The organism is Achromobacter sp. Marseille-Q4954, assembly GCF_943737025.1.
GTDB classification, from domain to species: Bacteria; Pseudomonadota; Gammaproteobacteria; order Burkholderiales; family Burkholderiaceae_B; genus Achromobacter; species Achromobacter bronchisepticus_A.
The window spans coordinates 1981007-2205765 of sequence record NZ_CALSFQ010000001.1; the positions used below are offsets into that span (position 1 = coordinate 1981007).

Annotated in this window: 216 protein-coding genes, 1 tRNA gene and 1 riboswitch (2 of these 218 running past the window's edge); of the genes, 121 read left to right on the top strand and 96 right to left on the bottom strand. The window is 66.3% G+C overall.

The window, feature by feature from the left end:
• The 8 genes from NGK62_RS09275 to NGK62_RS09310 all read left to right on the top strand — a co-directional run.
• Positions 1-1957 carry the 3' portion of a fimbria/pilus outer membrane usher protein gene (locus tag NGK62_RS09275; RefSeq protein WP_251878137.1) on the top strand. Its footprint begins 542 nt before the window's first position, so the window shows 1957 of its 2499 coding nt (coding positions 543-2499); its start codon lies beyond the left edge, outside the window; its stop codon occupies positions 1955-1957.
• Between the two features lie 41 nt (positions 1958-1998).
• Entirely contained in the window at positions 1999-3021 is a 1023-nt protein-coding gene (locus tag NGK62_RS09280) for a fimbrial protein (protein ID WP_251878139.1), read from the top strand.
• Between the two features lie 35 nt (positions 3022-3056).
• Positions 3057-3872, top strand: a complete 816-nt coding sequence (locus NGK62_RS09285) for a winged helix-turn-helix domain-containing protein (RefSeq protein ID WP_251878141.1) — start codon at positions 3057-3059, stop codon at positions 3870-3872.
• A gap of 527 nt (positions 3873-4399) precedes the next feature.
• On the top strand, positions 4400-4960 hold the full coding sequence (locus NGK62_RS09290) for a fimbrial protein (RefSeq protein ID WP_059378141.1): 561 nt from the start codon (positions 4400-4402) through the stop codon (positions 4958-4960).
• A gap of 13 nt (positions 4961-4973) precedes the next feature.
• Positions 4974-5705 (top strand): fimbrial biogenesis chaperone, encoded by a 732-nt coding sequence (locus tag NGK62_RS09295; protein WP_251878144.1) that lies wholly within the window; start codon positions 4974-4976, stop codon positions 5703-5705.
• A gap of 81 nt (positions 5706-5786) precedes the next feature.
• Entirely contained in the window at positions 5787-8411 is a 2625-nt protein-coding gene (locus NGK62_RS09300; protein ID WP_251878146.1) for a fimbria/pilus outer membrane usher protein, read from the top strand.
• The gene (locus NGK62_RS09305) at positions 8408-9169 is read left to right on the top strand and encodes a fimbrial biogenesis chaperone (RefSeq protein ID WP_251878148.1); all 762 of its coding nucleotides are present in this window, start codon (positions 8408-8410) and stop codon (positions 9167-9169) included. Before NGK62_RS09300 ends, NGK62_RS09305 begins: the two co-directional genes overlap by 4 nt.
• Positions 9170-9205: 36 nt before the next feature.
• Positions 9206-10396 carry a fimbrial protein gene (locus NGK62_RS09310; RefSeq protein WP_251878150.1) on the top strand — a complete coding sequence of 397 codons (1191 nt, stop codon included), beginning with the start codon at positions 9206-9208 and terminating at the stop codon, positions 10394-10396.
• Between the two features lie 68 nt (positions 10397-10464).
• On the opposite strand, the gene NGK62_RS09315 is transcribed toward NGK62_RS09310, so the two are convergent.
• Positions 10465-13491, bottom strand: coding sequence for a two-partner secretion domain-containing protein (locus tag NGK62_RS09315; protein ID WP_251878152.1), 3027 nt, complete (start codon positions 13489-13491; stop codon positions 10465-10467).
• Between the two features lie 80 nt (positions 13492-13571).
• A complete protein-coding gene (locus NGK62_RS09320; RefSeq protein ID WP_251878154.1) occupies positions 13572-15260 on the bottom strand; it encodes a ShlB/FhaC/HecB family hemolysin secretion/activation protein in 1689 nt (562 codons plus the stop codon).
• A gap of 343 nt (positions 15261-15603) precedes the next feature.
• Here NGK62_RS09320 and NGK62_RS09325 point away from each other — a divergent pair, with 343 nt between their 5' ends.
• Both NGK62_RS09325 and NGK62_RS09330 read left to right on the top strand, forming a co-directional pair.
• Positions 15604-16383: a response regulator gene (locus tag NGK62_RS09325; RefSeq protein ID WP_502802954.1), complete on the top strand. Its 780-nt coding sequence runs from the start codon at positions 15604-15606 to the stop codon at positions 16381-16383.
• 172 nt (positions 16384-16555) lie between these two features.
• Positions 16556-19939, top strand: coding sequence for a hybrid sensor histidine kinase/response regulator (locus tag NGK62_RS09330; protein WP_251878156.1), 3384 nt, complete (start codon positions 16556-16558; stop codon positions 19937-19939).
• A gap of 20 nt (positions 19940-19959) precedes the next feature.
• Here NGK62_RS09330 and NGK62_RS09335 read toward each other — a convergent pair whose 3' ends face one another.
• Entirely contained in the window at positions 19960-21486 is a 1527-nt protein-coding gene (locus NGK62_RS09335) for a sulfatase-like hydrolase/transferase (RefSeq protein ID WP_251878158.1), read from the bottom strand.
• Positions 21483-22463, bottom strand: coding sequence for a tripartite tricarboxylate transporter substrate binding protein (locus tag NGK62_RS09340; protein ID WP_165867775.1), 981 nt, complete (start codon positions 22461-22463; stop codon positions 21483-21485). Before NGK62_RS09340 ends, NGK62_RS09335 begins: the two co-directional genes overlap by 4 nt.
• Positions 22464-22587: 124 nt before the next feature.
• On the opposite strand from NGK62_RS09340, the gene NGK62_RS09345 reads away from it, so the two are divergent.
• On the top strand, positions 22588-23553 hold the full coding sequence (locus tag NGK62_RS09345) for a LysR family transcriptional regulator (RefSeq protein ID WP_251878160.1): 966 nt from the start codon (positions 22588-22590) through the stop codon (positions 23551-23553).
• Between the two features lie 39 nt (positions 23554-23592).
• On the opposite strand, the gene NGK62_RS09350 is transcribed toward NGK62_RS09345, so the two are convergent.
• The 14 genes from NGK62_RS09350 to NGK62_RS09415 all read right to left on the bottom strand — a co-directional run bounded on the left by NGK62_RS09350 (position 23593) and on the right by NGK62_RS09415 (position 37505).
• Positions 23593-25746, bottom strand: coding sequence for a laminin G domain-containing metallophosphoesterase family protein (locus NGK62_RS09350; protein ID WP_251878162.1), 2154 nt, complete (start codon positions 25744-25746; stop codon positions 23593-23595).
• Between the two features lie 91 nt (positions 25747-25837).
• Positions 25838-26617: an enoyl-CoA hydratase/isomerase family protein gene (locus NGK62_RS09355; protein WP_251878164.1), complete on the bottom strand. Its 780-nt coding sequence runs from the start codon at positions 26615-26617 to the stop codon at positions 25838-25840.
• A 29-nt stretch (positions 26618-26646) separates the two neighbouring features.
• Positions 26647-27414 carry a GntR family transcriptional regulator gene (locus NGK62_RS09360; protein ID WP_251878166.1) on the bottom strand — a complete coding sequence of 256 codons (768 nt, stop codon included), beginning with the start codon at positions 27412-27414 and terminating at the stop codon, positions 26647-26649.
• A 12-nt stretch (positions 27415-27426) separates the two neighbouring features.
• Complete coding sequence (locus tag NGK62_RS09365; RefSeq protein ID WP_251878168.1) at positions 27427-28227, bottom strand: alpha/beta fold hydrolase; 801 nt, start codon at positions 28225-28227, stop codon at positions 27427-27429.
• A 2-nt stretch (positions 28228-28229) separates the two neighbouring features.
• Positions 28230-28607, bottom strand: coding sequence for a hypothetical protein (locus NGK62_RS09370; protein WP_251878170.1), 378 nt, complete (start codon positions 28605-28607; stop codon positions 28230-28232).
• A complete protein-coding gene (locus tag NGK62_RS09375; protein WP_251878172.1) occupies positions 28604-30124 on the bottom strand; it encodes a class I adenylate-forming enzyme family protein in 1521 nt (506 codons plus the stop codon). The genes NGK62_RS09370 and NGK62_RS09375 overlap by 4 nt, the downstream gene beginning before the upstream one ends.
• A complete protein-coding gene (locus tag NGK62_RS09380) occupies positions 30117-30845 on the bottom strand; it encodes an ABC transporter ATP-binding protein (RefSeq protein ID WP_251879552.1) in 729 nt (242 codons plus the stop codon). The genes NGK62_RS09375 and NGK62_RS09380 overlap by 8 nt, the downstream gene beginning before the upstream one ends.
• On the bottom strand, positions 30838-31608 hold the full coding sequence (locus NGK62_RS09385; RefSeq protein WP_251878174.1) for an ABC transporter ATP-binding protein: 771 nt from the start codon (positions 31606-31608) through the stop codon (positions 30838-30840). Before NGK62_RS09385 ends, NGK62_RS09380 begins: the two co-directional genes overlap by 8 nt.
• Entirely contained in the window at positions 31605-32597 is a 993-nt protein-coding gene (locus NGK62_RS09390; protein ID WP_251878176.1) for a branched-chain amino acid ABC transporter permease, read from the bottom strand. Before NGK62_RS09390 ends, NGK62_RS09385 begins: the two co-directional genes overlap by 4 nt.
• Positions 32594-33451 carry a branched-chain amino acid ABC transporter permease gene (locus tag NGK62_RS09395; RefSeq protein ID WP_251878178.1) on the bottom strand — a complete coding sequence of 286 codons (858 nt, stop codon included), beginning with the start codon at positions 33449-33451 and terminating at the stop codon, positions 32594-32596. The genes NGK62_RS09390 and NGK62_RS09395 overlap by 4 nt, the downstream gene beginning before the upstream one ends.
• 58 nt (positions 33452-33509) lie before the next feature.
• Positions 33510-34667: an ABC transporter substrate-binding protein gene (locus NGK62_RS09400; protein WP_251878180.1), complete on the bottom strand. Its 1158-nt coding sequence runs from the start codon at positions 34665-34667 to the stop codon at positions 33510-33512.
• A 311-nt stretch (positions 34668-34978) separates the two neighbouring features.
• Positions 34979-35055, bottom strand: a tRNA-Pro gene (locus tag NGK62_RS09405).
• 124 nt (positions 35056-35179) lie between these two features.
• The gene (gene ispB, locus NGK62_RS09410; RefSeq protein ID WP_054457702.1) at positions 35180-36145 is read right to left on the bottom strand and encodes an octaprenyl diphosphate synthase; all 966 of its coding nucleotides are present in this window, start codon (positions 36143-36145) and stop codon (positions 35180-35182) included.
• Between the two features lie 196 nt (positions 36146-36341).
• Positions 36342-37505, bottom strand: coding sequence for a fumarylacetoacetate hydrolase family protein (locus NGK62_RS09415; RefSeq protein ID WP_251878182.1), 1164 nt, complete (start codon positions 37503-37505; stop codon positions 36342-36344).
• Positions 37506-37609: 104 nt separating this feature from the next.
• On the opposite strand from NGK62_RS09415, the gene NGK62_RS09420 reads away from it, so the two are divergent.
• From NGK62_RS09420 to proB, 5 genes are all read left to right on the top strand, one after another.
• On the top strand, positions 37610-38368 hold the full coding sequence (locus NGK62_RS09420) for an IclR family transcriptional regulator (RefSeq protein ID WP_251878184.1): 759 nt from the start codon (positions 37610-37612) through the stop codon (positions 38366-38368).
• Between the two features lie 283 nt (positions 38369-38651).
• Positions 38652-38963, top strand: coding sequence for a 50S ribosomal protein L21 (gene rplU, locus NGK62_RS09425; RefSeq protein WP_006216228.1), 312 nt, complete (start codon positions 38652-38654; stop codon positions 38961-38963).
• Between the two features lie 34 nt (positions 38964-38997).
• On the top strand, positions 38998-39258 hold the full coding sequence (gene rpmA / locus NGK62_RS09430; protein ID WP_006216229.1) for a 50S ribosomal protein L27: 261 nt from the start codon (positions 38998-39000) through the stop codon (positions 39256-39258).
• A gap of 191 nt (positions 39259-39449) precedes the next feature.
• On the top strand, positions 39450-40586 hold the full coding sequence (obgE, locus tag NGK62_RS09435; protein ID WP_059378158.1) for a GTPase ObgE: 1137 nt from the start codon (positions 39450-39452) through the stop codon (positions 40584-40586).
• Positions 40587-40642: 56 nt separating this feature from the next.
• Positions 40643-41779 carry a glutamate 5-kinase gene (proB, locus tag NGK62_RS09440; RefSeq protein WP_059378159.1) on the top strand — a complete coding sequence of 379 codons (1137 nt, stop codon included), beginning with the start codon at positions 40643-40645 and terminating at the stop codon, positions 41777-41779.
• On the opposite strand, the gene NGK62_RS09445 is transcribed toward proB, so the two are convergent.
• Entirely contained in the window at positions 41748-42458 is a 711-nt protein-coding gene (locus tag NGK62_RS09445) for a response regulator transcription factor (RefSeq protein WP_118931596.1), read from the bottom strand. The genes proB and NGK62_RS09445 overlap by 32 nt on opposite strands.
• A gap of 79 nt (positions 42459-42537) precedes the next feature.
• Between NGK62_RS09445 and NGK62_RS09450 the strand changes: the two genes are divergently transcribed.
• The 3 genes from NGK62_RS09450 (at position 42538) to nadS (ending at position 43726) form a co-directional block, all read left to right on the top strand.
• Positions 42538-42990 carry a helix-turn-helix domain-containing protein gene (locus NGK62_RS09450; RefSeq protein ID WP_059378162.1) on the top strand — a complete coding sequence of 151 codons (453 nt, stop codon included), beginning with the start codon at positions 42538-42540 and terminating at the stop codon, positions 42988-42990.
• 282 nt (positions 42991-43272) lie between these two features.
• Positions 43273-43434 carry a type II toxin-antitoxin system RelE/ParE family toxin gene (locus NGK62_RS32415; RefSeq protein ID WP_251878186.1) on the top strand — a complete coding sequence of 54 codons (162 nt, stop codon included), beginning with the start codon at positions 43273-43275 and terminating at the stop codon, positions 43432-43434.
• Between the two features lies 1 nt (position 43435).
• On the top strand, positions 43436-43726 hold the full coding sequence (nadS, locus tag NGK62_RS09460) for a NadS family protein (protein WP_251878188.1): 291 nt from the start codon (positions 43436-43438) through the stop codon (positions 43724-43726).
• Positions 43727-43836: 110 nt separating this feature from the next.
• On the opposite strand, the gene NGK62_RS09465 is transcribed toward nadS, so the two are convergent.
• Complete coding sequence (locus NGK62_RS09465; protein WP_251878190.1) at positions 43837-44400, bottom strand: SecDF P1 head subdomain-containing protein; 564 nt, start codon at positions 44398-44400, stop codon at positions 43837-43839.
• Between the two features lie 371 nt (positions 44401-44771).
• Between NGK62_RS09465 and thiC the strand changes: the two genes are divergently transcribed.
• Entirely contained in the window at positions 44772-46685 is a 1914-nt protein-coding gene (thiC, locus tag NGK62_RS09470; protein WP_059378166.1) for a phosphomethylpyrimidine synthase ThiC, read from the top strand.
• A gap of 1006 nt (positions 46686-47691) precedes the next feature.
• Here thiC and NGK62_RS09475 read toward each other — a convergent pair.
• From NGK62_RS09475 to gpmA, 7 genes are all read right to left on the bottom strand, one after another.
• On the bottom strand, positions 47692-49104 hold the full coding sequence (locus tag NGK62_RS09475; protein ID WP_059378168.1) for an FAD-binding oxidoreductase: 1413 nt from the start codon (positions 49102-49104) through the stop codon (positions 47692-47694).
• Positions 49101-49820 (bottom strand): FadR/GntR family transcriptional regulator, encoded by a 720-nt coding sequence (locus tag NGK62_RS09480; protein ID WP_118931594.1) that lies wholly within the window; start codon positions 49818-49820, stop codon positions 49101-49103. The genes NGK62_RS09475 and NGK62_RS09480 overlap by 4 nt, the downstream gene beginning before the upstream one ends.
• Before the next feature lie 103 nt (positions 49821-49923).
• Positions 49924-51111: a GGDEF domain-containing protein gene (locus NGK62_RS09485; protein WP_118931687.1), complete on the bottom strand. Its 1188-nt coding sequence runs from the start codon at positions 51109-51111 to the stop codon at positions 49924-49926.
• Between the two features lie 105 nt (positions 51112-51216).
• Complete coding sequence (locus NGK62_RS09490; RefSeq protein WP_059378175.1) at positions 51217-51972, bottom strand: HesA/MoeB/ThiF family protein; 756 nt, start codon at positions 51970-51972, stop codon at positions 51217-51219.
• The gene (locus NGK62_RS09495; protein ID WP_059378178.1) at positions 51969-53414 is read right to left on the bottom strand and encodes a S41 family peptidase; all 1446 of its coding nucleotides are present in this window, start codon (positions 53412-53414) and stop codon (positions 51969-51971) included. Before NGK62_RS09495 ends, NGK62_RS09490 begins: the two co-directional genes overlap by 4 nt.
• 59 nt (positions 53415-53473) lie before the next feature.
• Positions 53474-55090: a murein hydrolase activator EnvC family protein gene (locus NGK62_RS09500; RefSeq protein ID WP_118931593.1), complete on the bottom strand. Its 1617-nt coding sequence runs from the start codon at positions 55088-55090 to the stop codon at positions 53474-53476.
• Between the two features lie 7 nt (positions 55091-55097).
• Positions 55098-55850: a 2,3-diphosphoglycerate-dependent phosphoglycerate mutase gene (gene gpmA / locus NGK62_RS09505; RefSeq protein WP_059378183.1), complete on the bottom strand. Its 753-nt coding sequence runs from the start codon at positions 55848-55850 to the stop codon at positions 55098-55100.
• A gap of 162 nt (positions 55851-56012) precedes the next feature.
• Here gpmA and NGK62_RS09510 point away from each other — a divergent pair, with 162 nt between their 5' ends.
• The 5 genes from NGK62_RS09510 (at position 56013) to NGK62_RS09530 (ending at position 59529) form a co-directional block, all read left to right on the top strand.
• Positions 56013-56435 (top strand): rhodanese-like domain-containing protein, encoded by a 423-nt coding sequence (locus NGK62_RS09510; protein ID WP_059378185.1) that lies wholly within the window; start codon positions 56013-56015, stop codon positions 56433-56435.
• Between the two features lie 51 nt (positions 56436-56486).
• Positions 56487-56744 carry a glutaredoxin 3 gene (gene grxC / locus NGK62_RS09515; protein ID WP_054457721.1) on the top strand — a complete coding sequence of 86 codons (258 nt, stop codon included), beginning with the start codon at positions 56487-56489 and terminating at the stop codon, positions 56742-56744.
• A gap of 37 nt (positions 56745-56781) precedes the next feature.
• Entirely contained in the window at positions 56782-57312 is a 531-nt protein-coding gene (gene secB / locus NGK62_RS09520) for a protein-export chaperone SecB (protein ID WP_059378188.1), read from the top strand.
• A 94-nt stretch (positions 57313-57406) separates the two neighbouring features.
• Positions 57407-58489: an NAD(P)H-dependent glycerol-3-phosphate dehydrogenase gene (locus NGK62_RS09525; protein WP_118931592.1), complete on the top strand. Its 1083-nt coding sequence runs from the start codon at positions 57407-57409 to the stop codon at positions 58487-58489.
• Between the two features lie 47 nt (positions 58490-58536).
• A complete protein-coding gene (locus NGK62_RS09530) occupies positions 58537-59529 on the top strand; it encodes a Bug family tripartite tricarboxylate transporter substrate binding protein (protein WP_059378192.1) in 993 nt (330 codons plus the stop codon).
• Between the two features lie 49 nt (positions 59530-59578).
• Here the strand turns inward: NGK62_RS09530 and NGK62_RS09535 are convergent, their stop codons facing one another.
• Together NGK62_RS09535 and NGK62_RS09540 are read right to left on the bottom strand one after the other, a co-directional pair.
• On the bottom strand, positions 59579-60049 hold the full coding sequence (locus NGK62_RS09535; RefSeq protein WP_013396662.1) for a tRNA (cytidine(34)-2'-O)-methyltransferase: 471 nt from the start codon (positions 60047-60049) through the stop codon (positions 59579-59581).
• An 80-nt stretch (positions 60050-60129) separates the two neighbouring features.
• Positions 60130-60675: a ComF family protein gene (locus NGK62_RS09540; protein WP_316253296.1), complete on the bottom strand. Its 546-nt coding sequence runs from the start codon at positions 60673-60675 to the stop codon at positions 60130-60132.
• Between the two features lie 293 nt (positions 60676-60968).
• Here NGK62_RS09540 and NGK62_RS09545 point away from each other — a divergent pair, with 293 nt between their 5' ends.
• Positions 60969-61901, top strand: coding sequence for a methyltransferase domain-containing protein (locus tag NGK62_RS09545; RefSeq protein ID WP_251878192.1), 933 nt, complete (start codon positions 60969-60971; stop codon positions 61899-61901).
• A 58-nt stretch (positions 61902-61959) separates the two neighbouring features.
• Here NGK62_RS09545 and NGK62_RS09550 read toward each other — a convergent pair whose 3' ends face one another.
• From NGK62_RS09550 to rsmB, 7 genes are all read right to left on the bottom strand, one after another.
• On the bottom strand, positions 61960-63204 hold the full coding sequence (locus NGK62_RS09550; protein ID WP_059378196.1) for a YbdK family carboxylate-amine ligase: 1245 nt from the start codon (positions 63202-63204) through the stop codon (positions 61960-61962).
• 308 nt (positions 63205-63512) lie between these two features.
• Complete coding sequence (locus tag NGK62_RS09555) at positions 63513-64982, bottom strand: TrkH family potassium uptake protein (protein ID WP_118935230.1); 1470 nt, start codon at positions 64980-64982, stop codon at positions 63513-63515.
• A gap of 51 nt (positions 64983-65033) precedes the next feature.
• A complete protein-coding gene (gene trkA, locus NGK62_RS09560; RefSeq protein ID WP_059378200.1) occupies positions 65034-66413 on the bottom strand; it encodes a Trk system potassium transporter TrkA in 1380 nt (459 codons plus the stop codon).
• Entirely contained in the window at positions 66410-67102 is a 693-nt protein-coding gene (locus NGK62_RS09565) for a response regulator (protein WP_059378202.1), read from the bottom strand. The genes trkA and NGK62_RS09565 overlap by 4 nt, the downstream gene beginning before the upstream one ends.
• An 11-nt stretch (positions 67103-67113) precedes the next feature.
• The gene (locus NGK62_RS09570; protein WP_059378204.1) at positions 67114-69429 is read right to left on the bottom strand and encodes a sensor histidine kinase; all 2316 of its coding nucleotides are present in this window, start codon (positions 69427-69429) and stop codon (positions 67114-67116) included.
• Positions 69426-70016 (bottom strand): DUF4390 domain-containing protein, encoded by a 591-nt coding sequence (locus NGK62_RS09575; RefSeq protein WP_251878194.1) that lies wholly within the window; start codon positions 70014-70016, stop codon positions 69426-69428. Before NGK62_RS09575 ends, NGK62_RS09570 begins: the two co-directional genes overlap by 4 nt.
• A 40-nt stretch (positions 70017-70056) precedes the next feature.
• Positions 70057-71394, bottom strand: a complete 1338-nt coding sequence (gene rsmB / locus NGK62_RS09580) for a 16S rRNA (cytosine(967)-C(5))-methyltransferase RsmB (protein WP_118933572.1) — start codon at positions 71392-71394, stop codon at positions 70057-70059.
• Between the two features lie 92 nt (positions 71395-71486).
• Here rsmB and NGK62_RS09585 point away from each other — a divergent pair, with 92 nt between their 5' ends.
• On the top strand, positions 71487-72119 hold the full coding sequence (locus tag NGK62_RS09585; protein ID WP_251878196.1) for a LysE family translocator: 633 nt from the start codon (positions 71487-71489) through the stop codon (positions 72117-72119).
• Between the two features lie 28 nt (positions 72120-72147).
• Here the strand turns inward: NGK62_RS09585 and NGK62_RS09590 are convergent, their stop codons facing one another.
• A complete protein-coding gene (locus NGK62_RS09590) occupies positions 72148-72900 on the bottom strand; it encodes an IclR family transcriptional regulator (protein WP_059378207.1) in 753 nt (250 codons plus the stop codon).
• Between the two features lie 184 nt (positions 72901-73084).
• Here NGK62_RS09590 and NGK62_RS09595 point away from each other — a divergent pair, with 184 nt between their 5' ends.
• The 14 genes from NGK62_RS09595 to rimO all read left to right on the top strand — a co-directional run bounded on the left by NGK62_RS09595 (position 73085) and on the right by rimO (position 86488).
• Entirely contained in the window at positions 73085-73864 is a 780-nt protein-coding gene (locus NGK62_RS09595; protein ID WP_251878198.1) for an enoyl-CoA hydratase/isomerase family protein, read from the top strand.
• Entirely contained in the window at positions 73861-75483 is a 1623-nt protein-coding gene (locus NGK62_RS09600; protein WP_118933574.1) for an acyl-CoA mutase large subunit family protein, read from the top strand. Before NGK62_RS09595 ends, NGK62_RS09600 begins: the two co-directional genes overlap by 4 nt.
• Entirely contained in the window at positions 75480-75896 is a 417-nt protein-coding gene (locus NGK62_RS09605; RefSeq protein WP_118933575.1) for a cobalamin B12-binding domain-containing protein, read from the top strand. The genes NGK62_RS09600 and NGK62_RS09605 overlap by 4 nt, the downstream gene beginning before the upstream one ends.
• Complete coding sequence (locus tag NGK62_RS09610) at positions 75893-77020, top strand: CaiB/BaiF CoA transferase family protein (protein ID WP_251878200.1); 1128 nt, start codon at positions 75893-75895, stop codon at positions 77018-77020. The genes NGK62_RS09605 and NGK62_RS09610 overlap by 4 nt, the downstream gene beginning before the upstream one ends.
• Entirely contained in the window at positions 77017-77922 is a 906-nt protein-coding gene (locus NGK62_RS09615; RefSeq protein WP_059378213.1) for an ArgK/MeaB family GTPase, read from the top strand. The genes NGK62_RS09610 and NGK62_RS09615 overlap by 4 nt, the downstream gene beginning before the upstream one ends.
• Positions 77923-77938: 16 nt before the next feature.
• Complete coding sequence (locus NGK62_RS09620) at positions 77939-78904, top strand: Bug family tripartite tricarboxylate transporter substrate binding protein (RefSeq protein WP_059378214.1); 966 nt, start codon at positions 77939-77941, stop codon at positions 78902-78904.
• 3 nt (positions 78905-78907) lie between these two features.
• Positions 78908-79249: a hypothetical protein gene (locus tag NGK62_RS09625; RefSeq protein WP_059378216.1), complete on the top strand. Its 342-nt coding sequence runs from the start codon at positions 78908-78910 to the stop codon at positions 79247-79249.
• Positions 79246-80487: an ABC transporter substrate-binding protein gene (locus NGK62_RS09630; RefSeq protein ID WP_059378218.1), complete on the top strand. Its 1242-nt coding sequence runs from the start codon at positions 79246-79248 to the stop codon at positions 80485-80487. The genes NGK62_RS09625 and NGK62_RS09630 overlap by 4 nt, the downstream gene beginning before the upstream one ends.
• A 72-nt stretch (positions 80488-80559) precedes the next feature.
• A complete protein-coding gene (locus NGK62_RS09635; protein WP_118933578.1) occupies positions 80560-81636 on the top strand; it encodes an isopenicillin N synthase family dioxygenase in 1077 nt (358 codons plus the stop codon).
• A gap of 68 nt (positions 81637-81704) precedes the next feature.
• Positions 81705-83138 carry an aldehyde dehydrogenase family protein gene (locus tag NGK62_RS09640; RefSeq protein ID WP_251878202.1) on the top strand — a complete coding sequence of 478 codons (1434 nt, stop codon included), beginning with the start codon at positions 81705-81707 and terminating at the stop codon, positions 83136-83138.
• 11 nt (positions 83139-83149) lie between these two features.
• Positions 83150-83902, top strand: coding sequence for an SDR family oxidoreductase (locus NGK62_RS09645; RefSeq protein ID WP_118933580.1), 753 nt, complete (start codon positions 83150-83152; stop codon positions 83900-83902).
• Between the two features lie 66 nt (positions 83903-83968).
• Complete coding sequence (locus tag NGK62_RS09650; RefSeq protein WP_251878204.1) at positions 83969-84526, top strand: cob(I)yrinic acid a,c-diamide adenosyltransferase; 558 nt, start codon at positions 83969-83971, stop codon at positions 84524-84526.
• Positions 84527-84713: 187 nt separating this feature from the next.
• On the top strand, positions 84714-84971 hold the full coding sequence (locus NGK62_RS09655; RefSeq protein ID WP_059378228.1) for a helix-turn-helix domain-containing protein: 258 nt from the start codon (positions 84714-84716) through the stop codon (positions 84969-84971).
• A 179-nt stretch (positions 84972-85150) separates the two neighbouring features.
• Positions 85151-86488: a 30S ribosomal protein S12 methylthiotransferase RimO gene (rimO, locus tag NGK62_RS09660; RefSeq protein ID WP_059378353.1), complete on the top strand. Its 1338-nt coding sequence runs from the start codon at positions 85151-85153 to the stop codon at positions 86486-86488.
• 37 nt (positions 86489-86525) lie between these two features.
• Here rimO and NGK62_RS09665 read toward each other — a convergent pair whose 3' ends face one another.
• Positions 86526-86843, bottom strand: coding sequence for a DMT family transporter (locus NGK62_RS09665; protein WP_059378230.1), 318 nt, complete (start codon positions 86841-86843; stop codon positions 86526-86528).
• A gap of 81 nt (positions 86844-86924) precedes the next feature.
• Between NGK62_RS09665 and NGK62_RS09670 the strand changes: the two genes are divergently transcribed.
• A complete protein-coding gene (locus tag NGK62_RS09670) occupies positions 86925-87320 on the top strand; it encodes a winged helix-turn-helix transcriptional regulator (protein WP_059378232.1) in 396 nt (131 codons plus the stop codon).
• On the opposite strand, the gene NGK62_RS09675 is transcribed toward NGK62_RS09670, so the two are convergent.
• Complete coding sequence (locus NGK62_RS09675; protein ID WP_059378234.1) at positions 87317-87877, bottom strand: ferritin-like domain-containing protein; 561 nt, start codon at positions 87875-87877, stop codon at positions 87317-87319. The two genes, NGK62_RS09670 and NGK62_RS09675, sit on opposite strands and share 4 nt — an antisense overlap.
• 221 nt (positions 87878-88098) lie before the next feature.
• On the opposite strand from NGK62_RS09675, the gene NGK62_RS09680 reads away from it, so the two are divergent.
• The 4 genes from NGK62_RS09680 to NGK62_RS09695 are packed head-to-tail and all read left to right on the top strand — an operon-like array spanning position 88099 to position 90611.
• Positions 88099-88686 carry an LOG family protein gene (locus tag NGK62_RS09680; protein WP_059378237.1) on the top strand — a complete coding sequence of 196 codons (588 nt, stop codon included), beginning with the start codon at positions 88099-88101 and terminating at the stop codon, positions 88684-88686.
• Positions 88687-88723: 37 nt separating this feature from the next.
• Positions 88724-89290 carry a hypothetical protein gene (locus NGK62_RS09685; RefSeq protein WP_118933583.1) on the top strand — a complete coding sequence of 189 codons (567 nt, stop codon included), beginning with the start codon at positions 88724-88726 and terminating at the stop codon, positions 89288-89290.
• A gap of 49 nt (positions 89291-89339) precedes the next feature.
• Entirely contained in the window at positions 89340-89966 is a 627-nt protein-coding gene (locus NGK62_RS09690; RefSeq protein ID WP_059378241.1) for an HAD hydrolase-like protein, read from the top strand.
• An 18-nt stretch (positions 89967-89984) separates the two neighbouring features.
• Entirely contained in the window at positions 89985-90611 is a 627-nt protein-coding gene (locus NGK62_RS09695) for a pyridoxamine 5'-phosphate oxidase family protein (protein ID WP_059378245.1), read from the top strand.
• A gap of 34 nt (positions 90612-90645) precedes the next feature.
• On the opposite strand, the gene fmt is transcribed toward NGK62_RS09695, so the two are convergent.
• Positions 90646-91587, bottom strand: coding sequence for a methionyl-tRNA formyltransferase (gene fmt, locus NGK62_RS09700; protein WP_251878206.1), 942 nt, complete (start codon positions 91585-91587; stop codon positions 90646-90648).
• 170 nt (positions 91588-91757) lie between these two features.
• Positions 91758-92270 carry a peptide deformylase gene (def, locus tag NGK62_RS09705; RefSeq protein WP_059378250.1) on the bottom strand — a complete coding sequence of 171 codons (513 nt, stop codon included), beginning with the start codon at positions 92268-92270 and terminating at the stop codon, positions 91758-91760.
• Between the two features lie 217 nt (positions 92271-92487).
• Here def and dprA point away from each other — a divergent pair, with 217 nt between their 5' ends.
• The 3 genes from dprA to NGK62_RS09720 all read left to right on the top strand — a co-directional run bounded on the left by dprA (position 92488) and on the right by NGK62_RS09720 (position 95103).
• A complete protein-coding gene (gene dprA / locus NGK62_RS09710) occupies positions 92488-93600 on the top strand; it encodes a DNA-processing protein DprA (protein WP_251878208.1) in 1113 nt (370 codons plus the stop codon).
• Positions 93601-93712: 112 nt separating this feature from the next.
• A complete protein-coding gene (locus NGK62_RS09715) occupies positions 93713-94621 on the top strand; it encodes a hydroxymethylglutaryl-CoA lyase (RefSeq protein ID WP_059378254.1) in 909 nt (302 codons plus the stop codon).
• Positions 94622-94629: 8 nt separating this feature from the next.
• Complete coding sequence (locus NGK62_RS09720) at positions 94630-95103, top strand: hypothetical protein (RefSeq protein ID WP_059378355.1); 474 nt, start codon at positions 94630-94632, stop codon at positions 95101-95103.
• Positions 95104-95161: 58 nt separating this feature from the next.
• Here the strand turns inward: NGK62_RS09720 and NGK62_RS09725 are convergent, their stop codons facing one another.
• Together NGK62_RS09725 and NGK62_RS09730 are read right to left on the bottom strand one after the other, a co-directional pair.
• The gene (locus tag NGK62_RS09725) at positions 95162-96178 is read right to left on the bottom strand and encodes an amino acid ABC transporter substrate-binding protein (RefSeq protein ID WP_059378256.1); all 1017 of its coding nucleotides are present in this window, start codon (positions 96176-96178) and stop codon (positions 95162-95164) included.
• A 200-nt stretch (positions 96179-96378) separates the two neighbouring features.
• Positions 96379-97620, bottom strand: coding sequence for an aminotransferase-like domain-containing protein (locus NGK62_RS09730; RefSeq protein WP_059378259.1), 1242 nt, complete (start codon positions 97618-97620; stop codon positions 96379-96381).
• 199 nt (positions 97621-97819) lie between these two features.
• On the opposite strand from NGK62_RS09730, the gene NGK62_RS09735 reads away from it, so the two are divergent.
• Together NGK62_RS09735 and NGK62_RS09740 are read left to right on the top strand one after the other, a co-directional pair.
• A complete protein-coding gene (locus NGK62_RS09735) occupies positions 97820-98539 on the top strand; it encodes a YggS family pyridoxal phosphate-dependent enzyme (protein ID WP_059378261.1) in 720 nt (239 codons plus the stop codon).
• Between the two features lie 129 nt (positions 98540-98668).
• Positions 98669-99637 carry a Bug family tripartite tricarboxylate transporter substrate binding protein gene (locus NGK62_RS09740; RefSeq protein ID WP_251878210.1) on the top strand — a complete coding sequence of 323 codons (969 nt, stop codon included), beginning with the start codon at positions 98669-98671 and terminating at the stop codon, positions 99635-99637.
• 90 nt (positions 99638-99727) lie between these two features.
• On the opposite strand, the gene NGK62_RS09745 is transcribed toward NGK62_RS09740, so the two are convergent.
• Together NGK62_RS09745 and NGK62_RS09750 are read right to left on the bottom strand one after the other, a co-directional pair.
• Positions 99728-103687, bottom strand: a complete 3960-nt coding sequence (locus tag NGK62_RS09745) for a DUF3683 domain-containing protein (RefSeq protein ID WP_251878212.1) — start codon at positions 103685-103687, stop codon at positions 99728-99730.
• 133 nt (positions 103688-103820) lie between these two features.
• The gene (locus NGK62_RS09750) at positions 103821-104357 is read right to left on the bottom strand and encodes a YqaA family protein (protein WP_118933587.1); all 537 of its coding nucleotides are present in this window, start codon (positions 104355-104357) and stop codon (positions 103821-103823) included.
• A 73-nt stretch (positions 104358-104430) separates the two neighbouring features.
• Here NGK62_RS09750 and ilvA point away from each other — a divergent pair, with 73 nt between their 5' ends.
• On the top strand, positions 104431-105939 hold the full coding sequence (gene ilvA / locus NGK62_RS09755; RefSeq protein ID WP_054457791.1) for a threonine ammonia-lyase, biosynthetic: 1509 nt from the start codon (positions 104431-104433) through the stop codon (positions 105937-105939).
• A gap of 173 nt (positions 105940-106112) precedes the next feature.
• Here the strand turns inward: ilvA and NGK62_RS09760 are convergent, their stop codons facing one another.
• Positions 106113-107225 (bottom strand): porin, encoded by a 1113-nt coding sequence (locus NGK62_RS09760; RefSeq protein WP_059378270.1) that lies wholly within the window; start codon positions 107223-107225, stop codon positions 106113-106115.
• Between the two features lie 434 nt (positions 107226-107659).
• A complete protein-coding gene (locus NGK62_RS09765; protein WP_059378272.1) occupies positions 107660-108043 on the bottom strand; it encodes a DUF4148 domain-containing protein in 384 nt (127 codons plus the stop codon).
• 382 nt (positions 108044-108425) lie between these two features.
• Between NGK62_RS09765 and NGK62_RS09770 the strand changes: the two genes are divergently transcribed.
• A complete protein-coding gene (locus NGK62_RS09770; RefSeq protein ID WP_059378273.1) occupies positions 108426-109316 on the top strand; it encodes a LysR family transcriptional regulator in 891 nt (296 codons plus the stop codon).
• An 18-nt stretch (positions 109317-109334) separates the two neighbouring features.
• Here the strand turns inward: NGK62_RS09770 and NGK62_RS09775 are convergent, their stop codons facing one another.
• The 8 genes from NGK62_RS09775 to purT all read right to left on the bottom strand — a co-directional run bounded on the left by NGK62_RS09775 (position 109335) and on the right by purT (position 118461).
• Positions 109335-109889 (bottom strand): adenine phosphoribosyltransferase, encoded by a 555-nt coding sequence (locus NGK62_RS09775; RefSeq protein WP_054457754.1) that lies wholly within the window; start codon positions 109887-109889, stop codon positions 109335-109337.
• A gap of 54 nt (positions 109890-109943) precedes the next feature.
• Positions 109944-111647, bottom strand: a complete 1704-nt coding sequence (gene cydC, locus NGK62_RS09780; RefSeq protein WP_251878214.1) for a thiol reductant ABC exporter subunit CydC — start codon at positions 111645-111647, stop codon at positions 109944-109946.
• Entirely contained in the window at positions 111644-113422 is a 1779-nt protein-coding gene (cydD, locus tag NGK62_RS09785; RefSeq protein ID WP_502802955.1) for a thiol reductant ABC exporter subunit CydD, read from the bottom strand. The genes cydC and cydD overlap by 4 nt, the downstream gene beginning before the upstream one ends.
• A complete protein-coding gene (gene cydX / locus NGK62_RS09790) occupies positions 113419-113544 on the bottom strand; it encodes a cytochrome bd-I oxidase subunit CydX (RefSeq protein ID WP_043546919.1) in 126 nt (41 codons plus the stop codon). Before cydX ends, cydD begins: the two co-directional genes overlap by 4 nt.
• Positions 113545-113560: 16 nt before the next feature.
• Positions 113561-114715: a cytochrome d ubiquinol oxidase subunit II gene (cydB, locus tag NGK62_RS09795; protein ID WP_059378278.1), complete on the bottom strand. Its 1155-nt coding sequence runs from the start codon at positions 114713-114715 to the stop codon at positions 113561-113563.
• Between the two features lie 13 nt (positions 114716-114728).
• Entirely contained in the window at positions 114729-116303 is a 1575-nt protein-coding gene (locus NGK62_RS09800; RefSeq protein ID WP_059378281.1) for a cytochrome ubiquinol oxidase subunit I, read from the bottom strand.
• 127 nt (positions 116304-116430) lie between these two features.
• A complete protein-coding gene (locus tag NGK62_RS09805) occupies positions 116431-116976 on the bottom strand; it encodes a GbsR/MarR family transcriptional regulator (RefSeq protein WP_059378283.1) in 546 nt (181 codons plus the stop codon).
• 267 nt (positions 116977-117243) lie between these two features.
• Entirely contained in the window at positions 117244-118461 is a 1218-nt protein-coding gene (purT, locus tag NGK62_RS09810; protein WP_059378356.1) for a formate-dependent phosphoribosylglycinamide formyltransferase, read from the bottom strand.
• 103 nt (positions 118462-118564) lie between these two features.
• Here purT and NGK62_RS09815 point away from each other — a divergent pair, with 103 nt between their 5' ends.
• The 9 genes from NGK62_RS09815 (at position 118565) to NGK62_RS09855 (ending at position 126065) form a co-directional block, all read left to right on the top strand.
• On the top strand, positions 118565-119554 hold the full coding sequence (locus tag NGK62_RS09815) for a KpsF/GutQ family sugar-phosphate isomerase (protein WP_059378285.1): 990 nt from the start codon (positions 118565-118567) through the stop codon (positions 119552-119554).
• Positions 119551-120159, top strand: a complete 609-nt coding sequence (locus NGK62_RS09820; protein ID WP_118933591.1) for a KdsC family phosphatase — start codon at positions 119551-119553, stop codon at positions 120157-120159. The genes NGK62_RS09815 and NGK62_RS09820 overlap by 4 nt, the downstream gene beginning before the upstream one ends.
• 37 nt (positions 120160-120196) lie before the next feature.
• Complete coding sequence (gene lptC / locus NGK62_RS09825; protein WP_059378289.1) at positions 120197-120829, top strand: LPS export ABC transporter periplasmic protein LptC; 633 nt, start codon at positions 120197-120199, stop codon at positions 120827-120829.
• Complete coding sequence (gene lptA, locus NGK62_RS09830) at positions 120826-121455, top strand: lipopolysaccharide transport periplasmic protein LptA (protein ID WP_059378291.1); 630 nt, start codon at positions 120826-120828, stop codon at positions 121453-121455. Before lptC ends, lptA begins: the two co-directional genes overlap by 4 nt.
• A gap of 32 nt (positions 121456-121487) precedes the next feature.
• Entirely contained in the window at positions 121488-122282 is a 795-nt protein-coding gene (gene lptB / locus NGK62_RS09835; protein WP_054457765.1) for an LPS export ABC transporter ATP-binding protein, read from the top strand.
• Between the two features lie 222 nt (positions 122283-122504).
• On the top strand, positions 122505-122843 hold the full coding sequence (hpf, locus tag NGK62_RS09840; protein WP_013396726.1) for a ribosome hibernation-promoting factor, HPF/YfiA family: 339 nt from the start codon (positions 122505-122507) through the stop codon (positions 122841-122843).
• Positions 122844-123205: 362 nt separating this feature from the next.
• Positions 123206-123661 carry a PTS sugar transporter subunit IIA gene (locus NGK62_RS09845; RefSeq protein WP_006389881.1) on the top strand — a complete coding sequence of 152 codons (456 nt, stop codon included), beginning with the start codon at positions 123206-123208 and terminating at the stop codon, positions 123659-123661.
• 21 nt (positions 123662-123682) lie between these two features.
• Positions 123683-124609, top strand: a complete 927-nt coding sequence (gene hprK / locus NGK62_RS09850; RefSeq protein ID WP_013396727.1) for an HPr(Ser) kinase/phosphatase — start codon at positions 123683-123685, stop codon at positions 124607-124609.
• 22 nt (positions 124610-124631) lie between these two features.
• Positions 124632-126065 (top strand): aminotransferase-like domain-containing protein, encoded by a 1434-nt coding sequence (locus tag NGK62_RS09855; protein WP_118933592.1) that lies wholly within the window; start codon positions 124632-124634, stop codon positions 126063-126065.
• 7 nt (positions 126066-126072) lie between these two features.
• Here NGK62_RS09855 and NGK62_RS09860 read toward each other — a convergent pair whose 3' ends face one another.
• The gene (locus NGK62_RS09860) at positions 126073-127356 is read right to left on the bottom strand and encodes a c-type cytochrome (RefSeq protein ID WP_251878217.1); all 1284 of its coding nucleotides are present in this window, start codon (positions 127354-127356) and stop codon (positions 126073-126075) included.
• A gap of 12 nt (positions 127357-127368) precedes the next feature.
• Complete coding sequence (locus tag NGK62_RS09865; protein WP_251878219.1) at positions 127369-128121, bottom strand: c-type cytochrome; 753 nt, start codon at positions 128119-128121, stop codon at positions 127369-127371.
• 184 nt (positions 128122-128305) lie between these two features.
• Between NGK62_RS09865 and rapZ the strand changes: the two genes are divergently transcribed.
• A complete protein-coding gene (rapZ, locus tag NGK62_RS09870; RefSeq protein WP_059378358.1) occupies positions 128306-129178 on the top strand; it encodes an RNase adapter RapZ in 873 nt (290 codons plus the stop codon).
• Positions 129175-130137, top strand: coding sequence for a septal ring lytic transglycosylase RlpA family protein (locus NGK62_RS09875; protein ID WP_251878221.1), 963 nt, complete (start codon positions 129175-129177; stop codon positions 130135-130137). Before rapZ ends, NGK62_RS09875 begins: the two co-directional genes overlap by 4 nt.
• A 16-nt stretch (positions 130138-130153) precedes the next feature.
• Here the strand turns inward: NGK62_RS09875 and NGK62_RS09880 are convergent, their stop codons facing one another.
• Positions 130154-130738: a methylated-DNA--[protein]-cysteine S-methyltransferase gene (locus NGK62_RS09880; protein ID WP_059378304.1), complete on the bottom strand. Its 585-nt coding sequence runs from the start codon at positions 130736-130738 to the stop codon at positions 130154-130156.
• A gap of 3 nt (positions 130739-130741) precedes the next feature.
• The gene (gene rsmI, locus NGK62_RS09885) at positions 130742-131677 is read right to left on the bottom strand and encodes a 16S rRNA (cytidine(1402)-2'-O)-methyltransferase (RefSeq protein WP_059378306.1); all 936 of its coding nucleotides are present in this window, start codon (positions 131675-131677) and stop codon (positions 130742-130744) included.
• A 66-nt stretch (positions 131678-131743) separates the two neighbouring features.
• On the opposite strand from rsmI, the gene NGK62_RS09890 reads away from it, so the two are divergent.
• The 4 genes from NGK62_RS09890 (at position 131744) to NGK62_RS09905 (ending at position 134134) form a co-directional block, all read left to right on the top strand.
• Complete coding sequence (locus NGK62_RS09890; RefSeq protein WP_251878223.1) at positions 131744-132226, top strand: YraN family protein; 483 nt, start codon at positions 131744-131746, stop codon at positions 132224-132226.
• A gap of 86 nt (positions 132227-132312) precedes the next feature.
• The gene (locus tag NGK62_RS09895) at positions 132313-132906 is read left to right on the top strand and encodes a phosphoheptose isomerase (RefSeq protein WP_054457773.1); all 594 of its coding nucleotides are present in this window, start codon (positions 132313-132315) and stop codon (positions 132904-132906) included.
• Positions 132903-133643: a BON domain-containing protein gene (locus NGK62_RS09900; RefSeq protein ID WP_059378309.1), complete on the top strand. Its 741-nt coding sequence runs from the start codon at positions 132903-132905 to the stop codon at positions 133641-133643. The genes NGK62_RS09895 and NGK62_RS09900 overlap by 4 nt, the downstream gene beginning before the upstream one ends.
• A complete protein-coding gene (locus NGK62_RS09905; RefSeq protein ID WP_088143222.1) occupies positions 133640-134134 on the top strand; it encodes a peroxiredoxin family protein in 495 nt (164 codons plus the stop codon). Before NGK62_RS09900 ends, NGK62_RS09905 begins: the two co-directional genes overlap by 4 nt.
• Before the next feature lie 136 nt (positions 134135-134270).
• Here NGK62_RS09905 and NGK62_RS09910 read toward each other — a convergent pair whose 3' ends face one another.
• Positions 134271-135059: a MetQ/NlpA family ABC transporter substrate-binding protein gene (locus NGK62_RS09910; RefSeq protein WP_059378311.1), complete on the bottom strand. Its 789-nt coding sequence runs from the start codon at positions 135057-135059 to the stop codon at positions 134271-134273.
• Positions 135060-135323: 264 nt separating this feature from the next.
• Between NGK62_RS09910 and argB the strand changes: the two genes are divergently transcribed.
• The 5 genes from argB (at position 135324) to NGK62_RS09935 (ending at position 140477) form a co-directional block, all read left to right on the top strand.
• Positions 135324-136226, top strand: coding sequence for an acetylglutamate kinase (gene argB, locus NGK62_RS09915; protein ID WP_013396740.1), 903 nt, complete (start codon positions 135324-135326; stop codon positions 136224-136226).
• Positions 136226-136972 (top strand): pyrimidine 5'-nucleotidase, encoded by a 747-nt coding sequence (locus tag NGK62_RS09920; protein ID WP_059378314.1) that lies wholly within the window; start codon positions 136226-136228, stop codon positions 136970-136972. The genes argB and NGK62_RS09920 overlap by 1 nt, the downstream gene beginning before the upstream one ends.
• A gap of 56 nt (positions 136973-137028) precedes the next feature.
• Complete coding sequence (slmA, locus tag NGK62_RS09925; protein WP_059378316.1) at positions 137029-137604, top strand: nucleoid occlusion factor SlmA; 576 nt, start codon at positions 137029-137031, stop codon at positions 137602-137604.
• Positions 137605-137918: 314 nt separating this feature from the next.
• The gene (locus NGK62_RS09930; RefSeq protein WP_059378318.1) at positions 137919-139412 is read left to right on the top strand and encodes a DASS family sodium-coupled anion symporter; all 1494 of its coding nucleotides are present in this window, start codon (positions 137919-137921) and stop codon (positions 139410-139412) included.
• A 12-nt stretch (positions 139413-139424) separates the two neighbouring features.
• Entirely contained in the window at positions 139425-140477 is a 1053-nt protein-coding gene (locus NGK62_RS09935; protein WP_059378320.1) for an Ldh family oxidoreductase, read from the top strand.
• Positions 140478-141090: 613 nt separating this feature from the next.
• Here NGK62_RS09935 and rodA read toward each other — a convergent pair.
• The 5 genes from rodA to NGK62_RS09960 form a co-directional block, all read right to left on the bottom strand.
• On the bottom strand, positions 141091-142227 hold the full coding sequence (gene rodA, locus NGK62_RS09940; RefSeq protein ID WP_118933232.1) for a rod shape-determining protein RodA: 1137 nt from the start codon (positions 142225-142227) through the stop codon (positions 141091-141093).
• Positions 142227-144152 carry a penicillin-binding protein 2 gene (gene mrdA, locus NGK62_RS09945; protein WP_118933233.1) on the bottom strand — a complete coding sequence of 642 codons (1926 nt, stop codon included), beginning with the start codon at positions 144150-144152 and terminating at the stop codon, positions 142227-142229. Before mrdA ends, rodA begins: the two co-directional genes overlap by 1 nt.
• A 15-nt stretch (positions 144153-144167) precedes the next feature.
• A complete protein-coding gene (gene mreD, locus NGK62_RS09950; RefSeq protein ID WP_059380005.1) occupies positions 144168-144734 on the bottom strand; it encodes a rod shape-determining protein MreD in 567 nt (188 codons plus the stop codon).
• A complete protein-coding gene (gene mreC / locus NGK62_RS09955) occupies positions 144721-145605 on the bottom strand; it encodes a rod shape-determining protein MreC (protein WP_042796087.1) in 885 nt (294 codons plus the stop codon). Before mreC ends, mreD begins: the two co-directional genes overlap by 14 nt.
• An 84-nt stretch (positions 145606-145689) precedes the next feature.
• Complete coding sequence (locus tag NGK62_RS09960) at positions 145690-146733, bottom strand: rod shape-determining protein (protein WP_006216320.1); 1044 nt, start codon at positions 146731-146733, stop codon at positions 145690-145692.
• A gap of 227 nt (positions 146734-146960) precedes the next feature.
• Between NGK62_RS09960 and gatC the strand changes: the two genes are divergently transcribed.
• The 5 genes from gatC (at position 146961) to NGK62_RS09985 (ending at position 151108) form a co-directional block, all read left to right on the top strand.
• The gene (gene gatC, locus NGK62_RS09965) at positions 146961-147269 is read left to right on the top strand and encodes an Asp-tRNA(Asn)/Glu-tRNA(Gln) amidotransferase subunit GatC (protein ID WP_054456891.1); all 309 of its coding nucleotides are present in this window, start codon (positions 146961-146963) and stop codon (positions 147267-147269) included.
• Positions 147270-147272: 3 nt separating this feature from the next.
• Positions 147273-148808 carry an Asp-tRNA(Asn)/Glu-tRNA(Gln) amidotransferase subunit GatA gene (gene gatA, locus NGK62_RS09970; protein ID WP_251878226.1) on the top strand — a complete coding sequence of 512 codons (1536 nt, stop codon included), beginning with the start codon at positions 147273-147275 and terminating at the stop codon, positions 148806-148808.
• 4 nt (positions 148809-148812) lie between these two features.
• Positions 148813-150270, top strand: a complete 1458-nt coding sequence (gene gatB / locus NGK62_RS09975) for an Asp-tRNA(Asn)/Glu-tRNA(Gln) amidotransferase subunit GatB (protein ID WP_059380003.1) — start codon at positions 148813-148815, stop codon at positions 150268-150270.
• A gap of 128 nt (positions 150271-150398) precedes the next feature.
• Positions 150399-150644, top strand: coding sequence for a type II toxin-antitoxin system Phd/YefM family antitoxin (locus NGK62_RS09980; RefSeq protein ID WP_251878228.1), 246 nt, complete (start codon positions 150399-150401; stop codon positions 150642-150644).
• The gene (locus NGK62_RS09985) at positions 150641-151108 is read left to right on the top strand and encodes a type II toxin-antitoxin system VapC family toxin (protein ID WP_251878229.1); all 468 of its coding nucleotides are present in this window, start codon (positions 150641-150643) and stop codon (positions 151106-151108) included. The genes NGK62_RS09980 and NGK62_RS09985 overlap by 4 nt, the downstream gene beginning before the upstream one ends.
• A gap of 49 nt (positions 151109-151157) precedes the next feature.
• Here NGK62_RS09985 and pyrE read toward each other — a convergent pair whose 3' ends face one another.
• On the bottom strand, positions 151158-151841 hold the full coding sequence (gene pyrE, locus NGK62_RS09990) for an orotate phosphoribosyltransferase (protein WP_118933236.1): 684 nt from the start codon (positions 151839-151841) through the stop codon (positions 151158-151160).
• A 132-nt stretch (positions 151842-151973) separates the two neighbouring features.
• On the opposite strand from pyrE, the gene NGK62_RS09995 reads away from it, so the two are divergent.
• Positions 151974-152762 (top strand): exodeoxyribonuclease III, encoded by a 789-nt coding sequence (locus tag NGK62_RS09995; RefSeq protein WP_054456902.1) that lies wholly within the window; start codon positions 151974-151976, stop codon positions 152760-152762.
• Here the strand turns inward: NGK62_RS09995 and NGK62_RS10000 are convergent.
• The gene (locus tag NGK62_RS10000) at positions 152744-153676 is read right to left on the bottom strand and encodes a LysR substrate-binding domain-containing protein (protein WP_251878232.1); all 933 of its coding nucleotides are present in this window, start codon (positions 153674-153676) and stop codon (positions 152744-152746) included. The genes NGK62_RS09995 and NGK62_RS10000 overlap by 19 nt on opposite strands.
• A gap of 110 nt (positions 153677-153786) precedes the next feature.
• On the opposite strand from NGK62_RS10000, the gene NGK62_RS10005 reads away from it, so the two are divergent.
• Both NGK62_RS10005 and gdhA read left to right on the top strand, forming a co-directional pair.
• Positions 153787-154398 carry a LysE family translocator gene (locus NGK62_RS10005; protein ID WP_251878234.1) on the top strand — a complete coding sequence of 204 codons (612 nt, stop codon included), beginning with the start codon at positions 153787-153789 and terminating at the stop codon, positions 154396-154398.
• Positions 154399-154827: 429 nt separating this feature from the next.
• Positions 154828-156174 (top strand): NADP-specific glutamate dehydrogenase, encoded by a 1347-nt coding sequence (gene gdhA / locus NGK62_RS10010; protein WP_054456908.1) that lies wholly within the window; start codon positions 154828-154830, stop codon positions 156172-156174.
• A 189-nt stretch (positions 156175-156363) separates the two neighbouring features.
• Here the strand turns inward: gdhA and NGK62_RS10015 are convergent, their stop codons facing one another.
• Both NGK62_RS10015 and NGK62_RS10020 read right to left on the bottom strand, forming a co-directional pair.
• On the bottom strand, positions 156364-156864 hold the full coding sequence (locus tag NGK62_RS10015) for a copper chaperone PCu(A)C (protein ID WP_059379997.1): 501 nt from the start codon (positions 156862-156864) through the stop codon (positions 156364-156366).
• 19 nt (positions 156865-156883) lie between these two features.
• Positions 156884-157783, bottom strand: a complete 900-nt coding sequence (locus NGK62_RS10020) for a LysR family transcriptional regulator ArgP (protein ID WP_042796077.1) — start codon at positions 157781-157783, stop codon at positions 156884-156886.
• A gap of 146 nt (positions 157784-157929) precedes the next feature.
• On the opposite strand from NGK62_RS10020, the gene NGK62_RS10025 reads away from it, so the two are divergent.
• From NGK62_RS10025 to NGK62_RS10060, 8 genes are all read left to right on the top strand, one after another.
• Complete coding sequence (locus NGK62_RS10025) at positions 157930-158562, top strand: LysE/ArgO family amino acid transporter (protein ID WP_054457287.1); 633 nt, start codon at positions 157930-157932, stop codon at positions 158560-158562.
• Between the two features lie 101 nt (positions 158563-158663).
• A complete protein-coding gene (locus NGK62_RS10030; RefSeq protein ID WP_059379995.1) occupies positions 158664-158975 on the top strand; it encodes an antibiotic biosynthesis monooxygenase family protein in 312 nt (103 codons plus the stop codon).
• Positions 158976-159027: 52 nt separating this feature from the next.
• Positions 159028-159969: a LysR substrate-binding domain-containing protein gene (locus tag NGK62_RS10035; protein WP_059379994.1), complete on the top strand. Its 942-nt coding sequence runs from the start codon at positions 159028-159030 to the stop codon at positions 159967-159969.
• A gap of 326 nt (positions 159970-160295) precedes the next feature.
• Positions 160296-161459: an ABC transporter substrate-binding protein gene (locus tag NGK62_RS10040; protein ID WP_059379993.1), complete on the top strand. Its 1164-nt coding sequence runs from the start codon at positions 160296-160298 to the stop codon at positions 161457-161459.
• Between the two features lie 143 nt (positions 161460-161602).
• Entirely contained in the window at positions 161603-162475 is an 873-nt protein-coding gene (locus tag NGK62_RS10045) for a branched-chain amino acid ABC transporter permease (RefSeq protein WP_013396765.1), read from the top strand.
• Between the two features lie 3 nt (positions 162476-162478).
• A complete protein-coding gene (locus NGK62_RS10050; protein WP_059379992.1) occupies positions 162479-164401 on the top strand; it encodes a branched-chain amino acid ABC transporter ATP-binding protein/permease in 1923 nt (640 codons plus the stop codon).
• 18 nt (positions 164402-164419) lie between these two features.
• A complete protein-coding gene (locus NGK62_RS10055) occupies positions 164420-165142 on the top strand; it encodes an ABC transporter ATP-binding protein (protein ID WP_013396767.1) in 723 nt (240 codons plus the stop codon).
• Positions 165143-165588: 446 nt separating this feature from the next.
• Positions 165589-165747: a hypothetical protein gene (locus tag NGK62_RS10060; RefSeq protein WP_251878236.1), complete on the top strand. Its 159-nt coding sequence runs from the start codon at positions 165589-165591 to the stop codon at positions 165745-165747.
• A gap of 277 nt (positions 165748-166024) precedes the next feature.
• Here the strand turns inward: NGK62_RS10060 and NGK62_RS10065 are convergent, their stop codons facing one another.
• The 3 genes from NGK62_RS10065 to NGK62_RS10075 form a co-directional block, all read right to left on the bottom strand.
• The gene (locus NGK62_RS10065) at positions 166025-166450 is read right to left on the bottom strand and encodes an organic hydroperoxide resistance protein (RefSeq protein WP_013396768.1); all 426 of its coding nucleotides are present in this window, start codon (positions 166448-166450) and stop codon (positions 166025-166027) included.
• Positions 166451-166593: 143 nt separating this feature from the next.
• Positions 166594-167055: a MarR family winged helix-turn-helix transcriptional regulator gene (locus NGK62_RS10070; RefSeq protein ID WP_054456924.1), complete on the bottom strand. Its 462-nt coding sequence runs from the start codon at positions 167053-167055 to the stop codon at positions 166594-166596.
• A gap of 63 nt (positions 167056-167118) precedes the next feature.
• Positions 167119-167823, bottom strand: coding sequence for a Crp/Fnr family transcriptional regulator (locus NGK62_RS10075; protein WP_059374161.1), 705 nt, complete (start codon positions 167821-167823; stop codon positions 167119-167121).
• 169 nt (positions 167824-167992) lie between these two features.
• On the opposite strand from NGK62_RS10075, the gene NGK62_RS10080 reads away from it, so the two are divergent.
• From NGK62_RS10080 to NGK62_RS10110, 7 genes are all read left to right on the top strand, one after another.
• Positions 167993-169969: an AMP-dependent synthetase/ligase gene (locus NGK62_RS10080; RefSeq protein ID WP_251878238.1), complete on the top strand. Its 1977-nt coding sequence runs from the start codon at positions 167993-167995 to the stop codon at positions 169967-169969.
• Between the two features lie 5 nt (positions 169970-169974).
• Positions 169975-170772 (top strand): ABC transporter ATP-binding protein, encoded by a 798-nt coding sequence (locus NGK62_RS10085; protein ID WP_054456930.1) that lies wholly within the window; start codon positions 169975-169977, stop codon positions 170770-170772.
• An 11-nt stretch (positions 170773-170783) separates the two neighbouring features.
• The gene (locus NGK62_RS10090) at positions 170784-171713 is read left to right on the top strand and encodes a branched-chain amino acid ABC transporter permease (RefSeq protein WP_042796065.1); all 930 of its coding nucleotides are present in this window, start codon (positions 170784-170786) and stop codon (positions 171711-171713) included.
• A 26-nt stretch (positions 171714-171739) separates the two neighbouring features.
• Complete coding sequence (locus NGK62_RS10095) at positions 171740-172804, top strand: branched-chain amino acid ABC transporter permease (protein WP_059374159.1); 1065 nt, start codon at positions 171740-171742, stop codon at positions 172802-172804.
• 126 nt (positions 172805-172930) lie between these two features.
• Entirely contained in the window at positions 172931-174271 is a 1341-nt protein-coding gene (locus NGK62_RS10100; protein ID WP_118933242.1) for an ABC transporter substrate-binding protein, read from the top strand.
• A gap of 60 nt (positions 174272-174331) precedes the next feature.
• Positions 174332-175174, top strand: coding sequence for an ABC transporter ATP-binding protein (locus NGK62_RS10105; RefSeq protein ID WP_088143324.1), 843 nt, complete (start codon positions 174332-174334; stop codon positions 175172-175174).
• 28 nt (positions 175175-175202) lie between these two features.
• Positions 175203-176471: a phenylacetate--CoA ligase family protein gene (locus NGK62_RS10110; protein ID WP_059374157.1), complete on the top strand. Its 1269-nt coding sequence runs from the start codon at positions 175203-175205 to the stop codon at positions 176469-176471.
• A 19-nt stretch (positions 176472-176490) separates the two neighbouring features.
• Here NGK62_RS10110 and NGK62_RS10115 read toward each other — a convergent pair whose 3' ends face one another.
• The 5 genes from NGK62_RS10115 to NGK62_RS10135 are packed head-to-tail and all read right to left on the bottom strand — an operon-like array spanning position 176491 to position 179771.
• Entirely contained in the window at positions 176491-177315 is an 825-nt protein-coding gene (locus NGK62_RS10115) for a sulfite exporter TauE/SafE family protein (protein WP_059374156.1), read from the bottom strand.
• Positions 177316-177323: 8 nt separating this feature from the next.
• Positions 177324-178559 (bottom strand): NAD(P)/FAD-dependent oxidoreductase, encoded by a 1236-nt coding sequence (locus tag NGK62_RS10120; RefSeq protein WP_251878240.1) that lies wholly within the window; start codon positions 178557-178559, stop codon positions 177324-177326.
• Positions 178560-178577: 18 nt separating this feature from the next.
• Complete coding sequence (locus tag NGK62_RS10125) at positions 178578-178997, bottom strand: DUF6691 family protein (protein ID WP_059374154.1); 420 nt, start codon at positions 178995-178997, stop codon at positions 178578-178580.
• 1 nt (position 178998) lies between these two features.
• On the bottom strand, positions 178999-179430 hold the full coding sequence (locus NGK62_RS10130) for a YeeE/YedE family protein (protein WP_059374153.1): 432 nt from the start codon (positions 179428-179430) through the stop codon (positions 178999-179001).
• Positions 179427-179771, bottom strand: coding sequence for an ArsR/SmtB family transcription factor (locus NGK62_RS10135; RefSeq protein WP_059374152.1), 345 nt, complete (start codon positions 179769-179771; stop codon positions 179427-179429). Before NGK62_RS10135 ends, NGK62_RS10130 begins: the two co-directional genes overlap by 4 nt.
• Positions 179772-179894: 123 nt before the next feature.
• Between NGK62_RS10135 and NGK62_RS10140 the strand changes: the two genes are divergently transcribed.
• The 4 genes from NGK62_RS10140 to NGK62_RS10155 all read left to right on the top strand — a co-directional run bounded on the left by NGK62_RS10140 (position 179895) and on the right by NGK62_RS10155 (position 183244).
• Complete coding sequence (locus NGK62_RS10140; RefSeq protein ID WP_059374151.1) at positions 179895-180758, top strand: MBL fold metallo-hydrolase; 864 nt, start codon at positions 179895-179897, stop codon at positions 180756-180758.
• Positions 180759-180843: 85 nt separating this feature from the next.
• Entirely contained in the window at positions 180844-182310 is a 1467-nt protein-coding gene (gene pap / locus NGK62_RS10145; protein WP_059374150.1) for a polyphosphate:AMP phosphotransferase, read from the top strand.
• 23 nt (positions 182311-182333) lie between these two features.
• Positions 182334-182783, top strand: coding sequence for a GNAT family N-acetyltransferase (locus tag NGK62_RS10150; RefSeq protein ID WP_059374149.1), 450 nt, complete (start codon positions 182334-182336; stop codon positions 182781-182783).
• Positions 182780-183244 carry an HIT family protein gene (locus NGK62_RS10155; protein ID WP_059374148.1) on the top strand — a complete coding sequence of 155 codons (465 nt, stop codon included), beginning with the start codon at positions 182780-182782 and terminating at the stop codon, positions 183242-183244. Before NGK62_RS10150 ends, NGK62_RS10155 begins: the two co-directional genes overlap by 4 nt.
• Before the next feature lie 13 nt (positions 183245-183257).
• Here the strand turns inward: NGK62_RS10155 and NGK62_RS10160 are convergent, their stop codons facing one another.
• Together NGK62_RS10160 and NGK62_RS10165 are read right to left on the bottom strand one after the other, a co-directional pair.
• The gene (locus NGK62_RS10160) at positions 183258-184415 is read right to left on the bottom strand and encodes a glycosyltransferase (RefSeq protein WP_251878241.1); all 1158 of its coding nucleotides are present in this window, start codon (positions 184413-184415) and stop codon (positions 183258-183260) included.
• Positions 184416-184417: 2 nt separating this feature from the next.
• Entirely contained in the window at positions 184418-184795 is a 378-nt protein-coding gene (locus tag NGK62_RS10165; RefSeq protein WP_251878242.1) for a hydrogenase, read from the bottom strand.
• A gap of 230 nt (positions 184796-185025) precedes the next feature.
• Between NGK62_RS10165 and nhaA the strand changes: the two genes are divergently transcribed.
• From nhaA to NGK62_RS10195, 6 genes are all read left to right on the top strand, one after another.
• Complete coding sequence (gene nhaA, locus NGK62_RS10170; RefSeq protein WP_059374145.1) at positions 185026-186246, top strand: Na+/H+ antiporter NhaA; 1221 nt, start codon at positions 185026-185028, stop codon at positions 186244-186246.
• A 66-nt stretch (positions 186247-186312) separates the two neighbouring features.
• On the top strand, positions 186313-186702 hold the full coding sequence (locus NGK62_RS10175; protein ID WP_118933249.1) for a DUF488 domain-containing protein: 390 nt from the start codon (positions 186313-186315) through the stop codon (positions 186700-186702).
• 82 nt (positions 186703-186784) lie between these two features.
• Positions 186785-187447 (top strand): thiaminase II, encoded by a 663-nt coding sequence (gene tenA, locus NGK62_RS10180; RefSeq protein ID WP_118933250.1) that lies wholly within the window; start codon positions 186785-186787, stop codon positions 187445-187447.
• Positions 187448-187504: 57 nt separating this feature from the next.
• Positions 187505-188266 (top strand): uracil-DNA glycosylase, encoded by a 762-nt coding sequence (locus NGK62_RS10185; protein ID WP_118933251.1) that lies wholly within the window; start codon positions 187505-187507, stop codon positions 188264-188266.
• 278 nt (positions 188267-188544) lie between these two features.
• Entirely contained in the window at positions 188545-190344 is a 1800-nt protein-coding gene (locus tag NGK62_RS10190; RefSeq protein ID WP_251878243.1) for a DEAD/DEAH box helicase, read from the top strand.
• 89 nt (positions 190345-190433) lie between these two features.
• Positions 190434-191621: a class I SAM-dependent methyltransferase gene (locus NGK62_RS10195; RefSeq protein ID WP_251878244.1), complete on the top strand. Its 1188-nt coding sequence runs from the start codon at positions 190434-190436 to the stop codon at positions 191619-191621.
• 53 nt (positions 191622-191674) lie between these two features.
• Here the strand turns inward: NGK62_RS10195 and NGK62_RS10200 are convergent, their stop codons facing one another.
• Positions 191675-192775, bottom strand: coding sequence for a tRNA nucleotidyltransferase/poly(A) polymerase-related protein (locus tag NGK62_RS10200; RefSeq protein WP_251878245.1), 1101 nt, complete (start codon positions 192773-192775; stop codon positions 191675-191677).
• Positions 192772-194922, bottom strand: a complete 2151-nt coding sequence (locus NGK62_RS10205) for a lytic transglycosylase domain-containing protein (RefSeq protein WP_059374139.1) — start codon at positions 194920-194922, stop codon at positions 192772-192774. Before NGK62_RS10205 ends, NGK62_RS10200 begins: the two co-directional genes overlap by 4 nt.
• A gap of 115 nt (positions 194923-195037) precedes the next feature.
• On the opposite strand from NGK62_RS10205, the gene NGK62_RS10210 reads away from it, so the two are divergent.
• The 7 genes from NGK62_RS10210 to NGK62_RS10240 all read left to right on the top strand — a co-directional run bounded on the left by NGK62_RS10210 (position 195038) and on the right by NGK62_RS10240 (position 202544).
• Positions 195038-195712 carry a 5-formyltetrahydrofolate cyclo-ligase gene (locus NGK62_RS10210; RefSeq protein WP_059374138.1) on the top strand — a complete coding sequence of 225 codons (675 nt, stop codon included), beginning with the start codon at positions 195038-195040 and terminating at the stop codon, positions 195710-195712.
• A 418-nt stretch (positions 195713-196130) separates the two neighbouring features.
• On the top strand, positions 196131-197564 hold the full coding sequence (locus NGK62_RS10215) for a circularly permuted type 2 ATP-grasp protein (RefSeq protein ID WP_251878246.1): 1434 nt from the start codon (positions 196131-196133) through the stop codon (positions 197562-197564).
• 2 nt (positions 197565-197566) lie between these two features.
• On the top strand, positions 197567-198538 hold the full coding sequence (locus NGK62_RS10220; protein ID WP_059374137.1) for an alpha-E domain-containing protein: 972 nt from the start codon (positions 197567-197569) through the stop codon (positions 198536-198538).
• A 13-nt stretch (positions 198539-198551) separates the two neighbouring features.
• Entirely contained in the window at positions 198552-199355 is an 804-nt protein-coding gene (locus tag NGK62_RS10225; RefSeq protein WP_118933255.1) for a transglutaminase family protein, read from the top strand.
• A 55-nt stretch (positions 199356-199410) separates the two neighbouring features.
• Positions 199411-200274: a proteasome-type protease gene (locus NGK62_RS10230; protein ID WP_059374135.1), complete on the top strand. Its 864-nt coding sequence runs from the start codon at positions 199411-199413 to the stop codon at positions 200272-200274.
• Positions 200275-200619: 345 nt separating this feature from the next.
• On the top strand, positions 200620-201414 hold the full coding sequence (locus NGK62_RS10235; RefSeq protein ID WP_251878247.1) for a DUF3800 domain-containing protein: 795 nt from the start codon (positions 200620-200622) through the stop codon (positions 201412-201414).
• A gap of 131 nt (positions 201415-201545) precedes the next feature.
• Entirely contained in the window at positions 201546-202544 is a 999-nt protein-coding gene (locus NGK62_RS10240) for a tripartite tricarboxylate transporter substrate-binding protein (RefSeq protein ID WP_118933257.1), read from the top strand.
• Positions 202545-202620: 76 nt separating this feature from the next.
• Here the strand turns inward: NGK62_RS10240 and metF are convergent, their stop codons facing one another.
• From metF to NGK62_RS10285, 9 genes are all read right to left on the bottom strand, one after another.
• Positions 202621-203469 (bottom strand): methylenetetrahydrofolate reductase [NAD(P)H], encoded by an 849-nt coding sequence (gene metF / locus NGK62_RS10245; protein WP_059374132.1) that lies wholly within the window; start codon positions 203467-203469, stop codon positions 202621-202623.
• A complete protein-coding gene (locus tag NGK62_RS10250; protein ID WP_006389784.1) occupies positions 203469-203804 on the bottom strand; it encodes a phage holin family protein in 336 nt (111 codons plus the stop codon). The genes metF and NGK62_RS10250 overlap by 1 nt, the downstream gene beginning before the upstream one ends.
• Before the next feature lie 120 nt (positions 203805-203924).
• Entirely contained in the window at positions 203925-205343 is a 1419-nt protein-coding gene (ahcY, locus tag NGK62_RS10255; protein WP_059374131.1) for an adenosylhomocysteinase, read from the bottom strand.
• A gap of 100 nt (positions 205344-205443) precedes the next feature.
• Positions 205444-205579, bottom strand: a riboswitch (S-adenosyl-L-homocysteine riboswitch).
• Between the two features lie 35 nt (positions 205580-205614).
• Positions 205615-206721, bottom strand: a complete 1107-nt coding sequence (locus tag NGK62_RS10260; protein ID WP_118933263.1) for a glycosyltransferase family 4 protein — start codon at positions 206719-206721, stop codon at positions 205615-205617.
• A 78-nt stretch (positions 206722-206799) separates the two neighbouring features.
• Complete coding sequence (locus NGK62_RS10265) at positions 206800-207036, bottom strand: DUF1289 domain-containing protein (RefSeq protein WP_054457003.1); 237 nt, start codon at positions 207034-207036, stop codon at positions 206800-206802.
• A 105-nt stretch (positions 207037-207141) separates the two neighbouring features.
• A complete protein-coding gene (locus NGK62_RS10270; RefSeq protein WP_059374130.1) occupies positions 207142-208032 on the bottom strand; it encodes an alpha/beta fold hydrolase in 891 nt (296 codons plus the stop codon).
• Positions 208029-208676: a 3-isopropylmalate dehydratase small subunit gene (gene leuD, locus NGK62_RS10275; RefSeq protein ID WP_251878248.1), complete on the bottom strand. Its 648-nt coding sequence runs from the start codon at positions 208674-208676 to the stop codon at positions 208029-208031. Before leuD ends, NGK62_RS10270 begins: the two co-directional genes overlap by 4 nt.
• Positions 208673-210094, bottom strand: coding sequence for a 3-isopropylmalate dehydratase large subunit (gene leuC / locus NGK62_RS10280; RefSeq protein WP_251878249.1), 1422 nt, complete (start codon positions 210092-210094; stop codon positions 208673-208675). Before leuC ends, leuD begins: the two co-directional genes overlap by 4 nt.
• 36 nt (positions 210095-210130) lie before the next feature.
• On the bottom strand, positions 210131-211108 hold the full coding sequence (locus NGK62_RS10285; RefSeq protein ID WP_251878250.1) for a tripartite tricarboxylate transporter substrate binding protein: 978 nt from the start codon (positions 211106-211108) through the stop codon (positions 210131-210133).
• A gap of 126 nt (positions 211109-211234) precedes the next feature.
• On the opposite strand from NGK62_RS10285, the gene NGK62_RS10290 reads away from it, so the two are divergent.
• On the top strand, positions 211235-212158 hold the full coding sequence (locus NGK62_RS10290) for a LysR family transcriptional regulator (RefSeq protein WP_118933261.1): 924 nt from the start codon (positions 211235-211237) through the stop codon (positions 212156-212158).
• 34 nt (positions 212159-212192) lie between these two features.
• Here the strand turns inward: NGK62_RS10290 and NGK62_RS10295 are convergent, their stop codons facing one another.
• On the bottom strand, positions 212193-213197 hold the full coding sequence (locus NGK62_RS10295) for an Lrp/AsnC family transcriptional regulator (protein WP_059374125.1): 1005 nt from the start codon (positions 213195-213197) through the stop codon (positions 212193-212195).
• An 81-nt stretch (positions 213198-213278) separates the two neighbouring features.
• On the opposite strand from NGK62_RS10295, the gene NGK62_RS10300 reads away from it, so the two are divergent.
• Positions 213279-214595, top strand: a complete 1317-nt coding sequence (locus NGK62_RS10300; protein ID WP_059374124.1) for an MFS transporter — start codon at positions 213279-213281, stop codon at positions 214593-214595.
• 79 nt (positions 214596-214674) lie between these two features.
• Positions 214675-216102 carry an amidase gene (locus NGK62_RS10305; protein WP_251878251.1) on the top strand — a complete coding sequence of 476 codons (1428 nt, stop codon included), beginning with the start codon at positions 214675-214677 and terminating at the stop codon, positions 216100-216102.
• A 65-nt stretch (positions 216103-216167) separates the two neighbouring features.
• Here NGK62_RS10305 and metK read toward each other — a convergent pair whose 3' ends face one another.
• Positions 216168-217331 (bottom strand): methionine adenosyltransferase, encoded by a 1164-nt coding sequence (gene metK / locus NGK62_RS10310; protein WP_088143368.1) that lies wholly within the window; start codon positions 217329-217331, stop codon positions 216168-216170.
• A gap of 277 nt (positions 217332-217608) precedes the next feature.
• Here metK and NGK62_RS10315 point away from each other — a divergent pair, with 277 nt between their 5' ends.
• Genes NGK62_RS10315 through xerC form a run of 5 tightly spaced genes read left to right on the top strand, consistent with a single transcriptional unit; the run spans position 217609 to position 222039 of the window.
• Positions 217609-218475: a lysophospholipid acyltransferase family protein gene (locus NGK62_RS10315; protein WP_059374122.1), complete on the top strand. Its 867-nt coding sequence runs from the start codon at positions 217609-217611 to the stop codon at positions 218473-218475.
• Between the two features lie 34 nt (positions 218476-218509).
• Complete coding sequence (locus NGK62_RS10320; RefSeq protein WP_251878252.1) at positions 218510-219400, top strand: lysophospholipid acyltransferase family protein; 891 nt, start codon at positions 218510-218512, stop codon at positions 219398-219400.
• A gap of 30 nt (positions 219401-219430) precedes the next feature.
• Entirely contained in the window at positions 219431-220342 is a 912-nt protein-coding gene (dapF, locus tag NGK62_RS10325) for a diaminopimelate epimerase (RefSeq protein ID WP_251878253.1), read from the top strand.
• Between the two features lie 3 nt (positions 220343-220345).
• Positions 220346-221023: a DUF484 family protein gene (locus NGK62_RS10330; protein ID WP_059374119.1), complete on the top strand. Its 678-nt coding sequence runs from the start codon at positions 220346-220348 to the stop codon at positions 221021-221023.
• A 20-nt stretch (positions 221024-221043) separates the two neighbouring features.
• Positions 221044-222039 carry a tyrosine recombinase XerC gene (gene xerC / locus NGK62_RS10335; protein ID WP_251878254.1) on the top strand — a complete coding sequence of 332 codons (996 nt, stop codon included), beginning with the start codon at positions 221044-221046 and terminating at the stop codon, positions 222037-222039.
• Positions 222040-222097: 58 nt separating this feature from the next.
• On the opposite strand, the gene NGK62_RS10340 is transcribed toward xerC, so the two are convergent.
• The 4 genes in view from NGK62_RS10340 to NGK62_RS10355 are tightly spaced (at most 21 nt apart) and all read right to left on the bottom strand, a layout consistent with a single transcriptional unit that may run on beyond the window.
• Positions 222098-223102 carry a nickel/cobalt transporter gene (locus NGK62_RS10340; RefSeq protein ID WP_251878255.1) on the bottom strand — a complete coding sequence of 335 codons (1005 nt, stop codon included), beginning with the start codon at positions 223100-223102 and terminating at the stop codon, positions 222098-222100.
• Complete coding sequence (locus tag NGK62_RS10345) at positions 223093-223776, bottom strand: DUF1007 family protein (RefSeq protein WP_251878256.1); 684 nt, start codon at positions 223774-223776, stop codon at positions 223093-223095. The genes NGK62_RS10340 and NGK62_RS10345 overlap by 10 nt, the downstream gene beginning before the upstream one ends.
• The gene (locus NGK62_RS10350; protein WP_251878257.1) at positions 223737-224711 is read right to left on the bottom strand and encodes a metal ABC transporter substrate-binding protein; all 975 of its coding nucleotides are present in this window, start codon (positions 224709-224711) and stop codon (positions 223737-223739) included. Before NGK62_RS10350 ends, NGK62_RS10345 begins: the two co-directional genes overlap by 40 nt.
• A gap of 21 nt (positions 224712-224732) precedes the next feature.
• A protein-coding gene (locus NGK62_RS10355) for a metal ABC transporter permease (protein ID WP_118933500.1) crosses the window boundary here: on the bottom strand, positions 224733-224759 show its 3' end. 840 nt of this gene lie beyond the right edge of the window; the window shows 27 of its 867 coding nt (coding positions 841-867); the start codon falls outside the window, past its right edge; it ends in the stop codon at positions 224733-224735.

Genomic DNA, 224759 nt, shown 5'->3' on the forward strand with positions numbered 1-224759 from the left:
CCGCAGCGACGACGGCTCATCCAAGAACGGCGCCGAATCGCCCTATATGGGCTTCGCCGGCCTGCGCGGCGGCTTCAACGTCGGCGACTGGCGCCTGCGCCATAGCTCCAACTACAACCGCGGCTCCGACGGCCGCGGCAAATGGCAGACGGTGGAAACCAATCTGCAGCGCGACTTGCGCTCGATCAATGGCCAACTGTTGATCGGCGACGGCAACACGCCCGGCAACTTCTTCGACAGCGTGCCGTTCCGCGGCGTGCAGGTCTCTTCGGACGACTCCATGCTGCCGGACAGCATGCAAGGCTACGCGCCCACCATACGTGGCATCGCGCGGACCAATGCGCTGGTCACCGTCAGACAGAACGGCTACATCGTGTACAGCACCTATGTCGCGCCCGGCGCCTTCGTGCTGGACGACCTGTACCCCTCCTCCTCCGGCGGGGACCTGGAAGTCACCATTACGGAATCGGACGGCCGCCAGAACCGCTACGTGCAAGCCTATGCCTCGGTGCCCACGCTGTTGCGCGAAGGCACCTGGCGCTACAGCGTCACCGCCGGGCGCTACCGCAACGCCTACGGTTCCAGCGAACGCGAGCCCACCTTTGTGCAAGGCACCGTCGCGCGCGGCCTGGGCCAGGAGTTCTCGCTGTATGGTGGCGTCACCGCAGCCAACATCTATCAATCCGGACTGGTGGGCGTGGGCAAGAACCTGCGCAGTTTCGGCGCGGTTTCCCTGGATCTGTCACATGCCCGCACCTCCACCGAGCGCTTGAAGACTCAGGGGCAATCGGTGCGCTTCCTGTATGCCAAGTCATTCGACGAAGCAGGCACGAATTTCCGCATCGCCGGCTATCGCTATTCCACCAGCGGCTACAGGACTTTCCAGGAAGCGACCGGCGCCGACGAATTCGAACTGGGCGGCAGGATGCCCAACCGCCGCAATGAACTGCGGTTGGACGTGGCGCAGTCGCTCGGTTCCTGGGGGTCGGTCTACGCGTCGGCGCGCCAGCAGTCGTACTGGCAGACGAATCAGAAGGAACGGCTGATCCAGGTCGGATACTCCGGCTTCTACAGGCAGGTCAGCTACAACGTCTTCGTCAACATGAACACTGGCCGCGATGGTTCGAACGACCGTCAAGTCATGTTGTCCGTGTCGATTCCGCTGGGTACCTCGCGCAGCAGCGCGCAGTATTCCGTGGTCACGGGCAACAACGGCCAGACCAGCCACCAGGCCAGCGTTTTCGGCTCCGCGCTCGAAGACGACCAGCTTACCTACAACCTGACGGCCGCCACGTCCAATCAGAGCGGCGTCAGCAGCACCGGCAACGCCAGCTATCTGTCCAAGATCGGCCGCTTCGACCTGGGTGCGTCGCAGGGACGCGGCTACAACCAGATCAACCTGGGCCTGTCGGGCGGGATCGTGGCGCATGCCGACGGCGTGACGCTGGGCCAACCCCTGGGTGAAACCGTTGCCCTGGTGCGCGCGCCGTCAGCCGAGGATGTGCGCTTCGAATCGCATCCAGGCGTGAGCACCAACGCCAGCGGCTACGCCATCGTCCCGAGCCTGAGCCCCTACCGTTCCAATCGCCTGGCCATGCGCACCGCTGACCTGGGCGACACCGTTGAAGTCAGGAACGCGGCGGTGAACTTGGTTCCCACCCGCGGCGCAGTGATACAGGCGGGATTCGATACGGTCGTGGGCTATCGCCTGATGATGACGCTAACCCGCAAGGACAACAGCGTGGTGCCGTTCGGGGCGCGCATCGACGACGAAGCGGGCCAGGAAATCGGCATCGTGGGGCCGGACGGCCAAGCCTTCGTGACGGGTGCTCAGCAGTCCGGAAAGATGCGCATCGTGTGGGGCCGTGGCGCCAGCGACAGCTGTGGCGTGTCCTACAGCCTGCCGCAAGAGGAGCGTCCCGCCCCCATACGGGAAGTCAGCTACGTGTGCCAATGATGCGCGCATTGAAAATCGCAAGACACATGAACGGATATGAGATGAAAGCACCTCACGCGGTCAAGGGAAAACACATAAGCGGCATGTTGGCGGCGGCATGCCTGGCGCTGACGTTGTTCGGGTATGCGCCGCAAACTCTCGCGCAATGCGTACTGGGAGAAGGGATAGACAAGAATGTGATCACTCTGGACTTTGGTCCCGTTGTCGTACCGCCGAACACGCCGGTGAGCCTGACCACCCCGATAGCTGACAAGAGATTTCGGATCAGCCATAAGAGCATAGTCCTGATCGATTGCAGGAAAAGTAGTATCGACGGCGCCAGGTTGGGCTCCATCCTGAAAGGAGAGAAGGTAAGCGGCTCCAACTCCGTGTTTCGGACGAACATTCCCGGCATCGGCATTCGAATCGGATTTCGGATGTGGGAGCAGAACGGAACCCAGTATTTCCCCATTACGTCGCCCATGGGCAAGGGCAGCTACGGAACAAGCACCAGCCCCAACTGGGTAATACACGCCCAGCTCTTCAAGATTGGCCAGATCACCGGGAACGGAGCTCTCGAACCAGGGCAGTACGCAGCCATGTACTCGTCCCACGAGCCGCTGAAGGCCCTGCAAGTGACCGTCAGCGGGCGCTCCACGTCCATCGTTACCCCGTCATGCATCGCCGCCCCTACCGTGCCCATCCAGTTAGGCAAGGTCTGGAAGAACCTGTTCAGCTCGGTCGGCAGCACCGCCGCCGAACAACGCTTCAACATCCAGCTGAACTGCCGCGAAGCCAAACCCGAACTGAATGCCGTGTACCTGCGCATGGACGCCAAACCCGACGCCTCGGGGATACCCGGCGTGATCGCCTTGAGCCCCGACGCCAATGCGGCGACCGGCGTAGGCATCCAGATCCTGGACAAGGACCGCCAGCCGGTCACCTACGGCCAAAGCAACTTGGTCGGCATGTCCAAGGACGGTGTCTACGACGTGCCATTCCACGCTCGCTACTACCAGACTGCAAACCAGGTTACCGCCGGCGTGGCGAACGGCACGGCCACGTTCACGCTTGAATACAAATAAGCCCCATCGAACCCACGAACCACAGGCCACTGATCATGAAAAAACCCGCTTTCAACCACACCGTCCATGTTTGCGTCGAAGCCATAGAGCCGGCCGCGACGCTGGTGCAGGGACTGAGCGACCGCGTCCAGATGGTATGCCTGACCCAATCCGTCCTTCGATTGCAGGAGCAGCTGGCCGAGCCAGGATTGCACTATGTCGTCATGCACGGCAGCGTGGAGTGGCTGGCCGCCATGCTGGGCGCGCGACGCGGCCCCTACGTCGCCGGACTGGTGGTCATGATCACCGCCAATGACTCCTCCAACGCGCGGGCCGAACTGATATGCGCCGGCGCCGACGCCTGCCTGGCCTCGAACGCGGGCATCGATGAACTGCTGGCGGCGCTGAGCAGCCTGGAACGCCTGTCCTCGGCATTGCGTACGCGCCTGCAGCGTGAAGCCGCCACTGCCCCCGAAGCCCTGACGCGGCAGCGCCGCGCCCTGGCGGGGACGATCGCGACGGTCCGCGTGACGCCGGTCCGCGAATGGGCGCTGGTCGAAACGGAGAAAGCGCTGCACGCGCCTGACAGCGCGGGCAAGATCGCGTTGAGCAACAAGGAATTTGCGCTGCTGTCGTGCCTGCGCGGGCATGACTTCCAATACTGCAGTATTGCGGACCTGCACCGCGAGGTCTGGCCGGATGCCGCGGGCCGCCCCGTGCATCTGCAACGCGCCATCGTTTCCAGCGTGGTCGGCCGCCTGCGCCGGAGGGCGCGCATGGCGGGAATCGAACTGCCGCTGCGCACGAGCTATGGGCAGGGCTACACCTTCGTCCATCCGCTCAACAGCGCAAGCCAATGCGTCACCGGTTGAACAGACGCAAGATGATCAGGTGACGGCCGGGGTGGCGAATGGCACCGCCACGTTCACGCTTGAATACAAGTGAGCCGAGTCCAACCCTCGAACCGCTGGCCCCCGATCACAAAAAGCCCGCATTCGGCCATGCGCCCGACAGCGCGGACATGACCTCCAATACTGCAGTATTGCGGATCCGCAACGCGAGGTCTGGCCGGATGCCTCTGACCACCCGGCGCATCCGCAACGTCCCCGGCCAACGCAACCCTACGCAAATTCGTAATCCTCAGACGCGGAAATCGATGTCTTCCGACTAAATTTCCCGGCCCTGCCCCATAAAGTATTCGTACTCGCCGGCTCGCACAGATTCGAGCATACGGCCGACGGGTACGAACCGCCTGGATATCACCGCATTCGCGGCGTCCGGCCTTACATGAATCCCCAGAAAGATCGCTGTTTTCCGGACGCGCAAGGACCCCGGTCCGTCTCGCGCCCGGGGCAGTTTCGATCGCCGCGGGCAAGCCTAGCTTCAAAGGAAACACAACATGAAACGCAGTCTCGTCGCCTCTCTCCTGGCCTCCGGAGCCCTGATCTCCGTGCTCGCGCCGGTACCTGCCCATGCGGTCGACGGCGTCATCAACTTCATGGGCGTCATCCGCGCGCCCGGTTGCGACATCAACGGCAACACCCCGGGCCTGGGCAACACGCAGACAGTGCAGCTGGGCACGCCCACGCCGGAAGAAGTCGGTCTGGGCAATGCCGTCGAAGCCGAGTTCCAGCTGAATCTTGCAGGCGGGGCAGGCTGCACCGACGGCAGGAAGGTCCGCATCATGTTCGACCCGACCAACGGCACCTCAGCGGGCAACCTGGCGCTGCTGGACGCCGACCGCGCGCCCAACGTGGAGATCCAGATCCGCAACAACGCGGCTGGCAACACCGGCATCATTCCCATTGGCGGTTCGGAAATCACGCCGCAGGTCGCCACGATCACGGGCAATCCGGGCACGGCGGAACTCAAGTACGCCGCCAAGTATGTCGAGGTCGGCGGCGCGGCGGGCGCTGGCTCCGGCGCGTCGAGCATCAAGTATCTGCTGTCCTACAACTAAGCGCGGGCCAGTCATGGCGTCGATAGCGCGCATCGTTTCATCCCTGACGGCCGTCTGCGCCATGACCCTGTGCGCCTGGGCTACACCGGTCCGGGCCGGACTGGTGCTGCAAAGCACGCGCCTGGTCATCTCACCGGATTCCCGCGACACGACGCTGGCCATCCGCAACGCGGGCGCCGGCCCCGTGCTGGCGCAGAGCTGGCTGGACGATGGCAATGCGGACAGGTCACCGGCGGACATGCGCGTGCCTTTCGTCCTGGCGCCCGCGGTCGTGCGTGTGGACCCGGACAGCGGCGCCGTGCTGCGGATCTCATACACCCGCGAGCCGCTGCCCGCAGATCGCGAGAGCCTGTTCTATCTCAACGTGCTGGAGACGCCGCCGCGCGATCCGAACGACTCCAATGTGTTGATCTTCCAGTTCCGCTCGCGCATCAAGGTGTTCTTCAGGCCCGCCTCGCTGCGCCCCCACGTCCAGGCCGCGCCGGCCCTGTTGAGCTGGAAGCTGCGCGGACGGGCGCTGGAAGTCACGAACCCGACGCCTTACTACGTCTCCTTCGCCAGCGTCGATCTGGTCGCGGGCGACAAGCGCAGCGCGCTCGAGGGCGGCATGGTCGCCCCATTCGACACCGCGCGCTTCGCGTTGCCGCCCCGCGCGGCCAAACCCGCGGGCCCGGTCTCGGTCCGGTACGAGGTCATCACCGACTACGGCGGAGCCACCAAGGCAGAGCAGGCCGTTACCGAGTAAAGGCGCGGCGCGGCTTGCGCCCGCGAACCACAGAGCTGACACGTCCCGATGGAAAATCTACACGCAAGGGCTTGCCCCCGCTTGCCTGACCTTGCTCGCCCCGCGAACCGGCGCCGGGCGGCCGAAAGGCTCGCATCCGGTCTTGCCGCCGCGCTGGCGGCGGCCTGGGTCGCTCCCGTACACGGCAAGCAGGCGTTCTTCGACCCCCAGATGATGTTCCAAGGCGCAGGCGGCACGGCCATCGACACCAGCCGCTTCGAGCGCGGCAACTTCATGGAGCCCGGCCTGCACAAGCTGGACGTCTACGTCAACGGCCAGTGGCGCGGCGTGGAGGAGGTCCCGTTCCGCCTCCTGGCCGGCAGCGACAGCACCACGCCGTGCTATGACAGCGCATTGCTGGCGCGCCTGGGCCTGGACGTCGACAAGGCCGCGCGCGGCGAGGGCATGCTTGCGCTATCCGCTACCGCAGCCTGCGGCGAGCTGTCGCGCTACGTGCCCGGCGCGCAGGTCAAATTGGAGGTGGCCGAACAGAAGCTCTATCTCACCGTACCCAAGTACTATCTGCGCATCTCCACGCCCGGCGTCTACGTGGATCCGTCGAACTGGGACTTCGGCGTGACCGCGGCCCGGCTGAACTACAACAGCAATCTCTTCACCTCTGAAAGCCGCGGCACACGCACCACGCGCGGTTATGCGGGCCTGAATGCCGGCATCAACGTGGGCGCATTCCGGCTGCGCCACTACGGCAGCGCAACCTGGTCTCCGGGCCACGGCGCGAACTATCAGCGCGGCTACACCTATCTGAAGACCGACGTACCGGCATGGAAGGCGCAGCTGTTGATGGGAGAGAGTTCCACCGACGGCGACCTGTTCGACTCCGTATCGTTTCGGGGCGTGCAACTGGCCAGCGACGAACGCATGCTGCCCAGCGCGTTGCGTTCCTATACCCCGGTTGTCCGCGGCACGGCCAACAGCAATGCCCAGGTATCGGTGTATCAGCGTGGCTACCTCGTATACGAAACCACCGTGGCGCCCGGCCCCTTCGCGCTTGAAGACCTGCAGGCGGCGGGATATGGCGGCGACCTGGACGTGCGCATCGTGGAGGCGGACGGTAGCGCGCGCAGCTTCGTCGTGCCCTTCGCCACGACAGTCCAACTGCTGCGGCCCGGCACCAGCCGCTACAGTCTGACCGCGGGGCGGGCGATAGATCTGGGCTTGGGCAGCAGCTCACAATATTTGCTGCAGGGCACGTTCAAGCGCGGGCTGGGCGACATGTACACGGGTTACGGCGGCCTCGCTTTCACCCGGCACTATGGTTCGGCGCTGGCTGGCGCCGCCGTAAACACCGCGCTGGGCGCATTCGCGGCCGACGTCACGCTATCCCGCGCCGAGCTTCCGGACGAAGGCACGCGGACGGGCGCCAGCTACCGCCTGTCGTACAGCAAGAACCTGCCCAATAGCGGTACCAACTTTTCGCTCCTGGCCTACCGCTATTCCACCAGCGGCTTCGTGGGCTTGCGCGAGAGCATCGCGCTGCAAGGCGCGCCGCAGCGCTACCGCTGGTTCGGCGACGTGGGCCGCACGCGCGGGCGGCTCGACGCCAACATCAGCCAGCAACTGGGTGTCAACGGCGGGAACGTCTATCTGTCGGGGTCGGCCATCCAATACTGGCAAGGCCGTGGCAACACCATCAACTTCGCGCTGGGCTACAGCAACCGTTGGCGCGACATTTCCTATTCCTTCGGCGTGCAGCGCATGCAGAACCTGGCCACCCGCAATTCCTACCGGGGCGGCGGCAGCGACAATTCCACCCTGGTCACCGTGAACCTTTCGATTCCCCTGGGGCGGGCCGAGCGCGGCGCCCCTACGCTCAACAGCTACTACAGCGCCGATTCCCGCGCCGGCGCCAACTTCACCACCTCGGTCGCCGGCTCGATGGGCGAGTCCGACCGCGGCACCTATTCGGTATCCGCGTCTCATGCCAGCCGCGAGAACGCCAACTCGGCAAGCGCAAACATCGGCTACCGGCTGCCGCAGTCCTGGGTGGGAGCCGGTATTTCGCAGGGAGCAGGCTACCGCCAGGCGTCGCTGAACGCGTCGGGCGGGGTGCTTGTCCATGCTGGCGGCGTGACCTTCTCGCAGACGTTGGGGGAAACAATCGCGTTGGTAAGCGCTGACCACGCGGAAGGCGCGCAGATCGGCTACGGCGGCGACCGCCTGGACGGCCGCGGCTACGGCGTCGTCGCCAGCCTGAGCCCCTACCAGCTCAACACCGTCGACATCGATCCGCGCGACATTCCCGACGACGTAGAGCTGCAGGCCAGTTCGCGCAACGTGGCGCCCCGCGCCGGCGCAGTCGTGCTGCTGTCCTACCCGACCCGCGTGGCCCGGCCGGTGTTGATCGACGCCCGCCAGGCCGACGGCGCCGCGCTGCCCTTTGGCGCGGAAGTGCTGAACGCCGCCGACGGCAAGCCGCTGGGCGCGGTGGGCCAGGGCAGCCGAATCGTCATGCGGGTGGAGCAGGATCAGGGCCGCGTCATCGTGATGTGGGGCCCCGGGTCGCAGCAGCGCTGCGCCATCGACTACGCCCTGCCCGAGCGCGCGCGGCAACGCGCCCGGGGTTACGACGCGCTTTCCCTCACCTGCGCGCCGATGCCGGCGGACGGCGGCAGGCCTGCGGGTCCCGGCCCGGTGGCGCGCCGATGATGCGCCTTCTGCGCGCATGCGCGCTGCGCCTGGCCGCCTGCCTGCCGATGGCCGGCATGGCAGCCTGGGCGCATGCGGATCTGACCGTGACCGGCACACGCTTCATCTATCCTGCGCAAGCCAGGTCGCTAACGATACGCACCAGCAACTCGGGGGAGATACCCATCCTGGTGCAGACTTGGCTGGATCAGGAGCAAGCGCAGGCGCGCACCGATCCCAGCAAGCTGCCCGTTCCTTTCGTGCTGACACCCCCGGTCTACCGGCTGGATGCCGGCGAGCGCAAGGCGCTGGAACTGCGCTACACGGGCGAACCCCTGCCGCGCGACCGCGAATCGGCATTCTGGATCAATTTCCTTGAAATCCCCTCGCTGCGGCTATCGCGCCGCAACCAGCTGCAGCTGTCATTCCGGCTGCGGATGAAGGTCTTGTTCCGTCCGCCGGAGTTGCAAGGCGATCCTCGGGAGGCCCCGGCGCAAGTCGCTTGGAAGTATCGGCGCACGGGTGACGTCGCGGCGCCATGGCTGCTGGAAGCGCACAACCCCACCCCTTTCCATGTGTCCCTGGCGCGGCTGGAGCTTCCCGCCGCGGCGGGCGTGCAACGCCTGGACGGCTTGACCTTGCCGCCCTACGCCACCGCCCGCTTCGCGCTGCCCGCCGGCCATCAACCCCAGGCGCACGCAAGCACGCTGCGTTACGAGGCCGCCGATGACACCGGCGACCTGATCCACGGCGCGGCAGCGCTCGCAGCCGCAAACTGAGTCCGAGCCGATCCCGGCTTCCAGGAGTACACCCTGATGAGCAAGCTCTCTATTCCCGTACGCACCCGTACGATCGAAAAACCGGCACGGCCCGCCCTACTCCTGCTGGCCGCCGCGGTGGCATTGCCGTGCGCCCCGGTTCGCGGCGAACTGGTCATGAACCGCCCCGCCATCCATTGCAGCCAGTCGAACCAGGCCGGCGGCCCCTGGCGTGAAGTCTCGCCGCTGACCAGTTCCTCGCAGATCGGCGATGTGCTGTTCGAGCGGGGCGCCGGGCTATTCAACAATTTCCAGCTTGGTTCGGGCGTGGGAGCAGGCATCCTCCACGAACTGGTTGCCGCTGCGCAGTGGGGCCCCAATACAGGCGTGGCCGCCGACGGCACGGCGCAGACAAACGTACCCGGCATCGGGCTACAGGTATCCGTCATGGGCGCCGACGGCGTCGAAAGACGGATCAAACCCGGCGCGCTGCCCGTGGTCATGGACAAGCGTCCTGTGTACTACGACACCGCCGGGTCCGCGTCGCAGAAAAACTCCACCGTCACCGAGTACATTCAGCGCCTGGTACTGACCGACGCCGCGGCCAACCTGCCCAGCGGTGAACTGAAAGTGACGGGCGTGGACCCCAACATCACGCTGATGCTCTATGCCATCAACTACCAGCAGGGCGCGGTGAGCTACGGCGAGGCCATCCAGAACTTTCCCGTCTGGACACCGGGCATTATCGGCGTCTGCGGCAGCCTGCCGTTTTCCTACCAGGGCACCGGCGTCATCGGCATAGGCGGCGGCACGGGGGTAATCGTCCCCAACAAATGCGAGGTCGGCGCCTACCGAACGATCCCTGTCTCGCTGGGCGACCTGCCCCTCTCTCTGTTCGATACACCGGGAGCCACCTCGCCTGCCAAGGAATTCTCCATCGTGCTCACCCAATGCAGCGCCTCGGCCAAGCCGACCATTACTTTTGCCGACAAGTACGGCCCCAACACCGATCCCCATGTGCTGAACCTGAAGCCCGGGTCTGAAGCCGCCGAGGGCATAGGCATCGCCATGATCAACGATACCGGCAAAGTCCCGGTCCGTTTCGGCGCCGCGTATGACATGCAGCGCGTCGGCGACCAGGCCGTCCTGACGCTGCGGGCCCACTACATCCGAACGGCGCCGGCCGACGGAGCGGTCAAGGCCGGCATCGCCGACGGCAGCGCGGAGTTCACCTTCGAGTTTCCCTGAGACCAGGGCGCCTCATGCCAGCAGGGCCATGGACGCGCGCGCCCATGGCCCTGTTCATGCACTGTCCATCAACGCTCGACGATGCCGTAGTTCAAGCCCACCGGCGGCACCAGGGATGCCAGCCCCCACGTGCTGTTGGCGCGCATCACCCCGTAGTTCGCGCCAGCCAGTCCGCCATAGGTATGCTGAAGAGAGTTGGCGAAATTCACCTTGCCGCTCGCGCTGGAATAGGAAACCGCGCCCTGGTTGAGACCCGCGATGCCACCCAGGTAAGCCTGGCCGGCGCCTCCCACCTCACCGGCGGAAGACGACTGCAGGACTTCCCCCATGTCGCCGTTCTCTCCCACCACGCCGCCAACGCGGCTGTTGAAGCCACCGTAGACATTGCCGTTGGCCATCGCGGAAACGATCAAGCCCTGATTGGCCCCGACCAGCCCTCCGGCCGCGCTGTTCTTCCCGGCCGTCACGTTGCCGCTGGCGTTGACCGTTCCCAGCGTCCCGGTGTTGTAGCCGACCAACCCGCCGGCGTATCCGTAGTCTCCACCCGCAACCTTGCCGCGGGCTACAGAGGCCTCTATCGTGCCGCTGTTGTAGCCGGCCAGACCGCCGGCCCGGCCTCCATTCCGGTTGTAGCCGGCCTTGACCTCGCCACCCGCCTCCGCCGTATCGATGCGTCCATCGTTGGCGCCGACCAGGCCGCCCACATTGACGCCATAGGCGGCCGTCACATCCCCCCCGGCCTTGACATCCAGCAGCAGGCCGCCACCGCTGTTGCGTCCTGCGAAGCCGCCGGTGGAGCCGCCGCCCTCGGCACTGACGCCACCTTCCGCGGCCGAGCCCGAAATGGTCCCGCTATTCACCCCCACCAGGCCTCCAGTGTATGCGCTGCTGCCGTTCTGCACCCGCCCGGTCGCAACCGAGCGCTCGATGTCGCCGCCCAGGTTGCTGCCCACCAGCCCGCCAACATTGAGGCCTGCGCCGGTGGCCTGCGTGTTCGCGTGGCTGGACGCGTCCGCAACCAAGCCGCGATTCACGCCAACCAGGCCGCCCATGCCGCCCAGCTCATCGCGCTGCATCGCGCCCGATACGACATTGCGCGAGACGCTACGCGTAATGACGCCGCGGCTCGCCGCGGAATTCAGATTTTCACCTGCCAGCCCGCCTATGGCGATCGTGTGCGAACCTGCATATACGCTGCCTGCAACGGTGGCGCGGTCGATACTGCCGCCGGCGTTGGTGCCCACCAGACCGCCCACCACGTTACGGTGATACGAACTGCCCTTCACGTACATTCCGGCCGTGGACACATTGACGATCTGGCCAGAATTGCGGCCCACCAGCGCGCCCACCGACATGGATGCCGCGCCGGCGGCCGGCGCATTGACCGTCATCGACGCCAGGTTGACATTGCTGATGCTGCCGGACGACGCGGCGAACAAGCCCACGTTGGAACCGGCGCCGCTGACCGAATAGCCGCCGAGCGTATTGCCCAGACCGTCGAACGTGCCGGAAAAGATGCCATACGGACCGCCTATCGCCTGGATCGAACCGCGTCCGCTCAGGTTGTTGCCCAACACGTACAAGCCGCTCAGATTGCGGTCGATGTCCTGCAGCTGGGCGAGGTTCTGGATCACCGCGTAACGCTGGCCATGAGCGCTGAACGACGCGCCTGCGCCGGACAGCGTGATCGCCGCCCCCTCGCCCAGCACATGGCCTCCCGGCGCCTGCAAGGACAGGGCGCCATTGACGCCGCTAATGGCAGTCTTGCCGGCAAGCGCGATTTCCCCGCCGGCGGACATGGCGATGGCAGCGTTCTGGCCGGTTGCGGCCAGGTCCCCGTTGACCGCGATATCACCCGCCGCAACCAAGCCGAGCGCGTTGCCGCTGTGCCACGCTATCGGGCCATTGAGCGCGACGTCACCCGCAGCGCCTTCCAGCACGATGTTGGTGGCCGCGAGGTTGCTGGCGACGGTGTCCGCGTGCACCGTGACGTTTGCCGCCGTGGCGTTAGCGCCCACCGTCACCTCTGCCGACGCGATGCGCCAGGTTCCGCTATCGCCGTTCAATGCCCGCGCATCGACCTCGGCGCCTAGCCGCACGGCCACCTGCTGCCCGCGTATCTCCACCTCGCCGCCGTTGCCATGCGAGGAGAGCGCGCTGGCATTCATCTTGCCCGCAGCCACCACCAGACCGTCACCGCCGCCGTCCAACGTAATCTTGCCGCCTTGACCCTGCAGCGTCTTCGCTTCGATGATGCCCTGACTGTTGACCACCGTGCGCAAGGCCGCTCCCGCGGCGCTGGCCGTCATCAGCACCTGCCCGCCGTCGGCGCTCAGCATGCCGCCATTCTCGGCCAGGGCGGACAGCGCGGCGCCATCCATCCGCAGATCGAGCAAGCCATTGCCGTCGAAGTTCACGGTGAACTCTCCGCCGGCCGCCAGCGCGATCCGCCCCAGCCGCGCCCGGATCACCCCCTGATTGCTGACCTTGGCGCCCAGCAGCGCGACGCTGCCGCGGTCGCGCGCGGCAATCACGCCCTGGTTCAGCACGGAGGCCCCCGATGACCCGGTGAAGCGATAGTTGCCCGCGTTGAAATCGGCGTCGGAAAGCTGCTTGGTCGAGGCGACCAGTCCGCCCACGTTGACCTCCGCGCCCTTGCCGAAAACAATGCCGTTGGGGTTGACGAGGAAAACCTGACCGTTGGCGTCCATGCGCCCCAGGATGGAACTGGGCGACAGGCCATTCACACGGTTCAGCGCGATCGAGCCGCTGCCGGGCTGGTTGAAGGTGACGCGTTCGTCCGCGCCGATACTGAAGCTGTTCCAGTCGATGATCAGCTTTTGCGTATGCTGATTGATCGACACCTGTTTCTGGTCCAGCGTGGCGTGGATATCGCCTATTCCGTTGCCGGCCGCGATTGTTCCGCCCGTCGGCGCGGCATGCGCGCAAGACAGGCCCGCCAGGCCGGCGAGGGCCAGCACGGCAACGCGGCCGCGCCTGCCGCTCCCGGCTTTTCCGCGGCGGCGCGCGGACTCGCGCGCCACGTTCCAGCGTTGTCTGGCCTCGTTCCATACCAGTGCATATGTCTTGTTCATGATTGCCTCGCAAGAATGGCGGATCCGCCGCAATGGCAGGCCGCGCCGGTTAAGAAAACTGCGCGCGTGGTGCGCCCGAGTCAGAAATAGCGCGACGCCTGGAGCCAGAAGCGGGGCTCCCGGTCGGATTCCGTGGCGGGCGGCTGCCGGCCCATCGGCCAGGCGACGCTCAGGTTCACCTGATGGCTGGCGCCGTACTGCGTGACGCCGAGTCCCGCCGCAGCCAGGCCGTTGTGGTTGCGGCCGGGCGTCCAGCGGCGTTTGCTCAGGCGCACGTTGCCCCGGTCGGCGAAGGCGCTCAGTTGCCACCCGGGAGCCAGTTGGTAGCGCAGTTCGGCGCCGGCCAGCCAGCCCTCGTCGCCGCTGGCCGCGCCCAACGGATAGGCGCGCACGCCATAAGGCCCGCCCAGGCTGAATTTCTCAGAGCTGTCCAGATTCTTCGAAGCCCACTGCGCATCCACCCGCGCATACAGCTGTAAGCGGCCAGTGAGCTGCTGCAAGCGGCTGATCGAGAGATTGGTCCTGGCGAACCAGCCGGCGGCGCGCACTGTCTGGCGGTCCTCGCCCTCGGCCTGTGGATCGCCCAGGCGCAGCCGGCCTCGACCATGCGACAGTTGCAAGGCGGTCCGTCCGCCGCCGAACCATCCGTCCTCGCTGCTGCCGGCCAGGGCTAAAGTCCATAGCCCGATACGCTTGCGGCTGCTTACCTCGAAGAGATCCATGCTGTCGACCAAACGCTTGCGCTCGTGCTGCAATTGCAGGCGCAAGCTGGCGTGGCGCGAGCGCACCAAGGGCTGCTGGATGAACACGGTCGACACGTCGGCGCGGCCGTGCGCCCCCAGAGGGCCGAAACGCCTGCCGAGTTCGTACCGCATGCTGGACACGCCCATGCCGACGCGCGTGGACCGGGAGCCAAATGGAAGCTGATAGGCGGCGTTGTAGTAGCGCTGGCCGCCATCACTCCCCAACAGCCGCAGATTGAGCTGGTCGCCCAGGCGCAGGGGGTTGTTGACGCCGATGCTTCCGCTCAGCCGGTACTCGCCTGTGTAGTAGCCGCCAAAATTGTCCGCGTCCAGGCTGCCGAAGACGAGCGGTCCCGCTTCGGCGTCCACCAGCAGGCTGGTGGTCCCGGTTTCCGCACCAGGCAGCAACGTACCCTTGACCGCCACGCCGGGCAGGTCGCTCAAGAGCAGCAGCGCGCGCTCCAGCTCGCCGGCCTGCACCGCCTCACCCGGACGCAAGGCGGAGAGCGCCTGCTCCAGCACGGCATCGCGGACCCGCGCGCGGTTCCGCAGGCCAATCTCGCCATACCTGCCCTCCAACACGGCGATGCGCACGATGCCCGCATCGATGGCTTGCGGCGGCAGATAGGCGCGCGCCAGCACATATCCCTGATCGTGGTAATAGGCAGTGATGCGATCAGCGGCGGCGCGCAGGTCCGGGAACGTCAGTGCCGCGCCCGTCAGATCGGCCAGCACCGCCTGCAATATCGCTGCGTCAACGGCGTGGTTGCCTTCGACATGGAACTCGAGCACCCGGACGGCGGGGCCTGCGGCCGCAACGCCGGACACGGCTGCAGGCGGCTGCGGCTCGGGCAACTGCACCTCGGGAGCCGTGTGGCCCGAAGGCATGGCGGGCAAAACCGATTGCAGGTCACGAATGGCGCGCCCCGCATCCGGGATCTGCGCCCGCAAAGCGTCCGCACACAAGGCCATGGCCAGCCCCGCGCCCAGCGCGGCCATCCGATAGCGCGCTTTCTCCCCTTTCATCACCCATCCCCCCGCTCCTTGCCGTTCTTGCACGGGAAGCGCTCGTCCCCGACCGGCTGACGCGCCGGCCATGCCGGGCGATACTCGTCCTGCCGGCAGAATACGGAGCGGACGGGCGTGGAACTGTGGGAAGACTACGAAAGCGGAGTCGTACTTCTACGATTTGGCGACCGCCCGCCGCGCAGCGCGATTGGCTGCGGTTGCGGCAAGCGCCGTACTTTAGTACTCCTCCTATTCTTTCGCGAGGACGCCGTCGGTAATATGGCTGCAAGCGGCATAGTCACAGCCGCCGCGCACATACAGCGTTTCAAACGTCTGCTTGCGAAACTTGGCGGCAATCGCCATGGACGCACGGCAGTTCCGCAGCAGGCTCTGGATGAACGGGAAAAGAAACATGTCACACGGCCGCATCCGCGTCATCATTGCCGACGACCATCCCATCGTGTCCCTGGGCGTGAGCCATGAGCTCGCGCGAGACCCGGCCATCGAAGTGATCGGCTGCGCCAGGAACTCCACGGACCTGGTGGCCCTGCTGGAAACCCAACCCTGCGACGCGGTGGTATCGGACTACGCGATGCCGGGCGGCAAGCACGGCGACGGGCTGGGGCTCATTGGATTTCTGCGGCGACGCTACCCGGCGCTGCGAGTGGCCGTGCTCACCATGGTCGAGCATCCCACGCTGCTGCGGGCGCTGCTGGCCGAAAAGAACCTCTGCATCCTCAGCAAGGCGGATTCAACGCGCCATATCGCCGAAGCGATACACGCGATGAGCCGCGGCCGGACCTACTATTCGCCGACCGTGAAGGACATGATCATCCGCGAATCCCTCTCGGCGCAACAGCCACGGTTGACGCGGCGAGAGGCTGAGATCATCCGTCTGTTTTGCGCGGGCGCCACCATTACCGAGATATCGCAGATCTCCAGCCGCAGCGTGCAGACGGTCAGTTCCCAGAAGCGCAGCGCGATGAGAAAGCTGGGCATCGAACGCGACGCGGACCTGATCCGTTACGGCTGCGCTGCCCTGCCAATGACCGACGTGACGCTACCCGAAGCGGAGGATGAGAATGCGGCTGAATCTTCGGCGGCGGCTGCGCTTGCCTCTTGTTCAATGTCGACACGCTGAACGCGACCGAGCCCGAGTGGCAGCCGCTTGATCCATGTCAAAACCGCCGGTACGCCTTTGCGCCACGCCTGTCGGAAAAATGTTCAAGTAACTGCGCCCGCCCCCCCTGAAACCTGCAGCGCCCCCATCCACGACCGCATGCCGGCGCCGCCTGACACGCATCCCCCGCGCCTTGATTCGACTACGCCACCGCCTGAGCCCCTCGCGGCTCGATACCGTGACGCGCTTTCGCCGCTATCAGCGCTGGCAAAGCCTGGGCGGCGGCGTGCTGATCACGGTCGCGGTGCTGCTGACCTTCGCCCTGGAAGCCAAGACCACCGCCGAAAAATATCTGGAGTACGTGCGCCAATCGTTCGTGGCCGAACACGCCGTGCTCATGAAGGAAATCTATACGCGCGAGAACGCCTTCCGCATCAGCCAGGCAAGCGCGGAGCTGATGTGGCGGGAAGCGGCGCCCTTTGATGCCGCTCAGATAGCAAAGTACCGCAGCCGGGGCGAAGAGCTGCTGGTGGAGTCCGACGAGGATTCCCGCTCTCAATGGATATTGGGTTCGGGCGGCGGCCGGGTGACGAACGGTGCGACAGGAAAGTTCTTCAATCTGGCCGAGCAGATCGGCCGCATTCCCTCAGGCGGGCCCGCAGCCCATGACAACTCGCTGGCCTCGTTCTTCTTTGGCGTCAATGGCAGCATCGCCGGCCTGGTTCCCGCCCCCGAAGCAGCGGTCCGCCAGCGGATCCTGGCGGACCGCGACCGCTACCTCGCCCTGCTGACCGGCGAAGTCAGCCGGCGCATGCTGATCGCCACCGATGCCGGCACCGACACATGGCGCTCCTTGCGCTGGATCCCTCCCGTCGCCAATCCGATCACGGGCAAGCAGGTATTCCGCATCGGTGGAACCATACTGGACAAGGGCGTGCCCGTCGCCGTGCTGGTGACGGAGTATTCCCCCCTGCAACCCGGCGCTTCGCAGGCAGTGAGCCGGCAGGCGGGCGACTTCGCCATCATGTCCGCCAGCGGCCAACTCATCGCTGCATCGCCGGGCGCCGGTGCCGGCGACGCTCAGGAAATGGCTCCGGCCGCCGACCTCGCCGATATTCCTGCCGGAACGCGCCAGGAAAGGACGCGCTCTGGCCAGTTTTCGATTTCGGAAGGATTGGGGCCCACGGACTGGGTGCTGGTCTTTACGCTGGACTGGAGCAGCATCGTCAATGCCATAAGCGCACAGCTGACCACGCCCGCGATCATGACTGCAACCACGCTGGCGTTGATATGGGCGCTGCTGCTCTACTTCGAGCTGCGCGTGGTCCGACCCTTGATGAACCGTTCCAGGCTGGCGCTGGAGAGCGAGCATCTCAACCGCACTCTCATCGAGACGGCTCCCGTGGGCCTGGGCCTGATCGACGCTGCCAGCGGCAGTCCGCTGCTGCACAGCCCGGCCATGGAGAAGATGACCGCGCGCGTGGGCGTGGGAAAATTCAGCCTTTCGGCAGAGCTGGCCAATCGTTATCGGCGGCGCGCCAGCGCGCCCACAGGGAAGCGCGACACGGATGTGGTCGAGGAAGACCTCTCGTTCGTGGCCCGCGATGGCACTCCCGTCACCTTGTCGGTCAGCATGGCAGGCGCGCGCTACCGCGGGTCGAACGTGGTCGTGGCGGCGTTCATCGACGTCACCGAAAAATACCAGCTAGCCCACCGCCTGCGCGAAGCCAAGGCCGCCGCGGACCGCGGCAATGCCGCCAAGTCGGCCTTCCTGGCGGCGATGAGCCATGAAATACGCACGCCGCTGCACGCCATCCTGGGACACCTGGAGCTGCTCTCGCGCTCGCGCCTGGCGCCGGTCCAGCGCAACCGTCTCGAAACCGTGCGGGCGTCCTCGGGACTGCTGCTCGCCACGATCAGCGATGTGCTGGACTTCTCCAAGATCGAGGCCGGCGAACTCAGCCTGGAGCAGGCGGAGTTCGACCTGCTCGAAGTCACCTCGCACGCTCTGTCCATGTTCGCGCCCCAGGCCCAGGCCAAAGGACTGGCCTTGCTGGGCGATCTGGGCGCTGCGCTCAGGCAGCCAATGCGAGGAGATGCCACCCGGCTGGGACAGGTCATTCACAACCTGCTCTCCAATGCCATCAAGTTCACCGACCAAGGCAAGGTGGTACTGCGTACCCGGACCGACGCGGCCGGCATCGCCGTCGAGGTCGAGGACACTGGCATGGGCATGACGGAAGAACAGGCGCAGAGTGTCTTTCGCGCTTTCAGCCAGGCCGACGCGACCATAGGCCGGCGCTATGGCGGCACGGGCCTGGGGCTGACCCTGTGTTGCCGGTTGGTGGAGGCAATGGGCGGCTCCCTGTCCGTGCGCAGCGAACCTGGAAGCGGCAGCCTGTTCGCGTTCTCCTTGCCGCTGGGCATCGAAGCCCGCGAGGCCGACAGGCCATGGTTCGCCGGCGAGCAGGTGTTGCTGCTGGCCGCGCGCGACAACTGCCGTCACCGCCTGGAAGCCATCCTGCGGACCTGGGGACTGCGCGTCAACGCCCGCCGCCATCCATCCGAACTGGACGAAGACATGCTGGACGAAGCGACGGTTCTCATCATCTGGGGCGACAAGATCGACTGGCAGGCGGAGGACGAAGACAGATTGCTGGACGAATCTTCGTGGGTGATCGATTGCGGCATGCTGGGGCCCGCCACGCCGCAGGACACGGGACGCAAGCTCAGCGTTTCCATGTACGGGCTGCATGGCCTGGCCTCGGCCCTGCGGCATGTGCTGCAGGACACGCCTCTCGCTACCGCGGCGTCCACGCCCGCACCGCGGCATTCGGTCCGTTCGTTGCGGGTGCTGGTGGCCGAAGACAACGCCGCCAACCGCGGCCTGTTCGAAGAACAGTTCAAACTGCTGGGCTGTGAAGTCGATCTGGCGGAGGGAGGCGCGCAGGCTTGCACGCTGCTGGCATCGCAGCGCTATGACGTGCTGGTCACCGATCTCGCGATGCCCGGCATGGACGGCTACGCGCTGGCCCGACAGGCCCGATCCATGCGGCCGGACATGCCCGTCATCGCTGCCACGGCCTGCGTGACGAAGCACGAGCGGCAGCGCTGCGGCAAAGCCGGCATCGCGCGGGTGCTGACCAAGCCCCTGCCGCTAGCCGAACTCGAACTCGCCTTGCTGGACGTGTGCGGACAAACCGGACCCGGCCCGCGGCAAGCCCCGGAGGCGGCCGACAACGGTCCGCAGGCCTTGACCGGCGGACGCGCCTTTCCCCCGGCGCTGCTGCGCACGCTGGAGCAATCTTGCTCGCAGTCCCTGGACACCATCAAACGCGCTGCCGTCGACGAGGACAGCGGCCGCCTGCGCGGCGAACTGCACGCCTTGCGTGGCATGCTGGCCATTTTCCGCCTGCCCGCGCTGGCCGAACAGTGCGCTCAGCTGGATACCCGCCTGAACCAGCCAGGCGTGCGCGGATCGGCAGACGCGGTGGCGCGCATCTGCGACGACGTGCTCGCCGCAGTGAAAAGCGCCGTGGCCATGCCTGATGCCCAGCCGGCCACTGAGCAGGCTTGACCCCTGTTTGCGCCGCGCGTTCAAGCGATACCCGATGCCGGCACGCGCGCCGGCAATTGGTCCGCGGGCCGGGTTGCGAGCATGGCGGCCAGTTCCCGCCGCTTCGCGGCATGACCCGGATCATCGAAGAGATTGTCCATCTCGTCCGGATCTTCCGTCAGGCAATACATCTCACCCGCGCCGCTGCCCAGTTCGACGGTCAGCTTCCAGTCGCGCGTGCGCACGGTGCGCAGCTTCAGCTCCACGCCGCAGCGCGATGCCGCCACATCCCATTCGCTCAAGGCGAACTCGCGGGAGGCATCTCCGCCTTCCAGCAACGGGCGCAAGCTGCGGCCGTGTTGCGGCCCCAAGGCCGACGCTCCGGCGTAGTCGCAGAAGGTCGCGGCGAGGTCCAGCGTGGAAACCGGGTCTTCCACCCTTCTCCCGGCCGCGATGCCAGGGCCGCTGGCCACCATGGCCACGCGCAGCAGGCCTTCATATGGCATGGGCCCCTTGAGCATCAGTCCGTGGTCGCCCAGCCATTCGCCGTGGTCTGAGGTGAAGATCACGATGGTGTCCTGATCCAGCCCGTACTCGCTCAGCGCCTTCATGATGCGCCCCACCTGATGGTCCACCAGCGAGATCATGCCGTAGTAGTTGGCGATGATCCGGCGCAGCGCCTCGTCCGATTGGGTCGGCATGCGCGAGAAATTCTGCCGCACCGCCTGCACTTCGGCATTGCCCATGGGCTTGCTCTCCATGCTGGCCCTGTGCCACCAAGGCCGGCGATCGTAGTCGGTGACGCGATGGCGCGGCAGATCGACCTCGTCGGGATGGTGCAGGCGCGACCAGGGCTCGGGGCAATCGAAGGGGTGATGGGGATCGGGGAACGAGGCCCACAGGCAGAACGGCCGGTCGCGATGCTCGCGCAGGTAGTCGATGGTGCGATCGCCGATCCAGGCGGAGTTGTGCCAGGCTGCGGGCAAGGCGGAATTGAAGGTCTGCGGCGCGCCGCTGGCCGGCCCCAGGTCGGTCTCATACAGCTGGTTGCGCAGTTCGCCCAAGCCGTCGCCGTAGTGCCAGCGCGAATGGTTCAGGCCGCCGGGCAACGGCGTGGGCAGCCAATAGTTGTGGCCCTCCACCACCAGCTCCACATGCTTGAAGCCCATGTACGGCCCCCCCCAGTCCGGTCCCATGCCAGCCTCGCTGTACTGGCATTCGGGCCGTCCGGTGGCCTGGAAGGTATGGTGCGTGGAGAAATGCGCCTTGCCTATGAAGCCCGTGTCGTAGCCGGCAGCGGCGAGGCTGCCAGCAAAGCCTGCCTCGCCGGCGCGCAGATCCAGGTCGATGCCGTTGTCGCAGACGCCATGCGTCAGCGGCAGCAGGCCGGTCAGCATGGAGGCGCGCGAAGGCTGGCAGACGACGTTGGGCGTTATGCAGGCCGCGAAATGCGTGCCCGTGCTCGCCAGCAGGTCGATGTGCGGCGTCTTGACCCGGCGTCCCGCAAAGCCCAGGCAGTCGCCGCGATGCTGGTCGGTCGTGATGAGAAGAATGTTGGGGCGTTTCATTGCTGCTTGCTGGTGGCGGTCTTGATGTCGGAAAGCACGGGCGCGAGAACACGGGTGTCATGGGCGATGCGTTCGCTCAAGCCCAACCCGTCCTGATCGCCCACGATCATGCCCTGGGCCTGCATCTTGTCCCGGACCTCTGGACTCTTCAGGACGGTGGCCACGGCGCGCTGCAAATCGGCCAGCACCGGCGCAGGCGTGCGCGCCGGCGCGAACAGGCCGAACCAGCTATAGAACGTGAAGTCCTTCACTTCGTCCTTCACCATCGGCAGGTCGGGCGCGCCCGCGATGGGCGCGGCTCCCGCATTGGCCAGCCCCTGCACCTTGCCGGCCTTGATCTGCGGCACGGCCGTGCTGGCGACGATGAACATCAGATCGACCTGGCTGCCCATCACGCCGACAAAGCCCTGGGGCGCGGCCTTGTACGGCACGTGCTTGAGCGAGATGCCGGCCGCGTGCTCGAACAGTGCCATCGCCAAATGGTGAGTCGAACCCGGGCCGCCGCTGGCATAGGTGATGGCGTCAGGCCGGGCGCGCGCCTGCTCCAGCAGTTCACGCAATGACTTGAATGGCGCTGTAGGCGCCGCCACCAACACGTATTGCAGGGTCGCCAGCGTCGCGACGGGCGCGAAGTCCTCGGTGCGATAAGGCACGTCCTGCATCAGGTAAGGCACTGCCGTGAACGAGGCGTCCGGCCCCAGCAGCAGCGTGTAGCCATCAGGCTTGGCGCGCGCCACGGCCTGGGCGCCGATGACGCCGGCGCCGCCCGCGCGGTTTTCCACGATGACGGGAACGCCCCATTGTTTGGACATTTCCGCGGCGACCAGGCGTCCGACCACGTCGGCCGCGCCGCCGGGCACCGAGGGCACCACCAGCGTGACGGGGCGGTCCGGATAGGCCGCGGCCGCCGCCAGGGGAACAGCCAGAGGTACGGCCAGACTCAGGGCGGCCAGGGCGCCGCGCGCAAGTTTCAGCATGATTGTCTCCATCCTGCGGCTCGCCTCATTCGCGGACGGCTCGCTGGCAATCATCTTCGGCCAGCCCATCATTCCAGTCCAATGATATATTTTTCACTTTCCATATCAGAGTTGATATGTAGAGATGAGCCCTCCCGACTCCGCTGCTCCCCTGCAGCCAGGCTGGTATCTGCGCGGCCGGCTGCGCCTGCGCCATCTACAGCTCATGCTGTTGCTGGACGAAGTCCACAACGTTGGCATGGCGGCGCAACGCATGGCCACCACCCAGCCCGCCGTGTCGCGCATGATCGCGGAACTGGAGGACATGCTCGGCGCGCGGCTGTTCGACCGCACGCCCAAAGGCACCTTCCCCACGCCCCACGGCGACTCCCTGATCCGCCATGCGCGCTGGGTGCTGGGCGACCTGGAACGCATGAGCGGCGAATGGTCCGCCGCGCCCGACCTCGACGTGGAAACCATCCATGTCGGCGTCAACTCGGCGGCAGCGGCTTACCTGGTGCCGCGCGCGCTGCTGCGTTTCGAGCAGCAGACGGCCAACGTCAATGTGCTGGTGCGCGAGGGTTCACTGGAAGCGTTGATGCCGGACCTGCACACCCGCAAACTGGACTTGCTGGTCGCGCGCATGGGGGCCGCCGCCCGCACGCCTGACACCCTGACGCAAGTGCTGTACGAAGAGCCGATGTGCGTGTGCGCGCGCAGCGGACATCCGCTGATGGATGTGGCCCAGGTTTCCTGGGCGCAACTGGCGGCCTATCCGTGGGTCATGCCGCCGCGCGGCAGCCCGGCGCGCATCGGCCTGGACATGCTGTTGCAGCGCCATGGCCTGTGCCCGCCTTCACGCATCGAATCAGCGTCGGCCCTGAACAACATGATGTTGATGGCCAACAGCGACCTGCTGTCGCTGCTGCCCCGCTGCGTCGCACGGCACGCCGCCGGCGGCCGCGAAATCGCCATCCTGGATATAGAACTGCCGCCCGTGTTCGGCCCGCTGGGCATCGTGCGGCACAACAGCCTGGACTTGTCGCCGCGGATGCGGGATCTGATCGAGTGCCTGCGGGCCGAGGCTGCAGACGCGGCGGCGCCGCGCTGAGCGCATGCGGGACGCGTGGCGCGCGCCCCGCATGCAAGGCTAGCCGACGCGGCGCGCGGTCAGCCACTGCGCGGGCTTGAGCGCCTTGTCCACGATGCGTATCTCGCCAATGCTGCCGAAGAAGCCGTCGGCGCGCTCGCCGTCCCACGAACCCGCGCCGATCACCCAGGGCATGTCGGCGGCCAACGTCGCCAGGCCGGGGGCATTGCTGACATTGCGCAATACCGGCGCGCCCTCGATGTACAGAATGGTCTCGTGCGTGTCGGCGTCGTTGACCACCGCGACGTGGAACCATTTGTCCGCAATGATCTCACCCGACCAATTGGTCTTGCCGCCGCGCTCGCCGGCCACGACCGGCACGATTTCCCACTGGATCTCGCGCAGACTGGACACGGCGAAGATCAGGGGCGGAGATTCCGGATCGCCGCCATTGAATCCCGCCAGGTCGCCGCGCTTGCCGTCGCGCGTCATCACGTTCATCCAGGCGTGCTTCTGCGCGCTCCAGTCCCGGTCTATCTTCAGGAACGCCTCGACCGTGTAGCCGTTGGGCACCGTGGCGCTGTTGATCGCCGCGGCGGCTTCAGTGGTGAAGTAGCTCATGCGCGCGGTGTTCTTGTCGGTGTTCAGGAAGCGCACCGAACCGGGCGCGGCGGACAGGTAGTGATGATCGTCCGACCAGACCAGGTCGCCTTCCTGCGCGCCCGCCACGCCGTCGATGTTGAGCGCCGCGCGGCGGATCGGATTCAGCCCGGTCAGATCCGCGACAGTTTCACCCACCTTGACGGGCAGGCCGGCCTTGCCGCCAAAGAAACGCCAATGCGCCAGCGTCCCCGCCACCAGCGGATAGTCATTGCTGTCGGCGGCCGGCTTCTGTTCGACGGTCGCGGGATCCGTGTAGTTGGCCAGGATCAGCGCCGTGGCCTGTTCCACCAGCGAGGTGTGCGAGGGAGCCGCGGCCTTGAACGTCTTGTTGAAGCCGGAGAAGCGGCTGGCGAAGTCCATCTTGATGGTGAACTGCTCGTTGGGCGTGGTCAGCACCGCCTGGTCGAACGCGTTGAGCGTGTCCTTGGGCTTTTGCGGCACCCAGGGCGAGAACGACAGCACCCGGATCTCGTTGTTGCCCAAATCGAATTCGTATAGCCGCATCAGGCCGTTGCCGCCCTGATAGGCCATCTGGTAATCCACCACCATTTCCTCCACCGCGTGGCCGTAGGCATTGGTCTTGGTCAGGCGAGTGGCGCCGTGGTAGTGGCCGTTGAGCGTCATGAAGATCTGATCGTTGTCGCGGATCAGCTTGTCCCACAGCATCTTGCCGTAAGGAACTTCCAGCGGGCTGACGCCATCCTTGTCGATGTTCAGCAGCTGGTGGTTGATCAGGATGGCGGGCAGAGTGGGATTGGCGCGCAGCACCTGGTTGGCCCAGGCCAGGGCGTCGTTCGACGCGCGCCAGGACAGCGACAGCACCAGGAACTTCTGCCCTTCGGCCTCGAATACGTGGTACTCGTGAAAACCGCTGGCGTCGCGGCCGCCGAAGGTGGCCTGCTGCTTGGCGCGCGTGACGCTGAAGTGCTGCAGGTAGGGTTCCTTGGCCAGGTCGCGATGCGCGTCGGTGTTGGCCGACTGGCTGCTCTCGTCCACATAGTCGCGGTCCACGATCACGTCGTGGTTGCCCGCCAGGATCGAGTACGGCACCTTGGCGTCTTCCAGCACCTTCATCGCGGCGCTGGCCACCTTCCACTGGTCGGGTTTGCCCTGCTGGTCGACCACGTCGCCCAGATGGACCAGGAACGGAATATTGAGCGCCTTGGCGTGCTCGGCCACCCAGCGCGTCTGCGCCTGGTAGGGCTCGCTGCCGTACTTGCGCATGAACTGCTGGTTTTCGGCGTCGGTGGCGTAGCGCGAATAGAACTGCGTGTCCGGCAGCACCGCGAGCGCGAAACTCGACACCAGGGCCGGTTGGGGCTTGCCGGTACCGCCGTCGCCATCATTGCCGCCATTGCCGTCATCGTCGTCGTCATCGCTGCCGCCATTGCAGCCGCTGAGCAGGAAACTGCCGCCCATGGGCAGCAGCGTCACGCCCAGGCCGGCACGCAACAGGCTGCGCCGCCGGTTGTCGGGCGCCTGCGGCAGGGCATCCGCCGTCTGCTCCACGATCTGCGTATCACCCTGGCCGTGCTTGCTGTCCTTCGTCATCTCTGCTGCCTGTTCAAAAAAGATGGCAGTCTAGAGAGGCCGAATGACGGCGGGATGACTGCGCCCTTGCTGCGAGCAAGGGCGCAGGAACTCACTTCGTCAGGAATCCCTCGCGCGCGCGCTGGCCTTCCTGGCTGTCGCGGCAGACCAGAGCCTGGTCCGCATCCATGTAGATGCCCAGTCGATTCAGCGCGCCAGCGTGCAGATTGACGGACTCCTTGGTCATGCGCAGGATCGCGGGCGGCGTCTGGTTCGCGCGCCCGGCCAGCGCCTGCGCCTGGGCGAGCGCCCCACCCTGCGGCGCGATTTCATCGATCAGGCCCCATTCCAGGGCCTGCGCCATGCCCAGGCGCTCGGCCAGCAAAATGGCGCGCTTGGTGCGCGGCGCGCCGATCAGATTGACCATGCGCGGGATTGCGCCCCAGCCCATGTTCAATCCCACCTTGGCTTCAGGCAGGTAAAAAATGGAGTTCTCTGCCGCCACGCGCCAATCGCAGGCCAGCGCCAACGCCACCGAGCCCCCGACTGCGGCTCCCTCGATGGCCGCGACGGTCAGCTGCGGCAGTTCTTCCCACAGGCGGCACAGACGCGCGCCGCGCTGCGCGATGTCGCGCCGGGCCAGCAGCTGCGTATCGTTCTCCTGCCATTTCTGCGGATCCTTCAGATCGATGCCCGCCGAAAATATGTCCGCCGCGCCGGTCAGGACCACGGCATGGATCGTCAGGGACTCCGCCAGGTCCCGTGCGACCTGAGTCAGCGCCAGCAGCGTGTCCTGGTCGAGCGCGTTGCGATTGACGCCACGGTCGAACCGCACCACGGCCTGCGTCCCGTCGATCTCGACCGTGACACTCTTGCCATACTTGTTCTGCATTGCGACTTCCTCTTGCGCGTTATGAGTGATCAACTTCGTGCCTTGTGCTTCCCTTCGCTGCGCGACAGCCGGGTGACATAGCGGAATTCGTAAGGGGGATAGAAGCTGACCGCGACCTCCAGCAGCTTGCCCGCGGGGTTGCGGAACGAGCGGATGATGAGCAAGGCGGGATCCACGGTTTCGTACTCCAGGAAGCGTGCCACGCGCGGCGGAAAACGCGAAGCCGAGATTTCCATCTCGATCACCTCCACCACCTCGCCGCAGTGCTCTTCCAGCAACGGATAGACGCCCCCCGGCTTGGAGGAAATGAAATCGGCCACTGCGGCGTATTCGTTACGCAGGTAGATGTCGGTCCAGGAAATGGCCCGCTTGGTGCCCGGCACGCAGCGATAGGTCTCCACCTTGAACCACTCCGACGGCTCGCCTTCCAGCTCTGTTTCCCGCGGCAGTTTGGTCAAATTCATGACGCGCTTGTACACGTGCAGGTCGGTGAACTCCAGATATCGCTGCAACTGGTCCGTCGTTTCCAGCTCCAGCCCGAACTGCGGCTTGGGGTGCTGGCGCACCACGGTGGTCCCGGCGCGGCGGCGGCGTTCGACCACGCCCAGATCGGTGAGCTTGCGCACCGCTTCCCGCGCCGTGTGACGACCCACGCCAAACATGTCGCACAGCTCCATCTCGGTGGGCAGCTTGGCGCCCACCGGAAACTGCCCGTCGCGGATCATCTCCAGCAGATGGTCGCTGATGCTCTGGTAGAGCGAGGGCTTGGCAGCCGGAGTCTGCGTTTTGTCGGTCATACTGAGGTCGGTCTATAGAGACAGGCGGGCCATGGCGGCGCGCGTGTCCTGATAAAAGGGTTCCGGGCACTCGCTTTGGGGAAAATGCCCGACGTCGCTCCATTCTATATATTCCACCGGGACGCTGGCAGCGCGCAGCTGCCGCGCCACTTCTCGCGCGGATTCGGGCGGCACCGACCAATCCTCCAGGCCTTCGACGATCACCACCGGGCAGCGTATGGCGTTCAATATCTGCTCCATGCGAAAGCCGCCGAACGCGCAGATGTCGGCGTAAGCGACCGCCGGATTGCAGCGGCGCGCGTCGCAGATGATGTCGTCGACGCGGCCGGGCTCGGCCGCGCTGCCCATCAGCGTGCGGAACGTCACCTCGAACCAGTCGCCCGGATTGATGCGGGCCATGCTGAGAATGTGCGGGTTGTAGCCCGACGACTTCACCACATTGACCGAGGCGCCATCCACCAGGACCAGTCCGCGCACCCGCTCGGGCGCGAACGCCGCCGCCTGTGCCACGATGCCGCCGCCCATGGAATGCCCCATCAGCACGGCCTGGGCTATCCCCAAGGCATCCAGGAACTGCAGCACGTAGCGCGCGTTGTCTGGCGTGGCGTTGTTCGGGCCGCCCGCGGGCAGGCCGCTCTTGCCATGGCCGGGCAGGTCCAATACGTAGACGCTGTAATGCTGCGCAAACATGTCGACCACGTACTTCCACGACAGACTGCACTGGCTCGCGCCATGCACCATCACGAGGGCCGGCCCTGCCCCCGCATGATCGTAGTAGGCGCGCACGCCATCGGCGGTCACAACGTAAGGCATGGTCAGAGCTCCAGGTTCGCGGTCAGTCGGGTCAAGGCGTAGAGCAACAGCCAGTTCTGCACGCAGCGGCGCAGGTCTCCGCATACCGTCAAGCGGTGCTGGCGCACCAGGCGGTTGAAGGGAAAGCCCCGGCCCAGGTCGTCAAAGGCGTCCTGGGCGCCTTCCAGATGGAAGGCCACGCCGTCCAGGCCGGGGCCGCCTCGCACGCCGGCCTCCGTGACGGCCAGCCAGAGGGTCTCGCCGCTGTCGGTATTGCGCAGGCCCAGCCGCAGGTCGGCCAGCACCGACTGGCGGGCGACGAAGGCATCGGCCGATGCCAGGCGCGTCCAGGCCGCCAGCACGGCGGGATCGAACAGATTGAGCGTATTGGATGCGGTCATGATAGGAATTGCTCCCGCAGGCGGAACTTCTGCACCTTGCCCGAAGACGACTGCGGCAAGGAGTCGACGATAAAAATGCGCTTGGGCACCTTGAAGCCCGATAGCTGATTGCGACAATGCTCGCGCAGGTCGGTCACGTCGGGCGTGCGCCCGGCTGCCGGCACCACCGCCGCCACCAGCTCCTCGCCCCAGTATTCATGCGGCAGCCCGAATGCGGCGGCCTCGCGCACGTCGGTATGGCCGTTCAGGCAATTCTCGACCTCAAGCGCCGCGACGTTCTCGCCGCCCGTCTTGATCATGTCCTTGCTGCGCCCCAGAAAATGCGCAAAGCCGTCGCCGTCGATGCGAATCAAGTCGCCCGTGTGCAGCCAGCCCTCGCCGTCCAGCATCTGCGCGGTCAGTTCCGGCTGCTTCCAGTAGCCCTTGAATACCGTGGGGCCTCTGACCTGCAGTTCGCCAGGGCCGCGCTGGTCCTCCAATACGTCGCCGTCGGCGCTCACCAGGCGGTACTGCACATGCCGCCAAAGGTAGCCGATGGACCCCGGATGATCCAGGATCTCGCGGGTGTAGCGGTTCTTGATGGTCGTGACGCAGCTTTCCGTCATGCCGAAGCCCCAGCTGAATTCGGCGTTCGGAAACACGCTGCGGATCAGCGCCTGGCGCCACTCGCCCAAGGGCGCGGCGGCCGTCTGCACGAAGGTCACCGACGGCAGGCGGTGCGCGCCGAAGCCGGGATGGTCGGTCAGCCCCACCCACATCGCCGACAGCAGGAACAGGTGCGTAGGCTGGCGTCGCAGCAAGGCCTGCATCACCGCGTCGGCATCGAAGCGCGGCACGATATGCAGGCTGCCGCCGGCATACAGGATCGGGCCGTTGACGACACCGAAGCCGCCGATGTGAAACAGCGGCGTTGCCAGCAGCGAATGCGCCTCCGAATCTATGCCCAGCTCCATGATGTAGTTGACCGCGTTGGCCGACAGGTTGCCATGCGTCAGCATGGCTCCCTTGGGGGTGGAGGTGGTGCCCGACGTGTACATAATGATGGCGACGTCGTCGTCCTGCACCGAACCGAATCGGCGCGCGACCGGATCGGCGGCGGGAGAGTCGGGCAGATCGGCAGGCAGTGCATCCAACCAGAGCGGCTGGGCCGGCAATTCCGGGTCCTGCCGCAGCGCATCCACCAGCGGCTGGTGCGCGGCATCGTACAGGCAGACCTTGGGCTCGGCGTCGCGCACCAGGTGCTTCAATTCCGCCAAGCCGTAACGGGTATTGACCGGAACCAGCGCAAAGCCGCCCACCGCGGTCGCATGCAACAACGCCAGGTAGTCGATGGAGTTGCCCGTCATCACGGCCACCCGGTCGCCGTGCGCCACGCCCAGGCCGGCCAGATGATGCGCCAGCGCCCGCGCTCGCTCGCATAGCTGCGCGAAGGTCAATTGCCGCCCGTCGTCAGACACCGCCGTCTTGCCGGGATGCCGCTCGGCATTGAACATGGCAACCTGATAGATGTTAGGCATGATGAATAGTCTCTGCTCCGTGCCCCAGGTATGCCGCCGCCACCTGGGGGTTATTCAAAATCGACATGCTGTCGCCCGACAGGACCAGACGTCCGGTTTCCAGCACGACCGCATGGTGGGATAGCTTGAGCGCAAGCCTCGCGTTCTGCTCGACCAGGATGATGGTGGTGCCGTCCTGGCTGATCTGCCGGATTGCGCGGGCCATCTCCAACGTCACCGCCGGCGCCAGGCCCAGGGAAGGCTCGTCCAACAGCAATAGCCGAGGGCGCGACATCAACGCGCGGCCGATGGCCGCCATCTGCTGCTCGCCGCCGGACAGGTGCCTGCCCTGGCTGCGCTCGCGCTCCTTCAGCCTGGGGAAATACGCGTAGACGCGGGCGATGTCCGCCTGGATGCCCGCACGGTCGTGCCGCAAGTACGCGCCCATCATCAGGTTCTCGCGCACGCTGAGTTCCGGGAACAGCCGCCGGCCCTCCGGCGACAAGGCCAGGCCCAGGGCCACGCGCTTCTCCGTGCCTAGCGCCTGGACCGCCGTACCCTGCAGGCGGATTTCGCCGCCGCGCACCGGAACCAGCCCGATGATGGCTTTCATCAGCGTGGACTTCCCCGCGCCGTTCGCGCCGATCACCGCGCATACCGTGCCGGCGTCCACGCTGAACGACACCTGGTCCAGGGCCAGAACCGCACCGTAACTGACCGACAGGCGGTCGACTTCAAGCATCGTCAAGGTCCGCTCCCAAATAGGCTTCGATCACCCTGGGGTCTCGCTGCACCTGGTCCCGTTCGCCCTCGGCCAGCAGCCTGCCGTTGACCAGCACCACCAGGCGCTGGCAGAGCCTCATGACCAGGCCCATGTCGTGTTCGACCACGACCACGTCGATGCCGGTGCCATGTATGCGTTCGATCAGGTCCGCCATCGCCACGGTCTCGACGGGATTCAGGCCCGCCGCGGGTTCGTCCATCAACAGCATGGCCGGCATCGCGGTCAACGCCATGCCCACGCCCAGGATCTTCTGCAAGCCATACGCCAATGAACCCGCCTGCGCATCGGCCAGGGCCGTCAGGCCGATCAGTTCGAGCGCCTGCCCGGTCATGCGCGCCGCCTGCTGGCGGCCGCGCCGCAAGCCCCAGGGATTGAACAGCGACGGCGGCGACGGAAACTGGCGGAACAAGGCCGCTCGGTACAGATTCTCGTAAACGCTATGCCCCGCGAATACGTTGGTGGACTGGAAGGTCCTGACCAGCCCCTTCCTGGCCACGGCGGCTGCCGGCGTACCCGTAAGGAGTTCACCATTCATGCGCACCGTGCCAGCGGACGGTCGCGCCGATCCTGCGATCAGGTTGAACAAGGTGGTCTTGCCGGCGCCATTGGGGCCGATCACGCCGGTTATCTGCCCAGGCACCGTGGCAAAGGACACGTCGTCGACGGCGCGGATGCCGCCATAGAACCGGCTCAGGCCTGCCACGCTGAGTTGCGCCGTCATGGCTGGCCTCCACGTCCGGCCTGCGCGCGCGCCATCACGGAGCGCGCCAGCGCGGTCAAGCCTTGCGGCATGAAGAGCAGCAGCAGGATCAGGGTCAGGCCGTAGATGAGCCGCTGATACTGCTGCAGCCCCCGCAGCAGTTCGGGCAGCGGCACCAGCAGCATCGCGCCGATCACGGCCCCGACCAGGGCGCCGACCCCGCCCAGCACGTTCATGATGACGGCGTTGACGGCGGTCCAGAAGCCGAAGGCGTCCGGTGAAATGTAGCCTTGATAGTGGGCATAGAGGCTCCCCGCAAGGCCTGTGATGGCGGCGCTGAGGACGAAGACGCTGACGCGGAAGCTGAGTACGTTGAGGCCGCCGGATACGACCAAGGCTTCGTTCTGCTGCAGCGATGCGGCAATCATGCCCCACTCGCGCCGGTACAGCAGGCGCAGCCCGAAGTAAACCAGCAGGGCGAAGCACACCGCCACCAGATAGGCGCCGTATCGCCCTTCAGGCAGAGGCAGGCTGGCCGACATGGGCGGGATATCGCCAAAGCCGTTATTGCCGCCGAACAGGCCATGGAACTCGATGAAGCACAGCACGACAGCCTCGCCCAAGGCGAAGGTCAGCAGGGCGAAGTGCACGCCCTTGATCCGCATGAACACTGGCCCCACCAGCCCGGCGAGCAGCGCGGTCACGATGCCAGCGCCCAGAAAGGCGACAGGAAAGGAGAAGCCGTAGTCGCGGCTCAGAATCGCGGAGACGTAGGCGCCTAGTCCGAAAAGCGCGCCATGCGCAAGGGACAGCTGGCCGATGCGCAACAGCAGGTTCATGCTCATGGCCAACGCCGCGTAGATCGCGACCATGATGGCCAGATGTAGATAGAAGCGCGGCTGCCCGGCCCACACAGGCCACCACAACAGCAACAGGACGGCCAGGCCGTGCAGCAGCCACTGCCAGCGCCCGTCCTTGCGGTACAGCGCGAAGGATCGCGATACGCTCATGATGATTTGCCCATCAGGCCGCTGGGTTTGACCAGCAGCACTGCCATGACGATCAGGAACGACACCATGGCCGCGACCGTCGCGTTATAGAAAGTGGACGCGATCGCCTCGGTGAAACTGAGGATCAGCGACGCCACCACGGCCCCGGGCAGACTCCCCAGGCCGCCAAGCACCACGATGATGAAGGCCTTGACCACGACGGCCTCGCCCATATACGGATGCACGGTGTAGACCGGCGCCATCAGCGCGCCGGACAGGCCGGCCAGGCCGCAGCTCAGCGCGAAGGTGAAGGCCATGATCTTCCAGGAACTCACGCCCTGCAGCCGCGCGACCTCGCGGTCCTGCGCGACCGCGCGGATGGTGATGCCCAGCCGCGTGCGTTCGATCAGGTAGTAGAACGCGGCCAGGGCGAGCACGCTCACGCCCACGATCAGCAACTGATCCTTGGCGAAGAAGGCCGGGCCGACCTGCCACGCTCCCTCCACCGGGCGGCGCACCGATTGCTCGTCCACCGAGAACACCAGCGACATCGCCGCCTGCAGCGTGATGGCCAGGGCGAGCGACATGATCATCCCGCCCATTTCGTCGCCGGCCAGCCGGCGGAACAGGCCGCGCTCGACCAACAGTCCAAGCGCGCCCACCGCCAACGCGGCGGCCGCCAGGGAAGGCAGGTACGGCCAGGACAGCGTGCCGTAGAAAATGAACATCGCATAGGCGCCCAGCATGTAGAACTCGCCGTGCGCAAAATTGACGACACGCAGGATGCCGAACACCAGAGTGAATCCCAGTGCCACGAGCGCGTAGACGAACGTCGACATCAACGCGATGATGACTATCTGCAAGGTAATTTGCATGTTGGTATGCCGTTATGGTCGTGGCCCCGCGCCATTCCGGCGCGGGACTATGCCGTACTCAGCGGGCGTCGAACTTGCCTATGACCTCGGCCTTGCCGCCCTTGATGATTCCCAGGTAGGCAGGCGTGGCGATCTGGTGGTTGACTCCGTAGACGTCCTTGCCGCCCCACACGATGCTGCCCTGAATGCCGTCGAAACTCGGACTGGCCTCGATCTTCTTCACGACGGCGGTGGTGTCGTCCACGCTGCCTGCCTCGGCGATCGCCTTGAACAGCAGGCGCGTGGCGTCATAGAAGTAGAAAGCGAAGTCATCCATGCTGTTGCCATGGAACTTGGCATACGCCGCGCTCAGGCGCGCATAGGGCGCGCTTGTGGGATCCGCCGACAGATAGACCAGCGTACCCTCGGCATTCTCCGCGCCGGCGGACTTCACGGTCTCGGCCACATTGTTGCCGCCGAACTTGGTGAAGCGCCCCTTGAATCCCATCTCGCGCGCCTGCCGGATGACGATGCCGGCCGGACCCGGCGGGACGGTGTCGAGTTCGATGAAGTCGACGTTCTTGGCCAGGATGCTGGTCAGCAGCGTGCGGAAATCGTTCTGCGAACGCTCGAAGAACTTCGCCTCGGCCACGGTATAGCCCGCGTCCTCGTAGGCCTTCTTCTGCGTCTTCTGGGTACTCCAGCCAGTAGCGTCGTTGGGAGACAGGATCGCCAGACGCTTGAGCTCCGGCTGATTCGTCTTCAGCCAGCCGATCAATTGGCTGTTGTATTCGTAGGTCGTGGGCAGCACGCGGAACATGTAGCGCGTGTTCGCGTCCAGGATTTCCGTCGAATAGCTGTTGGACAGCAACACGACCTTGTTGCGCTCGGTGATGGGCTTCATTGCCATCACCGAGGCGGAACCGATGGGTCCGATGATGAATTTGACTTCGTCCTGATCGATCAGACGGTTGGCGGCGGTGACGGCATCGGCCGCCTTGTAATGGTCGTCGTAGGTCACGACCTCGACCTTGTACTTCTTGCCGTTGACCGCCAGGCCGCCAGCCTGGTTGACCTCTTCGGCCGCGACCTTGACGCCGCCGTCGATGGCCAGCCCCCACGGCGCGCCAGGTCCCGTCATGCCTCCCACCACGCCAAGCTTCAAGGTTTGCGCCTGCGCCGCCACTGCCATCAGCAGGCCCGCCGTGATGATTGCCCCTCGCGTACCCATCTTCATTGTCGTTCCTCAAATTTAATTGACCGGACATATCTAATTATGATCCGAACAATAAGGTATCAAGGAACGCGTGTCCAGAGAACTTTCGATTTTTTATTTTGATATGCCGCAAGCGCAGGAACGCGCTTGCGGAGCGAACCTGGATTTTTCTTGCCTGAAGGATAGGACGGCGCAATGCCGGACCGGGTCCGCAATCGCGGATCGCGTCAGGACAAGCGGCGCGCAGACGCAAAAAAGCCGGCAACGCTTGCGCGATACCGGCTTTCAGCCAAAGGCGTCGGGAAACACCTTCATGAATTCGACCACATGAGTGGTCGGGGCGAGAGGATTCGAACCTCCGACTCCTGCGTCCCGAACGCAGTACTCTACCAGGCTGAGCTACGCCCCGAGTCTTACTACTACTACTACTACTACTGACTTCGCTGCGCTCAGTGCAACCAAATCATCTTTCGCTTTCATCAACCGCCACGTTTCAGGCCACCGGGTTTCCCCAGATTTTTCGCCTAATTCGCTTAGCGATCTCTGTTCACCGCGAAAGCGCAGAATTCTAACAGAGATTTTTGAAAAGGGGAAATGGGATAAGCAGAAAGTGCTTTTCGGGCCAGATCCGCCTCGGCCACGGCGGCCTGGCGGGCATGTTCCAGGGCGTCCGTCGCCTGGATGGCGGCGGCCACGGCGGCGAAGTCGGCGTCGCCGGTCTTGATCGCGTCGCGAATCAGTTGCTGCTGTTCCGGGGTGCCCACTTCCATCACGCGGATCAGCGGCAGCGTGGGCTTGCCCTCGCGCAGGTCGTCGCCCACGTTCTTGCCCAGGGCGGCGGCGTCGCCGCTGTAGTCCAGCACGTCGTCCACCAGCTGGAAGGCGGTGCCGACGTGGCGGCCGTAGGCGGCCGCGGCGGCTTCCTGCTCGGGGGTGGCGCCCGCCAGCACGGCGCCCACCTGGGCGGCGGCCTCGAACAGCTTGGCGGTCTTGTAGCGCACCACTTGCAGATAGCGTTCCTGCGAGACGTCCGGGTCGTGCACGTTCAGCAGCTGCAGCACCTCGCCCTCGGCGATCACCGTGGTGGCTTCGGACAGGATGCTCATGACGCGCATCGAGTTCGCTTCCACCATCATCTCGAAGGAGCGCGAATACAGGTAGTCGCCCACCAGCACGCTGGCGGCGTTGCCGAACACCGCGTTGGCGGTTTCGCGGCCGCGGCGCAGGTCGGATTCATCGACCACGTCGTCGTGCAGCAGGGTCGCGGTGTGGATGAACTCGACCACGGCGGCCAGCAGTTGGTGGTGCGTGCCCTCGTAGCCCAGCGCGCGCGCCACCATCAGCACCATGGCCGGGCGCATGCGCTTGCCGCCCGCGCCTATGATGTAGTCGCCGATCGTGCGGATCAGGACCACTTCGGAATTCAGCCGCTCGCGGATGACCGCGTCGACGGCTTTCATATCGTCTGCAATGGGGGCAACAAGCTCGGGGAGATTCAAGACGTATCCGGGAGAGTGAAACGAGCCGCGGCGCGAACGCGCGCCGGCTCTTACCGCTGGGCCCGCCGCAGACGGCGGGAGGATTCGACCAAGGATTATACGGGGAGTGACGGACCGCGAGCCGTCATCCTGGCGGAATCGCCGACAGGAACGGCGCCCGGCGCGCCCTCCCTGCCCAGCGCCGTCTGGCGACGGCTCAGGTCCCTTGCCGCAACAGGCCGCGCCCGGCCAGATTGGCATAGAGCGCGCGCACCCCGAAGGTCCAGGGTTCGATCTCGGTGGCCAGCCGCACTTCGTTGACCAGCGCGCCCAGGCGCTCGGACGCGATCACGACGCGGTCGCCCAGCTTGTGGGTGAAGCCGGTGCCCGGGCCCATGCGGTCCTGGGTGGGCGAGAACATGGTGCCCAGGAACAGCATGAAGCCGTCTGGATACTGGTGATGCTTGCCGCAAGCCTGGCGCACCAGGTCCGGCGGATCGCGGCTGATCTCGCGCATGTGGCTCACGCCGTCCAGCACGAAGCCATCCAGGCCCTCGATGCGCAGGGACACATCCGCTTGACGCACGCTGTCCAGGCTGAAGCCGCCGTCGAACAGGCGAATGAAGGGACCGATGGCGCAGGAGCCGTTGTTGTCCTTGGCCTTGGTCAGCAGCAAGGCGCTGCGGCCTTCGATGTCGCGCAGGTTGACGTCGTTGCCCAGCGTGGCGCCGACGATTTCGCCGCGGCTGTCCACCGCCAGCACGATCTCGGGTTCGGGATTGTTCCAGCGGGATTCGGGCAATACGCCGATTTGCGCGCCCGTCCCCACCGACGCCATGGGCGGCGCCTTGGAGAAAACCTCGGCGTCCGGGCCGATCCCCACCTCCAGGTATTGCGACCACTGGCCGCGCTCGGCCAGTTCAGCCTTCAGTTTGGCCGCTTCGGGCGAGCCCGGCCGCAGGCGGGACAGGTCCGAGCCGATCAGCGCCTGCATGCGGACACGGATTTCCTCGGCGCGGCTGGCATCGCCGCCGGCCTCTTCCTCGATCATGCGTTCCAGCAGGCTGATGGCGAAGGTGACGCCTGCCGCCTTGACGGGCTGCAGGTCGCAAGGCGCCAGCAGGCGCAAGCCCTCCTGGCCTGCCAGGCTGGCTGCCATCAGGGCATGCACGTCGCCCAGCGACTCGCCGGCGGCGCTGGCCGCGAGCGCCACGCGGTCGGGACGGTCCAGCAGGTCCGCCATGGTGGACGCGGCCGCCGTGATGTCGATCACTTCGCCGCGGCGCACCGCCACGACGCAGGGGCCATGCCCCGGCCGCCACACCCGCCCCACCAGCAACGCCTGTTCCAGATCGACGGGCAGCGCCTTTGCTTGGTCCATGAGTCTCCTCGCCTTGTTCGAATGATGTGTGGGGCAGTCTAGGAGACTTCCATTATCATGTCCAACATCATGAATTTATGTCCAATATATTGGACAAATAGAGCATGGCTACCGTACACGACGTCCCCGCCATCCGCCGCACGCACGACATCCTGCAAGTGCTGGCCGGCCGCAACACGCCGGTCAAGGCATCGGAACTGGCCGAATCCTGCCAGCTCGCCCGCAGCACGCTCTATCTGCTGCTGGATTGCCTGGAACAGCGCCGCTGGATCGAGCGCCGGGATGGCGGCTATGTCATCGGCATCGAACTGATGGCGCTGGGCCATGCCTATCTGCGCCAGGACGGGCTGCAAGCGGCATTCCAGGCGGCCGCGGGCGCTTTCGTGGCGCGGCACAACGAAGTGGTGCAACTGGCGACGCTGGATGGCTTCGACGTGGTCTACCTGGCCCGCGAGGACGCGCGCCGCCCCGTGCGGCTGGTGTCGGACCTGGGCCTGCGCCTGCCGGCGCACGCCTGCGCGCTGGGCAAGGCGTTGCTGGCCAGCCTGCCGCCCGAAGACCTGGCCGCCCGCGTACCGGATACGCTGCCGCGCGTCACCGAACGCAGTCTCGCCACCCGCGCCGCGCTCGACCAGGAACTGGAACAGGTGCGCAGCACGGGCCTCGCGCAGGATCTGGAGGAAGTGGCGACCGGCCTGGTCTGCTATGCCGCCTACGTGGGCATGACGCCGCTGGGCAAGCGGGTAGCCGTCAGCACCTCCATCCCCACCGACCGGCTGGACGAAGCCCACCGCCGCGACGTGATCGACGGGATTCAGCGGGTGGCGCGGGACATCGCTCTGCGGGTGATCCTCGGCGCTTGAAGCGCGCATGCGACACCTAAGCCCTTAGCCTGCAACAGCTTTTTGACTTTCTGAAAGTCCCGGGCTAATATTCCGGATTCGGTCAGCAATGCCCGAATTACGTCGGTTGCATTTGCGTCACCCCTCTGGGTGCCGGGGAGGTTCCACTTTCCCAGGCATCAAGGCCTTTTTTCTTCCGCCAGGCTCTGGCGCCAGGAGAAGAAAGCGCCCCGCCAGAGCGGCAATCCCGCCCAGCAGGGCAGGCAGCGCAGATGGACCCATTTACCTATTTAAGGAATCCCCCATGTACGCGGTCGTAAAAACCGGTGGCAAGCAGTATCGCGTTGCCGCTGGCGAAAAACTCAAGATAGAACAGATACCGGCAGACATTGGGCAAGAAATCACCCTGGACCAAGTGCTGTCCGTGGGCGAAGGCGACCAACTGAAAGTTGGCACGCCCCTCGTCTCCGGCGCCGTGGTCAAGGCAACGGTTCTTGCGCAAGGCCGCCACGACAAGGTCAAGATCTTCAAGATGCGCCGTCGCAAGCACTACCAGAAGCGTCAGGGCCACCGTCAGAACTACACCGAAATCCGCATCGAAGCCATCACGGCTTAAGAAGCGACTCGGTACCACTTAGCAGGAGCTAAACATGGCACAGAAAAAGGGCGGCGGCTCTACGCGGAACGGACGCGACTCAGAATCGAAGCGTCTGGGCGTCAAGGCATTCGGCGGCGAATTGATTCCCGCTGGTTCGATCATCGTGCGTCAGCGCGGCACGCGCTTCCACGCTGGCGTGAACGTCGGCATGGGCAAGGATCACACCCTGTTCGCGCTGATCGACGGCAAGGTTCAATTCGGCTTCAAGGGCGCGTTGAACAAGCAGACCGTTTCGATCGTCGCTGCCGAGTAATCGGACCAGCACGGTCAGCAACGCGGTTCGCCGCGTTCCAGAACGGCAAAAGCCCTGTCGCATGCGGCAGGGCTTTTTTGTTTTAAGCTTTTCCAGATTTCGGGCAGCAGCCGGACGGTTCCGGCCCCTGCCTCCCGGCGGCGCCGAATGACGGCCCCGCCCTACTCCTTACCACTACACGCGCGGACATCATGAAATTCGTAGACGAAGCCACCATCGAAGTCGTCGCCGGCAAAGGCGGCAATGGCGTGGCGAGCTTTCGCCGCGAAAAGTTCATTCCCAGAGGCGGCCCGGACGGCGGCGACGGCGGACGCGGCGGCACCATCTTCGCGGTGGCCGACCGCAACATCAACACGCTGATCGACTACCGCTACGCCCGCCTGCACCGCGCCAAGAACGGCGAAAACGGCCGCGGCTCGGACCAGTACGGCGCGGCCGCGCCGGACATCACGCTGCGCGTGCCGGTGGGTACCATCATCCATGACGCCGACACCGGCGAAGTCCTGTTCGACCTGAACCAGCACGAACAAAAAGTCGTGCTGGCCGCCGGCGGCCAGGGCGGCATGGGCAATATCCACTTCAAGTCCAGCGTCAACCGCGCGCCCCGCCAATGGACGCCCGGCAAGGAAGGCGAGCACCGCTACCTGCGCATGGAACTGAAGGTGCTGGCGGACGTGGGCCTGCTGGGCCTGCCCAACGCCGGCAAGTCCACGCTGATCACGCGCATTTCCAATGCCAAGCCGAAGATCGCGGACTACCCCTTCACCACGCTGCACCCCAACCTGGGCGTGGTGCGCACCTCGCCGTCGCGCAGCTTCGTCGTGGCCGACATTCCCGGCCTGATCGAAGGCGCCTCCGAAGGCGCCGGCCTGGGCCACCTGTTCCTGCGCCACCTGGCGCGCACCCGCGTGCTGCTGCACCTGGTGGACGTGTCCACGCCCGACCCGGACGCGGATCCCGTCGAGCAGGCCGTGGTCGACGCGCGCGCCATCGTCGAGGAACTGCGCCGCTACGATCCGGAACTGGCCGCCAAGCCGCGCTGGCTGGTCCTGAACAAGCTGGACATGGTGCCCGACCCCGAGGACACCAAGCGCCGCTTCCTTGAACTCTACGACTGGAAGGGTCCGGTGTTCGGTATTTCCGGCCTGTCGGGCGAAGGCACGCAAGACCTGATCTACGCGCTGCAGGACTACCTGGACGCCGAGCGCGAAAAGGAACACCTGTCGCAAGACCAGGCCGAAGAGAACTATGTCGCGCCGGACCCGCGCTTCGACGACAAGCGCTCGACCGCCGACCAGCGCCCCGCGCCGCGCGGCGATGACGAATAAGCCATAATCGCAGTCCTTACGATTACGCCTTTTTCTCGCCGCAGCCGGCCGCCATCATGTCTGCTGAAACACCTGTCGTTTCCGTCGTCACCAACGCCCAGCGTCTCGTCGCCAAAGTCGGCTCGTCGCTGGTCACCAACGAAGGCCGAGGCCTGGACCGCGCCGCCGTGGCGCACTGGGCCGCGCAGATCGCCGCCCTGCACAAGCAGGGCAAGCAGATCGTGCTGGTCTCCAGCGGCGCCATCGCCGAAGGCATGGCGCGCCTGGGCTGGCGCAAGCGCCCATCGGTGATGCACGAACTGCAGGCGGCCGCGGCCGTGGGCCAGATGGGCCTGTGCCAGGCCTACGAGGCGGCCTTCGCCGAATACGGCCTGCGCACCGCCCAGATCCTGCTGACGCACGAAGACCTGGCCGACCGCCACCGCTACCTGAACGCCCGCAGCACGCTGTTCGCGCTGCTGCGCCTGGGCGTGGTGCCGATCGTGAACGAGAACGACACGGTCGTCACCGACGAAATCCGGCTGGGCGACAACGACACCCTGGGCGCGCTGGTCACCAATCTGATCGAAGCCGACACGCTGATCATCCTGACCGATCAACGCGGCCTGTACGACTCCGATCCGCGCAAGAACCCTGACGCCAAGTTCATGTCGCACGCCCAGGCTGGCGACCCCGCGCTGGAAGCCATGGCTGGCGGCGCGGGCAGCGGCATCGGCACGGGCGGCATGCTGACCAAGGTGTTGGCGGCCAAGCGCGCGGCGCATAGCGGCGCGCATACCGTCATCGCGTCGGGCCGCGAGCGCAACGTGCTCACGCGCCTGGCCCAGGGCGAGTGCATCGGCAGCGAACTGCGCGCCGTGCTGCCCGTGTGGTCCGCGCGCAAGCAGTGGCTGGCCGATCACCTGCGCCTGCGCGGACGCGTGGTGCTGGATGACGGCGCCGTGCAGGCGCTGCTGCGCGAGGGCAAGAGCCTCCTGCCCATCGGCGTGACCGAGGTGGAAGGCGAGTTCGGCCGCGGCGACGTGGTCGCCTGCGTGGATGGCCAGGGCCGCGAATGCGCCCGCGGCCTGATCAACTACTCATCGGCCGACACTCGCCGCATCCTGCGCCAGCCTTCGTCGCAGATCGCGCGCATTCTGGGCAGCATGACCGAACCCGAGCTCATGCATCGGGATAACCTGGTAGTGCTCTAAGACCCTGCATGCTTGCTGCGCCTTGGGGCAGCAGGATGTAGCCCCACCCCCGCACCGCGAGCACGGGCAAGTCGATATTGAGGCGGCGCGCCTTGCTGCGCAGCCGCGACAAGAGCACGTCAACCCGCCGCGCCCCATCCAGGGCTTTGCGCTTACCGGCAGGGAAAAAGCATTCGCGGCGCAGGCAATAGCCCGGCGCGCTCAACAAGCGGACAAAAAAAGCGCGCTCGGTGACCGTCAACGGCAGAAACTCGCCAGCCGGCCCCGCCAGCGCGCCGGCGTGCGGGTCTAGCCTCCAAGGCAAGGCGGTGGACGGCGCGCGCCGGTACAGATTGCGCAGCAGGGCATCCCATTCCAACGCGTCCATACCCGCAGCGGTACAGACGTCCGCGCCCGCATCCAGCGCGGCGATGCGATCGGACGCGTCGACATCTGCGGCCTGCCACAGCACCGCCATAGCGGGCGCCGCCCGGCGCAGCATGGCAATGAGGCTTGGCACTCCCTGAGTACCTCCCAAAAGTACCAGGGCATCAGCGCCCTGCGCCTGCAAGTGTTCCAATACGGCAGCGGACGAATCGAACACGCGGACCTGCCAACGCAACAGACGCAAAGCCTCGGCGAAATTCTCGTCCGCCCTTGCGTCGAGCCGTACGACGAAGACGCTGCCTCGTTGCTCCATGCGCTCACCTTTGATAAATATCACTTAAGTAATATTTATAACCACCAAAGCGCGTGACCAGCAAGCTTCAATCGCCGGTGTGAAAACATTCTCAGACCGACTGAAGCATGCGCGCCTGCTGCGTGGCCACACGCAGAAAGACCTCGCTCGTCTGGCGCGCATTTCGCAAAGCGCCATCGGCAGCTACGAAAGCGGCCTGCGGCACTCAAGCCGCTCGGCCCGCAAGCTGGCACAGGTCCTGAAGGTCGAGGTCGAATGGCTGGAAACCGGCAAGGGCCCGCTGGAACTTCCCGTGGAAGGCTACGACCTCAGCAACACGCTGCCCGCGCCCGGCGTGGCCGAACCCGTACCGCGCCCCGGCGGTCGGCCGCGTCCGATGGCGCCCTGGCCCTTCCCGAATATTTCGCCTTCGCTGTTCGAATCGCTCACGGCCGACGACCGCGTGATCCTTGAATCGATCACACAGGCCTACATCGAAAAAACCATCCTCATCCGCCGCGGCGCCAAAACGCGCGGCCGCAAGCTGGGCTGATCGCGGGCAGCCTTTGCGGGCCTCGCGCAAGCTCACGTCCGCCAAGCGCATCCCAGTGACAGAAATCGCGCAGTAGCTCCCCTGCCTCTCGATAAAGCACGTACAGTGGTCGGCGATTTTTCGCGCCGCCGCTTGCGGTATTACGTGCAACTTCGACTACGCCATTGGCGTACAAACCAATCATGGTTTTCATAGAAACCAGCGTCTTTACCCGGCAAATCACCTCCCTGCTGCCGGATGATGGCTATCGAGAATTGCAGCGATGTTGCTGGAGGATCCCGCATGCGGCCGGGAACCGGCAAGAGCGGTGGGATACGGGTGATCTACTACTGGCTCACCGATGAAGACCAGATTCTGATGCTGTTGGCCTACCCAAAGAGCGTGCGGGACAACCTGAGCGCAGCGGAACTTTCTGAACTGCGGGCGCTGGTAAAGGACTTGTGAAATGGACAAGCAGTTACTTGCCGATTTGAAGACAAGCCTCAAAGAAGCGGCAGCGATACGCAAGGGTGAGACGCGTCCTTCGAGGATATCCACGCTCGATCCTCTGGACGTGAAGCAGGTGCGCGAACAGACCAAGCTGTCTCAAGCTGAGTTTGCGGCGGCGTTGCAGGTCAGCGTTCGCACCTTGCAAAACTGGGAGCAAAAGCGCCGGGTCCCTACCGGACCGGCTGCCGCTCTGCTGAAAGTCGTGGCCAACGAGCCTGAGATCGCGCTACGCGCCTTGCACCGTTAGGCACACGGGGCCGCGCAAAAGACGCCAAGCCCTCATCAATCCTCCTCCCGCGCATCGTGCGCGGACGTAAAAAAGCCCGGCATTGCCGGGCTTTTCGCCGCTAGCCTCGCTCAGGGCTTGGCAGCGGGACCCGGAGCAGCACCGCCAGCCGGCGGCACGGCGGCGTCGCCGCGGATCTTGGCGGCGATTTCCGAGGCGGCCTGGGCCGAGGCCACACCGAAGGCCAGCACGCCGCGGTTCAGCGGTTCGCCGATGAGCGGGGCGGCGACCAGTTCCTGGTCGATCACGAGCGCCAGCATGTTGCCGACGTTCTTCGTGCTGACGTCATTGAGCTTGCGCGCGCCGGCTTCCGAGAAGCGCAGGCCGACGAAGTTCTGGCCCTGGCGGTCGACCAGCGCGGCGGCGTCGGTGAGATCTGCGCGCGTCAGGACGGGCACCGTCTGCATGTAGAGCTTGCCGTCGGGCAGGTTGATTTCGCGCATGCCGGCGCCGGGCTGCTTCTGCGCCAGGTAGAAGTCCACTGAGGCCGCGGCGGCGGCGGGCTTGGCGGCCTCTTGGCCTGCTTGCGGCGTGGCGGTATCGCCAGACGTCTTAGTCGGGGCGGTCTTGCAACCCGCTAGCGCCAACGTCACGACTACCAGGGCGGGCGCCAATTTGCGTAGGGTCAGTTGCATGCTCGTTTCCTTCTTAATGTGGACTAAGACCAGGCGATGCACTCCATCCCCGGCACTGGAAAAGTGTACCGAACCTGAATGACAGTGTCGCCCCAGTCTGAATCCAATTGTAAAGCGGTAATACCAGCTGCCGCCTGCTCCGGCTGACACGGCGCAGCAGCCACGCGATTCGTCGGAACGCGCGGCAGCCTCTATACTTCGCTTTCGCGCAGGGGTACTCGTCCCGCCTACATGGCGGGACGTGTTGAGAGAGTCCCTTCGTACCAGTACGGATAATGCCGATGCTGGGAGCCGTATTCCCGCCATGCGTCTTTGCGCGCGCGGCGGGAATTCCTTCCCGATCGGCTCCAACCACTCGCTTGGAGCTTTCCATGAACGCCAATCCCAAATTCCTGGCCGCTACCGCCGAAGTCGACGCGGCGGCCGTCGCACCGCTGCCCAAATCCCGCCGCGTGTATGAAGTGGGCTCGCGCCCCGACATCCGCGTGCCATTCCGCGAGATCGAGCAGGACGATACGCCGACGATGTTCGGCGGCGAGAAGAATCCGCCGCTCACCGTCTACGACTGCAGCGGCCCCTACACCGACCCCGAAGCCAAGATCGACATCCGCCGCGGCCTGCCCGAACTGCGCCGCGCCTGGATCGAAGAGCGCGGCGACACGGAAGTGCTGTCGGGTCCGACCAGCGACTATGGCAAGGAACGCCTGACCGACCCCAAGCTGACGGCCATGCGCTTTGACCTGCAGCGTCCGCCGCGCCGCGCCAAGTCAGGCGCCAACGTTTCGCAGATGCATTACGCGCGCCGCGGCATCATCACGCCGGAAATGGAATACGTGGCGATCCGCGAGAGCCTGCGCCGCGAACACTACCTGCAGACGCTGCGCGACAGCGGCCCCGACGGCGAGAAGATGGTCAAGCGCCTGCTGCGCCAGCACCCGGGCCAGTCCTTTGGCGCCTCCATTCCCGCGGCCATCACGCCCGAGTTCGTGCGCGACGAGATCGCGCGCGGCCGCGCCATCATCCCCGCCAACATCAACCACCCTGAAGTGGAGCCGATGGCCATCGGCCGCAACTTCCTGGTGAAGATCAACGCCAACATCGGCAACTCCGCCGTCAGCTCCGGCATCGGCGAGGAAGTGGAAAAGATGACCTGGGCGATCCGCTGGGGCGGCGACACGGTCATGGATCTGTCCACCGGCAAGCACATCCACGAAACGCGCGAATGGATCATCCGCAACTCGCCCGTGCCGATCGGCACCGTGCCGATCTACCAGGCGCTGGAGAAGGTCGACGGCAAGGCCGAGGACCTGACCTGGGAGATCTTCCGCGACACGCTGATCGAACAGGCCGAACAGGGCGTGGACTATTTCACGATCCACGCGGGCGTGCGCCTGCCGTTCATTCCGATGACGGCCGACCGCATGACCGGCATCGTCTCGCGCGGCGGCTCGATCATGGCCAAGTGGTGCCTGGCACACCACAAGGAGAGCTTCCTGTACGAGCGCTTCGAGGAAATCTGCGAAATCATGAAGGCCTACGACGTCAGCTTCTCGCTGGGCGACGGCCTGCGTCCGGGCTCGGGCTACGACGCCAACGACGAAGCGCAATTCGCCGAGTTGAAGACCCTGGGCGAGCTGACGCAGGTGGCCTGGAAGCATGACGTACAGGTCATGATCGAAGGCCCGGGCCACGTGCCGATGCAGATGATCAAGGAAAACATGGAGCTGCAACTGGAACATTGCCACGAGGCGCCGTTCTACACGCTGGGCCCCCTGACCACCGACATCGCTCCCGGCTACGACCACATCACTTCCGGCATCGGCGCGGCGCTGATCGGCTGGTACGGCACGGCGATGCTCTGTTATGTGACGCCGAAGGAACACCTGGGCCTGCCGAACAAGAAGGACGTGAAGGACGGCATCATCACGTACAAGATCGCGGCCCACGCGGCAGACCTGGCCAAGGGCCATCCGGGCGCGGCGATCCGCGACAACGCGCTGTCCAAGGCGCGCTTCGAATTCCGCTGGGACGACCAGTTCAACCTGGGGCTGGATCCGGACACGGCGAAGGAATTCCACGACGAGACGCTGCCGAAGGATTCGATGAAGGTGGCGCACTTCTGCTCCATGTGCGGACCGCATTTCTGCTCGATGAAGATCACCCAGGACGTGCGGGATTATGCGGCGGCTCAGGGGGTTAGCGAGAAGGACGCGTTGCAGAAGGGGATGGAGGAGAAGTCCATCGAGTTCGTTAAGAAGGGGGCCGAGGTTTATCATCGGCAGTGATGTTGTTGCTACGTCTGTTTTGAGTTCTTGAGACGCACGACGCGGCAGTGGCCTGCCGGGCGCGGGGCAACGATTGCGGTCCGGAGCCTTCGCTCCGGACTACCCCGTCGTCATCGTCGTCCAGGCCTACGGCCTTCCCTTCCGATTCCCTCGGGCTTATCGACGCCCCGCGCCCGGCAGGCCACTGCCGCGCCGTGCTCTGTCTGTCGAATCTTCACGGACGCTGGGGCGAGCGGTTTGCTTGGCGTTCTCGCCACCGGTGGGGGATGGGCGAGGATCTTGCGGGGCCCGCCCCCGGCCGGCCGCGCGGGCGGCCTTTGGGGGCTTACGCGGTGTCTGGCGTCCAGTGATGACGCTGCGCGCAGGTGGTGAGTGCGTGGAGGTGGGCAGGACGGGAGAGTGCGTGAGGGTCCGGCCGTGGGCTACTTGTGCTGGACGCTGGGGTTCTCGCTTGGTGCTTCACCCATCCCACGGAAGCGTCATGAGGCGCCAAACGTTCGTCATTTCAACTCCGCCGCCGGATGGGCGGCGCGCGCGAGAGGATCTGCGTGCGCAAGCTTCTGTCCAACGCGCGCCGCCCATCACCGCCCCTCCCCCAAAACGGCGACGACCACTAGCAAGCCGCCCGCCGCATTCGCGCTAGCGCACCCGTCACGACGCACGCAAGCGCGTATGCTCATTGCGGCCGCCCGGGCGGCCGCAATGAGCGGGCCTCGCAAGACTCGACACTGAACACGGCTCTAGCGATGCGACAGGCCAAGACGCAGGTAGCACGGCGGCGCTGGCGGTGTGGCGGCGAGCAACCTCGATGCGCCCGAGGGAATCCGAAGGGAAGGCCGAAGGCCTGGACGAGGATGACAACGGGGCAGTCCGGAGCGAAGGCTCCGGACCGCAATCGTGGGCGCTCGCCGCCACACCGCCAGCGCCGCCGTGCGGCCTACGAAGCTTCGCTCATGCACACCGACGAACCACCCACGAAGCTCCGCTCAAAAACGCCCCAAAAAAACTACAGCAACTTCCCAGGATTCATAATCCCCGCAGGATCCAACACAGCCTTGATTTCCCGCATCAACCGCAACTCCAGCGCATCCTTGCTATGCAGGAAATGATCCCGCTTCAGCTGCCCGATCCCGTGCTCAGCCGAAATGCTCCCGCCATAGCGATTGACCTCGTCCAGCACCGCGTCCGTTATCGCCGCCCCATGCACCGCCACCCAGTCGCGGTCGGCGCCCGCCGGACGCGACAGGTTGTAGTGCAGGTTGCCGTCGCCGAAGTGGCCGAAGATGAAGGGGCGGATGTCCGGGTACAGCGCGCGCACGCGCGCTTCGGCGGATTCCATGAAAGCGGGGATGTGTTCGATCGGCAGCGACACGTCGTGCTTCAGGTGCGGGCCGTCGGCACGCTGGGCTTCGGAGATTTCCTCGCGCAGCTTCCATAGCGCCTGCAATTGCGCCAGCGATGCGGAAACGGCCGCGTCCAGGCACAGGCCACGCTCCAGCGCCGTGCCGATCACGTTTTCAACAAGGCCGTTGAGCGCGGCCTCGTCGGCCGTGTCCGCCAGCTCCACCAGCACATAGGCCGGATAGCGCTGAGCAAAAGGTTCCTGTACGCCTGCGGCATGCGTCAGCACCAGGTCCAGGCAATCGCCCGAGAAGTATTCGAATGCCTGCAGCCGCGCGCCGCATTGCTCGAACAGGATCTCGAACAGTTGCAGCGCCTGCATCGGCGATTCGACGGCGGCCAGCACCACCGAGCGCACGTCGGTGCGCGGGAACAGGCGCAAGGCAACGGCGGTGATGACGCCCAGCGTGCCTTCGGAACCGATCAGCAATTGCTTGAGGTCATAGCCGGTATTGTCCTTGCGCAGCGTGCGCAGGCCGTGAAAGATCTCGCCCGTGGGCAGCACGGCTTCCAGGCCCAGCACCAGTTCGCGCGCCATGCCGTAGCGCACCACGTTCACGCCGCCCGCGTTGGTGGCGACGTTGCCGCCGATCTGGCTGGAGTCTTCCGCCGCCAGGCTCAGCGGCAGCAGACGGCCAGCGTCCTGCGCGGCGCGGCGCAAGTTGCCCAGGATGGCGCCGGCCTCGGCCACCATTGTGTTGGCGATGGTGTCGATGGAGCGCACGGCGTTCATGCGGTCCAGGCTCAGCACCACGTTGCCCGCGGCGGCATCCGGCGTGGCGCCGCCGCACAGGCCGGTGTTGCCGCCGCGCGGCACCACCGGCACGCCTGCCTCCTGGCACAGCGCCAGGCAGGTGGCGACCTCGGCGGTCGTGCGCGGGCGCACCACCGCCTGCGCGTTGCCCTTGTACAGGCCGCGCCAGTCGGACAACCAGGGCGCGATGTCGGCCTCGGCGGTGATGACGGTGTCAGGGCCCAGGGCCTGGACCAGGCGTTGCGTAAAGTCGGATGCGCTCATGATGTCTGCCTTGCGGCGGGAGAGAGGAGATCGAGTTGCAGGCGGCTGGCCGCCTGTTGCAGATGGCGGGCGGCGGCGTGCCGCGCCCGTTCGGGATCGCGGGCGCGGATGGCCTCGAACACGGCCACGTGTTCCTGGTGCACGGCGGCCGTCAGGCCGGCTTGCAGCCGGCTATTGCTGCGCGCGGTGCTGACCGCCAGCCTGAGCTGCAGGTTCAAATACTGCAGCAGGTCCTGGTAGCAGCTGTTGTGCGTGGCGGCGGCGATGGCGCGGTGAAAGGCGATGTCGTGTTCCACGCCCTGCTCCGGGTCGTCCAGATGCGATTCCAGGTCGGCCAGGGCGCTCGCCATGGCAGCCAGGTCCGCATCGTCGCGCCGCAGCGCGGCAAGCGCGGCCGCGCCGCCTTCCAGCTCCATGCGCAGTTCGTAGACCCCGGCCAGCTGCTTGCGGTCCACGGCGATGCCGGCGGATAGCTGGAAGCCCTGTGCGCCGGTGCGCGACAGCACGGTGCTGCCGGACCCCTGCCGGCTCTGGATCAGGCCCTGGGCGCGCAGCCGTTCGGTGGCTTCGCGGATGACTGCGGCGCTGACGCCGTATTGCTCAGCCAGCACGCGGCCCGCCGGCAGCTTGGCGCCAATGGGATAGGCGCCCCCGGCGATGTCGGCGGCGATCTGGCGGGCGACCTGTTCGGTCAAGGTGAGGCTCTTGGTCAGCATCCGGGCATTATAGGCACACTTCTCAGGTTATCTGATAACTTTCAAGAAAGAAGCCGCGTCCAGATCGGCTTCAAGCTTGATGGGCTGCCGCGGGCGCGGTGGATCAGGCGACGGCGGGTTCGCCGTCCGGCACGGTATTCTCGACTTCGTCCGCTCCCGCCACGGCGCAGCAGCGGCCGCCCTGCGCCTTGGCGCGGTAGAGGGCGGCGTCGGCGGAATGCATGGCAGCTTCCGGGCTGCGGTTGGCGCCGGACACGATGGAAATGCCTATCGACAGGCCGACGCTGACCCGCGTGCCATCCGCCAGGGTGATCGGCTGGGAGGCGTCGTGCAGCAGGTGCTCGCCCAGCCGCAGGGCGGCCGTGGCGTCGATGCCGGTCACCAGCACGATGAACTCGTCGCCGCCGATCCGCGCCGCCACGTCGTCCACCCGCAACATGGAGCGCATGCGCTGGGCGATGGTCATCAACACCTGGTCGCCGGCGGCATGGCCGTAGGTGTCGTTAATGAGCTTGAAGTCGTCCATGTCCATGTACAGCAGCGCCGCGGAGCTGTCCTGGCCGCGCGCGCTGGTGCAGACGCGTTCCAGCGCGGCCTGCAGGCCGGCGCGATTGGCCAGGCCGGTCAGCGCGTCTTCGCTGGCGCGGCGTTCGCTGGCGCGCTCGGCCAGCATGGTGGATACCAGGATGCGATTGAGCCGGTGCGAGGCGACGCTCATGCTGACCAGATAGAACGGGATCTGGATGAAGACGATGGCCGTGACGTATTCGCCGGTAAAGGCCGCGCCCAGGCACATCGGCCCCAGGCTCAGGAAGATCATGGCGCCGACCAGCCGCGGCGCGCCGTAGTTCCGGAAGCAGATGCCGCCGGCCATGGCCCCGCAGGACACCCCGGCCAAGGTGGCAGCCAGCCAGTCGCCGTTGATGAAAGTGACGAAGACGCCATAGCCCACGCTGAACGCCCACAACAGGGCCAGCAGGATGTAGATGTCGGTATGGGTATTGCCGCCCTTGGCCGCGGCACGCAAGGCGGACCGCAGGATCAGCACGCGGACCAGCGCCAGCGCCACCTCCAGCGCCAGCCAGGACAGATACAACGGCTCTGGGCGGCGCCAGGCGACCACGCCGGAGATCATCAGGGTGTTGATGACGCCGCCGGCGAAAATGGGCAGCGTGCCGAACAGGCTGGCGATCAGGGCCGAACGGATGTCCGCAGGGGTATCGTGCCCGGAATGCGTCAGCCAACGCGTCAGGCGCCATTTGGGCAAACTGAACTTCAGTGCTGTATCCACGCGATAACCCCAGGCCATCTACCCGCTTTCGGGTAGGCTGGCTGGCGTTATAGCAGGTATTACAAGCGTTTTATATTGTCCGCGGGGCCAATCCCGGGCAGGAAATCAGTGCCCGCGATGGCCGCAGACGGCACATTCCGGGTCGCGCTGGACGTTGACGCTGCGCCATTGCATGGTGCGCACGTCCAGCCACAACAGCCGACCCGACAGGCTTTCGCCCACCCCGGACAGCAGTTTCAGGGCCTCTGCGGCCTGCATGCTGCCGATGATGCCCACGACCGGGGCGAACACGCCCATCGTGGCGCAATTGGCTTGCTCGACGTCGTCCGCTTCCGGGAACAGGCAGTGGTAACAGGGCGCGTTGTCGTCGCGCAGGTCATAGACGCTGACCTGGCCGTCGAAGCGGATCGCGGCGCCCGACACCAGCGGCTTGCGATGCTGCACGCAGGCGCGGTTGATGGCGTGGCGGGTGGCGAAGTTGTCGGTGCAGTCCAGCACCAGGTCTGCCTGGGCGACGGCGTCGGACAGGGCCTGGCCTTCCAGCCGCTCGACGCGGGCATGAACACGGGTCTGCGGATTGAAGGCCGCCAGCATGTCGCGCCCCGACTCGGCCTTGTGACGGCCGACGCTCGCGGTGGTATGCAGGATCTGGCGTTGCAGGTTGCTCAGCTCGACGACGTCGTCGTCGGCCAGGGTGATGTCGCCCACGCCGGCAGTGGCCAGGTAGAGCGCGGCGGGGGAACCCAGTCCGCCCGCCCCCACGATGAGCACACGCGCCGCCAGCAGTTTTTCCTGCCCTTCGATTCCCAACTCGTCGAGCAGGATATGGCGGGCGTAGCGCAGCAGTTGCTCGTCGTTCATTTGTCCTTGCTGGGCTCGACTCCGGTCGGCGTGATCTTCATGCGCTGGGGCGTGCCGCCGCCGGCCTTGGCGTCAGCCTTGGCCTGGGCGCGGGCCGAACCCTTCTGCACCGGCTTGCCGGCCAGTACGTTCAAGGCCTGCTGCAGCTGGAAGTCGTCCTTGCCGCCGAATTCGAACACCTTGGCAGGCAGGTCGGCGTTATCTTCGCCGGCGCTGGACTTCACTTCGTTGGCGGTCTGCTGGTTGGACAGGTGGCGCTGCAGGTCGGCTTCGCGCGGCAGGCGGAACAGGTCGCCTTCGGCCGTGTCGGCGACGACGTAGTCAGGTTCGATGCCGGTGGCCTGGATGGAGCGGCCGCTGGGCGTGAAGTAGCGCGAGGTGGTCAGCTTGACCGCGGTGGTTTCGGACAGCGGCAGGATCACCTGCACCGAGCCCTTGCCGAAGGTGCGGTTGCCCAGGACCTTGGCGCGCTTGTGGTCCTGCAGCGCGCCGGCCACGATCTCGGAGGCCGAGGCGGAGCCCACGTTCACCAGCACCACCATCGGCACGGTCTTGGTCCAGGCCGGCAGGCCGGCCAGGTAGTTGCTTTCGCCGCGGGCGTACTCCGAAGGCGTGGCCAGGTACTTATGGCGGGCGTCGGGAGTGCGGCCGTCGGTGGTCACCACCACCGAGTCAGGCGGCAGGAACGCGCCGGACACGCCGATGGCGCTGGTCAGCAGGCCGCCCGGATCGTTGCGCAGGTCCAGCACCAGGCCCTTGGGGGCTTCCTTGGCGCCGAGGTCCTTCAATTGCTTGGCCAGGTCGGAGCCGGTCTTTTCCTGGAACTGGGCGACGCGGACGTAGCCGATGCCGTTGTCCAGCATCTTGCTGCGCACGCTGCGCACCTTGATGATGTCGCGCACGATCTTCAGCACGATGGGCTGCGGACGGTCGGCGCGCATGATGGTCAGCGTGATCGGCGACTTGGGCGCGCCGCGCATCAGCTTGACGGCGTCGTTGAGCGTCATGCCCTTGGTGGGCGTGTCGTCGATCTTGATGATGAGGTCGCCGGCCATCACGCCAGCGCGGGCCGCGGGCGTATCTTCGATGGGGGAGATGACCTTCACGAAGCCGTCTTCGGCGCCGACCTCGATGCCCAGGCCGCCGAACTCGCCTTGCGTGGCCGTCTGCATTTCGCGGAAGGCGTCGGCGTCCAGGTAGGCCGAGTGCGGATCCAGGTTCGACACCATGCCGGAGATGGCATTGTCGATCAGGGTCTTGTCGTCGACGGCCTCGACGTAGTTGTTCTTGATGGCGGCGAACACATTGCTCAGCTGCCTGAGTTCGTCCAGTGGCAGAGGGCTGCCGCGCTGGGCGACCGCAGTCACGCCTACGCTGAGCAACACACCAGCCACCGCACCGATGGCAATCAGACCGAAACCGCGAAACTTACGAGTGCCCATGCACACTTCCCGAATTTTGTTTTCGCCGATGGGGTTTGGTAATTACCAACGACATCAATCTACTGCGCCAGCCATTGTGCCGGATCCACAGGAGCGCCACGATGGCGAATTTCAAAGTATAGGCCGGATTCCACTTGGCCGCCGGTCGCCCCGACCGTGGCGATGGTATCGCCACCCGTCACCGAATCTCCCACCCGTTTGAGCAGACTTTGGTTGTAAGCATAGACGGTCAGGTATTGCTGCCCATGATCCACAATGATGAGGTTGCCAAAACCCCGCAGCCAATCGGCGTAGACCACCGTGCCGGGGGCCACCACCTTGACCGGCGTGCCTTCAGCCGCGCGCAACACCACTCCGCGCCATACGCCGCCGTCCGGGCGGTCGACCCCGAAACGTCCCTGCACCTGGCCGCGCACCGGCATGGACAGCCCGTGGCGCAAGCCGTTGCCGCCGCCCACCGGCGCGGCGCGCGCGGTCTGGGTCTGCTGAGCGGGCTCACTACGGGTTGGAGCGGGTTTTTCCTCTATAGGTTCCGCCTTTTTGGGCGGTTCCGCGGGTTTGGCCTGAGGCGGCGGTTCGGGCGTGGTCAGCCGCGACTGCTTCTGCTCGGCCGGGCGCAGTCCGGCAGCATCCGGGTCGGCCACCGCCACGGGACCGCGGTTCTGGCGCGAGGCGGCTTCGACCTGTTCGCGCGCCTGGGCGGCATCGCGGGCATCGCGGGCGTCACGCTCGCGCTTGGCATTGTCGGCGGCCTGCTTGGCGTTGTCGGCGGCGAGCTTGCGGTCAGCCTCGGCCTTCTTGCGAGCGTCTTCGGCGGCGCGGCGCTCGGCGTCGGCGCGCTTCTTGGCTTCTTCAGCGGCGCGGCGCGCTTCTTCCGCGCGGCGCACTTCCTCGGCCCGCTTGCGCGCTTCCTCGGCGCGGCGGGCGTCCTCGATCTGCTTGGCGATGGCCGCGTCCAGATCGGTGATGAGCCGCGACAGGCGCTGGTCGTCGCGTCCCAGTTTGTTGGCTTCGGCGCGCTGGGCGGCGATCTGCCCTTCCAGCTGGGCCAGCAGCGTGGCGCGCTCCTTCTGCTGACCGACCAGCGCGGTCTTCTGCTCGGAGGTCTCGGCCACGACTTTTTCGATTTCGGCGCGGCGGGCGTCGGCGCGCCCCTGAAGGGCGGCCAGGCGCTCGATGTCCTCGCGCAGGGCCTGCACGGCCTTGGCGCGAGCCTGCGACACGTAATCCAGATAGCCCAGGTTGCGCCCCAGCACCTGGGGATCGTCGCCGGACAACAGGGCGGTCCAGGGTGACAGGCCGCTGGTGTACTGGGTGCGCAGCTGTTCGGCCAGTTCGGTGCGGCGCTTGGCCAGCACCACCTGCTGGGCGCCGATCTGCTTTTCCAGGCCGGTCAGGTCGGCCTGCGCCTGACGGTTGGCCTCGGCCAGCTCCCGCAGGCGCAGGTTGATCTTGGAAATCGCCGACTCGGACTGCTTGAGCGCGTCGGCGGCTTCCTTGCGGGCAGCCTCGCGGTCATCGATATCCTTTTGCAGGTTCTCGATGCGGTCGCGCAAGGCGGCCTGCTGCTTTTCCGCGTCGGACTGGCGGCCGGCGAGGTCATTGGGCGCGGCGCGAGCCGACAGCGCTCCACCGGTCAACATGACCGCCAACAACAACCCTGCCGCGCGACGCATAGGAATATCAGTCCTTCTTAGCCTTGCCCTGGGCTGCCACCGCAGCCATGGCCGCCTCGATCTCGGCGGCATCGCCCAGATAATAGTGGCGGATCGGGCGCAGGTCATCATCCAATTCGTACACCAGCGGCTGGCCGGTGGGAATATTCAGGTTGACGATGTCTTCGTCCGACACGTTGTCCAGGTGCTTGATCAGGGCGCGCAGGCTGTTGCCGTGGGCGGCGATCAGGACATTGCGGCCGGCGCGGATGGCCGGGGCGATGGATTCGTTCCAGAACGGCAGCACGCGAGCCACGGTGTCCTTCAGGCATTCGGTGGCGGGCAGCTGGTCGGCCGGCACCTTGGCGTAGCGCTTGTCGAAACGCGGATGGCGCTCGTCGTCCAGGGCCAGCGGCTCCGGGGCGATGGCGTAGGCGCGGCGCCAGACCAGCACTTGCTCGTCGCCGTACTTGGCGGCGGTTTCAGCCTTGTTCAGGCCTTGCAGCGCACCGTAGTGGCGTTCGTTCAGGCGCCAGGTCACGCCGACCGGGGTGTACATGGCGTCCATGGCGTCCAGGGCGATCCACAGGGTGCGGATGGCGCGCTTGAGCAGCGACGAGTAGGCCAGGTCGAAGGTGTAGCCTTCTTTCTTGAGCAGTTCGCCGGCCTTGCGGGCCTGTTCGCGGCCGGTCTCGGTGAGGTCGACGTCGGTCCAACCGGTGAAGCGGTTTTCCAGATTCCACTGGCTTTCGCCGTGGCGCATCAGAACGAGTTTGTGCATGATTTGGGACGCTTGTAACGCGGGTTAAAGTGAAGGAATGCGCTCATTTTATAATTGAGCGATTTTGCCCTTGATTTTGCCCCGGCGCACCCGCCCATTTCCGCGGCGCGGCGCATCAGGGTTTGCCTATACCAGGCTAGTCGCCGCACTTCAGGATGCCCCGTGGACCTTTTGCAATTCTTGATCGATAAAAACAACGTCTTCATCGTCGCCGTTGCCGTGATCTCCGGCATCATGCTGGCCATCCCCGCCCTGCGCAAAGGCCGCACCGGTTCGGCCGTGAGCACGACCGAGGCCATCCAGATGGTCAACCAGCGCCAGGCCGTATGGGTCGACGTCCGTCCCGCCGAACAGTTCCAGGCCGGCCACATCGCCCAGGCCCGCAACGTGCCGGCGGCCGATCTGGAGCAGAAAGCCGCCTCGCTGCCCAAGAACAAGCCGCTGGTCGTGGTTTGCGACAATGGCCGCGATTCGGCCCGCGCCGCCGCCAAGCTGCGCGCCCAGGGTTTCGCCGACGTCGTGCCGCTGGAAGGCGGCATGCGCGCCTGGTCGGCGGCCAGCCTGCCCGTGACCCAGAAGGGTTGAAGCCTGGGGCCTCGCCCCCATCTACCTATTCTTGTACTCACAGGAGCGCCCATGAATAAAGTCGTCATGTACAGCAAGGACTATTGTCCCTATTGCGCCCGCGCCAAGGCCTTGCTCGAGCAGCGCGGCGTGACCGACCTGGAAATCATCCAGATCGACCGGGACCCGTCCCAACGCGACGTCATGATAGAACGCACCGGCCGGCGCACCGTCCCGCAGATCTTCATCGGCGATACCCATGTCGGCGGTTGCGACGACCTGATGGCCCTGGACCGCTCGGGTGGCCTTGCCCCCATGCTGGCCAGCTAATCGCCCCTTTTTGCCCCTCCCACCAACGGAAACACTCATGGCTGATCAAGACCAAAACTCCCAGCAAGAAGGCGGCAACGCGCCCTCGTTCAATCTGCAGCGCGTCTACCTGAAAGACCTTTCGCTGGAAATGCCGAACGCGCCCCACGTCTTCCTGGAGCAGGAAGCGCCCCAGGTCGAGGTGAGCATCACCGTGGGCGGCCAACGCCTGGCTGAAACCGTGTTCGAAACCACGGTCACCGTCACCGTCACCACCCGTATCAACGAGAAGGTCGTGTACCTGGTCGAAGGCACGCAAGCCGGTATCTTCGAGGCCGCCAACATCCCCGAAGAACAGCTCGACCCGCTGCTGGGCATCGTCTGCCCGACCATGCTGTACCCCTACCTGCGCGCCAACATCGCCGACGCGATCACCCGCACCTCGATGCCGCCGCTGCACCTGACCGAAGTGAACTTCCAGGCCCTGTACGAGCAACGCCTGGCCGAGCTGCAACAGCAGCAAAGCGCCGCCAATGGCAACGGCAGCGACTCGGGCATCATCCTGCCCCCCGGCGCGACCCGCCAGTAAAGCAGCCGCGGCGCCCCATGAAAAGAGCCCCCACGCCGCGCCTTCGGCTTGCTGCCCCCCGTGGGGGCGCTTTTCATCTTGAGGCGGCTCGGCGATGAAAAATCCCATCCAGCCACGCCTGCGCGTCGCCGTCCTGGGTGCGGGAAGTTGGGGCACCGCGCTGGCGGCGGCCGCCAGCCGCCGCCACGCCACCGTACTCTGGGCGCGCGATGCCGCGCAGGCCGCCGACATGGCGGCCTCGCACGAAAACGCGCGCTACCTGCCAGGCATCGCCCTGCCGCAGGCACTGAATATCTCCTCCGATCTCGACGCCACGCTGCGCAGCCTGCAAGAAGACGGCGCGCGCCGCCTGATCGTGCTGGGCGTGCCCGTGGCCGGCCTGACCGCCATCTGCGGCGAGCTGTCCCGCCGGCTGCCCGCGCTGGGATTACAGGACACGCCCATCGTCTGGACGTGCAAGGGCTTTGAAGCCGACACGGCCAGGCTGCCCCATGAAATCATGCGCGAGGCCTTGCCCGGCGCCACTGGCGGCGCATTGTCGGGCCCCTCGTTCGCGCGCGAAGTCGCGCAGGGCCTGCCAGTCGCGCTGACCGTGGCCAGCGACAGCCCCGCCTTGCGCGAAGCCACCACCGCCGCCTTCCATGGCGCGGCGCTGCGCGTGTATGCCAGCACCGACCTGGTCGGCGTGGAAGTGGGCGGCGCGCTGAAGAACGTGATCGCGGTCGCCTGCGGCATCGGCGACGGCCTGGCCCTGGGCACCAATGCCCGCGCCGCGCTGATCACCCGCGGCCTGGCCGAGATGACCCGCTTCGGCGTGGCGCTGGGCGCGCAGGCCGAGACCTTTGCCGGGCTGACCGGCCTGGGCGACCTGGTCCTGACCGCGACCGGCGAGCTGTCGCGCAACCGCCGCGTGGGCCTGGAGATCGGCGCCGGCCGCAAGCTGGCCGACATCCTGGCCAGCGGCATCACGGCCGAAGGCGTGCGCTGCGCGCGCGCTGCGCTGGACCGCGCCCGCGCCATCGGCGTCGAACTGCCCATCACCGAAGCCGTCTGCGCCGTGCTGTTCGACGGCGTGGCCCCCATGACGGCCGTGTCCGCCCTGCTGGCGCGCGACGCCCGCTACGAAAGCGGGGTAGCCAGCCAGCCGGAAGCGGCGCCGGACGACCGGCCCCACTGAGTCGCCCCAAAAACAAATACCCCGCACAACCCGAGGAGACATCCTTCATGACGCAAGCCCGCAAATTCCGGGTCGGCCCGCTGCTACGCGGCCTGTGCCTGAGCCTGGCCGCGATTCTGCCGGCCGCCGCCCACGCCGACTGGCCCGACCGTCCGATCCACATGGTCGTGCCCTTCCCGCCCGGCTCGTCGCCCGACATCCTGGCGCGCACCATCTCGGAACCGCTGTCGCAGGCGCTGGGCCAGCCCATCGTGATCGACAACAAGCCGGGCGCGGGCGGCAACATCGGCACCCGCATCGTGTCGCAGGCCAAGCCGGACGGCTACACGCTGCTCTACACGATCAACGGCCCGCTGGTCACCGCCCCCACGCTGTACAAGAAGACGCTGGGCTACGACCCGCTGCGCGATCTGCAGCCGGTATCGCTGGTGGGCACCAGCCCCAACGTGCTGGTCGTGCCCAGCAGCCTGAAGGTCGATAACGTCAAAGACTTCGTCGCGCTGGTGAAGGGCCGCGGCAATTCGCTGAACTACGGTTCCGTCGGCCCGGGCAGCTCGGCCCACCTGGCGATGGAGATGTTCAAGGAAAGCGCGGGCGTGGACCTGGCGCACATCCCCTATTCCGGCTTCCCGCAGGTCATCTCGGCCATCATCGGCGGCGACGTCCAGGCCGGCTTCATGGTGCCGGCCATCGCCGTGCCCCAGGCGCGCGACGGCAAGGTGAAGCTGCTGGCCGTGACCAGCCTGCAGCCCAGCGAGGCACTGCCGGGCGTGCCGACGATGGCGTCCCAGGGCTATCCGGACTTTGAAGCCATTTCCTGGAACGCCGTGCTGGTTCCGGCCGGCACGCCCACGCCCATCGTCGAACGGCTCAACAGCGAGCTGGCGCGCATCATCGGCAGCGACGCGGTGCGCAAGCAGCTGGCGCTGCAGTACTTCACGCCCGCGCCGTCCACGCCCGAAGCCCTGACCGCCCGCATCAAGAATGAAAAGGCGCGCTGGGATCAGGTGATCGAGAAGTTGAATCTGTCGCTGGACTGATTGCAGCCCAGCCGTGACGGGCCGGGCGCGCCGGATTCAGCGCGCCCCGTCACACTCCCCCTTCATACCCCTGCTGGCGCCAGGCCTCGAACACCGTCACCGCGACGGCATTGGACAGGTTCAGGCTGCGTTGGCCGGCGCGCATCGGCAGGCGCAGGCGCTGCTGGGGCGGGAACATCGCCTGATGTTCCTCCGACAGGCCCGCGGTTTCGCGGCCGAACACGAACACGTCGCCCGGCTTGAAGCCGATGTCCGCCACGCTGCGCTGCGCGTGCGTGGTCAGCGCGTAGATGCTGGACGGCGCGGCGCCGGTATCGGCCAGGGCCTCTTGCAGCGTGTCATGCACGCGGACCGGCTGCCATTCGTGGTAATCCAAGCCGGCGCGGCGCATGCGGGCGTCGTCGAGCTCGAAGCCCAAGGGACGCACCAAGTGCAATTGCGCGCCCGTATTGGCGCACAGGCGGATGGCGTTGCCGGTATTGGGCGGGATTTCGGGACAAACGAGGATGACGTGGAACATGGTGCTCGGGACTCGGGACGGCTTGCGGCGGAAACGTCGCCGCACATCGGGAATTGTCGCCGATTTGCCTGCGGGCCGGCTCAGGGCGTGCGCGCGGCCACCAGCACCATGACGTCCGCCGCGCCCGCCGCCCGCAGCGCGGCGGCGGCCGCGTTGGCGGTGCTGCCGGTGGTCATGACGTCGTCCACCAATAGCAGCTGCCGGCCGCGCACGTCGCCCACGCAATAGAACAGGTTTTGCGCCCCGAGCCGGCGGGCCTGGCGGCCCTGTGCGGTCTGCCGGGGCGTCTCGCGCCGGCGCCGCAACAGCCCGCGCGCCAGCGGCAGCCCCAGCTCCGCCGCCAGGCTGCGCGCAATTTCACCGGCCGGATTCATGCCACGCTGGCGCAGCGATGCGCGGCTGGCGGGAACGGCCGCCAGCAAGGCGCCGTCCGGTACCGGACCGTCGCGGGCGACGGCAGCCGCGATCAACCGGGCCAGCACCGGCGCCATGCTGAGCCGCAGGCGGGTCTTCAGCATCAGGATCAGGGTGTCGGCGGGCGGCGCGTAGTCGAAGGCGGCGATCGTGCGCGAAAACGCCCGGGGCGCGCCCAGGCAGGCGGCGCAGTGCGGCGCGTCCGGACGCAACCGCAGGGCGCAAAAAGGGCAACGGCGCGGAGCATGGCCGCGCGCGACGGCCGCGGCCCCGGCCCCGGCCCGGTGGAGAGCATCCCCGCAGATATCCGCCTCGCAGCCCGCGCAAAGCCGCGCACCCGCCACCCGGGCGCCGCACAAGGGGCAATCGCAACCGACCCGCGACAGCAGCCACCGCCCCATGGCCCGTAGGGGCAATCGGAAGCCGCGGCCGGGATGCGCAATAATGGATGCCATCCCTCATGAAACCATGATCCGCCCGCGTTGCAGACGCGGGCGCGACCGAAATGTCCCTGCCAGAATCCGCAACGCTCCCCTCCCTGCCCATCGTCAGCGCTGACGTACCCCGGCAATTCGCCCGCCGCGGCGACCTGGCCGAGGCCCAGTTCCTGTACGGGGAAGTCGCCCGCCGCATGCTGGGCCGCCTGCAATACATTCGGGTCCAGCCGCAAGCCATGCTGGACGCAGGCTGCGGCGCAGGCGACAACCTGCCGCTGCTGCGCGAACGCTATCCCGACGCCGCCTATACCGGCCTGGACAACTGCGAACCGCTGCTGGAACAGGCGCGCAAGCGCTACGCCCCCGCCGGCCTGTCGGCCTGGATCGGCAAGCTGGCGCGCCGCGGCCCGGCCGCCCCTGCCTTCGTCAATGCCGACCTGGCGGCGACGGGCCTGGCGCCCGAATCACTCGAACTGGTGTGGTCCAACCTGGCCATGCACTGGCACCGCGCCCCGCACGCCGTGCTGGCGGAATGGCGGCGCGTCCTGAAAGTCGGCGGGCTGGCGATGTTCTCCTGTCTGGGGCCGGCCACGCTGCGCGAGCTGCGCCAGGCCCTGGACGATGCCGGACTGCGCACGGCCACGCCGTCCTTCGTGGACATGCATGATTTCGGCGACCTGTTGGTGGAAAACGGCTTCGCGGATCCGGTCATGGACCAGGAGATCCTGACCCTGACCTACCGCAGCCCGGAAAAGCTGCTGCAGGACGTGCGCGCGCTGGGCGGCAACCCGGCCGAAGGCCGGCGCGGCGGGCTGGTGGGCCGCGACTGGCGCGACCGCCTCTGCGCCGCGCTGGAAGCGCAGCGCCGGCCCGACGGCCTGATTGTCCTGAGCATTGAAGTCGCCTACGGCCACGCCTGGCGCGCCGCCGCGCATCGCACCGTGGCCGGAGAAACCCGGCTGTCGGTCAGCGCGATTGGCGGCCGGCACCGCACGCCCTGAGCGGGGCGGCAGAGGCTGACCGGCGGAGCCGGCGCCTTGCGAGCGCCGGCCTTCCCGCCTAGTGCAGCCGTTCCGGCATCGGCACGCTGACCCCGGGCTCGGAAGCCGGCAGCGCCGACATAGGCTCTGAGGTTGCGCGAATACGGCGCCTCAAGACTGCCGTCGGTTCCGCGGGCCCTACGCCTGGCGAGGCCGCGCCGCGCCAGGCGTTCGACATGGCCTCCACCACCAGCGGCAGGTCGCGCAAGCGGTGGAACTGGCTGCGCAGCCAGCGGGAATCGTTGCCGCTGCGCATGGATTCGTCGCGCAGGGCAGCGATCATGTCGCCCGTGCCCAGCTCTTCCGCCACCGGCATCAGGCGCTGGAACAGGTTGCGCAGGTGGTCCATCAGCCGCAGACGCTGGCCGTCCGGCGTCACGTAGCTGCCCTGCAGACCGAAGCGGCAGGCCTGGAAGTGGTTGCTGCGGTAGGACAGCCAGGCGCCGTCGCCCGGGTCGCCCTCGCGCATCAGCAGCACCGCCAGGGCCTGGGCGAAGGCTGCCAGCTGGCAAGCCCGCTCGACCGTCAGCGGCGTGTCGCATACGCGGATTTCGACGGTGCCGAATTCCGGCTTGGGACGAATGTCCCAGTACAGGTCTTTGATGCTTTCCGCCAGGCCATAGGCGCGCAGCTGCGCCAGATGGGCCTCGAACTGGTACCAGTCCTTCACTTCGGGCGGCATGTGACCGGCCAGCGGGAAGCTGTTGACCGCGTTCAGGCGCGAGCACGAAAACAAGGTGTCCACCCCCTCGCAATAGGGCGACGAGGCCGACAAGGCGATAAAGTGCGGCACATAGGGCGACAGGCGGCGCAACAGTTTGATGGAATCGTCGCCGCTCTTGACGCCCAGGTGGATGTGCTGGCCGAAGACCGTAAATTGACGCGCCAGGTAACCGTACATTTCGGCCAGGTACTGGAAGCGCGGGGTGTCCGAAATGGACCGTTCCTGCCACCGCATGAAGGGGTGGGCGCCGCCGCCGGCGACCGACACGCCCACGGCGTCCGCCGCTTCGATCAGCGCGTCGCGCATTTCGCGCATCTCGGCCAGGAGGCCCATGGGGTGCTCATGCACCGAGGAATTCAGTTCAATCATGGACCGCGTGATTTCCGGTTTAACGCGGTCGGCGATGGGGTGGTTGGCCATTTGGGCCAGCAGCTCGTCCGAGGCTGCGGTCAGGTCAAAACTGCGCGGGTCTATCAGTTGCAGCTCGAGCTCGATGCCCAGGGTGTTGGGGGCCGACGAAATGAACGGGATCTGTTCCATCTCGGACTCCTTTCTGAATGTTTGATGAGGGTGTGCGCCGTTCGACCTTGAAGCCCGGAAACAGCCCGGGGGGCACTAGACGGCAGCTTGTGCACGCATGATAGCCGCTGTTTTGTGGCAAGAAGATGGAAAATCGTGACATTTATGTGCAACATCACGAAGCAATCGGTTTTTCCCTGTGAAGGAAAGTGAGCGAGCGCTCACGGCATAGAAACGGCGCGGCCTCCCGGCCTGCGGCAGCCGGACAGCAAGCGCTCAAGGGGCTTCCGAGAGGGGGTGGGACAACCCTTATAAGGGTTATCCCTGAACTATTTCCGCCAAAAAATAGGGGTGAACAGCACCAGCACCGTCAGCAGTTCCAGGCGCCCGATCAGCATCGCGAAGGTGCAGACCCAGATCTGGAAATCGGACAGGACGGCGAAGTTGCCCATGGGGCCGACCGGGCCCAGGCCGGGGCCGGTGTTGTTGACGCTGGCGAAAACGGCCGAGAAGGCGGTGATCGGATCCAAGCCGGACAGGAGCAGCAGACTGGTGAAAACGGCGATGGAAAGGCCGTAGAACAGCATGAAGGCCAGCACCGACGACATGGTGCGGGTCTCGACCGCGCGGCCATTGATGCGCACCGGGCTGACCGCGTGCGGGTGCAACATTGTTACCAGCTCGTTGCGCGCCTGCTTGACCAGCAGGATCGCCCGGATCATCTTGATGCCGCCCCCGGTCGACCCGGCCGACGTGGCAAAGCCCGACAGCAGCAGCATGGTCAGCGGCGCGAACAGCGGCCACTGCGCGAAGTCGGTATTGGCGTAGCCCGTGGTGGTCGCCATGGAAATCGTGTTGAACATGCCGTAGCGCAGCGCCTGCAGCGGGTCTTCATAGACCCCTTTCAGGAACAGGAACACCGAGATGACCAGCCCCACTCCCAAGACCACCACCAGGTAGGGAATCGCCTCCGGACAGCGCACGTAGGCGCGCGCGCTGCGCTGGCGGAAGGCGTTGAAGTGGGTAGCGAAGTTGATGCCCGCGATCAGCATGAACACCATCGCCACCATTTCCACCGCCACCGAATCGAAATGGGCGAAGCCATCGTCCCAGGTCGAAAAGCCGCCCAGGCCCATGGTGGTGGCCATATGGCACCAGGCCTCGAACCACGACAGCCCGACCGCCCGATAGGCCAGGAAGCACAGGATGGAGAACACGAAATAGACCGCGTACAGCGCCTTGGCGGTGCTGGCGATGCGGGGCGTGAGCCGTTCGTCCTTCATCGGCCCGGGCGTTTCCGCCCGCACCACCTGGTGTCCGCCCACCCCGAGCAGGGGCAGAATGGCCACGGCCAGCACCAGGATGCCCATGCCGCCGATCCAGATCAGCGTGGCCCGCCACAGGTTGATCGACGGGGGCAAGGTGTCCAGATTGGTCAGGACGGTGGCGCCGGTGGTGGTCAGGCCCGACATGGCCTCGAAATAGGCGCCGGTAAACGACAGCGGCAAGCCGGCGCCGTGGAAGTAGAGCAGCAGCGGAATGGCCGCCAGCAGGGGCAGGCCCGCCCACACGGCCGACACCAGCACGAAGCCATCGCGCGCCCGCAGCTCGCAGCGGGCGCGGCGCGTTATCGCGGCCAGGCCGCCGCCTATGCCCACCGAGATCAGGAACCCGTCCAGGAAGGCCTCGCGCGCGCCGTCGCCGCCCACGTAGGCGACGGTCAGCGGGATCAGCATGGTGAGCGCGAACATCACCATCGTCAGGCCCAGGATGTAGAGGGTGCCCAGAACGCGCTTCATGGAGCTATCCGGCCGCGCGCGGCCCGCGCAGTAGGAAGGAGGCGGCGCGCATCAGAAGAACGACGCCGAGACTTGGAACAGCTTTTCCACGCGCGGCATCTGCCGGCGCGAGGGCACGAAAACGATGACGTGGTCGTCGGACTCGATCACGGTGTCGGCGTCCGGCAGGATGATTTCGTCTTCCCGCACCAGGGCGCCGATGCTGGCGCCCTTGGGCAGGCTGATCTGCCCGACCGCGCGCCCCACCACCTTGGAGGTGGAGCGGTCGCCGTGGGCGATGGCCTCCAGCGCTTCCGCCACGCCTTGGCGCAGCCGGTGCACGGCGGCCACGTCGCCGCGGCGCACGTGCCGCAGGAGTTCGCTCATGGTGGCCTGGGACGGCGACACCGCGATGTCGATATGGCTGCCCTGCATCAGTTCGCCGTAGGCCTGGCGGTTGATCAGCGCAATCACCTTGCGCGCGCCCAGGCGCTTGGCCAGCAGCGAGGACATGATGTTGTCCTCGTCGTCGCTGGTCAGCGCCAGCCAGGTGTCCATGTCCTCGATGTTCTCGCGTTCCAGCAGCGCTTCGTCGGTGCCGCTGCCGTGCAGCACCAGCACGCTGTCGGGCAGCTGGGTCGCCAGGTATTCGCAGCGCTTCTGGTCGCGCTCGATGATGCGGACGCTGTATTTTTCCTCGGCCAGCTGGCGCGCCAGGCGCAGGCCGATATTGCCGCCGCCCGCGATCATCACGCGGCGCACGGCGCGCTCGGCCTCGCGCAGCTGCCGCACGGCGCGGCGCGCATCGCGCGAGTCGACCACCAGCACCACCTCGTCGCCCGGGGCGATGACGGTGCCGCTGCCAGCCCGCAGCGGCCGGCCGCCGCGCAGCACGTCGATCACGCGCGCTTTCACGTCGGGCCAGACGTCGCGCAGCTTGTCGACCGGCGAATGGGCCATCGGGCTGCCCGCCCCGACCCGCACGGTCACGACGCTGACCCGGCCTTCGGCGAACTCCACCACCTGCAAAGCCTCGGGGAACTCGATCAGGCTGTGCAGATAGGTGGTGACGCTGCGCTCGGGGCTGATCAGGGCGTCGATGCAGAAGCCCTCTTCGCTCATGAGTTCCGGGTGCTCGGCGAACTCGACCGAGCGGATGCGGGCGATGCGGCGGGGAATGTTGAACAGCTGGCGCGCGATCTTGCAGGCCACCATATTGGCCGAATCCGAGGCCGCACAGGCGATCAGCAGGTCGGTGTCGGCGGCGCCGGCGGCCTCCAGCACCGATACCTGCGAGCCGTCGCCATGGACGACACGCAGGTCGAAGTGTTCTTGCAGGTATTGGAGCTGGACAGGATCCGAGTCGATCACCGTGATGTCGTTCTCTTCGGACACCAGGTTCTCGGCCACGCTGGTGCCTACGCGACCAGCGCCCATGATCAGGATCTTCATGAGCTCCGCTTGCGGGCGGACTCGATGCCCAATTGCTTGAGCTTGCGGTACAGGTGGGTGCGTTCCAGCCCCGTGCGTTCCGACACGCGGGTCATGCTGTGGCTTTCGCGGACCAGGTGGTATTCAAAATAGATGCGCTCGAATTCGTCGCGCGCCTCGCGCAGCGGCTGGTCCAGCGAAATGCTGCCGAGTTGGCCGTTGGACGTGACCGGAACTTCGTTGGCCGGCGCGGCGGCGGCGACTGGGGGATCGAGCTCGTCTTCCAGCGCCACCGCGGCGCTGGCGACGGCCGGATGCGCGGCGGCAGGCGCCGGATGCGGCGCGCGGCCGCGCGCCAGACCGGCGGCGACGGTCTTCAGCAGACGCTGCAGCGTGATCGGTTTTTCAAGGAAGTCCATGGCGCCGATGCGCGTGGCCTCGACTGCCGTGTCGATGGTGGCATGGCCGCTCATCATGATCACGGGCATGTCCAGCAGACCTTGCGAGCCCCATTCCTTGAGCAGGCTGACGCCGTCCGTGTCCGGCATCCAGATGTCCAGCAACACCAGGTCAGGACGCATGCGCAAGCGTGCGGCGCGCGCTTGCGCCGCGTTTTCAGCCAGCTCGACCGTGTGTCCTTCGTCGTATAGGATTTCCGACAAAAGCTCGCGTATACCGACTTCGTCGTCAACCACCAGAATTCTGGCCATAAAGCATCCACCTATTGCGTAGCCGCATTATCCTTTTCTTGCGCGGTCGCGTCCATAGTATCGGCCTCGGAAGCCAGCCGGGTCAACAATATGGAGATCCGTGCGCCCCCTTCCTTGCGGTTCGCAAGGTCGATACGCCCGCCGTGTTCTTCCACGATCTTGCGTACGATTGCCAATCCTAACCCAGTCCCGTGGGACTTGGTGGTGACGTAGGGCTCGAACGCGCGCTGCATGACCTGGGGAGGAAAGCCCGGGCCCGTATCGGCGACCGTGAATCTGAGCGCCTGATGGGCCGCCCGGTCGGGCTGCTCGCTGCGCATGAGCTGCGTGGTCACGCTGACCCGCCCTTGCCCGCCCTGCTCGGCGATCGCGTCGCGGGCATTGGACATCAGGTTGTGGATCACCTGGCGCAACTGGGTGGGATCGCCCTCGATGAGCGGCAGGTCCGGCGCCAGCGTCACGTCCAGATTCAGGGCCTTTTCGGCCAGGCGTGACGCACCGCCTTCGGGCTCCCAGCCGTACAGCGACAGCACGTCCGCCACCAGGGCGTTGAAGTCGATGCGCTGCATCACGGCCGGCGGCGTGCGGGCATACTCGCGGAAATCGTCCACCATCTGCTTGAGCGATGCCACCTGGTTGACGATGGTATTGGTGGACCTTTCCACGATCTGGGCCTCGGCGGGCGGCAGCTTGCCCTCCAGCTTCATCGCCAGGCGCTCGGCCGACAGCTGGATCGGCGTCAGCGGGTTCTTGATCTCGTGCGCCAGCCGGCGGGCGACCTCGCCCCAGGCCACGGTCCGGTTGGCCGAGATCACTTCGGTGATGTCGTCAAACACCACCAGATAGCCGTTGCCGCGCCCATCCACGCGCAGATGCGTGCCGCGCGCCAGCAGGGTCAGGGGCTGCGCCCCGGCGGGCGCGTCATCCTGGCCCGGAGCGATCTCGAATTGCTGCTGCCAGTGCTGGCGCTCGGAACCCACCGCGGCATGGGCGGAAAAGGCCTGCCGCACGATGTTGGCGAACTCCAGCATGCCGGCCACCGTCTCCAGCGGCCGGCCGATCACCGAGCGCAGGTCCGCGCCCAGGATGGTCTGGGCGCCCTGGTTGACGGTGGTGACGCGGAACGATTCGTCGAACACCAGCACCCCGGAGGACAGGTTCGACAGCACGCTTTCCAGATAGACATTGGAGCGTTCCAGCTGTTGCCGGTTGCTCTCGACCATGCGGCGGGCCTCGTCGAGCTGGCGCGTCATGGCATTGAAGGAACGCGTGAGCTGGCCGACTTCGTCGCGCTCGGGCGGCTCGGGCAAAGGCCGGTAGTCGCCCACGCCCACGGCCTGCGTGCCGCCCGCCAGGCTGAGCAGCGGGCGCACCAGCCGTTTGGACAGCGATAGCGCCACCGCGATGGCGCCGAAGGCCGCCAGCAGCAAGGCCAGGGTCAGGGTGATGCCATACAGCTTGCGCAGGCCCAGCCGCGACAGCGCCAGCTCCTGGTAGTCGCGAAAACCCTGCTGCACCAGATTGGCGTTATGGGCGATCTGCTCGGGCACCGGCTGCAGCAGCTGCAGCCAGCGCGGTTCGGACGCCGCCCCCAACAGGTTGTCGTAGCGGTCGGGGCCCGTCAGCGGGATCACCACCCGCAGATGCAGCCCGCCTTCGGCGCCGGGAGTCACGGGGTCATCGGCCTCGGCGGCGGAATAGCCGCGCGCCAGCCGCAATTGGTTCATGACGGTGGACGGCGGCGTCGCCGGCAGCAGTTGCCCGTATTGGCTGGTGGAGAACGCGATCATGCGCCCGCTGCCGGTGAAGACCATGGCTTCCTGCACGCCGTTGGCCTCGCGCAGCCGCGTCAAGGCAAGCGTCACGCCGCTGTCGGAGCTGCGGTTCAGTTCCATGGCCATGGAGCGCGCGCGCGCGTCCAGGTCGGCCAGCAGCGAGTCCAGCGCGGCTCGGCCCAGGTTCAGGCCCGCCTCCAGCGCCGTGTCCACGCGCACGTTGAACCAGGATTCGATCGAGCGCGACATGAACTGCACCGACACGGTGTAGATCAGGGCGCCGGGCACCACGCCGATCAGCGCGAACGCCAGGGAAAAGCGGGCCGTCAGCCGCGCGCCGAACTGGCGCCGGCGGATCTGCCGCGCCAGCCTTACGGTCAGCGCCACCACCCAGATGAAGAGCGCCAGCGCAAAAATGCCGTTCAGCACCAGCAGCGTGTCGTAGTAGCGCGCAAAGCGCGAGGCATTGCCGGTGGACCACGCCAGCAGCCCCAGCAATGCCAGGCCGCTTGCGGCGCCAACCATCAGGGCCAGCCGAAGCACAAGCCTCATGACGGGTCTTTCTCCTTGTCGCTGAGCACGAACGTGAAATCCATCCACGGCGTCGACTGTACCCAGGAGCTGCTATTCAGGGCGTTGACCTGGAAGGGCCGCGGCAAAAGCGACGTATCCAGGCGCAGGCGCAACTGGCCGCCGTACAGCACGCCCGCGTCAAAGTCGCCAGCGTCCGCCACCGGCCAGTTGCGGATGTGCCGGATGACCCCCATGGCGTCATCCAGCGAGGCGACCGGGAAGGTCAGTTCGCCCACGCCGACCCGCCATTGCCGGGTCAGGGCGTTGTAGATGATGCGCCAGGTGCGGGATGTATCGACCAGGGACTTGTCGAACCACCACCAGCGTTCGCGGTTGATGTTGAGATCAGCAGTTAGGTAGAGAGGAACGCCGCGCTGGGCCGCGTCCCGCAGTTGCTGGTTCAATTCGAATTCGATGTCCGCGTCGATTTCCAGCTTGCCCTCGCGCACCGCCGGGCGAACTTCGGTGACTTTGGGTTCGGCCCCATGCGCCTGCCCGCCCGGCACAAGAGAAAGCAAGGCAGATGCGAGCAACAACCCGAGAATTAAGCGCGGAATAATGGACATACGGCACCGGAACTACGTCATGCCCCCTATTCTTGGCGATTCAGGACTGCTTGGCAAACAAGGCGTAGAAAAACCCGTCGCGCTGCGCCGCAGGTGTTGCATCGACCGCAACTGGCAGCAATTGGCCGGGCGCGTCCAGCCGCTGCGCCTCCGGATGGCGCTGCATGAACTCCAGCGCCTGGCGCGTGCCCTCGATCGGGAAGATCGAGCAGGTCACGTAGAGCAGCCGCCCGCCGGGCGCCACCGTGCGCCAGAGCGCGTCCAGGATGCTGGCCTGCAGGGTGGCCGTGCGGCGCACGTCGTTCTCGCGCCGCAGCCAGCGGATATCAGGATGGCGGCGCACGATGCCCGAGGCCGTGCAGGGCACGTCGGCCAGCACCGCGTCGAACGGCTTGCCGTCCCACCAGGCGTCCAGGTCCGCCGCATCCGCCGCTTTCAATTGGACACGGTCGCTTGCCAGGCCCAGCCGGTCCAGGTTCTGCCCGACGCGGGCCAACCGGTCGGCATCGGCATCCAGCGCCAGCAGGTCGATATCGGCCAGCTCCAGCAGGTGGGCGGTCTTGCCGCCGGGTGCCGAGCAGGCGTCCAGCACCCGCATGCCATCGGCGGGCGCCAGCAGCTCGGCCGCCAGCTGCGCGCCGGCGTCCTGCACCGACCACCAGCCCTCGGCAAAACCGGGCAATTGCGCCACCGGCTTGGGCGTGGCCAGCACCAGGCCGGACTGGCCCACGGGCTCGGCCGCCAGGCCCACGGCCTGGAAGGCGGCCAACACCTGTTCGCGGCTGGCGCGGCGGCGGTTGACGCGCAGCGTCAGCGGCGCTGGCAGGTTGGCCGCGGCCAGGATCTCGCGCCACTCGCGCGGGTAAGCCACGCTCAGCTGCTTGACCCACCAGCCGGGGTGGTTCCATTGGGCCTCGGGGCTATCCGCCACGGCAGCCTCGAGCGCCGCGCGCTCGCGCAGGAAACGGCGCAGGCAGGCGTTGAGCATGCCCTTATAGGAAGCCAGGGCGCGGCTGCGGGAGGCCGCCGTCACGGCCTGATCCACCACCGTGTGCGCCGCGTAGACCGGCATGCCCGGCAGGGCTGCCGCGGCGTCGCCCTCTTCCTTCAGCAGGGTCAGCGACACCAGCAGCAGCGATTCGAACAGCACGCTGGGATAGCGCTGCACCATCTCGCGGCCCACGGCGTCGGCCCAGCCCAGATAGCGCATCGCATGGAACGACACGGCCTGCGTGGCGGGCCGCAAGGACGATTCCACGCCGGCCAGCGCGTCCGTCAGGGAGCGGCCGTCCAGCACGCCCTCGACCACCTCCGCGCTGGAAAGCAGGACGGAGGACAGCGGAGGGGCCAGATTGGGGGAGTCGGAACGCGTGGACATGATGCAAATTCAGGAGATAAGACCGCTATGGTAGCCGGACCTGGACGAATGGCGGCCGTCACGGCACACTGGCCCCAGCCACGGAGCCCCTCATGACCCTCGCCACCCTGCTGCTCTTCATCCTGGCCTCGGCCGTCACCATCATCACGCCAGGCCCCACCGTCCTGCTCGCCATGAGCAACGGTTCGCGCCACGGCGTGCGCGCGGCCTGCTGCGGCATGGCCGGCGCGGTACTGGCCGACCTGGTCCTGATCGGCGCGGTGGCGTCGGGCCTGGGCGTGGTGCTGGCGGCGTCCGAAATCGCCTTCCAGCTCATCAAATGGGTGGGCGCGGCCTATCTGGCCTATCTGGGCTGGAAGATGCTGCGCTCGGACGCGGCGCTGGTCATGCCTGCCGCCCAGGCGGACGCCCGGCGTCCGGCCGGCCTGGCGCTAGGCCTGCGCAGCTTCGCGGTGGCGCTGACCAACCCCAAGGCGCTGCTGTTCATGTCCGCCTTCCTGCCCCAGTTCATCAATCCGGCCGCCCCTCTGCTGGCGCAATACGCCGTGCTGGCCAGCATCATGGCGCTGATGAACATCGCCGTGATGCTGGCCTACGCCGCGCTAGGCGCCCAGATGGTGCGCGCCTTCCAGGGCGCCGGCCTGCGCTGGCTGAACCGCGTCTGCGGGGGGCTGCTGATTGGGCTGGCGGGGACCCTGGCCTTGTACCGGCGCAGCGCGCCTTGAGCGGTTTTCCCCGCGGCGAGGCCGCCCGCTAGGCCCGCCCCAGCTGTCGCGACAAAAAGCTGCAGGTCGCCACCAGCAGCTTGGCACACTCGGCCACGTTGCCCTCCATGCGGTGCTTGGGTCCGGCAACCGCCACGGCCAGCGTCTCGTTGTTGATGGTAAGCGTCGTCGCGACTGCCCACACGTCGTAGACGTTCTCGCCCCGGGTCACGAAATAGCCGTTCTTGCGGCTTTCCAGAATGTCCTGGATCAGCGCCGCATGCTCCGTCTTGGTCTCCGGCGTGATCGCGGCGAGTTGCTGGTCTTCCAGCCATGCGCGCAGCTCGCGCTCCTTCAGGGTGCCCAGGAAGGCCTTGCCGATGGAACTCGAATGCAGCGGCTTGAACTCCCCGGGCTTGGCCGAATAGCGGATGGAGTGCAGCCCCTCGATGACCTGCAGGTAGATCGCCGATTCGCCCAGGCGCTTGCCCAGGATCACGGTTTCGCGCGTGGAATCGCGCAGCCGCTCCAGGACCTGGGTGACGTGCTCGATGAACGGGTCTTTGGCCAGGATGTCGCTCGTCACGTCATACATGCGTTTGGTGGGATACAGCGTGCGCGGACGGTTCAGCGTGTACAGGTAGCCGCGCGCCGTCAGCGTCGAAACGATGGCATGGCAGGTGCTCTTGGGAATGCCGGCCGCCTCGGCCAGGTCGGTCAGCGATAAAGGCCGTTCGTTGGCCTGAAACGCTTCAAAGACGTCAAGCACACGCTCGACGCCGGTCACCGTGACTCCAGACATGGCGCTTCCTTCATGGAAAGTGGGATAGCCGAAATTCAGCCCGCTGAATAAATCCGATAAATCCGTTCCGTTCCCGATTTGCCGCAGGATTTTGTTCGTAATACCGAACAACTGTCCTTGTTCCCGAATATTTTGCTTCATACCATCCTCAGCACGCAATACACCTCGACGGAGATCAGAAAGCGTGCAGACGAACAAGGACATCGCGGTAGAGGAGCGCGCAGGCGGCGAAGTGTGGGTCACCATCGAGCGGCCGCACAAGCACAACGCGCTTGCCCGCACGGTGCTCACCGAACTCGGCCAGGCAGTGCTGGCGGCGGGCGCGCGCAAGGATACGCGCTTCGTCGTGCTGACCGGCGCCGGCGACCGGTTCTTCGCGGCGGGCGGCGATCTGGTGGAACTGGCCGACGTGCGCGAAGAAGCCGCAGCCATCGACATGGCCGAACAATCCCGCGCCGCGCTGGACGCAGTGCGCAACTGCCCTGTACCGGTGCTGGCCTACCTGAACGGCGACGCGATCGGCGGCGGCGCCGAGCTGGCCCTGGCCTGCGACATGCGCATGCTGGCCAGCCACGCGCACATCGGCTTCATCCAGGCGCGTCTGGCCATCTCGTCCGTGTGGGGCGGCGGCGTCGATCTGTGCCAATTGGCCGGCGGCGCCCGCGCCATGCGCATGATGAGCCGCGGCGAACTGATAGACGCGCCGCTGGCGTTGGACTGGGGCCTGGCCGACGTCATCGTCTCCGACGGGCCAGCGGGCGCGGACATGCAGGCCTTCCTCAAGCCGCTGCGACTCTGCGCGCCGCAGGTACTGCGGGCCATCAAGGCGCAAACCGCGGCCTGGCGCCAAGGCGCATCGTACGAGGCGCGCCGCACCGTCGAACGGCAGCACGCGATCGGCACCTGGCTGCATGAGGATCACTGGCGCGCGTCCGACGCGTTTCTTGCGAGGAGTGCCAAATGAGCGCCGACCAGAATCGCGAACCGCGCGACATGGAACCGCAACTGAGTTCCACCAGCCCCAGCGGCATCGAAGTCCCCACCAGCGTCGGCGCGGACGCGGTCGATCCCGCCCGCATCGGCGCGCCCGGCGAGTATCCCTACACGCGGGGGATCTTTCCCGACGGCTATCAAGGCCGCCTCTGGACCATACGCCAGTACTCCGGCTTCGGCACCGCGGAAGAATCCAACGAACGCTACAAGTTCTTGCTGGAAAAAGGGCAGACCGGCCTGTCCGTGGCGCTGGACCTGCCCACGCAGTGCGGCCTGGATCCGGTACACCCGATGGCGCGTCCGGAGATCGGCAAGGTGGGGGTATCGCTCTCCAACCTGAGCGAGGCCGAGATCCTGTTCAAGGACCTGGACCTGTCGAAGATCTCGACCTCGTTCACGATCAACGGCACGGCCGCCATCATCTACGCCATGTATCTGGCCGTGGCGGACAAGCAGAACGTTCCGCGCGAAAAGCTCACCGGCACCATCCAGAACGACATCCTCAAAGAGTACGTGGCGCGTGGCACCTGGATCTTCCCGGTGCGCCCTTCGATGCGGCTGATCGCGGATTCGATCCTGTATTCCAACGAGGTCTCCCCGCGCTTCAACCCCATCAGCATCGCAGGCGCGCACGTGCGCGACGCCGGTTCCACGGCAGCCGAGGAAATGGCCTACACCTTGGCCAATGGCCTGGCCTACGTGGAGGAGCTGCGCGCGCGCGGCGGAGACGTCGAGAAGTTCGCCAAGCGCCTGTCGTTCTTCTTTTACGTCCACATGGACTTCTTCGACGAGATCGCCAAGTTCCGCGCCGGCCGCAGGCTCTGGGCCCGCCTGATGAAGGAACGCTACGGCGTGAAGGACCCGAAAGCGCAGCACTTCCGCTTCGGCGTGGTGTGCGGCGGTTCCTCACTGGTGGCGCCCCAGCCCTACAACAACGTCGTGCGCGTGGCGGTGGAAACCATGGCTGCCGTGCTGGGCGGCGCGCAATCCATCTTCACCTGCGCCTTCGACGAGGCGTTCCAGATCCCCACCGAATTCTCGGCCGAGCTGGCCGTGCGCACGCAACAGATCATTGCTTTCGAGAGCGGCATAGGCCGCACGGTCGACCCCTTGGGCGGCAGCTATTTCCTGGAGCAGCACACCGACCGGATGGAAGCGCAAATCACCAAGGTGATGGACGAAATCGACGCCTACGGCGGCGTGATTCCAGCCATCGAGGATGGCTGGATCCAGCTGCGCCTGGCCGAGCGCGGCCTGGAGCGCAAACTCAACACCGATTCCGGCCACAACGCGATCATCGGCCAGAACTACTTCAGGAAGGCGGACGAAGAGATCAAGGTCGGCGAGGTCTTCAAGCTGGATCCGACCGTGGCCGAGCGCGCGCTCGAAAAGTACCAACGGGTACTGGACACGCGCCGCCAATCCGAGGTCGACCGCGCGCTGTCCCGGCTTTCCGCCGTGGCCGCCAAGGACAACGAGAACATCATGCCCTACCTCGTGGAGTGCTGCCACGCCTACGCCACCGTGGGCGAAATGGTGGAGCGCCTGAAGGAAAAGTGGGGCGAATTCAAGGAGCCGGTGAATCTATGAGCGCCCAACAGACCTCTGCCGCCCTGGCGGCCAAGCGTATCCTGATCGGCAAGCCCGGCCTGGACGGCCACGATATCGGCGCCAAGATCGTCGCGCTGACACTGCGCAACGCAGGCGCGGAAGTCATCTACACCGGCCTGCGCCGCAGCCCGCTGCAGATCGCGCAGGTCGCGGTGGACGAAGGCGTGGACGCGGTCGGCCTGAGCATCCTGTCCGGCAGCCACCGAGAGCTGGTCGCCGAGGTCATGGCGCAGCTGCGTGAACTGCGGGCGCACGGCGTGAAGGTCTTCGTGGGCGGCACCATTCCCGCCGAAGACTGGCCCTACCTGAAAGAACTGGGCGTGGCGGCGATCTTCACCGCAGACATGCCGCTGGACGACATGGTCCGGGCCCTGGCGCAGAGCCTGTCATGAACGCGCCGCTCGCGGGGATCCGGATCGTCGAAGTCGGCCACATGCTGGCCGGCCCCTATTGCGGCCTGATGCTGGCCGACATGGGCGCCGAGGTCATCAAGATCGAAACGCCCGAAGGCGATATCGGTCGCAGCGTCAGCCCCCATTTCGTGGGCCCGCACAACGCCTACTTCGCCAGCCTGAACCGCAACAAGAAGAGCGTGGTGCTCGACCTGGCCGGCGACGAGGGTCGCGCGGCGCTGGGGCGCATCGTCGAAACCTCGCACGCGCTGGTGACCAACCTGCGGCCTTCGGCCATCCGCAAGCTCGGCCTCACCTACGACGCGCTGCGGCGCTGGAACGAACGGCTGGTCTGCGTGGCGTTGACCGGTTATGGACTGGACGGCCCCTACGCGGACAATCCCGCCTACGACTATGTCATCCAGGCGATGACGGGCGTCATGGCGTTGACCGGCGACCCCGACGCGCCGCCCACCAAGGCCGGCTATTCGGCGGTCGACAACTCCGCCGGCCTGGTGGCCGCGGTAGGACTGCTGGCCAAGATCGTGCAGGGCCAGGGCGGCCAGGTCGACGTGGCGATGTACGACGTCATGCTCTCGCAGCTCAACTACCTGGCAGGCGCGGCGCTGAACGCGGGCGAAACCATAGAGCGCCTGGCGGACTCCTCGCACCCCTATGTAGTGCCGGCGCAGATTTTCGCGACGGCGAACGGCTGGCTCACGCTGTTCATCACCCACGACAAATTCTGGCAGACCTTCTGCGGCGAAATCGGTCGCCCCGAATGGATCGCGGACCCGAAGTTCGCCACCATGGCGGGACGTCGCAAGCACAGGGCCGAGGTCATCGCCGCCATCGCGCAAGTGCTCCGCCAGGCGCCCGCCAGCGCGTGGGTGCGCCGCCTGAGCCCGCTAGGCGTGGTGGTGGCCGAGGTCGGCACCTTGAATGCGGCGCTTTCCAGCGACATCACCGCTGCCCGCGAACTGGTCGTGGCACTGGGCGATGGCCGCCTGCCGCTGCAGGCCGTGGCCAGCCCGATCCGCTTCCATGGGTATGCCCCTGCCTATGGCTTGCCCCCGCTGCTGGACGAGCACGGCGACGAAGTGCTGGGCAGGGTCAGGACATGAGCGCCCCGCCCCTGGACCGCTGGGCGCTGAGCCGCGCGCTCACGCGCATGGCCAACGCCGACGCTGCTGAAGTTGCGCGCTTCGCGCTGCGCGACGCGACGTCGCACGCCGCCCGGCGGATCGGCATCACAGGAGCTCCCGGCGCCGGCAAGAGCACCCTGGTCGGACACCTGGCGCTGGAACGCGCGCCGCAGGGACGGCTGGGCGTGCTGGCCGTCGATCCGAGCAGCCCGAAGAGCGGCGGCGCCATCCTGGGCGACCGCGTGCGCATGGACGACCTGGCCGGCATCGGCGACTTGTACATCCGCTCGTTGGGTTCGCGCCGCACTTGCGACGGGCTGGCCGACAACCTGCCCGAGATGCTCGACATCATGGACGAGTTCGGTTTCGACGAAGTGCTTCTGGAGACGGTCGGCATCGGCCAGGCCGAGTATGCAGCCCGTGCGCAAGTCGACACGCTGGTGCTGGTCCTGCTGCCCGAAAGCGGCGACATGGTCCAGGCCATGAAGGCCGGCATCATGGAAATGGCCGACATCTACGTCGTGAACAAGGCGGACCTGCCGGGCGCGAAAAGAATGGCCACCGACATACAGCGCATCGCCGCTGTGAACCGGCAACCGGAGGGAGCGTGGCGCGCGCCGGTGCTGCTGGCCTCGTCCACGCAACCGGACTCGATCCAGGCGCTATCGGAAGCCATAGACCGGCATCAAGCCTGGCGCGCCACCGACCCGGCACGGCGCCAGCGCCTGCGCGCCGAGCGGCTGCGCTACCGGCTGCGGCGCATGCTCGAAATGCGCATCGCACATGCCATCTCGCACGCGGACGATGGCTTGTTCGACGCCCCACTACGCCAGCAGATGAGCCGGATACTCGCCGCAGCCGGCGCCACGCTCGATTCTTGACCCCCGGGGACCCGTCATGCTCACACGCCTGTTCGCATCGCTGTTGACCGCCGTCTGCATCGCCGCGCCGGCTGCAGGCGCGGACGCCGCATTTCCAGACAAGCCTGTCAGGATCATCGTCCCGCAGACGCCGGGCGGCGCCTCCGATGTGCTGGCCCGCATCATCGGCCAGAAGCTCACGGCCAAATGGGGCCAACCAGTAGTGGTGGAAAACCACGCCGGCGCGGGCGGCAATGTGGGTATGGAACTGGTCGTGCGCGCCGCGCCCGACGGCTACACCCTGCTGATGAGCTACGTCGGCACCCAAGCCATCAACGGCGCGCTGTACCGCAAGCTTTCCTTTGATCCTGTCCGGGATTTCGCGCCGGTCGCCACGCTGGCCACCCTGCCCTTCGTGATGGTGACCCGGGCGGACTCGCCGTTCAAGACCGTTGCCGCGGTCGTGGCTGCCGCGCGCACGTCGCACATCACCTACGGCTCGGCCGGCAATGGCTCCGTCAATCACCTGCTGGGGGAGATGTTCAACGCCGCCACCGGTGTCAAGCTCACGCACATTCCCTACCGGGGCGCGGCGCCGGCGCTGCAGGACTTGATGGGAGGACGGATCCAGGTGGTGTTCACCAGCCTGCCCTCCGTCATCGGCGCCCTCAAGAGTGCCACCCTTTATCCGATTGCCGTCACCAGCGCGCGCCCCGCCGCCGCATTCGACAGCATTCCAACCATCGCGCAGGCCGGGTTCAAGGACTTCGACGTCAATCCGTGGTTCGGCCTCATGGCCCCCGGACGCACGCCCCCCGCGTTGATCCAAAAGATCAATAGCGACGTGAACGACATCCTGCGCACGCCGGAAGTCGCGGCCAGCTTCGCAGCGCAGGGCGCCGAACCCTACATCACGCAGCCGGATGAGTTCGCGGAGATCCTGCGGGTCGATGCCCTGAAGTGGGGCGAAGTGGTGCGCGCCTCCGGCGCGCAAGTGGATTGATCCATGTCGCGCGCGCTGATCCGGTCGTTGAAGAAGACGCAGCGCCTGGGAGCGCATGCCCAGGCATCGACCGCGCAGCGGCAGGACGCGCGTTCGGCCGCGCTATCGCTGTTGCAACGCAGTGTGAGATTCAAGCATGACCGCCTGGCCGTCCTGCGGCTGGCGAACGCGGTACAGCTGGGCGCCAACGTCGACGAGACGCTGTGGGATTACTGCCTTGCGGTAGCAAGCAATTTGGCGGACCCGACGCAGTTGCAGAAGGTCCTGGCGCTGCGCCGCGGCGCGACGGACCAGCCGACCGGCGGCACAACGCCGGCGGAACCGAACCCCAGGAGACAGGCATGAGAACTTCTTCCTATCGCTGTTCGTTGCGCAAGCTTCCGTCGCCAGGCCGCCGCGTCATGGCGTCCCTGTTCTGCCTCGCGTCCTGTGCCCCCGCCTGGGCCCTGGCAAGCGGCGACGTCATCAAGATCGGCGTGCTGGCCGACATGTCGGGCATCTATTCGGACATGGGCGGCGCCGGCATCACCGAGGCGGTCAGGATGGCCATTGCCGATTTCGGCGGCCAGGTCCACGGCAAGAAGATCGAGGTCGTCACGTCCAATCATTCGGCCAAGCCCGACGTCGCGGCGACCGCGGCGCGCGGCTGGTTCGACACCCAAGGGGTGGACATGATCATCAGCGGCCCCAGCTCGGGCACCAGCCTGGCCATCGCCACGGTCGCGGCGGAAAAAAAGAAGATCGTCATCGTCACGGGCGGCGTCGCCGCCCAGCTGACCAACGAGGAATGCTCGCCGTACACGGTCCACTACCTCTATGACACGGTGGCCCTGGCCCGCGGCACCGGCACCGCCATGACGCGGCAAGGCGGCAAGACCTGGTACTTCCTGACCGTCGACTACGCCTTCGGCAAGTCGCTGGAGAAAGAGACCACGGAGGTCGTCAAGGCCAATGGCGGCAGCGTGCTGGGCAGCGTGCGCCATCCCCTGTCCACCCCCGATTTCTCGTCCTTCCTGTTGCAGGCCAAAGCCTCGGGCGCGCAAGTCCTGGGACTGGCCAACGGCGGCGCCGACACCATCAACTCCGTCAAGGCCGCGAGCGAGTTCGGCCTGTCTTCGTCGATGAAACTGGCGGGTTTGATGCTGTTCATCACCGACGTGCATGCGCTGGGGCTGGAGCAGACCCGCGGCATCAACCTGACCGAAGCCTGGTACTGGGACTCGGACGATAAATCGCGCGCCTGGGCCGCCCGCTTCCAGCAGAAGATGAACAAGATGCCCACCAGCATGCAGGCAGCCAGCTACTCGGCCACGCTGCACTATCTGCAGGCTGTCCAGCACGCGGCCACCAGCCAGGCCGAGGACGTGATGGCGCAGATGCGGAAAGAGAAAATCAACGACATGTACACGCAAAACGGCTACATCCGGGAGGACGGCCGCATGGTCCACGATCTGCGGCTCATGGAGATCAAGAGCCCGGCCGAATCCAAGGGGCCTTGGGACTATTACAAGCAGGTGCAGATGATTCCCGGAGAGCAGGCGTTTGCCTCCAAGGCGGAATCCAAGTGCAAGTTCTGGAACTGATGAAAACGCCGTCCGAGTGTTTGAAGACCAGAGTGGTTTGGTAACTACCAATACATCAAGGAGACATGGATCATGACTACTTCAGTGAATCAGGTAAGCGCTTCGGAAAACGTCAGGCAAGCCATCGAAAGCGGTAAGGGCCTGCCAATTCTCGACGTCGGCCCCTATCTGGCCGGCGAACCCGGCGCGCTCGAACAGTTGGCGGCCGACGTGCGTTGGATCCAGGAAAACCTGGGCTTCTTCGCCATCGTCAACCATGGCATTCCGCAGGAACTCATCGACGAATCATTCCGCCAGACCGCCCAGCTCTTCGAGATCCCGATGGAAGAAAAGCTCAGGCACCGGGTCGGCTTCCACCACCAGGGCTATCTGCCGCCCAAGGCATCGATCCTGCAATCGACCGCCATCAAAGAGAAGATCGCGCTCAATACCAAGAAGGACACCAATGCCGCGTGGCTCTTCATGCGCAACCGCACGGCCGACGATCCCAAGGTCGTCGCCAATGTGCGGCACCGCGGCCTGAACCAATGGCCCGAAAGCCTGCCAGAATTCCGCAAGACGCTGTTCACCTACCAGACCTCCATGGAGGCGCTCGCGACCAAGCTGCTGCCGATCTATGCGCGGGCGCTGGATCTCCCGGCCGAGTATTTCAACGACATGTTCAAGGCACCCGAGTACTACCAGCGCTGCGCTTACTACCATCCGGAAGAACGCATGGAGGAAGGCCAGTACGCCCTGGCCCCGCACTCCGACGGCAGCTTCCTGACGCTGCTGCCGATGACGCCGGTGCCGGGCCTGCAGGTCATGACGCCTTCCAAGGAATGGCTCAACGTGACCTACGTCAAGGACGCGCTGATCGTGAACACCGGCCAGGTCCTCAACCGCCTGTCCAATGACCGCTTCATCGCCACCCCGCACCGCGTGGTCAATCCGCCGATGAAGCGCTACGCGCTCACGTTCTTCTTCTACCCCGACGACGACGCCAACGTCGGCCCCATCCCGGCCTGTGTCAAACCGGGCGAAAAGGCCAAGTACGACTCCCGCTCCTTCTACGACTTCTTCGTGCCCTACCTGGACGATCTGTACCACTACAACGATCCCAAGTTCATGAGCGAAGTCGAGCCCGAAGGCATCCGTTCGCAAGCCTGACGGCGTGCGGCTGCGGGCGGCAGCGCCTTCGAGGCCGCTGCCGCCGTCTCAACATCAAGGAGCGGCGCGTGAACAAATTGTTGATCGACGGCCGGTGGGTCGATGCGCTCGACGGCGAAACAATAGATGTCATCGATCCCTGCAGCGGGGAGGCCTTCACGCGGATCGCGCGCGGCCGGGCGGCGGACGTGGACCTGGCGGTCGCGGCGGCGCGGCGGGCGGTGGAAGGCGCCTGGGGCAGCATGACGGCGACCGAACGCGGCCGGATCCTGCAACGCCTGGGCCAACTCATCCTGGACCATGGCGAAGAACTGGCCGACCTGGAAGCGCGCGACACCGGCAAGCCCATGTCCGTGGCGCGCGCGGACGCCGGGGCCGTGGCCCGCTACTTCGAGTTCTACGGCGGCGCGGCCGACAAGGTACACGGGCAGACCATTCCTTACCTGTCCGGCTACAACGTCAGCGTGGTCCGCATTCCGCATGGCGTCACGGCCCACATCATTCCCTGGAACTATCCCGCGCAAATGATGGGACGCACGCTGGCGCCGGCCTTGGCCATGGGCAACGCGGCGGTGGTCAAACCCTCCGAGGATGCCTGCCTGACCGTCCTGAAGCTGGGCGAGCTGGCGCTGCAAGCCGGCCTTCCGCCTGGCGCGCTCAACATCGTGACGGGCTATGGCGCGGAAGCCGGCGCGGCGCTGACCGCGCACCCCGGCATCAACTTCGCGACCTTCACCGGGTCCCCGGAAGTCGGCATCCAGGTCCAGCAAGCCACCGCGCGCAACCATGTGCCCTGCGTGTTGGAACTGGGCGGAAAATCGCCGCAAATCGTATTCGACGACGCGGACCTGGCCAAGGCCGCGCCCATCATCGTCCGGGCCATCGTCCAGAACGCGGGCCAGACCTGCTCCGCCGGCAGCCGCCTGTTGGTGCAACAGAGCATTCATGACCGCTTCGTCGATATCATCGCGACCCGCTACGCCGAGCTGAAGGCCGGCACGCCGCAGATGGATCTGGACTGCGGTCCGCTGATCAACGCGCGGCAACGCGACAAGGTGCAGGCCTTCATCGCCGAGGCTACCGCCATGGGCGTGCCGATGCTTGCGCAAGGCAACCTGGCGCCAGGCCTGCCTGCCGGCGGGTACTTCGTCAAGCCGGCCTTGTTCGGCCCGGTCCCCCGTGAACACCGCCTGGCCTGCCAGGAAGTCTTTGGCCCGGTGCTTTCAGTCATGCCGTTCAGTGACGAGGACGACGCCGTCCGGCTGGCCAATGCGACGGACTACGGCCTGGTCGCGGGCGTCTGGACGGAGAACGGCAGCCGCCAGTCCCGCTTGGCGCAGCGTATCGCCAGCGGCCAGGTATTCATCAATTGCTACGGCGCGGGCGGCGGCGTGGAACTGCCCTTCGGCGGCGTCAAGAAAAGCGGCTACGGCCGCGAGAAGGGGTTTGTCGCCCTGGAAGAAATGAGTACGACCAAGACCATTGTTCAACACTACGCATAAGGAATGCCATCATGTCCGGATTGAGCAACAAGATCGCGATCGTCACGGGAGCGGGCAGCGGCTTCGGTGCCGCCATCGCCCGCGCCTATGCAAAGGCAAACGCCAAGGTCGTCCTCGCCGACCTCAATCTCGAAGCCGCCCAGCGGGTCGCCAAGGAGCTTGGCGAAAACGGCAGCGCCGTCGCCTGCGACGTCAGCAACGGCGACCAGGTGCAGGCTATGGTGCGCCATTGCGTGGCACGTTTCGGCGCGCCCGACGTGGTGATCAACAACGCCGGCACCACGCACCGCAACCAGCCCATGCTGGATGTGGACGAAGCGACCTTCGACCGCGTTTTCGCGGTCAACGTGAAGTCGATCTATCTCATGGCACAGGCGGTCATTCCCCTGATGCGGGAGAAGAAGGACGGCGTGATCATCAATGTAGGCTCGGTGGGCGCCATCCGGCCGCGTCCCGGCCTGACTTGGTACAACAGTTCGAAGGGCGCGGTCAGGGTCATGACCAAGTCGATGGCCGCCGAACTCGCCTCGGACGGCATCCGCGTCAATCTCATTTCGCCGGTCATGGCGCCCACTGGGCTGCTCAACGACTTCATGGGCGTGGCCGACAATGCCGAAAACCGGGCCCGCTTCGTGTCGACGATACCGCTGGGCCGGATGTGCGATCCCGACGACGTGGCGAACGTGGCCGTATTCCTGGCCAGCGCCGAAGCGCGCTTCCTGACCGGCGTCGAAGTCCCGGTCGACGGCGGACGTTCCATCTAAGACAAAGGGCGCGGCCCCGTCAGACGCTTGCGCGCGCCGCGCGCGGCCCGACCCAGGAAGGAAACCATGGCCAACCGCTTATCCGTCATCGCCACCCGCACCGGCGATGACGGCACCACCGGACTGGGCGACGGCTCGCGCACGCCCAAGGACGCCCCTCGCATCGCCGCCTTGGGCGATGTGGACGAACTGAATAGCGTCATCGGCGTATTGCTTGCCGAAAATCTGCCCGACGACGTAGCGGCGGATCTGCACGCCATCCAGAACGACCTGTTCGACATGGGCGCCGAGCTCTGCATCCCCGGGCATCGCGCGCTGGACGAGGCACAGATCGCCCATCTGGACCGCCGCCTGGCGCACTATAACGCCGCCCTGCCGCCCCTGAAGGAATTCATTCTGCCCGGCGGCTCGCGCGCATCGGCGCAATTCCACATGGCCCGCACCGTCTGCCGCCGCGCCGAACGCGCGGTAGTGGCGCTGGCGCGCACCGGCAGTCTCAACCCGACGGTGCGCCAGTACCTCAACCGGCTTTCGGATCTGATGTTCGTGCTGGCTCGCGACGCGAACCGGCGGCTGGGCTTGTCAGATGTGTATTGGAGCAGTCAGCATTCGCGATCGACTTGACCTTCTCGCAGAGTGAAGGTGTCCACCGCCGGGGAAGGAGGTGCGCCATGGTCCATCAAGTCTCGGCCCTGCCGCACCTGGCCTACGGCAATGCCGTATAATTAAAAATTCGCCTTCGCCCCCATCATGGTGCGACGGCATGACCCCCTGGGACGCCGCACAGGCGCCACCCGACTTTTGAAGAGCCATGAAGAATGCTGCCCCGACGGCGCGCAGCGCACCGTGGCAGGCGTCGCATATCAGCGAAGCACGCAATCGCGTGGGCCTGCCGCAAACGGATTTCGCTGAGCTGCTGGGCGTGAGCGTGCGCACGCTGCAAGATTGGGAGCAAGGACGGCGCACCCCCTCGGGTGCGGCAAAGACCCTGCTACAGGTAGCAATGCTGCACCCCGAGACCCTGCGAGAGCTGCCCCCGTGGCCCGCCAACGAACACGCTGAATCTTGAGGCCAGCCGCCCCGGCCTCGCCCGACATGAAAAACACATCCGCCGCGCGACACGCTTGCCGCGCGTTTTTTTGGTGAACGACATTGGAAATCCTCGAAACCTCCCGGCCTGGCAAGGGCCCCGGCAAGGCCAACAGCGCTGACGCGAACGCGTCCGCCACCTCCGCCCTGGCCGACACTATCGCCGCGGCCAACGCCGACGGCCGAACCCCGCGCGTGGGCTTCGTATCCCTGGGCTGCCCCAAAGCCCTGGTCGACTCCGAACGCATCCTGACCCAGCTGCGGACCGAAGGGTACGTCGTCACGCCCGAGTACAACGATGCCGACGTGGTCGTGGTCAATACCTGCGGCTTCATCGACAGCGCCAAGGCGGAATCGCTGGAGGCCATCGGCGAAGCCCTGGCCGAGAACGGCAAGGTCATCGTGACCGGCTGCATGGGCGTCGAGGAATCGGTGATCCGCGACGTGCACCCCAGCGTGCTGGCCGTGACCGGCCCGCAGCAATACGAAGAGGTGGTGCGCGCGGTGCACCAGGCCGCGCCGCCCAAGAAGGACCACAACCCCTATCTGGACCTGGTGCCGCCGCAAGGCATCAAGCTCACGCCGCGCCACTACGCCTATCTGAAGATCTCGGAAGGCTGTAATCACCGCTGCAGCTTCTGCATCATCCCGTCGATGCGCGGCGACCTGGTCAGCCGGCCGGTGGGTGACGTGCTGAGCGAAGCCGAGCGCCTGGTCAAGGCGGGCGTGAAGGAATTGCTGGTGATCTCGCAAGACACCAGCGCCTATGGCGTGGACATGAAGTACCGCAGCGGTTTCTGGAACGGCCGTCCGGTAAAGACCCGCATGACCGAACTCTGTATGGCCTTGTCCGAGATGGGCGTGTGGACGCGCCTGCACTACGTGTATCCGTACCCGCACGTGGACGAAGTCATTCCGCTGATGGCCGAGGGCAAGATCCTGCCCTACCTGGACATTCCGTTCCAGCACGCCAGCCCGCGCATCCTGAAGGCCATGAAGCGCCCGGCCTTCGAGGACAAGACCCTGGCCCGCATCAAGCGCTGGCGCGAGATCTGCCCGGATCTGACGATACGCTCGACCTTCATTGTCGGCTTCCCCGGGGAAACCGAGGAAGACTTCCAGTACCTGCTGGACTGGATGCAGGAAGCGCAGCTGGACCGCGTGGGCTGTTTCCAGTATTCGCCGGTGGAAGGCGCACCCGCGAACTTGCTGGACAATCCGGTGCCGGACGAGGTCAAGCAGGAACGTTGGGAACGCTTCATGGAGCTGCAGCAATCGATCTCCAGCGCCCGCCTGGCCAGGAAGGTGGGCCGCGAGATCGACGTGCTGATCGACGAAGTGGACGAAGACGGCGCCGTGGGCCGCAGCAGCGCCGACGCGCCGGAGATCGACGGCTGCGTCTACGTCAGCTCGGACAAGCCCCTGAAGGCGGGCGATCTGGTGCGCGTGCGCGTCACCGATTCCGACGAATACGACCTCTGGGCCGACGCGATCTGAGCCCGGTCCCGCGCGCGGCGCCCGCCGCGTGCTGGGCTCAAGCTTCCAGCAGCTTGAGCCCAGCCACCCCGCCCACGATCATCGCAATGCACAGCAGGCGGGCGGCGGACGGCGAATCCCCGAAGAGCATGATCCCCAGCACGGTGATGCCCACGGACCCGATGCCGGTCCAGATGGCATAGGCAGTGCCTGCGGGCAGCTGCTTCATGGCCAAGGTCAGCAAGAACACGCTGCCCAGCGCGGCCGCGATACCGATCACGCTGGGCCACAAACGCGTCCAGCCATCGGCATACTTCAAGGCCAGGGCCATCACGATTTCCACCGCGCTCGCGGCGACCAGAATCAACCAGGCCATTGCGGCCTCCTGCCAGGACTAGGGAACGGCTAGCTTAGAGACTATAGTTACCGTACGACAAGTACGCACCTTTTGGTAACTATGAAAAAGCCTTCCGCCTCCACGCCCGCGGGCGACGTGTTCGACGCCGCCTGTCCGTCGCGCCGCGCCCTGGAACTGATCGCCGGCAAATGGGTGCCGCTGATCCTGCCTGCGCTGGAGCATGGCCCCATGCGCAACAACGAGCTGCTGCGCAGGCTGGACGGGATTTCGCAAAAGGTCATGACGCAGACGCTCAAGGAACTGGAGCGCCACGGCCTGGTGCTGCGCGAGGACCTGGGCACCGTGCCGCCTCACGTGAACTACCGGCTGAGCGAACTGGGCCAGTCCCTGAACGTGGCCCTGATCGCGCTGGACCGGTGGGCCGAGACCCATCATGCGGCGCTGGACGCGGCCGCGCGCCGCCACGATGCCCGGGCGGCGCGCCGCGCCCGCTAGCGCTTGGCCAGGAAGTCCGACATGTCGTCGGCGTGCTCTTCCTCCACCGCCAGGATTTCCTCCAGCAGGCGGCGCGTGGTGGTGTCCTGTTCGCCGATGTACTCGATCATCTGGCGGTAGCTGTCGATGGCGATGCGCTCGGCGATCAGGTTCTCCTTGATCATGTCCTCCAGCGAGGTGCCTTCGACGTACTCAGAATGGCTGCGCTCCAACAGACCCTTGGGCGACAGGTCGGGCTCGCCGCCCAGCTGCACGATGCGTTCCGAGAGCCGGTCGGCATGGTCCTGTTCCTGCGTGGCGTGCTCGGCGAATTCCGCGGCCACGGGCTCGGCGTTCAGTCCCCGGGCCATGAAGTAATGGCGCTTGTAGCGCAGCACACAGACGATCTCGGTAGCCAGCGCTTCATTCAGCAGCTTCAACACGGTCTGGCGGTCGGCGCGATAAGTGTCGGTCACGGCGCCGGACTCGATGTCCTTGCGCGCCTTGGCGCGTATGGCCTTCACGTCCATGTCGAACGGGCGGCTCGCCTGCGCGTGGGTACGGGTTGCTTGTTCCATATCGTGGCTCCTCTTGGTTAAGTGAAAGCACTGCGACACTGGGCTTCCAGTCTCTCCGTACAACCCAGTCTACCGATCGTGGCCGAACATGCTGTGTCCAAACATTGCCTGCGCCCCTCCAAATTGCCCGGCGAAACCGGTTTTCGAACCTTGCGTAAACTATGGGCTTCCCGAAAACCCGTGACGCAATCTGTAACGGGATAGGCATCACCCGAAGATCTATGACTCTGAAGAACATTTGCGTGTATTGCGGCTCGAACCCGGGCGCCCGGCCGGATTACATCGAGCAGGCCCGCGTGCTGGCCCGCGAACTGGTGCGGCGCGATCTGGGACTGGTGTACGGCGGCTCGGTCGTGGGCATCATGGGCGTGGTGGCCAATGAGGTGTTGGCCGCCGGCGGCCGCGTGATCGGCGTGATCCCGGAACTGCTGATGAAGAAGGAACAGGCGCACCGCGGGCTGACCGAACTGCACCTGGTGCAGAGCATGCACGAGCGCAAGGCCATGATGATGGAAAAGGCCGACGGCTTCATCGCGCTGCCAGGCGGCGCGGGCACGCTGGAAGAGTTCTTTGAAGTCTGGACCTGGGCCCAGCTGAACATGCACCAGAAGCCCTGCGGCCTGTTGAACATTGCCGGCTACTACGACGCGCTGGTCCAGTTCGTGGACCATGCGGTCGAGGAAGAATTCATCCGCCCCCAGCATCGCGACATGCTGGTGGTGGAAGAGGACCCTGCTTTGCTGCTGGACCGCTACGCCATGTACGAACCACCCAATGTCTCGAAGTGGTTCGAACAGATCAAGGCCTGAGGCCATCCATTCACCAGACCACAACGGAAGCCCCGCAATGCCCACCCATGCGTTGACTCCCGCCAGTACCGAATCCGTCCTGCGCGACTACTTTCACGCCAAGGACGAGAACCGCCCGCACTACATGGCGCGCGCGTTCGCGCCGGACGCCGTGCTGAAGATGGCCTTGCGCACGCAGGCCATCGCCTTTCCGCCCGAGTCGCACGGCCTGGCCGCCATCACCGATACGCTGGTGCGCAAGTTCGGCCAGACCTACGACAACGTCTACACGTTCTACCTGGCGCGGCCCGAGGCTGGCGCGCGCCTGCCCGACTACCAGTGCGACTGGATCGTGGGCATGACGGAAAAGGCCACGGGTAACGTCCGCGTGGGCTGTGGCCGCTATGACTGGGAATTCCAGCCCGAGCCCTATCGCGCCAGCAACCTCGTCATCACCATCGAAACCATGGTGACGCTGCCCGCGCACGACACCGAAGCGGTGTTCGGATGGCTGCTGGGCCTGGACTATCCCTGGGCCAGCGCCGCCCGCGTCGTGGCCGGCGCGCCGCCGCTCGAAGGTCTGGCTCCCGTCGTGCACTATCTGCTGCATCCGAACGGCGCCTAGGGTCGGTACACGGCCATTTCAGCATCAACAGGCTCTAGAGATCCGCGACTTGAAATACGACATCGCTGCTTTTGATTTTGATGGAACCCTGGCGGACACCATGCCATGGTTCAACTCCATCCTGAATACGGTGGCCGACAAATATGGCTTCCGCAAGATCGACGCCTCCGAACGCGACCAGCTGCGCCATCGCGATGCCGCCGAGATCCTCAAGTTTCTCGGCATCCCGCTGTGGAAGCTGCCCGCCATCATGGCCCATGTGCGCACGCTGATGCAGGAAATCGACCCCAGCGTGCACCTGTTCGACGGCATTCCCGACGCGCTGGCGCGCCTGAAGGCGGGCGGGCTGCGGCTGGCGGTGGTCAGCTCGAACTCCATCGAGAACGTGCAGCGCGTGCTGGGCGCGGAAACCGCCGCCCTGTTCGACAACTACGAATGCGGCACCGACCTGTTCGGCAAGTCCGCCAAGATCGACCGCCTGCTCAAGCAGCACGGCACCGCCCCCGAGCGCTTTCTGCTGGTGGGCGACGAAATGCGCGACATCGACGCCGCCCGCAAGGCGGGTGTGCGCGTGGGCTCCGTCGCCTGGGGCTATAACCATGTCGAGGCGCTGCGCGAACGCGGCCCCGACGAGCTGTTCTTGACCGTTGCCGACCTGCCAGCCGCGCTGGCCTGAACCTGGGACCTCACTGCCATGCATATCGACCCCGCCCACCTGGTTATTGACGCGGACGCCCTGCAAGCGCTGTACGGCTCGCCTGGCGAAGCCTCGATCAAAAAGGAAGTGGACCATGTGCATCCGCACTACCGCGCCTTCATCGAAGCCGCGCCGTTCGCGATGCTGGCGACCGCGGGTCCCGATGGCCTGGACGCCTCGCCGCGCGGCGATCCCGCGGGCTTTGTAGTGGTGGAGGACGAAAAGACGCTGCTGCTGCCGGACCGCCGCGGCAACAATCGCATCGACAGCTTGCGCAACATCCTGGCCGACCCGCGGGTCGCGTTGCTGTTCCTCGTGCCTGGCGTGGGCGAAACCCTGCGCGTCAACGGCGCGGCGCGCATCAGCGTGGACCCCGCCCTGCTCGCCCGCTTCGAGATGGACGGCAAGCTGCCGCGCTCGGTGCTCGTCGTCGACGTGCACACCGTGTATTTCCAGTGTTCGCGCGCCCTGCTGCGCTCCAAGCTGTGGGATCCCGCTACCCAGGTGCCGCGCAGCGCCTTGCCCAGCGCCGGCCGCATCCTGTCGGACCTGACGGCAGGCACGTTCGACGGCGTCACCTACGACCGCGATCTACCCGCCCGCGTGGCCAGCACCTTGTATTGAAAGCGAGTTCCGGGGCGGCTCGGCCCCGGTGTTGTCAGGCCGGCTGCCAGCCGCGCGCGAACACGTCCACAGGCTGGCGCTTGCCGCCCGCCTTCTGCAATTCCAGCAGGCGCAGCACACCGTTGCCGGTGGCGATGTCGATGCCTGAGACATCGGCCCGCAGCACGCTGCCGGGCGCAGCCGTCGTGGCCTGATCCAGCGCCTGCGCGCGCCACACCTTCACCGGGTCTGCCAGGCCGGGCAGGCGGATGCTGGCGCCCGGCACGGGATTGAAGGCGCGCACGCGGCGCGCCAGCAGTTCCGCTGGCTGCGTGCAATCCAGCGCGCCCTCGGCCTTGTCGAGCTTGGCGGCGTAGGTCACACCGGCCTCGGGCTGCTTGCGCGGCGTCAGTCCACCTTGAGCCAGCGCATCCAGCGCCGCGACGATCGCCTCGCCGCCCGCCAGCGCCAACGCATCGTGCAGTTCGGCCGCCGTGGTGTCGCCGCCGATGGGCACGACGCGTTCAAGCAGCATGTCACCCGTATCCAGGCCCTGATCCATTTGCATGATGGTCACGCCAGTCTGCGCGTCGCCGGCCTCGATGGCGCGCTGGATGGGCGCGGCGCCGCGCCAGCGCGGCAGCAGGCTGGCATGGATGTTCAGGCAGCCCAGGCGCGGCAGGTCCAGCACCCATTGCGGCAGGATCAGGCCATAGGCGGCCACCACCATCACGTCGGGGGCCACACGCTCAAGCAGCGCCCGGGCCTCGCCGGCCTCTTCGGGATAGCGGCCGTCCAGGCGCAGGCTGCGCGGCTGGGCGACCTCGATGCCGGCCTCCAGCGCCGCCTGCTTGACGGGGCTGGGCGTCAGCTTCAGCCCGCGCCCTGCCGGGCGGTCGGGCTGGGTCATGACCAGCGGGATCTCATGGCCTGCGGCGCGCAGGGCGTCAAAAGCGATACGGGCGAATTCCGGCGTGCCGGCAAAGACTAGGCGCATGGGACGTGAAAAGAAGAATGGAACGGACGTTCAAAGAATCGCGTTGCCCGCAGCCAGGAGGCCTGGCCGATCCGGGGCGCCGCGGATCCGGCTTTGCCGGTCCGCCTGCGCCGCCCCCTGGAGAGGGGCCCGCCTAGGGGGCCCGCGCAGCGGGTAGGGGGTGGGCCCCTCTACGCTCGCAACGCTTCGCGCTCGGCCTTTTTCAGCCTGGTCTTGATGCGGTTCTGCTTCAGGCTGGACAGATATTCCACGAACACCTTGCCTTCCAGATGATCGAGCTCGTGCTGCACGCACACGGCCAGCAGACCGTCGGCCTCGAACTCGAAGGGCTTGCCATCCACGTCCAGCGCCTTGCAGCGGATGCGGGAGGCGCGCTCGACGTCGTCATAGACGCCGGGCACGGACAGGCACCCCTCTTCGTAGATCTTGTAGTCGTCGCTGCGCCACGTGATCTCGGGATTGATCAGGACCAGCAGCTGGTTGCTTTCCTCGGACACATCGATCACGACGACGCGCTCATGCACGTCGACCTGGGTCGCGGCCAAGCCTACGCCCGGCGCGTCGTACATGGTTTCGGCCATGTCGCGCACCAGTTGGCGGATGCGGTCGTCGACCTCGGCGACCGGCTTGGCCTTTTTGTGCAGGCGCGGGTCCGGGTAGCGAAGAATAGGAAGTAAAGCCATTGCGGGGGAAATGCCAGTAGTCAGGTTTACATAAGAGTTTAATTCATTAGACTCTTGATTTCTAATAGTTTTCGGCTAATCCCGGGATTGGCAGGATTGCCATGTGCCCGGGAGTTTCCTGGCCGCGCCACGCCGCAAATCAATCCGCCCCGGCCCGCGGCCCAACGCCCCGCATGCGACACTCTCGCACCACCGACGCCCTTACGCGCCCCGCACGATGCCGCTTACGCAATCCCCTTCCGAACTGGCCGCCTGGTTGCGCCTGTCCCTGGAACCGAACATCGGCTCCGCCACCGCCTGCACCCTGCTCGGCGCGCTCGGCCTGCCGGAACAGATCTACGCCCAGCGCGCCGCGGCTCTGTCGCGCCATCTGCCCGAAGCGCTGGCGCGGCAGCTGGCCGCCCCGATGCCGCCAGAGATGGCGGCGCAGGTCGAAAGCGCGCTGGAATGGGTGGCCGCGCCCGGCCGGCACATCCTGACGCTGGCCGATCCCACCTATCCGCAAAGCCTGCTGACCATCGCCGACCCGCCCATCCTGCTCTATGTGGCGGGCGACCCCGCTTTCCTGCAGGGGCCGTCGCTGGCCGTGGTGGGCGCGCGCAACGCCACGCCCGGCGGCCAGGAAAACGCCCGCGCCTTTGCGCGGCATCTGGCCGGGCATGGCTGGCGCGTCGTCAGCGGGCTGGCGCTAGGTATCGACGGCGCCGCCCATGAAGGCGCGCTGGACGCCGGCCCCGATGGCGCCGGCACGGTGGCCGTCATGGGCACCGGCATAGACCGCATCTACCCCGCCAAGCATCGCGACCTGGCGCACCGCATCGCGGCGCACGGCGCGCTGGTGTCGGAACTGCCGCTGGGCACGGGCGCGCTGCCGCAGCACTTCCCCAAGCGCAACCGCATCGTGGCCGGGTTGGCGCGCGGCGTGCTGGTGGTGGAAGCCGCCCGCCAGAGCGGATCGCTGATCACGGCCAGGCTTGCCGCGGAAGGCGGGCGCGAGGTCTTCGCCATTCCCGGATCCATCCATTCGCCGCTTTCGCGCGGCTGCCATGCGCTGATCCGCCAGGGCGCCAAGCTCGTGGAAACCGCCCGCGACATCACCGACGAATTGGGCGGCGACCCCACGCCGGCCGCGCGCGCCCAGCCCGCCGCCGCGGAGGCCTTGCCTGACCACCCGGTGCTGGACGCGCTGGGCTACGATCCGCTGCACCTGGATGCGATCCAGGCCCGCAGTGGAATGGACACCGCCGACCTGCAGACGCAGTTGGTCGAACTGGAGCTGCAAGGCCGCATCGTCCGGCTCGACGATGGCCGTTACCAGCGCATGAAATAGGGTTGTTCCCCCCGGACCTCCCTGCAAAACAGGGTCGGCGCTATGGCGCTAATATTGGGCAGATAGCGCCGCCCTGCCGCGCCGCTTACCCCATCCCGAGACAGGAACAAACATGGCTTTGCCCTCCCGCGTGAAGATCGTCGAGGTGTCGCCCCGCGATGGCCTGCAGAACGAAAAGGAATTCGTCCCCACCGACATCAAGGTGGAATTGGTCAACCGCTTATCCGCCGCCGGTTTCCCCAATGTGGAAGCCGCCTCGTTCGTGTCGCCCAAATGGGTGCCGCAAATGGCCGACGGCGCCGAAGTGATGGCCCGCATCGAGCGCCGTCCCGGCACCATCTATTCCGTGCTGACGCCCAACATGAAGGGCTTCGAGGGCGCGCTGGCCGCCGGCGCCGATGAAATCGTGATCTTCGGCGCGGCCAGCGAAGCCTTCTCGCAAAAGAACATCAACTGTTCCATCGCCGAATCGATCGCGCGCTTCGAACCCGTGGTGCAGGCCGCACGCGCCGCCGGTATCCGCGTGCGCGGCAGCATCAGCTGCGCGCTGGGCTGTCCCTACCAGGGCGAAGTGCCGGTGGAAGCGGTCGTGGATGTGGCGCAGCGCTATCTGGCGATGCAGGTCGACGAGATCGACGTGGCAGACACCATCGGCGTGGGCACGCCCAAGCGCGTGCGCGAAGTGATGAGCGCAGTGACGCGCGTGGCCGACCCGGCCCGCATCTCCGGCCACTTCCATGACACCTACGGGCAGGCCTTGGCCAACATCCTGGCGGCGCTGGAAACCGGCATCTCGATTTTCCACACTTCAGTGGCCGGCCTGGGCGGCTGCCCCTACGCCAAGGGCGCCACCGGCAACGTCGCCACCGAAGACGTGCTGTACATGCTGCGCGGCCTGGACATCGACACCGGCGTGGACTTCGACGCCGTGGTCGACATCGGCCAATGGATGTCGGCCCATCTGAACCGCAAGGGCGCAAGCCGCGCGGGCAACGCCATTGCCGCCAAACGGGCGGCATGACGGACCGCATGAACGCTTCGGCCAGCACGCCCTCCGCCGAGGAACACGCGGCGCTGCTGCGTACCATCGGTCCCCTGCCCTTGTCCGGCCAAGCCTGGCCCGACTGGGTCCGCATCCTGACCTGGGTCATCCTGGCGGTGCTGGGCGTGCAGGTGGTCACCACCGCCATCCGCGCGCCCTCGCAGCCCTTCGACACCTTGCTGGCCGTCGTGGTGGGGCTGTGCTTTCTGGGGCTGCTGTTCGTTTCCTGGCACATGCAGACGTCCATCACCACCATCGACGAACGCGGCCTGCGCCAGACCTGGTTCACACGCCGCGAAGTCGCCTGGGAAGACGTGCGCTACGCGCGCTTCGTGCCGATGCTGTTTTCCAAGCGGCTGGTGGTGTTCACGCACCGCGGCCGGCCGATGATCTTCCAGGGCGGCACGCGGGAATTGCGGGCGGCGTTCGTGAAGATCGCGGAGTTGTACCGGCGCGGATAAAGCCATTGGGCTTCGCGCACGGGGCAATCGATTGCCCAACGCGCGAAACCCGTCGTCGTCACCGTATCGGCAACGCGTACATCAAGCCGCCCTGCGTCCACTGCGCATTCAGCCCGCGCTTGATCTTCAGGGGGCTGCCCTGGCCAACGTTGCGCTCGAAGCTCTCGCCGTAGTTGCCCACCTGCTTGACGATGTTGTAGGCCCATTTCTCGTCCAGCCCCAGGTTGGCGCCGCTGCCGGGCGTGACGCCCAGGATGCGCTTGATGTTGGGGTTGGCGCTCTTGGCCTGCTCGTCCACATTCGCGGACGACACGCCGTACTCCTCGGCTTCGATCATGGCCGACAGCGACCAGCGCACGATGTTCAGCCAGGCATCATCGCCCTGGCGCACGAAGGGCCCCAGCGGTTCCTTGGAGATGATCTCGGGCAGCACCACGTAGTCGTCGGGGTTCTGCAGCTTGGAAATGCGGATCGAGGCCAGGCCCGAGGCATCGGTGCTGAAGACGTCGCAGCGGCCGGCGGCGAACGCGTTGACCACTTCGTTGAAGGTCTCGATCACGACCGGCTTGTAGCTCACGTTGTTGGCGCGCGCCCAGTCGGCCAGCGTGTTTTCGTTGGACGTGCCGGTCTGCAGGCAAATGGTGGCGCCGTTGATTTCCTTGGCGCTCTTCACGCCCAGGGACTTCGGCACCAGGAAGCCCTGGCCGTCATAGAAGTTGATGCCGGCGTGGATGATGCCCAGTGCGGTGTCGCGCTGCTGCGTCACGGTGGTATTGCGCGTCAGCACGTCCACCTCGCCAGATTGCAGGGCGGTGAAGCGCTGCTGCGAATTCAACGGCACCACCTTGATCTTGTTGGCGTCGCCGAAGACCGCCGCGGCAATTGCGCGGCACAGGTCCACGTCCAGGCCTTGCCACTTGCCTTGCGCGTCGGGCGCGGAGAAGCCCGCGAAGCCCGTGGTCGTGCCGCAAGCCACGGCGCCGCGCTGGCGCACTACGTCCAGCGTGGCCGCTTGCGCGCCCTGTGCCGCTGCCGCCAGCAACGCCGCGCCGATCAACCCTTTTGCAATGTTCATGACCTCGTTTCCTGTTCTGCTTTGCGGGCGCGGGAACGCGCCGAGGCAAGAAGCTTATAGACATGAAGCGCCCAAACCAAATAACGAGCGCTTATTTAGGTATGCGCACCCCGCACGCAAGCGCCGGGGCGGACAGTCTGAAGAGCTTAGCAACAGGCCAGCCAGAGGCGCATGCGCGCCGTCAAGCCGGCATCAGAGCATCAGGCGGCCAGCGAGATCGACACCGGTTGGTTGGCCTCGCACGCGTCCAGCGCGCGGCCCAGCCGCACCATGCCCTGGGCGATCTGGCTTTCATTCATGGTGGCGAAAGACATGCGCATGGCGTGCAGGTCGGCCTGCGCCGCGTCCGCGTAGAACGCCTTGCCCGGCACGTAGACGACCTCGTGCTCGATGGCGTAGGGCAACAGCCGCGTGGCGTCGATCTCACCGGTCAGCCGGGCCCAGAAGAACATGCCGCCCTCGGGCTTGCTGAAGGTGACGCGGCCGTTGAGTTCGCGGGCCAGGGATTCCGCCATCGCGTCGCAGCGCTGGCCGTAGGCCGCGCGGATGCGCGGCACGTGCTCGCCGTAGCGGCCGTTGGCCAGGTACTGGGCCACGACTTCCTGGATCCAGGCGGACGAGGCCATATCGTCGGCCGCCTTGGCGCTGACGCAGCGGCGGCGGACTTCCGGCGGCGCCACCAGCCAACCGATGCGCAGCGCCGGCGCCATGGTCTTGGACATGCTGGCCAGGTACACGGCCCAGTGGCGCGCTTCGCCCTCGGCCAGCGCGGCGATGGGCGGCACCGCCTCGCCGGCAAAGCGCAGTTCGCTGTAAGGATCGTCCTCGACGATCAGGAAGCGGTGCTTGACCGCCAGTTCCAGCAGCCGCAGGCGGCGCTCGCGCGTCAGGGTCGCGCCGCAAGGGTTGGAGAAGGAGGCGACCACGCAGACCATCTTGGGCTTGATGCGGCCGGCCAGTTCGTCCAGCGCGTCCACGTCGATGCCTTCGGGACCCGACTGCACCGTATGCACCGTTGCGCCGGTGTAGCGCAGCGCCTGTACGGAATTGGGAAACGCGGGCGATTCGATGATGGCGTGGTCGCCGGGCTGCAGCATGACGCGGGTCAGCAGCGCCAGTGCCTGTTGCGAGCCGCCGGTCACGACCAGCTCGGTATCGGCGTTGCAATGGAGGCCGCGTTCGGCCGACAGGCGCGCCAATTCGTGGCGCAGGCTGGCCTGGCCGTCGATGTTGGAATACTGCAGGCAGGCGCCCAGGCGGGCCAGGACCTGGGTCGAGGCGATCGACAGGCCTTCCACGTCGAACAGTTCCTGCGCGGGATAGCCGCCCGCCAGCGAAATGGTGCCCGGCCGCATGGCATACGGCATGAGCGATCGGATGGGGGAAGCGGGAGGATTCAGGAAAGGCGTGGCGAAAGCGTATTCAGGCGCTGCGGTGGACATGGCGGGAGACTGTGTAGGTTGGATACCGTGTCGCCCGCTGGGGCGGCGCCGGAAGGCATAGAACATTGAAATATAAACAAATATCTTCAAATTCTAAGCCTGCCAATCAGACAGGGTCAACGACGCCGGCGGGCGTTGTGGCGAAACGATCCGGCGCAGTCCTACACTATGGGACATCCCGTTCCTACCAGAGAGCTGAATGACCGCCGTAGACACCATGGCCGGGCGCCTTGCCCAGATCCAGCAACGCATCGCCGACGCCTGCACGCGCGCCGGCCGTAGCCCGGACAGCGTGACGCTGCTGCCCGTCAGCAAGACCTTCGGCGTGGACGCCATCCGCGAGGGCATGGCGCTGGGGCTGACCCGCTACGGCGAAAACAAGACGCAGGAAATCCGCCAGAAAGCCGCGGCCCTGGACGGCCTGGGCCTGCAATGGGTGCTGATCGGCCACCTGCAGACCAACAAGGCCCGCGACGCCGCGCGCGACGCGGCCGAAGTCCAGTCGCTGGACCGGGTGGAGCTGGCCGAAGCCCTGCACCGCCGCCTGGCCAACGAAGGCCGGACCCTGGACGTGCTGGTGCAGGTCAAGACTTCGTCCGAGCCCACCAAGTACGGCATGGATCCCGCCGACGTGGCCGCCTTCCTGCGCCGCATCGCCGCTGACTTTCCGACGCTGCGCGTGCAAGGCCTGATGACGCTGGCCGTCAATTCGCCGGATCCCGCCGAAGTGCGCGCCTGCTTCCGTACCCTGCGCGAATTGCGCGACCGCCTGCGCCAGGAAAACCTGCCCGGCGTATCGCTGGACCGGCTCTCGATGGGCATGAGCGGAGACTTCGAACTGGCGATCGAGGAAGGCTCGACCGAGGTGCGTATCGGCTCCGCGATCTTCGGCGCCCGCAGCTACCCCGATCCGCAATAAGCCGCTGAAAACAGGGCACAAAACATCTGCCGATTGCCGGGGACGCAAGGCATAATAACGGCGCATAACAGGCCCCCCGCGCACCCTGCGGCGGCGGCCCATACTTAATTCCGCACTTGGAGACACCCCATGCATAAGCACGCGAAGCGCCTGTTGGCGCTGGCCGCCCTGTCCCTGGCCGCCGGCGCGGCCTCCGCCCAATCCTGGCCCACCCAGCCGGTCCGCTGGATCGTGCCCTACCCGGCCGGCGGCGGCACCGACGTCGTGGCGCGCACGGTGGCGAGCGGCCTGGAAAAACCGTTGGGCCAGACCATCGTGGTCGAGAACCGCCCCGGCGCCGCCACCATCATCGGCGCTACCGCCATCACCCAGGCCGAGGCCAATGGCTACATGGTCGGCACGGCCGACTCGGGCACGCTGGCGTTCAACCCGTCGCTGTACGCCAAGCTGTCCTACGATCCGTCCAAGTTCACCTACATCGGCGGCATCGCCAAGTTCCCGCTGCTGCTGGCCGTAAATGTCAATTCGCCGTTCAAGACCGTGGACGACGTGATCCAGGCCGCCAAGAAAGAACCGGGCAAGCTGTCGGCGGCATCCGCCGGCGCGGGCTCGCCGCATCACCTGGCGCTGGAACTCTTCAAGCAGCGCACCAACGCCAACGTGCTGCACGTGCCCTACAAGGGCGCGGCGCCCGCCGTCCAGGATCTGCTGGGCGGACAGGTGGACCTGATGTTCATCGATCTGGCCTCGGGCCTGCCCAACGTCAAGGCCGGCAAGCTGCGCGTGTTGGCCGCGGCCACTCCGGAACGCGTCGCCGCGCTGCCGGACGTGCCCACCATGGCCGAGCAAGGCGTGCCCAACTTCACCGCCTATGCCTGGCAAGGCCTGGTCGGCCCGGCCGGCCTGCCGGAGCCCGTCGTCAAGAAGCTGGCCGCCGACCTGGAAGCCACGCTGAAGTCGCCCGCCGTATCGCAGAAGATCCTGGACATGGGCGTCATCCCGATGCCAATGTCCTCGCAAGACTTCAAGGCCTACGCCGAACAAGAACGCAGCGCCTGGGCGGACGTGATCAAGAAGGCCGGCATCAAGCTGGAGTAATCCTCACAGCTCACTGCCACAGTTGAAAAAAAACCGCGACCAGCAATGGTCGCGGTTTTTTCTTGTGCGCTTCTTGCGTGGACTGCCGGCCTAAACCAGCACCCGCTCGATGCCGCCCGCATTGGCGCGGCGCACGTACTCTTCCATCCAGCCTTCGCCCAGGATGTGACGCGCCATCTCGACCACGATGTAGTCCGCGTCCATGCCGGTGTCGCCTTCATAGCGCGACAGGCCCTGCAGGCACGACGGGCAGGAAGTCAGCACCTTCACGTCGCCGGTGAAGCCGTCGCTGCGCAAGGCGACATCGCCCTTGAGCAGCTCTTCCTGCTTGCGGAAGCGCACCTGCGTGGAGATGTCGGGGCGGCTGACGGCCAGCGTGCCCGATTCGCCGCAGCAGCGGTCGCTCTTGACGGCGTCGTCGCCGACCAGGGCGCGCACGGTCTTCATGGGTTCCTGCAGCTTCATGGGCGTGTGGCAGGGGTCGTGGTACATGTAGCGCACGCCCTTGGCCCCTTCCAGCTTGATGCCCTTTTCCAGCAGGTATTCGTGGATGTCGATCAGGCGGCAACCCGGGAAGATCTTGTCGAACTCGTAGCCCGCCAACTGGTCGTAGCAGGTGCCGCAGCTGACCACCACCGTCTTGATATCCAGGTAGTTCAGCGTGTTGGCGACGCGATGGAACAGCACCCGGTTGTCGGTGATGATCTGCTCGGCCTTGTCCGTCATGCCGTTGCCGCGCTGGGGATAGCCGCAACACAGGTAGCCCGGCGGCAGCACGGTCTGCACGCCCGCGTGCCACAGCATGGCTTGCGTGGCCAGGCCCACCTGGGAGAACAGTCGCTCCGAGCCGCAGCCCGGGAAATAGAACACCGCTTCCGTGTCGGCCGTGGTGGCCTTGGGATCGCGGATGATCGGCACGTAGTTCGCGTCTTCGATGTCCAGCAGCTTGCGCGCCGCCTGCTTGGGCAGCCCGCCAGGCATCTTCTTGTTCACGAAATGCACCACCTGCTCGCGCAGCGGCGGCTTGCCCACCGTCGCCGGAGGCGCGGCGGTCTGTTTCTTCACCAGGCCCGACAGCAGGTCGTGCGCGGCGCGCTGGACCTTGTAGCCCACGCCCACCATTGCCTTGCGGGTGGCGTTGATAGTGGCCGGATCCTTGGCGTTCAGGAAGAACATGGCGCTGGCCGTGCCCGGATTGAACGACTTGCGGCCCATGCGGCGCAGCACGGCGCGCATGTTCATGGACACGTCGCCGAAATCGATGTCGACCGGACAGGGGTTGTAGCACTTGTGGCAGACCGTGCAATGGTCGGCCACGTCCTCGAACTCTTCCCAGTGCTTGAGGCTGACGCCGCGGCGGGTCTGCTCTTCGTACAGGAAGGCTTCCACCAGCAGCGAGGTGGCCAGGATCTTGTTGCGCGGCGAATACAGCAGGTTGGCGCGCGGCACGTGGGTCGCGCACACCGGTTTGCACTTGCCGCAGCGCAGACAGTCCTTGATGGATTCGGAGATGGCGCCGATGTCGCTTTGCTGCATGATCAGCGACTCGTGGCCCATCAGGTTGAAGCTGGGCGTCCAGGCGTGGCGCAGGTCCGCACCCGGCATCAGCTTGCCGGCGTTGAAGTGACCGTTGGGATCGACGCGGCGCTTGTAGTCCTGGAACGGCGCCAGCTCGGCCTCGGTCAGGAATTCATACTTGGTCAGGCCGATGCCGTGCTCGCCGGAAATCACGCCGTCCAGGTCGCGGGCGATCTGCATGATGCGTTCGACGGCCTGGTGGGCCTCCTGCAGCATGCCGTAGTCGTCCGAGTTGACCGGGATGTTGGTATGCACGTTGCCGTCGCCGGCGTGCATGTGCAGCGCCACGAAGACGCGGCTCTTCAACACGCGGCCATGGATGGCGATCATCTCGTCGACGATCTTCTTGTAGGCCGCGCCCGAAAAAGTGCGCTGCAGGCCCGCCAGCACTTCCGTCTTCCAGGACAGGCGGATGGTGCGATCCTGCACCACGTCGAAGACGCGCGCGCCGGGCTGCGCCGCGAGGCGGTCCGACAGCACGGGCTGCAGCTCGCCCAGGCCCAGGCCATGCAGCTCGGGCAGCGCCTGCAGGAGCGGCAGGTCGAGGTTGTCCAGCAACCACTGCCAGCGCTGCCTGACGGCGGCCAGCAGTTCCAGCGCCTGGCGCGTGCGCTCGGCCAGCATTTCGGCGCGGGTGGTCTCGACGTCCGTGTCGTCGATCTTGCCGACCGGCAACGGCGTGCACAGATAGGCGTCCAGCTCGCCCAGCAGCTTGAGCTTGTTGCTGGTCGAGAGTTCGATGTTGATGCGCTCGATGTGATCCGTGTACTCGCCCATGCGGGGCAGCGGGATCACCACGTCTTCGTTGATCTTGAAGGCGTTGGTGTGGCGAGCGATGGCGGCGGTGCGCGAACGGTCCAGCCAGAACTTCTTGCGCGCCTCGGGGCTGACGGCCACGAAGCCTTCGCCATGGCGCGTGTTGGCCAGGCGCACGACTTCGCTGGAAGCCGCGGCCACGGCGTCTTCGTCGTCGCCGACGATGTCGCCGATCAGGACCATCTTGGGCAGCACGCCGCGCTTGCTCTTGGTGGCGTAGCCCACCGCGCGCAGATAGCGTTCGTCCAGATGCTCGAGACCGGCCAGGATGGCGCCGCGGGCGCGGCCTTCGCCGTCCAGGTAGCCCTTGACCTCGACGATCGACGGGATCGCGTCGCGCGCCTGGCCGAAGAACTCCATACAGACGGTGCGCGTGTAGCGCGGCATGCGGTGCAGCACCCAGCGCGCCGATGTGATCAGGCCGTCGCAGCCTTCCTTCTGGATGCCGGGCAGGCCGGCCAGGAACTTGTCGGTAACGTCCTTGCCCAGGCCTTCCTTGCGGAACACGCGGCCCTGGATTTCCAGGGTTTCGGTCTTCAGCAGGCGTTCGCCCGGCTTGCCGCGGCCGTCGAACCACTTGAGCTCGAAGCGCGCCACGTCCACGTCATGGATCTTGCCCATGTTGTGGTCCAGGCGGCTGACTTCCAGCCAGTTGCCGTTCGGGTCAACCATGCGCCACCAGGCCAGGTTGTCCAGCGCGGTGCCCCACAGCACGGCCTTCTTGCCGCCCGCGTTCATGGCGATGTTGCCGCCGACACAGGAGGCCTCGGCCGAGGTCGGGTCGACGGCGAACACGAAGCCGGCCGCCTCGGCAGCCTCGGAAACGCGCTTGGTCACGACGCCGGCGCCGGCATGGATGACCGCCACGGGTTCGGTCAGCCCGGGCAGCAGACAGGACTCGACCTTGCCGAGCTTGTCGAATTTCTCAGTGTTGATCACCGCCGACTTCCAGGTCAGCGGAATGGCGCCGCCGGTATAGCCGGTGCCGCCGCCTCGCGGGATGATGGTCAGCCCGAGTTCAATACAGGCGGTGACCAGGGCGGCGATCTCGTCTTCCGTGTCCGGCGTCAGCACCACGAAGGGGTATTCCACGCGCCAGTCGGTGGCGTCGGTCACGTGCGAGACGCGCGACAGGCCGTCGAACTTGATGTTGTCGCGCGCGGTGATGCGGCCCAGCACCTTCTGCGCCTGTTTGCGCATCATGGCGGTCTGATCGAACTCGCCCTCGAACGCGGCGATGGCGGAGCGCGCCCGCGCCAGCAGTCCGACGACCTTCTCGTCGCGGTGCGGATCGTGGCCGGCCTCGGCGGGCACGTCCGGTTCGCGGCGGCGGTCGATTTCACCCAGGCGGTGATGCAGGGCTTCGATGAGCTGCTTGCGGCGCTTGGGATTGTCGAGCAGGTCGTCCTGCAGATAGGGGTTGCGGCGCACCACCCAGATGTCGCCCAGGACCTCGTACAGCATGCGCGCGGAACGGCCGGTGCGGCGTTCGCCGCGCAGGTCGCTCAGCAGGCTCCAGGCGTCGTCGCCCAGCAAGCGGCCGACGATCTCGCGGTCGGAAAACGACGTGTAGTTGTACGGGATTTCGCGCAAGCGCGCGGGTGCTGCGGGCGGCATCGCCCCGTTCAAGATGTGGCTAGCGAGTGGGGCGTTCATGGCTGCAAGAAGGGGGCCCTTAAAAAATTATTTTATGCCATAGGCCGAGTCTGGCCCCTAATACCCCTAGGGAAGCGCTCGAAACTCGGAAATGATAGGGATGGTGCGTCCCCAATTAAGTGCAATCCTGGCGCTAGACCTGCCCGGGAAAAAACCACAGCAGTCCGGCCGTCATGACCAGATAGCGCAGGAATTTGCCGATGGCCATGTAGAGCACGCAGGGCCAGAACGACAGCCGCAGCCACCCCGCCACGGCGCATAGCGGATCGCCCACGGCGGGCAGCCAGGACAGCAGCAGCGCCGGCGGTCCCATGCGATGGATCCAGTCGTGGGCACGCTCGTTCCAGCGTCCGCGCATGCGTCCGCCTTCGGTCGCATCGGGATGCGGATGGGGGTGGTGTTCCTTCCAGCGCTGCACGGCGCGCTCGGCGCCCAGGCCCATGGCGTAGCTGATGGCGCCGCCCACCGTATTGCCCAGGGTCGCCACCAGGATGGCCGGCCAGAACATGTCCGGCGCCAGCTTGATGTAGCCGAATACAGCGGGTTCCGAACCCAAGGGCAGCAGGGTCGCGGACACCAGCGAAACCGTGAAGATGGCGGACAGGCCGACCGAGGGCAGCGACAGCACCCCCAGCATCCAATGCACAGCGGATAGCAGACTTTCTTCCATAGTGCGCCGAGTGTAGCCGCGCGCGGGTGCATAATCTGCCCCACCTCCCTACTTCTTGCCCCGCCTGCTGTCCATGTCCACTGACTATCTGAAACGCATCCTGACCTCCAAGGTTTACGACGTTGCGGTCGAATCGCCGCTGGAGACGGCGCCGCTGCTGTCGCAGCGGATCTCGAACACGGTGCTGCTCAAGCGCGAAGATACCCAAGCGGTGTTCAGCTTCAAGCTGCGCGGGGCCTACAACAAGATGGCCAACCTGAGCCCGGCCGCGCGCAACCGCGGCGTCATCGCGGCCTCGGCAGGCAACCACGCCCAGGGCGTGGCGCTGGCGGCCAGCCGGCTGGGCTGCCGCGCCGTCATCGTCATGCCCACCACCAGCCCGCAGGTCAAGATCGACGCGGTGCGCCGCCTGGGCGGCGAAGTCGTGCTGGCGGGCGAGAGCTTTTCCGACGCCTACGCGCACGCGCAGATCCTGGAAAAGAAAGAGAAGCTGACCTTCGTCCACCCCTTCGACGATCCCGACGTGATCGCCGGCCAGGGCACCGTGGGCATGGAGATCCTGCGCCAGCACCCCGGCCCGATCGACGCCATCTTCGTGGCCATCGGTGGCGGCGGGCTGATCGCGGGCGTGGCCGCCTACATCAAGCAGCTGCGCCCGGAAATCAAGATCATCGGCGTGCAGACGGAAGACTCGGACGCCATGCTGCGCAGCGTGCGCGCGGGCCGCCGGGTGCAGTTGAACGACGTGGGGCTGTTCTCCGACGGCACGGCGGTCAAGATGGTCGGCGCGGAGACCTTCAAGCTCACGCGCCAGTATGTGGACGATTTCGTGGTGGTCAACACCGATGCGATCTGCGCAGCCATCAAGGACGTGTTCCAGGACACCCGCAGCGTGCTGGAGCCGGCCGGCGCGATGGCCGTCGCCGGCGCCAAGCAATACGCGGCCGAACACAACCTGAAGGGAAAGACGCTGGTGGCGATCGCCTGCGGCGCCAACATGAATTTCGACCGCCTGCGCTTCGTGTCCGAACGCGCCGAAGTCGGCGAAATGCGCGAAGCCGTGTTCGCCGTCACCATGCCGGAGCAGCGCGGCAGCTTCCGCCGCTTCTGTGAATTGGTGGGCGAGCGCAGCGTGACCGAGTTCAACTACCGCATCTCCGACGCGGACCGCGCCCACGTCTTCGTCGGCATCCAGGTGTCCTCGGCATCCGAGCCCGACAAGATCGCCGCGAACTTCCGCCGCCACGGCTTTGACACGCTGGACCTGACCCACGACGAAATGGCCAAGACCCACCTGCGCCACATGGTGGGCGGGCGCTCGGCGCTGGCGCGCAACGAACTGCTGTACCGCTTTGAATTCCCGGAACGTCCGGGCGCGCTGATGCGCTTTTTGAACGCCATGAATCCGGACTGGAACATCAGCCTGTTCCATTACCGCAACCAGGGCGCGGATTATGGCCGCATCCTGATCGGCATCCAGGTGCCGCCTGCCGACAAGAAGCAGTTCCGCAGCTTCGTCGCCGAACTGGGCTATCCCCACTGGAACGAGACCGACAATCCGGCCTACAAGCTATTCCTGTAGGGCCGCGACCTTCACACCGGCGCACAAAAACGAGAGGGCCTCCATACGGAGGCCCTTCCCTTCCCTGCTCTAGAAACGTCCGGCGGCAACCACTAGGGGGGGGTTCGCTGTCACTCGGCGGCCCACGGAGATGAGCCGCGCATTCAGCAAGGTTTTGCCGGACGTCCTAGCGCTTAGAAACGGTGACGCACGCCCACGGCGACTGCCGTGTCGGTCGCATCGCGCTGGAACGCGTAGTTGTCGCCGTAGGAGGCGTACGCGTACAGGTTGGTGCGCTTGGTGAAGTCGTAGGTGTAGCCCAGGCTGTAGACGTTGAACGTTGCATCGTCGCCCGTCAGCTTGTCGTTGCTGGCGGTGGCGCGCTGCCACGAACCGAAGACAGCGTGGCGGCCCAGCGGCACGGTGGCGCCGATCATGTACGAATTGGCGCGGAAGCCGTCAGCCAGCTTGAACGAGCCCAGGTTCTGCATGCCGTCGGGTGTGGTGCCCATGTTCTGGCCGACGAACCAGCCGTCGCGGGTCTGGCCGAACGCAGCCGCGACCTTCACGACTTCGAAGTCATACGAACCGCCCAGGATGTATTCCTGGATGCGCGCTTCGGACTTGCCGCCGGTCTGGCCGTTGGACGGGTTGAAGCGGTCGTACGCCGCAGCCAGGTTCAGCGGGCCGTTGACGTACTGCACGCCCGCCGTCAGCACGCGGTTGTTGTTGCCGGTTGCGAAACCGGTCTGCGAGGTGTCGCTGACCGTGTCATCGGCGCTGAACGAGTAGCCCACGCCCAGCTTGAAGCCGCCCATGCTGGGGGTCTGGTACAGGACCATGTTGTCCAGGCGCATCGTGTTGGCGCTGCCGAACGTGGTACCCATGTTGGCGGTGTTGTAGCTGATCGAGAACGGGTCGATCGAGCCGAAGTACTTGGAGGCCAGGTTGGTCTGGCGGCCGAATTCGAGGCGGCCCCAGGAATCGCTGTCCAGGCCCACGGTGGCCTGACGGCCGAACAGGCGGCCGTTCTGCAGCGACTTGCCGTTCATGGGGCCGAAGCCGCCTTCCAGGGTAAACACGGCGCGCAGGCCGTCGCCGAGATCTTCGGTGCCGCGCAGGCCGAAGCGCGAGCCGCTGCTCACGCCCTGAACTCCGCCGAAACGGCTTTGCGAATTACCGCCGAACTTGACCTTCTCGTAGCCGACACCGGCATCGATCAAGCCGTACAGCGTCACGGAGTCTGCGGCTTGCGCAGCGCTGGCGAAACCAGCCAGCAGCGCGACAGCCAATAGCGTCTTCTTCATATAAGTCCCCAAAATGGCGAGATGAAAGGCAAACCGCAAACCCACCGCGCACAGAGCTGGGAGTCTGCGTGCCGCTGCGAACAAGTTAGCGGCGCATGCACTGGAGTCAGTGTCCAGCCTGCGCCCATTCGAAGTAACCCGGATTTCGAAGAACTACTTTCCATGGTTGGGATAATGACGGCCTTCTTACTAACCACCCTCTTTGGAAACCTGCGTTAACGCATTGATATCAAATGCGAATTAAGGCTCGCAAAACACCAGACGGGCCTCGGATATTCTCCTGCCGGGCCCGACAGACCAACAAGAGTTGTTGATTGGCCCGGACAATTCTGATGTGCAAACGCCACACTATCGGCGGATGGCGGACCATCCGCTGCACATAAAAAAAGCCCCTCGACACTTCGAAGGGGCTCTTTTCTTGCCAGCTGGACGGCTTACCGGCCTTGGGGCGGGTAGTCCAGTTCACCGAACGTGTACTCGCCGCGGGCCTTGGCTTCAGCCAATTCCTGACGCACTTGTTCGCGGCTCTTGCCGGCGGTTTGCGACACCGCGGCCTTGGGCGGGTAGTCCAGTTCAGCAGAGGTCACCTGGCCAGCAGCCTTGGCGCTTTGCAGTTCCTGCTGGACTTGCTCGCGCGACAGGCTGGTGCGCTCGACGGCGGCAGGCGGATAGTCCAGTTCACCAAACGTGACCTGGCCGGCGGCCTTGGCGGCTTGCAGTTCCTGCTGGACCTGTTCACGCGTCTTGCCATCGGCGTGAGCGGCGGACATACCCACCAACGTTGCGGTAACCATGAGTGCGGTAGCTAGGGCTTTCATTGAGACGACTCCATCCTAAACCTTGCACATCGTCTTCTGCCAGGCTGGCAGGTGCGATATGACAATTTGATTGCTGGGACGAAGTATCTGGCGATTGCGGCCTAGTAAAAACCCTTATTTTGGGGAACATATTTGCACAGATGGGACAATTACGGGAAGTGATCGCCAGAATCTGCGCATTTTCTGCACACTTCCGAGTGCCATCCAGCACCGGCAGGCCTTGCCGGCATTCAGCCGCAAGCAAGCTAGGTAAGGGAAGATGTGCAGCTGATCGGGTGGATACGCCGTTCAGCGTGGGGAAATAGACATTTCTACTGGCGGGACAATGATTCCATTTATCATACGAATCCACCAGCAATGGAATTGAATCTCGAGGGCCCCCATGGATATCCAGCTTAACGACATCGCTCTGTTTGTCGAAGTCGCCAAGCGCAAGAACTTCAGCCACGCGGCCGAAGCCTTGAATATTCCGACCTCCACGCTCTCGCGCCGCGTCAGTGAACTGGAGCGCAGCATCGGCATGCGGCTGCTCAACCGCAGTACGCGCAAGATCGACCTGACCGAGGCCGGCGCCATCTATTTCGAACGCTGCCGCCATATCGTGGAAGAAGCGCGCATTGCTCACGATCAGTTGCTGGACATGGCGGTGCAGCCCAAGGGACGCCTGCGCATCTCGCTGCCTACCAGCCTGGCGCAACTGTTCCTGCCCGCCGTCATCAGCGAATTCCGTGAGCAGCATCCGGATATCGAATGCGACTTCGATCTGAGCATGCGTCCGATCGATCCCATCAGCAATCCGTTCGACCTGATCCTGCGCTTTGGCCAGCAGCCGGACTCCAGCCTGATCTCGCGCAAGATCGTGCTGATGGCCCATCAGCTATATGCCTCGCCCGAGTACCTGGCCCGCCACGGCGAGCCGCGGGTGCCCGCGGATCTCAGCCATCACGAATGCCTGCGCCCCACCATGCGCGAGGAGTCATCCTTCTGGATGCTGCATTCGGGCGACAAGGTGGAACGCGTGCAGGTGTCGGGCCGCCTGTCGGCCAACAACGTCGGCATGCTCGGACGGCTGGCGGGACAAGGCCTGGGCATCACGCCGCTGCTGGTCTTTGACGCGATGGAACGCGCCATCAAGCAAGCGGGCCTGGTGCGGGTGCTGCCGGAATGGAGCCTGACGCCTCTGCCGCTCTTCGCGCTGCTGCCTTCGCGCATGCTGCCGGCAAAGACCAAGGCCTTCCTGGACTTCATCCAACCGAGGTTGTCGGACGTTTGAGCGGCGACTGTTGATGGGTTACGCAGGCGTATCGGCGCTGTACTGACAGACGGTGTAGAGCGGCGTGCCGGTGGCGGCGACCTTGGCGGAGCCGCCCAGGTCGGGCAGGTCGATGATGGCGGCCGCCTCGACCACATTGGCGCCAAGGCGCTGCAGCAGCTTGATGGCGGCCAGCATGGTGCCGCCGGTGGCAATCAGGTCGTCCACCAGCAGGACGCGCTGGCCGGTGCGCACGGAGTCCGTGTGCATTTCGACCGACGCGTTGCCATACTCCAGCGAGTACTCCTCGGCCACGGTGCGGAACGGCAGCTTGCCCTTCTTGCGCACCGGCACGAAGCCCAGATTGAGTTCGTAGGCCAGCACGCTGCCCACGATGAAGCCGCGCGCATCCACGCCAGCCACCAGGTCCAGGCGCTGGCGCATGTAGCGATAGACGAAGAGATCAATAAGCACCCGGAACGCGCGCGGGTCCTGCAGCACGGGCGTGATGTCGCGAAAAATGACACCGGGTTGGGGCCAGTCTGGAACGCTGCGGATGGTGCGCCGGATGTACTCGGCGTTGTCGGTCTGCATGGAAGACGGCCCTGAAGAATTGAAGCAAGGCGAACTATAACCTCGCAACCGCGCTTAAGCCAGGGTTGCCGTCCGCGATGACAATTCACATTGCTGTAGCCGGCCGCCCTGCAGTGCGTAGCGGCGATCGACCGCCCCTGCGGGCAAGGCCGCGTGGGTCGCCAGCACCACGGCGCGTCCCTGCACGGCGCCCGCCAGATCGCTGAAGAATGCCGCTTCGGCCTCGGCGTCCAGACCAGCCGTCGGCTCGTCCAGCACGATGACCGCAGCCGGCGACAACAGCGCACGCGCCAGGCACAAGCGGCGCGCCTGCCCCGCCGACAGCTGCGACCCCGTCTCCCCCGCCCAGGTGTCCAGGCCATCGGGCAGGCCGCGCACGAAGTCGCCCAGCCTCGCGGCGTCCAGCGCGCGCCACAGGGCGGCGTCGTCCGCCTCGGGATCGCCGATCAGCAGGTTGGTGCGCAGGGTTCCCAGGAACACCGGAGCGTCCTGCGACAGCAGCGCGATGCGCCGGTGCCAATCCGCCTGCGTACAGGCGCGCGCATCGCAGCCGCCGAAACGCACCTGCCCCGCCTGCGGATCCTCCAGTCGCAGGAGCAGGTGCAGCAGGGTCGACTTGCCCGCGCCGCTGGGCCCCACGATGGCGATCCTCTCGCCGGGCGCCACACGCAGGCTGACGCCGTCGAGCACGGGCGGACTCGCGGACGTTCCTCGGGCGGAATAGGCAAAGCGCACGCGGTCCAGCTCCAGCACGCCGCTGTCGGGCAAGACGCTGGGCGCTGCCGGATCCTGCATGTCCGGCTCGCTTTGCGTGACTTCCCGGATGCGTCCCGCCGCCGAAATGGCCGAGCCCATGCGCGATGCGCCCCGCATGATCGGGCCAGCCACTTCGAAAATTCCGATGACCGCCAGCAACAACCCGGCCAGCGTGGGGCCTTCGATGCGCCCTCCCTCCAGCGTGTCCAGGCCGAACCAGAGCAAAGCCAACACCGATGCGCCGGCGGCGGCCTGCAGGAAGAACTGTCCCCGCGCCGCCACCCGCGCCTGGCTACGGCGGGCGAGCGCGCTGGCTTCGCATAGACGCTCGAAATGCGCGGCTGTCTGCGCCTGCGCGTGCAGGGCCACCATGTCGGCATGCCCTTCCACCGCGTCCAGCGTCGCCGCGCGCAGTCCCGCCGCGCTCTCCTGGGCCGCCGCGCCGGGCTTGCGCGCGGCGCGCAGCAGCCACAAGGGCACCAGCACGCATGCGACCAGCAAGGCCAGGGCCAGCGCCAGCGCGGCCGCGGGCACCCACGATCCCAACACCGCGGTCAACACCGCACCCGCCAGGATGGCGGTAACCAAGGGCGCCACCACAAACAGGAAAACCGTATCAAGCGCATCTACGTCGCCCGTCATGCGTGCAACCAGATCGCCGTCGCGATAGCGCGCCAATTGCCGCGGCGTTAGGCGGATCAACGCCGAGAACACTTTCGCGCGCAGGTCAGCCAGCAGGCGCAGCGTGGCGGAATGGCCCACCACGCGGTCGGCGTAACGCGCCACGATGCGCAGGAACGACAGGCCGCGCACCAGCGCCGATGGCGCAAACAGATTGAACGCGCCGCCCGCCCCCGCCAGCGCCGCGCCGGTCAGGAACCAGCCCGACACGCCCAGCAGGCCCACGCCGGCGGCCACGGTCGCCAGCGCGCAGAACAATGCGAGCAAAAGCCCGCTTTTACGGCGCGCATACAGCGGCAGGAGCAACAACAGGTTCTTCATGTGTCTTCCACTTTTCCGCCAACCACTCGCAACGTCCGACCCAGCCGGGCCGCCACCGCGGGCGCGTGCGTCGCCAGCAGCAAGGTGCGGCCGGCGGAGAAAGCCAGGATCTCGTCCAGCACGCGCGCCTGCGTGGCTTCGTCCAGATGCGCCGTGGGTTCGTCCAGCAGGATCAAGCCCGGATCGCGCAGGAACAGACGCGCCAGCGCGACGCGCTGCGCCTGGCCCCCGGACAGGCCGTGCCCGCGGCCGCCCAGTTGCGTCGCCAGCCCTTGCGGCAAGGCCTCGGCGAACTCCAGCACGCAGGCGCGGCGCGCGGCGGCCTGCACCTCGGCATCGGAAGCGTCGGGACGGCCCAGGCGGATGTTGTCGGCGATGGAGCCTGTCAGCAACTGCGGCTTTTGCCCGATCAACGCCACGCGCTGGCGCAGCGCCGCCTCGCCCCAATCGGGCAAGGGCACGCCGTCGACGCTGATGTCGCCCCGGAACGGACGCAGGCGTGCGACCGCCTCGATCAGGGAGGACTTGCCGATGCCGCTGGGGCCCATCAGCGCGGCATGCTCGCCCGGCGCCAGCGCCAGACTGGCATCCGTCAGCACCGCCTGGCTGCGGCCGGGCGCGTCCAGATTCAAGCCCGCAATGACAAGGGCCGCGCCCGCAGCACGGCGTTCGCGAACGTGTCCGGGATCTGCGGCGGCCTTGCCTGCGCCAGGCACGCCACCGGTTGCAGCATCGCCGGCCTGCGGCAAGCCATCGAACAGCAGGGAGATCTGCGAAACTGCCGCGAGCGCCGCCGCACGGTCGTGATAGTGCGCCGCGAACTGGCGCAACGGCGCATAGACCTCTGGCGCCATCAGCAAACAGAACAGCCCTGCCTGCAGGGTCAGCGGCGACCAGCGCAGGTCCAGGAATCCCAGGTAGGTCAATCCGATATAGACCGCCACCCCGGCCACGCCCAGCGCCGCAAAGAACTCCAGCACCGCCGATGAAAGAAAGGCGATGCGCAGCACCGACATCGTGCGTTGGCGCAACGCGTCGCTGGCCGCCACGACGGACTCGGCTTCGGCCTCCGCGCGGCCATAGAGTTTCAGGGTGGACAGACCGCGCAGCCGATCGGCAAAGAAGCCCGACAAGCGCGCAAAGGCGCGCAGGTGGCGGCGGCTTGCGCCTTGGGCGCCCCAGCCCACCAGGGCCATGAACAAGGGAATCAGCGGCGCCGTGATCAGCAGGACCAGCCCGGCAATCACGTCCATCGGCAGCACCACCACCGAGAAAGCAACCGGCAGCATGGCGGCGGCCGCCATGGCGGGCAGGTACTTGGCGAAAAACCCGTCCAGGGCCTCGACCTGGTCCACCACCGCACTCGCCAGTTCTCCCGACGCCTGCCCTCGGCTCCAGTACGGCCCCTTCTGCACCAAACGCCGGAAAAGCGACAGTCGCACATGGCGCTTGATACGCTCGGCCGCGTCCGCGCCTGCGCGCTCGCCCGCCCAGGTGATGCAGGCGCGCACCAGCATGAGTCCCGCGATGGCCAGGATGTCGCCCAGCAGCTCCTGCCGGGGCGCCTGCCTGACGATGGCCGCATCGAGCACGCTGGCCAGCAGCCAGGCCTGCACCACCAGCAGGGCGCCGCTGACCAGGGGCGCGGCGCCCGCCAGCATCAGCGGCAGCCTGGCCGTCTTGGCGAGCGCCATCAACCACCGCGACTGTTCGCGCGGCGGTTTGTTCAGGGTTGCCGAGGGATCGTGCTCGAGGCTGCTAGCGCCGCCGCTCACTCGTCGTCGCGGCTGGCGCGCGGATCATGGGTATGACCCTCGCGCAGCTCGAACCACATTGCATTGAGGATGGCGAAGGCGCACGCCAGGCCCAGACCGAGTATCCACGAGAAATACCACATGGTGGAGGCTCCTTTATCAGTATGAGTTGGGCGTGTCGCCGACCGATTCATGGGTGACCTTGCCGCGCATGACGCGGTAGACCCAGGCGGTGTAGACGGTCACGATGGGCAGGAAGATGGCGACCGCGATCACCATGATCCACAGCGTCAAGTGGCTGGACGAGCCGTCCCAAATGGTCAGGCCGGCCTGCGGCTTGGTCGACGAGGGCATGATGAACGGGAAGAGCGAAAAGCCCACCGTCAGAATCACGCCGGCGATCGACACCGACGAGGCCAGAAACGCCAGCACGTTGGCGCGCACGCTCAGCAGCAGCGCCACCAGGACGGCGCCACCCACGCCCAGCGCAGGCGCGATCCACATCAGCGGCCATTTCGCGTAGTTGGCCATCCAGGCGCCGTTCTGCACCGCCACGGTCTTGAGCATCGGATCCGACGGGCCGGCCATGTCCACCGCGCTGGTGATCACATGGCCAGGCAAGCCGCCCGCCACCCAGAACCCGCCCGCCGCGAACAACGCCGCGGTCAGCAAGGCGCACAGCCTGCCCCAGTTGCGGGCACGCGACGAAATCGGATCTTCGGTGCGCCAGGCCAGCAGTACGGCGCCATGCATGGCCAGCATCACCACGCTGAGCACGCCGGCCAACAGCGCGAACGGCATGAACAACTGGTAGAAGTGGCCTTCGTAGATCGGACGCAGGGTCACCGGATCGAACGTGAACGGCACGCCCAGGATGATGTTGCCCATGGCCACGCCGAACACCAGCGAGGCCACCACGCCCGAGAAACAGAGCACGCCGTCCCAGCGGTTGCGCCAGCTGGTGCCTTCCATCTTGCTGCGGTACTTGAAGCCGACCGGCCGCAGGATCAGCGCGATCAGCACCAGCATCATCGCCAGGTAGAACCCGGAGAACGACGCGGCGTACAGCAAGGGCCATGCCGCGAAAATGGCGCCGCCCGCGGTGATGAGCCAGACCTGGTTGCCTTCCCAGACCGGTCCCACCACGTTGATCACCACCCGGCGCTCGGCGTCGGTCTTGGCAACCACCGGCAGCAGCGCAGCCACGCCCAGGTCAAAGCCGTCCATGACGGCAAAGCCGATGAGCAATGCGCCCAGCAGCACCCACCAGACCACGCGCAGCGTGCCGTAGTCGAAAGGAATAAGAGTATCCATCGCTGTCTCTCCTTCAGGCCCGCACGGCGGCATGCACAGGATCGGCGGCGGCAGCTCCGGGCGCCGGCCCATCGGATTTCGGTCCCTTCCTCACGGCGTGCAGCATCACCTTCACGCCGATGATCAGCAACACCGTGTACAGCACCAGGAATATCGTCAGGCTGATGGCCAGGTCGACGATGGTCAGGCCGGAAGCCGCGTAGTAGGTCGGCAGCACGCCTTCGATCACCCAGGGCTGGCGGCCGTATTCGGCCACGAACCAGCCGCTTTCGATGGCCACCCAGGGCAACGGCAAGCTCCACAACGCCACCTTGAGCAGGCCGCGCCGGCTGTCCAGCCGCCCGCGCGAGGCCAGCCAGAAGGCCACGCCGAAGAACAGGATCAGATACATGCCCACCGCGACCATGATGCGGAATGCCCAGAACAGCGGCGCCACGTTGGGCACGGTATCGACGGCGGCCTTCTTGATGTCGTCTTCGGTGACCTTGCTCATGTCGGGCTGATAGCGCTTGACCAGCAGCGCATAGCCCAGGTCGGGCCAGGTCTTGTCAAAGACCATGCGCGCATCCACGTCCTTGGGATTGGCGCGGATCTTCTGCAAGGCTTCATACGCCACCATGCCGTCGCGAATGCGATTCTCGGCGCGACGTATCAGGTCGTCGATGCCCAGCAGCGGCGTGGTGAGCGAACGCGTGCCGATGATGCCCATGACGTAGGGGATCTCGATGGCGAAGTCGTTCTTGCGCTCGGCCTGGTTGGGGATGGCGATCAGGTTGAAGGACGCAGGGGCCGGCTCGGTGTGCCACATGGACTCGATGGCCGCGATCTTCATCTTCTGATGTTCGGTGGTGAGATAGCCGCTTTCGTCCCCCAGCACCACGACCGACAACGCCGAGGCCAGGCCGAAGCTGGCGGCGACCGCCATCGAGCGCTTGGCCAGGTCGATGTGGCGGCCCTTCAGCAGGTACCAGGCGCTGATCGACATGACGAACATGGCGCCCGCGACGTAGCCTGCGCTGACCGTGTGCACGAACTTGGCCTGCGCCACCGGGTTGAAGATCACCGCAGCGAAGTCGGTCATCTCCATGCGCATGGTGTCGGGATTGAAGATCGAACCGACCGGATTCTGCATCCAGCCGTTGGCGATCAGGATCCACAGCGCCGAGAAGTTGGTGCCGAACGCCACCAGCCAGGTCACGATCAAGTGGCTGACCTTGGACATGCGGTTCCAGCCGAAGAAGAACAGGCCGACGAAGGTCGCTTCCAGGAAGAAGGCCATCAGCCCTTCGAGCGCCAGCGGCGCGCCGAAGATGTCGCCTACGTAATGGCTGTAATAGGACCAGTTCATGCCGAACTGGAACTCCATCACGACACCCGTGGCAACGCCCAATGCGAAGTTGATGCCGAAGAGGGTGCCCCAGAACATCGTCATCCGCTTCCAGATGGCGCGGCCAGTCATGACGTACACGCTTTCCATGATGGCCAGAATGAACGACAGGCCTAGCGTGAGCGGGACGAAGAGGAAGTGGTAGAGCGCGGTCGCGGCGAACTGGAATCGCGACAGATTTACGACGTCGAGATCAATCATTGGGTCGCTCCCAAGCAGTTGAGGTGCCGCGGCAACCGGCATGGTTCCCAGGCCGTCTCTCGCGCCATGTTACGAGCGTTGCATACAACTTCATAGAGGTTTCCTGAAAAATCGGGGCGGATCAGGCTCAGCCCTTGCCCCGCAATTTGCCGGCGAAACCCAGCACCTTCTGCACTTTCGAACCGAGCTTCATCAGGTTCTGCAGGGTTTCTGGCGGCAGTCGTTGAACCTCATCGAACCATCCGGTAGACAGTTCGATGAGCTCCAGCATGTCGTTCATGCGCTGTTGCGCGTACGCCTCATCCGGACCCGACGGGGGTTCCAACAGGGTGTCCCGCAGCAGGGTCAGCGTGGGATCGATTTCGCGCTTGCGCTTTTCTTCCATCAGGATGCGGAAGATCTCCCAGACGTCCTTGGGAGTTTCGAAGTAGTCGCGGCGGTCGCCGACTTGATGCATGAGCTTGACCAGCCGCCAGGACTGCAGCTCCTTCAGCCCCAGGCTGACGTTGGAGCGCGAGAAGCCGAGGGTTTCGGCGATGTCATCGGCGTTCAGCGGCTTGGGCGACAGGAACAGGAGGGCGTAGATCTGGCCGACCGTGCGGTTCACGCCCCACCGGCTGCCCATTTCGCCGAAATGCAGGACGAATCGTTCGTTTTGAGGGGACAGGGCCATGGATCGCGCTACGCCGGCAAGACCAGGACGCGTGGTCCTGGCCGATAAGAATAGTTACACCGATTTCAGAAAATTCTGGAATTTCCGAAATTATCAAACAATCCATGCGAAAGCGCAAACCACACTGGCGGCAGGGGGATGATCTCAAGACATGATGTCGCGGCAGTGACAGACGGCCTTCCCCGGCCTTTGCCTAAAGCCGCCGACAAACGCAAGCGGCCACCAGCCGGTGAGCTGGTGGCCGCTAGGAAAAACGGAAAAAAGGCTTTAGCCGGCCTTGACGGACACCGCCGCCGACACCCGCTTGGCCTTGGCGCGAGCAGCCGCCACGTCCTCGGCCACGGCCAGGCCCACGCCCATGCGGCGCTTGACGAAGGATTCGGGCTTGCCGAAGAGGCGGATGTCGGTGCCGGGTTCGGCCAGCGCTTCGGCCACGTTGTGGAACGAGACCGCGGCGGCCTCGACGCCGCCGTAGATGACGCTGCTGGCGCCGGGCTGGCGCAGACTGGTGTCCACCGGCAGCCCCAGCAGCGCCCGGGCGTGGAGTTCGAACTCGTTCTGGACCTGGGTGATCATGGTGACCATGCCGGTGTCGTGCGGACGCGGGCTGACTTCCGAGAACCAGACCTGGTCGCCGGCCACGAACAGCTCCACGCCGAAGATGCCCAGGCCGCCCAGGTTGGAAGTGACCGCCAGCGCGATGTCGCGCGAACGCTGCAGCGCGGCGGGAGACATCGGGTGCGGCTGCCAGCTTTCCACGTAGTCGCCGTCGACCTGCTTGTGGCCGATGGGTTCGCAGTAGCGGGTTTCTACCTGGCCGTCCGCGCCGCGGGCGCGCACGGTCAGCAGGGTGATTTCGTAGTCGAAGCGGATGAAGCCCTCGACGATGGCGCGCCCGCCGCCCACCCGGCCGCCCTCCTGGGCATAGCGCCAGGCGGACTCGACGTCGTCGGCGCTCTTGATCACGGACTGGCCCTTGCCCGAGGAGGACATGACGGGCTTGATGACGCAGGGATAGCCGATGCCGCCGTCGATGGCCGCGCGCAATTCTTCTTCGGTGTCGACAAAACGGTAGGGCGAGGTCGGCAGTCCCAGGGTCTCGGCCGCAAGCCGGCGGATGCCCTCGCGGTTCATGGTCAACTGGGCCGCGCGGGCGGTCGGCGTCACCCGGGCCACGCCCGCCGCTTCCAGTTCCACCAGCAAATTGGTGGCAATGGCTTCGATTTCGGGGACAATAACGTGGGGCCGTTCCTGTTCGATGACCTTGCGCAGGGCCTGCGGGTCCGTCATCGAGACCACATGCGCCCGGTGCGCCACCTGGTGGCCCGGAGCGTCGGCGTACCGATCCACGGCAATGACTTCCACGCCCAGCCGCTGCAGGGCAATGATGACCTCTTTGCCCAATTCGCCGGACCCGAGCAGCATGACGCGGGTGGCCAAGGGGGACAGGGGCGTGCCAAGAACGGGGCTGGAAATGCTGGACATGGAGCGGGCCTGGAAAAAAGTTGGAAAGCCGTTGAAATGACCCGCCAGCATGCCATACGCCCTTTCCGGGGGCAAACCCGCATACTGATATTAAAATCCACGTATGACTGACCATCCCACAACATCGTCCGAGACCGCGCTGGCATCTGCGCGCAGAACGCTGCAGATCGAATGCCAGGGCCTGATGGACCTGTCGGCCCGGCTGGACGACAGCTTCACGCAGACCGTCGCGATGCTGCTGGCCTGCCGCGGCCGGGTGGTCGTCAGCGGCATCGGCAAGACCGGCCACGTGGCCCGCAAGATCGCGGCGACCCTGGCCTCCACCGGCACGCCGGCCTTTTTCGTGCACGCCGCCGAGGCCGTCCACGGCGATCTGGGCATGATCACCCAGGACGACGTCCTCATCGCGATTTCCTATTCCGGCTCCGGCCAGGAACTGCTGACGATCCTGCCCGTCGCCCGCCGCATGGGCGCCAAGCTGATCGCCATTACCGGCAACCCGCAGTCCGAACTGGCCCGGCTGGCCGACGTCCACCTGGACGCCAGCGTGGCCCAGGAAGCCTGCCCGCTGAATCTGGCGCCCACCGCCAGCACCACCGCCGCGCTGGCCCTGGGCGATGCCCTGGCCGTCGCCTGCCTGGAGGCCCGCGGCTTCGGCCCGCAGGATTTCGCGCGCTCGCACCCGGGCGGCGCGCTCGGCCGCCGCCTGCTGACCCACGTGCGCGACGTCATGCGCCAGGGCGACGCCCTGCCCATCGTCATGGCCGGCACCCCGGTATCGCAGGCGCTCGAGGTCATGTCCGCCAAAGGCATGGGCATGACCGTCGTGACCGACGCGCAGCGCCGCCCCCTAGGCATCTTCACCGACGGCGACCTGCGCCGACTGATTGCCCGCCAGGGCGACATCCGCAGCCTGACCGTCGAATCCGGCATGACGCGCTCGCCGCGCAGCATCACTCCCGACGCGCTGGCCGTCGAGGCGGCCCAGCAAATGGACAAACAACGGCTCAACCACATGCTCGTGCTGGACAGCGACGGCGTTCTGCTCGGCGCCCTGCACATGCATGATCTGATGGCCGCCAAAGTGGTATGACTATGACTCTTTCTGTACCCGTGACGCATCCGGCCGAAGCGCTGGTCCTGGCCCGCATCCCCGCCGGCGTGCGCGAACGCGCCGCCGCGGTGCGCCTGATGGTGTTCGACGTGGACGGCGTGCTGACCGACGGCAGCCTCTATTACGGCGACAACGGCGAACTGCAAAAGCGCTTCAACGTGCTGGACGGCCACGGACTGCGCCTGCTGATGGAAGGCGGCCTGAAAGTTGCGCTGATGACCGGACGCTCCGGCCCCATCGTGGCGCGCCGCGCGGCCGAGCTGGGTATCGCCGAGGTCATCCAGGGCGTGCGGGACAAGGGCGGCGCCCTGGCCGAACTTGCGCAGCGCTCCGGTGTCCAACTGAACCAGACCGGCTACATGGGCGATGATGTCATCGACCTGCCGGCCCTGCAGCGCGCCGGCTTCGCCGCCAGCGTGCCGAACGCGCCGGGCTACGTCAGCCAGGCCGCCCACTGGGTCTCCACGCACGCCGGCGGCAACGGCGCCGTGCGCGAATGCTGCGACCTGCTGCTGGCGGCCCAGGGACGCCTTGGCGCCTTCCTGGCGGCGCCAGGCCTGCTCGGCCCGGGCGCCATCCAATGATCGCCAGGACAACCCATACGCCCTTGCGGCAGACCCGATGAAAGAACGTTTTCCATCCCTGATCGCGCTGTTCCTGCTGCTGGTGCTGGTCGCCAGTTCGTGGTGGGCGGCGGATTACGCGCAGCGGGCCATCCAGACGGATCCGCCACGCCGCGTCACCCACGAAATGGACGCCTGGTCGCGCGATTTCATCATGCTGCGCACCGACCCGAACGGCAAGCCCATCAACCGGCTGGAAGGCGACTACGCTGAACATTTTCCGGATGACGATTCCTATCACGTGACCTCGCCGCGCGCCGTGGGCCAGCGCGAGGACAACCCCATCACCGTGGCTGTCTCCAAGACCGCGGTGATGGAGCAAGGCGGCAAGCGCATCGTCATGAACGGCGACGCCCACGTGCGCCGCCAGCCGGACGCCAATAACGACCTGCTGGACGTGCGCAGCCAGCAGCTGATCATCTTGCCCGACGACGACGTGGTCTACACCGACCTGCCGGCGGAAGTCATCAAGGGCCGTTCGCGCATGAACGGCACGGGCATGCACTACAACAACAAAACGCGCCAACTGCAGGTTTCGGCATCGACCGATGTGGAAATTGCCGGTTCCGAAGGCAGGCAGCAACGCCGGACCGAAATTCCCGCCAACAACACTGACCAGAAAAAACCATGACCGACCTCCGGATTCTCCTTGCCCCGACGACCCGCTTGCTCGGCGCCATCCTGCTGACGGCCTCGGCGCTGGCCCCGGCCCATGCCGCGGATCCGGCGCCCAAGGCAGCGACGCCGGCGGAAGAGCCCAGCACGCTGATCCTGTCGGACACCCTGCACTACGACGACGTGAAGAAGAAGAGCGTCTTCACGGGCAACGTCAACATGACGCGCGGCCTCATGACCCTGACGTCCGACGTGCTGGAAATGAACGAAGACGCGCAAGGCAACCAGTTCGGCACGGCCACCGCCAACAAGGGCAAGATCGTGACCATCCGCCAGGAACGCCCGGAAACCTTCGAACTCATCGAAGGCACGGGCCTGCGCGCCGAATACGACGGCTCCAAGAGCACCTTCGACCTGATCGGCCAGGCGGTCGTGATCCGCTACGTCTGTGGGAAACCGTTCGATACCATTCGCGGCGAGCGGGTACGCTACAACGAGAAGACCGGCACCTACGAAGCCCATGGCGGCCCCAACTCCGCCGCGGCCGGCGGCCGGGTCCGTTCGGTGGCTGAACCGCGCGCCAAGTCGGATGCGGCCATCGCCGAATGCCGCAAGCAGCAGGCAGCCAAGAAGGGGCGTTGAACGCCTCCCATGCAACACCACTCGCAGCCACGATGAACCAACCTTCAGTGCCGACTCCGGTAACCTCCGCGCCTTCGGGCGTCAAGCAGGGCAGCCTGCGCGCAACCGGCTTGCGCAAGACCTATAACGGCCGGACCGTGGTGCAGGACGTGTCCCTGTCCGTGGTCAGCGGCGAAGTGGTCGGCCTGCTCGGCCCCAACGGCGCCGGCAAGACCACCAGCTTCTACATGATCGTGGGCCTGGTGCCCGCGGATGCGGGCCGCATCGAGATCGACGGCTCCGTCATCACCTCGATGCCGATCCACAAGCGCGCGCACATGGGCCTGTCGTACCTGCCCCAGGATGCCTCCGTGTTCCGCCGCCTGACGGTGGAACAGAACATCCGCGCCGTGCTGGAACTGCAATTGGGGCCGGATGGACGTCCGCTGTCCACGCCCAAGATCAACGAGCAGATGGAATCGCTGCTGGAAGAACTGCAGATCGGCCACATCCGCAGCAACGCCGCCATCTCCCTGTCGGGCGGCGAACGCCGCCGCGTGGAAATCGCGCGCGCGCTGGCGACCAGCCCGCGCTTCATCCTGCTGGACGAACCCTTCGCCGGCGTGGATCCCATCGCGGTGATCGAGATCCAGCGCATCGTGCGTTTCCTGAAGGGCCGCGGCATCGGCGTGCTGATCACCGACCACAACGTGCGCGAAACCCTGGGCATCTGCGACCGCGCCTACATCATCAGCGAAGGCAAGGTCCTGACCGACGGCCACCCCGACGAAATCGTGGGCGATCCCGCCGTGCGCCGGGTGTATCTGGGAGAGCATTTCCGCATGTAATGCGGCCCTGGGGAAGACCCCTAGGCGCCGCCTGCGCAAAGGCGCACGCACCCTGGGGCCTCAGCCATAAAAATGCCATGAACTTGCGCTAGGTCAGCTTGTTTTATCGGCCCGAGTCTATACACTAGTACTAAACGAACCCGCTCAATCAAGGAGAACGCCTAACGAATCAGCCGCGCTTTTTGCGCACCCTTTTTTCCTCTTTTAGAAGGAGAGCACACTATGAACCTGAGCATCTGCGGTCGTCACCTCGACGTCACCCCGGCCATCCGGGAATATGTCATGAACAAACTGGCGCGAGTGCTGCGGCATTTCGATCACGTCATCGATACCCAGGTCATGCTCTCGGTAGAGCCCCTGCGGCATAGAGCCGAAATCACCATGCGTCTAAGCGGTAAGGACATTCATTGTGAAGCAACCGATGAAAATCTCTATGCAGCCATAGACCTTCTTGCTGACAAAGTCGACCGTCAGGTCATCAAGCACAAGGACAAGGTACGAAGTCACACGGCGGAGTCCGTGAAGCGGCAAGCGGCGAATCTAACGCCACCCCAGCAGTAACGCGCTTCATGAGCACTCGCACTGCGAGACTAGCTAAACAGCGATTCTAGTAATCCTGCCTGAGTCCCGGTGTCCCGCTAGACGCAACGTCCGGCTGGGGCATCGGCAAACTTCCCTCCTTGTAGTGCCTCCCGCAGTACCCCCCTTCCTCGTCCCCCAATTCCCGGCCCCGCCGGCGATTCCGTTTTTCCACGTTTCCGACGCTTTCCCCAGGGCCACCCTCGCCGCCGGGCGCAAGAATGCCCACAATCCGCCGCTATCGGTCTATGCTGTCGCTCTTGCCGCCCCATGATGCGACCGAGCCGAGTACGCATCTCAGAGGCCGATTATTGCAGTGCGTCATATAACCATATAATGATCCGATGAATCATTTGTCGCGCATCCTACCCGCCGGCAACGTCGTGCTCGATATGCTCGCAACGAGCAAGAAACGTGCGTTCGAACAGGCCGGCCTTCTCTTTGAAAACAACCATGGCCTGGCGCGCGCGCTCGTCTTCGACAGCCTGTTCGCCCGGGAGCGCCTGGGCTCCACCGCGCTCGGACAGGGCGTGGCGGTGCCGCATGGCCGTGTGAAGGGCCTGGAACAGGCCCTGGCAGCCTTCATCCGCCTGGCCCAGCCCATCACTTTCGATGCACCCGACGGGCAGCCCGTGTCGATGCTGCTTTGCCTGCTGGTGCCGGAAACGGCCACGCAGCAGCACTTGGACATCCTGGCCGAACTGGCGCAGCTCATGTCGAACAAGGCCTTGCGCGAGGCCCTGGCCACAGAGCCCGATCCCGCTGTCGTCCATAAGATGCTCACGACCGGCCAACTCTGAACTCCACGCGGAAGCGCAGCCATGCTCACGGTGCAGGAACTCGTCGACGACAACGCCGACAAAATCCCCTTTAACTGGATTTCCGGCCAGGGCGCCGCGGACCGCGCGATTCCCGACGACGGCATGTCGGCCGCGGACCTCGTCGGCCACTTGAACCTGATCCACCCGTCCCGCATCCAGGTGTTCGGACAGGAAGAGCTGGCGTACTACACCCGCTTCGACCTGCGCCGCCGCATGCACCACATGGACGAGCTGCTGATCGGCGGCGTACCCGCGATCCTGCTGGCCGACGGCCTGACCCCGCCGCAAGACCTCATCGACCAGTGCGACCAGCATCAGGTGCCGCTCTTGTCCACGCCGGTGGCGGCGGCGCAACTGATCGACCTGCTGCGCATCTACCTGGGCAAGAAACTGGCGCCCACTACCACCGTGCATGGCGTGTTCCTGGACGTGCTGGGACTGGGCGTGCTGATCACCGGTGAATCCGGCCTGGGCAAGAGCGAACTGGCGCTGGAACTGATTTCGCGCGGACACGGCCTGGTGGCCGACGACGCCGTGGAATTCTCGCGCACCGCCCCCAACATGATCGAAGGCCACTGTCCGCAGCTGCTGCAGAACCTGCTGGAAGTGCGCGGCCTGGGCCTGCTCGATATCCGCACCATCTTCGGCGAGACCTCCGTACGCCGCAAGATGCGCCTCAAGCTCATCGTGCACCTGGTGCGCGCCACCGCGCAAGACAAGTTCGAGCGCCTGCCGCTGCAAGACATCACGCAAGACATGCTGGGCCTGCCGGTGCGCAAGGTCATGCTGCAAGTGGCTGCCGGCCGCAATCTGGCGGTGCTGGTCGAGGCCGCCGTGCGCAATACCATCCTGAAGCTGCGCGGCATCGATACGCTGGGCGAATTCATGGAACGCCAGGCCATGGCGATCCTGCAAAGCAGCAAGTAGGCGCGCGTCGTCCGGCGGCAGCTTGAACCTGTATGAAAACCTGGCCGCCGAGATCGCCAAGTCGATCCGCGACGGCGTGCTGCGCGCGGGCGACAAGCTGCCCTCCGTGCGGGACGCGTGCGCGGCGCGCGGCCTCAGCCCGTCGACGGTGTTCCAGGCCTACTACCTGCTGGAAGCGCAAGGCCTGATCCGGGCGCAGCCGCGCTCCGGTTACTACGTCAACGCCCCTGCCGCATCCCTGCCACCGGAACCCGGCGCGTCCACTCCGGATGGCGACTCAACGGAGCTCGCGATCAGCGAGCGCATCTTCGACATTCTCGGCTCAGTGCGCAACCGCGAGGTGACGCCGCTGGGCTCCGCCTTCCCTTCCCCGTTGCTGTTCCCGCTGCCGCGGCTGGCCCAGGCCATGGCCGCGCACCTCAAGCGCCAGGATCCGCTGGACACGGTGGAAGACCTGGCGCCTGGCAATCCGGGCCTGCGCCGCCAGATCGCGCTGCGTTACCTGATCGGCGGCATCAACGTGCCAGCCGGCGACATCGTCGTCACCAACGGCGCGCTGGAAGCGCTGAACCTCTGCCTGCAAGCAGTCACGCAGCCTGGCGACACGGTCATGGTCGAGGCTCCCACGTTCTATGGCGCCTTGCAGGCGCTCGAGCGCCACGGGCTGAAGGCGCTGGAAATACCGACGCATCCGCGCACCGGCATCGACCTGGACGCAATGCAGGCCGCCATCGAGCGCCACGCGCCCCGCGCCTGCTGGCTGATGACGCAGTTCCAGAACCCGCTGGGCAGCCTGATGCCCGATGAAAAAAAGCGCCAGCTGGTCCAGCTGCTTGCGCGCCACGATATTCCGCTGATCGAAGACGATGTGTACGGCGAGCTGTATTTCGGATCGGTGCGGCCGGTACCCGCCAAGGCCTATGACACCCAGGGGCTGGTGCTGCATTGCTCGTCTTTTTCCAAGTGCCTGGCGCCGGGTTACCGCATCGGCTGGACCTCGGCCGGACGCTACGCGCAACGCGTACAGCGCCTGAAACTGTCGTCGACGCTATCGGCTTCCGGCCCCGCCCAGGGCGCCATCGCCGAATATCTGGAGCAAGGCGGCTACGACCGCCACCTGCGCCGCCTGCGCGAAACGCTGCAGACACAGCAGCAGCGCATGGCCGAGGCAATCGCCCAGGAATTCCCGGCCGGCACGCGCGTGACGCGTCCGCAAGGCGGGTTCTTCCTGTGGCTGGAACTGCCGGCCGCCGTGGATGCGCTGACGCTGCATCGCCAGGCGCTCGCGCGCGGCATCAGCGTGGCGCCGGGGCCGATCTTTTCGGCCAGCGGCCAATTCGGCAGCGCGCTGCGCCTGAATTACGGGCACCCTTGGGACGCGGCCTCGCAGGCTGCCATCCGCGTACTCGGCGAGTTGGCTCGCGCGGCCTGCGCGCAGGCCGCGCGAGCGCGCTGATTCCGCGTCAGTTCAACGTCGATGCGGCGCGCGCGCGCTTGACTTCCAGCGGGGTCACGCCGCCCGCCTCGTTGCCCCAGCTATTGCGGATATACGTCACCAGCATCGCGATGTCGCCGTCGTTGAGCAGCTGCCCGAAGGGCGGCATGCCGTGAGGCCGCGGGTTCGCCGCCGTGGCCGGGGCATAGCCGCCGTCCAGCACCATGCGGATCGCGTTGACAGGCGACGGCGCCGTCACGGTCGGATTGCCCGCCAGCGCGGGCCATGCCGTGCCGCTGCCCTCGCCCGCTGACTGGTGGCATTGCACGCATTGCTGGCGGTAGATCTTGCCGCCCAGTTCCATGGCGGCTGGCGCGACAGCGGTCCGCGTACGCTCCGTTGAAGCCGCCGTGGCGGGCAGGGATTTGATATAGACGCCGATGGCCAGTGCGTCCGCATCGGTCAGATGCTGCGTACTGCCCAGCACCACCTCGGCCATGGGCCCGCTGGCGCTGGAATGCTTCGAAATGCCAGTCTTGAGCAAGGCTGCAATGTCTTCGGCGGACCATCTGCCCATGCCGGTTTCCATATCGTTGGTGAGCGGCGGCGCGTACCAATCCAGCACCGGGATCACGCCGCCGGCCAATGGGTCGGCCGAACGCAGCCCCCCCAGGTTGTTGCGCGGCGTATGGCAGGCGGCGCAATGCCCCAGGCCTTCGACCAGATATCGGCCGCGATTCCACTGCACCGATTGCCCTGCGTCCGCCTCCTGCACGCCCGGTTTGAAGTACAGCGCGCGCCAGGCGGCCAGCAGCGCCCGCTGGTCGTAGGGGAATTCCATCTCGGGCGGCCGGTTGGGCTGGTCCACGGGCGCCACGGTGCGCAGATAGGCGTACAACGCGTCGGAATCGGCGCGGGTCACGCGCGTGTATTCCGTATAAGGGAAAGCGGGATACAGCAGCGTGCCGTCGCGCGACTTGCCGTTGTGCAGCGCCTGCCAGAAATCGTCCGCGGTCCAGGCGCCTATGCCGGTTCTGTCGTCGGGCGTGAGGTTCGGGCCGTACACCGTGCCGAACGGCGTAGGGATCGGCGTGCCGCCCGCCAGCGCCTTGCCGCCCCGGCTGGTGTGGCAGGCCATGCAATTGCCAGCGAGCGCAAGGTAGCGGCCGCGCTCCACCAGCGTCGCGGCATCCGCCGCGGCCGCGGCGGGACCGGTGCTGGCATCGTCGCGCGTACCGAACCAGTAGAGGCCGCCCACGGCTACGATCGCGAGCAGCAACAGGGCGGACAGGACTTTCTTCATGATCGACATCCGGCCTCTCCCTTACCGTTGCGCCTGGCTGCCGCATTCCGCGGGCAGGCGTATCGAACCCGCGGCTTCTGGCGCGTAGGGTTCCACGACGGGTTGCGAGGACAGCCATGCGGCCAGCGCGCCGATGTCCTGGGGAGTGAGTTTGTTGGAAATGTCGGCCATGCAGTCCGGCTCGGCAGCGCGGCGCAAGCCGTTCTTCCAGCTGCCGATCTGCGAACCGATGTAGTCGCGCGGCAGGCCAAGCAAGCCGGGAATGGCGGGCAACACGCCGCCCAGAGCGGCACCGTGACAGGCGGCACAGGCGGGCAGACCGCGCGCGGCGTCACCGTTCAGGGCCAGCTTGCGCCCGGCTTCCAGCGTGGCGGCGGAGACGTCGGCGCGCGTCGGCGCCGGATACGGCACATGCTGCGAGGAAAAATACGCGGCGATCTCGCGCAGGTAGTCGTCGGGCAGGCCGGTCAACAAATGCGTCATGGGCCGGTACTGACGCCGGTCGTCGCGGAAGTTGAGCAGCTGGTGGTACAGGTACTCCTGAGGCTTGCCCGCCAGGCGCGGATAGTAGCCGTCGTTGCCGGCCCGGCCCTGCGCACCATGACAGGCCGTACAGGCGGCGACGCGGGCGTCCATGGTGTCCGGGCGCAGGATTTCCTGGGGCGCGGGCTGGGCCGGCGCGGGCGCTGCCAGGAAGGCGGCAGCCACCCCAAATAGGGAAATTGCCCAAAAACGCGGCAGTGAAACACTACGAAAGGAAATGAAGGCTAACATCTAGGTCGAATTCCATTCCCCCGAAACGCATGACGGCGGGGCGCGTATGTGAATCTGTCGAGTATCCGGCCCCCAGCTTACGCCAGGGGGACCAAAGCGGTACAGGCGCAGATTGGCAGTTTACGGCCATATCAGATGTCATCCCGCCGGCATCGTCCTCGAAAAGCGTGCCACAATCATGTCCATGTTGAAAGTCGTCCTCGTCACCGGCATCTCAGGCTCAGGCAAGTCCGTCGCCCTGCGCATGCTTGAGGACGCAAGCTATACCTGCGTCGACAACCTGCCCGTGCGGTTCCTGACCGAGTTCATCGCCAACGCCCGCGATGACGGCATGGAGCGCGTCGCGGTCGCCATCGACGTCCGCTCCCCCGGCGAACTGGCCGAACTGCCCGACGTGGTCACCGCGCTGCGCGCCATGGGCACCAGCCTGCGCGTGGTCTTCCTGGACGCCAGCACGGAAACGCTGGTGCAGCGCTATTCCGAATCGCGCCGCCGCCACCCGCTGACCGACCGCCTGCAGCACGGCGGCAAGACCCCGACGCTGTCCGAGTGCATCGCTGTGGAGCGCGAACTGCTCGCGCCGCTGCGCGAACAGGAACACGTCATCGACACCTCGGACCTGACGCCGGGCCAACTGCGCGTCTGGATCCGCGACCTGATCAAGGCCGACCGCGCACCGCTGGTGCTGACTTTCGAGTCCTTCGCCTACAAGCGCGGCGTGCCGCGCGACGCGGACCTGGTGTTCGACGTGCGCTGCCTGCCCAACCCCTACTACGACCGCGACCTGCGGCCGCTGACCGGCCGTGACGAACCCGTGGCCGCCTGGCTGGCGGGCTTCGACCTGGTGGGGCAGATGATCGACGACATCGCCGGTTTCCTGAACCGCTGGCTGCCGCAATACACGCAAGACACCCGCAATTACCTTACGGTCGCCATCGGCTGCACCGGCGGCCAGCACCGTTCGGTGTACGTGGTCGAACAGCTGGCGCTGCGTTTTGCCGACCACGACCCGCTGCTGGTGCGCCATCGCACCCAACTGCCTGACGAATCCGCATGACCCTGTCCCGCCCGACCCGCCTGTTCATGATGCTGCTGCTGGCCATTGCCGTGGCTGGCTGCTCTTCCACCGGCGGACGCAAGAAGGGCGGCGGGTATTACAAGGACGACGGGCCAGACGCGAATCCGCCCTCGAACCTGGACCAGGTGCCCGACGCGGTGCCCAGGATCGAACCCTATGCCAGCGGCGCGAACCGGCCGTATGTGGTGTTCGGCCAGCGCTATGTGCCGGACACCAGCGGCCAGCCCTATAAAAAGCGCGGCACCGCCTCGTGGTACGGCAAGAAGTTCCACGGCAATTCCACGTCCATCGGCGAGTCCTACGACATGTACGCCATGACGGCCGCCCACACCACGCTGCCACTGCCCAGCTACGCCCGCGTCACCAGCATGGTCAACGGCAAGACCATCATCGTGCGGGTGAACGACCGCGGCCCGTTCCACAGCGACCGCATCATGGACCTGTCCTATGTCGCCGCGTACAAGCTGGGCATCATCGGCCCCGGCAGCGGCCAGGTGATCGTGGAAGCCATCCCGCAGGACGAGATCCGGCGGCTGGCCTCGCAGGGCGCGCCTGCCACGGCCATACCCGAACCCGCATCGGCCACGGGTTCGTCGCCCGTGGCCGCGCCCATCGCCGCCGTGCCGGTGGCGCTGGCGGCCGACCCCCTGTCGGGGCCCGCTCCGGGTTCCGCGCCGGTGCGCCAGCCGGCAGCGGGCGGCATCGGCAGCGTCTATCTGCAGGTGGGCGCGTTCAGCCAGCCTGCCAACGCGCAATCGCTGGTCAGCCGCATCAACACGCAGCTGGGCGCCGAAGGCGCACCGCCCGCATCGGTCGAACAGTCGAACAATCTGTATCGGGTCAAGATCGGCCCCTACCCCGACCGGCAGAGCGCCTTGGACGCCGTGCCGATGGTGTCGGACCGCATCGGCATCCTGCCCAGCATCGCCTCGCAGTAAACGCCCCGCTGTCCGCCTACCAGGGCAGTTCGGCCTGACCGTCGCACACCCGGCGCGCGCTTGCGCTACGGCTGCGGTAGCGATTGCCTTCGTGCGCCAGCAAGGCCTGCTTGCGCGGCAGCCCGCCGCCGAAGCCGGTCAGCGAGGTGTCGGCCCCGATCACGCGATGACAGGGAATGATGATGCTGATCGGATTGCGTCCGACGGCGCCGCCGACCGCCTGCGCACCCTTGGGCCGCCCCACGGTGCGCGCCAGGTCGCCGTAGCTGGCCAGCACGCCGAATTCCAGGTCGCACAACGCATGCCAGACCTGGTGTTGGAAAGTGGTGCCGACGGGATCCAGCACCACGTCGAAGACGCGGCGCTTGCCGGCGAACCATTCTTCCAGTTCGCGGCGCGCCTGCTCCAGGATGGGATCGGAGTCCGTGAGGATCCAGCCATCCGCCGCGGGCAGCAGTTCCTGATCTGTGAACCAGGCGCCACGCAGGCCCTTGGCGCTGGCGACCAGACGCATGTCGCCCAGCGGCGTGGAAATGTCGCGGTAGACCAGGCGTTCGTCGGGATCCGCGGGCTTGTTGGACACGATAGTCGAATACACCATGTCTTACTCCGCCGATTTCTTGCGGGCCAGGGCCCGGTTGTACAGCACGTCGCGCGGCAGGCCGGAAACCTTGGCGGCCACGCGCGCGGCGTCGCGCAAGGACAGCGACTCCAGCAAGGCGTCCAGCAGCGCATCGGTGCGCGGATCGGCTTCTTCATCCGCTTCCTGTTCCGCGGGCGCGTGCGCGATCAGCACGAATTCGCCCTGTTCGCGGTGCGAGTCCGCAGCCAGCCAGGCCGCGCCTTCGCCCATCGGGAACGTTGCGATCTCCTCGAAACGCTTGGTGAGTTCGCGCGCCACGGTCAGAAGACGGTCGGGGCCGCACACTTCCAGCAGGTCGGCCAGCGTGGCCGCGAGCCGGTGCGGCGATTCGAACATGACGACCGGCGCGGGCAAGGCGCACCAGGTGCGCAGCCAGCGCTGGCGCGCAGCCGCCTTGGGCGGAGGAAATCCGGCAAAGGCATAGCCCGGGTTTTCGTCGGTGGTAACGCCGCTACCCATCAGCGCGGCGATGACCGCGCTGGGACCGGGCACCGGCACCACGCCGAAGCCGGCTTCGCGCACGGCGCGCACGATGCGCGCGCCCGGATCGCTGACGGCGGGCGCGCCGGCGTCGGACACCAGCGCCACGCGCTGGCCCTGGGCCAGACGCTCGCAAATGGCCTGGGCCGCGGCAGCTTCATTGTGGCGGTGGGCGGCCATGAGCGGCGTACCCACGCCCCAGGCGTCCAGCAAGGCGCGGCTGGCGCGCGTGTCTTCCGCGGCGATTACATCGGCCCGCTGCAAAGCGTGCCAGGCGCGCAGCCCCAGGTCGCCCAGGTTGCCGATCGGCGTGGCCACGACATACAGCGTCGCAGCGGGCCAATGCTGCCCCGCCACGCGTTCAGAAACGCGAGACCAGGCATCTCCGGCAGGGGGAGGTGAGACATTTTGATTCATTGCAGCCTACAGACACGGGAAACCATGTCAGTGTAGCCGCCTATGCCCGCGACTTCCGGAGCGCCCATGACGGATGACACCTTGCGACTGGCCTGCGAACTGGCCCTGGCCGCCCGCGGCCGCGCCGCCAAACGCCGGCGCCGTGCCGCGCGCGCGGCGCCAGCGGATCGCCCGCCCCCGCGACGCTCGCCCGCCCAACGCAAGGGCGACCACCACGAGGACGCCGCCTTGCGCCTGCTGCAGTCGCGCGGCCTGGCCCTGCTGGCGCGCAATCTGCAGACCCGCGCCGGCGAGATCGACCTGGCCATGCGCGAAGGCGACACGCTGGTGTTCGTCGAGGTCCGATCGCGCGGCCCTAGCCGCTACGGCGGCGCCGCAGCCAGCATCGGCGCGGACAAGCAGGCACGGCTGGCCAGCGCCGCGGCCTGCTGGCTGCCGGAGCTGGCCCGGCGCCACTGGCGCGGCAGGCTGCCGGCGGCGCGCTTTGACGCGGTCGTCTTCGACGCCGGCGATCCCCAGTGGCTGCGCGGCGCGTTCTGGCAGGCCTGAAGTCCGCGCCGCCCCGGTAACGACCTGCCTAACAGTCGTTACGCCTGGACAGAACCGCGCCTCGGCCCCGTGAGATAATCGCGCCCATGGATATGACCTCTCGAATGACGTCGCACTTTCGCGACGCCATGGCTGCGTGCGAACAAAGCATGAACGTCCTGGCCGAGCCGCTGGCAGTGGCGGTGGACGTGCTGTTCGGCGCCCTGGCAAACAACGGCAAGATTCTGGCTTGCGGCAATGGCGGCTCGGCCGCCGATGCGCAGCATTTCATCGCCGAACTGGTGGGCCGCTTCGAACGCGAACGCCTGCCCCTGGCCGGCATCGCCCTCAACACCGACACCTCGATCCTCACCGCGGTGGGCAACGACTACGGCTTCGACGAAATCTTCGAACGCCAGGTCAACGCCTTCGGCCAGGCTGGCGACGTGCTGGTAGCCATATCCACCAGCGGCAACTCCCCCAACGTGGTGCGCGCCATGGAAGCCGCCAGCGCCCGCGAGATGCACGTGCTTGCCCTGACCGGCAAGGGCGGCGGCGTCATGGGGGAACTCATTACGCCGATGGACGTCCATCTATGTGTTCCCAGCGATCGCACGATGCGCATCCAGGAAGTCCATATTCTGCTGCTGCACGCGCTGTGCGACGGCATTGACGCTCTTCTGCTTGGAGACACCGAATGATTTCTGACGTCCGTACCGCAGTCCGCCCGTTGATGCTCGCCGCGGCGCTCTCCACCGCCGCGCTCTCGCTGTCGGCCTGCGCGCCCCTGATCGTGGGCGGCGCGGCCGCCACCACCGCGGTCGTCGTGACCGACCGCCGCACCTCCGGCATCCAGCTCGAAGACCAGAACATGGCGTTCAAGGCGCAGAGCCAGATCTCGCAGAAGCTGGGCGACACCGCCCGCGTGAATGCCATGGCCTACGGCGGCCATCTGCTGCTGACCGGCGACGTCCCCACCGAAGAGGCCAAGAACCAGGCCACCGCCATCGCCCAAGGCGTGGAAAACGTCAAACAGGTCATCAACCAGCTGAACGTCGGCCCCATCGCCTCATTCAGCACGCGCTCCAACGACACCTGGCTGACCTCCAAGGTCAAAACCGCCCTGCTCAACACCAAGTACGTGCCGTCCGGCACCATCGCGGTCACGACCGACCACAGCGTGGTCTACCTGATGGGCAAGGTGACGCAGGCCGAAGGCGAATATGCCGCCAACGCCACCGCCGACGTCGGCGGCGTGGCCAAGGTGGTTAAACTGTTCGAGACGATCAGCCGCGAGGAAGCCATCCGGCTGTCGAATACCGGTTCCAAGTCCAACACTTCCACGGAAACCAAAGCGCCCATCGAGAGCGGCGCCGGCGCAGCGAGCGACAACGCGGCCGGCACCAGCAGCGGCGTAGAGGCCATGCCCATCAAATGAAGAAAGCCATCATCGCGTTGGCCGTCCTGGTGGCGGTCGGCATCGGCGCCTGGTTCGTCATGCGCCCCGCCCAGACCGCGCCCGACGTCACCTTCACCACGCTGGAAGGCAAGACCTTCTCGATGCAGGATCTGCGCGGCAAGGTCGTGCTGGTCAAGTTCTGGGCCACCAGCTGCGTGACCTGCGTGAAGCAAATGCCGGAAACCATCTCGGCCTACAACGAGTACGCCTCCAAGGGCTACCAGGCGGTCGCGGTCGCCATGAACTACGACCCGCCCAACTTCGTGCTGAACTTCGCCGAAACGCGCAAGCTGCCGTTCCCGGTGGCCCTGGACACCAAGGGCGACATCGCCCGCGCCTTCGGCGACATCCGCCTGACGCCCACGGCCTTCCTGATCGACAAGCAAGGCCGCATCATCAAGCGCTACCTGGGCGAATACGACGTGGCGGAGTTCCACGCCACCGTGGAAAAGGCCCTGGCGGCAGGCTGAGCCCCGCAGCCCCGCAAATGACCGCCCCGACAGGGCGGTTTTTTTTTCGTCCGGCGACCGGCGCCGCCGCGGCGGCGCCCAAAAGAAAAACCGCCCACGGCGGGCGGTTTCCAGATCAGGCCGCGGCGGGCCGGAATCAGAACGCCGGAACCACGGCGCCCTTGTACTTGTCCTGGATGAACTTCTTCACCTCGGGCGTGTGCAGGGCCTGCACCAGCTTCTTGATGCCCGGCGCGTCCTTGTTGTCCTCGCGGGTCACCAGGATGTTGGCGTAGGGCGAATCCGAGCCTTCGATGAACAAGGCGTCCTTCGTCGGGACCAGGCCGGCTTCCAGCGCGTAGTTGGTGTTGATCAGCGCCAGGTCCACGTCATCCAGCGAGCGCGGCAGCATGGCGGCTTCCAGTTCGCGGAACTTCAGCTTCTTGGGGTTCTCGACCACGTCCGCGGCCGTCGCCAGAATGTTGGACGGATCCTTCAGCTTGATCACGCCCTGCTTCTGCAGCAGCACCAGCGCGCGGCCGCCGTTGGAGGGATCGTTCGGGATCGCGACGGTTGCGCCGTCCTTGAGTTCGGACAGGCTCTTGATCTTCTTGGAATAGCCGCCGAAGGGCTCGACGTGCACCAGGGCCACCGGCACCAGCGTGGCCTTGCGGTCCCTGTTGAAGGAATCCAGATAGGGCTTGTGCTGGAAGAAGTTGGCGTCGAGCTGCTTGTCGGCCAGTTGCAGGTTGGGCTGCACGTAGTCGCTGAACACCTTGATGTCGAGTTCCACGCCTTCCTTGGCCAGCTGCGGCTTCACCACTTCCAGGATCTCGGCATGGGGAACCTGGGTCGCGCCCACCACGATTTTTTCGGCATGGGCGGCGTTCGCCGCCACCAGGAACACCGACGCCGCCAGAGCGGACCGGACAAAGTTCAAACGCATGTGTTGCCTCTTTTATGGGTAAAAATTAGGGGCTGATGCCCTGCCGGTGCGGCCTCGCCCCCTTTTGCGGGGGTCGCCGTTGCGAAAACGCCCCCAATTTACCTGAATGCCGGTTATTTGTCGGGCATATGAACATGGGTTTAAAGCATAAGAAACCTGTGGGTACTACAATCCGTCGTATGCTTGCGCTACCGCGTCCCGAACGCGTTTTTGTGCAGGCATTTTTTCTAACCACTCATACGTATATTTGCCGACTTAGCTGCCATGACCGACACCCCCGACCCTGCTGCCGTTTCGTCTCCTGCTGTCAAAGCCGCTGTGCTGTCTGAAGCACTGCCGTATATCCGACGATTTCACGGCAAGACCATCGTGGTCAAGTACGGCGGCAACGCCATGACGGAAGAGCGTCTGCAGCGCAGCTTCGCGCACGATGTCGTGCTGCTGAAGCTGGTGGGTCTGAATCCGGTGGTGGTGCACGGCGGCGGTCCGCAGATCGACGACGCGCTGCGCCGCATCGGCAAGCAAGGCACCTTCATCCAGGGCATGCGCGTCACCGACGCCGAGACCATGGAAGTGGTCGAATGGGTGCTGGGCGGCCAGGTCCAGCAGGACATCGTCATGATGATCAACGAGGTCGGCGGCAAGGCCGTGGGCTTGACCGGCAAGGACGGCGGACTGATCCAGGCCCAGAAGAAGCTGATGGCCAACAAGGACAATCCGTCCGAACCCATCGACATCGGTTTCGTCGGCGACATCACCATGGTCGAACCGGCCGTGGTCAAGGCGCTGCAGGACGACCAGTTCATCCCCGTCATCTCGCCCATCGGCTATGGCGAGGACGGCACGGCCTACAACATCAACGCCGACGTCGTCGCCGGCAAGATGGCGGAAGTGCTGGGCGCCGAAAAGCTGCTGATGCTGACCAACACCCCGGGCGTGCTGGACAAGGGCGGCAAGCTGTTGCGCAGCCTGTCGGCCCAAACCATCGACGAGCTGTTCGCCGACGGCACGATCTCCGGCGGCATGCTGCCCAAGATCTCGTCCGCGCTGGACGCCGCCAAGAACGGCGTGAACTCCGTGCACATCGTCGACGGCCGCGTGCCGCACTGCCTGCTGCTGGAAATCCTGACCGACCAGGGCGTGGGCACGATGATCAGCTCGCACTGATGCGGGCACAGCGTTACCTGCTGCGGCCGGCGGTGCGCATGCGCCGCTCGCGCCGCGCGGCCGCGGGCGACTCCGAGCGCCTGTGGCTGTTCGACCTGGACAACACGCTCCACGACACCTCGCACGCCATCTTCCCGAAGATCGACCACGGCATGACCATGGCCGTGGTCGAGGCGCTGAACGTCGACATCGACACCGCCAACCGCCTGCGCTCGCAGTACTGGAAACGCTACGGCGCCACCATGATAGGCATGGTCCGGCATCATGGCGTGGACCCCCATGAGTTCCTGCACCGCAGCCACGACTTCGATGTCGGTCCGCTGGTGCGCGCGGAAAAGGCGCTGGCCTACAAGCTGAGCCGGCTGCCGGGCCGCAAGGTGCTGCTGACCAACGCGCCGCTGCACTACGCCCGCGCCGTGCTCGCGCGCCTGGGGATCCTGCGGCAGTTCGACAGCCTCTGGGCCATCGAGCACATGCGCCTGCATGGCGAGTTCCGGCCCAAGCCTTCGCCCGCCTTGTTGCGCCATGTGCTGGCCCGCGAAGGCGTGCAGGCACGCAACGCGGTGCTGGTGGAAGACACCCTGGCCAATCTGCGCGGCGCGCGCCAGGCCGGCCTGCGCACCGTTCACGTGTATCACCCGGGCACGCCGTTCGCCCGCGGCCGCTCGCAGCGGCCGGCCTACGTCGACTTGCGGGTAAACTCCGTCAGTGATTTGCTGTTACGCCGACGCCCCCTGCGGGGATAGCGGCGCGCTCCTCCCCTCCCCTCCACCGTCAAGCCTGCGCGAGAGCAGACCCCTCCATGGCGAGCAAACCCGGCGAGCGCAAGACCCAGATTCTGCAAACCCTGGCCGAGATGCTGGAGCAGCCGCACGCCTCCCGCATCACCACGGCGGCCCTCGCCGCGCGCCTGGAAGTCTCTGAAGCCGCGTTGTACCGGCACTTCGCCAGCAAGGCGCAGATGTTCGAAGGGCTGATCGAATTCATCGAAACCAGCATCTTCACGCTGGTGAACCAGATCGCCATCGCCGAGCCCCATGGCCTGACCCAGGCCCACCAGACCGTTTCCATGCTGCTGACCTTCTCGGAACGCAACAAGGGCATGACGCGCGTGCTGACCGGCGATGCGCTGGTCACGGAAGACAACCGCCTGCAGGAACGCATCAATCACATCAACGACCGCATCGAGGCGTCGTTGAAGCAATCGCTGCGCATCGCCGTCACCGATGGCGGCCTGCCGCCGCAGGCCAATGTCGCGGCGCATGCCAGCCTGCTGACGCATCTGGTGCTGGGCCGGTGGCTGCGTTACGCGCAGAGTGGGTGGCGCATTGCGCCCACGCTGCATCTGGACGAACAGCTGCGCCTGGCGCTGGGCTGAGCGACCCGCGCCGCCTCCCGGCTTCGGCGCCGATTAGCATCGTGGCACGATCTAATTAACTTCCTTTTCGTCTCTATTCCCGCCTATTAGCATTGTTCCATGCAACAATCTCCGCTTGCCGGCGGCGCGGGGCGACGAGCATAATGCCCGTCAAAGGTTTTCCACAAGCCCAAATCTCCACAGGCTTGATCAGTATCAATACGGGTTTTCCGCAATGCCGTCACGATCATGCTGTAGCGTCGACACACCGATTTGACCTATCCCGTTGCTCGCGGGGCGGTGTGTCGGCAGTTTGACCTCAACCGGAGATGGATATGACCGCGCAAGCCGCCGTCCCTGCCTCGCAAGCCCCAAAGAAAACCAAAATTCCAATCGGACTCGTCGCCGGCGTCCTAGTGATGATCGGCGTGCTGATGATGCCTTTGCCCGCCGACCTGCCCGTCGCGGGCCACCGGATGCTCGCCATCCTGGCATTCGCAGTGGTGGTCTGGATTACCGAAGCCGTGTCCTACGAAGCCAGCGCGATCATGATCACGACGCTGATGGCCTTCCTGCTGGGCACGGCTCCGACAATCAAAGACCCGCAAGTCATCTACGGCACCTCGGCCGCGATCAGCATGGCGCTGGCGGGCTTCTCGAACTCGGCGCTGGCGCTGGTCACCGGCGCCTTGTTCATTGCCGCGGCCATGACATTCACCGGGCTGGACCGGCGCATCGCGCTGGTGACCCTGTCCAAGGTAGGCACCAGCACGCGCCGCATCCTGATCGGATGTATCGCGGTGACCATCGTGCTGAGCCTGGTCGTGCCCAGCGCCACCGCGCGCAGCGCGGCCGTGGTGCCCATCATGATGGGCGTCATCGCGGCCTTCGGCGTGGACAAGCGCTCCAACATCGCCGCCGGCATCATGATCATCGTGGCGCAGGCCACCAGCATCTGGAACGTCGGCATCCAGACCGCCGCGGCGCAGAACCTGCTGACCGTGGGCTTCATGGAGAAGATGCTGGGCCAGCGCGTGGCGTGGTCGGACTGGCTGATCGCCGGCGCCCCCTGGTCGCTGATCATGTCGGCCGTGCTGATCATCATCGTGCTCAAGCTGCTGCCGCCGGAAAGCGACAGCATCGCGGGAGGCAAGGAAGCCGTCGAGAAGTCGCTGCTTGAACTGGGCCCCATGACCGGCGCGCAAAAGCGCCTGATGGCCGTGTCGCTCATGCTGCTGCTGTTCTGGTCGACCGAAGGCAAGCTGCACAAGTTCGACACCACTTCGACCACCTACTTCGGCCTGGTCCTGCTGCTGCTGCCGCGCTTTGGCGTGATGACCTGGAAAGACGTGCAATCGCGCATCCCATGGGGCACCGTGATCGTGTTCGGCGTCGGCATCAGCCTGGGCACCGCCCTGCTGACGACCCAGGCCGGCCAATGGCTGGGCAACCAGGTCGTGGCGCACACCGGACTGGACCACCTCGGACCGCTGGCGATCTTCGCGATCCTGGCCGCCTTCCTCATCGTCATCCACCTGGGTTTCGCCAGCGCCACCGCGCTGACCTCGGCCATGCTGCCGATCCTGATCTCGGTGCTGGCCACGCTGCCGGGCGAATTCAGCCGCCTGGGCATGACCATGCTGCTGGGCTTCGTCGTCAGCTACGGCTTCATCCTGCCCATCAACGCACCGCAGAACATGGTGTGCCTGGGTACCGAGACCTTCAACGCCAAGCAGTTCGCCAAGGTCGGCATCATCGTCACCATCGTCGGCTACCTGCTGATGCTGCTGATGGGCATGACCTACTGGCGCTGGCTGGGCTGGCTGTAAGGAGGTCGCATCATGAAGATTTCGATCGCCCAAGCCAATGAATACGGTCGCCGCGTGCTGATGGCGCAGGGCGTGCCCGAGGACATCGCCCGCGACGTGGCCGAGCACCTGGTCGAGTCCGACCGGGTCGGCTACACCAGTCACGGGCTGTCCATCCTGACCAACTACCGGCGCGTGCTGTCCGAGGGCCTGGCCCAGGCCGACGGCCGGCCCGAACTGGTCAACGACCGCGGCGCGATGCTGGCCTATGACGGCCACCACGGGCTGGGCCAATATGTCGGCAAGGTCGTCATCGAGAAGGCCATTGAGCGCACCCAAGAGCACGGCCAGTGCATCCTGACCCTGCGCCACAGCCATCACCTGGGCCGCATGGGCCACTACGGGGAAATGGTGGCGGCCAAGGGTCTGATCCTGTTGGCCTTCACCAACGTGATCAACCGCTCGCCCACCGTGGCGCCTTTCGGCGGCGCGCAGGCCTGCCTGACCACCAACCCGCTGTGTTTCGCCGGCCCGCTGCCCGGCGGCCGTCCGCCGTTCATCGTGGACATGGCCACCAGCTCCATCGCCGTCAACAAGGCGCGCGTGTTGGCCGCCAAGGGCGAGCAGGCGCCCCCGGGCTCGCTGATCGACGCCCAGGGCAATCCGACCACCGATCCCAACGCGCTGTTCACCGACCCGCCCGGCGCCCTGCTGCCGTTCGGCGGCCACAAGGGCTACGCGCTGGGCCTGGTAGCCGAACTGCTGGCCGGCGTGCTGTCCGGCGGCGGCACGATCCAGCCGCAGCATCCGCGCACCGGCGTGGCGACGAACAACATGTTCGCGCTGCTGCTGGATCCGCAGGTGGACTTCAACACGGACTGGCGGTCGATGGAGGTGGGCGCGTTCATCGACTACCTCCACGCCTGCAAGCCGCAACCCGGCGTCGAAGGCGTGCAGTATCCGGGCGAGTACGAAGCTCGCAACCGGGCGCTGAACGAGGACACGCTGACGTTTGATAGCCGGATCTGGGATGGGCTTACCAAGCTGGCCGTCGACCTTGGGGTGCCTGAGGCGTTGCCTGCTTGAGGTTGTGTTTGCTTGCGGGCGTCCTATGAGTTCTTAAGACGCCCGTCACGTCGGCTGGGGCGAGCGGTGTGCTTGGCGTTCTGGCAACGAGTGGGGGTATGGCGAGGGATTTTGCGGGGATTGCCTCGGGCCGGCCGCGCGGGCGGCCTTCCGAGGCTTCCGCGGTGTCTTGCGGTTGAGGATGGCGCTGCGCGTGCATGAGACGGCCGTCAGCATTGACGCTTTGAAGGCGACGGCGCATCACCGAACGTCACCAGGCCGTTGATCATCACCGACCGCTAAGCCGCGGTGCCGGATGGGTGGCGCGCGCGAGAGAATCTTCAAGCGCAAACCGCTGCCTGCCGCGCGCCACCCATCACCGCCCCACCCACTGAACGGTGATGTCATCAGAAAACGACCGCCCGCATTCGCGACAGCGAACACCATCAAAATTTCGGAAATCACGTATGTAATTTTCGGCCGCCCGCGCGGCCGAAAATGACGGGCAGTAAAAGACTCGCCACTAACCACGGCTCTAGCAGCGCACCAGGCCAAAACGGCGGCAGCCCGTCGGCGCGGGCGACCTACGAAGAAGACCTAGCCCGCTCCAAGAATGCCCAGCAAACGGTCAAGATCATGTCTTAGCCGATCGATGCCGACTAATACTCATCATGATCCCAAACGCAATCCCCATGGTGAACAAAGCCGTCCCCCCATAGCTCATGAACGGCAACGGCACCCCCACCACAGGCAGAATCCCCGTCACCATCCCCACGTTCACGAACACATAGATGAACAGCATCATCGTCAGCGCCCCAACCAGCAACCTGCCGAACTGCGACGATGCCCGTGACGCGATCGTCAGCCCTCGCGCCATCATCAGGCCATACAGCACCAGCATGGCGATGCCGCCGTAGAGTCCGAATTCTTCCGCGTACACCGCGAAGATGAAGTCGGTGGTGCGTTCAGGGATGAAGTCCAGGTGCGTCTGCGTGCCCTTCATGTAACCCTTGCCGTACACCCCGCCCGAGCCCACCGCGATCATCGACTGGATCGTATGGAAGCCCTTGCCCAGCGGATCGGAGCTGGGATTGAGCAGCGTGCACACCCGGTGCTTCTGGTAGTCGTGCAGCACCACCCAGTCCACATCGGGCTCGCATAACTGGTCTTCGTAGTAGATCAGCGTGCCTATGCCGATGATGCCCGCCAGCATGACCGGCACCAGCAGCTTGAACGACAGGCCCGCGAAATAGATCACGAAGAAGCCGGCGCCGAACACCAGCAGGGCCGTGCCCAGGTCGGGCTGCAGCACGATCAGGCCAAAGGGCGCGGCCAGCATGGCGGCGGCCGCCAGGAAGTCGCGGATGCGCACCGCGCCTTCGTGACGCTGGAAATACCAGGCCAGCATCATGGGCACGGCGATCTTCATCATCTCGGAGGGCTGGATGCGGGTCACGCCCAGGTTCAGCCAGCGGGTCGCGCCCTTGCTGGTCTCGCCGAAGAACTCCACGCCCAGCAGCAGCACCACACCCACCACGTAGAAAGGCAAGGCCAGCTTCATCAGCCACTTCGGCGGAATCAGGGCCATGGTCCACATGGCGAAAAAAGCGATGATGAAATTGCGCGACTGTTCGGCGAAGCGCCAGTCGGTGCCGCCCACCGCGGAATGCATGACCGTCATGCCCAGCGCGGCGAACATCAGCAGGATCGCCAGCAGCGGCCAATCGAAGGCCGTGAACACACGTAGCAGGATAAGGCCCAGGCGTTTCATTATCGGCGCACCACGTCGGAAGCGATTTCCTCGACCGAGGCCAGGGGGTCGGCGCGGTCGGGCCGCACGATCTTGTCCTGGCGGTCCTTGGCCAGCCAATAGTCGAACACCTTGCGCGCGACCGGGGCGGCGACGCTCGCGCCCCAGCCAGCGTTCTCGACGATCAGCGCCACCGCAATGCGCGGATGCTCAAGCGGCGCGAAGCCCATGAACAAGGCGTGGTCGCGCAGACGTTCGTCAATGGCGCTGGCGCGGTAATGGCCGCCGCGCAGGCTGAACACCTGCGCGGTGCCGGTCTTGCCGGCTGCCTGGTAGGGGGTGTTGGCGAACGCGCGCCGCGCCGTGCCGGCCCGCACCACGTCCGCCATGGCGTTCTTGATCACGTCCACGTTGGCCTGCTTGAGGGGAATGCGATAGTCGGGCGCGGACTCGGTGGGCTTGGCCTCGCCGGTGCGCGGATCGCGCACCGCGTGCACCAGGTGCGGGCGGCGGTACAGGCCGTTGTTGGCCAGCGTGGACGTGCCTTGCGCCAGTTGCAGCAGCGTAAAGGCGTTGTAACCCTGCCCCACCGCCACGGAAATCGTCTCGCCCGCGTACCAACGCTGGCGGTCCTTGTCCTTGTAGGCCGAGCGCTTCCAGTCGGTCGAGGGCAGCACGCCGCGCTTTTCGCCTTCCAGGTCGATGCCGGTGATCTGACCGAAACCGAATTGCTTGGTGAAATCGTGCAGTGCGTTCACGCCGATCTCGGGGCCCAGCGAATAGAAGTAGGTGTCGGACGACACGACGATGGCCTTGTGCATGTCCGTCATGCCATAGGCCGCGCCGCCGGCGTTGCGGAATTTCTGGCCGCCAAACTCGTAGTAACCGGGGTCGGAGATGCGGTCGGTGGCGCGGCGCTTGCCCAGTTCGAGCGCCGCCAGGGCCACGAAAGGCTTGTAGGTCGAACCGATGGGATAGGTGCCGTACAGCGGCCGGTTGATCAGCGGATGATCCGGCGACTCGTTCAGCATGCGCCAGTTGTCCACGTCGATGCCGTCCACGAACAGGTTCGGATCGAACGAAGGCTGAGAGACGAAGGCCAGCACCTCGCCGGTGTCGGGATCGATGGCGACCAGCGCGCCGCGCTGTCCCTCGAAAGCCGCTTCGGCCACCTTCTGCAGGCCCAGGTCGATCGAGAGCATGATGTCGGAGCCCGGCACCGGATCGATGCGGCGCAGCGTGCGCATCGGCCGTCCGCCCGCGGTCACTTCGACCTCTTCCAGGCCGGTGCGGCCGTGCAGCTGCTCTTCCCAGGTTTTCTCGATACCCTTCTTGCCGATGACCTCGGTGCCGCGATAGTTGCCCAACTGGCCGGCGCGCTCCAGCTCTTCGTTGTCGCCTTCGGCGATGCGGCCGATATAGCCGACCACATGGCCCGCCGACGCGCCCTGCGGATACTCGCGCACCCAGCGCGCGCGCAGCTCCACCCCGGGGAACTGGAAGGAATGCGCCGCGAACCAGGCGGCTTCGGTCTCGTTGAGGTTGTTGCGCAGCTGCAGGCTGGCGTAGCGGCTGGACTCGGCGGCGCGGCGCTTGAAGCGGCGCTGGTCGGCCGGACTGATGTACACGACCTCGGTCAGGCGTTCGAACAGCTGGCTCAGATTGCCGGCATGGGCCGGCACGACCTCCAGCGTATAGGTGCGGTAGTTGCGCGCCAGCACCTCGCCGTTGCGGTCCAGGATCTCGCCGCGCCGCGGCGGGATGGGCACGACCGCGATGCGGTTGCGGTCGGCGCGTTCCGACAGGCCTTCGTAGCGGTCGACCTGCAGGTACCAGAACCGGCCGATCAGCACGCCGAAGCAGGCCAGCGCGAATAGCCCGCCCACCCAGGCGCGCAGGCGGAAACGCTGCTTCTGCTGCTGGCCAGTTTTCTTGAATTCGAACATGACGCGGCGCCGCCGTCAGGCGGAGGAGGATTCAGCGTCGTCGACACCGCGCTGCGGCAAGTGCAGAACCCAGCCCGCCAGCGGCCACAAGGCGGTGGTCAGGAGCACGCTGATGCCCCAGTCCCAGCCCGGCCATTTGCCGGCCAGCCATGCATGGATGATCTGGGTCACGAAGCGGGCGATGAAGAACACAGGCAGCATGTGCATGGCCTGGCTCCAGAGGTCGAAGCGCTGCAGCCGGCGGTGCAGCACCACTGCGCCGTAGGCGACCAGCGTGTACGACAGCGCGTGCTCGCCCAGCAGGCCGGCGTCGTGCACGTCCATCAGCAGACCGAAGAAGAAGGCGGTGAACAGGCCGACGCGGCGCGGCTCGTGCACGCACCAGAAGGCGATGATCAGCAGCAGGATGTCGGGCGCGCCCTGCCACAGGCGCCAGGGCAGCAGCGACACCAGCCACGCCACCAGCACCGTGGCCCAGACGAACACGCCGTGCGCCGGGCCGGAAAGCCGGTCGGGCTGCACGTTGCTGGGGGTGCCGAGGCGGCGCGCGGCCTGCCCCGAGGATTGATTAGTCCGATCCACCGGAATCGACCTCCTGACGGTTGGACTCGGCGCGCTCCACATCGACCTGCAGGACCAGGAAGTGGCGGTAGCGTTCGGGATGGGCCAGCGGTTCGCATACGGCGCGCGCGAAGCCGGAAGCGGTATCGCGTTCGACCGAGGTCACCTTGGCCACCGGCAGGCCGGCCGGGAACAGCCCGCCGACGCCGCTGGTGACGATGGTATCGCCTTCCTTGATGTCGGCGTTGGCGGCAAGGTAACGAACTTCCATCTTGCCCGGCGAGTTGCCGCCGAACGCAATCAGGCGCAGGCCGTTGCGCAGCAACTGCACGGGGATGGAGACCTGCTCGTCGGTGACCAGGGCCGCCTCGGCCGTCATGGGTGTGACGCGCACGATCTGCCCGACCACGCCGCCTTCGTCGATGACCGGCATGCCCGGGGCCAGGCCCGCCTTGCTGCCCTTGTTGAACACCAGGCGCTGCGTGAACGCGTTGGTGGGTTCGTACATGACCTCGACCACCACGGCGGATTGTGCCACGGTATCGGTCACGCCCAGCAGCCGGCGCAACTGCGAGTTCTCGGCAGCCAGCTGGGCGCCATGCGTGGTCACCTGGGCCAGCTCGATGCGCTGGCGCTGCAAGGCTTCGTTTTCGCTACGGATGAGATTGGCCGCGTTGACCCATTCGTTCACTTGCTGGACGAGGTCGCGCGGCGCCATGACGGCGCGCTGGAAGGGGTACAGCGCCACGGACATCGCCCGGCGCGCCGGTTCCAGCATGCGCCATTGCGAATCCATGACAATCAGGGCCAACGCAAGGACGACCAGAACGACCAGCCGCACCTCCGCAGGTGGGCCGCGCCTGAATAGGGGAGGAGTCCCTTGTCGTTGCATGAATCTCAGCCCGGACGCCCGCGTCCGTCGCTCCGGCAGCGGCCGGAGCCGTGAAAAAGCGGGGCTCCGGGCTGGCGGGCAAAATTAGTCGTTGATGAAGATGGCGCCCAGTTTCTCAAGGTGTTCCAGCGCCTCGCCGCAACCGCGCACGACGCAGGTCAGCGGATCGTCCGCGACCACGACGGGCAGGCCGGTTTCTTCCTGCAGCAGGCGGTCCAGGTCGCGCAGCAACGCGCCGCCGCCGGTCAGGGCGATGCCCTTGTCGGTGATGTCGGCGCCCAGTTCGGGCGGGGTCTGTTCCAGCGCGATCTTCACGGCCGAAACGATCTGGTTCAGCGGGTCGGTCAGCGACTCGAGGATCTCGTTGGACGAGACCGTGAAGCTGCGCGGCACGCCTTCGGCCAGGTTGCGGCCCTTGACCTCGATCTCGCGGACTTCGGATCCCGGGAACGCCGAGCCGATTTCCTTCTTGATCAGTTCGGCGGTGGGCTCGCCGATCAGCATGCCGTAGTTGCGGCGGATATAGTTGACGATGGCTTCGTCGAACTTGTCGCCGCCGACGCGCACCGAACCCTTGTAGACCATGCCGCCCAGCGAGATGACCGCCACTTCCGTGGTGCCGCCGCCGATGTCGACCACCATGGAGCCGCTGGCGTCGGACACGGCCAGGCCGGCGCCGATGGCCGCGGCCATGGGTTCTTCGATCAGGAAGACGTGGGACGCGCCCGCGCCCAAGGCCGATTCACGGATGGCGCGGCGTTCGACCTGGGTGGAGCCGCAGGGTACGCAAACAATGATGCGCGGGCTGGGCGCCAGCATGTTGCGGGGGTGCACCATGCGGATGAACTGCTTGAGCATCTGCTCGGTGACCGTGAAGTCGGCGATCACGCCGTCCTTCATGGGCCGGATGGCCTCTATATTGCCGGGAACGCGGCCAAGCATCTGCTTGGCTTCATGGCCGACGGCTTGAATGATCTTCTTGCCGTGGGGACCGCCTTCATGACGGATTGCGACCACGGACGGTTCATCGAGCACGATGCCCTTGCCGCGGACGTAGATCAGCGTGTTGGCGGTACCGAGGTCGATCGCCATATCGCTGGAAAAATAACTGCGCAGGAATCCGAACATGGGAGCTCAGCTAAATTCTGGGGGGAATGAGGTACATGCCGCGGGGCGTAGGGCCCGTAAAACAACGGGTCCGCCTGTCATCACGGCGATTAAACCGTGAATCATAACTTATAATTTCCCCGGAAATAGCGCATAAATGCAGGCTATTCAAGCTTTGTAACGGGTTCGGCATATGCATACTGCCCTGTCCCGCCCCTCGGCCTTCGCTTATCGATTTGCAATCCCCCATGGCGCTCAATGACACAGATGTGGCCCGCATTGCCCGGCTGGCCAGAATCGAACTGACCCCCGACCAGCGCACCGTCGCGCAGGCCGAACTCAACGGCATCCTCCACCTGATCGAACGGCTCCAGTCCGTCGATACCCAGGGGGTCGAACCCCTGGCCCACCCGCTGTCCGCCCATGAAGATATCGTGCTGCGCCTGCGTGAAGATGTCGTGACCGAACCCAGCTCGGAGGCCCGCCGCGAGGAGCTGCTGGCCAACGCCCCCGACGCCCAGGAAGGCCTGTTCCTGGTTCCCAAGGTCCTGGATTAAGTCATGACGAAACCCGCTCTGCACACCCAATTCAAGGGGATCGCCGCCCTGCGCGCGGCCCTTGCGCAACGCCAGATCAGCGCCGTCGAGCTCGCCCAAAGCGGCCTGGCGGCCGCCGAAGCGGCCAGCGGCCTGAATTGCTTTTTACATATTGACGCCGAATTGACGCTGGCCCAGGCCCGCGCCGCCGACGCCGCGCTGGCGTCCGGTTCGGCCGGCCCCCTGGCCGGCATCCCGATCGCCCACAAGGACGCCTTCGTCACCCGCGGCTGGCGCACCACCGCCGGCAGCAAGATGCTCGACGGCTATGTCAGCCCGTTCGACGCTACCGTGGTCGAACGCCTGGGCGAGGCCGGCGCCGTGTCGCTGGGCAAGCTGAACTGCGACGAATTCGCCATGGGTTCCGGCAACGAGAACTCCGCCTACGGCGCCGTGAAGAACCCCTGGGACCATGCCGCCGTGCCCGGCGGCTCCTCGGGCGGCTCAGCCGCTGCCGTGGCTGCCCGCCTGGTGGCCGCCGCCACCGGCACCGACACCGGCGGCTCGGTGCGCCAGCCCGCCGCCCTGTGCGGCGTCAGCGGCATCAAGCCCACCTACGGCACCGTGTCCCGCTACGGCATGGTGGCCTTCGGCTCCAGCCTGGACCAGGCCGGCCCGCTGGCCGAAAGCGCCCGCGACCTGCTCGAATTGCTGGACGTCATCAGCGGCTTCGACCCGCGCGACGCCACCAGCCTGGAAAAATGCGACGCCGCCGCCAACGCGCCCGGCCGCGTCCGGCGTGACTTCGAGGCGGCCCAGGGTCGTTTCGACGCCGCCGGCAGCCAGCCCCTGAAGGGCCTGCGCATCGGCGTGCCCGCCGAGTACTTCGGCGCCGGCCTGGCCCCCGACGTGGCCGCCGCGGTCGAAGCCGCGCTGGTCCAGTTCGAGGCGCTGGGCGCCGTGCGCGTGCCGGTGTCGCTGCCGCGCACCGAACTCGCCATTCCCGCCTACTACGTCATCGCCCCCGCCGAAGCGTCCAGCAACCTGGCGCGCTACGACGGCGTGCGCTACGGCCATCGCGCCGCCCAGTACGGCGACCTGAACGAAATGATCAGCCGCTCGCGCGCCGAAGGCTTCGGCGACGAGGTCAAGCGCCGCATCCTGATCGGCACCTACGTGCTGTCCCACGGCTACTACGACGCCTACTACCTGCAGGCGCAGCGCCTGCGCCGCATGATCGCGCAAGACTTCCAGCGCGCCTATGCGGACCAGTGCGACGTGATCATGGGCCCGGTGACGCCCACGGTGGCCAAGAACATCGGCGACAACCGCGACGATCCCACGGCCGACTGGCTGGCCGACGTCTACACGCTGGGCGTGAGCCTGGCCGGCCTGCCTGCGATGTCGATCCCTTGCGGCTTCGGCGGCGCTGGCAACCAACGCCCCGTCGGTCTCCAGATCATCGGCAACTACTTCGACGAAGGCCGCCTGCTGGCCGTCGCCGACCGCTACCAACAAGTGACGGACTGGCACACGCGTGCCCCGGTCCAGCAAGGCTGAGAACATGAACTGGGAAATCGTCATCGGCCTGGAAACGCACACCCAGCTTTCCACCGACTCCAAGATTTTTTCGGGTAGCAGCACCGAATTCGGCGCCGCGCCCAACACCCACGCCAACGTGGTCGACCTGGCGCTGCCGGGCAGCCTGCCGGTCATGAACCGCGGCGCCGCCGAACGCGCCATCCGCTTCGGCCTGGCCGTGGGCGCCACCATCGCGCCGCGTTCGGTGTTCGCGCGCAAGAACTACTTCTACCCCGACCTGCCCAAGGGCTACCAGATCAGCCAATACGAGCTGCCGGTGGTCGTGGGCGGTTCGCTGTCGTTCTTCGTGGGCGAGGAAGAAAAAACCGTCAACCTGACGCGCGCTCACCTGGAAGAAGACGCGGGCAAGTCCCTGCACGACGACTTCAGCCTGGCCAACGGCGCCCCCGGCAGCGGCATCGACCTGAACCGCGCCGGCACGCCGCTCCTGGAAATCGTGACGGAACCCGAAATGCGCTCGGCCGCCGAGGCCGTGGCCTACGCCCGCGCCCTGCACAGCCTGGTCGTGTGGCTGGGCATCTGCGACGGCAACATGCAGGAAGGCTCGTTCCGCTGCGACGCCAACGTGTCGGTCCGCCCTGTGGGCCAGAAGGAATTCGGCACCCGCACCGAGATCAAGAACGTCAACTCGTTCCGCTTCCTGGAGCGCGCCATCGTCTATGAGGCGCGGCGCCAGATCGAGCTGATCGAGGACGGCGGCACGGTGGTCCAGGAAACCCGCCTGTACGACGCCGACCGCGACGAAACGCGCAGCATGCGCAGCAAGGAAGACGCGCACGACTACCGCTACTTCCCCGACCCCGACCTGCCCACGCTGGTGATCTCCAGCGCCTGGGTCGACGAGGTCCGCGCCGCCATGCCCGAACTGCCGGCCGCCCAGCGCGCCCGCTTCGAATCCGAATACGGCCTGCCCGCCTACGATGCCGCCCAGCTGACCGTCAGCCGCGACCTCGCCGCCTACTTCCAGGCGGTGGCGAACGCGCTGCCGGCCGGCCAGGCCAAGCTGGCCGCCAACTGGGTCATGGGTGAAGTCTCCGCCGCCCTGAACAAGGACGAGAAGAGCATCGCCGAGTCCCCGGTTCAGGCGCCGGCGCTGGCCGCCCTGATCGGCCGCATCATCGACGGCACCATCTCCAACAAGATCGCCCGCGAAGTCTTCGGCGCCATGTGGGCCGGCGAGAACGGCGGTCAGCCGGACGCCATCATCGAGGCGCGCGGTCTCAAGCAGATCAGCGACACCGGCGCCATCGGCGCCATGATCGACGAGGTACTGGCCGCCAACCCGGCCATCGTGGAAGAGTACCGGGCCGGCAAGCAGAAGGCGTTCAATTCGCTGGTGGGCCAGATCATGAAGGCCGCCCGCGGCAAGGCGAATCCGCAGCAGGTGAATGATCTGTTGAAGCAGAAGCTGGATAGCTGATCCTGGGCAGGGTGCGGCGCAATGGCCGCCCCCGAGCAGTATCAGACAAAACGAAGGGCCGCGGCGTATTGCCGCGGCCCTTCGTTTATCCAAGAATGATCTGGTCGATCTTGACCGGAGACTTGGACATGAACTACCTCGAAATCAGCAGCAGCGACCTGCTGCATCGGTTTTCGGACTACCTGCAAGCGGTCCGCGAAGGCCAGCATTTCATCATTTCACTGGACGGCGTGTTCTGCGCCAGGCTGACCCCCGCCCTGCCCACGACCTCGCTGGACGCGCATGATGCGCTCGAAGCGATGAAAGGCTTTACGCCCGCGCCGGCCGTCCCGCACGAAGTCATCCGCTCCTGGATCGAGGAAGGCCGGGAATGAATCCGACCCGCTTGATTCCCGACGCATCACTCGCGCTGGCCTGGCTGATCAGCCGCACCGATGCCCTCGAATCACGGCTTGCGCAGCATCTGCTGGAAGTCGCCCACGGATCCAAAAACACGGTACCGCCCATTTGGCGAGTCGAGGTCGCAAACGGCATATTGCGCGCTGAACGCAGTCAACGCGTGTCGGAGCACCAGTTGTTCTCATTCAACCGGCTGCTCGAACGCCTGCCGATATTTCCGGATCCGGCCGCCTCGTCTTCCAGCGTAACCCGCAGTTATCTGCTGGCGCGGACGCACGGTTTGACCGTCTATGACGCCAGTTATCTCGAATTGGCCCAAAGAACCAACGCATATCTGGCCACCTTTGACCGCAAGCTGGCGGATGCCGCCCGAGCGAGCGGCGTTGCCGTCTTTGGCCAACCCCACGGCGTCGCCGAACCTGCGGCGAGCTACGGATGAAAGGGCGGCACCTGACCGCTCCTCTACCTGCGCTCGCTGAGTCCGAGGTTTACTTCACCCCATACTTCGTCCGATAAGCCAACACCGCCTCGCGGTGTTCGGCGAACGACGCATCATCCTGCAGCAACGCCAGAATGTCCGACAGCGAGGCAATCGACACCACCGGAATGCCGTAGGTCTTGGCCACGTCCTGCACGGCGGAATGCGCCGACAGCGCGTCGTCGGGACCCGCGCGTTCCATGCGGTCCATGGCGATCAGCACGGCGGCCGGCTCGGCACCGGCGGCGCGGATGATCTCGACCGACTCGCGCACCGAGGTGCCCGCGGTGATCACGTCGTCAATGATGACGACCTTGCCCTTGAGCGGCGCGCCGACCAGGGTGCCGCCCTCGCCGTGGTCCTTGGCTTCCTTGCGGTTGTACGCGAATGGCACGTCGCCGCCCTTCATGTCCGGGTGGCCGGCCAGCGCCACGGCGGTAGCCGTGGACAGGGGGATGCCCTTGTAGGCCGGACCGAACAGCATGTCGAATTCCACGCCCGAATCCAGCAGCGCCTGGGCGTAGAACTGCGCCAGCTTGCCGACCGAGCGTCCGCTGTTGAACAGGCCCGCATTGAAGAAATAGGGACTGATTCGACCCGATTTGACCTTGAAGCTGCCGAAGCGCAGCACGCCCTCGTTCAAGGCGAAGCGGACGAAATCCAGGGCGGTGGCGGAAGATTGGGCGGCGGGCATGCGTAAAGGTCCGGTAGATGGCAAACGCCAGCATTTTATCCGCTGTCGGGGCTATTCCCGGGCGGCGGCGCGGAGTCGGTTAAATTGCTGCCATTGCCCCGGCCCTGGCGGCCGCTCAACAGGAGTTTCGCTTTGCTGCGCATCACGTCGATCAATCTCAACGGTATCCGGTCCGCCTTCCGCAAGGGCCTGCAACCCTGGATGGAAAAGCACGCCGCCGACGTGCTGTGCCTTCAGGAAATCAAGATATCCGACGAAGACCTGACCGACGACCTGCGCCACCCGCCCGGCTATACCGGGCACTTCCACCATGCCGTGAAGAAGGGCTATAGCGGCGTGGGCATCTATTTGCGCGACGCGGCCGAGCGTGTGAACGCCGGCCTGGAATGCGAGGAATTCGATCCCGAAGGCCGCATCATCCGCGCCGACTGGAAGAACCTGTCGGTCATCAGCGCCTACCTGCCCTCGGGCTCCAGCGGCGACGAGCGCCAGCAGGCCAAGTACCGCTTCCTGGACCGCTTCGGCCCCTGGATCGACGCCCTGATGCACGAGCACAAGACCACCGGCCGCGAGTTCATCATCTGCGGCGACTGGAACATCGCGCACAAGGAAATCGACCTGAAGAACTGGAAGGGCAACATGAAGAACTCGGGCTTCCTGCCCGAAGAGCGCGCCTGGCTGACCGACGTGTTCGACAAGCGCGGCTTCGTCGACGTGTTTCGCACCATCGACGACCGCCCCGACCAATACACCTGGTGGAGCAACCGCGGCCAGGCCTGGGCCAAGAACGTGGGGTGGCGCATCGACTACCAGATCGCGACGCCGGGCATCGCCGCCCGCGCCCGCAACGTGGCCATCTACAAGGACGAGCGCTTCTCGGACCACGCGCCCCTGACGATCGACTACGACGCCACGCTCTGAGCAGCATCCACCGGATCGCCCGCCGCCTCCCTTAGCGTTGCGGCGGCTTCCCGGCGCAACCATTCCAGAAAGGCTGCCGCCCGCGGATCTTCTGAACAAGGCCGCGGCGACAGCAGCACGTAGGCCGAGCCGTCGCGGGCAAAGCCGCAAGGCGCCTGCAGCCGGCGGTCGCGCAAGGCGTCGCACGCCATCAAGGCGGAACCTATGGCCACCCCCAGGCCTGCGGCGGCGGCCTGCAAACTCAAATAGAAATGCTCGTAGGCCGGCCCGGCCCGGCGCGGGGGCTTCACGCCCGCCGCCCGCGCCCAGTGCCGCCAGGCTTGCGGACGCGTCGCGCTGCTGAGCGCAGACGCCCCGCCCCAATCCGCTGCGGCCGGGTCCGCGCCCGCGGCGCCGAGCAGTCCCGGCCGGCACACCGGTCCCGTCCATTCCTCGCAAACGCGCTCGGCATGCAGGGCCGCGTCCCAATCGAAGTCATTGCGGCGCAGCGCCACGTCCACGCCCTGGGCGGCGAAATCCACCGGTCCGCCCGCCGCGTACAGATGCACCTGCACGCCGGGATGGGCGCGCTGGAAGTCCGGCAGCCGCGGGATCAACCACATCATGGCGATGGTGGGTTCGCAGGACAGCACCAGCGGCGCATCTGCCGCCGGCTGGCGCAGCTTGGCCAGGCCCGTTGCCAGCTGCTCGAACAGGGCGCTAGTCACCTCGAACAGCTGCCTGCCGGCATCGGTCAGAAAAACAGCCCGGTTGCGGCGTTCGAACAGCGCCACGCCCAACGCATCCTCGAGCAGCCGGATCTGCCGGCTGACGGCGCCATGCGTCACGTGCAGCGTTTCGGCCGCCTTGCCGAAGGCCTGATGGCGGGCGGCGGCATCGAACACCCGCAGCGTATTGAGCGGTGGCAGTTTCATGGTGAAAGGTGAGTTTTTTTCACGAATATCCGGCATTAGAAATCGTTTTTCAGGCGCGCGCCAGCATCCCAAAATGCCGGCTCCGTTTCAAAACCCGCCGTCCTGTCGCCATGACCGAACTGATCGCCGTCGCCCTCATCACCATTCTTGCCGTCATCAGCCCCGGACCGGACTTCGCCATGGTCACGCGCAACAGCTATCTGTTCGGCCGGCGCACCGGCCTGATCTGCGCGCTGGGCATCGCGCTGGGCGTGCAGGTGCACGTGTTCTATACGATGTTCGGCGTCAGTCTGCTGGCGCATTACGCGCAGCCGGTGCTGCAGGGCATCAAGCTCGCGGGCGCCTGCTATCTGGTCTACATGGGCTGGAAGACTTTCTTCAACCGCACCCAGGTCAGCCGCGACCTGTCGGCCCGCCCGCCGATCACCGGCTGGCAGGCCTTATACAACGGCTTTCTGACCAATGCGCTCAATCCCAAGACCACGCTATTCGTGGTCAGCACCTATACGCAGGTCGTGTCGCCCGGCACGCCGCTGTCGCGGCAGTTCGGGTATGGCCTGTTCATGTCGCTGGCGCATTGGGTCTGGTTCGGCGCGGTCGCGTGGTCGGTGTCCTCGCCATTCTTGCGGCGGATGCTGCTGGATCATCAGCTTGCGGCCGATCGGGTGGTGGGAGCGGTCCTGATGACCTTGGGCGCGGCGCTGGCCGCCGTGCAGTTGTAATCCTGCCGCAGGGTCTGATTTCGCTCAAATAAATAATGGGGACATATAATGGCGGCAATGGCCTTCATACCTCCCTGAATATGCCTGAAATCGACCTTTCTTCCCTCGCCGGAAATCGGAAGAGCGCAACCCCTCTTTGGAGAAATAAATGGGGACACATATATTTCCCTAGAGAATTCAAGCATTTCTGCCCAAAACCCTTAGAGAAAGGGCTCATTCCCTTGATTCCAAGTATTAATGCGTCCCTATTAAATTAAAAGAAAAAGTGCTTTGATATCAAGGTGATGGCACTATTTTTCGGCTTTGCGCAGGGCAACATTTTGCCCCTACAATCCCCGCACCATACCGGTGCAGCCGTGCACCAAAGAAGAAATTTCGCGCCCCAATCCGGCGCAGTCCGCACCTATTCGAAGCACCCCCAAGGAGATCATGTTGAAAGTGCAGAGTCTGGACGACTTCCTGCGTGGCGTCGCCGCGCGCGACCCGCAGCAGCCTGAGTTCATGCAAGCCGTCCAGGAGGTGATGCTGAGTCTCTGGCCTTTCATCGAAAAGCACCCCCACTACGCCGAGCATGCCGTGCTCGAGCGCCTGGTGGAGCCGGAACGCGTGATCCAGTTCCGCGTGTGCTGGACCGATGACCGCGGCCAGGCCCAGGTCAACCGCGCTTTCCGCATCCAGCACAGCTCGGCCATCGGCCCCTTCAAGGGCGGCATGCGCTTCCACCCCTCGGTGAACCTGTCCATCCTCAAGTTCCTGGCCTTCGAACAGACCCTGAAGAACTCGCTCACCACGCTGCCCATGGGCGGCGGCAAGGGCGGCTCCGACTTCGATCCCAAGGGCAAGTCCGACGCAGAAGTCATGCGCTTCTGCCAGGCCCTGATGATCGAGCTGTACCGCCACCTGGGTCCGGACACCGACGTGCCGGCCGGCGACATCGGCGTGGGCGCGCGCGAAGTCGGCTTCATGGCCGGCATGATGAAAAAGCTGTCCAACTCGACCGCCAGCGTGTTCACCGGCAAGGGCCTGACCTTCGGCGGCAGCCTGATCCGCCCCGAAGCCACCGGCTACGGCACCGTGTACTTCGCTGAAGAAATGCTCAAGCGCGTGGGCAAGTCCTTCGACGGCCTGCGCGTGTCCGTGTCGGGCTCGGGCAACGTCGCCCAGTACGCGATCGAAAAAGCCATGGCGCTGGGCGCCAAGGTCGTGACCGTTTCCGACTCCAACGGCACCGTGGTGGACGAAGCCGGCTTCACGCACGAGAAGCTGGTTGCGCTGATGCACATCAAGAACGACCTGCGCGGCCGCCTGGACACCTACGCCCGCCAATTCGGCCTGACCTATGAGTCCGGCAAGCGTCCCTGGCACGTGCCGGTGGACGTGGCCCTGCCCTGCGCCACCCAGAACGAACTGGAACTGGCCGATGCGCAAACGCTGATCAAGAACGGTGTGCTGTGCGTCGCCGAAGGCGCCAACATGCCCGCCACGCTGGAAGCCGCCAAGGCCTTCATCGCGGCGCGCGTGCTGTACGCCCCGGGCAAGGCCAGCAACGCCGGCGGCGTGGCCGTGTCCGGCCTGGAAATGGCCCAGAATTCGGCCCGCCTGTCCTGGACGCGCGAGGAAGTCGACGCGCGCCTGCACGCCATCATGCGCGACATCCATGAAAATTGCGTGCGCCACGGCCACAGCGAGCGCGAGTACGTGAACTACCTGGACGGCGCCAACATCGCTGGCTTCGTGAAGGTGGCTGACGCGATGCGTCAGCAAGGCTTGTATTAATCCCCCCCCCGAAGCGCTGCGCGCTTCCCCCCCAGGGGGGCGCCGCTGCGGACCGGCAGAGCCCGGCTCCGCGCGGCCCCGATTGGGGGGAGACCTGTTGTGTCGGGGCGGACCTGCCTCGTTGACAGGAATCCACCTAAGCCGGCCCATGGGCCGGCTTAGTTTTCAGGCGCGGGCAGCGCCTGCCGCTCAATGCTTCATCGTGCCGTGGTTCATGCTGCCGTGGTTCATGCCGGGGTTGTGCGAGGCCGGCTTGACCGTGAATTGCACGGCGACTTCGCCGGCCTTTTCGAACTTCAGCGTGGCCGGGACCGTGCCGCCTTCGGCGAACGGAGCCTTCAGCTTGATGAACATGACGTGGTAGCCGCCCGGGCTGAGCTTGACCTCGGTGTCGGCCGGCAACGCAATGCCGCCTTCCACCTGACGCATCTTCGAGACGCCGTTCTCGGTCTGGACAGTGTGCAGTTCGACGCGCTCGGCCGCGTCGGACGAGACCGACAGCAGGCGGTCCGCGGTCTTGGCGTCGTTGTCGATATCCATATACCCCGCGCCATTGGACTGGCCGGGCGCCGATGCGCGCACCCAGAGGTCGTCGACCTCGATCTGGCCAACCTTGTAGTCCTTCGCCCAGGCCGACCCGGCCGTACACAGGCCCAGGGCGGCGATGACAGCGAACTTGCGGATGTTCATGGGTTGTTCTCCTAGTGGGTTAACGCCGCCTGACCAGGCTGCGGGCAGCTGACAGGACCGAATCCGTCAGGGCTTCCATCGCTTCGGAGTTTACCCGCCAATGCTGCCAATACAGCGGCACATCCTCCCAGGCGCGGCCTCGAAGCAGCATCAGCTGACCTGCATCAAGGTGCTCCTGCACCAAGGGCAGCGGATTCATGGTCCAGCCGAGGCCGCCCAGCGTGGCCTGCACGAACGCGCGGGTGGAGGGCACCCACCAGACCGGCGGCTGCCACGGCGCGGGATCGGCGATCTTGTGCGCGAAGCGCGCCTGCAGCGCGTCCTTGCGGTTGAACACCAGCACCGGCGCCTGCGCCAGCGTCTGGGCGTTGACGCCCTGCGAGAAGTAGCGCTTGTGGAATTCCGGCGTGCAGGTGGCCACGTAGCGCATGCTGCCCAGCGCATGGATGCGGCAGCCCTGGACCGGCTCGGCCAGCGCGGTCACCGCGCCCAGCACCGATCCATTGCGCAGCAGCGTCGCGGTGTGGTCCTGGTCTTCGGACTGCATGTCCAGCGTGGCGCGGGTGCGCGCCGAAAACTGTACGGCCGCGTCGACGAACCAGGTCTCCAGGCTGTCGTGATTGACCGCGACCGGGATGCTGGCATACGGCACATCGTCGTCCGCCACGCCCAGGCGGTCGAGCGCGTCATGCTCCAGCAGCGCCGTCTGCTCGGCCAGCCGCACCAGCACCTGGCCGTCCGCCGTCGCCACCGCCGGCACGGTGCGCTGGACCAGCAAGCGGCCCATGCGGTCCTCCAGCGCCTTGATCCGTTGCGACACCGCGGATGGCGTGACGCTGAGCGATAGCGCCGCCCGCTCGAAACTGCCTTCCCGCACCACCGCGGCCAGGGCCCGCAGGTTGCCGTGATCGATTTTCATAAGATTAGTTTTGCTTAAGATAGTGAAGGAAAATTAGCTTTATTTCATATTCACCGCAAGCGAAAATGCCTTATTACCGGAGCGCCGATAGCGCCCGGCGTTGTCATCCAAGCGCCGCCACAGGCGTAGCAGCACAGGTGCAGGTCATGTTCGCCACGTTGTCATCCCCCCTCTTTTTCACTGCCTGGGCCAGCGGCACGGCCACCGGGCTGGGCCTGTTCGCGGTCGTGGGCGCGCAAAGCGCGTTCATCCTGCGACAGGGGCTGATGCGCGCCCACCTCCTGAGCGTGGTCGCCATCTGCGCGCTGATCGACGCCGTCTTCATCTTCGCCAGCGTCTCCGGCCTGCAGGCGCTCACCGCCTGGTTCCCCTGGCTGACGACCGCCGTGCTGTGGTTCGGCGTGGCCTTCCTTTCGTGGTACGCGCTGCAGTCGGCGCGCCGCGCCTGGACCGCCACCGGCGGCCTGGCCGCCGCCCGCGACGTGGTGCCTTCGCGCCGCGCCGCCATGCTGGGCGCGCTGGGCTTTTCGCTGCTGAATCCGCATTTCTGGCTGGACATGGTGGTGGTCGGCTCGCTGGCGCACGGCTTCGAGGAAGCACGCATGGCATTCGCCGCCGGCGCCTTCACCGCCAGCCTGCTGTGGCTCGCCGTGCTCGGCATCGGCTCGCGCCTGTTCGCCCCGTTCTTCGCCAGCGCATCGGCCTGGCGCGTGCTGGACGGCATCATCGCGGTGGTCATGGCCGCGCTGGCGGTCAGCCTGGCCCTCAAGGGCGTGTAGGCGCATTCAAGCCACCTCTCCAGCAGTTCCCCGAACGGCCGCCCGGATCCTCCAGCGGCCGGTTTTCTTGCTTGCTGCACCCGCCGCGTCCGGAGTCCCTCATGTACAGCTCCACCTTCATCTTCGCCACCAGGCAGTTCGACGATGATTTCCACCGCCTGGATCAAGCCATCGCCGCCGCCGCCCGCGCCATTCCAGGCTACGCGGGCGAAGAGAGCTGGGCTGACGCCACGCGCGGCCTGATCTCCAACGTCTACTACTGGGAATCGCTGGAGGCGCTGGAACAACTGATCCGCCACCCCGCGCACTTGCAGGCCAAGGCCGCGCAAGCGCGCTGGCTGGACGGCTATCGCGTGGAAATCTGCCAGGTGCTCAGGCGCTACGGCGAGGGGCTGGCCCCGCCGTCCTTATAATCAGCCGGTTGCCATTCTTTCGTCGGGCGCAACACCGGCCCGCCAGACGATCATGCGCGGTCCCTCCCCTTCCAAAGATGTGCGCCTGCCCCCCCTTGCCGCCATCCAGGCCTTCGAAGCCGCTGCCCGCCTGGGTTCCTTCGAACGCGCCAGCGAGGAGCTGTTTGTCACCGCCAGCGCCATCGGCAAGCGCATCGCCGCGCTGGAGACCTTGCTGGACGTCACCCTCTTCATCCGCAGCAGCCGCGGCGCCACGCTGAGCTCCGCCGGGCGCGAATACCTGGACCAGGTCCGTACCGCGCTGGACCTGCTGTCGGACGCCTCCCTGCACAAGCGCGGCGAACCCAAGCTCGAACCCCTGCGTGTCGTCTCTACCCCCACGTTCGCCCGCCAGGTGCTGATCCCCGCGCTGCCCGGCTTCACCGCCGCGCATCCGGAGGTGGAGCTGGAAATCATGCTGTCCATTCCCTACCTGGACATCATGCCGCCCAATGCCGACGTCTGGGTGCGCTTCGGCAGCGGCAAATATCCAGGCTTGAACGCACGCCAACTGACGGCCGATCCCGTGTTCGCGGTCTGCGCTCCCGGCTACCGCGACCAGCATGGCCCCTTCGAGCGGCCCGCCGATCTGGCGCGGGCGCAACTGCTGCGCTGCCCCATGGAGCCGTGGCGGCCCTGGCTGGCCGCCGCCGGGCTGGACTGGCCCGAGCCCGCGCGCGGCGTGTGGCTGGTGGACCTGGGCATCATGCTGGCGGCTGCGCGCGCCGGCCAGGGCCTGGCGCTCACGCGACGCGCGCTGGCAGCCGAATGGCTGGACGAGGGCAAGCTGGTGCGCGTCCTGGACATCGAAATCCCCGGCGAATGCCAGTATTACCTGTGCACCGAAACCTCGCGCCCGCCGGGCAGGGCAGTCCAAGCGTTTTCCCTATGGTTGGAAGGCGTGTGCAAACAGGTTTCCCAATGGCCGCAAGGCCCGCAGGCCGGTAAGGAATAAATTTCCAGACCGGGGCGGAATGAAATTCCGCGCAATCCGCCGCCGCGCTGGCTAGGATGCGGCCAATGCAACGTCCCGCCCATGTCCTCAACGGCACGCAGCCGCCCCCTTCCCAATCCCAGGCCGCGCCATCGCGCATGGCAGGACACCCTATACGTTTGTACTAGGTATTTACGCGGAAAAACCCTGCCGGGTCAGTTTCGCGTAAGTGATTAGGCAGACAGTCACGACACGCCACACAGGAGAGCGCCGCAGCAACGATTTCCGCCGCCTGGCGCCGGCACACGGTTTTCCACGCAGTTCTACCAATTACAACGGAGACATCCATGGATTTTCGTTTGAAGCTGCTTGCAGGAACCCTTGCACTTGCCGCAACGGCCGCGTCCCACGCCGCCGACCCCATCAAGATCGGCGTGGCCGGCCCCTATACAGGCGGCTCGTCCTCCATGGGCGTCAGCATGCGCGACGGCGTGCGCCTGGCCATTGAAGAAATCAACAAGAACGGCGGCGTCATGGGACGCCAATTGATCGCCGTCGAACGCGACGACGAAGCCAAGAACGAGCGCGGCGTGCAGATCGCGCAAGAGCTGATCAACAAGGAACAGGTGGCGGCCACCGTCGGCTACATCAATACCGGCGTGGCGCTGGCCTCGCAGCGCTTCTACCAGGACGCCAAGATTCCCGTGTTCAACAACGTGGCCACGGGCAGCGTGATCACGCACCAGTTCAAGGCGCCGGAATACCCGAACAACTACGTGTTCCGCAACGCCGCGCACGACAGCATCCAGGCCCCGATGATCGTGGAAGAAGCGGTGACCCGCCGCGGCTTCAAGAAGGTCGCGATCCTGGCCGACTCCACCAACTACGGCCAGCTCGGCCGCGAAGACCTGGAAAAGGCCCTGGACGCCAAGGGCATCAAGCCCGTGGCCGTGGAGAAGTTCAACATCAAGGACGTCGACATGACGGCCCAGCTGCTGAAAGCCAAGGCCGCCGGCGCCGAAGCCGTGCTGACCTACGGCATCGGCCCCGAACTGGCCCAGGTTGCCAACGGCATGACCAAGCTGGGCTGGAAGGTGCCGATCATCGGCAGCTGGACCCTGTCCATGGCCAACTACATCGACAACTCCGGCGCCAACGGCGAAGGCGCGCGCATGCCGCAGACCTTCATCCAGGACCCGGACACGCCCAAGCGCAAGGCCTTCATCGACGCCTACCTGGCCAAGTTCAAGCCCAAGAACAACCGCATCGACTCGCCGGTGTCGGCCGCCCAGGGCTATGACTCGATCTATCTGCTGGCCGCGGCCTTCAAGCAGGCCAACTCCACCGACGGCCCGAAGGTCCGCGAGGCCCTCGAAAACCTGCAGACGCCCGTCGAGGGCGTGGTGATGACCTACAACAAGCCCTTCAGCGCAGACAACCACGACGCGATCACCGCGAAGGAAGTGGTCATCGGCGAGGTCAAGGGCGGCCGCGTCATCAAGGCCAACTAAGGTCCCGCAGCGCATCCCGGCGGCGGCTGCCCGGCCGCCGCCAGCCGCGCCCTATCGCCCAGGGCGCGGGCTTGCCGCCGCCAGAAAACCGCGTTCTGCCCAAGGGGGTTGGGACGGAACCACAGCGCCACACGACACACACCATGATTCTTCTACAGCTCATCTATAGCGGTATCGCGCTGGGCATGATCTATGCCGTCATCGCGTTCGGATACCAGCTCACGTTCGCCACGTCGGGCACCCTGAACTTCGGCCAGGGCGAAGCCCTGATGCTGGGCGCGCTGGTCGGCCTGACGCTGGTCGGCCTGGGCGTGAATTACTGGGTGATGATACCCATCGTCTGCATCTTCGGATTCGCGCAAGGCGCGCTGGTCGAACGCGTGGGCGTCAGGCCCGCCATCAAGACCCGCTCGGAGTTCGGCTGGATCATGGCCACCATCGCGCTGGGCATCATCTTCAAGAACGTCGCCGAGAACATCTGGGGCCGCGACGACCTGCGCTTCCCTTCGCCGCTGCCGGAAGCGCCCATCCAGGTGCTGGGCGCCAACGTGCTGCCCATGGAGCTGCTGGTGGTGTTCGGCGCGCTGGCGATGATGCTGCTGGTGGAAATCTTCAATCGCAAGTCCATCTACGGCAAGGCCTTCGTCGCAACGTCCAACGACCGCGACGCCGCCGGCCTGATGGGCATCAACACCGGCATGGTGATCACGTTTTCCTACGCGCTGTCCTCGCTGACGGCCGCGTTCGCCGGCGTGCTGGTCGCGCCGCTGACCCTGACCGGCGCCACCATGGGCGCGGTGCTGGGGCTCAAGGCCTTCGCGGTCGCCATCATCGGCGGCCTGTCCAGCGGCATGGGCGTGGTGGTGGGCGGACTGATCCTGGGGATCGCCGAAACGACCACCGGTTTCTATCTTTCAACGGGGTACAAAGACGTGCCGGGATTGGTGTTGCTGCTGCTCGTACTGACCTTCAAGCCCGCCGGCCTGTTCGGCAAGACCGCGATCAAGAAGGTGTAAGCGATGAAACCCTTGCACCTTTTGCTATCCATCGTGGCCGTGGCCTGCCTGGCCGCCGTGCCGCTGGGCGTGACCAACACGTACTACCTGCACCTGATCGAAACCATCATGATCTATTCGATCCTGCTGTTCGGGCTCGATATCGTGGTGGGCTATACCGGCCAGGTGTCGCTGGGCCACGCCGGCCTGTTCGGCATCGGCTCGTACGTCGCCGGCGTGCTGTTCTTCCATCTGCAGATGCCCATCTGGGTGATCCTGCCCGCCGCCATCCTGATCGCGGCGGCCTTCGGCGCGGTGCTGGCGCTGCCGGCGCTGCGGGTCACAGGGCCGTACCTGGCGATGGTGACGCTGGCGTTCGGCACCATCATCCAGATCCTGATCAACGAGATGACCTTCATGACCGAAGGGCCCTTGGGCATCAAGATCTCCAAGCCCGCCATCGCCGGACACGTGCTGACCAAGAGCGAATACTTCTGGCTGGTCGCGGCGCTGCTGGTGCTGTCGCTGATCGTGGTGCACCGCATCCTGAAGTCGCACCTGGGCCGCTCGTTCGAGGCCCTGCGCGACAGCCCCATCGCTTCCGACTGCATGGGCGTGTCGGTCTACCGGCACAAGGTGTTCGCCTTCGTCATCAGCGCCGGCTTCGCCGGCCTGGCCGGCGCGCTGTACTCGTATTCGGAACAGTACATCTCGCCCAACACCTACAACTTCGAACTGACCATCCTGTTCCTGCTGGCCATCATCATGGGCGGACGCAAGAGCCGCACGGGCGCGCTGCTGGGCGCGTCCATCATCGTGCTTCTTCCCAAGATGCTGGATGACATCGCAACCTTCCGGCTGATCGCGCTGGCCGTGGCCATCCTGGTCACTGTCGGCAGCGCCATCGCGATCTCCAAGGGCCGCACCGAACCCCGCCGCGTCGCCGTGCCGGTGATCGGCACCATCCTGCTGGCGGTGTTCTCATACTGGCTGGAAGCGGTCACCGACTGGCGCCTGACGATCTTCGGCGCCATGATCCTGTTCGTCGTGTACTACCTGCCCGACGGCATCGTGGGCTTCGTGCGCAACCTGTTCTTCTCCAACCGCCGCGCCGCGCTCTCGGTCAAATCGGATCTGGTGAAGGCGCAGGAAGCCGTGCCCGATGCGGCCAAGGGCAAGGGCGACACGCTGCTCGCGGCCAAGGGCGTGCTGATGCAGTTCGGCGGCCTGAAGGCGCTGAACCAGGTTGACCTGACCGTCAAGCGCGGCACCATCCATGGCCTGATCGGCCCCAACGGCTCCGGCAAGAGCACCATGATGAACGTGCTGACGGGTATCTACGTGCCGACCGCCGGCGCGGTGGAGTTCTCGGGCAAGTCGCTGGTCGGCATGACACCGGCCGACATTGCCGAAACCGGCATCGCGCGCACCTTCCAGAACGTGCAGCTGTTCGGCGAAATGACGGCGCTGGAAAACGTACTGGTCGGCCTGCACCACACCTTCACCACGGGCCTGGCCGGCATCGCGCTGCGCACGTCCAAGTGGAAAGGCGAGGAACAGGGCGCCCGCGCCCGCGCCATGGCGCTGCTGGAATTCGTGGGCCTGGAATCCCTGGCCAGCGAAGAGGCGCGCAACCTGCCCTACGGCAAACAGCGCCTCCTGGAAATCGCCCGCGCGCTGGCGCTGGACCCGCAACTGCTGTTGCTGGACGAACCCGCGGCCGGCCTGACCGCGCCCGACATCGTCGAACTGCTGGCCATCATCCGCAAGGTGCGCGACCACGGCATCACGCTGATTCTCATCGAACACCACATGGACGTGGTGATGGGAGTCTGCGACACCGTGTCGGTGCTGGACTTCGGCCAGAAGATCGCCGAGGGCCTGCCCAACGAAGTGCAAAGCAACGCCAAGGTCATCGAGGCGTATCTGGGCGGCGCGCCCGCCTGACGCCAAGGGGACAACAAGATGCTATCGATCAAGAATCTGGAAGCGGGCTACGGCAAGGTGAAGGTGCTGCACGGCATCAGCATGGAAGTGCCGAAGGCCAAGGTGGTGACGCTGATCGGCTCCAACGGCGCCGGCAAGACCACCACGATGCGGGCGCTGTCCGGCATGATCCGCCCCACCGCGGGCGAGGTCACGCTGAGCGGCAAGCGCATCGACGGCCTGGAGTCCCACCGCATCGCGCGGCTGGGCCTGGCGCACTCACCCGAGGGCCGGCGCGTGTTCCCGACGCTGTCGGTCACCGACAACCTGCTGCTGGGCGCTTTCCCGCGCCTGACGGGCAGCCGTCCCAAGGGCGACGTGCAGTCCGACCTGGGCCGGGCCATGGATCTGTTTCCGCGCCTGAAGGAGCGACGCGATCAGTTGGCCGGCACGCTGTCTGGAGGCGAGCAGCAGATGCTGGCCATGGCGCGCGCGGTGATGCTGAATCCGGAACTGGTGCTACTGGACGAGCCTTCAATGGGGCTGGCGCCGATCCTGGTGGAAGAAGTGTTCCGGATCATTGCGCGGCTCAAGGATGAAGGGGTGACGATGCTGCTGGTGGAGCAGTTTGCTGCTGCTGCATTGAATGTGGCGGATTATGGGTATGTGTTGGAGAACGGGCGGATTTCGGTGCATGGGAGTGCGGATAAGTTGAAGCATGATCCGGCTGTTGTGGCGGCTTATCTTGGTGGGTCGCATTGAGGGCTTCAGTGTTGAGTTCTTGAGACGCCTGCCACGTCGGGGACTCGCGTAGCGCGGGGCAACGATTGCGGTCCGGAGCCTTCGCTCCGGACTTCCCCTTCGTCATCCTCGTTGTCGCCTCCGGCGACTGCCTTCGGATTCCCTCGGGCTTATCGACGCCCCGCGCTACGCGAGTCCCCGACGCGGCAGGCTGCATTGTCTGAATCTTCACGGACGCTGGAGCGAGCTGTGTGCTTGGCGTTTTTTTCCGCATCGGGGTGTGGTGGCGGGTCTTGCGGGGCCCGCCCCAGGCCGGCCGCGCGGGCGGCCTCTTGGGGCTTACGCGGTTTCTTGCGTCGCGTGATGGCGCTGCGCGCAGTGGCTGCGGCATCACGTCTATTCAGCCCAGCCCAGCATCTGCATTTCAACTCCGATGCCGGATGGGCGGCGCGCGCGAGACACTCCTCATGCGCAAGTTACTGCTCAACGCGCGCCGCCCATCACCGCCCCACCCCCAGGACGGCGATGCCATCAGAAAACAGCTGTCCACATTCGCGACAGCGAGCACTATCGAAATTTCAAAAATCACGTATGTCATTTATGGCCGCCCGCGCGGCCATAAATGACGGGCAGCAAAGACTCGACACTGGCCACGGATCTAACAGCGCAGCGACCCAAGACGACAGTAGCCCGTCGGCGCGGGCGGCGTGGCGGCTCGCAACCTCGATGCGCCCGAGGGAATCCGAAGGGAAGGCCGAAGGCCTGGACGAGGATGACGAAGGGGAAGTCCGGAGCGAACGCTCCGGACCGCAATCGTGGGCGCGAGCCGCCACGCCGCACGCGACGACGGGCGGCCTACGAACAAGACCGCCCGCCACCAGAACATCAACAACCCATCAACGATCAAACAATCGTCAACGTCACATCAATATTCCCCCGCGTAGCATTCGAATAAGGGCAAACGATATGCGCCGCAGCGACCAGCTTCTCGGCCTCGGCCCGCTCCATCCCCGGCAACGAAATCTTCAATTCGACTTCGATCCCGAACCCCGTAGGAATAGGACCGATGCCAACAGCGCCGTCGATCGTCGCATTCGACGGCATGGCGATCTTGTCGCGGCCGGCGACGAATTTCATGGCGCCCATGAAGCAGGCCGAATAGCCCACGGCGAACAGCTGTTCCGGATTGGTGCCGGCCGCGCCCGCGCCGCCCAGTTCCTTCGGCGTGGTCAGCTTGACGTTCAGGTTGCCGTCGTCCGTCGCGCCCGTTCCTTCACGGCCGCCGGTAACGTGCGCATGGGCGCGGTACAGCACTTTTTCGATAGACATGATGCGTTTCCTTGTAGGGAAGTGGGGGTTGAACTGCCAGGCCTGGCGGGAACATCCCGCTGCGACCCTTACTATTTAAATAGCGCAATATTAAATAGTGCACTATTTATTTAACCTAACAGTAGCGGGCCTGGCCCGCTACTTCAAAGACTTGCGCTCAGCTTCTCCCGCAGCGCATGCAGCGTTTTCATCATACCTTGCGCCTCTTCCAGCGAACACTGCGCGGCGCCCGCGATCGAGTGCGGCACGGCCTCGGCCTGCGCGCGCAGTTCGCGGCCCTGGCGGGTCAGCCCGACGATCACCTGGCGCTCGTCTTCCACGGCGCGCTTGCGCGTCACCAGGCCCGCCGCTTCCAGGCGCTTGAGCAGCGGCGTCAGCGTGGCCGAATCCAGGAACAGGCGCTCGCCGATATCCGTCACCGTAATCTCGTCGCCTTCCCACAGCACGAGCATCACCAGGTACTGCGGATAGGTCAGATCCAGCCCGCGCAGCAGCTTGCGGTACACCTTGTTCATCGCCAGCGAAGTCGAGTACAGGGCGAAGCACAGCTGGCTGTCCAGCAGCAGCGGATTGAATGCAGCCTTGGCTTTGGATCGAGATTTCATTGCGCAATATTAAATAGCGCGCGATTTATCGTCAACAACTATTTTGAGCAAAACCGCCGGCGCCTATGCCGGCTCGCCCTCGGCCGCGGCACGGTCCGACCCGTATTGTTTCAGACCGTCCAGGTCCAGCACCCGGACAGCGCCGTATTCCACGTTCAGCAGGCCCGCCTCTTCCAGCTTGCGCAGCGCCTGGTTGGCGCGCTGGCGCGACACTCGGGCCAGATAGCCGACTTCTTCCTGCGTAATCGCCAGGCGCATGCCCATGCCGGGATACAGCAAAGGGTTGAAGAGTTCGGCCAGGCAGCGGGCCACGCGCGCATCCGGGTCCAGCAAACGGTCGTACTCCGCCTTGCCGATGAACTGCGCCACGCGCTCGTTCAATTGGTGGAGCAGATAGCGGTTGAATGGGATGCTGCTGTCCAGCAGCCAGTCGAACGTGGTGGCCGGCAAACGCGCCACCACCGAATCCCGCAGGGCAACGATGTCGTACTTGCGGATTTCGCGCTTGAGCAGCGAACCCTCGCCGATCCAGCCGCCCGCAGGCACGCCGGTCAGCGAAGCCACCTTGCCTTCCGCATTGCCCACCGAAACCTTGACCAGCCCTGCCAGCACTCCTATCCAAGCCTGGGCGAGTTCACCTTTGCGCTCTATGATCGACCCGGCAACCACCTGCTGCACGGTAAGGTCCCGCTCGACGCGCTCTTGCTGATCGCGGCTGAGCACGCGAAACCAGGCGGCGGCGAGTTGCAGGGAGTCGGATAGCTGCATCGGGAATACCCTAAAAGGTCCTTGAATGTCGCGATGGTGACAGTTGGTAGCAACCCAACCTTATACCTTAACTCCTGCCGTAAATCTAAAACCAACTGGTCAAGCGCCTCATCGCCGCCGCCGCTCTCGCGGACTCCCGGCCCGATGCGCCCAAACCGGAGGAGACATCGTGGCACATACACCGCCCGCATCTGCACAGATGCCGGCGGCGCTGGATACTTTTCCGGCGCTGCTGTTCACGCATGCCAGCGTTCGCGGGTCGCGGCCCGCCATACGCGAAAAAGATCTGGGGATCTGGCAAACCCTCACGTGGTCCGAAGTGGCGGAGCATGTCCGGCACGTCGCGCATGGCTTGGCCGCATTGGGCATCAAACCCGGCATGCACGTGGCCGTGATCGGCGAAAACCGCCCGCGCCTGTACATGGCCATGATGGCTGCGCAGTCGCTCGGTGCGATACCGGTTCCGCTCTACCAGGATGCCGTGGCGCAGGAAATGGTCTACGTGCTGCAGGACGCCGATATCAGCGTGGCCATCGTCGAAGACCAGGAACAGGTCGACAAGATGCTCGAAGTCCACGAGCAATGTCCCGCGCTCAAGCACGTCGTGTATGACGATCCGCGCGGCCTGCGCCATTACACCGACCCGATGCTGCGCTCGTATGAACAGCTGGAAGAGCTGGGCCGCGAGTACGCCAAGCAGCATCCCGGCTTCTTCGACCAGGCCGTCGCAGCCGTGCAGCCGCATGATCCGGCCGCCATGTTCTACACCTCCGGCACCACCGGCAAGCCCAAGGGCGTGGTGCTCACGCACCATGCGCTGATCGACCGCGCGCGCGCCGTGTCCGATATGGAAAAGCTGACCGACCAGGAAGACGTGCTGGCCTATCTGCCGCCCGCCTGGATCGGCCAGAACATGTTCTCGTACACGCAGCTGCTGGTAACGGGCTTTACCGTGAACCATCCTGAATCGCCCGACACCGTGTCGATCGACATGCGCGACATCGGCCCCACCTATTACTTCGCGCCGCCGCGCGTGCTGGAAGGCCTGCTGACACACGTGATGATCCGCATGGAAGACGCGGGACTGATCAAGCGCAAGCTGTTCGCGGCCTGCATGAAGCTCGCGCGCCGCGTAGGCGCCAAGATCCTGGACGGCGAGCAGGTCGGCGCCTGGGACCGTCTGCGCTACGCGCTGGGCAACATGATGATCTACGGTCCGCTGCGCAACGCGCTGGGCATGAGCCGGGTGCGCGTGGCCTATACCGCGGGCGAGGCCATCGGCCCCGACCTGTTCGTGTTCTACCGCTCCATCGGCATCAACCTCAAGCAGCTCTACGGCTCCACCGAAACCTCGGTCTTCGTCTGCGTGCAGCCCGACGGCCAGGTACGCGACGACACCGTGGGCCCGCCCGTCGAAGGCGTGGAGATCCGCGTGGCCGACAACGGCGAGATCCTGGTCAAGAGCCCCGGGCTCTTCAAGGAGTACTACCGCAACCCCGAGGCCACCGCCGAAGCGCGCAGCGCCGACGGCTGGTTCCATACGGGCGACGCGGGCTATCTGGACACCGACGGCCAGTTGAAGATCATCGACCGCGCCAAGGACGTGGGCAAGCTCGCCAACGGCGCCCTGTTCGCGCCCAAGTACATCGAGAACAAGCTCAAGTTCTTCCAGCACATCAAGGAAGCGGTCGCCTTCGGCGCCAACCGCGACGACGTGTGCGCCTTCATCAACATCGACCTGGAAGCCGTGGGCAACTGGGCCGAACGCCGCGGCATGCCCTATGCCGGCTACACCGACCTGGCGTCCAAGGACGAGGTCTACCAGCTGATCGCCGAATGCGTGGAACAGGTCAACGCCGACCTGGCCACCGATCCCAAGCTGTCGGCCTCGCAGATCAGCCGCTTCCTGATCCTGCACAAGGAACTGGATCCGGACGACGACGAACTGACCCGCACGCGCAAGGTGCGCCGCGCCTTCATCGCGCAGAAGTACGGCGTGCTGATCGACGCGCTCTTTGGCGGCAAGCAGTCGCAGTTCATCGAGACCGAAGTGAAATTCGAAGACGGACGCACCGGCAAGATCTCGGCGGATCTGAAGATCCGCCCGGTCAAGACGTTTCCCGCCATTACTGCCAAGGCCGCGTAGAGATCATGAGCAACAACGACCGCGACCAGCGTATCGGCGACGTCATGCTGGACATGCAGAACATCTCGCTGTCCTTCGGCGGCGTGAAGGCGCTGACGGACATATCCTTCAACGTGCGCGAACACGAGATCCGCGCCATCATCGGCCCCAACGGCGCCGGCAAGAGCTCGATGCTCAACGTCATCAACGGCGTCTACACGCCGCAGCAGGGCGGCATCGAATTCCGCGGCGAACGCTTCTCGCGCATGAATCCGCGCCGCGCCGCTGAAATGGGCATCGCGCGCACGTTCCAGAACCTGGCCCTGTTCAAGGGCATGAGCGTGCTGGACAACATCATGACCGGCCGCAACCTGCGCATGAAGTGCGGGCTGCTGGCCCAGGCCTTCCGCCTGGGGCCGGCCGAGCGCGAAGAGATCAAGCACCGCGAATTCGTCGAGAACATCGTCGACTTCCTGGAAATCCAGGCCTACCGCAAGACGCCCGTGGGCCGGCTGCCCTACGGCCTGCAAAAGCGCGTGGACCTGGGCCGCGCGCTGGCGATGGAGCCGCGCCTGCTGTTGCTGGACGAGCCCATGGCCGGCATGAACATCGAAGAGAAGCAGGACATGAGCCGCTTCATCCTGGATGTGAACGACGAGTTCGGCACCACCATCGTGCTGATCGAGCACGACATGGGCGTGGTCATGGACATCTCGGACCGCGTCGTGGTGCTGGACTACGGCAAGAAGATCGGCGACGGCAAGCCGGACGAGGTCCGCGCAAACGAAGACGTCATCCGAGCTTACCTCGGCGTATCGCACTAAGGCGGACAGACATGGGATTTTTTCTAGAGACCTTACTCGGCGGCCTGATGAGCGGCATGCTGTACGCGCTGATCGGCCTGGGCTTTGTGCTGATCTTCAAGGCTTCGGGCGTCTTCAACTTCGCGCAGGGCGCGATGGTGCTGGTCGCCGCGCTGTCCATGGCCCGCTTCTCGGAGTGGCTGCCGCGCTGGTTCGGCTTTGACAACATGATCCTGGCCAACGTGCTGGCATTCATCGTCAGCGCCATCGTGATGTTCCTGCTGGCGGTCGCCATCGAACGCTTCGTGCTGCGCCACCTGGTCAACCAGGAAGCCACCACCCTGCTGATGGCCACGCTGGGCATCAGCTACTTCCTGGATGGCCTGGGCCAGATCACTTTCGGCAGCTCGGTGTATTCCATCAACGTCGGCATGCCCAAGGATCCGCTGATGATCCTGGACTCGGTCTTCGAGGGCGGATTGCTGATCAACCTGGAAGACCTTACCGCAGCGGTGATTGCCGCCCTGCTGGTGGCCGCGCTGGCGCTGTTCTTCCAGTACACCTCGACCGGCCGCGCCCTGCGCGCGGTCGCCGACGATCACCAGGCCGCGCAGTCCATCGGCATTCCGTTGAACCGCATCTGGGTGATCGTCTGGAGCGTGGCCGGGCTGGTCGCGCTGGTGGCCGGGATCATCTGGGGCTCGAAGTTCGGCGTGCAGTTCACGCTGTCCACCGCGGCGCTGCGGGCCCTGCCGGTGGTGATCCTGGGCGGCCTGACCTCGGTGCCGGGCGCCATCCTGGGCGGCCTGATCATCGGCGTGGGCGAAAAGCTGTCCGAGGTCTATTTGGGGTCGCTGGTGGGCGGCGGTATCGAAATCTGGTTCGCCTATGTGCTGGCGCTGGTGTTCCTGCTGTTCCGTCCGCAAGGGCTGTTCGGCGAGAAGATCATCGACCGTGTCTGAGCCCAAAGGCCCTCTAGGATAAAAACATGTTCTATCGCGAAAACGGCCAGTTCAAGACCAGCTATCGCGCTGACCAGCAGATCTTCCCGATCCGCCAGGACCGCATCTTCATCTGGCTGCTGCTGGCGGTGGCGTTCGTCGCCATCCCGGCCATGGCCAGCGACTACCTGCTGCGCGCCATCCTGATCCCGTTCCTGATCCTGGCGCTCGCCGCCGTGGGCCTGAACATCCTGGTGGGCTATTGCGGCCAGATCTCGCTAGGCACCGGCGCCTTCATGGCGGTGGGCGCCTATGCGGCCTGGAACTTCGGCGTTCGCTTTCCCGGCATGCCGCTGGTCGTCCAGATCCTGCTGGGCGGCTTCTTCGCCACCATTGTGGGCGTGATCTTCGGCATACCCAGCCTGCGCATCCGCGGCCTGTACCTGGCGGTGGCGACGCTGGCCGCGCAGTTCTTCGTGGACTGGGCGTTCCTGCGCATTCCCTTCTTCACCAACTACTCGTCGTCCGGCAACGTCTCGGTGCCGCCGCTGACGGCCTTCGGCCTGCCGGTGCAGAGCGCGCTGGAAAAGTACCTGTTCGTGCTGATCCTGGTCGTCATCTTCAGCCTGTTGGCCAAGAACCTGGTGCGCGGCGCCATCGGCCGCCAATGGATGGCGATCCGCGACATGGACGTGGCGGCCTCCGTCATCGGCATCCGCCCCATGTACGCCAAGCTCACGGCCTTCGCGGTCAGCTCGTTCATCGTCGGCGTGGCCGGGGCCTTGTGGGGCTACATCCACCTGGGTTCATGGGAACCGCTGGCGTTCGACCTGACGCGTTCGTTCCAGCTGCTGTTCATGGTCATCATCGGCGGGCTGGGTTCGATCATCGGCAGCTTCTTCGGCGCGGCGTTCATCGTGCTGGTGCCGGTGGCGCTGTCCAACATCCCGCACGCGCTGGGCATCCCGCTGTCGGTGGACACGGCGGCGCACATCGAACACATGGTGTTCGGCGCGCTGATCGTGTTCTTCCTGATCGCCGAACCGCACGGACTCGCCAGACTATGGAGCATCGGCAAGGAGAAGCTGCGCATCTGGCCGTTCCCGCATTGATTTCGCATTGATTTCCGCGGTCCGCGGCGGCACAAGCGCGGCGGACCCGCCCTGAATACCCGGCTCAAGACCGGGCCAATCCCGGTGTCCCAGGGTTTACTGACCCAAACACCACGCAGGAGGTAAATGGAGATGAAGCGTCTTAACCTGAAGTTGGCGGCAGCTTTGATGGCCGCAGCCGGCGCCGCAGGCGCCGTGGCCACGCCGGCAATGGCGGCGGAAGAGCAGTTCGTTCCGTTGCTGGTGTATCGCACCGGGTCCTTCGCGCCCCTGGGCATTCCCTGGGCCGACGGCAAGCTGGACTACCTGAAGCTGGTCAACGAACGCGATGGCGGCGTCAACGGCGTCAAGATCACGTACGAAGAGTGCGAAACCGCCTACGCCACCGACCGCGGCGTGGAATGCTACGAGCGCCTGAAGGGCAAGGGCACCGGCGCATCGGGCTTCGACACCCAGTCCACCGGCATCACCTTCGCCGTCAGCGACAAGGCCATGGTCGACAAGGTGCCGGTCGAAACGATGGGCTACGGCCTGTCGCAGTCGGTCGACGGCAGCGTGTTCGAGTGGAACTTCCCGCTGCTGGGCACCTACTGGACCGCGGCCGACGTGATGATCCAGGACATCGCCAAGAAAGAAGGCGGCATGGACAAGCTCAAGGGCAAGAAGATCGCCCTGGTCTACCACGACTCGCCGTACGGCAAGGAGCCGATCCCCCTGTTGCAGAAGCGCGCGGCCAAGGAAGGCTTCGAGCTGGTGCTCTATCCCGTGACCGCCCCCGGCGTGGAACAGAAGTCCACCTGGCTGCAGATCCGCCAGGCGCGCCCCAACTACGTGCTGCTGTGGAGCGCCGGCATCATGACGCCGACCGCCATCCGCGAAGCCCAGGCCAGCGGCTATCCGCGCGACAAGATGTACGCCATCTGGTGGGCCGGTTCTGAAGGCGACGTGAAGGACCTGGGCGATGTCGCCAAGGGCTACAACGCCATCACCATCCACAACAGCGGCGCCGAACACGACAAGGTCTACGACGACCTGAAGAAGTTCGTCTACGACAAGGGCCAGGGTTCGGACAAGACCGGCAAGACCACGCTGGGCACCATCGCCCATACCCGCGGCATGATGATCTCGATGCTGCAGGTGGAAGCGATCCGCACCGCGCAGGAAAAGTTCGGCAAGGGCAAGGCGCTGACGCCGGACCAGGTGCGCTGGGGCTTCGAGAACCTGGACCTGACGCAGGAGAAGCTGGACAAGCTGGGCTTCGGCCAGATCATGCGTCCGGTCAAGACCTCTTGCAGCAACCACAAGGGCGACGACTGGGCCCGCATCGTGCAGTGGGACGGCGCGAAGTTCAAGGTCGCCTCCGACTGGTACCAGGCCGACAAGACCATCCTGGACCCGATGGTCAAGGAAAGCGCAGCGAAGTACGCGAAAGAAAAGAACATCACGCCCCGCACTTGCGAGAACTGATGTGAACCGGCCGCCGGTCCTGCATAAGGGGCCGGCGGCCACCAAGCCGCAGGAACAGCCATGACCGCTGCAACGACTTCCGCAGTACCCGCAGACACCCCCAAGGTGCTGCTCGACGTGAACGGCATCGAGGTGATCTACAACCACGTGATCCTGGTGCTCAAGGGCGTTTCCCTGCAAGTGCCGGAAGGCAAGATCGTGGCCTTGCTGGGCGCCAACGGCGCGGGCAAGACCACCACGTTGCGCGCCATCTCAAACTTGCTCAAGGGCGAGCGCGGCGACGTCACCAAGGGCCACATCCAATACCGCGACCAGCGCATCGAGAAGCTGTCGCCGGCGGAATTGGTCAAGCGCGGTGTGGTGCAGGTGATGGAGGGCCGGCATTGTTTTGCCCACCTGACCATCGAGGAAAATCTGCTGACCGGCGCCTACACGCGCAGCATGAGCCGCGCCGACACCGCGGCGGCGCTGGACCGCGTCTACCAGTATTTTCCGCGCCTGAAGCAGCGCCGAGCCAGCCAATCCGGCTACACCTCGGGCGGCGAACAGCAGATGACCGCGATCGGCCGCGCACTGATGGCCAACCCGAACATGATCTTGCTGGACGAGCCCTCCATGGGCCTGGCGCCGCAGATCGTCGAGGAAATCTTCGAGATCGTGCGCGACCTGAACCAGCGCGAGCGTGTCAGCTTCCTCTTGGCCGAGCAGAACACCAACATTGCGCTGCGCTACGCCGACTACGGCTACATCCTGGAAAACGGCCGCGTGATGATGGACGGCGCGGCGGCCGACCTGGCCCAGAACGAGGACGTGAAGGAGTTCTATCTGGGCATCTCCAGCGGCGAACGCAAGAGTTTCCGCGACAACAAGTTCTACCGCCGGCGCAAGCGCTGGCTGGCGTGATCCCTGGCATACGAGAGGGTGTGATCCCATGTCCCAGTTTTTTGATGTTCTCGAAACCAGAGCGCCCGAGCAACGCGAGCGCGAGCTGATGGCCGCCCTGCCCGGCGCGATCGCGCGGGCCATTGCGCGCGCGCCCGCCATCGCCGAGCAGCTGCGCGGCATCGACCCCGCCGCCATCACGTCGCGCGCGGCCCTCGCGGGCCTGCCGGTGCTGCGCAAGCACGAACTGCTGGAACGCCAGCAGCACAGCCGCGCCGACGCGGCCGCGCCTGCCGGACCGCAGAAAGCCTTCGGCGGCTTCTCCGCCATCGGCTGGGGCGAGGCGATGCGGGTGTTCGCGTCCCCCGGTCCCATCTACGAGCCGGAAAGCGCGCGCAGCGATTACTGGCGCTTCGCCCGGGCCCTGCACGCCGCGGGATTCCGCGCCGGCGAGCTGGCCTACAACTGCTTTTCGTATCACTTCACCCCCGCCGGCTCCATGATGGAAACCGCGGCGCATGCCGTGGGCTGCACCGTGTTTCCCGGCGGCACTGGCCAGACAGAACAGCAAGTGCGCGCGATCCAGGACCTGGCGCCCACCGGCTATACCGGCACGCCCAGCTTCCTCAAGATCATCCTTGAAAAAGCCGACGAGCTGGGCGTGAAGCTGGATTCGCTGCGCCGCGCGCTGGTGTCCGGCGAAGCCTTTCCGCCGTCGCTGCGCGACTGGCTGGCCGCGCGTGGCATCGACGGCTACCAGGCCTACGGCAGTGCCGACCTGGGCATGGTCGCGTTTGAAACCCCGGCCCGTGAAGGCCTGGTTCTGGGCGAGGACATCATTGTCGAAATCGTGCGCCCCGGCACCGGCGAACCCGTGCCGGACGGCGAAGTCGGCGAGGTCGTGGTCACCACCTTGAATCCGGACTATCCGCTGGTGCGCTTCGGCACCGGCGACCTGTCCGCCGTCATGCCCGGTGTTTCGCCCTGCGGGCGCACCAACACCCGCATCAAGGGCTGGATGGGGCGCGCGGACCAGACCACCAAGGTGCGCGGCATGTTCGTGCATCCGTCGCAGGTGGCCGACGTGGCGCGCCGCCATCCCGAGATCCTGCGCGCGCGGCTGGTGATCAGCGGCAGCACGGGGTCCGACCGCATGGTGCTCAAAGTGGAATCGCGGGTACGCAGCGAAGAGCTGGGCAAGCGCATCGCCGAATCGGTGCGCGACGTGACCAAGCTGCGCAGCGACGTGGAATGGGTGGATGCGGATGGCCTGCCGAACGACGGCAAGGTCATCGACGATATCCGCACCTACGAGTAAGCGACGCGGGCTCGCGGCCTCATGCGGCCGCGAGCAGCGCCAGCACGCCCTTCACCAGCATCGCCACGGCCACCAGGCCCGCGAACAGCGCAAAGCTCTGCTGCAGGCGGCGCGGGGGAAACCGGTCGGCCACCTTGCGCCCGCCCAGCATGCCCAGCACCGCCGCCGCCGTGAAAGGCGCGGCGATACGCCAGTCCAGATGCCCGCCCGCCGCCGCGGCCACGACGCCGCTGGCGGACACCAGCGCGATCACGGCCAGCGACGTGCCGACGATGGCCTGCATGGTCAGGTCGGTAGCGCGCCGCAGCGCGGGCACGATGACAAAGCCGCCCCCCACGCCCAAGAGGCCGGACAGGAATCCCGCGATCAGCCCCGCACCCGTCAAGGCGCGCGCGCAGGGCGCGGTCCAGCGCAGCCGGCCGGTGCTGGCGTTGAGCTGGCAGGGCGGCGTGCGCGGCGCGGCCTGCGCCGCCGGCTTGTTGCCTTGGTTCCACATGCGCCAAGCCACCATGCCCAGCACGCCGGCGAAGATGATGGCCAGCGGCGCATTGGGCAAACGCCGCGCCGCCCACAGACCCAGCGGCGACACCAGGATGCCGGTAACGGCCATGAAGCCCGCCGCGCGATAGCGCACCTGCCCTTTGCGCAGGCCAAGCACCGCGCCCAGGGCGGCCGACAGCCCCACCGCCAACAGGGCGATGGGCGCTGCCTGCGACACCTGCAAGTGCAGGCCGAAGACCAGCAGAGGCACCGCCATGATGGCGCCGCCCGCGCCAGTCAGCCCGAGTATCAGGCCCACGCACGCCCCCAGCGCCGCGCTGGCGGCCAACACCGTATCGATCATGGAGACGCTCAGTTACCCAGCGGGCGGGCCAGCCATTCGCGGCCCTTGAGCATGCCGTTCCAGTAGATCCAGGGCAGCATCGTGGCCTTGAGGAACCAGGCGCTCTTGCGCGGCACGGTCGGGTCCAGCGGGAAGGTGGGCAGCAGCTTGCCGCCGTAGCCGAACTCGGCCAGCACGATGCGGCCGCGCTCCACCGTCAGCGGGCAGGAGCCGTAGCCGTCGTACTTGACCGGCATGGCGTAGCCCTCGCGCAGCGCCAGCAAGTTTTCGGCCACCGTGACGATCTGCTTGCGCGCGGCCGCGGCGGTCTTGGCATTGCTGGTGCAAATGCCGTCACCCAGTCCGAATACGTTGCCGTGGCGCACGTGCAGCAGCGTGGACGGATCCACTTCGCACCAGCCGGCGGCGTCAGCCAGGGGGCTGTTCTTCAGGAAGTCATGCGGCACCTGCGGCGGCACCGCGTGCAGCATGTCGAAGGACTTTTCCACGCGCGTCACCGCGCCGTCGGCGTCCTTGAGATCGAACCAGGCCTTGCGTGCCGCGCCGTCCACCGCCACCAGCGCCGAGTTGAAGGCCAGCGCGATACCGTAGCTTTCGACATAGCGCATCAGCGGCGGCACAAACGTGGGCACGCCGAACAGCGCCGCGCCCGCCAGGTCGAACTCCACGTCGATGCGGTCCAGCACGCCGGTGCGCTTCCAGTGGTCGCAGGCCAGGTACATGGCCTTTTGCGGCGCGCCGGCGCATTTGATGGGCATGGCCGGCTGCGTGAACAGCGCCTGCCCGCCCTTCAACCCGCGCACCAGTTCCCAGGTATAGGGCGCCAGGTCGTAGCGGTAGTTGGAACTGACGCCATTCTTGCCCAGCGTGCCGGCCAGGCCCTCGATCTTGTCCCAGGCCAGGCGCAGGCCGGGGCAGACGATCAGCTGCTGGTAGCTCACCGCCCGGCCGTCGGACAGCAGCACGCGGTTGGCCTCGGGTTCGAAGCCGGCCGCGGCCGCCTGCAGCCAGGTGGCGCGCCTGGGCATGACTTCGCGGGTCGGGCGCACGGTCTTGGCGACGTCGAAGGCGCCTCCGCCCACCAGCGTCCAGGCCGGCTGGTAGTAGTGCTTGTCGCTGGGTTCGATCACGCCGATGCGCAGGTCCGGGCGGCGGCGCAGCAGGCTGGCGGTGACGCCTATGCCCGCCGATCCGCCGCCCACCACCACCACATCGAAATCGCGCTGCGCCTCTGCTATCGGCATGCTTGTCTCCTTGCCGGTCTACCGGCTTTTGAATTTTTCCAGGACTGAAAATATTGCCATGCCGGCAACCATGGCGGCCACGAAGATCAGGGCCTCGGACACGCCGGCGGATGCCGCCACCAGCGCCGGCCCCGGGCAGAAGCCGGCCAGCCCCCAGCCCGCGCCAAACGCCAGGCTGCCCGCGGCCAGGCGCAGGTCCACGCGCGTGGCCGTGGGCCAGCGCAGGGGTTCGCCCGACAGGCTGGCGCGGCGGCGGCGCAGGAAAGCGAAGCCCACCGCCGTGACCAGCACGCCGCCGCCCATGACGAAGGCCAGCGACGGGTCCCAGGCGCCGCCGATATCCAGAAAGCCCAGCACCTTGGCCGGGTTGGCCATGCCGGAAATGATCAGGCCCAGCCCGAATACCAGGCCTGACGCGAAAGCGATCAGCGCAACCATGTCAGAGTCCTCCCAGATGGCGCGTGGCATAGACCACGACAAAGCCGGCAGCCATGAACAGGGCGGTGGCGGTCAGCGAGCGGCGCGATCCGCGCGACACGCCGCAGACCCCATGGCCGCTGGTGCAGCCCGAGGCGTAACGGGTGCCGATGCCCACCAGCAGGCCCGCCACGATTAGGCGCGTCGTGCTGGCTTCGACCACGACGGGCGGCAAGGCGCTGCCCAGGCGGTACAGCCATGGCGCGGCGAACAGGCCGATCAGGAAGGCCACGCGCCACATGCCGCCGCGCTCGGGAGGCAGCAGCCCGCCCAGGATGCCGCTGATGCCGGCGATGCGGCCCGCACCCGCCATCAGCAGCACGGCCGCGGCGCCGATGAGCAAGCCGCCCGCGCCGGCGGATACAGGAGTGAAGGAGGTCCAGGCAATGCTCATTTCAGTGACTCCAGTGACTCCATGGTCCGGCCGCAGTACAAACTGGATAAGGTCTTCATCACCTGGCTGACCTCGAAGCTGGCCATCTGGTAATAGACGTACTTGCCCTCGCGCCGGGTCGCGACCAGCCCTTCGTCGCGCAGTACGCCCAGCTGCTGGGACAACGTGGGCTGGCGGATGCCGGTCAGCGATTCGAGCTCGCTCACATTGCGCTCGTTCTGGACCAGTTGGCACAGCAGCAGCAGGCGGTCTTCATTGGCCAGCGCCTTGAGCAAGGCGCAAGCTTGGGAGGCGGATTCGCGCAGGGCGGCGGCTTCGCACTCGGTCAGGACATGATTCATTTGATGCGCATCAATCTGCTGGGTAGGATTTGATCATTATATTGACTAATATAATATTCAACAATATTATTGAAATACATATATTGTTTCCTGATGCAGCCACTCGCTGCGACGCGAGCGTCCATGTCTCCCCAGATCCAGGCCTTCTTCGACACCGTCACCGCCACCGTCACCTATGTGGTGCATGAGCCCGCGCCAGGCGGCGCCTGCGCCATCATCGACTCGGTGCTCGACTACGATCCCAAGTCCGGCCGCAGCAGCACCGCCAGCGCCGACCGCGTGGCCGACTACGTGCGCCAGCACGGCCTGAAGACGGAATGGCTGCTGGAAACCCATGCCCATGCCGACCACCTGTCGGCCGCGCCCTACCTGCAGCGCCAGCTTGGCGGAGTCATCGCTATCGGCCAAAGCATCCAGACCGTGCAGGGCGTCTTCAAGAAGATCTTCAACCTGGAGCCGGAGTTCCAGCTGGACGGCTCGCAGTTCGGCCATCTGTTCAAGGACGGCGAGACCTTCCGCATCGGCGCGCTGACGGCGCAGGCCATCCACGTGCCCGGCCACACGCCGGCCGACATGGCCTATCTGATCGGCGATGCCGCCTTCGTCGGCGACACGCTGTTCATGCCGGACGTGGGCACGGCGCGCTGCGACTTCCCCGGCGGCGACGCCCATCAGCTCTACCGTTCCATCCAGCGCCTTCTGAGCCTGCCCGCCGAAACCCGGCTGTACATGTGCCACGACTACCCGCCCGCCGGGCGCGAAGCCTCCTGGCAGACCACGGTGGCCGAACAGCGCCGCGCCAACATCCACGTGCGCGACGGCATAGGCGAAGACGCATTCGTGGACATGCGCACCCGGCGCGACGCCACGCTCTCCATGCCCACCCTCATCCTGCCCGCCATCCAGGTCAACATCCGCGCCGGCCACTTCCCGCCGGCCGAGGACAACGGCGTGCGCTACCTGAAGATCCCCGTCGACGCGCTCTGACCGCGCCGCGATCCGGGCTTGCGCGCCTGGGGCTTATCCCGCAAGATCGGCTGATCGCAGAATTGCCGATCAGACGGATCCCCCCATGTTTGCAGAAGCCGAAGCCGACCCCAGCCTGTCCAAGGAAGAATTCAAGCCGCTGGAAGCGAAGCTGCGCGTCGCCTTGCTGAACGCGCAATACCAGCGCCTGCAGAACGCGGACAAGACGCTGCTGGTGGTCATCGCCGGCATCGACGGCGCCGGCAAGGGCGCCACCGTCAACCTGCTGAACGAATGGATGGATCCGCGCCATATCAAGACGCTGGCCTACGGACCGCGCGAAGGCCCCGCGCTGGAGCGTCCGCCCTTCTGGCGCTACTGGCACGATCTGCCGCCCAAGGGCAGCACCGGCATCGTCTTCGGTTCCTGGTATACGCCGCTGGTGCTCGAAGCCACGCGCAAGAAGCCTGACCAGAACAGCATAGAAGCCCAGGCCGCCGCGATCCGCCGCTTCGAGGCCATGCTTGCGGCCGAGGGCGTCCAGATCGTCAAGCTCTGGTTCCATCTGTCGGCCCAGGCCCAGAAAGCGCGTGCCGAGCGATTATTGGCCAGCCCTGAAACCTCCTGGCAGGTCAGCCCGGTCGATCTCAAGGTCTACAAGAAATACGACCGCATCCGCAACGCCGGCCAGGTGGTGCTGAACCATACGGACAGCGGCCACGCCCCCTGGGTCGTGATCCCCAGCGCCGACGAGGACATGCGCGCGGCGCGTACGGCCGAAGCGGTGCTGGCTGCCATGCGCCAGCGCGGCGTGCCGCGCATCCCGCCCGCCTTCGTGGCGCATGCCAGCCCCACGCGCATCGTCGACCGCCTGGGCGACCTGGACTACAACGCCAAGACCGAAAAGGACGACTACGAATCCGAACTGGGCCTGCTGCAAGGGCGGCTGGCGCGCGCGGCCCGTTCCAGGAAATTCCAGGAACGCTCGCTGGTGCTGGTGTTCGAGGGCCAGGACGCGGCCGGCAAGGGAGGCGCGATCCGGCGGGTGACGCATGCGCTGGATGCGCGCCAGTTCGACATCACGCCGATCGCCGCGCCCACCACCGAGGAACTGGCCCGGCCCTATCTGTGGCGCTTCTGGCGCCACGTGCCGCGCCATGGACGCATCGCCATCTTCGACCGCTCCTGGTACGGCCGCGTGCTGGTCGAGCGCGTCGAGAAGCTGACCGCGCCGGCCAACTGGCGCCGCGCCTATGCCGAGATCAACGACTTCGAGGGCCAACTGGCCGCCAGCGGCGCGCTGGTGCTGAAGTTCTGGCTGGCGGTCACGCCCGACGTGCAGCTGGAGCGCTTCAAGGAGCGCGAGAATTCGCCCTTCAAGAACTTCAAGATCACGCCCGACGACTGGCGCAACCGCGACAAATGGAAGGACTACGCGGCCGCCACCAACGAAATGCTGACGCGCACCGACGTCGCGCACGCGCCGTGGCATCTGGTTTCGGCCAACGACAAGCGCTACGCTCGATTGCAAGTGCTGCGACACATCGTCGAAGCCATGGAAGATCAACTCTGAATCCCGCCTGGAGGCCGCAAGCCATGAGTACCGCAGAAATCCGTCCCATCGTCGCCGCCGACTTCGAAGCCTGGCTGCCGCTATGGAAGGGCTACCAGGAGTTCTATCGCGTCAACATCGACGACGCGGTCACGCGCAACACCTGGGCGCGCTTCCTGGACCCCGCCGAACCCATGCACGCGGCGCTGGCGTACGAAAGCGGCCGGGCCGTCGGCATGGTGCACTGGATCTTCCACCGCTCCACCTGGACCGCGGGCGACTATTGCTATCTGCAGGACCTGTACGTGGACCCGGACGTGCGCGGCACCGGCGCCGGCCGCAAGCTGATCGAGCACGTGTACGCGCAGGCGGCCGCCGCCAATTGCGCGCGCGTTTACTGGCTGACCCATGAAACCAACGCCACCGCGATTCAGCTCTACGACCGCATCGCCGACCGCTCGGGCTTCATCCAGTACCGCAAGGTGATGCCGTGAGCGCACGCGACCCCAACTGTCCGCTGTGCCAGGAAGACGGCGGCACGCTGCTGTGGCGCGGTCCGCACCTGCGCATCATCGAGGTCGCCGACGCCGATTATCCGGGCTTCACGCGGGTAATCTGGAACGGCCATCTGGCCGAAATGACCAGCCTGTCCACCCACGGCCGCGACCTGCTGATGCGGGCCGTGTACGTGGTGGAAGAAGCCCAGCAATCGGTCCTGGGACCGGACAAGATCAACCTGGCCTCGCTGGGCAACATGGTGCCGCACCTGCACTGGCACGTGATCCCGCGCTGGCGCGGCGACCGCCATTTTCCCGACCCGATCTGGGCGCCGCCGCGCATCGCCGCCGGCGCCGAATCGTCGGAATGGAAAGAGCGCCAGGCGCGCGTGCAGGCGCTGCTGCCGCGCTACCGGGACCGGCTGGTCGAGGCCATGAACGCCCTGCTCTGGCACTGAGCCGCCGCCCGCCTCAGGCGGCGCGCGCGACCCCCCGCAGTTCCGCCAGCCAGCCGGCGTAAGCCTGTTCCACCAGCGCAGCCGCGCGTTCGGCGGAAAACCGGCCCTGGCCCCGGATCAGCTCACGGCCCGCATCGCCCATGCGGCGGCGCAGCGCCGGATCGGCCAGCAAACTTTCCAGCGCGCTGGCCAATGCCGCCGGATCGCTGGGCGGCACCAGCAATCCGGTCACACCGGCCTCCATGGTTTCCGGCACCCCGCCCACGTTGGCGCCCACCACCGGTACCCCCATGGCCGCGGCCTCGATGAAAACGGTGCCCAAGGCCTCGCGCCGCGTCGGCAACGCGAACACATCGAAGGCCGTCAGCACATTGCCGATATCGTCGCGACGGCCGGTGAAATGCACCCGCGGCGCCAGGCCCAGTTGCGCCGCCTGCGCCTGCAGCTGCCCAGCCATGGGCTGGCCTTCGCCCACCAGCACCAGATGGGCATTCGGAAACGTGGCGGCGATGCGATGGAAGGCGTCGATCAGGTCGCAATGGCCCTTGTCCGGTCGCATGACGGCCACGCAACCGACCACCAGCGCGTCCTCCGGCAAGCCGAGTTCGCGCCTGACGCAGACGCCAGGGTGCACCTGCGGCAGCACCACCGGCGAATGGATGGTGGCGACAGCGCCCGGGCGCGCGCCGCCGTCCAGCAATTGCCCGCGCACGTAGCGGCTGACGGCGATGACGCGGTGCGCCAGCCAGGTGTAGGCGTAGAGGGAATTGATGGGCTTGGCCAGATGGCGGGTACGCACGATGAGCGGCGTGCCGGCCAGCCGCGCCGCGATGGCGCCCAGGACGGTGTCGCGCCGGCTGTGCGTATTGACCACGTCGAAACGGCCGCTGCGCAATAACCGGCGCACGAAGGCGACGCAGCGCACGAAATTGAGCGGACCGTCCATGGGGACGAGATGCACCGTGAAACCGGCCTCGCGCAGACGCCTGCCCAGCTCCGCATCCGGCTGGCAAACCGCTTCCAGATGATGGCCGCGCTCGCGCATGGCGATCATTTCCTTGTAGATGCAGAACTCCTGGCCGCCGAACGAGGTGGCGGCTTCGGTATGCAGGATGCGCAGGCGCGTATCCGTGGCGGCCACGCGCTGGAACGATTCGATGGGATCGCGCATGATCAGGGATGACCGCTATGGGTGGTGTGCGCGTCGCTCCAGCGGCGGCCCTGCGACAACAGGTAGGCCTCCAGGTAGGCGATGTCTTCCTGGTTCAACTCGGCCGCGCCCGCGCTGGCGCGATCGCGCGGGCACTCCGAAGCCTGCATCCGGCCTTCGGACCAGACGCGGGCCGCGCCCGTGCGGGACAGTTCAAAGCGCGCACCCGAGCGGGCCCAGCCCAACAGACGCGCGCTGGGAATCAGTTGACGGGTTTGATAGACACCGTGCGGCGTCGGCGCCGCAGGCACGACCAGTGCGTCGCCGACATCCACCAGACGGCTCGCGGCGCCGGGTTTGCCAGGCGTGTAGGTCAATACCGTAAGAGGGCGTAATGGCATTTGGCTAGCATGAGTCGCCAGGCGGCGTTGCGAGCCACGGACTGGTCGGGATTCGAGGGAAAGGGGTTTGGCCGCCGGACAAGCAACGCCAAATATTCGACGCTGATGAGCTATTTTTTCGAATAATTGAAAGATGTTCGACGAAGTAGAGGAATTCCGAAAGCTGAATTCAGGTAAAATTCAGGAATGAAACGCGCATCTTATCAAAACGTAAGCAAGGGCGGTACTGCATGAGCGCCCCTACCGTCCCTCCCCACAAGCCGGTCTCGTTCCTGCAATCGTTTCTCCGCTCCGAAGCGCTGGGCGGTTATGTCCTGATGCTGGCCGCGCTGGTCGCCCTGGTGGTGGCCAACAGCCCGGCCGCGCCGGCCTATTTCAGCGTGCTGGAGACCAAGCTTGGCTTCCAGGCAGGTCCGGTCGTGCTCAAGGAAACCGTGCTGCACTGGATCAACGACGGCCTGATGGCGGTGTTCTTCCTGTTGGTCGGGCTTGAGATCAAGCGCGAAGTCCTGGACGGCCAGTTGCGCGGCGCCGCCCGCATCGTGCTGCCCGGCATCGCCGCCCTGGGCGGCATGGCGCTGCCCGCGCTGATCTACGTGCTGATCAACTTTGGCAGCCCCGGCACTTTGCGCGGCTGGGCCATTCCGGCCGCGACCGACATCGCCTTTGCGCTGGGCATCCTGGCGCTATTGGGCAGCCGCGTGCCGACCTCGCTGAAGATCTTCCTGACGGCGCTGGCCATCCTGGACGACCTGGGCGCCATCGTCATCATCGCCTTGTTCTATACCGCCGAACTCAACGTGTTCGCGCTGAGCATGGCGGGCGCCCTGCTGGTCTGCCTGTTCTGCCTGAACCGCTCCGGCGTGCTGCGCCTGACGCCGTACCTGCTGATCGGCGCCGTGCTCTGGTACTTCGTCCTGAAGTCCGGCGTGCATGCCACGCTGGCCGGCGTGGCGCTGGCGCTGACCATTCCGCTGCGCCCGCAGAACCAGGGCCATCCGGGCGCGCATTCGCCCCTGCATGCGCTGGAACATGCGCTGCATAAGCCGGTCGCCCTGCTGATCGTGCCGATTTTCGGCTTCGCCAATGCCGGCGTGTCGTTCGCCGGCATGGGCCTGGGCAGCCTGGCGGCGCCCGTGCCCCTGGGCGTGGCGCTGGGCCTGTTCCTGGGCAAGCAGCTGGGCGTGTTCGGCTTTGCCTGGCTGGCCATCAAGAGCGGCATTGCCACCCTGCCGCGCCACGCCAGCTACATGCAGCTGTACGGTGTGTCGCTGCTGTGCGGCATCGGCTTCACCATGAGCCTGTTCATCGGCGCCCTGGCGTTCAGCGACCCGGCCGCCATCGACGCCACCAAGATCGGCGTGCTGACGGGCTCGCTGGCGTCCGCCGTGGTCGGCTTCCTGGTGCTGCGCACCTGCGGCACGCGCGCCGGTGCCGCGGAAAATCCTTGAACGCCGGTTGAGCAGGGACGGCGGGCGCTAAAGTAGCGAGGTCCGCCACCCTTCCCTGGAGCCGCCATGAAACCATCCGCCATCGCTGTGCAACGCGTCTACGAGGGCTTGGGCCCGGAAGGCAGCTACCGGGCGCTGGTGGACCGCATGTGGCCGCGCGGACTGCGCAAGGCGGACCTGCACCTGGACGAATGGGCCCGCGACATCGCGCCCACCCTGGAACTATGCAAATGGTTCAGCCACATCGAAGACCGCTGGGAAGAATTCCGCCAGCGCTACCAGGCCGAACTGGCGGAACCCGAACAGCAGGCCCGCATGGCTGCCCTGCTGGACGCGGCCGGCGACCGTCCGCTGACCCTGCTCTACGGCGCCCGCAATACTGAACACAACCAGGCCGTGGTGCTGCGCGAGGTCCTGCAGGACTATGTCCGGCATCACCGCAAGCGCAAGGCCTGACGCCCCCCACGTTTTGCTACCCTAGCCCGCTTTTATCGACCGGCGCGCAGCCGCACGCCGACAGTCTGTCTTGAGGAACCCCATGTCTTTCAGCTCCGACGCCTGGGCGCGCAACGCCGCACTCTACGAAACCACGCGCGACATGCCGTTCAACCGCGAACTGGCCAGCGGCCAGCTCGACGAGAACGCATTCAAGCACTACATGATCCAGGACGCGCACTACCTGGTGGCCTTCGGACGCGCGCTGGCCATCGCCTCTGCCAAGGCCGACGACGCCGACGGCGTGGTGCAGTTCGCCGACGCCGCCAAGGGCGCGGTGGTGGCCGAACGCACGCTGCACGCGGGCTTCCTGAAGCAGTTCGGCATCGATGACGCCACCTTCGAAGCGACGCCACTGACCCCGGCCTGCCACCACTACACCAGCTACCTGATCGCCACCGCCTGGAGCGCGCCGTACCCGGTAGCGCTGGCGGCCCTGCTGCCGTGCTTCTGGATCTACGCCGAGATCGGCCGCGAAATCCATGCGCGCGCGGCCCAACCCAATCCCTATTCGGCCTGGATCGAGGCCTATGCCTGCGAGGACTTCCACGCCCTGGTGCGCCGGGTCATCACCACGGTCGACCGCGTCGCCGAAAAGGCGTCCGCCGAAACGCTGGCGCAGATGCACGCCGCGTATACGCGTGCCGCGCAGCTGGAATGGATGTTCTGGGATTCGGCTTATCGGCAGGATGGGTGGCCGGTTTGAAGCAAGACGGGCCGACTCACCCCGGCCCGCGGTCCGCGCTATGCCAAAATCCCGCCCATGCCGACCGACAACCGACTGACTCCCCTAGCCCTCTCCGCCCAGACGGCGCAACTGCCAGCCGCCTGGCAGGAGGCTTTTGCCGCCAAGCCTGTGGCCGATGCCCTGGCCGCCGTGACCGCACATGTGGAAAGGCGCCTGAGCGAAGGTGCGACCATTTACCCCGCGACGCCTTTCCGCGCCTTGCACGGCCTGGAGCCGTCGGACGTGCGCGTGGTGATCCTGGGGCAGGATCCCTATCACGGCCCGGGCCAGGCCCAAGGCCTGGCGTTCTCGGTGCCGGACGACTGCAAGCGGCCGCCCAGCCTGCGCAACATCTTCAATGAGATCGTCCAGGAGTTTCCGGGCACCCGCGTGCCGGCGGGCAACGATCTGAGCGATTGGGCGGATCAGGGCGTGTTGCTGCTGAACACCGCGCTGACCGTGGAAGACGGCCAGCCCGCTTCGCATGCCAAGCGCGGTTGGGAAACGGTGACGGACGCGTTGATCGCCCTGGTCGCGCGCGACCCGTCGCCCAAGGTTTTCATGCTGTGGGGCGCCCATGCCCAGGCCAAGCGGGCGTTGCTGCCGGACAACAGCGGCCACCTGGTCCTGATGTCCAACCACCCCTCCCCTCTGTCTGCCAGAAGGCCCCCGGTGCCCTTCCTGGGCTGTGGCCATTTCCTGGCCACCAATCAGTGGCTGACCAACCAAGGGAAAAACCCTATTGATTGGGCGCTGGACAAAAAAATAATTCCCATGCAGGGCGAATTCGGGTTATGATCGCCGCACTGCACAAAACGAGTTCGGCATTTACCGCCTTGATTTAGCGGAAGTTTTCGCAGTCTGCCGGGTGACACAGTCCCGGCCCCATGCCGAACTATCATCGATTCCTGACCTCCTTTCCTTTCGCCCTGCGTTCCACTCAGCACACGAGAACGCGCCACGCGCACGGTTGATTCGGTCGGCACGATGCTCCATCAACCGTCGCCTGGATCCGGCCGCCTAATCCCCTGGCCCGACCAAGCACTGCGTCGCATTGATTGCGGCAAGGGAAAGTAATGTCTTTCGAAAACCTGGGTCTTGCGCCCGCTCTGTTGTCGGCCATTCAAGACGCTGGCTTCACCTCCCCCACTCCTGTCCAAGCTTCGGCCATTCCGCAAGCGCTGGCTGGCCACGACCTGATGGTGTCCTCGCAGACGGGTAGCGGCAAGACCGCGGCCTTCATGCTGCCGGCCCTGCACCGCATCGCCCAGATGCCCGCCAACAAGGGCGTCGGCGTGCAAGTGCTGGTGCTGACCCCGACCCGCGAACTGGCCCTGCAAGTCACGGACGCCACCGCCACCTACGGCCGCAAGCTGGCCGACCTGCGCACCGCCACCGTCGTGGGCGGCATGCCTTACGGCGCGCAGCTGAAGGCGCTGTCGCGCCGCGTGGACGTGCTGGTCGCCACCCCGGGCCGCCTGATCGACCACCTGAACTCGGGCCGCGTCAAGCTGAACACCGTGCACACGCTGGTGCTGGACGAAGCCGACCGCATGCTGGACATGGGCTTCATCGAAGATATCGAGACCATCGTCAGCCGCCTGCCGGAAGGCCGCCAGACGCTGCTGTTCTCGGCCACGCTGGACGGCACCGTCGCCAAGCTGGCCTCGCGCATGATGCGCGAGCCGCAGCGCATCGAGATCGCCGGCGCCAAGGAAAAGCACACCAACATCACGCAAAGCCTGCTGTACGCGGACGACGCCAGCCACAAGATGCAGTTGCTGGACCACGTGCTGCGCGACGCCTCGCTGGACCAGGCCATCGTCTTCACGTCGACCAAGCGCGGCGCCGACGATCTGGCCGACCGCCTGGCCGACCAGGGCTTTGCCGCCGCCGCCCTGCACGGCGACATGAACCAGCGCCAACGCACCCGCACGCTGTCGCAACTGCAGCGCGGCCAACTGCGCATCCTGGTCGCCACCGACGTGGCTGCCCGCGGCATCGACGTGCAAGGCATCAGCCACGCCGTCAACTTCGACCTGCCGATGCAAGCCGAAGACTACGTGCACCGTATCGGCCGTACCGGCCGCGCCGGCCGCAGCGGCCTGGCCTTCACGCTGGCCACGCATTCCGAGCGCCACAAGGTCCGCCGCATCGAGCACTACATCGGCCAATCGATCACCCCTGAAGTGATCGCCGGCCTGGAACCCAAGCGCACCCCGCGTCCCTCGGCTGGCGGCGCCGGCCCGCGCGGCGGCAAGCCGTTCGGCAAGCGTCCCGGCGGCGGCTACCAGGGCAACCGCGAGGGTCGTTCCTTCGGCGGCCCGCGTGGCGAGTTCAAGCCGCGTGAAGGCGGCTATCAAGGCAACCGCGAGGGCGGTCCGCGCGAAGGCGGCTACCAAGGCAATCGCCCGTTCGGCGACCGCCCGGCCCGTTCCTTCAGCGATCGCCCCAGCTTCGGCGACCGTCCGCAGCGTGAAGGCGGCTACCAGGGCAACCGCCCGTTCGGTGACCGTCCCCAGCGCGAAGGCGGCTTCCGCGGCGGCGACCGCGATTCGCGCCCCAGCTTCGGCGACCGTCCCAGCTATGGCGACCGCCCCCAGCGCGATGCCCGCCCGTTCAGCGAGCGCGGCCCGCGTGAAGGCGGTTTCCGTGGCGGCGACCGCGATTCGCGCCCCAGCTACAACGACCGCGCCAGCTTCGGCGACCGCCCGAGCTTTAGCGACCGTCCCAGCTTTGGCGACCGTCCGCAACGTGAAGGCGGCTTCCGCGGCGGCGACCGTCCGGAAGGCGGTTTCCGTGGCAAGCCCTCGTTCGACAAGCGCCCCGGCGGCCCCGCCAAGCGCTTCGGCAAGTCGGCTGACCGCCGCGGCTAATCCGCCCGCTTGAGCCCAACACAAACCCCGCGCCTGTCGCGGGGTTTGTTTTTTGGGAAAATGTCCGCTTGTCCACGCACCGCCCGACCATGCAACGATCCGCCCCCGCCAACCTGCCCGCCCTCTCTCCCGCCGCCCAGGAACACAGCGCTGCCGCAGCGGCGCACCTGCGCGCCACCATCGCCGCCCACGGCGGCTGGCTGTCGTTCGACCACTGGATGGCGCAAACGCTGTACGCGCCCGGGCTGGGCTATTACGCGGCCGGCAACGTCAAGCTGGCCGACACCGACGGTGACGTCCGCGCGCCGGCCGGCGACTTCGTCACCGCGCCCCAGCTGACGCCGCTGTTCGCCCGCACACTGGCCCGCCAGGCGGCCCAGGTGCTGCGCCAGACGCAGACCGACGCCGTGCTGGAATTCGGCGCCGGAACCGGCGCCCTGGCCGAAGGCGTGCTACGCGAATTGGACGCGATGGGCCTGGATCAGACCCGCTACCTGATCCTGGAAGTGTCGGCCGACCTGCGCGCCCGCCAGGCTGAACGGCTGGCGGCATTCGGCGAGCGCGTGCAATGGCTGGACGCGCTGCCCCAGCGCTTTGCCGGCTGCGTGCTGGCCAACGAAGTGCTGGACGCGATGCCGGTGTCGATCTTCCGCTGGAGCGAGACCGGCGAAGTGCTGGAACGCGGCGTGGCGGTGGACGCCGCGCAAGGCTTCGTCTGGGAAGACCGGCCCGCGCCGCCGGCGCTGGCCGCCGCCGTCGCCGCCCGCATGCCAGCCCTGCCCGGCTACGTGTCCGAGATCAACCTGCAAGGCGAAGCCTGGATCGCCGCCATGGGCGGCTGGCTGGAGCGCGGCGCGGCGCTGTTGGTGGACTATGGCTTTCCGCGCAGCGAGTACTACCATCCGCAGCGCGCCGGCGGCACGCTCATGTGCCACCTGCGCCACCACGCCCACGGGGATCCATTCACCGCGCCGGGTTTGCAGGACATCACCGCCCATGTCGATTTCACCGCCATGGCGGATGCCGCGCTCGAGGCCGGCCTGCAGGTCCTGGGCTATACCTCGCAGGCCCGCTTCTTGATGAACGCGGGGCTGATGGATCTGTTGGCGCAGCTGGACCCGAGCGACGTGCAGCAATACGCGCAGGCCGTGGCGCCCGTGCAGAAACTCCTGTCCGAATCGGAGATGGGCGAACTGTTCAAGGTATTGGCGGTGGGACGCGGCATTACTGAACCGCTGGCAGGGTTCTCGCGCGGCGACCGGCTAGGCAAGCTGTAAGAACGCGTGGCGGCCCTCATGCATGGCCGCCACGTTTCAAATCGATAGCGGAATCACTGCGCCCGCAGGCGCTCCAGGCGCGCGGCGCGCACCTGCTCCTTGATGCGCGCCGGCTCTCCGGCGCAAGCTTTGGCGATGGCCCCGGCATCCACGCCGCGTACGATCGCCACGCGCGACTGCCAGGCCGCGCGGTCCACGGAACGCAGCACGGCAGCCGTGTCCAGCAAATCCAGAAAACGTTCCGGCTTGCGCAGCGCATCGGCGCGCTCCATCAGCGCCAGTTGCGCATCGGCAGCATCGCCACCCTGTTCCACGGCATCGAGGCCCGCCAGCACCTCCGGCAACAGCCGTGCGTAATCGTTGCATTCGGTAGGCACGCGCAGACGACGGCCCATGGCATCGCGTTCGGGCGTCAGCCGGCACAGCAAGGCATAGCGCCCCGGCAGCGACAGGCCCTGCGAGGCCGCGCGATCCACATCGACCGCAGTCTGTTCCACGCCTTGCAGCTCGGGCATCACGCGGGCCAGCGCGCCGCATTGCTGCAATATGCCCAGCATGCGCGACGGCGCCGCCGCCATCAGGCCGCGCGACAATTCCTTCCAGACCCGTTCGGCCACCAGCGCGTCAGCCTCGCCGGCCTCGACCATGCTGCGGCACAGCGCCAGGGTCTCGGGCGCCACGGAAAAATCGGCAAAGCGCGCCGCGAAGCGGGCCAGCCGCAGGATGCGTACCGGATCCTCTTCGAAGGCCTCGCCAACATGACGGAAGATGCGGTCGCGCACGTCGGCGGCGCCGCCCAGGGGATCGACCAGCTCGCCATCCTGCCTCTGCGCGATGGCGTTGACGGTGAGGTCGCGGCGGCGCAGATCCTCTTCCAGCGTGACGTCGGCGCCGGTATAGAACGTGAAGCCCTTGTAGCCACGCCCCGACTTGCGTTCGGTGCGCGCCAGCGCGTATTCCTCTTTGCTGCGCGGATGCAGAAACACGGGGAAGTCGCCGCCGACCGGCACGAAGCCGCGGCGCGCCATGTCCTCGGGCGTGGCGCCGACCACGACCCAGTCGTGGTCGCCGGGCGGCAGGCCGAGCAGTGCATCGCGCACCGCTCCGCCCACGATATAGACCTGCAGGCCGTCCGTGGCCGGATCCCGCGTCATGGGATCGAGGTGCTTTCCGCGCCCAGCGGCACGATGTTGCCCAGGCGTTCCTTCAGGGACTGGGACTGGCCGGTGAACATGGCTGCGTAATACACCGAGTTGGACATCACGTTCTTCACGTAGGTACGCGTCTCGTTGAACGGGATGGTTTCGGCGAAGATCGCGCCTTCCACCGGATGCGTAAAGGTCGAGCGCCAGTTATGCGGACGGCGCGGGCCGGCGTTATAGCCTGCGCTGGCCAGCATCTGCGAACCATTCAGGTCGCGCAGCACCATGTTGAGGTAGTTGGTGCCGAGTTCGGTGTTGGTGTCGAAGTCGTTGACACTGTCGGGCGTGAAATTGCTCATGCCGATCTTGCCCGCGACCCACTTGGCCGTGGCCGGCATCAGCTGCATCAGGCCGGAGGCGCCGACGTGCGAGCGCGCATCCATGATGAAACGCGATTCCTGGCGGATCAGGCCATAGACCCAGGCCGGATCCAGCGCGATGGCGTTGGCCTTGGCGGTGACGCGGCCCTCGAAGGGCGCGATGAAGCGCTGGCTGAAGTCGAACTCTTTTTCCGTGCGGTCGGAGGTGTTGACCACGCGGTCGTAGATGTTTTCGGCACGCGCCAGTTCGGCGGCGGCCATCAGTTGGCGGTCGCTCATGCCGCGCAGCGTGAAGTTCCATTCCGGCACGGCTTCGGCGCGCCAGCCCAGGCGGAACAGCTGGATCGCACGGCGCAGGCCGGGATTGGCGCGGGCCTCGGTGATTTCCTGGTCGCTGAGGGGCGCGGGGCGCGGCGGCACGGTGATGCGGCGGCCCAGTTCCTCGGCGGCCAGTTGGCCGTAGAAGTCGAAGCGGTCGGCAATGCTGGCGTACGCGGTGGCGGCCTGTTCCTTGTTGCCGCGCGCGGCCTGGCCACGGGCCTTCCAGTAGATCCAGGACGAGTCGGCCTGCTGCGAGGCGGGCATCTGGTCGATGGATTCGATGACCCATTTCCAGTCGATCTTGGGCTGGCGCAAGGCGGCCCGCACCTTCCAGGCGGCGTTGTACTCCGTCATGCGGATGTGGCCGGCCTCGTGGTACCAGTCGTCCGCACGGCTGTCGAGATTCAGCGCGGCGACCAGCGCGTACTGGCCGCGCACCCAGGCCAGGTTCGACTTGGCCATGGACTTGGACCAGTCCCCGGACTTGCCCCATTCGCGGCGCAAGTAGGAGTCGGCCACGCTGACGTCCGAACGCGCCAGGCGCGCCAAGGCGATGGTCACCAGTTCCTTCTCGTTGCGGCCCACTGGCTGACGGCTCTGGCGCGTCAGCCACTTCATGGGATCCTTCATGAGCAGGTCATAGGTTTTCAGGTCGCCCGGCTCGAACATGTACTGCGCGAACTTGCGCGCATCGGCCGTCTTGTTGGCTTCGATGGCGTCGCGCAACTGGGGCTCCAATTGCTCCCAGCCCATGATGCCGTCGGCAACCAATTGGTCGTACAGCGCCCAGCAGGCGCCGCCGGGCGCGAACACGGCCGCGGCCTGCGCCGCCGTGGCGCGCTGCCCGGTCATGTGCTTGGCATCGAGGATGGCGCACTCGATCTGCGCATTGCTGTTCTTCACGGGCGCCAGCTTGCGCACGGTTTCGAAGTCCCCGCTGCGGGCCGCGGCCAGCAGCCAGTCGCCGCGCAGGCGGTCGGCCAGGTAGGCGTCGGAATTGCCGCTGATGAACTTCTGCAGGTCGGCGGTGGGCCGGCCGGTGGCGGGCGGGGTCCACAACTGGTAGCGCAGCAGCCAGTATTCGGGATACATGCCCAGCGGATCCGGCTTGGCCTGCGGCACCAGCGCGCCCAGCACGGACCACTGCTTGCGGTTCATGGCTTCGCGCGCGGCGACCACGGCGGCCAGCGCGGGGGTCTGGGACGTCGGCGGCAGGCCGGCCAGCACCGCGGGCGGAACGGAAATGGCGGGTTGCGCAGCCTGGACGGCTGGCTGAGGCTGGGGCTGGGTGTTGACCGATGCGCTGCGCTGCTGCGCATCCACGGGCGCACAGGCCGCGGTAAACAGCGCCAGCAGCGGCAACCAGCGGCGCAGGCCAGGAGCGGCTTCGGCGGCGGCGGCGGACCCGGATTTCCGCGCGGTTTTCTGATACCGTCCGGGTTGCAGAGTCTGTGTCATGCCCTGTCCCTCATACACTGGCCTTGCCGTACGCCAGCATGCCGGAAATCCACATGTTCGTCCGCATGCGTCCGCACATTCGCCATCATTTGTCCATCCCTCTTACAGCCACCGCATGACTACGCAAAATACTCCAGAGGATACCGCAGTACCGCTACGCGCGCGATTGCGGAAACTGCGCGCCGAACTGCCGGAAGACCAGCGTAGCCGCGGCGGCCTGCTCATGCGCGCGCGCCTGTTCACCTGGCTGAATGTGGCGCGCGACGAAGCCGTGCGCGCGGGCCGTCCCGCGCCCGCCACCGTGGCCGCTTTCTGGCCCATGGCCGACGAGCCCGACCTGCGCCCGCTGCTCGAGCAATGGGTCGAAAACGGCGTAGCCGTGGCGCTGCCCGTGGTGCGCGAACGCAACGCCCCGCTGGCCTTCCTGCCCTGGACGCCGGACGCCGAATTGCGCGCCGGCCCCTATGGCATCCAGGAACCCGTCGCCGGCGCTGAACTGCTGCCCGACGTGGTGCTGGTGCCCACCCTGGGCTATACCGAACAGGGCGATCGCCTGGGCTACGGCGGCGGCTACTACGACCGCACCCTGGCCGCGCTGCGCGACCGCGGCCATCCGTTCATCGCCATCGGCATCGCCTGGAGCTGCGGCGAACTGGACGCCGGCTATGAACCCGCCAGCCACGACTTCCCGCTGGACGCGGTGCTGACCCAGGACGGCTGGGTGCCCCAGGCGCCGCTGGAACAAGGCGGCACCGGCGGCACCACGCTGCACAGCTTCCGCATGAACTGACGCACCAGCTTTGCCCCACCGGTTTGCACCAAAACGGTGCACGGCCTATCATAGAGACTGCCGCCGGGCCTAGCCCAGACCCCGGCCGCAGCACGCGGCGCCCGCGCACTTCCGCGCGCTTTCTTCGGCAGCGCCGCCCCGCCCGTTCCCCTGGCCAGGCATTTCCGCGCCAGCCCCGCTGACCCCGTTCCACCCGCCAGGCCCGGCCAATCCGCGCCCGGCGCCCACGCCATCCCCTGGCCTCAGCCGCCGCGGCGATGGCGCAGCAACGCCCTTCGGAGGATATTGGTCCTCAGGGGCGCCCCCGCGCGTGCCGGCCAGGCTGGCATGCGGGTTGCTTAATCCCTAGCAACCGGCCGGATATCGGCCGGACGGCGGCCGCGCGCAGACCGGCCGCCGGCACTGTACCGGAGGAGCCATGAAGGACAGATCACCCCGTCCCGCCGCCTATGACGAAATGCGCGACAGCGCCGGCGGCATACGCTCCCACTACCAGGCTTTCGAGCGCTGGCATGACGAGCAGTCCGCGCAGGCCATGGCCGCGCGCCGCCTGGAAGCGGACCTGAGTTTCCGCCGGGTCGGCATCACGTTCTCGGTGGCGGGCGACGCGGCCGGCACCGAACGCCTGATCCCCTTCGACCTGATCCCGCGCGTCATTCCCGCCGCCGAATGGCGTCTGCTGGAAGCCGGCCTGAAGCAGCGGGTACGCGCGCTCAACATGTTCATCCACGACATCTATCACGGGCACGACATCGTGCGCGCGGACGTGGTGCCCGCCGAGCAGGTGTTCCTGAACGCCCAGTACCGCCCCGAGATGCAGGACGTGGACGTGGCGGAGGACATCTACTGCCACATCGCCGGTGTGGACATCGTGCGCGCCGGCGCGGGCGAGTTCTACGTGCTGGAAGACAATCTGCGGGTGCCATCCGGCGTGTCCTACATGCTGGAGAACCGCAAGATGTCGATGCGGCTGATGCCCGACGCCTTCAGCCGCATCAAGGTGGAGCCGGTGGCGCACTACCCTGACCTGCTGCTGGACAACCTGCGCGAAGTCGCGCCGCACGGCGGCGACGATCCCACCGTGGTGGTGCTGACGCCCGGCATGTACAACTCGGCCTACTTCGAACACGCCTTCCTGGCGCAGCAGATGGGCGTGGAGCTGGTGGAGGGCCAGGACCTGTTCGTCGAACAGAACACCGTCTACATGCGCACCACGCAGGGACCCCGCAAGGTGGACGTGATCTACCGCCGCCTGGACGACGACTTCCTCGATCCGCTGTCGTTTCGCGCCGATTCCGCACTGGGCGTACCGGGCCTGCTGTCGGTGTACCGCGCCGGCCGCGTCACGCTGGCCAACGCCATCGGCACCGGCATCGCCGACGACAAGTCCACCTATCTGTACGTGCCGGACATGATCCGCTTCTATCTGGGCGAGGAGCCGATACTGTCCAACGTCCCCACCTGGCGCTGCAACCGGCCGGACGAGCTGTCACATGTGCTGGCCCACATGCACGAACTGGTGGTGAAGGAAGTCCACGGCTCCGGCGGCTACGGCATGCTGGTGGGGCCGTCGGCCTCGCGCGCCGAGGTCGAGGCCTTCAAGGACCGCGTGCGCGCCAACCCCGCCAACTACATCGCGCAGCCCACGCTGGCGCTGTCCACCGTGCCGACCTACGTGGAATCGGGCGTGGCGCCGCGCCACGTGGACCTGCGGCCCTACGTGCTGTGCGGCAAGGACATCCGCACCGTGCCGGGCGGCCTGTGCCGGGTGGCGCTGACCGAGGGCTCGCTGGTGGTCAACAGCAGCCAGGGCGGCGGCACCAAGGACACCTGGGTGCTGGAGGAGGACTGAACATGCTGAGCCGAACCGCAGACAATCTGTTCTGGATGTGCCGCTACACCGAACGCGCCGAGAACACCGCCCGCATGCTGGACGTGAACCTGCAGATGTCGCTGTTGCCGCAGGACGCGCAGCGGCGCGAAGGCTCGTGGCTGGCCGTGCTGCGCATCTCCGAGCTGCAAGGCCTGTACCAGAGCAAGTACGCCGCCATCTCGCCGCACGACGTGCTGCAGTACATGGTGCGCGATCCCGAGAACCCCTCGTCCATCTATTCCTGCATGCGCGCCGCCCGCGAGAACGCGCGCGCGGTGCGCGGCAGCCTCACCACCGAGGTCTGGGAAACCTACAACACCACCTGGCTGGAACTGCTCAAGCACCTGCATACGGGTTTGCTGGAGCGCAATCCGGGCGAGTTCTTCGAATGGGTCAAGTTCCGTTCGCACCTGGCGCGCGGCGTCACCATCGGCACCATGCTGGAGGACGAGGCCCTGTACTTCCTGCGTATCGGCATGCACCTGGAACGCGCCGACAACACCGCCCGCATGCTGGACGTGAAGTTCCATGAACGCGGCGCCAACGGCCATGACGGCCGAACTGAGCCCGCCGGCGCGGCCGCGCTGCAGAGCGAGTTCTACCGCTGGTCGGCGTTGCTCAGCTCGGTGTCGGGCCTGGAGATCTACCGCAAGGTGTACCGCGACGTCATCACCCCCGACCGCGTGGCCGAGCTGCTGATCCTGCACGGCGACATGCCGCGCTCGCTGCTGGCCTCGATGCGCGCGGTGGCCGACGACCTGGCGCGCGTTTCCAACCAGCGCTCGACCGAAACCGAAAGGCGCGCCGGCATGCTGTGCGCGGAACTGCAATACGGCCGCGTCGAGGACATCCTGGCCAGCGGCCTGCACCAGTACCTGGAGCACTTCCTCGACCGCATCAACGATCTGGGCAACCGGATCAGCCAGGACTTCCTGGTGCCGCTGTCGGCCTAGGCAGGAGAGCAGAATGAAACAGATCATCACCCACGTCACTCACTATCGCTATACCGCCCCGGTCACCTACAGCATCCAGACCTTGCGCCTGACCCCGCGCGACGACGAACACCAGCGCGTGCTGCGCTGGCACATCGAAGCGCCCGGCGACCTGGACAAGCAGGTGGACGCCTACGGCAACATCACGCACACGCTGACGCTCAACCAGCCCCATACCGACATCGAGCTGCGCGTGGTCGGACAGGTGCTGGTGGCGCCGCTGGAACGCGGCCTGCTGGGCAGCGAGGACAGCCGCCTGCCGGTGCACGCCTATTGCGTGCAAACGCCGCTGACCCAGGCCGACGACACCGTCATGGCCTTCGTGCGCGAGGCGCTGCCTGGCGGCCTGCATACGCCGGACGACATCCTGGCCCTGGCCACGGCGGTCAGCGATCGCGTCGCCTACGAGCCCGGCACCACCGACGTCACCACCGCGGCCAACCAGGTGCTGGCCATGGGCCACGGCGTCTGCCAGGACCACGCCCACCTCTTTCTGGCCTGCGTGCGCGGCCTGGGCGTGCCCGCGCGCTACGTCAGCGGCTACCTGTACACCACCGCCGAACACGCGGCCAGCCACGCCTGGGCCGACGTCTGGCTGCCCGACGTGGGCTGGACCAGCGTCGACATCACCAACCGCCAGTTCGCCTCGGACTGCCACTGCCGGCTGGCGGTGGCGCGGGACTATGACTCGGCCTCGCCGGTGCGCGGCGTGCGCAACGGCGGCGGCCAGGAATCCATGGAGGTCAGCGTGCAGGTCCAGTCCAGCGCCCAGCAGTAACATCCCGCCGGCCTCGCCGCAATACAATGCGGCGTGGTTTTCCCTATTTCTGATCATGACCTACTGCGTCGCAGCCCGCCTTGATTCCGGCCTGGTGTTCCTGGCCGACTCCCGCACCAATGCCGGAGTCGACCAGATCAGCGTCTTCCGCAAAATGACCGTGTTCGAACGCCCGGGCGACCGCGTCATGGTGCTGATGAGTTCCGGCAACCTGGCGGTCAGCCAGGCGGTGCTGAACGCCCTGGCGCGCCAACACGACGAAGACGGCGAAACCGTCTGGAACGCCCCCGACATGTTCGAGGCGACCCGCCGCGTCGGCGCGGCGGTGCGCAGCGTCTACCACCACGAAGCCCCGGCCCTGCGCGAGCAGGGCGTGGACTTCAACGTCAACCTGATCTTCGGCGGCCAGATCGGCACCGAGCGCTGCCGCCTGTTCCAGGTGTATTCGGCGGGCAACTTCATCGAAGCCGGCCAGGAATGCCCGTACTTCCAGATCGGCGAGGCCAAGTACGGCAAGCCCATCCTGGACCGCGTGCTGCGCCCCGACACCTCGCTGGACGAAGCCGCCAAGTGCGCCCTGATCTCCATGGATTCCACGCTGCGGTCGAACATCTCGGTGGGCCTGCCGCTGGACCTGCTGGTCTACGACACGCACTCGCTGCGCGTCACGCACTTCGCCAGCATCGACGAGCACAACGAATACTTCCGCATGATCCGCGGCACCTGGGGCGAACGCCTGCGCCAGGTCTTCGCCGAGATCCCGGACCCGCTCTGGACCAATCCCGACTCGCCCGATTCGCTGGTCCCTCCCAGCCGCGTGCACCAGCCGCTGCGTGCGGAGCCGGTGGATGCGCCCGTGTCGAACTATTCGGCGCCGCAGGTGCTGGCGGAAGATCCGGGGAAGGATCAGGCGAACTAGGGACCGTTGCCGACAGGAACACGCCGAGTCTCCCAGGCTGAAACCCGGGATTCCGTCTGATACCGCAAGTTCCCGCGCACATTTGCGTGTTCCGGACGCCTTGATCCCTTGTGGCACGACCGGAATCGGCATAGAGTTTCTTCAACGTATATGCACGCCATATGCCCACCTTCCGAGGCCCGCGCAATTCACTGCTGCGGGCTTTCGTGTTCTTGTGCGGCATGATCGTTGCCACGATGAATTTGAGTGCGATCTTTCCATTCACTGAAGGAAAATCGACCGTCTCCCGCGCCCTACACTGCTTCGATTCGCATACAAGCCATGTATCGGGCAAAGGGTTACGTCATGCATTACGTCATGTACCTGGACGAGTTCGGCCACATCGGACCCTTCGTCTCCCGTGATCATGGCAAACACCGGACGAGCCCGGTATTCGGATTCGGCGGGTTGGTTTTGCCTGTGGAAACCGTGCGCGAATTCGCCATCTACTTCTACAAACTGAAATGCCATCTATTGAAGTTCGAACTGGAACGGCAAGACCAACCTGCGTACCGCTGGGAAAAGAAAGGCGCACCACTCTATACCGTCCGGAATGTTGAAAAGTACCAGCAGTTGCGGACCGCAACGGGGCGTTTGCTGAACCGGATCAGACAAATCGGCGGACACGTGATCTACAGCGGTGAGCAAAAGACAACAGACGCGACATCGCATCAACCCGCAGAGATCTTCAAGCAGCAATTGCTACGCATAGTCCGACGCGCGGATCGGTTTTTCTCGGCAAGACAGGCCACCTTCATGCTTTTGATCGACGAACAACAGGCGGGCAGCCGGTGGCGCGAAATGAATGTCGAAGCCTGCACGCTGGCGATGTTCGAAGATGCCACCGACCGATGCAGAACGCTGGTCGAGCCGCTGATTCAAGGTGAAAGCCACCTGTTCCAGACCCTTCAATGCGCTGACTGGATCTGCAGCCTGGTGGGCCGGCTGTGCGCCTTCCAGGTGGCGTCCGCGCAGTACCGAGACTGGGAGATTTTTCACCGTTACTTTCATGACCGCCTGCAACCCGCAGCCCTCCCGTGCAGCGGACTCGGTTCGCAGGACGAGCAGGAAAATCCCCCGCTCATATCGCCTTCCGCGTAAACCCTCCTTTCCAGCAGCCGAAACCCGGCTTGCGGAACCGCGAATTCTCATCCGGGCGCTGTCGCGCCACACTGGTGTCCGGCCGTCATGCTTTGCCTTGGGGGCCCCGACAACACCACAAGGAGCGAGACATGCCCCCTATCTACGCGCGCGCGCTCAAGCGCGCAGCCTGGCCCGTGCTGGCCCTGTCCTGCCTGGTCTCTGGCACCGCCGGCGCGCAAGGCGCCTATCCCAACCATCCCATTTCGCTGGTCGTGCCGTTCGCAGCGGGCGGGCCGACCGATGTGGTGGCGCGCAGCCTGGGCGCGTCCATGTCCAAGACGCTGGGCCAAAGCATCATCATCGAGAACCGCACGGGCGCCGGCGGCACGCTGGCGTCGCAGCACGTGGCGCGCGCCGCGCCCGATGGCTACACCTTCCTGATACACCATAACGGCATGGCCACCGCGCCAGCGCTGTACCGCAAGCTGTCGTTCAACCCGCTGACGGACTTCGCCTATGTCGGCCAGGTGGCCGACGTTCCCATGACGCTGCTGGGCCGCAAGGACCTGCCCGCGGACGGCATGAAGGACTTCATCAAGTACGCCAAGGAGAACGGCAACAAGATCAACCTGGCCAACGCCGGACTGGGCGCGGTGTCGCAGCTCTGCGGCATGCTGCTGCAGGAATCGCTGGGCGTGCAGTTCACCACCGTGCCCTATGCCGGCACGGCGCCGGCGATGACCGCCCTGCTGGGCGGGCAGGTGGACGTGCTGTGCGATCAGACCACCCAGACCATTCCGCAGATCAAGGCCGACCGCGTGAAGCTGTACGGCGTCACCACGCTGGACCGCATCAAGACGCTGCCCGATGCGCCGACCCTGCAGGAGAATGGCCTGAAGGGCTTCGAGGTCAAGGTGTGGCATGGCGTCTACGCGCCCAAGGGCACGCCGCCGGAAGCCGTCGCCAAGTTCAACGAAGCGTTGCGCGCCGCGCTGAAGGACCCCGCCTTCACGCAGAAGATGGCGGAACTGGGCGCCGAGATCGTGCCGGAATCCAAGCAGACCCCGCAGGGCCTGCAGACCTGGCTGCAATCCGAGGTCGACAAATGGGGCGGCATCATCCGCAAGGCGGGGGTGTACGCCGACTGACGGCGCACACCGGGCGCGCGGCCAAAGAAAAGCCCACCCTCTCGGGTGGGCTTGGCCTTTATGGCGGGGCAGCCTGTTACGCCTGCACCGCTAGTTCCTTCCACACCGCCAGCGGCGCTTCCGCGTGGTTCAAGGTGTAGAAATGCAGGCCCGGCGCGCCGTTGTCCAGCAGCGTCTGGCACAGCTCGGTGACCACGTCCACGCCGAAGGCGCGGATGGAGGCCTTGTCGTCGCCGAACTCGGCCAGGCGCAGACGGATCCAGCGCGGCACTTCCGCGCCGCACATTTCCGAGAAGCGCAGCAGCTGCGTGTGGTTCGTGATGGGCATGATGCCCGGCACGATAGGCACGTTCACGCCCTTGGCCTGGGCCCGGTCGACGAAGTCGAAGTAAGCGTCGGCGTTGAAGAAGTATTGCGTGATGGCTGCGTCGGCGCCAGCTTTGACCTTGTTCACGAAATGGTCCAGGTCGGCCGAGGGATTGGCTGCCTGGGGGTGCATTTCGGGATAGGCCGCGACTTCGATGTGGAACCAGTCGCCCGTTTCCTCGCGGATGAACGACACCAGCTCGTTGGCGTAACGCAGTTCGCCCGCATCGCCGCCCATGCCCGAGGGCAGGTCGCCGCGCAGGGCCACCACGCGCCGCACACCGTCGTTCTTGTAGGCCTGGAGGATGTCCCGCAGATCCTGGCGGGTGGCGCCGACGCACGAAAGGTGCGGCGCCGCCTCGCAACCCAGGTTGCGCAGCGTGCGCACGGCGTCCGCCGTGCCGGCGCGGGTGGAACCGCCCGCGCCGAAGGTCACGCTGACGTACTTGGGCTGGATGGCCAGCATCTGCTTGGCCGCGCGCACCATCCGTTCCTGGCCGGCCAGGTCGCGCGGCGGGAAGAATTCCAGACTGAAAGCGGGAGTAGTCGAATCAGACATTAGGGGATCAGCTTCGTGAGCAGGCCAGAGATGATGCTGTACAGGATCGCACCGCCCACGGCCCACCAGAACCCGTTGACCTGGAAGCCCTTCAGCACGGAGCCGACGAACCAGAACAACAAGGCGTTGATGACGATGAGGAAGAGACCGAGAGTGACGATCGTGATCGGCAGCGTCAGCAGCACCAGCACCGGCTTGACCAGCATGTTCACCAGACCCAGCACCAGCGCGGCGATGAGCGCCGATCCGAAGCTGGCCACGGTGATGCCGGGCAGCAGGTAGGCCACGGCCAGCAAGGCCACCGCGTTCAGGATCCAGACGAGTATCAATGCCATGTTCGATCTCCTGTTGTGAGCCCGCCGGCCCTGCCGCGGCGATACGTTCGCGACAGGGGTCCCGCAGACCGGAAAGCCCGCGCCGACATGGCGCGGCACTTGCCTATTTTGCTACAACCATCAATAGCGGTAGTGCTCGGGCTTGTACGGGCCTTGCACCGGCACGTTGATGTAGTCGGCCTGATCCTGGCGCAGGGTCGTGAGCTTCACGCCCAGCTTCTTCAGGTGCAGGCGGGCGACCTTCTCGTCCAGGTGCTTGGGCAGCACGTAGACCTGGCCCGACGTGTAGGCTTCGTTGCGCGTGAACAGCTCGATCTGGGCGATGGTCTGGTTGGCGAACGAGGACGACATCACGAACGAGGGGTGGCCGGTGGCGCAACCCAGGTTCACCAGGCGGCCCTGGGCCAGCAGGATGATGCGCTTGCCGTCCGGGAAGATGACGTGGTCGACTTGCGGCTTGATCTCTTCCCACTTGCAGTCGGCCAGGCTGGCGACGTCGATTTCGTTGTCGAAGTGGCCGATGTTGCACACGATGGCCTGGTCCTTCATGGCGTTCATGTGCTCACGCGTGATGACGTGGTAGTTGCCGGTGGCGGTGACGAAGATGTCGCCGTGGGCGGCGGCTTCTTCCATGGTCACGACCTTGAAGCCTTCCATGGCGGCCTGCAGGGCGCAGATCGGATCGACTTCGGTGACCCAGACCTGGGCGCGCAGCGCGACCAGCGCCTGGGCGCAGCCCTTGCCGACGTCGCCGTAGCCGGCCACGACGGCAACCTTGCCAGCGACCATCACGTCGGTGGCGCGCTTGATGCCGTCGACCAGCGATTCACGGCAGCCATACAGGTTGTCGAACTTGGACTTGGTGACCGAGTCGTTGACGTTGATGGCGGCAAAGGCCAGCTCGCCCTTTTGCGACATCTGGTACAGGCGATGCACGCCGGTGGTGGTTTCTTCCGTCACGCCCTTGATCAGGGCCAGGCGGGTCGAATACCACTTGGGATCGCGCTTGAGGGTTTCCTTGATGGCGGCGAACAGGATGCGCTCTTCGTCGCTGCCCGGGTTGGCCAGCACCGAGATGTCCTTCTCGGCCTTGGTGCCCAGGTGCAGCATCAAGGTGGCGTCGCCGCCATCGTCGAGGATCATGTTGGCGTTTTCGCCATTGGGCCATTCGAAGATCTTGTGGGTGTACTGCCAGTACTCTTCCAGCGTTTCGCCCTTGACGGCGAAGACCGGGGTGCCCGACGCGGCGATGGCGGCGGCGGCGTGGTCCTGCGTCGAGAAGATGTTGCACGAGGCCCAGCGCACTTCGGCGCCCAGCGCCACCAGCGTTTCGATCAGCACGCCGGTCTGGATGGTCATGTGCAGGCTGCCGGCGATGCGCGCGCCCTTGAGCGGCTGCTTGGCGGCGAATTCCTCGCGGATGGCCATCAGGCCGGGCATTTCGGTTTCGGCGATGGCGAGTTCGCGGCGGCCCCAGCCGGCCAGCGACATGTCGGCGACGAGGTAGTCGGAAAAGGATTTATCGGTCACAGCGTTCATGGTGTGTAGGCTCCACGTGAAATACGAACGGCGCAGGATATGGCCGGACAACGCGAAGGCACCACGAAGGTCGAGTGCTCGCCTTTCCCGCCATATGCGACAAAGGTGAGCGCCGTTGCTGTAGCGCCGCGCAAGGCGCGCCGCTTGAACAAGGATTCCTGAGCCTGGCGAGCCTGGTCCCGCTTGCCGTGCCGGCTGGCGGGAACCGCAGGGTCGTCGCAACGCTCCTCAGGATTGCCGGGCATTGTACCCGGGAACCGTCCGCCAAGGATCAAACCCCTGGCTCCCTGGCGGGCATTTCGCCGCCAGGCCGCCGCGCAAGCACGGCCCCTTCGGGCACGCACGACGCCTGCGCATGCTCCGCGCCGCGGGCGCTCCCGTCCAGCGGCACCAGTGCAGCCAGCAGGGTCGCGGCCACCGAGTCCCAGCTGCGCGTCAGGGCGTGTTCGCGCACCGCATGGCGGTCCAGCGACAGGGCCGAGCGGCAGGCATGGGCCAGGTCTTCGTCCAGGAAACCGGTGACGCCCTGGGTCACCACCGCCAGCGGCGCTTCGCTGCGGAAAGCGGCGACCGGCGTGCCGCAGGCCATGGCCTCCAGCATGACCAGGCCAAAGGTGTCAGTCAGGCTGGGGAAAACGAAGGCGTCGGCCGACCCGTAGAGCGCCGGCAGCGCTTCGTCGTGCCGCATGCCCAGGAAAATCGCGCCGGGAAAGCGCTTCTTCAGCCGCGCCTCATCCGGCCCCGCCCCCACCACCACCTTGCTGCCCGGCAGGTCCAGCGACAGGAAGGCGTCCAGATTCTTCTCGCGCGCCACACGGCCCACGCTCAGGAATACGGGACGGGGCAGGTCCGGGAAGGCCTGGCCTGCCCCCGGCTGGAACTTGCGCGGGTCCACCCCGCGCGACCAGATTTGCAGGTTCCCCAGGCCGCGCCGCGCCAGCACGTCTCGCACCGTGGGCGTAGGCACCAGCACCCGTTGCGAGGGCCGGTGGAACCAGCGCAGATAACGCCAGGGCAAGGCCGCCGGGATGCCCATGCGCGCCTGCAGGTAGTCCGGGAACATGGTGTGGAACGACGTCGTGAAGCGCCAGCCCCGCGCCAGCGCCATACGGCGCGCGGCCAGGCCCAGCGGGCCTTCGGTGGCGATGTGCAGGGCGTCGGGCACGATGTCGCCCAGGATGCGGCGCAATTGCCGGCCGGGCTGCAGACACAGCCGCAGGTCGGGCTCGGAGGGCGCCGGCACGGTGCGGCTGCCCTGCGGGTTCACCACGATCAGCTCGTGGCCCCATTCTCCAAGGATCTGCTGCATGGTCGTCCAGGTGCGGACGACGCCATTGACTTGCGGATGCCAGGCATCCGTGACCAGGACGATGCGCATGATGGAGCCGGAAGTGGGCAATAGCGCGATTTAGCCCGCGCCATGTGACATGCCCAAGACGGCCTGCGCGGCCGCCGGCTAGTTGTTGCGGCGCGGATACCCTTGCGCCGTGATGCGCACCCAGACTTCGCGCTTTTCCTCTTCCGTCATGAACACCCAGTTGGCGACTTCCATGGCGGTGCGGCCGCAGCCGCGGCAAATGTCGTCAAACAACGTGGAGCAGACGGCCACGCAGGGCGAATCCGAAGCCTTGAAGGCGCGTTGCGCGTCTTCGGCGTCGGGGAGTTTGGAGAGGTCGACGTGGTGCTGATTCATCGGGCGTAGGTTAACACCCGGAGTGCGTCCCCTTTTGGATGGCCCTATGCCCCGCCCGGACTTGAATACCTGCCCGCGCGCACGGTGCTACACGCGGGCAGCCCTCTATTCGCGCCAGCCGAAAAACTCCCTGGCCTGCGCCAGCAGCGCGTCCGGACATTCTTCCGCCAGATAGTGCGCGCCCGGCAACGGACCGCCGGATACCTCGTCCGCGATCGCGCGCCATAGCGCCAGCACGTCGAAGTTGCGGCCCACGGCGCCGCGCTCGCCCCACAGCGCACGCAATGGCAGGCGCAGGCGTTCGCCGGCCTCCCGGCCGGCGCGGTCGTGCTCCAGGTCCAGCGTGGCGGAAGCGCGGTAGTCCTCGCAGATGCCCGTGGCCCAGCCGGGCAGTTGCGCCGCGCGTTCGTACTCGGCCATGGCCTCGGCGGAAAAGTGCGCCAGTCCGCCGGGCCGTCCGCCCATCACGGAACGCAGGTAGAACACCGGGTCGCGCTCGATCATGGTTTCGGGCAGCGGCGCCGGCTGGATCAGCCAGAACCAGTGGTAATAGGCCTGGGCGAAGGCGCGCGTGGTGCCTTCATACATGTCCAGCGTGGGCGCGATGTCCAGCAGCATCATGCGGCTGACGGCGGCGGGATGGTCCAGCGCCAGCCGGTGCGCCACGCGCGCGCCGCGGTCGTGCGCCAGCACCTCGAAGCGCTGGTGGCCCAAGGCGCGCATCAAATCGATCATGTCGGCCGCCATCGCCCGCTTGGAATAGGCCGCGTGGTCCGGCGACGCGGCCGGCTTGTCGCTATCGCCGTAGCCGCGCAGGTCCGCCGCCACGCACGTGCGGTGGCGCGTCAGTTCCGGCCAGACGCGGTGCCAGATGGCGTGCGTCTGGGGATGGCCATGCAGCAGCAGCAGCGGCGGGCCGGCGCCGTCGACGCGGGCTGCGATGTCGATGCCGTTGGCCGCGATGCGGCGCACGGGCAGGTCGAAGAATGCGGTCATATGGCCTCTTGGTTCAGGCGGTCGCGCACACGGCGCGCCAGATCTTTCATCCAGGGATGCCGCGCCCAATGGCCGGCCTCGAAACGCTCCACCTCGTCCAGCCGCTGCAATGATGCACCCACCATGTCCTGCCCCTGCGCGTACATGCGGCGGTGCCGTTCAGGCAGCGTGAACGCCGCCGTCCAGCCGTCCATGGCGGTGACGCGCCCGGCCGCCACATCGATGCCGACGCGGTTGGTGGCCGTATTGGACACCCTGGCAAGCAAGGCGTCGATCTCGGCCGGCGCCAGGCTGATCAGCAGCAGGCCGTTGTTCACCGCATTGAAGTAGAAGATCTCGCCGAAGCTGGGCGCGATCACCGCGCGGATGCCGAACTGCTGCAAGCCCCACACCGCATGCTCGCGGCTGGAGCCGCAGCCGAAGTTCGGCCCCGCCACCACGATGGACGCGCCGGCGTAGGCGGGCTGGTTCAACACGAAATCGGGCCTGGGCGCGCCGCCCGCGTCAAAGCGCAGGTCATGCAGCAGGCCACGGTCCAGCCCTGCCTTGTCGATGATGCGCAGGAACTGCTTGGGCATGATCTGGTCGGTGTCCAGATTGGAAAAAGGCAGCGGCGCGGCGATGCCCTCGATGATTGCGGTCATACGTGTTGCTCCCAGACGCGGACGTCGACGATGCGGCCGGCCAGCGCGGCGGCGGCGGCCATGGCCGGAGACATCAGGTGCGTGCGGCCCGCGCGCCCCTGCCGGCCTTCGAAATTGCGGTTGGTGGTGGAGGCGCAGCGCTCGCCCGGGCTGAGCACGTCGTCATTCATGGCCAGGCACATGGAACAGCCGGGCTGGCGCCATTCGAAGCCGGCCTCGATCAGTTGCGCCGCGATGCCCTCGGCCTCGGCCTGCGCGCGCACCGCGCCCGATCCGGGCACCACCATGGCCCGCACGCCGGCCGCCACCTTGCGGCCGCGCAACACGGCTGCCGCCGCGCGCAGATCCTCGATGCGTCCGTTGGTGCAGGAGCCGATGAACACGCGGTCTATCGGCACGCCGGCTATCGGCGTGCCCGGCGCGAGGCCGATGTAGTCCATGGCCTTCTCCAGCGCCAGGCGGGCCAGCGCGTCGGGCTCGGCCTGCGGGTCCGGCACCACGCCGTCCACCGGCATGGCCTGGTCCGGGCTGGTGCCCCAGGTGACGAAGGGCGCGATCGCGGCGGCATCCAGCACGTGCTCGGCGTCGAACGCGGCGTCCTCGTCCGAGCGCAGCGTGGCCCAATGGGCGCGCGCCTGCGCCAGCGCCTCGCCTTGCAGTTCGGGCGCATGCGCGGCGATGTAGGCCTCGGTGGTGGCGTCCGGCGCGATCAGCGCGGCGCGGGCGCCGGCTTCCACCGTCATGTTGCACAAGGTCATGCGGGCCTCGGCGGACAGCGCGGCGATGGCCTCGCCGCAGAACTCCACCGCATGCCCGCGCGCGCCTTGCGCGCCGATGCGGTGCACGACGCAGATCACCAGGTCCTTGGCGGTGACACCGGCCGGCAGCGCGCCGTCGACGCGGATGCGCATGTTGCGCGCCACCCGGTACGCCAGCGTCTGCGTGGCCAATATGTGTTCGACCTCGGACGTGCCGATGCCGAAGCCCAGCGCGCCCAGCGCGCCGTAGGTGGTGGTGTGGCTGTCGCCGCACAGCACCACCATGCCCGGCAGCACCATGCCATGCTCAGGCGCGATCACGTGCTCGATCCCTTGCAGCGGATCGGTGGTGTCGAACAACGCGATGCCCTGCGCGTCGCAGTTGCGCTTGAGGTTGAGCGCCTGGCGCGACGAAGCGTCGTCGGCGATCACGCGCAGCGCCGCCGGCACCGGATGCGTGGGGATGATGTGGTCCACCACCGCCATCTGCTGCCCGGGACGCAGCACGCCGCGCCCGCGCGCCGCCAGGCCGCTGAAGGCCTGCGGGCTGGTGTATTCGTTCATGATGTGCAGGTCGACGTAAAGCAGGATGTGCTCGTCGTCGATCCGGGCCACCTCATGGCTGGCCACCAGTTTGTCGTACAGCGTCTTGCCGGGCATGTCTTGCGTCCTTCGTAGTTGGGTCTTGCGGCCCGATCAGTTGGCCTGGATGCCGGCGTCCTTGACGATGCCGGCCCAGCGCGTCATCTCGGCGGCCACCATCGCGTCGGTCTTGGCGGGCGTGGAAATCAGCGGATCGAAGCCTTCGCGGCCCATGCGCTGCGCCAGCTCGGGCGAACGCAAGGCCTGTTCGAGCTTGGCGTTCAGCGTGTCGATCACGGCTTGCGGCGTGCCCGCGGGCGCGCTGATGACGAACCAGGTGTTGAACTCGTAGCCGGGCAGCCCGGACTCGGCAATGGTGGGCACGTCAGGCAAGAGCGGCGAACGCGTGGTGCCGGTCACGCCCAGCGCCTTGAGCTTCTTGCCGTCGACCTGCGGCTTGGCTGCGGACAGCACCGGAAAGCTCATCTGCACCTGGCCGCTGATGGTGTCCACCATGGCTGGGCCGCCGCCCTTGTAGGGCACGTGCAGGATCTGGGTCTTGGACACCGACTTGAACAGTTCCGCGGCCATGTGGAAGGTACTGCCCGTGCCTGCCGAACCGAAACTCAGGTCGTTGGCGGGCCGCGCGCGCACATAGGCCAGCAGCTCGCTCACATTGGCCACGGGCAACTGGTTGGTCACCGTCAGCACGTGCTGCGACGTCCCTATCGTGCCGACCGAACGCAGGTCCTTGGCCGTGTCGAACGGCATGTTCTGGAACAGCGCCGGGTTGATTGCCAGCGACATGGTATTGACGGCCAGCGTGTAGCCGTTGGGCTCGGCGCGCGCCACCGCGGCCATGCCGATGTTGCCGGAAGCGCCGGCGCGGTTCTCCACCACCACGCTCTGCCCCAGGGCGCGGCCCCAGGCATCCGAAATCAGGCGTGCGGCGATGTCCACGCTGCCGCCGGGCGCGAACGGCACGATGAGCGTCACGGCGCGCTGGGGAAAGGCGTCGGCGGCGGCCGGCTGGGTCCAACAGGATGCGGCAATGGCCGCGCATAGAACGCCGGCAGCTTTGTTGATCTTCATTCCTGGTCTCCTCGGTTGGCCGCGCCAGGCGGCTCTTTAGTGGTGAGGCCAGTGTATAAGCCGGTCCGGTTCTTATAATTACTTCTCCAGATAAAGCTTTATTAAATTAAGTTTATAAATAAGCGCATGGACGCCCTTTCCGATCTCGCCTTCTTCTCGCTGGTGGTCAAGCACGGCAACCTGTCCGCCGCCGCCCGCGAACTGGGCCTGACCCCGCCCGCGGTCAGTACGCGCCTGGCCAAGCTGGAGCAGCGCCTGGGTGTGCGGCTGCTGAACCGCACCACCCGCCGGGTCAGCGTCACGCAGGAAGGCGAGCTTTATCTGGCAGAAGGCGCACGCATCCTGACGGACCTGGAAGCGCTGGAACGTTCCGTATCGAGCGCCCGCGCCCGTCCCCAGGGGCTGCTGCGGCTGAATGCCACATTCGGCTTTGGCCGCGCCCACATCGTGCCCGCGGTGTCGGACTTCGCCCGCCAGTACCCGGAAGTGGAAGTCCAGATGCGCCTGACCGACAGGCCGCTGAACCTGATCGAAGAAGGCTTCGACGTGGCGGTGCGCTTTGGCGACCTGCCCGATGCGCGCCTGACCGCGCGCAAGATCGCGTCCAATCGGCGGCTGCTGTGCGCGTCGCCGCGCTACCTGGAAATCCATGGCGAGCCGCGCGCGCCGGGCGACCTGCAACGCCACCGCTGCATCGTGGTGCGCGAGAACGACGTGGCCTATGGCACCTGGCGGCTGGAATCGGGCCAGCGCGCGGAGACCGTGAAAGTGCGCGGCCCGCTCAGCTCCAACGATGGGCAAAGCGCCCTGGAATGGGCGCTGGACGGCCACGGCATCGTCATGCGTTCAGAATGGGAAACGGCCGAACACCTGCGCGCCGGCCGTCTGCGCGCGGTGCTGGCCGACTGGCGCACCCCGCCCGCGGACATCCATGCGCTGTATCCCGAACGCCTGAACCTGCCGGCCAAGACAATCGCCTTCGTGGAGTTCCTGTCGCAGCGCTTTGCCCGGCATCTGCGCGCACCAGGTTCGGACGACGCGGTCTGGTGAACCGGTCGCGTCCCGCTCCGGCGCGGCCGCGACGCTACGCGTCCGCCCCCAGCCGCCCGCCGGCGCGCACGATGCCGCAACGCTTGTGCGCCCGCATCACCACGCCGACTTCGCTGTTCAACACGCCGTCCAGCTCGCCCAGGCGGCGCGTCACGACATCCCACAGATGCAGGCTGTCGCGGCACAGCACGTGCCAGAACAGCTGCGACGCGCCGCTGGTGCCGAACAGGCAGCGGGTGTTGGGGTCCAGCGCCAGATGCGCGGCCAGCGCGTCCACGGCTTGCGGGCGCACCTGCACCGAAATCACCGCCTCCACCGGAAAGCCGACCAGCGCCGGCTCCACTTCAACGCGGAAACTCAGCGCACGGCGCTCCACCATGTTGTGCAAGAGACGCTGCGCGGTGGGCTCGCTGACGCCGGCATGCTCGGCCAGTTCCGCCAGGCTGGCGCGGCCGTCGCGCATCAGGTAGGCCACCATGCGCTGTTCAGCGTCCGTCAATGCCGCGGGCGGCTGCGCCGCGGCGGGCTCGGCCGCCGCCCCATCGGGCTGGGCCTGGATACGCCACTGGCCGGCGCGGCGGAACGGCCGCAGCACCAGCCGCGCCTCCACGTGCTCCACCCCGTCGATGGACGGCAGCACGCGCGTCACCACGTCCGGCATGTCGGCGGCGTCCGCCAGCGTCAGCTCGGCCATCAGATCGGCCGAACCGGCCAGCGTGACCACCAGCTGGCTCAGGTCCAGCCGCGCCAGCTGATCCGCCACCTCCGGCACGCGGCCCGACCGGCAGCGCACCCAGGCGTGCAGCACCACGCCGCGTCCGGTAGCCAAGGGATCGGGTTCCGCGATGACACGCAGGGCGTCGGCATCCATCAGGCGCTTGATGCGGCGCGCGACGGTGCGCTCGGGGATGCCGGTGGCGGCGCCCAGCTCGCGCCAGGATGCGCGGGGGTCCGCCTGCAGCGCGATGAGACAGGCGAGATCGGTGTCGTCCAGCCCCGGAGCTAGGGGCTTACCCTTACTTGACGTGTCCATATTCATTAAATTAACGTTCGCGCATTGATAAAAACACAAAATTAAACGGTCTTTTTGACCAAAAATAAATTCTTATTTGAGGTTTTCATGAGCAGCACTTCAGCGCCCCTGCGCAAGCCGCAGGGGGCAGCCGCCTCGGCCGGCACCGCGCCCGTCTCCCGCTCGCGCACCATTCTGGCCGGTAGTGTAGGCAATGCCGTCGAATGGTTCGACTGGACCATCTACGCGTCCTTCGCCATCTTCTTCTCCAGCCAGTTCTTCCCCGAAGGCAACGAAACCACGGCCCTGCTGGCGACCTTCGGCATTTTCGCCGTGGGCTTCTTCATGCGCCCGGTGGGCGGCTGGCTGCTGGGCATCTTCTCCGACCGCTACGGCCGCAAGGCCGCGCTGGGCCTGACCATCCTGATGATGGCCGGCGGCTCGCTGATCATCGCCGTCACCCCCACCTACGCCTCCATCGGCCTGGCCGCTCCGCTGCTGCTGACCGCCGCGCGCCTCTTGCAAGGCCTGTCGCTGGGCGGAGAGTATGCCTCGGCCACGACCTTCCTGGCGGAAATGGCGCCGCCCAACAAGCGCGGCTTTTACTCCAGCTTCGTGTTCTTCAGCGCCGCCGTGGGCATCCTGGCCGCCTCGGCCATCGGCTGGGTGCTGACCTCGACCTTGACCAAGGCCGAGATGGCCGCATGGGGTTGGCGCATCCCGTTCTTCCTGGGCGCCTTGGGCGGCCTGGCCGGTATGTGGATCCGCCGCTCCATCCCGGAAACCGAAGCGTTCTCGCACGCCAAGAAGGCCGGCGTCGAAAAGCAGCCGCTGCGCACCCTGCTGCGCGACCACCCGCGTGAAGTGCTGCGCATCGTGGGCTTTTCCATCCTGACCACGTTCGCGTTCTACATCTTCGTGGCCTACGTACCCACCTACGCCATCCGCCAGGTGCATGCCGACCCGAAGACCGCGTTCGCCGCAAACACCGTCGCGCTGATCGTATTCATGCTGGTGCAGCCGCTGTTCGGCATCCTGTCCGACCGCATCGGCCGCAAGCCGCAGCTGATCTTCTTCGCCGCCGGCTACCTGGTGTTCTTCTACCCGCTGATGACCACGCTGGGCCCGTCGTTCGGTTCGATCCTGGCGGTGGAGCTGTTCGGCCTGGTGCTGTATGCCATGTACACCTCGATCGCGCCGGCCATCATGTCCGAACAGTTCCCCACCAGCGTGCGCGCCGTCGGCATCGGTACGCCGTACAACCTGGTCGTCGCCTTGCTGGGCGGCACCACGCCCTACCTGCTGACCTGGCTGCAGAGCAAGGGCATGGAGCGCTGGTTCTTCTACTACGTGCTGGCGGGCGCCGTGATCACCCTGATCACCTTCATCCGCATGCCGGAAACCAAGGGCCAGAGCCTGAAGTAAGCAGAGAGAACGAACGTCACGCACCAGCGCTTTCCGGTTCCCGCGGGACCGGAAAGCTTTTTCTTTTCCGATGAGACCCATGCCAGCACTAGACACCGCCCTGCACTTCCAAGACGCCCAGGCCCTGGCCGGCGCCATCCGCCGGCGCGAACTGAGTTCGCGCCAGGTCACCACCCACTTCCTGGACCGTATCGAGCGCGCCCCCGCGCTGGCCGCCTACAGCGAAGTCACGGCCGAGCGCGCGCTGGCCCAGGCCGACGCCGCCGACCGCCTGCTGGCCGCGGGCATTCTGCTGGGTCCGCTGCACGGCGTGCCCGTGGCGGTGAAGGACAGCGTGCAATGGGAGGGCGTCAGCGTCTGTCTGGGTTCGCTCGCCCTGCAGGGCCGGATCAGCGACGTCACGGCGGTCCCGCTGCAACAGCTGGCCGCGCAAGGCATGGTGGTGCTGGGCAAGACCCGCATGACCGAATTCGCCTTCGGCCTGTCGGGCCAGAACCCCACCCAAGGCACGGCGCGCAATCCCTGGGACGCGCAGACCGCGCGCGCGCCGGGCGGCTCGTCCAGCGGCGCGGGCGTGGCCGTGGCCGCCGGCCTGGCGCCGCTGACGCTGGGCGGCGACACCGGCGGCTCGGTGCGCGCGCCCGCGGCGCTCAACGGCCTGGTGGGCTACAAGCCGTCCACCGGCGTCATCAGCCGCACCGGCTGTCTGCCCTTGTCGGACACGCTGGACGTGCTGGGTCCGATCACGCGCACCGTGGCCGACGCCCGCCTGCTGACCCAACTACTGGCCGGCCCCGACATCGGCGACGCGGCCACGCTGGACTTTCCCGCAAGCGCCATCGCCGCCTTGCGCCAGCCCGCCGCGCGCGGCCCGGGTCCGGTGGCCGTGCTGGCGCCCGAGGCCTGGCCCGCCCCCTTGGCCGAGGCCGGCCTGCGCGCCTGGCGCGAGGCCGAGGAAAACCTGGCGCGCGCCGGCTACACGCCCACGCCCTGGCATCCGCCCGCGGCGCTGTCCTTTGCCCGCATGGCCGACGACAACTCCGTGGTGCTGGCCTACGAGGCCTACCGCTACTACGGCGCGTTGGCCGAAGACCCGGCCACGCCGCTGTGGGACGTGGTGCGCAAGCGCATCGCGGCCGGCGGCCGCATCGCGCAGGCCGACTATGAAGCCGCGCTGCAACGCCGCGCCGCCGACATGGCCGCATTCGCGCAAGCCATGCAAGGCCTGGACGCCCTGCTGATGCCCGCCTGCGACCAGGCCGCGCAAGCGCTGGACGCCGACGATACGCGCCACGCGGGGTTGGGCAAGCTGCTGCGCCCCGCCAACTTCCTGGGCGCGGCCGCCATCTCGCTGCCTGTGGGCTTCGATGCCGAAGGCATGCCCATGGCGGTGCAGTTGCTGGCGCCGGCAGGCGGCGACGCCGCAATGCTGGATTGCGCCGCGGCGCTGGAACCGGTGCTGGCGCCGGCGCTGCGCCGGCCGGATTTGTCAGGCTGGGGGCTGTAAGGTCGCTGCCGCAATGAAAAAGCCCCCGCACTGCGGGGGCTTTCTTGTTCAAGCGCCGGGAAGGCTTACGCGCCCTTCTTCAGCGCCTGGACCTTGTCCGTGGCTTCCCACGAGAATTCCGGCTCGGAACGGCCGAAGTGGCCATAGGCGGCGGTCTTGGCGTAGATCGGACGCAGCAGGTCCAGCATGTTGACGATGCCCTTCGGACGCAGGTCGAAGTGCTCGCGCACCAGCTTGGCGATCTGGTCGTCGGGGATGACGCCCGTGCCTTCCGTGTAGACGGTGATGTTGATGGGCTCGGCCACGCCAATGGCGTAGCTGACCTGCACCTGGCACTGGCGCGCCAGGCCGGCGGCCACGATGTTCTTGGCCACGTAGCGGGCCGCGTAGGCGGCCGAACGGTCGACCTTGGACGGATCTTTGCCCGAGAACGCGCCGCCGCCGTGCGGGCAAGCGCCGCCGTAGGTATCGACGATGATCTTGCGGCCGGTCAGGCCGCAATCGCCTTGCGGGCCGCCGATGACGAAGCGGCCGGTCGGGTTGACCAGGAACTTCGTTTGCGGCGTGATCAGGCCTTCGGGGAAGCTGGGCTTGATGATGTCTTCGATCACCGCTTCGCGGATGGTTTCTTGCGAAACCTCGGGTGCGTGCTGGGTCGACAGCACCACCGTGTCGACTTCCGCCGGGCGGCCGTCGATATAGCGGAACGTCACTTGCGACTTGGCGTCGGGACGCAGCCACGGCAGGCGGCCGTCCTTGCGCAGCTCGCTCTGGCGCTGCACCAGGCGGTGCGCGTACCAGATCGGAGCAGGCATCAGATCGGGAGTTTCGTCGCAGGCATAGCCGAACATCAGGCCTTGGTCGCCCGCGCCCTGGTTCAGATAGTCTTCAGAGCTGCGGTCCACGCCCTGGGCAATGTCCGGCGACTGCTTGTCGTAGGCGACCAGCACCGCGCAGCCTTTGTAGTCGATGCCGTATTCGGTGTTGTCGTAACCGATGCGGCGGATCGTGTCGCGCGCGACCTGGATGTAGTCGACGTTGGCGGTGGTGGTGATTTCGCCAGCCAGCACTACCAGACCGGTGTTGCAGAGGGTCTCGGCTGCGACGCGCGCATTCGGGTCCTGCGTGAAGATCGCGTCCAGGATCGAGTCGGAGATCTGGTCGGCAACCTTGTCGGGGTGCCCTTCGGAGACGGATTCGGAAGTAAAGAGAAAGTCGTTGTTGGCCACAGATGCGTCCTTGGTGACCGGCATTGCCGGCGCATAGGTTCACGAGGCGCGTTGCACCCCTGACCGCATGACATACGCAAATCTGGGCGCGACGCTTTAGCGGATTTGGCAAGAGGCGCGCAAAGCGCTGTACCCTTGCCGTCGCCCCGCAAGTTGTCGGTTAACTCGGCGACTGCGCTATTTTAAGCGAAAATGCGGTTCTGCCGCCAAAGCTGGGGGACGTATGCATATATCCCGGCCCCAGGCGCACTTTCTGTCCGTCCCATTTTTCTGCCGCATGCTGCTCTTCCTGTTCAGATCATTCGCCGCCCTGCCCCTTTCCGTCGCGCACGCCGTGGGGCGGCTGGCCGGGCGCGCGATCTACGCCTGGCCGGGCAAGTACCGCCGGCGGCTGCAGGCCAACGCGGCCCAGGCCGGTTACCCCGATCCGGCTTTCGCGCGGCGCGCGGCGGGCGAAATCGGCGCCATGATCCTGGAGAGCCCGCGCGTCTGGTTCCGCAATGAACAAAGCCTGGCTCAGGTGATCTCGGACGACAACGACGTGGTCAGCGCGGCCCGCGCCGAGAACCGCGGCATCCTGTTCCTGACGCCGCACCTGGGCTGCTTCGAGATCACCGCGCGCTACCTGGCCCGCCAGATGCCCATGACCGTCATGTTCCGGCCGCCGCGCAAGGACATCCTGGCCCCGCTGCTGGAAACCGCGCGCAATACCTCGGCCGTCAATGCCGTGCCGGCCACCATGCAGGGGGTGCGCGAATTCGTGCGCGCCCTGCGCCGCGGCGAATCCGTCGGCATGCTGCCCGACCAGGCGCCCAGCGTGGGCGACGGCGTCTGGGCGCCGTTCTTCGGGCGCATGGCCTACACCATGACGCTGCCCGGCAAGCTGGCCACGCAAACGGGCGTGCCCATTATCCTGACCGCTGGCGAACGGCTGCCGGGAGGCCGGGGCTGGCGCATCCACTATGTCCGCGTGCCCGAACCGCTGCCCGCCGATGCCGCCGAGCAGGCCGCGTTGCTCAACGCCGCCATGGAAACGCTGATCCGCCGCTGTCCGGAGCAATACCTCTGGAGCTACAACCGCTACAAGACGCCGCGTGGCGCCCCGCCGGCCCCCGCCGCCGACACTCCTGCTTCGGCCAGCTGAACCGCCGCGCCCCGTCCGCTCCCTATTTCCCACCATGACTGATTTCAAAACGCGCGCGCTGGTATCCCTGATGAAATGGTTCGGCCGCATCAAGCCGTCGACCCGGCAGCGCATCGGCGCAACCCTGGGCTGGCTGGCGCCGCGGCTGGCCAAGTCGCGCACGCGCATCGTGCGCCGCAATCTGGAACTGTGCTTTCCCGACCAGCCCGAACACGTGCGCGAACAGTGGGTCGCGGACCACTTCCGCGCACTGGCGCAGTCCATCGTCGACCGCGGCGTGCTCTGGTACGGCACGCCCGAGGCCATCAAGGAGATGGTCACGCAAACTGGCGCTGACCGCATCAACGAACTGACTGCCCAGGGCCGCCCGGTGATCCTGCTGGCGCCCCATTTCATCGGGCTGGACGCTGCCGCGACGCGGCTCACCATGGAGGTGCCCAGCGGCGCCACCATGTACACGCCGCAAAGCGATCCTCAGGTCGACGCCATTGTCGCCGCCGGCCGCAAGCGCTTCAACGAAGTGTTCCTGGTCAGCCGCAAGGACGGCGTGCGCGACCTGATCCGCCACCTGCGCGAGCGCCGTCCCGTCTACTACCTGCCGGACATGGACTTCGGCCGCCAGGGCGCCACCTTCGCGCCGTTCTTCGGCGTGCCGGCGGCGACATTGCTCGCCACCGCCCAACTGGCCAAGAAATGGGATGCCGCCGTGCTGCCCATCCTGGACTTCTGGAACCCGGATACCGGCCGCTACCACGTCGAAGTGCTGCCGCCGCTGGCCGACTTCCCCGGAACCGACTCGCTGGAAGACGCCACCGCGCGTCTGAACCGCGAGCTGGAATCCTGGGTGCGCCGCTGCCCCAGCCAGTACTACTGGGTCCATCGCCGCTTCAAGACCCGTCCGCCGGGCGAACCCAAACTCTACTGAGTCCGCGGCCCGCGCCGCTCGCGCCCCAATATGGGCGATAATCCAGTGATGAACTGGAACTTCACCAAAATGCATGGCGCGGGCAACGATTTCGTCGTGCTCGACGGGGTCCGCCAGACCATCGAAATGACGCCCGAACGCGCCCGCGCCTTGGGCGACCGCCATTTCGGCATAGGCGCCGACCAGATCCTGCTGGTCGAGCCCGCGACCCGGCCCGACGCCGATTTCCGCTACCGCATTTTCAATTCCGACGGCAGCGAGGTCGAGCACTGCGGCAACGGCGCGCGCTGCTTCGTGCGCTTCGTGCATGAGCAGGGCCTGTCCGACCGCAATCCGCTGCGCGCCGAAATCGCCACCGGCATCCTGGTGCTGGACCAAGGCGACGACGAACAAGTCACCGTCGACATGGGCAGCACGCGTTTCGAGCCCGCCGCGCTTCCGTTCGACACCGCCGGCCTCTCCTCGCGCATCGAAGGCCAGGACACGCTGTGGGAACTGGAACTGGACGCGCCCGCCGGCCTGCCGCGCACGGTCGCGCTATCCGCCGTGGCGATTTCCAATCCGCACGCCGTGCAGGTGGTGGACGACGTCGACACCGCGCCGGTTTGCGTTCTCGGACCGTTGATCGAAACCCATCCGCGCTTCCCGCGCCGCGTCAACGCCGGCTTCATGCAGATCGTCGACCGCAACAACATCCGCCTGCGCGTGTTCGAACGCGGCGCCGGCGAAACCCTGGCTTGCGGCACGGGCGCCTGCGCCGCCGTCGCGGCAGGCATTCGCCGCGGCCTGCTGGACTCGCCGGTGCGCGTGCAAGCGCGCGGCGGCGTTCTGACCGTCGCCTGGAACGGCGAGCAATTACGCATGACCGGCCCAGCCGAGTCCGTCTTCACGGGGCAGGTCGATATCGACAAGCTCGTCTTCTCCATGGGGCTGAACCGATAAGCCATGACTGATACCGCTATTACCGCTCAGGACGTCGCTGATTTCCTGCAAGAGAACCCTGGCTTCTTCGACGATCACGCAGACGTCTTCGCCACGTTGCAGGTGCCGCATCCGCACGGTTCGCGCGCCATTTCGCTGGGCGAACGCCAGATCCTGACGCTGCGCGAGCGCAACCGCGAACTCGAATGGCGCCTGAACGAACTCGTGCGCAACGCCACCGCCAATGAAAGCATCGGCACGCATGTGGCCAAATGGTGCTGCCGTCTGCTGTCCGAATGCGATCCGCAGCATGTGCCGGGCGAGATCGCCCTGGGACTGGCCGAACAGTTCGAGCTGAACCACGTGGCGCTGCGCCTGTGGGATCTGTCGGAACTGCCGGCGACCGGCTACGGCGAACCCGTCACGCAAGACGTACGCACCTTTACCGACAGCCTGAAGACGCCGTACTGCGGCGCCGACACCGAATTCGAAGCGGCCGGCTGGCTGGATGCCAAGCCCAAGTCCCTGGCGCTGGTGCCGCTGCGCCTGGAAGCCGACGGTCCCGCCGTCGGCCTGCTGGTGCTGGGTTCGGACGACGCCGAGCGCTTCACGCCTGAAATGGGCACGACCTTCCTGGAATCCATCGGCCAGCTGGCTTCGGCGGCGCTGCATCGCCTGAATCCGGCCTCGCCCAAGGCCTAGCACCGACACGGGCGGACGCCATGGCGAAAACCACGCAAGCGCAAGACGCGGCCCCGCCCGAAACTCCCCTGCCGGACGCCATGAGCGCCTGGCTGCGCCATCTGGAAACCAACCGGCGCTACTCGCCCCACACGCTGGACGGTTATCGCCGCGAACTGCATTTCCTGCGCGAGCTTGCCGACCAGGCCAAGCTGCCGCTGGACAAGATCGGCAACGGCCACATCCGCCAGTTCGTGGCGCGCCTGCACGCCCAGGGCCGCGGGCCACGCAGCCTGGCGCGCACCCTGGCGGCGTGGCGCGGCTTCTATCAATGGTGGGCGCCGGCCATCGAACTGGCTGGCAATCCCGTGGCCGGCGTGCGCGCCCCCAAGGCGCCGCGCGGCCTGCCCAAGGCCCTGTCCGTGGAACAGACCCAGGCCCTGCTGGACCGCGCGCCCGCACAAGTGGCGAACGAACCGGCCGCGTTGCGCGACCAGGCCATGTTCGAACTGCTCTATTCCAGCGGCCTGCGGCTGTCGGAACTGGTCGGGCTGGACCTGCGCTATGAACGTTCCGGCAATTACGAATCGCGCGGCTGGCTGAGCCTGGAAGAGGCCGAAGTCATCGTCCTGGGCAAGGGCGGCAAGCGCCGCTCGGTGCCCGTGGGCCAGGCCGCGCTGGCGGCCCTGCGCAAATGGATCGCGGCGCGCCCGCAGCTCGCGCCCTTCACGGCGCAGCCCGAGGACGCGGCCGCACTGTTCCTGGGCGCGCGCGGCCGCCGGATTTCGCCGCGCGTGGTGCAGCTGCAACTGGCGCGCATCGCGCAGCAGGCCGGCGTGCCCACGCATGTGCACCCGCACGTGCTGCGCCACAGCTTCGCCAGCCACGTGCTGCAATCCGCGCAGGACCTGCGCGCCGTGCAGGAAATGCTAGGCCACGCCAACATCTCGACCACGCAGATCTACACCCGGCTGGATTTCCAGCATCTGGCCCGCGCCTACGATCAGGCGCATCCTCGGGCCGGACGCAAATCCTGAACGCCGCGGGCCCCGCGCGTTCCGCGGGAACGGCTGCGCGAATTCGCACGGCCGCTTCCTAGCCGCCACCCGCGATCACGCCGCCCAGCAGCATCACGCCCAGCAACAGCACCGCCAGTGCCGCCAGCGCTTCCACGCCGTAGCGCAGGCGCGCCGCGCCGGCGCTGGACAGGCGGCTGCCGATGCGCGTGGCCGCGCCGCCCGCCGCGACCGCGAGGCACGCCAGCGCCGCCACCGTCAGCCCGGTACCCAGACCCATCGCCAAGGCCGAGGCCACGCCGGCCAGGAAGAAACCCTGCGCCAGGGCGAATACCAGCACGATCAACGCGCCGCTGCACGGGCGCAAGCCCACGGCCAGGATGGCCGTAGCCGCACGGCGCCAATTCAGCGGACCCGACACCTGCGCGGGCGCAGGCACATGTGCGTGGCCACAGCCGCAATCGTGATCGTGGTGCTGATGGTGAGAGTGCTCATGCCCATGGCCGTGATCAAGCATCGATTCCGCGGGCGCTGGCCCTGCGCGGGTCCGCAACAGCGGACGGATCGCCTTGACCCACACCAGCCACATGCCCAACAAGGTCACCAGCGCATACGAGCCAAGTTCCAGCCAGCGCGTCGCGTTGTTCATCGTGGCCGCGGTGGCGTTGAAGATCAGCGCCAGCACCGCCACCAGCGCGATCGCCACCAACGCCTGGATCAGCGCGGACGCCAGCGCCAGCAGCGCGCCGTTGCGTGCGGTCTGGCGGTTGGCCAGCACATAGGAAGAGATCACCGCCTTGCCATGCCCCGGCCCCAGCGCATGGAATACGCCGTAGGCGAAAGACAGCCCGATCAAGGCCCAGGCCGCGCCGCCCTCGGCCTGCCAGGCGCGAACGGCGCCCGTCAGCTGCCGGTAGAAATGGCTTTGCCAGACCGACACCTGGCCAAAGAAGCCGGCCAGCCAGCCCGGCCCGCCCACGCTCGCTCCGCCCTCCGGCACGCCGAAGGGATGCGCGCCCTGGGCCGCGGCCGCAGCCGCGCCGCCCAGCAGCAGCACGGCCAGCAGCGCGAGCACTACTCGCATCGCACCTCGATGCGGTGCGTCAACCCCTTGGTGATCGCGAATAACTCGTCCGGCAAGGCGTCCGGGTCGGCCGGGATCGCGGCCAATTGCTGCATGGTTTTCCAATCCAGTTCCTTGGGCTTGCGGTAGGCGGACGTGCAGGTCTTGGCGCCTTGCCCGCCCAGCGATACCGCGCCGCTTTGATCGAAGGCGTAGGCCACGAAATAGGTGGGATCGTAGATGTCCACCTGCGCGCCGCCTGCACCCGGTGCCACGGGCGTGGCCAGCGGCAAGGTGAAGGACAGCGTCAGCCGCGTGGTCTTCGGATTCCAGTCGACGCGCGCATCTTGCGGGGCTGCGAAAGCCGAGGTCTTGCCGTCCACGGTGACGCGGGTGAAGTAGTGCGAGATCGGCTCGCCCAGCGCCTGCATCCAATCGCGCGCCATGCCCTGCAGGATCTCGGGCGACAGCGAACCGTCCTTGCCCTTCTTCAATCCCTGCGTGGCGTAGGCGCCGAACATCTCGTCAAACAGCCAGACCTGCCGCAGCGCCGTGATGCGCTGCTGTCCATCGATATCGATCGCCGCGCGGGCATCGATCCACATATGCGGGTGTGCGCTGGCGGCGCCCGCCGCCAGCAGCATCGCCGCCGCGGTCAGGGCTGCATGGCCGCGGCGAGCTGACGTGCGTTCCATTCAAACATTTCCAGGTAGGTAGCGCCGGGCTGTCCGGGCTTGGACAGGGCGTCGGAATACAGCGTACCACCCACCTTGGCGCCGGTTTCGCGCGAGATCTGCTGGACCAGCTTGGGGCTGCTGATGTTCTCCACGAATACCGCCGGCACGCGCTCGCGCTTGACCTGTTCGATGATGCGCGCCACCTGGCCCGCGGCGGGTTCCGCATCCGTGGACACGCCCATCGCGGGAATGAACGCCACGCCGTAGGCATCGCCGAAATAGCCGAAGGCATCGTGAGAGGTCACGATCTTGCGGCGCTCGGCCGGAATCGCGGCGAAGGTCTTGCGGACCTGCGCGTCCAGCGCCTGCAGGCGCGCGATATAGGCTTGCGCGCGCTGGCGATAGGCGTCGGCATGCGCGGGATCGGCAGCGGCCAGGCCTTCGGCCACATTGCGGGCGTAGATGACGCCATTGGCCAGGTTCTGCCATGCGTGCGGATCGGCGCCGCTGTGATGATGGCCATGACCATGGTCGTGGTCGTGGTCGTGGTCGTGGTCGTGGTCGTGGCCATCATCATGCCCGCCGCCCGCGAACGTGCGCGTCTTCACGCCCTGGGACGCGACCACGGTGGCGCCGGCAAAGCCCGACGCCTTCGCCAGGCGCGGCATCCAGGTCTCGAAATCCAGGCCGTTGACGAACAGCACGCGCGCCGCTGCGAGCTTCTTCGCGTCGCCCGGCGTCGGCTCATATTCGTGCGCGTCCCCATCGGGCCCCACCAGCGTGGCCACGCTGACGTCGGCGCCGCCCACTTCCCGCACGATATCGCCCAGGATCGAAAAGCTGGCCACGGCCGTCAACGGCTCGGCGGCCTGCGCGGTTCCGAACAGCGCCGACAGGCACAGGCCGGCCGTGGCGAGCAGCGCGCGGCGGCGCGCCAGGGAATGGAAACGCATGGCGTATCTCCTTTGGATGAGTCAGGCGCGGCGCATGCGGCGCCGCGC

What these genes read in the sequence shown, in the direction of transcription:
- NGK62_RS09280 (WP_251878139.1), top strand. Translation starts at nt 1,999, where the DNA reads ATGAAAGCACCTCACGCGGTCAAGGGAAAACACATAAGCGGCATGTTG.
- NGK62_RS09285 (WP_251878141.1), top strand. Translation starts at nt 3,057, where the DNA reads ATGAAAAAACCCGCTTTCAACCACACCGTCCATGTTTGCGTCGAAGCC.
- NGK62_RS09290 (WP_059378141.1), top strand. Translation starts at nt 4,400, where the DNA reads ATGAAACGCAGTCTCGTCGCCTCTCTCCTGGCCTCCGGAGCCCTGATC.
- NGK62_RS09295 (WP_251878144.1), top strand. Translation starts at nt 4,974, where the DNA reads ATGGCGTCGATAGCGCGCATCGTTTCATCCCTGACGGCCGTCTGCGCC.
- NGK62_RS09305 (WP_251878148.1), top strand. Translation starts at nt 8,408, where the DNA reads ATGATGCGCCTTCTGCGCGCATGCGCGCTGCGCCTGGCCGCCTGCCTG.
- NGK62_RS09310 (WP_251878150.1), top strand. Translation starts at nt 9,206, where the DNA reads ATGAGCAAGCTCTCTATTCCCGTACGCACCCGTACGATCGAAAAACCG.
- NGK62_RS09315 (WP_251878152.1), bottom strand. Translation starts at nt 13,491, where the DNA reads ATGAACAAGACATATGCACTGGTATGGAACGAGGCCAGACAACGCTGG.
- NGK62_RS09320 (WP_251878154.1), bottom strand. Translation starts at nt 15,260, where the DNA reads ATGAAAGGGGAGAAAGCGCGCTATCGGATGGCCGCGCTGGGCGCGGGG.
- NGK62_RS09325 (WP_502802954.1), top strand. Translation starts at nt 15,604, where the DNA reads ATGGACGCACGGCAGTTCCGCAGCAGGCTCTGGATGAACGGGAAAAGA.
- NGK62_RS09335 (WP_251878158.1), bottom strand. Translation starts at nt 21,486, where the DNA reads ATGAAACGCCCCAACATTCTTCTCATCACGACCGACCAGCATCGCGGC.
- NGK62_RS09340 (WP_165867775.1), bottom strand. Translation starts at nt 22,463, where the DNA reads ATGCTGAAACTTGCGCGCGGCGCCCTGGCCGCCCTGAGTCTGGCCGTA.
- NGK62_RS09345 (WP_251878160.1), top strand. Translation starts at nt 22,588, where the DNA reads ATGAGCCCTCCCGACTCCGCTGCTCCCCTGCAGCCAGGCTGGTATCTG.
- NGK62_RS09350 (WP_251878162.1), bottom strand. Translation starts at nt 25,746, where the DNA reads ATGACGAAGGACAGCAAGCACGGCCAGGGTGATACGCAGATCGTGGAG.
- NGK62_RS09355 (WP_251878164.1), bottom strand. Translation starts at nt 26,617, where the DNA reads ATGCAGAACAAGTATGGCAAGAGTGTCACGGTCGAGATCGACGGGACG.
- NGK62_RS09360 (WP_251878166.1), bottom strand. Translation starts at nt 27,414, where the DNA reads ATGACCGACAAAACGCAGACTCCGGCTGCCAAGCCCTCGCTCTACCAG.
- NGK62_RS09365 (WP_251878168.1), bottom strand. Translation starts at nt 28,227, where the DNA reads ATGCCTTACGTTGTGACCGCCGATGGCGTGCGCGCCTACTACGATCAT.
- NGK62_RS09370 (WP_251878170.1), bottom strand. Translation starts at nt 28,607, where the DNA reads ATGACCGCATCCAATACGCTCAATCTGTTCGATCCCGCCGTGCTGGCG.
- NGK62_RS09375 (WP_251878172.1), bottom strand. Translation starts at nt 30,124, where the DNA reads ATGCCTAACATCTATCAGGTTGCCATGTTCAATGCCGAGCGGCATCCC.
- NGK62_RS09380 (WP_251879552.1), bottom strand. Translation starts at nt 30,845, where the DNA reads ATGCTTGAAGTCGACCGCCTGTCGGTCAGTTACGGTGCGGTTCTGGCC.
- NGK62_RS09385 (WP_251878174.1), bottom strand. Translation starts at nt 31,608, where the DNA reads ATGACGGCGCAACTCAGCGTGGCAGGCCTGAGCCGGTTCTATGGCGGC.
- NGK62_RS09390 (WP_251878176.1), bottom strand. Translation starts at nt 32,597, where the DNA reads ATGAGCGTATCGCGATCCTTCGCGCTGTACCGCAAGGACGGGCGCTGG.
- NGK62_RS09395 (WP_251878178.1), bottom strand. Translation starts at nt 33,451, where the DNA reads ATGCAAATTACCTTGCAGATAGTCATCATCGCGTTGATGTCGACGTTC.
- NGK62_RS09400 (WP_251878180.1), bottom strand. Translation starts at nt 34,667, where the DNA reads ATGAAGATGGGTACGCGAGGGGCAATCATCACGGCGGGCCTGCTGATG.
- NGK62_RS09415 (WP_251878182.1), bottom strand. Translation starts at nt 37,505, where the DNA reads ATGGACCAAGCAAAGGCGCTGCCCGTCGATCTGGAACAGGCGTTGCTG.
- NGK62_RS09420 (WP_251878184.1), top strand. Translation starts at nt 37,610, where the DNA reads ATGGCTACCGTACACGACGTCCCCGCCATCCGCCGCACGCACGACATC.
- rplU (WP_006216228.1), top strand. Translation starts at nt 38,652, where the DNA reads ATGTACGCGGTCGTAAAAACCGGTGGCAAGCAGTATCGCGTTGCCGCT.
- rpmA (WP_006216229.1), top strand. Translation starts at nt 38,998, where the DNA reads ATGGCACAGAAAAAGGGCGGCGGCTCTACGCGGAACGGACGCGACTCA.
- obgE (WP_059378158.1), top strand. Translation starts at nt 39,450, where the DNA reads ATGAAATTCGTAGACGAAGCCACCATCGAAGTCGTCGCCGGCAAAGGC.
- proB (WP_059378159.1), top strand. Translation starts at nt 40,643, where the DNA reads ATGTCTGCTGAAACACCTGTCGTTTCCGTCGTCACCAACGCCCAGCGT.
- NGK62_RS09445 (WP_118931596.1), bottom strand. Translation starts at nt 42,458, where the DNA reads ATGGAGCAACGAGGCAGCGTCTTCGTCGTACGGCTCGACGCAAGGGCG.
- NGK62_RS32415 (WP_251878186.1), top strand. Translation starts at nt 43,273, where the DNA reads ATGCGGCCGGGAACCGGCAAGAGCGGTGGGATACGGGTGATCTACTAC.
- nadS (WP_251878188.1), top strand. Translation starts at nt 43,436, where the DNA reads ATGGACAAGCAGTTACTTGCCGATTTGAAGACAAGCCTCAAAGAAGCG.
- NGK62_RS09465 (WP_251878190.1), bottom strand. Translation starts at nt 44,400, where the DNA reads ATGCAACTGACCCTACGCAAATTGGCGCCCGCCCTGGTAGTCGTGACG.
- thiC (WP_059378166.1), top strand. Translation starts at nt 44,772, where the DNA reads ATGAACGCCAATCCCAAATTCCTGGCCGCTACCGCCGAAGTCGACGCG.
- NGK62_RS09475 (WP_059378168.1), bottom strand. Translation starts at nt 49,104, where the DNA reads ATGAGCGCATCCGACTTTACGCAACGCCTGGTCCAGGCCCTGGGCCCT.
- NGK62_RS09480 (WP_118931594.1), bottom strand. Translation starts at nt 49,820, where the DNA reads ATGCTGACCAAGAGCCTCACCTTGACCGAACAGGTCGCCCGCCAGATC.
- NGK62_RS09490 (WP_059378175.1), bottom strand. Translation starts at nt 51,972, where the DNA reads ATGAACGACGAGCAACTGCTGCGCTACGCCCGCCATATCCTGCTCGAC.
- NGK62_RS09495 (WP_059378178.1), bottom strand. Translation starts at nt 53,414, where the DNA reads ATGGGCACTCGTAAGTTTCGCGGTTTCGGTCTGATTGCCATCGGTGCG.
- NGK62_RS09500 (WP_118931593.1), bottom strand. Translation starts at nt 55,090, where the DNA reads ATGCGTCGCGCGGCAGGGTTGTTGTTGGCGGTCATGTTGACCGGTGGA.
- gpmA (WP_059378183.1), bottom strand. Translation starts at nt 55,850, where the DNA reads ATGCACAAACTCGTTCTGATGCGCCACGGCGAAAGCCAGTGGAATCTG.
- grxC (WP_054457721.1), top strand. Translation starts at nt 56,487, where the DNA reads ATGAATAAAGTCGTCATGTACAGCAAGGACTATTGTCCCTATTGCGCC.
- secB (WP_059378188.1), top strand. Translation starts at nt 56,782, where the DNA reads ATGGCTGATCAAGACCAAAACTCCCAGCAAGAAGGCGGCAACGCGCCC.
- NGK62_RS09525 (WP_118931592.1), top strand. Translation starts at nt 57,407, where the DNA reads ATGAAAAATCCCATCCAGCCACGCCTGCGCGTCGCCGTCCTGGGTGCG.
- NGK62_RS09530 (WP_059378192.1), top strand. Translation starts at nt 58,537, where the DNA reads ATGACGCAAGCCCGCAAATTCCGGGTCGGCCCGCTGCTACGCGGCCTG.
- NGK62_RS09535 (WP_013396662.1), bottom strand. Translation starts at nt 60,049, where the DNA reads ATGTTCCACGTCATCCTCGTTTGTCCCGAAATCCCGCCCAATACCGGC.
- NGK62_RS09545 (WP_251878192.1), top strand. Translation starts at nt 60,969, where the DNA reads ATGTCCCTGCCAGAATCCGCAACGCTCCCCTCCCTGCCCATCGTCAGC.
- NGK62_RS09550 (WP_059378196.1), bottom strand. Translation starts at nt 63,204, where the DNA reads ATGGAACAGATCCCGTTCATTTCGTCGGCCCCCAACACCCTGGGCATC.
- NGK62_RS09555 (WP_118935230.1), bottom strand. Translation starts at nt 64,982, where the DNA reads ATGAAGCGCGTTCTGGGCACCCTCTACATCCTGGGCCTGACGATGGTG.
- trkA (WP_059378200.1), bottom strand. Translation starts at nt 66,413, where the DNA reads ATGAAGATCCTGATCATGGGCGCTGGTCGCGTAGGCACCAGCGTGGCC.
- NGK62_RS09565 (WP_059378202.1), bottom strand. Translation starts at nt 67,102, where the DNA reads ATGGCCAGAATTCTGGTGGTTGACGACGAAGTCGGTATACGCGAGCTT.
- NGK62_RS09570 (WP_059378204.1), bottom strand. Translation starts at nt 69,429, where the DNA reads ATGAGGCTTGTGCTTCGGCTGGCCCTGATGGTTGGCGCCGCAAGCGGC.
- NGK62_RS09575 (WP_251878194.1), bottom strand. Translation starts at nt 70,016, where the DNA reads ATGTCCATTATTCCGCGCTTAATTCTCGGGTTGTTGCTCGCATCTGCC.
- rsmB (WP_118933572.1), bottom strand. Translation starts at nt 71,394, where the DNA reads ATGTCCACGCGTTCCGACTCCCCCAATCTGGCCCCTCCGCTGTCCTCC.
- NGK62_RS09585 (WP_251878196.1), top strand. Translation starts at nt 71,487, where the DNA reads ATGACCCTCGCCACCCTGCTGCTCTTCATCCTGGCCTCGGCCGTCACC.
- NGK62_RS09590 (WP_059378207.1), bottom strand. Translation starts at nt 72,900, where the DNA reads ATGTCTGGAGTCACGGTGACCGGCGTCGAGCGTGTGCTTGACGTCTTT.
- NGK62_RS09600 (WP_118933574.1), top strand. Translation starts at nt 73,861, where the DNA reads ATGAGCGCCGACCAGAATCGCGAACCGCGCGACATGGAACCGCAACTG.
- NGK62_RS09605 (WP_118933575.1), top strand. Translation starts at nt 75,480, where the DNA reads ATGAGCGCCCAACAGACCTCTGCCGCCCTGGCGGCCAAGCGTATCCTG.
- NGK62_RS09610 (WP_251878200.1), top strand. Translation starts at nt 75,893, where the DNA reads ATGAACGCGCCGCTCGCGGGGATCCGGATCGTCGAAGTCGGCCACATG.
- NGK62_RS09615 (WP_059378213.1), top strand. Translation starts at nt 77,017, where the DNA reads ATGAGCGCCCCGCCCCTGGACCGCTGGGCGCTGAGCCGCGCGCTCACG.
- NGK62_RS09620 (WP_059378214.1), top strand. Translation starts at nt 77,939, where the DNA reads ATGCTCACACGCCTGTTCGCATCGCTGTTGACCGCCGTCTGCATCGCC.
- NGK62_RS09625 (WP_059378216.1), top strand. Translation starts at nt 78,908, where the DNA reads ATGTCGCGCGCGCTGATCCGGTCGTTGAAGAAGACGCAGCGCCTGGGA.
- NGK62_RS09630 (WP_059378218.1), top strand. Translation starts at nt 79,246, where the DNA reads ATGAGAACTTCTTCCTATCGCTGTTCGTTGCGCAAGCTTCCGTCGCCA.
- NGK62_RS09635 (WP_118933578.1), top strand. Translation starts at nt 80,560, where the DNA reads ATGACTACTTCAGTGAATCAGGTAAGCGCTTCGGAAAACGTCAGGCAA.
- NGK62_RS09645 (WP_118933580.1), top strand. Translation starts at nt 83,150, where the DNA reads ATGTCCGGATTGAGCAACAAGATCGCGATCGTCACGGGAGCGGGCAGC.
- NGK62_RS09650 (WP_251878204.1), top strand. Translation starts at nt 83,969, where the DNA reads ATGGCCAACCGCTTATCCGTCATCGCCACCCGCACCGGCGATGACGGC.
- NGK62_RS09655 (WP_059378228.1), top strand. Translation starts at nt 84,714, where the DNA reads ATGAAGAATGCTGCCCCGACGGCGCGCAGCGCACCGTGGCAGGCGTCG.
- NGK62_RS09665 (WP_059378230.1), bottom strand. Translation starts at nt 86,843, where the DNA reads ATGGCCTGGTTGATTCTGGTCGCCGCGAGCGCGGTGGAAATCGTGATG.
- NGK62_RS09670 (WP_059378232.1), top strand. Translation starts at nt 86,925, where the DNA reads ATGAAAAAGCCTTCCGCCTCCACGCCCGCGGGCGACGTGTTCGACGCC.
- NGK62_RS09675 (WP_059378234.1), bottom strand. Translation starts at nt 87,877, where the DNA reads ATGGAACAAGCAACCCGTACCCACGCGCAGGCGAGCCGCCCGTTCGAC.
- NGK62_RS09680 (WP_059378237.1), top strand. Translation starts at nt 88,099, where the DNA reads ATGACTCTGAAGAACATTTGCGTGTATTGCGGCTCGAACCCGGGCGCC.
- NGK62_RS09685 (WP_118933583.1), top strand. Translation starts at nt 88,724, where the DNA reads ATGCCCACCCATGCGTTGACTCCCGCCAGTACCGAATCCGTCCTGCGC.
- NGK62_RS09695 (WP_059378245.1), top strand. Translation starts at nt 89,985, where the DNA reads ATGCATATCGACCCCGCCCACCTGGTTATTGACGCGGACGCCCTGCAA.
- fmt (WP_251878206.1), bottom strand. Translation starts at nt 91,587, where the DNA reads ATGCGCCTAGTCTTTGCCGGCACGCCGGAATTCGCCCGTATCGCTTTT.
- def (WP_059378250.1), bottom strand. Translation starts at nt 92,270, where the DNA reads ATGGCTTTACTTCCTATTCTTCGCTACCCGGACCCGCGCCTGCACAAA.
- dprA (WP_251878208.1), top strand. Translation starts at nt 92,488, where the DNA reads ATGCCGCTTACGCAATCCCCTTCCGAACTGGCCGCCTGGTTGCGCCTG.
- NGK62_RS09715 (WP_059378254.1), top strand. Translation starts at nt 93,713, where the DNA reads ATGGCTTTGCCCTCCCGCGTGAAGATCGTCGAGGTGTCGCCCCGCGAT.
- NGK62_RS09720 (WP_059378355.1), top strand. Translation starts at nt 94,630, where the DNA reads ATGAACGCTTCGGCCAGCACGCCCTCCGCCGAGGAACACGCGGCGCTG.
- NGK62_RS09725 (WP_059378256.1), bottom strand. Translation starts at nt 96,178, where the DNA reads ATGAACATTGCAAAAGGGTTGATCGGCGCGGCGTTGCTGGCGGCAGCG.
- NGK62_RS09730 (WP_059378259.1), bottom strand. Translation starts at nt 97,620, where the DNA reads ATGTCCACCGCAGCGCCTGAATACGCTTTCGCCACGCCTTTCCTGAAT.
- NGK62_RS09735 (WP_059378261.1), top strand. Translation starts at nt 97,820, where the DNA reads ATGACCGCCGTAGACACCATGGCCGGGCGCCTTGCCCAGATCCAGCAA.
- NGK62_RS09740 (WP_251878210.1), top strand. Translation starts at nt 98,669, where the DNA reads ATGCATAAGCACGCGAAGCGCCTGTTGGCGCTGGCCGCCCTGTCCCTG.
- NGK62_RS09745 (WP_251878212.1), bottom strand. Translation starts at nt 103,687, where the DNA reads ATGAACGCCCCACTCGCTAGCCACATCTTGAACGGGGCGATGCCGCCC.
- NGK62_RS09750 (WP_118933587.1), bottom strand. Translation starts at nt 104,357, where the DNA reads ATGGAAGAAAGTCTGCTATCCGCTGTGCATTGGATGCTGGGGGTGCTG.
- ilvA (WP_054457791.1), top strand. Translation starts at nt 104,431, where the DNA reads ATGTCCACTGACTATCTGAAACGCATCCTGACCTCCAAGGTTTACGAC.
- NGK62_RS09760 (WP_059378270.1), bottom strand. Translation starts at nt 107,225, where the DNA reads ATGAAGAAGACGCTATTGGCTGTCGCGCTGCTGGCTGGTTTCGCCAGC.
- NGK62_RS09765 (WP_059378272.1), bottom strand. Translation starts at nt 108,043, where the DNA reads ATGAAAGCCCTAGCTACCGCACTCATGGTTACCGCAACGTTGGTGGGT.
- NGK62_RS09770 (WP_059378273.1), top strand. Translation starts at nt 108,426, where the DNA reads ATGGATATCCAGCTTAACGACATCGCTCTGTTTGTCGAAGTCGCCAAG.
- NGK62_RS09775 (WP_054457754.1), bottom strand. Translation starts at nt 109,889, where the DNA reads ATGCAGACCGACAACGCCGAGTACATCCGGCGCACCATCCGCAGCGTT.
- cydC (WP_251878214.1), bottom strand. Translation starts at nt 111,647, where the DNA reads ATGAAGAACCTGTTGTTGCTCCTGCCGCTGTATGCGCGCCGTAAAAGC.
- cydX (WP_043546919.1), bottom strand. Translation starts at nt 113,544, where the DNA reads ATGTGGTATTTCTCGTGGATACTCGGTCTGGGCCTGGCGTGCGCCTTC.
- cydB (WP_059378278.1), bottom strand. Translation starts at nt 114,715, where the DNA reads ATGGATACTCTTATTCCTTTCGACTACGGCACGCTGCGCGTGGTCTGG.
- NGK62_RS09800 (WP_059378281.1), bottom strand. Translation starts at nt 116,303, where the DNA reads ATGATTGATCTCGACGTCGTAAATCTGTCGCGATTCCAGTTCGCCGCG.
- NGK62_RS09805 (WP_059378283.1), bottom strand. Translation starts at nt 116,976, where the DNA reads ATGGCCCTGTCCCCTCAAAACGAACGATTCGTCCTGCATTTCGGCGAA.
- purT (WP_059378356.1), bottom strand. Translation starts at nt 118,461, where the DNA reads ATGTCCAGCATTTCCAGCCCCGTTCTTGGCACGCCCCTGTCCCCCTTG.
- NGK62_RS09815 (WP_059378285.1), top strand. Translation starts at nt 118,565, where the DNA reads ATGACTGACCATCCCACAACATCGTCCGAGACCGCGCTGGCATCTGCG.
- NGK62_RS09820 (WP_118933591.1), top strand. Translation starts at nt 119,551, where the DNA reads ATGACTATGACTCTTTCTGTACCCGTGACGCATCCGGCCGAAGCGCTG.
- lptC (WP_059378289.1), top strand. Translation starts at nt 120,197, where the DNA reads ATGAAAGAACGTTTTCCATCCCTGATCGCGCTGTTCCTGCTGCTGGTG.
- lptA (WP_059378291.1), top strand. Translation starts at nt 120,826, where the DNA reads ATGACCGACCTCCGGATTCTCCTTGCCCCGACGACCCGCTTGCTCGGC.
- lptB (WP_054457765.1), top strand. Translation starts at nt 121,488, where the DNA reads ATGAACCAACCTTCAGTGCCGACTCCGGTAACCTCCGCGCCTTCGGGC.
- hpf (WP_013396726.1), top strand. Translation starts at nt 122,505, where the DNA reads ATGAACCTGAGCATCTGCGGTCGTCACCTCGACGTCACCCCGGCCATC.
- NGK62_RS09845 (WP_006389881.1), top strand. Translation starts at nt 123,206, where the DNA reads ATGAATCATTTGTCGCGCATCCTACCCGCCGGCAACGTCGTGCTCGAT.
- hprK (WP_013396727.1), top strand. Translation starts at nt 123,683, where the DNA reads ATGCTCACGGTGCAGGAACTCGTCGACGACAACGCCGACAAAATCCCC.
- NGK62_RS09860 (WP_251878217.1), bottom strand. Translation starts at nt 127,356, where the DNA reads ATGTCGATCATGAAGAAAGTCCTGTCCGCCCTGTTGCTGCTCGCGATC.
- NGK62_RS09865 (WP_251878219.1), bottom strand. Translation starts at nt 128,121, where the DNA reads ATGTTAGCCTTCATTTCCTTTCGTAGTGTTTCACTGCCGCGTTTTTGG.
- rapZ (WP_059378358.1), top strand. Translation starts at nt 128,306, where the DNA reads ATGTTGAAAGTCGTCCTCGTCACCGGCATCTCAGGCTCAGGCAAGTCC.
- NGK62_RS09875 (WP_251878221.1), top strand. Translation starts at nt 129,175, where the DNA reads ATGACCCTGTCCCGCCCGACCCGCCTGTTCATGATGCTGCTGCTGGCC.
- NGK62_RS09880 (WP_059378304.1), bottom strand. Translation starts at nt 130,738, where the DNA reads ATGGTGTATTCGACTATCGTGTCCAACAAGCCCGCGGATCCCGACGAA.
- rsmI (WP_059378306.1), bottom strand. Translation starts at nt 131,677, where the DNA reads ATGAATCAAAATGTCTCACCTCCCCCTGCCGGAGATGCCTGGTCTCGC.
- NGK62_RS09890 (WP_251878223.1), top strand. Translation starts at nt 131,744, where the DNA reads ATGACGGATGACACCTTGCGACTGGCCTGCGAACTGGCCCTGGCCGCC.
- NGK62_RS09895 (WP_054457773.1), top strand. Translation starts at nt 132,313, where the DNA reads ATGGATATGACCTCTCGAATGACGTCGCACTTTCGCGACGCCATGGCT.
- NGK62_RS09900 (WP_059378309.1), top strand. Translation starts at nt 132,903, where the DNA reads ATGATTTCTGACGTCCGTACCGCAGTCCGCCCGTTGATGCTCGCCGCG.
- NGK62_RS09905 (WP_088143222.1), top strand. Translation starts at nt 133,640, where the DNA reads ATGAAGAAAGCCATCATCGCGTTGGCCGTCCTGGTGGCGGTCGGCATC.
- NGK62_RS09910 (WP_059378311.1), bottom strand. Translation starts at nt 135,059, where the DNA reads ATGCGTTTGAACTTTGTCCGGTCCGCTCTGGCGGCGTCGGTGTTCCTG.
- argB (WP_013396740.1), top strand. Translation starts at nt 135,324, where the DNA reads ATGACCGACACCCCCGACCCTGCTGCCGTTTCGTCTCCTGCTGTCAAA.
- NGK62_RS09920 (WP_059378314.1), top strand. Translation starts at nt 136,226, where the DNA reads ATGCGGGCACAGCGTTACCTGCTGCGGCCGGCGGTGCGCATGCGCCGC.
- slmA (WP_059378316.1), top strand. Translation starts at nt 137,029, where the DNA reads ATGGCGAGCAAACCCGGCGAGCGCAAGACCCAGATTCTGCAAACCCTG.
- NGK62_RS09930 (WP_059378318.1), top strand. Translation starts at nt 137,919, where the DNA reads ATGACCGCGCAAGCCGCCGTCCCTGCCTCGCAAGCCCCAAAGAAAACC.
- NGK62_RS09935 (WP_059378320.1), top strand. Translation starts at nt 139,425, where the DNA reads ATGAAGATTTCGATCGCCCAAGCCAATGAATACGGTCGCCGCGTGCTG.
- rodA (WP_118933232.1), bottom strand. Translation starts at nt 142,227, where the DNA reads ATGAAACGCCTGGGCCTTATCCTGCTACGTGTGTTCACGGCCTTCGAT.
- mrdA (WP_118933233.1), bottom strand. Translation starts at nt 144,152, where the DNA reads ATGTTCGAATTCAAGAAAACTGGCCAGCAGCAGAAGCAGCGTTTCCGC.
- mreC (WP_042796087.1), bottom strand. Translation starts at nt 145,605, where the DNA reads ATGCAACGACAAGGGACTCCTCCCCTATTCAGGCGCGGCCCACCTGCG.
- NGK62_RS09960 (WP_006216320.1), bottom strand. Translation starts at nt 146,733, where the DNA reads ATGTTCGGATTCCTGCGCAGTTATTTTTCCAGCGATATGGCGATCGAC.
- gatC (WP_054456891.1), top strand. Translation starts at nt 146,961, where the DNA reads ATGGCGCTCAATGACACAGATGTGGCCCGCATTGCCCGGCTGGCCAGA.
- gatA (WP_251878226.1), top strand. Translation starts at nt 147,273, where the DNA reads ATGACGAAACCCGCTCTGCACACCCAATTCAAGGGGATCGCCGCCCTG.
- gatB (WP_059380003.1), top strand. Translation starts at nt 148,813, where the DNA reads ATGAACTGGGAAATCGTCATCGGCCTGGAAACGCACACCCAGCTTTCC.
- NGK62_RS09980 (WP_251878228.1), top strand. Translation starts at nt 150,399, where the DNA reads ATGAACTACCTCGAAATCAGCAGCAGCGACCTGCTGCATCGGTTTTCG.
- NGK62_RS09985 (WP_251878229.1), top strand. Translation starts at nt 150,641, where the DNA reads ATGAATCCGACCCGCTTGATTCCCGACGCATCACTCGCGCTGGCCTGG.
- pyrE (WP_118933236.1), bottom strand. Translation starts at nt 151,841, where the DNA reads ATGCCCGCCGCCCAATCTTCCGCCACCGCCCTGGATTTCGTCCGCTTC.
- NGK62_RS10000 (WP_251878232.1), bottom strand. Translation starts at nt 153,676, where the DNA reads ATGAAACTGCCACCGCTCAATACGCTGCGGGTGTTCGATGCCGCCGCC.
- NGK62_RS10005 (WP_251878234.1), top strand. Translation starts at nt 153,787, where the DNA reads ATGACCGAACTGATCGCCGTCGCCCTCATCACCATTCTTGCCGTCATC.
- gdhA (WP_054456908.1), top strand. Translation starts at nt 154,828, where the DNA reads ATGTTGAAAGTGCAGAGTCTGGACGACTTCCTGCGTGGCGTCGCCGCG.
- NGK62_RS10015 (WP_059379997.1), bottom strand. Translation starts at nt 156,864, where the DNA reads ATGAACATCCGCAAGTTCGCTGTCATCGCCGCCCTGGGCCTGTGTACG.
- NGK62_RS10020 (WP_042796077.1), bottom strand. Translation starts at nt 157,783, where the DNA reads ATGAAAATCGATCACGGCAACCTGCGGGCCCTGGCCGCGGTGGTGCGG.
- NGK62_RS10025 (WP_054457287.1), top strand. Translation starts at nt 157,930, where the DNA reads ATGTTCGCCACGTTGTCATCCCCCCTCTTTTTCACTGCCTGGGCCAGC.
- NGK62_RS10030 (WP_059379995.1), top strand. Translation starts at nt 158,664, where the DNA reads ATGTACAGCTCCACCTTCATCTTCGCCACCAGGCAGTTCGACGATGAT.
- NGK62_RS10035 (WP_059379994.1), top strand. Translation starts at nt 159,028, where the DNA reads ATGCGCGGTCCCTCCCCTTCCAAAGATGTGCGCCTGCCCCCCCTTGCC.
- NGK62_RS10040 (WP_059379993.1), top strand. Translation starts at nt 160,296, where the DNA reads ATGGATTTTCGTTTGAAGCTGCTTGCAGGAACCCTTGCACTTGCCGCA.
- NGK62_RS10045 (WP_013396765.1), top strand. Translation starts at nt 161,603, where the DNA reads ATGATTCTTCTACAGCTCATCTATAGCGGTATCGCGCTGGGCATGATC.
- NGK62_RS10050 (WP_059379992.1), top strand. Translation starts at nt 162,479, where the DNA reads ATGAAACCCTTGCACCTTTTGCTATCCATCGTGGCCGTGGCCTGCCTG.
- NGK62_RS10055 (WP_013396767.1), top strand. Translation starts at nt 164,420, where the DNA reads ATGCTATCGATCAAGAATCTGGAAGCGGGCTACGGCAAGGTGAAGGTG.
- NGK62_RS10060 (WP_251878236.1), top strand. Translation starts at nt 165,589, where the DNA reads ATGCGCAAGTTACTGCTCAACGCGCGCCGCCCATCACCGCCCCACCCC.
- NGK62_RS10065 (WP_013396768.1), bottom strand. Translation starts at nt 166,450, where the DNA reads ATGTCTATCGAAAAAGTGCTGTACCGCGCCCATGCGCACGTTACCGGC.
- NGK62_RS10070 (WP_054456924.1), bottom strand. Translation starts at nt 167,055, where the DNA reads ATGAAATCTCGATCCAAAGCCAAGGCTGCATTCAATCCGCTGCTGCTG.
- NGK62_RS10075 (WP_059374161.1), bottom strand. Translation starts at nt 167,823, where the DNA reads ATGCAGCTATCCGACTCCCTGCAACTCGCCGCCGCCTGGTTTCGCGTG.
- NGK62_RS10085 (WP_054456930.1), top strand. Translation starts at nt 169,975, where the DNA reads ATGAGCAACAACGACCGCGACCAGCGTATCGGCGACGTCATGCTGGAC.
- NGK62_RS10090 (WP_042796065.1), top strand. Translation starts at nt 170,784, where the DNA reads ATGGGATTTTTTCTAGAGACCTTACTCGGCGGCCTGATGAGCGGCATG.
- NGK62_RS10095 (WP_059374159.1), top strand. Translation starts at nt 171,740, where the DNA reads ATGTTCTATCGCGAAAACGGCCAGTTCAAGACCAGCTATCGCGCTGAC.
- NGK62_RS10100 (WP_118933242.1), top strand. Translation starts at nt 172,931, where the DNA reads ATGGAGATGAAGCGTCTTAACCTGAAGTTGGCGGCAGCTTTGATGGCC.
- NGK62_RS10105 (WP_088143324.1), top strand. Translation starts at nt 174,332, where the DNA reads ATGACCGCTGCAACGACTTCCGCAGTACCCGCAGACACCCCCAAGGTG.
- NGK62_RS10110 (WP_059374157.1), top strand. Translation starts at nt 175,203, where the DNA reads ATGTCCCAGTTTTTTGATGTTCTCGAAACCAGAGCGCCCGAGCAACGC.
- NGK62_RS10115 (WP_059374156.1), bottom strand. Translation starts at nt 177,315, where the DNA reads ATGATCGATACGGTGTTGGCCGCCAGCGCGGCGCTGGGGGCGTGCGTG.
- NGK62_RS10120 (WP_251878240.1), bottom strand. Translation starts at nt 178,559, where the DNA reads ATGCCGATAGCAGAGGCGCAGCGCGATTTCGATGTGGTGGTGGTGGGC.
- NGK62_RS10125 (WP_059374154.1), bottom strand. Translation starts at nt 178,997, where the DNA reads ATGGTTGCGCTGATCGCTTTCGCGTCAGGCCTGGTATTCGGGCTGGGC.
- NGK62_RS10130 (WP_059374153.1), bottom strand. Translation starts at nt 179,430, where the DNA reads ATGAGCATTGCCTGGACCTCCTTCACTCCTGTATCCGCCGGCGCGGGC.
- NGK62_RS10135 (WP_059374152.1), bottom strand. Translation starts at nt 179,771, where the DNA reads ATGAATCATGTCCTGACCGAGTGCGAAGCCGCCGCCCTGCGCGAATCC.
- NGK62_RS10140 (WP_059374151.1), top strand. Translation starts at nt 179,895, where the DNA reads ATGTCTCCCCAGATCCAGGCCTTCTTCGACACCGTCACCGCCACCGTC.
- pap (WP_059374150.1), top strand. Translation starts at nt 180,844, where the DNA reads ATGTTTGCAGAAGCCGAAGCCGACCCCAGCCTGTCCAAGGAAGAATTC.
- NGK62_RS10150 (WP_059374149.1), top strand. Translation starts at nt 182,334, where the DNA reads ATGAGTACCGCAGAAATCCGTCCCATCGTCGCCGCCGACTTCGAAGCC.
- NGK62_RS10160 (WP_251878241.1), bottom strand. Translation starts at nt 184,415, where the DNA reads ATGCGCGATCCCATCGAATCGTTCCAGCGCGTGGCCGCCACGGATACG.
- NGK62_RS10165 (WP_251878242.1), bottom strand. Translation starts at nt 184,795, where the DNA reads ATGCCATTACGCCCTCTTACGGTATTGACCTACACGCCTGGCAAACCC.
- nhaA (WP_059374145.1), top strand. Translation starts at nt 185,026, where the DNA reads ATGAGCGCCCCTACCGTCCCTCCCCACAAGCCGGTCTCGTTCCTGCAA.
- NGK62_RS10175 (WP_118933249.1), top strand. Translation starts at nt 186,313, where the DNA reads ATGAAACCATCCGCCATCGCTGTGCAACGCGTCTACGAGGGCTTGGGC.
- tenA (WP_118933250.1), top strand. Translation starts at nt 186,785, where the DNA reads ATGTCTTTCAGCTCCGACGCCTGGGCGCGCAACGCCGCACTCTACGAA.
- NGK62_RS10185 (WP_118933251.1), top strand. Translation starts at nt 187,505, where the DNA reads ATGCCGACCGACAACCGACTGACTCCCCTAGCCCTCTCCGCCCAGACG.
- NGK62_RS10190 (WP_251878243.1), top strand. Translation starts at nt 188,545, where the DNA reads ATGTCTTTCGAAAACCTGGGTCTTGCGCCCGCTCTGTTGTCGGCCATT.
- NGK62_RS10195 (WP_251878244.1), top strand. Translation starts at nt 190,434, where the DNA reads ATGCAACGATCCGCCCCCGCCAACCTGCCCGCCCTCTCTCCCGCCGCC.
- NGK62_RS10200 (WP_251878245.1), bottom strand. Translation starts at nt 192,775, where the DNA reads ATGACGCGGGATCCGGCCACGGACGGCCTGCAGGTCTATATCGTGGGC.
- NGK62_RS10205 (WP_059374139.1), bottom strand. Translation starts at nt 194,922, where the DNA reads ATGACACAGACTCTGCAACCCGGACGGTATCAGAAAACCGCGCGGAAA.
- NGK62_RS10210 (WP_059374138.1), top strand. Translation starts at nt 195,038, where the DNA reads ATGACTACGCAAAATACTCCAGAGGATACCGCAGTACCGCTACGCGCG.
- NGK62_RS10215 (WP_251878246.1), top strand. Translation starts at nt 196,131, where the DNA reads ATGAAGGACAGATCACCCCGTCCCGCCGCCTATGACGAAATGCGCGAC.
- NGK62_RS10220 (WP_059374137.1), top strand. Translation starts at nt 197,567, where the DNA reads ATGCTGAGCCGAACCGCAGACAATCTGTTCTGGATGTGCCGCTACACC.
- NGK62_RS10225 (WP_118933255.1), top strand. Translation starts at nt 198,552, where the DNA reads ATGAAACAGATCATCACCCACGTCACTCACTATCGCTATACCGCCCCG.
- NGK62_RS10230 (WP_059374135.1), top strand. Translation starts at nt 199,411, where the DNA reads ATGACCTACTGCGTCGCAGCCCGCCTTGATTCCGGCCTGGTGTTCCTG.
- NGK62_RS10235 (WP_251878247.1), top strand. Translation starts at nt 200,620, where the DNA reads ATGCATTACGTCATGTACCTGGACGAGTTCGGCCACATCGGACCCTTC.
- NGK62_RS10240 (WP_118933257.1), top strand. Translation starts at nt 201,546, where the DNA reads ATGCCCCCTATCTACGCGCGCGCGCTCAAGCGCGCAGCCTGGCCCGTG.
- metF (WP_059374132.1), bottom strand. Translation starts at nt 203,469, where the DNA reads ATGTCTGATTCGACTACTCCCGCTTTCAGTCTGGAATTCTTCCCGCCG.
- NGK62_RS10250 (WP_006389784.1), bottom strand. Translation starts at nt 203,804, where the DNA reads ATGGCATTGATACTCGTCTGGATCCTGAACGCGGTGGCCTTGCTGGCC.
- ahcY (WP_059374131.1), bottom strand. Translation starts at nt 205,343, where the DNA reads ATGAACGCTGTGACCGATAAATCCTTTTCCGACTACCTCGTCGCCGAC.
- NGK62_RS10260 (WP_118933263.1), bottom strand. Translation starts at nt 206,721, where the DNA reads ATGCGCATCGTCCTGGTCACGGATGCCTGGCATCCGCAAGTCAATGGC.
- NGK62_RS10265 (WP_054457003.1), bottom strand. Translation starts at nt 207,036, where the DNA reads ATGAATCAGCACCACGTCGACCTCTCCAAACTCCCCGACGCCGAAGAC.
- NGK62_RS10270 (WP_059374130.1), bottom strand. Translation starts at nt 208,032, where the DNA reads ATGACCGCATTCTTCGACCTGCCCGTGCGCCGCATCGCGGCCAACGGC.
- leuD (WP_251878248.1), bottom strand. Translation starts at nt 208,676, where the DNA reads ATGACCGCAATCATCGAGGGCATCGCCGCGCCGCTGCCTTTTTCCAAT.
- leuC (WP_251878249.1), bottom strand. Translation starts at nt 210,094, where the DNA reads ATGCCCGGCAAGACGCTGTACGACAAACTGGTGGCCAGCCATGAGGTG.
- NGK62_RS10285 (WP_251878250.1), bottom strand. Translation starts at nt 211,108, where the DNA reads ATGAAGATCAACAAAGCTGCCGGCGTTCTATGCGCGGCCATTGCCGCA.
- NGK62_RS10290 (WP_118933261.1), top strand. Translation starts at nt 211,235, where the DNA reads ATGGACGCCCTTTCCGATCTCGCCTTCTTCTCGCTGGTGGTCAAGCAC.
- NGK62_RS10295 (WP_059374125.1), bottom strand. Translation starts at nt 213,197, where the DNA reads ATGAATATGGACACGTCAAGTAAGGGTAAGCCCCTAGCTCCGGGGCTG.
- NGK62_RS10300 (WP_059374124.1), top strand. Translation starts at nt 213,279, where the DNA reads ATGAGCAGCACTTCAGCGCCCCTGCGCAAGCCGCAGGGGGCAGCCGCC.
- NGK62_RS10305 (WP_251878251.1), top strand. Translation starts at nt 214,675, where the DNA reads ATGCCAGCACTAGACACCGCCCTGCACTTCCAAGACGCCCAGGCCCTG.
- NGK62_RS10315 (WP_059374122.1), top strand. Translation starts at nt 217,609, where the DNA reads ATGCTGCTCTTCCTGTTCAGATCATTCGCCGCCCTGCCCCTTTCCGTC.
- NGK62_RS10320 (WP_251878252.1), top strand. Translation starts at nt 218,510, where the DNA reads ATGACTGATTTCAAAACGCGCGCGCTGGTATCCCTGATGAAATGGTTC.
- dapF (WP_251878253.1), top strand. Translation starts at nt 219,431, where the DNA reads ATGGGCGATAATCCAGTGATGAACTGGAACTTCACCAAAATGCATGGC.
- NGK62_RS10330 (WP_059374119.1), top strand. Translation starts at nt 220,346, where the DNA reads ATGACTGATACCGCTATTACCGCTCAGGACGTCGCTGATTTCCTGCAA.
- xerC (WP_251878254.1), top strand. Translation starts at nt 221,044, where the DNA reads ATGGCGAAAACCACGCAAGCGCAAGACGCGGCCCCGCCCGAAACTCCC.
- NGK62_RS10340 (WP_251878255.1), bottom strand. Translation starts at nt 223,102, where the DNA reads ATGCGAGTAGTGCTCGCGCTGCTGGCCGTGCTGCTGCTGGGCGGCGCG.
- NGK62_RS10345 (WP_251878256.1), bottom strand. Translation starts at nt 223,776, where the DNA reads ATGGAACGCACGTCAGCTCGCCGCGGCCATGCAGCCCTGACCGCGGCG.
- NGK62_RS10350 (WP_251878257.1), bottom strand. Translation starts at nt 224,711, where the DNA reads ATGCGTTTCCATTCCCTGGCGCGCCGCCGCGCGCTGCTCGCCACGGCC.